Source organism: Massilia putida, from assembly GCF_001941825.1.
Lineage (GTDB): Bacteria > Pseudomonadota > Gammaproteobacteria > Burkholderiales > Burkholderiaceae_D > Telluria > Telluria putida.
The window spans coordinates 1264688-1495373 of sequence record NZ_CP019038.1; the positions used below are offsets into that span (position 1 = coordinate 1264688).

The following is a 230686-nucleotide window of genomic DNA, read 5'->3' on the forward strand; positions in this document are numbered from 1 at the left end:
GCCGTCCTGCACCATCTTGACGAGTTCCGCGTTGTGCAGCCGCGACGTATGCTTTTCGAAGAACACGGCGACGCCCTTCTCGCCCTGCGCCGCCCCGGCCTGCAGGAAGCGCGTGCCGAGGATCGTCTTGCCGATCCCGGTGGGGCCCGACACGAGCATCGTGTGCCCCTGCGGCAAGCCGCCGTGCAGCATCTCGTCCAGGCCCGGAACGCCGGTCTGGACGCGGCGGGGACCGTCGGCGATGGTCTCGTAGGCGTCCGTGACGGGCGTGAGCACGCGCGGATAGACGCGGATGCCGTCGCCCGTGATGCGCAGCGTGTGCGCGCCTGCCATGTGCGCCTGGCCGCGCATCTTGATGATGCGGATCTTGCGCACCACCGAATCCTCGTCCAGGTTGTGCGACAGTGCGATCATGCCGTCGGCGACCGTGATGATCGGATTGGCCTCGACGTCCGCCTGCGTGTACTCGCCGATCAGGAACGTGGTCGCCTGCCACGTCGCCATGCGCGAACCGAGTTCCTGCACGAAGTGCTGCAGGTCCCACAGGCCTTCGTTGCCGCTGCGCGCCGTCTGCACGACGGAGCGGAACGAGTCGACGAACACGAGGCTCGGTGCGAAATCCTCCACTTCGCGCATGATGCGTTCCAGCACGCCGCTGAAATCGCCCGCGCGCAGGTCGTCGGCCAGGTTCACGTAGCGGATGGCCGGACCCACCTTGTCCATGTCGAAGAACGAGAACTGCTGCTGGTAACGCAGCATCTTCAGCGGCGGTTCGCCCAGCACGGTGAAGAACAGCGCGCGCCGCTCGGAGTTCGCGAGCGCGAACATGATCTGGTGCGCGAGCGTCGTCTTGCCGCTGCCGGGCGCGCCGGCGATCAGCGTGAACGAAAATTCCGTCAGACCGCCATCGAGAAGAATATCGAGCCCTGGCACGCCGGTGCACAATTTCTCCAGGGATACTTTTCCGCTCATTGCTTGTGCTCCTCTTGATTCTTTTGCGGCATGCCGTCCGCCCCGGTTTCGGCCAGCAGCCGCGCCGTCAATGTGGGGCCGATGAGGGCACCCAGCTGGCGCACGAACGTGCCCATCAATTCCTCGTGTGCCGCCGCCGCCTCAAGCGGGTCGGCCGCCGCCAGATCGTGCTCGAGGGCGGACAGCAGAAGCGTGCTCGTCCGGCGCGCGGCGTCGATGCTGAGCCAGGGACGCGGCGGCGACAGCAAGCGTGCCGAACGGCTGAACAGCGCGACGAAACCGCCTTCGCCGATCAGCGGCACCAACTGCCGGCCCAGGCGCGACCAGGGCAGGATGAGCGCTTGGACATGGCCGGGATGCGCGATATCGGGCTTCCTGTCGGCGGCATGCGGCGGCGCTCTGTTTTCGTCTTTATCCATGCAGGAGTGGTGTCGGGGTTGTCTTGCCATCGCGACGCAGCCTCGGCAGGCACGTCCATCCCGTGATTATAACGTGAGATGCAAGGTTAAATTATTTAATAGAGCGTCAATACGCACAACGCGCCACGGCCGGTGCTACCATCGCGGGCTTGTACCACTCACGAGCCGTCCACGATGCCGTCTTCCCTGTTCCGTACCTGCGCGTGCGCCGTCCTGCTGGGCGCCGCGAGCGCCGGCGCCCTGGCTCAATCCGCGCCGCCCGTGCTTGAAGCGCCACTGCGCGCCCATCTGTCCTTCCTCGCCGACGACCTGCTGGAAGGCCGCGGCACGGGCCAGCGCGGCGGCGCACTCACCGTGCGCTACCTCGAAACCCAGGCCGCCGTGCTGGGCCTGACGCCCTTGGCCGGCGGCGGCTATCGACAGAAGGTGGAACTGGTCGGCCAGAAGACGCTGCCCGGCAGTACGCTGCGCTTCACGGCCGGCGGCAAGACGCTGCCCGCCACGTTCGGCAAGGACGTCGTGTTCGGGAATGCCAACGGTGCGGCCGACACGCACGTCGCGGCGCCGCTCGTGTTCGTCGGCTACGGCATCGACGCGCCCGACGAGCACTGGAACGATTTCGCGGGCGCCGACGTGAAAGGAAAAGTGATCGTCGCGATGGTGAACGATCCGCAGCCCACCAGCACGGAACCGGGCCGCTTCGGCGGCAAGTCGCTCACGTGGTACGGCCGCTGGGCGTATAAATTCGAGGAAGCCGTGCGCCAGGGCGCGGCGGGCATCCTGCTGATCCACACGACGCCGTCGGCGTCGTATCCGTGGAGCGTCCCCGTCAACAGCTTCTCGCACGAGCAGTTCCACCTGGCCGGCACCGGCAATGCGCTGCAAGGCTGGATCAGCGAAGACATGGCGCGTACCTTGTTCGCGGCGGCCGGCCGGGATCTCGACCAGCTGCGCGCCGCGGCCGAGGTGCGCGGCTTCAAGCCGGTGCCGCTCGACGCCACGATCGCCGCCGACGTGAAGAGTGCCGTACGCACCATCGTCGAGTACAACGTGGTGGGCATCGTGCCGGGCAGCGATCCGAAGCTGCGCGATCAGGCCGTCATCTATTCCGCGCACTGGGACCACCTCGGCATCGACCCGGACAACGGCAAACCGGACCACATCTGGAACGGCGCCATCGACAACGGTTCCGGCACGGCCGCCCTGCTCGCGATGGCCCAGGCGGCCGTCAGGCATCCGGCCAGGCGCACGCAGATCTTCCTGTGGCCCTGCGCGGAAGAACAAGGCCTGCTGGGCAGCCTGGCCTACGTCCGCAATCCGCTCTGGCCGCTGGCGAAGACGGCCGCCGACCTGAACCTCGACAGCATGAACTTCGTCGGCCGCACGCGCGACATGGGCGTGGCCGGCGCCGAGCGCAGCTCGCTGTACGCGACGTCGAAGCAGGTCGCCCAGGCGATGGGCCTGCGCCTGGCCGCCCCCGTGCCCGACCTCGGCGGCGCCTACTTCCGCGCCGACCACTTCAGCTTCGCCAAGGCCGGCGTCCCCGCGTTCAACGTCGGCTCGGCCGTGTTCTCCGGCGACGGCCAGTTCGAGTTCGAGCACGACCAGGCGGCCGAAAGCGCGAAGATGCGCGCCTTCACCAAGGACTACCACCAGGTCAGCGACCAGTACGATCCGTCCTGGGACTTGTCGGGCATGGTGCAGCAGGCGCAGTTCACGTTGAACCTCGGCTATGCGGTCGCGAACGCGCCCGCGATGCCGGCGTGGCGGCCCGGCGAGGCGTACGGCAACGTAAAACGATGAGCAAGACTGGCGTCGGTTGAGGCGGCCCGGTAATATCGTGTGATGAGGCAACACCATGCCTCGCCCCGACACCTCGACCACAGGACCACCATGAAGCAGACCGTGCTTGCCGCCGCCTTTTCCCTTGCCCTGTCGACCCTGATCGCGCCCGCCGGCGCCGTCGCCGCCGCCGCCGCCCCCGCCGCCTCGACGGCCGCGGGCAAGGCCGATGCGCGCGTCAAGGCCATCTACCAGGCCGAGTGGCAATGGCGCGTCAAGCAGCGGCTCGCGTGGGACGAGGACGAGCCGCGCGACGTCCACGATGCCCTGCCCAAGGTCGACGCCGCCACGCAGGCGGCGCGCCTGGCGATGTGGGAAGGCGTGCTGCGCCGGCTGTACGGCGTCCGCGCGGCCGACCTGTCGCCGGCGGAGCGCATCAACTACGCGGTGTACCGCGCGCAGATCGCCGCGTTCGTCGCGGCACAGCGCTTCCGCGAATACGAACAACCCGTCAACGCCGACAGCGCGTTCTGGTCCGACATCGCCTACATCGCGCGCCGTCCGCTCAAGAATGCGGAAGAGTACCGCGCCTACCTCGCCCAGCTGCGCGACCTGCCCCGCTACTTCGGCGAGGAACTGGACAATATGCGGGCCGGCCTCGCGCGCGGCTTCACGCCGCCGCAGGTCACGCTGGCCGGCCGCGACGCGCCCCTGCTGAACATCGCCAATGCGAAAAGCCCGCAAGACACGGTCTGGTACACCCCGTTCAAGGAGATGCCCGCGACGATCCCGGCGGACGAGCAGGCCCGCCTGCGCGCGCAAGGCGTCGCGCTGATCGAGAGCGCCGTGAAACCGACTTATGCGCGTGCCCTGCAATTCTTCCGCGACGAGTACATCCCGAAGGCGCGCACGACGCTCGCGGCCGAGAGCCTGCCGGACGGGAAAGCGTATTACCAGTCGAAGATCGTCGAGTACACGACGACGAACATGTCGGCGCAGCAGATCCACCAGATCGGCCTGGCCGAAATGGCGAAGATCCGCGCCGAGATGCAACGGACGATGGAACAGGCCGGCTTCAAGGGCGACCTGCCCGCGTTCCTCGCCTTCCTGCGCAGCGACCCGCAGTTCTATGCGAAGACGCCGGACGAACTCCTGATGCGGGCGGCGTGGATTTCCAAGAAGTTCGACGCCAAGGCCGACCAGTACTTCGGCTACCTGCCGCGCCGCCGCTTCGCCATCCTCCCGGTGCCGCCCGACCAGGCGCCGTATTACACGTCGGCGCGCGGCGGCCCGGGCGTCTACCTCGTCAACACGTACAACCTGCCGGCGCGCGCCCTGTACAGCCTCCCGGCGCTGACCCTGCACGAATCGGCGCCGGGCCACGCGTTCCAGATGCCGGTGGCGCTGGAACAGCAAGGCGTGCCGCCGTTCCGCCGCGCCTACATCTCCGCGTACGGCGAAGGCTGGGCCTTGTATTGCGAACGCCTGGGCAGCGAGATGGGCATCTACGAGACGCCGTACGAAACGTTCGGCATGCTGAGCTACCAGGCCTGGCGCGCCGCCCGCCTCGTCGTCGACACGGGCATCCATGCGATGGGCTGGACGCGCGAACAGGCGCAGGCGTATATGCACGACAACACGGCCCTGTCCGACCACGAGATCGAGACGGAAGTCGACCGCTACATCTCCTGGCCGGGACAGGCGCTGTCGTACTACCTGGGCGAGATGGCGATCGTGGAGGCGAGGAAGAAGGCCGAGGCGGCGCTGGGCCAGAAGTTCGACATCCGCGCCTTCCACGACACCGTGCTGCAGCTGGGATCCGTGCCGCTGCCGGTGCTGCAGGCGCGGATCGATACGTTCATCGCGGACGGCGGCAAGTCGCCGTATCCGAGTAAATGATGCGCATGGCGGGCACGGGTGCCCGCCCTACGCTGATCGAACCGCAGGGTGGGCGGCCCTCCGGCCGCCATTCAACGCGTGACCATCAATACAATTTGACCTTCAACTGCACGGAGATTCCGCCGTACAAGCGATCCTTGTACGACGGGATCACGCCGACATTGACGCCCGCGCGCTGGTACTCGTAGGTGAACGTGGGGATCACGGCCGGGAACCAGCCGCGGTCGCGCATCTTCGGATACCCGTCGAACGCCGCGATGGCCGCGCCGAGGCGCACGGGTCCCAGCGCATACGGCTGCCACAGCACGCCCGCGTAATTGGAATAGAACCGGTCGCTGTTGACGAAGCGTCCGCCTGCTACCGCCATCGTGCCCGAGAAACGGTACTCGAACCCGATGCCGCGGTTGCCCCCGTTGAGGTTCTTGTCGCGGTCGAAGTGGTACGTGGCGAAGCCGCTGTCGAGCCACAGCTCGCTCTTCGGGTCCGCGTCGAGTTTCGTGAACAGGTCGTCGGCATGCGCGCACGCGCCGGCCAGGGCCAGCGCGCAGGTCGCGAAAAGGTGATGCGGCTTCAATCGTCGGCCTTCGGGTCGAGGTCGGGGAACATCACTTCGGTGAAGCCGAAGCGGGAAAAGTCGCGGATGCGCATCGGGTACAGGATGCCGAGCAGGTGGTCGACCTCGTGCTGCACGACGCGCGCATGGAAGCCGTCGACGTCGCGGCTGATCGCGTGGCCGTACTGGTCGACGCCCTCGTAATGCAGGCGCGTGTAGCGCGGCACGCTGCCGCGCAGGCCCGGCACCGACAGGCAGCCTTCGAAGCCCTCTTCCATCTCTTCCGACAAGGGTTTCAGGATCGGGTTGATCAGTACCGTTTCGGGCACGGCGGGCGCGTCCGGGTAGCGCTGGTTCTTGCCGAAGCCGAAGATCACGAGCTGCAGATTGACCCCGATCTGCGGCGCCGCGAGGCCCGCGCCGTCGACGGCGTGCATCGTCTCGAACATGTCCGCAACCAGCGCGTGCAGCTCGGGCGTGTCGAACTCGCGCACGGGTTCGGCCACGCGCAGCAGACGCGGGTCGCCCATTTTGAGAATCTCGCGGATCGTCATTTCGGCAGGTCGGCGCAAAGGTGCGTGAGGAATTCGCGGTAGCCTTCGGCCGTTTCCGGGTGCTTCATGCCGATGGCGGCCGTGGCCTTCAGGTACCCCAGCTTGGAGCCGCAGTCGTAGCGCGTGCCCGCATAGCGGTACGCCAGGACGCGTTCGCGCGTCATCAGCGACGCGATGCCGTCGGTCAGCTGGATCTCGCCGCCCGCGCCCGTGCCCAGGTTTTCCAGGTGTTCGAAGATCGCGCCCGTCAGCACGTAGCGGCCCACCACGGCCAGCGTGGACGGCGCGTCCTCGGGCTTCGGTTTCTCGACGATGCCCGAGACGAGTTCCAGGTCCGGACGGTAGGGGCGCGCGCTGACGATGCCGTACTGGCGCGTGTTCGCGCGCGGCACGTCCTGCACGGCCAGCACGCTGCACTTCTCGTAGCCGTACAAATCCGTCATCTGTGCGAGCACGGGCTTGTGGCCGTCCGCGGTATCCATGAAGTCGTCGGCGAGCAGCACGGCGAACGGCTCGTTGCCGATCACGGGACGCGCGCACAGCACGGCATGGCCCAGACCGAGCGCGGCCGGCTGGCGGATGTAGATGCAGTTGACGTTCTTCGGAATGACCTGGCGCACGAGCTTCAGCAGCTCCTGCTTGCCGGCCGCTTCCAGTTCCGATTCCAGTTCGTAGGCCTTGTCGAAGTGGTCTTCGATGGCGCGCTTGTTGCGGCCCGTGATGAACACGAGTTCCGTGATGCCGGCGGCCACCGCCTCCTCGACCGCGTACTGGATCAGCGGCTTGTCGACGATGGGCAGCATTTCCTTGGGCTGCGCCTTGGTGGCCGGCAGGAAGCGGCTGCCGAGGCCTGCGACCGGGAAGACGGCTTTCTTAATTGCGGTCATTCTTGCTCCATCCATTCATTATTGAGTTGAATTCTGTGCGCCGCCCAGCAACGCGAGCAGAGCGGCTTCGTCGAGCACGGTCACGCCGAGCGCTTCGGCCTTTTCCAGCTTGCTGCCTGCGTCCGCGCCCGCGACGACGTACGACGTCTTCTTCGACACGGACCCGGACACCTTGCCACCCGCCTGTTCGATCAATGCCTGGGCCGCGTCGCGCGACATCGTGGGCAAGGTCCCTGTCAGCACGAACGTCTTGCCCGTCAGCGGGCCGGCCGCGTCGGCGGCGTCCTGCGGGAGCATCGCGAGCAGCTCGGCACGCAACGCCGCCAGGGCGGCCAGCATGTCGCGGTTGCCCGGCACGGCCATCCATTGTTCGAGCGCCGTGGCGACGGATTCGGGCAAGCCGAACACGCTGAAGATCCTCAGGTGCGCGAGGTCGTCCAGCGTGCGGCCGTCGGCCAGCAGCTGGCGCGCACGGGGCTCCGTCAGTTTCGGGATGCCCAGCGCGGCGAGCAGTGCCACGTCGTCGAGTTTTTCGCGCAGCTGCGCGCGCGGCGGATGCTCGCCCTGCGGCGCCACGCCGGCCGCCAGCAGCGCATCGAGCGCCTGCTGGTTCTTGGGTTCAGCGAAGAAGTCGGCGATGGCTTCCGCGACGGTGCCGCCGATGTCGGGCAGCACGCGCAGCAGCGCGGCCGGCGCGCGGCGCACGAGTGCGAGGCTGCCGAGCCAGTCGGCCAGGGTCTTCGCCGTCGACTCGCCCACGTGGCGGATGCCCAGTGCGAACAGCAGGCGTTCCAGCGGCGGGTTCCTGCTCGCGGCGATGGCGGCCAGCAGATTGTCGGCCCACTTGGTCGCGACCTTGCCATTCTTGACCGTCTCCGGCGTCGTGCCGTCGCGTTTGTCGGCGAGGCGCTTCATCTTGAGCAGATCGCCCTGCGTCAGGCGGTACAGGTCGGCCACGCCATGGATCAAATCCGCTTCGACGAGGCTGTCGATGTAGCGGTCGCCCAGGCCTTCGATGTCCATCATCCGGCGGCCCGCGAAGTGGCGGATCGCTTCCTTGCGCTGCGCGGCGCACGTCAACCCGCCGGAGCAGCGCGCGATGGCCTCGCCTTCTTCGCGCACGACGTGCGAGCCGCACACGGGGCACGTCTTCGGCAGTTCGTACACGGGCGGGACCGGCGTCGGGCGGCGTTCCAGCACGACGGACAGCACTTCGGGAATCACGTCGCCGGCGCGGCGCACGACGACCGTATCGCCCACGCGCACGTCCTTGCGGCGCACCTCGTCCTCGTTGTGCAGCGTGGCGTTGGTGACGGTGACGCCGCCGACGGACACGGGCACGAGGCGCGCCACCGGCGTGATCGCGCCCGTGCGGCCCACCTGCACGTCGATGGCGGAGACGGTGGTCAGCGCTTCCTCGGCCGGGAATTTATGCGCGAGCGCGAAGCGCGGGGCGCGCGAGACGAAGCCCAGTTCGCGCTGGTCCGCGAGGCGGTCGACCTTGTAGACGACGCCGTCGATATTTTCATATGTTTTTTTTCGGGAAACTACGGGCGCCGCGAGCGTTGACGCGCTATTGCGCACCCGATAGTGACCCGTTTCCAAAAGCACTGACCCCTGCATTACGGATAACTTCTTCCAAAGAAATACAACGAAAGGTACGCCAACCGGATCGAACCGCCGAAGGCGGCTCGTTTTGCGAAGCAAAATTCGACCGGAGACAAGCGCCGTATGGCGCGCGTCAGAGCGAACCAACGGCTGTGAACAGATCCACTAGAGCAACGCATTCTATCATCTACTACTTGATGTAAGAAATCATCGAGCAACATCTACAAGCATATTTATTGAGCCCCCGTCCCTATCTTCCCCTCTGATTTAGGTTTTATCATATCGAGCCATTGTTCTTCGGTCAGCACAGTTAATCCGAGTTCTCGCGCCTTTTTCTCTTTAGAACCTGCCCCGGGCCCCGCAATTACTAAATCCGTTTTTTTCGAGATTGAGCCTACTACGTTGGCGCCTAGCGCCTCGGCTTGAGCCTTCGCTTCGCTACGCCCCATGCTTTCTAAGGAACCAGTAAATACTACCGTTTTACCCGACACTGCAGACGATGCTGATGCAGGTGCTATATCTAAAACCGTCACTAATGGGTCTTTATCGCCGATCAGCTTGTTTAGAATTTCTTTATTATGTGGCTCTGCTATAAATCCGAGTATATCATCGACCATGCTGGCTCCTAGACCGTGAATCGAAACTAACTCTTCATAGGCCTCTGACTCAGCTGAAACTGAAGCGTCTTCTAGAGATTGCCTCCAACGCCCGACTGACTTATAGTGTTTTGCAAGGGCATGGGCGGTAGCCTGACCGACCTGATGAATTCCGAGGGAGTAAATAAAGCGATCAAGCGAGATCGACCTCGACCTTTTGATTGACTCAAAAAGTTTTGATGCTGAGATGTCACCCCATCCCGCCCAATCGCTGAGCGATGGGAAATCGCTGCCATTACGTTCTTCCAATGTGAAAATGTCGACAGGCGTCCTTACGACGCTTTTACGGTAGAACAACTCGACATTCTTTTCCCCGAACCCCTCGATATCGAATGCGTTCCTCGACGCAAAATGTCGTAGTCGCTCGATTGCTTGAGCAGAACACACTAGCCCTCCTGTACAGTAGCTATCGGCTTCGTCGGCTTCCCTTATAATGAGACTGTCGCAGACGGGGCAATGGCTGGGGAAACGATACGGCGAACTTTGTTCGGGCCGAAGTTCTCGGACAATAGAGACGATTTGCGGGATCACGTCGCCTGCCCGTTGGACGACAACCGTATCACCTATCCTAACATCTTTTCGCTCAATCTCGTCAGCATTATGCAGTGTTGCGCGTTGAACGATAACTCCACCAACGTTTATCGGTTTCAAGTGAGCGACGGGGGTTACTTTGCCGGAGCGACCTACCTGGCACTCGATATTCTCGACTACCGTTTTCGCTTTTTCTGGCGGAAACTTCCATGCCACTGCCCAGCGAGGCGACCTGCTAACGAATCCTAATCTGCTTTGTAAATCTAAGCGGTTCAACTTTAGGACTGTCCCGTCGATTGAAAACCCAAGCGACGATCGTGTCTGCTCCACCTCCTCATAGTAATCAAATAGATCCTTTAGTGATGCGTCTGTTATTGTGACTAATCTACTCGGTTCGTTTAGCAGAAACCCCCATTGCTTGAACTTGTTACGAGCTTCCCACTGGGTATTTGCGAATGCGTCCGAGACTTCGCCCCAAGTATATGCAAAAAAATGCAGTGGGCGCTCTCTTACGATGGTCGAGTCGAGTAGACGTACGCTCCCTGCCGCCGCGTTCCTAGGATTTGCGAAGACTTTTCCGCCAACGTTTTTCTGTTGCTCATTGAGTTGAAGGAAACCTTGGTCGGTCATGTATATCTCACCTCTGACCTCTAGTACTTCGGGCCAGTCGGTACCTGCTAGCACTTGGGGTATGTCGGCTATTGTCTTGACGTTTTCGGTGATGTCCTCGCCGACTTGGCCATTGCCGCGTGTGGCCGCTGAGATAAGGCGCCCTTGCTCGTACCTAAGTGAACATGACATCCCGTCAATCTTTAATTCGCAGACTACGTCAATTGGAACGTCTGGACTTCTCAGTTCGATAAGGAAGTTACGTAAGCTTTCGACCCATTCCTCGATGTCATTCGTGGTGAAGGCGTTGGCAAGGGATAACATAGCGACGCGGTGGGATACTTTTTTTGCTGTTGCGGCTGGTTCGACGCCGACCTTTTGGGATGGGCTGTCGCTCCGTACGAGCTCCGGGAACCTCGCTTCAATCGCATTGTTGCGATTCCTCAACGCGTCGTATTCAGCGTCTGTGAGCTCAGGATCGTCTGCTTCGTAGTATTTTTGGTCGTGATAAGCAAGCAGCTCTGCGAGCTCTCGTAATTCGCTTACAGCCTCTTCTTCAGTTAATGCGGCCACTGCGCGTTCGTAAAGAGAAGTACGGTCTCTTGCCATTTTTTATTCCTGTTAGCTTTGGTCAGTCTTGGTATTTAGGCGACGTATGCGCTCTCTGATGTTCTGGTTACGTTTTAAACATATAGGGATGCTGGCGATACGAGTCGATAGTCACGTACTAGTACGTGCATTCTTGTTTGTTTGGTTTATCCGGAAATGTCCAAATGTTCGTGGGCATCGAGTAGATCGGGTTCGGTGTCCTGCTGACGTGTCGTGGTGGCGGGAACGAACTGTCGCATATGATACCTTAGACGGTTAACTTCGCCGAATTAGCTAACATATGGCCTAATCCAGCGCACTCAGCATTTCCTACTTTGCGGGGCGTTATCAAACGTCTAACCAAACGCCTTACCTCGGGTATTCGACGTCAAGATGCTTACGCCGAGGCGGTCGGCAACATCGTAAGCCGCATCACCGCATTCGGTCACTTGCTTGACCGGTGCAATGTTGAATTGGTCCGCGTACCTGTTTCCACTCATAATTTCTCCTTAAGCCTAGAATTATGGCTCAGGATTGTCTATGAAACCGTAGTGGATTCAGGACTAGGTATCCAGTGACTCGCTCCACTCACTTCCCAAAACCCAGCTAAGCGCAGACAAACGACCACTTAGCAAACCCCATTCAAAGTCGTTCCAGCCGAGATTTTCCATGTCAAACTTATCTTCAATACGCTTAGCTGCCTTTTTCGCATCAGCTAGGATTTTTTCCTGACCAGGCCGTAGTGCCTCCTCACCTGTCTCAAGCCGGTAAAGCCAGTTCTGGTGACGATTCCACCAAACCTTCTCCCAGAGGTCATTGTATTCGTGAAGAATCGCAGAGTCGTTACGACGAAGAATCATTGGCCAAAAGTCGCCGTCTTCCTCGTCAGAAGGTATCCACTCAACCTTGTCGCCCTCCTCGGTGTAACCAATCCGATGCCCATTCGGACCTGTTTCTCCTGGCTTCACTGGATCAACCGTCTGAGCAGCGTCGCGTTGAATGCCCCGGACAGGGTGCTGGGCCGAAAATTCCTTGTTTAACTCACGCAGTTTTAAAACGAAGTCATGGTCAAATCGAGCGATTTCAATGCCAGCCTCTTGAAGTCGTAGCTCGCCAAGTCCACGAATGGTCTGGTTCGGATCGAGCGTACCGATTACTACCCGCTTCAGCTGACGTGCAATCACCCTATCCGTACATGAAATCTTCGGGTGGTTCCGATGAGTACATGGCTCAAGAGTGGAATACAACGTTGCACCTGTCAGATCCACATCAGCGAGCTTGCGCTCAAGCAACGTATATTCTGCATGCTCACCGCCGTTAAGCTCACCCCGGTAGGCAGTTGCTAACACTATCCCGTCCCGTACTACGACCGCGGCAACCTTTGGCGAAATCTTACCCTCTTCACTTACACACTTGCCGGCAAGTTCAACAGCAAGCTGCATCAAAGCTCGCTCTAGAGACTGACGTACAAAGGTTCCCTCTACCATTTGATTACCCTAGCCCAATCTTTTTCAACCACACAGACGCACCCTCTAGCTGCTGCCAAAACTGCATCAAAGACATTTAGTGGTGGGATTTTACCGTATTGGTGGCGCCGTCACTTTTGTAAGGGAGCACGTCAGGATCGGGACCCCCATTACGAGCGTGCCAAGTAAGCCAATTAGCTTGGGCCAGCTACCTACCGCCAAGCAGTCCGCAGGGGCCAGCGGCAATCCACCGAACTTAAGAGCAGAGGTCATCAGCATGGTTTCTGAGTCATCGATTTGTGCGGCTTTGGTCGCATGAGCCTGGGCCTGGATTTCACGATTCCTGGGCGATGCGAATAGGTCCGGCTGGCGATCAATTGTAGGGCCTGGAGCAGTCGTGCTCCGATGTTGGTGCCGAGCAGCAGCGCGGGCAGCAATGGTTTCAGGATCGAGTGCGCGGCGGCACGGTTGATGCGCCGTGTCGGCGCCAGCGACGCTGCGCGCAGGGCCGATTCCGAGGCCAGGGACTGCAGGTTGTCGCAGACGATTTTCGCCGCGAAATCGTGCATCGCGGCCTGCTGCGACAGGCCGGAGACGTGCTCGAGGTTGAGGCGATGCTTGAGGCGTTTGAAGGCTTCTTCGATACGCCAGCGTTGATGGTAGAGATCGCCGAATTCGGCGCGCGGGAATTCGTCCCGGTCGAGCAGATTGGTCATCAGCACGCGTACCTTGCCGATGCTGGAGACATGCCGGATCAGGCGCACCGTTTGCGCCGTTGCCGGACATTCGTAGTCGATGGCGTCGCGCCGGTCCGGCGCCGCCAGCGCGACGATCCGCTCGTCCTCGCTTGATCGCAGGAAGTCGCGCACGCATGCGAAGCCGGCGTTGCCGGCCTTCTCGACGCGCATGCAGAAACCGATGCCGTGGGCGTTGAGCGCGGACACCAGCCAGCGTGATGGATAGCCGCGATCCATCAGCAGGACGTCCTTGTCGGACAGGCGGTCGAGGTGCTGGAACAGCATCTGGCGCTCGCCTTCGTGGACGCTGTGCAGGGACGCGGCGAGCATCATCTCGGCGCCGGGCAGGTACAGTCCGAAGGCGATCTGGTCGGTGCTGGCGGCGCGCGACGTGGCTGGCGCGGCGCGCGAAACGCAAGGTCGAGGCGTCGGCGGCGACCAGTCGCCGGCCGTGCCAGCGCGGCACGAAGCCATCGGCGTCGGCGCGCTCGACGAGCCAGTCGTTGAGCGCCGGAATGGCCGTCGTGGACAGCTTCGCGCGGGCCTTGGCGAAGGCCTGTTCGGAGACGTGGTGCACGAGTTGAGCCTGTTCCTTGAGGTGGGCGAAGAATTCGTCGAGCTCGGTCTGGACACCCTTGCGCATGCCGCTGAGCATGACGGCGACCAGCGTCGGCAGCGGCAGCTTGCGTCTGCGAACGAAGGCGTCGCCAGCGTCGGCGTGGCAGGCCAGGTTGCGAAATTGTGGCGAGTGCAGGAACAGGGAAAACGCGGAGAATAAGGACGGTAACGACATGGCGGCCAATGAAGATCAAAACGATCTTCATTGGCCGCCGCCCTGCTCGAGAAACCCCTCGCAACCAGGGCGGCGGCCGCGCGAAGCGGCTGTCGTGTCAAGAACTAATTGAAGCCGGCGGCGGCGGAATGAGCCGGACGCTTAAGTTCGGTGGATTGGGGCCAGCGGCGCCGGCGCTCGTGCATGGCAAGAAGGCCAAAAAGCAGGAGCTTGGCTTGACGAGATGATGTCTTGCTCAGCTAAGGCGACTAGGATGTTATCGGGATTGCAACACTGATAGCAAAGGGACCGCATGGAAAACCGTTCGCGCAGGGCGTCAATGTCGGCCCGAATAGCGGCCGTAGTCTGAGCATTGTCGAGCATGGTGGCCTCCCGAGTGCTAACGTAATACTACGTAAAGCGTAGGGACCTGGGCGCCCTGCTCCTGAATTCTGACATTACTTCTATAATGTCAGCTATTCAAAGCTGAGGTCGCCTCTGGCTATCTGGCATCACTCGGCATCGTAATTTTCTCGATGACCGGCCTTAGACCTTTACCGAACGAAGGCAGCATCGCGCTGCACGAAAGGCTGGGATTCCGCAAGGCCGCCCATTTCTCGGAGGTCGGCATGAAGTTCAGGTGCTGGATCGACGTGGGCTACTGGGAGCTCAGGCTCAGCAAGTAAGAGCACGGGGCACGTTCTCCCCTACCCTACAGCTCTCCGATCACAAGCTTCAGTTGCTGCAGCCGCTCCTGATTGACACAGTAGCAGATCCGCTGCACATCCGACGAGCCCTCAATCAACCCTGCTTCCTTCAAGATTGAGACATGCTGGGAAATCGTCGACGGCGCCAGGGGCAATACATCCGTCAGCTTCCCGAAGTAGCATTCGCCATAATCGATCAGGTGGCGGAGCAGCTGAATACGTGCAGGATGCGCGAGTGCCTTGCACATGCGTGCCAGGTCATCGGCATCGATGTCGGTATCACGCACGCGAGGCGTAGTTGGGGGACAGCAGGACTTTGACATAGATTTGTTCGTTGTTTGACGAACGCAGAATAGACCTCAGGAGATACCTTTGTCAAAAGCTTCGACGTACTGCCCCGGTGGTTCAGTGGCCACCGCTCGAAGGTAGAAGGCAAGCGAAGCCACAGACATGGCTAGCAGCACGAACAGCAGTATCAAAGGACCGCTGTCGTAACGCAGGATTGCTGCCGCAGCGAGCGGCCCAGCCGCCTTCGAGAGGAGCGACGGACCTGCGATCGCGCCGGAGATTGCGCCGTAGTTCTCGCGGCCGAACAGCGCCTGAGGGACCGAACCACGCACGATGGTCAGGATGCCGTTGCTCAAGCCGTAAAGCACGCAGAAAGAGGCCGCCGCCCAGGCCTGCGAACCAAACAGCACGAGGACGAGCAGGGCTGCCGGGAGCATGGAAAACGTCAGCTTGCCGACCGTTTGCGGCGGCGTATTCCGCCCGAGCGTCATCTCTCCAATACGCCCCGCAACCTGCATTGGGCCGATCAACGTGGCCAGCATGACCGCCAGCGTCGCAGATGCGCCCAAGTGGCCGAGCAGTGGGATCAGGTGGACCGACATGGCCGAGAAAATGAATGCATTGGCCGAGAATGCCAGTGCCAGCATCCAGAACGCTTGGTGCCGCAAAGCTTCCGCCAGGGTGTGGCTCCGGGGCGCACCGACTGGATCCCTCAACTTGCTGCGGGCCGGATCGGTGCCTAGCCAGAGATGAAGCGGCACACAGATCAGAAGCTGTATGAGCCCGTACAAAAGGTAGGTGTCGCGCCAGCCGAGCATCGTATGCAGTTTGGCGCTTAATGGCCAGAACACCGTGCTGGCAAAACCGCCGAACAGCGTCAAGGTCGAAATCGCTTTTCTGGAGCCAATCTCGAGCTTGCGGTTGATCGTTGCGAAAGCGGCCTCGTACAGCGTGAGTGCCATCGCGACGCCGATGAGCGTCCAGGCGACATAGTAGGACGCGACACTGGTGCAGCGGCTGAGCCAAACCAGCCCAAGAGTACACAGCAACGAACCTGTCGCCATCACGTAGCGCCCGCCGTAGCGGTCCAGCAGGATGCCCGTTGGCGTAGAAGCCAATCCTGCAACGAGCAAGGCCCATGAAAAGGCGCCGAACACCAGTTCCGGCGCGAGCGCCAGATCACGCTCGATATCGGGGGCCACTATGGTGAAGGCATAGTAAAGCGATCCCCAGGACAGGATCTGGGTGACGGCGAGGATGCCAATGGTCTTCGATGGCTGTTGCACGCGAGGCTCCAGGTTCGCACCGCCGGCTCGCACCGGCGGCAGTTCATTCGATCAGGCGCAGCAGCTCGTCTTGGCCGCCGCACTGCAGCCGCAAGCGTCGGACGGAGACTGTGCTGGAACGCAGCAGCTCGCGGCCTGCGCCGCCGGGACTCCGCAACAGGAAACCACCGGCTCGGATGCAGCATCGTCGTAAGCCAGCCGCGTATTGCACACGCCCGTTTCCGGCAGGTCGAGCTGCACGTCGTCGGCCGCGGCCATATCGCCAACAAGAGCTGCGACCACGGACCGCACCTGCTCGTACCCTGTCGCCATCAAGAAATTAGGGGCGCGGCCATAGCTCATCGCACCGACGGCGTAGTAGCCGGGTTCCGGGTGGGCTAGCTCGTTGTGTCCGTGCGGACGAACGGTGCCGCAGCTGTGCTCGTTCGGATCGATCAGGGGCGCCAGCGCATCGGTGCTCTCGAGCCACGGGTCATGGCGCACGCGCAGTTCGCGGGTCAGCGCGAGGTCGGGTCGCGCCCCGGCCGTGCAGACAATGCGGTCGATCGCGTCGATCATCGGCGCGGCTCCGCCGACCGGCTCTCCGGTCACGCGAATACGGCCGTCGACTTCTTCCAGCTGTTCGATCCGGAAGTTCTGGCACAATTCTAGTCCACCGGAGTCACGCAGGGCCTTCAAGCGCAGCCCGAGCTGGCCGCGTGCCTGCAAGCCATCGGCTTCGCCGCCGCCGAACACCCGGGTCAGGTTGCTGCCGCGGGTTGCCCACACGATGCTGGTTTTCGGAGTTTCCTCGGCTAGTTGCGCGAGCGCGAGCAGGCTTCCAGCTGCGGAGTGCCCTGCCCCCACGACCAGCACTCGCCGGCCCGCGAAGCGTTCGCGCGCGCTTCCAAGGACGTCAGGCATGCCGTAGTCAATCCGCGCTGCCAGTGCCGCCTCACCTAACGCGGGGATGCCATCGGCACCCAGGGGATTCTGGTGCGACCAGGTGCCGGTAGCGTCGATCACGGCACTGGCCAGGTACTGCCGTGTCCCGTCCGCCGTTTCTGTGCGGATCAAGAAGGGTGCGGCCTCACGGCGCTTGGTCTTGACCTTGTCGAAGCCGACGCGTGTGACGGCAATGACGCGCTGCCCCAGCAGCAGCTTGGCCGCAATTGCAGGCGTCGCTGCGAGCGGAGCGAGGTAAGCGTCAAGTAGTTCGCCGGCGGTCGGCAGCCCGTCGTCCGGCGGCGCAGTCCAACCGTGCTGCTGCAGGAGGCGGCGGGCCGCCTTGTCGACGTTGTATTGCCAGGGCGAGAACAGGCGCACGTGGCGGTAGGTGGCCAGGTTGGCGCCTACCTCGGAGCCAGCTTCCAGAATGAGCGGCGTCAGGCCTCGCTCGATCAGGTGCGCAGCCGCCGCCAGGCCTACGGGACCGGCTCCGAGCACCGCCACCGGCAGTTGTTGTTCTTCCTTACTATTCATTCTTGCTCTCCTCGTCTAGTCAGGCAAAGTTCTGTTGGGCCGCAGCCAAACCTCGGCATTTCCTATTTCGTCGAATTACGAATGCATGGGCGCAGCGATAAATCCGGACGCGCTCCTCAACCGCTTATTCGTTAATCGACGAATATAGAATATCGTCGTTGTCATCAAACGGTCAAGATGTTTCGATATATTTGGAAGTGTCGTATCAACCAACCGAACAGGTCGAGACCGCCATGACTGACAACAGGGTTTTCAACGTACTATTTCTTTGCACCGGCAACTCCTCGCGCAGCATTATTGCCGAGGCCATTCTCAACGCCACCAGCGCTGGCCGGTTTCGCGCCTACAGCGCAGGAAGCCATCCTGGCAGCTCGGTGCATCCCTTTGCGATCGAACAGATTGAACGGCTCGGCTTCCCCGTCGAGGGCCTGCGCAGCAAAAGCTGGAATGAGTACGCAGTTGCCGATGCTCCGCACATGGACTTCGTGATCACGGTATGCGACAAGGCCGCTGGCGAGGCGTGTCCCCGCTGGCCAGGGCACCCGATCACGGCGCATTGGAGCTTCGAAGATCCAGCAGCATTCGTGGGGAGCGACCAGGAGCATCGCCAAGTCTTTGCCCGCACATGCCGCGAGATCAAGAATCGCCTCGACATCTTTTCGATGCTTCCATTTGCGACCCTGTCGCGCCTGGCGATCCAGAACGAACTGACCGCCATCGGTCGCTCGGACGTCCCGCTCTTGTGAAGGCTTGCCGCCCAGGCATCAATTCCACTATACTGGAATTATCAAATATTTGGATGAGATCATGGATACGAAACCCGCACTTGCCGCGCTTGCCGCCCTCGCCCAGGAATCAAGGCTGGCAACCTTCCGCTTGCTTGTGCAGGCCGGCCCTGCAGGACTTTCAGCAACGAAGATTGCCGAAGCACTCGGCACGCCTCCCTCATCGCTTTCCTTTCATCTGAAAGAACTTACCCACGCCAATCTGGTGATTCCGCGCCAGGAAGGCCGTTTCATCATTTACGCAGCGAACTTCGACACGATGAATCAGTTGCTGGGCTTCCTTACCGAGAACTGCTGTGGCGGCAATCCTTGTTCGCCAACGAATGGCTTGGGATGTGAGCCCATCGCTTCCAGCCAGACAAGCTAATTTCTACGCTTATTTCTTCTCAACCAAAGGTCTACCGTGAACGTACTTTTTCTTTGCACCGGCAATTCGTGCCGCTCGCTCATCAGTGAAGCCGTCTTCAATCATCTGGCGCCCGCCGGCTGGCACGCCATCAGCGCAGGCAGCCAACCGACCGGCAAGTTGAACGACAAGGCGCTCGCCCTGCTCGCCAGCAAAGGCATCTCCACGGAGGGCTATTACAGCAAGTCCTGGGATAAGCTTCCCGTCACTCCTGACCTCGTGGTAACGGTGTGCGCCAGCGCCGCCGGCGAAACCTGCCCGGCCTACCTCGGCCCCGTGCTTCGTACGCATTGGGGTGTCGAAGACCCGAGCCACGTCGTTGGCACCGAAAAGGAAATCGACGCCGCCTTCGAAAAGGCCTACGCGATCCTCCGCGCGCGTATCGAAGCCTTCCTCGCCCTGCCGCTCGAGGAGTTGAAATCCGACCGCGCGAAGTTCAAGACCGAACTCGACCGCATCGGCCATATCGGCGCCTGAACGCCACCTTCCGTTACGTCAGCCGGGCCATTGCCCGGCTTGTCCATGTGCCCGTCGCTCCCTGAAAGACTTCCGTGCTGATCGCATTTCTCATTTTCCTGATAACCCTCACCTTCGTCATCTGGCAGCCTCGCGGCCTCGGTATTGGCTGGAGCGCCGCCGCGGGCGCAGCCGTGGCCCTGCTCGCGGGCGTCATCCACGTCAGCGACATCCCGACCGTCTGGCATATCGTCTGGAATGCCACCGGTGCGTTCGTGGCCGTCATCATCATCAGCCTCCTGCTCGACAAGGCAGGCTTCTTCGAGTGGGCTGCGCTGCACGTGGCGCGTTGGGGCGGCGGCAGCGGCCGGCGCCTGTTTGTGCTTCTTGTCTTGCTGGGCGCGGCCGTGGCCGCGCTGTTCGCCAACGATGGCGCGGCGCTGATCCTGACGCCCATCGTCATCGCCATGCTGGTCGCCTTGCGGTTTTCGCCGAAAGCCACGCTGGCCTTCGTAATGGCGGCCGGTTTCATCGCCGACACTGCCAGCCTGCCGCTGGTCGTGTCGAACCTCGTGAATATCGTCTCGGCCGACTATTTCAATATCGGCTTTGCGCGCTATGCCGCAGTGATGGTGCCAGTCAACCTGGTGTCGGTAGCTGCGACGCTTGCCGCGCTTGTCTGGTTCTTCCGAAAGGACATCCCCGCCGACTACGACCTGGCGCAGCTGAAACGCCCGGAGGAGGCCATCCACGACCGCGCCACCTTCGTCACCGGCTGGTGGGTGCTGGGCATGCTGCTCGTCGGTTTCTTCTGGCTTGACGAAGCCGGCATCCCGATCAGCGCCGTGGCCGCGGTTGGCGCAGTGCTGCTGCTGGCTGTCGCTGCGCGCGGGCACCGGATCTCGACCCGCGAGGTGCTGCGCGGCGCCCCATGGCAGGTCGTCGTGTTCTCGCTAGGGATGTACTTGGTGGTCTACGGACTGCGCAATGCCGGGTTGACGGACTACCTGACCGCCCTGCTCAACCGCTGCGCCGAGCATGGCGTGTGGGGCGCAGCGCTCGGCACCGGCTTCATCACTGCCATCCTGTCGTCGATCATGAATAATATGCCGACCGTGCTAGTGGGCGCGCTGGCAATCGACGCCACCACTGCACAGGGCGTTGTGCGCGAAGCGATGGTGTATGCAAACGTGATTGGCGCTGACCTCGGGCCAAAGATCACGCCCATCGGCAGCCTCGCCACGCTGTTGTGGCTGCACGTGCTGTCGGCAAAGAATATCCAGATCTCCTGGGGCTACTACTTCCGGATCGGTATCCTGCTGACCCTGCCGATCCTTCTGGTGACCCTGAGCGCGCTCGCCCTGCGCCTGAGCTGAGAAAGGACCGAACATGGACAATGCACTGGACGTCACGATCTATCACAACCCCGATTGCGGCACCTCGCGCAACTTGCTGGCACTCATCCGCAATGCCGGCATCGAGCCAACCGTGATCGAATACCTGAAGAACCCGCCCGACCGCGCAACACTGGTGGACCTGATTCAGCGCGCAGGCCTGCAGGTTCGCGGCGCCGTACGCGAGAAAGGCACGCCATTCCTGGAGCTCGGCCTGGATAATCCAGGGACGACGGACGAGCAACTGATCGACGCGATGCTCGCGCATACGATTCTCATCAACAGGCCTTTTGTCGTCACGCCGGTTGGTGTCCGTCTGTGCCGTCCGTCGGAAGTCGTGCTGGACATCCTGCCTGTGCCTCAGCGTGCTGCGTTCTCGAAAGAGGACGGCGAAGCTGTCGTCGACGAACAAGGAAGCCGAATCAAATGAGCAAAATCCCGAATCTCCCCAATATCAAGCCGGAGCTGCTGGACCAGCCTACGCTCGAGAAGCTCGCCCCGGTTGGCGACCTGAGCCACCCTCCTCGCATCCTGATGCTATACGGCTCGCTGCGCGAACGCTCTTTCAGCCGCTTCCTGACCGAGGAGGCGGCGCGCATTCTGGAGCAATTCGGCGCAGAGGTGAAGATCTTCGATCCGATGGAACTACCGATGGTCGGCAGCGTACCCGAGACGCATCCGAAAGTGGTCGAGCTGCGCGAGCTGTGCCTGTGGTCTGAAGGCCAGGTCTGGTGCAGCCCCGAGCGCCATGGCGCGATCACCGCGGTGATGAAGAACCAGATCGACTGGATCCCGCTGGAGATGGGTGCGGTCCGGCCGAGCCAGGGCCGCACGCTGGCGGTGATGCAGGTCTGCGGCGGTTCGCAGTCCTTCAACGTAGTGAACACCCTGCGCCTGCTGGGGCGCTGGATGCGCATGTTCACGATCCCGAACCAGTCCTCGGTGCCGATGGCCTACAAGGAATTCGACGACGAAGGCCGCATGCGGCCGTCCGCATACTACGATCGCGTTGTCGACGTGATGGAGGAGCTCTTTAAAATCACGCTGCTGATGCGGGGCCGCACCGATTACCTGACGGACCGCTACAGCGAGCGGAACGAGCGTGCGCTCAACGCGATCAACCGCCAGATCGAAAAAATTTGAACGGCAGGGCTAGCTTGGCGCCGGCAGAGCTCTTACCGGCGGCGAAGCATCACCCTCTTGACCAGCCGGAGACGATAATCGCCATGCCGCACAAGGCGATCGCTGCGCCGGCCCAGTCCATAGTCGACAGCTTCACGCCGTCGACCACGCGTAGCCATACCAGTGCGGTCGCAACGTAGACGCCGCCATATGCCGCATATACGCGACCGCTGGCTGCCGGGTGCAAAGTAAGCAGCCATACGAAGAGCGCTAGGCTTGCTGCAGCCGGGGCCAGTAGCCAGATCGAGCCGTTCTTACGTAACCATAGATATGGCAGAAAACAGCCGACGATTTCTGCAATTGCTGTGGCAATGAATAACAGGCCGGTCTTCCAAATCATTGATATTTCCTTTCGTTTATCTGGACTCTTCAGCCTTGCATGCCCTGTACTAAGCAAGCTCGCAGTGTCCTTTCAGCAAATGTCGAGCCTCGGCAAAGACGCGTAAGCCTCGCCGCAGCACCGTGGTCGGCTTCCAACTGATTTCAGCAGAAATCAGTCATCGATCAGTGCCTGGATTATTGGGCAACTTGCACCGGGATGCTCACTGTCACAGCGGGATACCATCGTTGCGAGTGCTGTTTTCATTGCAAGTAGATCACTTAATTTAGCTTCTACCATAGCGAGCTTCTTTGCTGCCAGGTCGCGGGTACTGGCACAGGCCTGCGAGCCTTCCAGCTTGAGCAGGCTCGCGATTTCATCGAGCGTAAAGCCAAGGAGCTGTGCCCGTTTGATGAATCGAATCCGGCGTACATCCTCGCTGCCATAGGTGCGGTAGCCGCTGTACGGCCGCGCCGGCTCATCGATCAGTCCACTTCGCTGATAGAACCGGACCGTCTCCACATTCACACCGGCGGCGCCTGCCAATCGGCTGATCGTCATTTTCTCTGTCATGCACTTGACTCCGTATATGTGTACGGAGTTTATCCTGTTTTTTGAGTAAAACCTGTTTGGAGCGAGCATGGCAATTGGAACGAAGGGATCGTTGGCCGCAGGAGTGTTGGCGGCACTTGGCGCCTCGGCATGTTGCGCCGGTCCGCTCATCTTCCTGCTGCTCGGCATCGGCGGCGGCTGGGCATCTAGCCTGATAGCGTTCGAGCCCTATAGCCCCTACCTCACCGCGCTGACAGTAGTTTTTTTAGGAGCTGCCTTCTACAACTTGTACCTGCGTCGGCGCGCTTGCGCACCTGGCGACGCCTGCGCCGCTGACCGTGTCCTCAGGAACCAGCGCATCATGCTCTGGCTCGTTGCCTCCCCCATAGTACTACTGCTGACCTTTCCCCTGTACGCCCCACTGTTCTATTAAAAGGATTTCCCGATGCGTATTTCTACATTCGTCGTGTCCGTGTTGCTGAGCGGAGCGGCTTTCGCCGGCACCTCCGAAATGCTTACCCTTAACGTGCAAAACATGACCTGTGCCGGCTGCCCCATCACGGTCAAGAAAGCGCTTGAACAAGTTCCTGGCGTGAGCGAGGTGAAAATCGATTTCGAGCACAAGACGGCTACCGTGCACATGGATACGGACAAAGCCAACGTCTCTATGCTGACCAAAGCGACGGCTGACGCGGGATTCCCTTCGACTGTCAGGAAGTGATGCAATGAGCGAGGCAATTTTAGAGTCGACGCTGACCTGTCCGCACTGCGGGCACAGCAAACGAGAAACCATGCCGACTGATGCATGCCAGTTCTACTACGAGTGCGAAGACTGTGCCGTCGTTCTGCGGCCAAAGGCTGGTGACTGTTGCGTCTTTTGCTCATACGGCACGGTGAAGTGTCCGCCGATTCAACTGGAGCGCCCCTGCTGTGGCTAACGTACGGCTTTTTGAGCTTCGGTATTGCTGAATTGCAGTACTTTCCTGCAGTTCCGAGTTGGTGCGAGTACGAGCGGGGCTTGCACCAGAATCACCATCAGCCGCGGATTCATCCGGTCGGATAGGATTATGTCGGCGACAAGCGAGGATGCCGCGCTAGGAAAGCCGGCCACACCGGCACCAGGTGCATGATCCCGAAAGTGACAAGCACGTTCACCTTTCACGCTGTGCGGCGCCACAGGTATACGGCGAGCTACTAATCGAGCTCGCCGACGTCGCGCGAGATGGCCGCCTTAGGGCATGTCCAGCCCATCGGCGGCGCCTGTGAAGCTGCAAAGTCAGCAGCCATACGAAGACTGCCGGGCTTGCCGCGGCCGCGAAAAATAGCTAGATCGGGCCATTCTTGCGGAGCCGTAAATATGGCCGAAACAGCCAACGATTTCCACCATAGCTGCGGCAATGAACAACAGGCCGATATTCCAGATCATAAATTATCTTTCGTCTACCAGATTCATCACCTTACATACATGCTCGAACTACGTAGCTGCGTCTTTTGATAAGCATTGACTCAGGAGTTTCTACTGAATTCGTGGCGATCCACTCTCATAATTTTTAGGTTGCAACGCACGTTCTACAAGCTCGATCAGAATGTGGATGACCTTAATATGGAGCTCTTGTACACGGTCGGCGTATTGGCCCGCACTGGTGCATATGCAGATGTCGGCATGGTGTTCCAATTGCGACTGAGTGCGTCCAGTCAAACCAATCACCTTCATCCCCTTGGCTCTCGCCGCCTGGGCCGCAAGGACCACTGAAGGGCTGTTGCCGCTCGTACTGATGGCAAAAAGAATATCTCCCGCGCTACCGTTACCCTGGACGAAACGGGCGAAAACCTGCTCATAGCCGTAGTCGTTGGCAACGCAACTGATATAGCTCGGATCACTGATCGCGACTGCCGCCATTGCAGGACGGTCATCACGGAATCGCCCGGATAACTCTTCCGCCAAGTGCATGGCGTCACACATCGAGCCGCCATTTCCACACGAAATCACGCGGCGTCCATGCTCCAACGCTTCGATCAGAAGGCTGGCGCTGGCCTCGATATTGCCTAGTTGCGTAGTGTTATTGATGAGGCGGTCCAGCGCATCGCGTGCCTCGACGAGATTGCCCTTGATGTAGTCGATCATTCCTTCTCCTTCGGTGTTCGATAGACGTTTCGGGTACCGTCAAATCAGCATGTCGATGATAAACAGTAGGATGAAGCCCAGAAAAAACATTGCAGTCTGCACCGGTGTCTCGATTTCCTCGTGAGCCTCGACCAACAGTTCTTCAGTCACCAAATACAGCAATGCGGCCACGCCAAAAGCGAGCATGGCGTCTACATAGACCGGCGTGACGGAACTTAATAGAATTGCGCCGGCTGCAGCACCGATCAGTAGTGCCACAACGAGCATTGCGGTCGTTCGTATGATCATGGACCTGGCTCTTCCCGCGCTGCGAAGCGAGGTCGCACAGGAGACACCCAAGAAAAGCAGCTCGAGTACCAGCCCCACCGTCAGCAGCAACCCCTGTTTTTCTCCTGCCGCAAAGGATAAGCCAATCAGTGTGCCATCCAAACCGACGTCCACACCCATGGCCGTGACCAGGCCGCGCGTACTGCGCTCGCCTTCCGCCTTTTCCGCGCGGTCGCCAATCCATTTCAGCGTCAGCATCAATGCCACGCCGAGCGAGAAGCCAATCAAGGTTGGCCACGGCATCCGGCGATGCATCAGGTCGGGAAGCAGTTCGACCGCGAGAACACTGAACACCGTGCCGGCTGCAAAATGCTGCACACTACTGCGCAAGCCTGCGCTGGGCTCGCGTATGGCCGCGATGACGGAGCCGACCACGATGGCGACAGCCGGAAACGCTGCATACGTCAACACCTTCAGTAGCAGCCCAGTCATGACGAAACCTTAGGAGATTCCGACGACTTCGTGCCAGGAAAGGTGTCGGCATTTCGCTCGGCGTGTGCCGCGGGTTCCGGCCCATCGCTTGTTTTAGGCGTTCCCGGATAGGCCAGCAGGCGCAGCGCATTGATTACGACGAGCAAGGTCGACCCCTCGTGAAAGAGAACCGCGGTGCCGATGTTAAGGCCGAAAATCGTCGCGGGGATCAATACCGCGACTACGCCAAGGCTCACCCAAAGGTTCTGTTTGATCACCCTTCTTGTACGCCTCGATAGCCCGACAGCGAACGGCAACTGGCTGAGGTCATCGCCCATGAGTGCGACGTCGGCCGCCTCGAGCGCGACGTCCGAACCGGCGGCGCCCATGGCGATGCCGACTGTTGCGTTGGCCATTGCCGGGGCGTCGTTGACGCCATCGCCAACCATCGCGACCTTGCCGTGGCGCTCACGCAAGGCCTTGATGGTCTCGACCTTTTGCTCCGGCATCAGGTCGCCTTTGGCCTCGGTCAGGCCAACCGTGCGTGCGACGGCGTCGGCGACCTGCTGGTTGTCACCGGAGATCATCACCAGGCGTTCGATTCCCAGCTCACGTAGCTGGGCCATCACAGCGGTCGCGGCCGGGCGCGGCGTATCCATTACGCCAATCACACCGAGGAATCGGTCCCCTTTTAGCACAACCATCGTGGTCCGGCCTGACTTGACCAGGCTGTCGTTGGCGTCGACTAGCTCAGTTGGCAATTTCATGCCATCCATTTCGCTGAAAAACACCGGCTTGGCGATGTACGTCTTCTCGCCATCGACCACCGCCTCGACACCCCGGCCGGTGATACTGCGGACGTCGTCGGCTTGTACAACCTGGCCGCCAGCCTGCAGCCGTTGCTGTCCGCCTTCCACCAGTGCCGTGGCCAGTGGGTGGTCACTATGCGATTCGACGGCCACGACCACGGATAGCAACTCGGCTTCGCTCGCCCCACCAGCCGTCGTCACATCGGTGAGCTTGGGACGTCCCTCGGTGAGGGTCCCGGTCTTGTCGAAGGCGATCGAACTAAGACTGCCGAGATTTTCCAGGGGACCGCCACCCTTTACCAGGACACCGCTGCGCCCTGCTCTCGCGACGCCGGACAGGACGGCACTCGGCACCGAGATAGCAAGGGCACACGGACTGGCCGCCACCAGCACCGCCATCGCCCGATAAAAACTGTCCGAAAATGATTCGTCGACGACGAGGAATGCGAGCATCAGCAGCGCTACCAGCGTCAGGACGACGGGGACGAAAATGCGTTCGAACTTGTCGGTAAACTGCTGGGTGGGCGAGCGCTGGGCTTCGGCTTCGGCAACCATCTGGACGACCCGCGCCATGGTCGATTGCGACGCCAGTCGCGCCACCATCACTTCGATCGCGCCGGCCCCATTGATGGTACCGGCAAACACCCTGTTGCTTGCGTCCACGCGGTCGAACGCAGCGATCGCCGCCTGCCCATCCTTTACGGCGACTTTATCGACCGGAACGCTTTCACCGGTTACCGGCGCCTGATTCACGCTGGACGTACCCTTCACCACGACGCCATCCGCCGGCAGCCGTTCGTTTGGCTTTACCAGCACGACGTCACCGGGCTTGAGCGTTTCGACCGGAACCTCCTCAGTGCCTTCGCCACGCTTGACCAGAGCTTTCTCGGGTGCGAGTTCCGCCAAGGCTTCGATTGCGCGGCGCGCACGCCCCATGGCGAAGTGTTCCAGCGAGTGGCCGAGGCTGAACAGGAAGAGCAGTAGGCCACCTTCGGCCCATTTACCCAAGGCCGCCGCGCCGACTGCCGCTACCAGCATCAGCGTATCGATTTCAAAACGGCGCTCACGGATGTTCTCGATGGCTTCTTTCGCGGTAAAAAAGCCTCCGCAGAGGTAGGCCCCGACATACAGCGCCAGCGATACCCAATCCGGAGCGGATCCGCTCCGCTCGACCAGCCAGCCCGCCAGGACGAAGACGCCGGCAAGGACAGCAAAAATTAATTCGGTATGTTCGCCAAATATCCCGCCGTGTGAATGCGCATGTCCCGCGTGTCCATCCTGATCGCCATGAGCATGTCCCTTCCCTTCTTTTTCGTCATGCTCATGATCGTGGCCGGCATGGTCGCCATGCTCGTGTCGATGGCCACCATGCGTGGGCAGTTCGGTAGTGCTATTCGATTGAGTGATTTTTTCGGTAGGTGCAGCGTCGCTGGCCAGCGCCGCGCCGAGCGACCGTATCCGTTCTTCCAACGCCTTCTGCGTGATCGCAGAGCGCTCGTACTCGATACGAACAGCCCCAGACGGAGATACTTCCGCTTCCAACACACCTGATATCCGGCGCAACCGATCAGCGAATAGCCTGGCGCTCCGGGCATGCAGCGGCACTGGTGTGCGACCGATGTAATGCGCAAACTGTTCCGTCAAGCGCGCTCCGATCGCGCTCACCAGTTCGCGTAATCTCGACACGTTGATCACTGCGGGATCGTAATGCAGGCAGAGAACAGGTCGCGCATTCTCAAGCGTTTTCATATGGACGTGCTCGACACCCGGGCGCCCCTCAAGCAGACCGATCAGCCGATCAATGCATGGGTCGTTCGGATCGTCTATCTCTGGGAGTACCAAAGGCAGCTCCAGTCGTACTCGCTCGGCAGTTTTCATATCGTCACCTTTTGTCGATGCTAGAAGTATGGCGTCCAGCTGTTGCCCGGTCCGTGCAGAAGCGCACCCAATCGTACTCATGAATTTGGTCGATGCATTACCTCTTTCCAGGCGGCAGGGATGTCTCTAACTACCGCGCTTGAAGTTGGACGTTTACGTTAATGTGCATTCTTCATGACGATAATTTCGGGGGCAATGACGTCTAGCCTGGCTAAACGCGGGAAAGGCAATGAGACTACTGCGAAAACGCGCTCAAGCTGTATGGGCGCTTGGCAACATAACAGTTGCGATTGGACTGGCAGCGCTACCGGGCGCGGCAAGGTCGGCGCCTCCACCCTCTGCGCCACCGATTATTGCCCTCGCGTTCGATGATGCTAGCGGTGGGCTTTGGAAGGCAACGTCCAGATCTCTTGCTTTTAGCCCGGACGAGGGGCGCACATAGAAGCCTGTGGCTCTGCCAGCTACGGCGCAAGGTAATATCGTCTCACTCACGATTTCGGCGGGCCGCGCCAAAACGATCTATGCCGCAGTCGTGGGTTCGGGTGTGTTCCACAGCCACGATGGCGGACGCACTTGGCTGGCGCGCAATCAAGGGCTGTCCAACGGCGACGTTGCGACCTTGGCCGCGCACTCTACCCAAGCCCGAACCGTATATGCCTACGTTGTTGGGAAAGGCATTTTCACTAGCCGGGATGCCGGCGCAAGCTGGAACCTGGTTGATCACGGCCCCGGCGAATCGGTCGCACAACTTGCACACTCGAGAACGCCAGGCGGAACCGGGACCGGATGGATGTTTGCGGCGACACGCAAGGGAGTGCGTCGCGCGATGGATTGTTTTTGTGGATGGCACAAGGCCGGCAAAGTCGAACTGAACTTCCACCTTGTGGCCAGCGATACTGGCTGGCGGGAACGTGTGTACGCCGCCGCGCGCGAAGGATTTTTCATTAGCCAGGATGGCGGCGACCATTGGATCCGGATGCGGTCACCAGTTGCACCGATTACCGCGCTCGCCAGCACACCGTCCGGCCGGCTGTACGGGGCCATCAACGGTATATTGATCCGAAGCGAAGACCGCGGCGTCACCTGGGAATTTATTGCCAAGTGACCTGCGCAGGCCGCGTTTCCTTGTATTGAACCTACGTCTGTTACTTTCGCCTTTTCTTGCGTACTGGCCGCACTACTTTTCCGCGGCTGCCGCCGGTTCTGGAGCCGCGCTTGTTGCGGCGTTCAATCCAAAGAAAGAAAATCAGCAATGCCAGCACACCGCACAATGAAACTGCAATCGCAATAAGAATCGTCAGGCCATGAAAATCCGCGTGCGGATCCATACTGTGTTTCCTCTACAGGTTCAGCTGAGTTTCAGGAAGCTTGGTTGTGCGCCGCAAGCAAAGAGCCAGCGACGCACACTCTATATGCCCTTACACCGGTACCCGAACCGGCTCCGCCTTGATGTCCGCCACGTCATCACTTCGGTGCGTCAGCCGGTACAAGAGTGGCAGCACCAGAAGCGTCAGCGCGGTCGACGACAGAATGCCGCCGATAACGACTGTAGCCAGAGGACGCTGCACCTCGGCACCGGTACCGGTGGCCAGAGCCATCGGCACGAACCCCAGTGAAGCGACCAAGGCCGTCATCAATACAGGCCTGAGCCTGGTCAGGGCGCCATGGCGAATCGCCTCCTCAAGTGGCATGCCGCCCTCTCGCAGCGACCGGATGAAGGAGATCATCACCAGGCCGTTGAGCACTGCGACTCCGGACAGCGCGATAAATCCAACCGCTGCCGAGATAGACATCGGGATGCCACGTAGCGTCAAAGCAAGCACACCGCCGGTCAGCGCGAACGGAATGCCCGTAAATACCAGCAACCCATCCTTGACGTTATTAAACATAACGAAGAGAAGCGTGAAGACCAGGAACAGCGCCAGGGGCACCACAACCTGAAGGCGTTGCGTGGCCGACTGCAACTGCTCGAACGTACCGCCCCAGGTCGTCCAGTAGCCGGACGGGATCTTCACGCTCTTTTGAATCGCGGCCTCTGCCTCCGGCACAAAGCTGCCAATGTCGCGGCCCTGCACGTTCGCGCTGACCACCACCCGGCGCTTGCCGTTTTCGCGGCTGATCTGGTTCGGTCCCGGGGCAAACGACAGCGTGGCAACCTCGCCCAGCGGGATGAAGGAAGCTGTTCCGTCGGGTGAACTTGACGGACGCGAGATCGGCAGCCGCTTGAGCGCATCGAGGTCGGCGCGCAGCGTTTCCGGCAGGCGCACCGTAATGTCGAAGCGGCGGTCGCCCTCGAATACGGTTCCCGCTTCACGGCCACCGGTGGCAATGGTGAGCGTTTCCTGGACATCGTTGATGTTCAGGCCGTACCTGGCCGTCTTCTCGCGATCGATCTGGACCGTCAGCATCGGCAGGCCTCCGGTCTGCTCGACCTTGACTTCGGTTGCACCCGGCACGCGTCCGAGCACCTCGGCGATCCGCTGACCCGTGTCGGCGAGTACGTCCATGTCGTCGCCGAACACCTTGACAGCCACGTCGCTGCGCACGCCCGAGATCAGCTCATTGAAGCGGAGCTGGATCGGCTGCGAGAACTCATAGCCATTGCCTGGATACTTCTCGGCCTCTTCCTTGATTGCGGCAATCAGCTCGTTGCGGCTCTTCTTCGGCGCCGGCCACTTGTCTTCGGGCTTAAGCATGACGTAGCCGTCCGAAATATTCTGAGGCATCGGGTCCGATGCGATCTCCGCCGTACCTGTTCGCGCAAAGACCCGGTCGATCTCCGGGAACTTGGCTTTCAGCCCAGCCTCGAGGCGCTTCTGCATGTCCAGCGACTGCGTGAGGCTGGTCGCAGGGATGCGCAGCGACTGCAGTGCGATATCGCCTTCGTTCAGGCTAGGCACGAACTCGCTGCCCAGACGCACCGCCAGCAAACCCGACAGCACGACAAGCACGATTGCGCTCGTGACGACCAGGGCGCCGTTGCCCAGCACTCTCTCGAGCATTGGCGCATAGCCTTGGCGCGCCCAACCCATCAGCCGGTTCTCCTTCTCGGCAACGCGTTTGCCGATGAAGAGCGCGACCGCGGCAGGAACGAAGGTAATCGACAGGATCATCGCGCCGAGCAGCGCCGCCACGACGGCGAAAGCCATCGGGTGGAACATCTTGCCTTCCACGCCGGACAGGGCAAAGATCGGCAGGTAGACGACCATGATGATCAGCTGCCCGAACAACAACGGACGGCGCGATTCGCCAGCCGCCGCGAACACCTCATGGAAGCGCTCACTCAGTGTCAATTCGCGCCGATGGTGTTCCTGGGCGTGGGCCAGGCGGCGCACGCAGTTCTCGACGATGACCACGGCGCCATCGATGATGATGCCGAAGTCCAGTGCGCCAAGGCTCATCAGGTTCGCACTCACCTTGTACGTGACCATGCCGGTAAAGGTGAACAGCATCGCCAATGGGATGACCATCGCGGTAATCAGCGCCGCGCGGAAGTTACCGAGGAAAAGGAACAGGATGACGATAACCAGCACCGCACCTTCGAGCAGGTTTTTCTTCACCGTCGCGATCGCCTTGTCGACGAGTACGGTCCGGTCGTACACCGGCACCGCGTGAACGCCCGTCGGCAGTGTGCGGTTGACCTGGACCATCTTGTTCGCAACCGCCTGCGCGACAACCCGGCTGTTCTCGCCGATCAGCATGAACACCGTACCGAGCACGACTTCCCTACCGTTCTCGGTCGCGGCGCCAGTGCGCAGCTCGGCGCCCAGGCCTACCTCGGCGACGTCGCGCACGCGGATCGGCACACCGCGAACGTTGTTCAGTATCGTGTTGCGAATGTCGTCGAGAGTACGCACCTGGCCGGGCGCGCGAATCAGCAGCTGCTCTCCGCTTCGCTCGATATAGCCGGCGCCGACGTTGCCGTTGTTCTGCTCAATGGCCGCGACGACGTCCTTGAGCGTCAGGCCGTAGGAACTCAGCTTCGCAGGATCCGGCGTGATGTGATACTCCTTGGCGAAACCGCCGATGGAGTTGATCTCGGTGACGCCGGGCACCTGGCGCAACTGCGGCTTGATGATCCAGTCCTGGACTTCGCGCAGGTCGGTCGGCGTGTACGGCGTGCCGTCCGGCTTTTTCGCACCCGGTTCACTCTCGACCGTCCACAGATAGATTTCGCCCAGGCCGGTCGAGATCGGTCCCATCATCGGCGAAACACCCTGCGGAAGATTTTCCCTGGCCTCCTGGATGCGCTGGTTGACCAGCTGACGGGCAAAATAGATGTCGGTGCCATCCTTGAAGATTACGGTCACCTGGGACAGGCCGTAGCGCGAGAGCGAACGCGTCTGTTCCAGGCCCGGCAAGCCGGCCATGACGGTTTCGATCGGGAAAGTGACGCGCTGCTCGACCTCGAGCGGCGAATAACCGGACGCCGAGGTGTTGATCTGGACCTGGACGTTGGTGATATCAGGCACTGCGTCGATGGGCAGCTTCTGGTAACTGTAGACGCCGATTGCGGCCATGCCGAACACGCCCAGCATGACAAGCCATCGGTGCTCGATGGCGAAGCGAATAATGCGATCAAACATGGGGCAGCCTCCTGTCAGTCTTCATGCTCGGCGCTGCCCTTGCCCTGCTCAGCTTTCAATACGAAGCTGCCGGTCGTGGCATACTCAGCTCCCGGCTCCAGCCCGGAAACGATCTCGACGAACTTACCGTCGCTGGCGCCCAGGCTCACGTTTTTCTCCTGAAAGCCCTGGGGAACGCGCACGTAGACGATCGATTTGCCATTCTCCGTCTGAACGGCGTCCGCGGCGACTGCCACGGGAACCTCACGCGTGCCGCGTGCCATGTTGACGTTGACGAAGAGTCCCGGACGCCACGCCAGCTTGGGGTTAGGCAGAACCACGCGCGCATTCGCCGAGCGGGTTTCTTCGCCAAGCAGCGCACCAACGTAGCTCACCTTGCCGGTTGCCGAAGAGTCCGATGCGGTCGATTTCACGGTGGCGATTTCGCCAACGCGGATCGCTTCCAGATCCTTTGCCGTCACCACAATGTTGACCCACACCGTGGAGAGGTCGGACAGCAGGAAGACATTGGTATCCTCTTTGACCATTTCCCCTTGCGTGATGTGCTTCTCGACGACGACGCCGTCGAAGGGCGCACGCAGGACATACCGGTTCAGCTGGCCACCCGAATTACCGGCGCCCAGCGCGGTAAGTTTCGAGTTCGCCGTCTGGGCAGCGATTTCCGCTTCGCGAAGAGCCTGTTGAGCCTGCAGGTAATCCTGCTCGGCCGAGATCTTGTCCTCCCACAGCTTCTTTTCGCGCTCGTACGTCACCTTCGCCAGACCGAGGCGCTTTTGCGCCGCCAGCGCGGTGCTGCGCAGATCGGCAAGCTCCGGGCTCGAGATCACGGCCAGTACCTGGCCCTTCCTGACGGTCTGCCCGAGGTCGGCAGAGACAGACTCGGCCACACCTGCCACCCGAGGCACCACGTGTGCCGTCCGGTCTTCATTGAAACGTACTTCGCCAGGCAACTGGACGACGTTGCCGATGGTCGCAGGCGCCGCCTTGGCAGTGGCGACGCCTGCGGTACGAATCTGTTGCTCGGACAGCACGATCAGGCCGCTACTGGCTTCCGCGTGCTCTTCTTTCTTTTCTTCTTTCGAAGCGCCGGCCTGCTCGGTATGCGCTTCCTGCACGCCTTCAGTCTGTCCGTCTTTTTTCCAGAAAATGATGGCGGCGCCGAGCAGAATGCCGACGAGTACGACGCCCAGAATGGACTTCCGGGACTTTTTATCGATATTGAACTTCATGTTGAGATTCCTGTGGAATTACTTGCTCTGGTCCGGCCTGAGCTGGACATAGCGCCCGAGGTCGGCTACCGAGCGGTAGCGATCGGACAGCGCTCGCAAATATTGGGCGCGCGTCTGGAACAGGGTTCGCTGGGCATCGAGCACATCGAGGAAGCTGAATTTGCCGGCCTCGAAGCCTGTTACCGCGGCGTCATAGGTGGTTTGCGCGACTGGAAGGATGTCGGCCGTAATGCTGGCGATTTCCTGCTGCGCCAACTGGGCACGCTGATAGGCCTCGCCTAGCGCCTGGCTCACACGCAGGCGTTCGGCATCAAGATCGCTGCGCGCTTTGTCGGTGCGGCGCAAGGCGGCCAGCATGTTGCCCTGATTACGGTTGAATAGCGGCAGTGGAACCGATACGCCGAGGACGGCCTGGTTATGGCCGATCTGGTTATCGCGCTGGCTGCCAACGGTAACCGTGACATCCGGCACACGCTGGGCGCGTTCAAGCCGCACCTGGGCCTCTTCACGCTCGACCTGCTCCCGGGCCCGGCGCAGTTGCGGTCCTGCTTCAAGCTGCTGGCGTAGCGCGTCCAAGGGTGGCAATGCCTGGACGTCACCAGCCGGCCGCTCCAGCGACAGCTGCCCTGCTTCGGTGCGGCCCCAGAGTGCGCCAAGCCGCTGCTTGGCCAGGCTTAACTCGGATGACGCTTGCGCCAGTTCGAGCCGCACGCCCGCTTCTGCGACCCTTGATCGCGATTCTTCGATGGGTGAAATGCGGCCCGCGGTGACGCGCTTGGACGCAACGAGGGTGGCCTTTTCGGCGACCTGCACCGATGCCCGTGCGAGCTCCCGGCGTTCCTGGGCGATGAGCGCATCGAAATAGGCGGAGGTGACATCGGCACGTAACTGCGCTTGCGCAACCGCGACGTCCTGAAGAGCCACCTGCCGCTCCCGCTCCGCCACATCGACGCGCGCCGAGCGTTTGCCACCCAATTCGAGACGCTGGTTGATCTGAACGGTTTGTGTCCGGTTAGCACGATCCATGCCCTCGCGTAGAACGGAGAGTTCGGGATTGGCGATGAGACCGGCCTGCGACTTGGAAGCGTCCGCGATCGCGACACTTTGCGTAGCAGAACGCAGCGTCGGATTCGACGTCAAAGCCAGGCGTATTGCCTCGTCCAGGGTGGTGACTGTCGCCGTGGCCGATGGCGCCGGCGCATAGGGACGTGCGCTTACTGAAATTGTTTGCTGATCACTTTGCTGTGCAGCAGCTGCGAGCAACGGCATGGACAATGCCGCGGCCCCCAACAGGATGAAACTGGGTCGCATGGATAACTCCGAAAATGAAAACGAAGGTCATCCGGCGGCGGCATGGCAGGACCAGGGCTGCATCAAGCGCCCAAAGTCAGTCTGTCAAATCATGGAAAATATGGCTCCGCCGGATCTACGCGGCGGAATTCCATTGGGGCCGTTCAGGCGGAGAAGTGCAGATGGAGGACAGCGGGACGATATCCGTATCCGGAGGAGCGCTCGCCCATTGCAGATAGAGCGGCGCATCATGCCATGTATCGATCGCTACCGTAGCGTGGTGACACGATGCGCAGTGCGCGTGCACAGCGAACTTTTTCACCACGGATGGAGCATCCTTGGCAGCGACTGGGAACTCGTCACCATCCTCGATGTGCTGGTGGTGGCCGAAGTGCTGCGCTGCGCGGCCTGTCTCGTGCATGCAATACGCAGCCACCGTCGTCCAGCTGAACTGGAGGGCGATAACTGCGGCAATGATGTACACGAGGCGACGGACCATGGCCGGAATATAGCATGGACTGGCAATGGCCTGCCAGCCGGTCCGCGTGCCGCCGTCACGTGTCACCCTGTGCAACATGCTGATTAGGCCCCCTTGGACGAGCCTGCAGCCTGGCGAAACCGCAGCAGCCTGAGCCCGTTGAATACGACTAGCAGACTCGCGCCGACATCGGCAAAAACCGCCATCCACAGCGTAGCCAGCCCGAACAGCGCAAGCGCAAAAAAGACCGCTTTGATCCCAAGCGCAAGAACGATGTTCTGTACCAGGACGTGGCGCGTCTGCTTGCTCAGGCTGACAAAGGCCGGCAGCTTTTGAAGGTTGTCGTCCATCAGCGCGACATCGGCTGTCTCGATCGCGGTATCGCTTCCGGCCGCGCCCATTGCGAATCCGATCTTTGCCCGGGCAAGCGCCGGAGCGTCGTTGATGCCGTCGCCGATCATGCCGACCGCGCCATATTTCGCTTCCAGTGCCTCGACAGCTTCGAGCTTTTGCTCAGGCAGCAAATCAGCATGCACCTGGTCGATTCCCACCTGGCGCCCGATCTGCTGCGCGGTCGCAAGGTTATCGCCAGTGAGCATGACAGGCGTAACCCCGAGCGCCTTCAGCCGCTCGATCGCGGGGATGGCACTGCCGCGCAGGACGTCCGCGATCGCGATCACGCCGATCAGGCCGCTTTCGCTGGCCAGCAGCACGGCGGTGCGCCCGGCAGCTTCCTGTTCCGCCAGGTCCTCGCGCACGGCATCGACATCTACCCCATGCTCGGTCATCAGGCGTTGGTTGCCCAGGTAATACTGGACGCCGCCGATGACCCCGCGCACGCCGCGGCCGCCCACAGATTGGAACCCCTGCACACGATGCAACTGCGTACCTGGCCTGACCGCGGCCACGACGGCCCGCGCCAGCGGATGGTCGGAATTGGCATCGAGACTCGCAGCGATTTCCAAGAGTTCGTCGCGCGAATGGTTGGACACCGTGGCAACGGCGACCACCGCTGGTCGACCTTGTGTCAAGGTACCGGTCTTGTCGAGCGCGATCGCCTTGAGCTTGTAGCCGGCCTCAAGAAACTGTCCGCCCTTGATGAGGATGCCCTGCTTCGCTGCCGCCGTAAGCCCGCTCACCACGGTCACCGGCGTCGAGATCACCAGCGCACACGGACAGGCAATCACGAGCATCACCAGGGCCTTGTACAACCATTCATGTACCGGCTGATGCCACAGCAATGGCGGCAACATGGCGACCAGCAGCGCGGCCACGACGACTGCCGGCGTGTAGTACTTGGCGAAAGTATCGACGAAGCGCTGCGTCGGGGCTTGGTTCTGCTGCGTCTCCTCGATGACGCGAACGATTTTCGCGAGCGTACTGTTGCGGCGCTGCATCGTGACGCGGACTTCGAGCAAGCCGTGCTCGTTGATAGTGCCGGCGTAGACAGCGTCGCCGGGCTTTTTGGCCACTGGCATGCTTTCGCCAGTGATGGGGGCCTGGTTCACCGACGACTCGCCTTCGATGACTTCGCCGTCGACCGCGATCCGCTCGCCCGGCTTGACCAGCACGATGGCGCCCACATCGATGCGATCTGCCTCGGTGAGCCGCCACTGCCCATGCTCGTCGCGTACATTGGCCTCATCCGGTGCCAGGCGTAACAGGCCGTGAACCGTGCCCCGGGCACGATCTAGCGACATGGCCTCGATCAGCTCGGCAATCGCGAACAGGAAAATCACCATCGCCGCTTCCGGCCACTGGCCGATCAGGACGGCGCCGACGACTGCGAGGCACATCAAGAAATTGATGTTGAGGGTAAGCGTCTTGAGCGCTACCCACCCTTTGCGCAGCGTTGGAATGCCTGCCGTGAGGATGGATATCAGGGACAAAGCAATTACAGGCGGGGAGGATTCGGCCGTGCCTTGCCACGCGAGCACCTCCGCCGCGACGGCGCACAGGCCAGCCACTCCCAGTCCCGCCTTCTGCAAAGGACTGAGTGCCGCCTCCTCTGCGACGACCGGCGCCGGCGCGCTCTCATCTACGACAACCGCTTTCATGCCGATGCTGTGTAGAGCTTCGGTAACCGGTTGTACGGATCGCAGTTCGTGCATGACGTCCAGCGAGCGGCCCATCAGGTTAAAACGCAAGTCCAGGATCCCTTGCATGCCGTGCAGCTTTCGGCGGATCAGGCCTTCTTCCGACGGACAGTCCATGTTGGCGATACGGTAGGTGACGGTCTTTCCTTCAGAGGCCGGCACAGCGGACGGCATAGGAGCAGACGGCGAGCATCCGGATGCCTTGCCGGCGGCGTTACATGTCGTTTGGCTAGGTTCACTCATAGGCGTATCAATCAATAAAGCGATATTGCGATCGGATTGGGACATGGCTTCTGCCGCGTCTTCCCTTATGCCTGGCAGTTGACACCCTGTAGCAGCTACAGAGTCAAGGGAAAATTCGTGAAAAACGGTGGGGATGGGTCAATTTGAAAAGCTGATGAAATGCGCTGTTAACCCGGCTTCGACAAAAAGGTCTCTTGCATCAGCTTAGCAAGCCGGAATTTTGATGATATGGTGCTCTACTCCCCTAAGAAACGCTTGGGCTCAGCGGGATAGCTCATTCAACTGCTTCAGGATCTCGCAATCCTTGGCCTCGCGTGCGGAATCGCAGGAACTACGCAAGCTGGAAAGTTGTTGCCGCAAAGATTGCATATCTGCAATCTGGCGATCAACCTCCCGAAGATGTTCATCGACCAAGTCATTAACTCCGTCGCATGATTTTTCCGGATGATCTTGGAAGCCGAGCAGGATCTGCACCTCATCCAAGGACATGCCAAGTGCTCGACAGCGCCGGATGAACTGTAAGCGCTCCGCATGAATGGTATCGTACAGGCGATAGTTTGCCTCCGACCTGATCGGTGCCGGAAGCAGTCCTTTTTGCTCATAGAAGCGTATCGTTTCAGGCTGGCAGCCAGCTCGCCTCGCGAGTTCACCAATTCGCATACCCATTCAGACTCCCGCAAACCTTGTAGTAAGTATAGGCATACTAACTCATACCGCCATTGTGGGTGTCAGACGCAACGGAACGAAAAACTTGGTTAGGGACGGAGGGTGTCAGGTTGAGGTCATAGGTGTGGCTGCAAGGGCGTCAGGAAATTCTCCAATGGATTCTATGCTGACGCTGTTTGAGCGGCATGCCTGACGCCGGGCTGAAGCGTACTTCAACTGGACAATCCAAACCCGGCGATGGCTTAGCGTGCTGTTTTTTCCTTTTTCCGCGCCTTCGCTCTGCCCTTCGTGGGGGTATAAGCCGGAACCGCCGAAAATTCCGTGAGGTAGATTTACGTCGATTTCGAAGTAACGGGAAACCTCTTTCGAAGGTCGGCGCGCCGCTGGGAGCCGTCGAGCTGGTCCCTTTGTAGCCTGGCCGTACCGGCTCATGCGGGGTTCGATTACCCCAGCATGCCGTGAATCCGCCGCAGCCATCCGGACACCTCCCCAGCGGCGTCGATATGCGCGAGCCGCTCCGAGGTCATCCTTGAAGCCGCCTCGCGATTGAGGCGCTTCTTGGCAAGGCCCACCTTTTTGTCAAGCGCCTTCGCGTCGGCTAGGACCTGGGCCCATGGCTTCGTACTTTCGGACGCGAGGTGGACGGCCTCAGCCACTTTCAGGGGAACGTCGCAGGTGTCAGTGAAGGCGATGGCGATCCCGTCCAGTCCTTCCGTGATGGCGTCGGCGTGCAGGTAGTTCTCGAGCTCCCGCTTCGCGGTGATTGCAGCCCATGACCCATCCTTCCGGGCGTTCACCGCGTCACATTCGAGCTGATATTTCGGCGGTACATCGTCGTCGCGGTCGTAGAGATGGACCTCGGGGATGCCTAGCTTGCTCAGGTAGTGTTTGGCCACCCAGTGCTTGAGGGAGCCCCCCCGAGCGGCACGAGAGCCACCCGGTTGTCGGCAGTGAAGTCCACGGCGTCGGGCACGCTGGGCTTGAGCATGGCGCTGACGCGTTCCAGGAACTCGACGTCGTTCGATCCCTCGACGAAGACCAGGGCCTTCACGCGCTGGTCCGGCAGTACGCCCAGCTCGTTGGCGATGGCGGCCAGCTCACTGTCGTCGCACTCGGAAACGGATGCCGTCCCGTCCTCCTGCCTGCGTACGCAACGGAGGCTGTCGCTTGGAAGGAGGCCGGCTAGGCCGGGCGTGTGTGACGTTACCAGAACCTGCGTATTCTCCTCGATGGCGAGTTCCTTGAGCGCTCGGACGAGTAGTCGTTGGTTTTCGGGATGCTGTGAAGTCTCTGGCTCCTCGATGGCGTATATGACGCTCAGCGCCCCCTTCTCCCTCCGCCGCCGCTCCGCTTCGGCTCGGAAGAAGTTGAGCAGGATGAGGCGGCGCACGCCGCTTCCGCGCTTGTTGATCGGGATGCCGTTGTCACCGATGAGGCCGAACTTGAAGGCATTATTCAACTTCGGGTCTGCCTTGAAGAACGGCTTGAGCTCGCTCGCAAGTCGGCTGTCCATCTCGTTGAGCTTCGAGAGCGTTCGGCTTGCCACGTCCTCTGCCCTTGCGCGTACAGCGTTCTCGATCTTCTTGAGGTCGGCCTCCATTTCCTTCAGGGCTTGCGCAATGGCGAAGCCAAGCGGGTTTTGGACTTCTTCGTCCCCGTCCTGGCTCGCCCGGTCGGAACGGAAGAGGGCGTACATCGGCAACTGCGGCTTGATTTGCTCCCATACCTTCTTGGCCTCTTCCTTGTCGAGGGGGACGAGCTTGCGCTCCGGGGCCAACGGGCTGCAGGTATCGCGTATGGCCTGCCGCATACTCCCGTTGACCGAGAGGTTTACGGTCGTATCGCTAATGCCCAGCTTCTTGATGCGAGCCTTTAGGTCAGAATTCTTGAGCGAAAGAATGTCGGCCGCGTCCGCATGGGTCGGATGTAGCGCCGCCGCGAAGACGGCCTCTTTCGGCGTCTTCGCCGATGAGTCCCATACCTTGATGATCTCGAGCTCGCCAGCCTCGTTCAGCAAATGTTCGGCAGCGAGTGAGGTGTTGGCCGCCGAATCAAGGACCAGGGCAGCGGGAAGCTCCGTAAACGCGCAGCCGATGCGAATGTCCGCCGCATTTCCGTGCACGCAGGCGTCGCCCTGTTCGGGCTTCCCGTCGTTGAAGAATATCTCGAGGGCTTCCAGGATGGTCGATTTGCCGGCGTCGTTCTTCCCGATAAACGCGGTCAGGTCCTCGTCGATCTCGATCCTTGTTGGCTGGCAGTAGCCACGGAAGTTCTCAAGAATCACTGCTGCAAGTTTCATGGCACCCCCTTATTTATTTGATATTCCGTAGATTACCGGAATATTGACGAAGTGCAATTACTAAAATGATGCTGCGCCGAGAGACACCCATCGGGAAATCAGGGGAAACGGAAAACTCGGGGCCGGCTTACAACCCTTCATGACTTAACCCGGTTTTGCGCTCCGTTGCACCTGAAACCCCATTGTCTGCGTGAGTTCACCTTGGCCCGTTAGCCAAGGACCACCAGAGGACCTAGCCGGTCCTATTCGCGACGACAAGGCCAACGGCGACGTCGACGCGACAACAATCCGGGCAATCATTGTTCTTCGACAGAAAAGTTAAAGTATAATGATTCTCATTTAGCGTTACTTCCGTTTATACTTATTATGCGTTTGTCTACAAAGTTATTCCGTTGGCTTCTTACGGTGCTAATGGTCGTTGGATCTGGCCTATCGCTAGCAGAAAATGCTCCATCGACGAGCCAAGACCAAGCCAAGCAGATCTGGCAACTGCTCGACTACCTCGCGGTAGACTATGGTAAAGCTGTCCAGAATGGGCAAATCGCCAGCGCAGACGAATACCGAGAAATGCAGGAATTTGCCCGGGAAGCTTCGCGTCAACTGGAAGGCTTACCGCCGACATCGTCGACGAAAGCTTTGCGTGACGGGACTGGGGAGTTACGCACAGCCATTGCGAACAAGGCCCAGGCGAGTGTCGTCGCTGAGCAGGCGCGCCACCTTGCCGATGCTCTATTGCTTGCTTATCCGGTGCAGACGACACCGACGAACACCCCCGACATCAAACTTGGAGGGCGGCTCTACGCAAATCAATGCGCCGCTTGTCACGGCATTAGTGGTCGCGCCGATGGCCCGTTAGCGTCGCAACTGAACCCGCCTCCGATCGCATTCGCGGACCACACCCGTGCCCGCGAGCGCAGCGTCTTCGCTCTGCAGCAAATTATTACCCGCGGCGTTCCCGGTACATCAATGCCCAGTTTTGCAAAACTCACGGATGACGATCGCTGGGCACTTGCCTATTTCGTCTCGACGATGTCGTACACCAAGGCCGACCGTGACGCAGGCGCAAAGCTTTGGGCGGAACAGCCTGCATTGCATGCGGCCGTGCCAACACTTGGCGCCTTGGGCCAAAGTTCGGAAGCGGGACTGGCCAAGCACTTGGGCGATGACACGGCACGTTCCTTGTTGGCCTTTCTGCGCAATTCGCCAGAACTCATGACTGCTTCATCTGCTGATTCCTTAGCACTGGCTAAGGCACACTTGAAGCAAAGCGTTACAGCGCTTGGTGCCGGGAATCGCGCGGAGGCTTCACGGTTGGCATTGTCAGCGTACCTCGACGGCTTCGAACCTGTCGAACCTGCGCTTGCGGCGAAGAACGCAGAACTGTTTCACGAAGTCGAGAACTTGATGGGGCAGTTCCGCAATGCAGCCGCCGCCGGGCAACTGGAGCAAGCCCGTCAGATCGAGTCCAAATTGCAGAACCGACTGGATACCGCCAACGAAGCGCTCTCCGGGACCAATGATCCGATGTCGACGTTCCTCGGTGCCCTGACTATTTTGTTGCGAGAAGGCCTGGAAGCACTGCTGGTCGTAGTCGCGATGCTTGCGTTTCTCAAGAAAGCGAACCGGAAGGACGCCCTACCCTATGTGCACGCTGGCTGGATAACGGCGTTGGCCATGGGTGGATTCACCTGGGCAGTCGCAACCTATCTCGTCAATGTTAGCGGCGCCAGCCGTGAAATGACCGAAGGGTTTTCTGCAATTTTCGCTGCGGTCGTGCTGCTGGCAGTTGGTATCTGGATGCACCAGAAGAGTCTCGCGGGACGGTGGCAAGCCTATGTCCAGCAAAAGCTGTCAGCAGCATTGAACGGAAAATCGATGCTGATGCTATTTTTGCTTGCGTTTGTAACGGTCTATCGCGAGGTTTTCGAAACAGTTCTCTTCTATGCAGCTTTGTGGACGGAGGAAAACGGAGGCTACCTGCTGGCCGGCCTGGGGTTGGGCATTGCCATTTTGGCCGGCATCGCCGCAATCCTGCTGCGTAGTTCAGCCCGGCTCCCAATCAGTCAATTCTTTGCTGCTAGTTCGGCACTTGTCGGCATCCTTGCGGTTGTGTTGATCGGCAAAGGTGCCGCAGCACTGCAAAAGGTCGGCCTGATTCCGGATACGCCGGTATCGCTGCCACGCATCGAGGTACTGGGGGTCTACCCGTCACTGCAGCCTATCGCTGCGCAACTACTCATCCTGGTGGTCATCATTGCCAGCATCACCTACAACCTGAGGTCACAGCCACGCCGTGCTTAAGGGGGCGATCAATTCCGCTTGGATACCAAGTCAACGGTAAGCCCAAGTCTGCACAGTGCGTGGACTGTCTTGATATTCGCCTGACAATTTGCTTGATCTAGGAGCCGCAGGTTGGCCTTCCCCCACCACGACGGACACTTTCGATAGGTATGATGTCCCTATCGGAGGTATTACATGGCACGTGAAAGACGAGTATTTTCAGAAGAGTTCAAGCGCGAAGCAGTCAAGTTGGTAGGCCAGCCTGGTGCGAGCAAGGCGGCAATAGCCCGTGACCTTGGCATCGGCGCCAACTTGCTGGGACGGTGGTGCCGAGATGCTAACGTTGATGTAGAGGTCGCAGTCGGGCACGAGAAGGTATCGGCTCAAGAATACGAGCGTATGCGGCGCGAGCTGGCGAAGGTCAAGACGGAGCGCGACATATTAAAAAAGGCGCTCGGCTACTTCGCAGCCGACCTCAAGTGAAGTACGGCTTCATCGCCAAATATCGAACCATCTGGCCAACGCGAACGATGTGCCGACTATTCGGCGTATCAAGCAGTGGTTTTTACGATTGGCTTGGACGGCCGACGAGTGCTCATGAGCGCGAAAATGCCGAACTCCTCAAGGCAATCAAGGATAGCCACGAAGCCAGCGATGGCACGTATGGTTCGCCGCGCGTAGTGCGGGACCTCATCGATGCTGGTTTCTCCTGCAGTGAGAATCGTGTGGCGCGGCTGATGAAAGCTGCTTTCATCAAGGCCCGTCATAAGCGACGTCGAGCACCAGGACAGCTTGACTCCCCTGTCCACGCCATCGCGCCGAATCTGCTGGACCGGCAGTTTGAAGCCACAGGGCCGAATCAAAAATGGGCCGCGGATTTTACCTACGTGTGGACTGGCGAAGGCTGGTTATTCGTCGCTGTAGTCCTCGACCTGTACTCGCGGCGTGTAGTAGGTTGGTCGATGCAATCGACGATGACGGCGCAGCTCGTAATGGATGCACTGATGATGGCTATTTTCCGTCGCGGCCGTCCTCGTGCCGTGCTGCATCATTCAGACCAGGGAGCGCAATACACCAGCGAAAATTTTCAGCGGCTACTCGAATCCCACGGCATCGTTTGCAGCATGAGCCGTCGCGGTAACTGCTGGGACAACGCTGCAATGGAAAGCTTCTTCTCGACGCTAAAGACCGAGCGCCTTAGCAAAAAGCACTACCAGACCAGAGATGATTTACGGGCAGATGTGTTCGACTACATCGAAAGGTTCTACAATCCACGCCGGCGTCATTCCACTATCGGCTACATCAGCCCGATACAGTTTGAAAATCTAAAATGCGCCTAACGGAAGTGTCCGTGACGATGGGGGAAGGCCAGGTCGAATTCACTTAGGCTTGGACAGAATCTGCTGAATAACCGGAATCTTCCCGTCCTTACAGTCAGCCGGAGAAACTTCGACCTTATCGTGCAGTGCCAGTTTTAGGCCAGGAGGGACGATGGCACTCACATAACGGTAACTCCGATAATGCGAGATCTGGACCTCTACAAAGCCCCCGGTCGAAAGCTGGTCCGGAGGTAGTCCTTTAAGACATTTTGGTGTATCTGCATTCAGCCTCTGAACTGAATAGAGGTCTGTCACGTACCCGGATCTCCCGTCTGGCTTTATCAAAGGCGGAGACGCTGTACAACCGACGACTCCAAACACGAAGATTGGCGCTAGGGACAACAAGGCAAAATTTTGTTTCATGTTTTTCTCCGGTTACGCCTTTATCAATGAAGAAAGCGGTCCCACCTCAGGCATTTCGATGTTCAGCGCAGTTGCAAGATGCGGCGGGCGCCATTTAAAACGAACAGGCCGATGGCAATGCCGATGACCAGGTCTGGATAGGACGAACCAGTCCAATTCACCAGAGCGCCGGCAACGATCACCCCAAGGTTAGCCAGCACATCGTTCGCGGAAAAAAATATAGCTCGCCTTCATATGAGCGCCGCGGTCACGCTTCTTCGCGATGAGTACCAGGCAAGTTACGTTCGCCGCCAGAGCAACCAGACCGATACCCATCATCAGGACGGACTGCGGTTCGCTACCGTAAAAAAAGCGCCGGGCGACTTCGCTGATCGCGCCGATCGCCAGAGCTATCTGCAGCCAGCCAGCGATATGAGCCGAACGGGTCTTCAAATGGGCAGCCCGGCCAACGGCATACAAGGCCAAGCCATAGACGGCCGCGTCAGCGAACATATCGAGTGAGTCGGCGATGAGACCCGTCGACTGCGCGATCAACCCGACCAACAGCTCGACAACAAACATGACGCCATTAATCGCCAACAGCAGGCGCAATGTCCGGGCCTCGGCAGCATCTTCGTCAGTCGACTGCCGTGATTGGCCCCGACCTTCCGTGGCCTGGCTGGTACCGCGCAAGCAGGCTCCCAGCTTGAGTGGCACGAGGCGATTTAGAATCTGATCTGCCGAACCGGTATGCACAACCTTCAGCTCCCTGTTCTGCAAATCGAACGACATCGACTCTACCTGTCCATCATCGCCGAGTGCCATCCGGATCAGGTTCTCTTCCGAGGCGCAGTCCATCTTCGGGATAGAAAAAACGCTTTCCGATCGGGTTTCGTTCGCGGGCGGAGCATCGATACCTACCGATGGCCGGGAATCATGCAGCACAGCCCCCAGGTTCAAGGGCCGCAGGCGACTCAATATCGTGTCCGGCTCCCCTTGGTGGATCACGGTGAGCTTTCGCTTGCCCAGGTCGAACGCCAACGATCGGATTCCGACCACATTGCCGAGAGCCATACGGATCAGGTTCTCTTCGGACGGGCAATCCATCTTAGGAACAGAAAAGGTACTTTCCAGGTTAGGCGTTGTGTTGGTCGACATCGCTTACTCTTCTTTCAACAGGTTATCCTGGGCTCTGAAAATAGAGCCTTATGTGAATGTGCCGCTATCGGTCCGCTCCCGAGGCCATCATTCCTTTTGCGAAATAGCCGGGTTGGACGCTTCCGTCACCGCATGCGCAGCTGCAGGACGGGCAAACCGAGCACAAAGGGCTGGCAAGACGAACAGGGTCAGCAGGGTCGCGGAAACGAGGCCGCCGATCACCACCGTGGCGAGCGGTCGCTGGACCTCCGCGCCTGCCCCGGTGGCCAGTGCCATCGGCACGAACCCGAGGGACGCGACCAGCGCAGTCATCATGACCGGGCGCAGACGCCTTATCGCCCCCTCGCGTACCGCACGGTCCCACGGCATACGTGCCGCAAGGTCATCGATTGCGCTCACCATCACAAGGCCATTCAATACCGCCACGCCCGACAGCGCGATGAAGCCCACCGCAGCCGTGATCGAAAATGGCAGCCCTCGCAGCCACAGCGCGGCCACGCCGCCAACCAGGGCCAGCGGGATCCCTGTGAAGATAATTGCCGTCTTGCGCCAGGAACCGACCGCCGAGTACAGCAGGGCCACGATGAGTGCGAAACAGAGCGGAACGACGACCGCCAGGCGCGAGCGTGCACGTTCGAGGTTTTCGAACTGCCCTCCCCACTCCAGCCAGACCCCTGCCGGAAGACGCACTTTCGATGCGATCCGGGCCTGCGCCTCTTGCACGACGCCAGCGATGTCGCGGCCACGCACGTTGGCCTGGACGACCACGCGGCGCTTGCCGTTCTCGCGGCTGATCTGGTTCGGTCCCTTGGCCGTCACCAGCGATGCGACCGATCCGAGCGGGACGAACCCTCCCGCAGGCGTCGGAATCGGCAGCTGACTCAACGAGTTCAGGTCCTGCCTGGCCGCATCCGGGAGTCTTACGACGACCTCGAAGCGTCGGTCACCTTCATACACCACGCCAGCATCCTGTCCGGCGAGCGCCGCCGACAGCGTGCCATACACGTCCTGGGCGCTCAAGCCAACCCGTGCCATGGCGTCCCGGTCCAGCCTTGCATCCAGAAGCGGAAGGCCGGCGACCTGTTCGACGCGCACATCGGCTGCACCTTGCGTCGCCCTTAGCTGGGCGGCGATCTGCTCGGCGGTTTGCGTCATCGTCGCGAAGTCGTCACCGTACACCTTGATGGCGATGTCGCCGCGGACACCGGCCAGCAGTTCGTTAAAGCGCATCTGGATGGGCTGCGTCAGCTCATAAGTCTGGCCCGGCAGGCTTGCGACGGCGTGTTCGATCTTCTCGACCAGCTCTGCCTTCGGCATGCGCGGGTTCGGCCATTGCGACCGATCCTTCAAGATGATGAAGGTGTCGGTGCCGTTCGGAGGCATCGGGTCGGCGGCCAGTTCGGCGGTGCCGGTCCGGGAAAAGACCAGTTTGACCTCGGGCAGCTTCGCGACCGTCTTCTCGATGGCGAATTGCATCGACTGGCTCTGGTCCAAGGACGTGCCAGGAATACGCCAGGCTTGCAGCAGGACGTCTTTTTCGTCCAGCGTCGGAAGGAATTCCTGCCCGAGGGTCGTGAACAGCAGCAGGGCCAATCCAAACGCGCCAATGCCGACGCCCCCCGTCAGTTTCGGCCGGGCCAAAGCGCGGTCCAGCGAGGACGCATAGCGCGTGGTCGCGGCGGCCACAAACCGGTTTTCCCGCTCTTCGACCTTTTTGGACAGCCATAGCGCGATGACGGCCGGTACAAAGGTCAGAGACAGCACGAATGCAAACGCGAGCGCCAGGATGACGGTCACCGCCATGGGCATGAACATCCGGCCTTCGACACCCTGGAAGGTCAGCAAGGGGACGTACACCAGCATGATGATGGCCTGGCCGTAGACGCTGGGGCGGATCATTTCACGTGCAGCGACAGCGACCGTCTCCAGCCGCTCGGCTTTGTTCAGCACGCGGCCGGCCTGATGCTGCTGCTCGGACAAGCGCCGCAGGGCATTCTCGACAATAATGACTGCGCCGTCGACGATCAGCCCGAAGTCGAGCGCGCCGAGGCTCATCAGGTTCGCGGTCACACCGGCACGCAGCATGCCCATCGAAGTCAGCAGCATCGTCACCGGAATGACTGCCGCCGCGATCAGCGCCGCGCGGATATTGCCGAGCAATGCGAACAGCACCGCGATGACAAGCAGCGCACCTTCGGCCAGGTTGGTCGCGACGGTCGTGATTGTGGCGTCGACGAGCCGCGTTCGGTCGAGGACCGGCCTGACGACCACGTCGGCCGGCAAGGACCGGGCGATCTCCTTGAGACGTGCATCGACTGCAGCGGCGACCGTACGGCTGTTTTCCCCGATGCGCATCACGGCGGTTCCGATCACGACCTCCCGGCCAGCCTCCGAGGCAGAGCCAAAACGTACCGCATGACCGACACCGACCTGCGCGACCTGGGAAACCAGGATGGGCGTGCCGTTGCGTGTGGCGACGACGATCTTGCCCAGTTCTTCGAGCGTGGTTACCCGCGCGTCGGCGCGCACCGTCAACGCCTCGCCGTTACGTTCGACGACGCCAGCGCCCGAGCTGGTATTGTTGCGCTCCAGTGTCTCGGCCAGGGTGCCCAGGTTCAGGCCCGCGGCAGCGAGCCGCTGCGGATCGGGCATAACCACGTACTGCTTCACATAGCCGCCCAGCACATCGACACCAGCGAGGCCCTTGGTTGTCTTGAGCTGCGGTGCCACGATCCAGTCCTGGACCGTTCGCAGATACGTCGCCTTCTCGATGTCGCTGCGCAGCCGCGTTCCCTCTGGCGTCACGTAGCTGCCATCGGCCTGCAAACCGCTCTTGGCTCCCGCCTCATGCTTGTCCGCGAATTCAACGGTCCACATGTAGATGTCTCCAAGGCCAGTGGCCACCGGTCCAATTTGCGGCGATACGCCAGCAGGCAAGTCCCGCTCTGCAGATCGCAAGCGCTCTGCGACTTGCTGCCGGGCGAAGTAGATATCCGTCTTGTCCGCAAACACTGCCGTCACCTGGGCAAAGCCATGGCGCGTCAGCGAGCGGGTCGATTCCAGTCCCGGGATTCCCGCGAGTGCCGTCTCGATCGGGAAGGTCACCTGCCGTTCCACATCGGCAGGCGAAAGCGCCGGCGCAGACGTGTTGATCTGTACCTGGACATTGGTAATGTCGGGCACCGCGTCAATCGGCAGGCGCGTCAGGGCGACCGCGCCGACCAGTGCTGCCAGCAGGGTCGCAAACAGGACCAGCCAGCGGCGGGTGACGGAGAATGTAACGATGCGAGCGATCATTGCAGGCGCTCTCCCCAGGGGTTTGGTGACCTCGTATCAATCGTCATCGCCGGCACCTTCACCCTTGCCCAGCTCCGCCTTCAACACATAGCTGTTAGCCACGGCGACACGCTCCTCCCCGGCCAGCCCGGACAGGACCGTGACGTAGTTGCCGTTGGCAGGACCGAGCACGACATGCTTGACGGCGAAACCTTCGTTCGTGCGCACGAAGACCGAAGGCTTGTCCTCGATCGTCTGGACTGCATTCTGCGGTACGGCAAGCGCAGCTTTACCGCTCGCATGTTTCATTACCACCGACGCACGTACCGTCTCGCCGACACGCCAGACGCCCTGCGGGTTTGGTAATGTCGCCAGGGCTTGTACCTGCCGGGTCGTGGCATCGATCACCCGCGAGACAAAAGCAATGCGCCCGGTGCCATTACGCGTGGAAGTCACGACATCGACCGGCGCACCTACCTGGACACGACTTGCATCGTCGGGAGACAAGGCCAGCTCGACCGACACTTCGGACAGGTCGGCAACCCGGAAGAGTTCGGTATTCGGGCCAACCACATTGCCAAGCGCAGCCTGGCGAGCGATCACGTAACCTTTGATGGGCGAGCGCACGACCAGGCGGTTCAACGGTCCGCTGCCGCTGCCTCCCACAGCCGCCAGGCGCTGCTCAGCAAGGCGCAAGCGCGCCTGCCCATCGGCAGCCGCAGCCTTGGCGGCGATATAGTCCTGCTCCGCCGATACCTTCTCGCGGTACAGGCGCTCTTCACGCTGCAGGGTTGTTCGCGCCAGGTCGCGTTCCCGTCTTGCCGCTTCCAGGTCTGCCTTGAGCTGGGCCGCGTCTCCGCTTTCAATGACCGCGAGCACGTCGCCACGTTGCACCGGCTCCCCGAGATTCCGGTGCAGCGCCGTGATCCGTCCGCCGACCGACACCGCCACCACCTCGGCACGAGACGGGCTGGCTTCAATCGTCGCCGGCACCTCGATCGAATCGGCGAAGATCTGGCGTACCGGTGCGACCTCGATGTTAGATGCGGCGATCTGCGCATTGGACAGGCGCACGACGTCAGACTCGCGTTTCTCACCCGCCTCGCCTTTCTCGGCCTGTTCGCCTTTTTCTGCCGCCTCGTCCTTGCCGGCCGCTTCGGCTTTCTCCGGCTTTTTCTGCCCGCTCGGGCGTTCCGCTTGCGCACGCGGCTCGGCGCGCTCCCGAGGTGCCTCAGGCGTCTTTGAGCAAGCGGTCAGGCATAGCAGGCTGGCGTAAATCAGGGGACGGTAAAACGTGGGCATCAATCAGTCCTTAGAGATGGGGTCGAAGCGGCCGACCAGTCGGGCGAGGCGGGCACGAGCATCATGGAAGGCGGCCAATGCATCGATGGCGGCTTCTTGTGTTTGCGATAATGAGCGCTCAGCCTCGATCAGGTCGAGTTGCGAGAACTTGCCCTCGGCGTAACCGATGCGGGCAATACGCGCAGCTTCACGTGCAGCAGCCAGCTCGGGGCCATTGGCAGAGGCGGCGCTTGCCCTGGCATTGGCGACGTCAGCGCGGGCAGCATCCAGGCTCTCGGCGATTTCCAGCTCAACCGCTTGACGATCGGCTTCTGCCTTTGTCAGCTCGGCGCGGGCACGGGCTACCTCGGCATTGCCGCGGTTGAACAGCGGAAGCGGAACCGACAGCGCGAGCACCGCCGCGGTGTCGTTGGTCTCCTTCAGCCGACGTGCGCCGGCGCTGACCGTCAGGTCGGGAATGCGAGCACGGCGTGCGGCATCCACTCGCGCGTTGGCGGCGGCCACCTGGGCATCGGCTGCGGCCAGAGATAAGGACGCTCCCGACACTTCGCCCCCGGCCTGGGCGCTGGTGTCATCGAACCAAGGCGCCACGACCACCAGCGGCTCTGTCGCACCGATCAGCCGTGCCAGAACAGCTTGCGCCACCTTTGCCGCTCGCTGTGCGCGTTCCGCCTCAACGTCGGCTCTGATCCGCTGGGCGGACGCGCGCTGTTCGTCGATCGGGGAAACCTTGCCGGCGCCGACGCGCAGGCGAGCAACGCGTTCAGCCTGCGCGGCCAAGTCGCGCCGTTCCTCTGCGGCCTTGGCGCGGCGTTCGCCTGCCACCGCAGCGATGAATGCCTGGGTAATTCGTAAGGTCAGATCCACTCTGGCAGCGTTTACCCCAACCCGCGCCGTGGCTTCTTCAGCCTGCGCAACTCGAGTACGGGCCGCGCATTTGCCACCCAGCTCCAGGGGCATCGAGACGGAGAAGGTGGTTTCGCTCTCACCGAATCGAGCGTACCGGCCGGTGCCGAGTACGTTTTCGGCCTCGACCGATAAAGTCGGGTTTGGTAGCAACCGGGCAGCCTGTACCGCCGCCTCGGACGCACCGACGCTGGCTTCCGCGCTACGAAGGCCAGGCGCGGTTTCCAAAGCACGGGCAATCGCTTGGCTTAACGTAAGCGTGCCTGCGGATGTACTCAGTCCGGAAGAATTCTGAGCGTACAACGGCGTTACGGGCGCAAGCGACGCCGTGAAGAGCACTACGGCAGCGAGATAGGCACTGTGTGGAAAGCGGATGGCCATGCAAAACCTTTTGCATACGTGTATCTCCACTTTATAAACGCTGTAGTAGCTAGAAGGTCAAGTGATCCGCCCTAAATCTTCTAGACACCAGACAGCCGTTGAGGTCAGGATTTGTCTAGCGAACTGGAGAATTCCACCCATCAAATCGCTCCCTGAAATATTGAAACGCTCGTTTATCAACAAGACGCTTGACCCTCTCATCATGGAAAGGTTTAGAGTGAAAACTCACTTTATCAGGAGGTAAATTATGTACGAGCTTCAAGTCGAAGGGATGAGCTGCGGCGGTTGCGTTCGGAGCGTGACGAAATCCGTGCAAACGGTAGATGGCAACGCCAAGGTCGAAGTCGACCTTGCAAGTAAAACTGTACGTGTCGACAGCCAAGCGAGTCTCGACGAGGTGAGGTCGGCAATTGCAGATGCTGGTTATCCCGTCAGCGCAAGTGTAGCCATCTAACAGTCAGGCGAGGCGGGCCATTGAGCTCCGCCTCGCCTGAAGCAGCAGGGATAAGCAGTCACGCAGACATGTGCTTGCAAGCCAGATCATCGAGAATCGGGCAATCCGGTCGCTCGTCGCCATGGCAATTGTTGGCGACGTGCCGTAACTGGTCCCGGATCGACTGCAGCTTCCGGATGTCGTCCTCCAACTCGGCAATATATCCCTGCGCCAGCTGCTTCACGTCCGCACTATGCCTGCCGCGGTCCTGCCACAGGCTCAGCAACGTTTTAATTCGCTCTATCGAAAACCCGAGGTCCCGCGAGCGTTTGATGAACCGGAGCGTTTGCACGTCCTTGTCCGTGTATTGCCGATAACCGGAGCCGGTCCTACTCGCGGCGGAGATCAGGTCGATACTCTCGTAGTACCGAATCATCTTCGCGGTCACCCCCGACGCCTCCGCAGCCTGCCCGATATTCATTGCTTTGCTCCCTTTGCAAACGCCGGCTGCCACCGGCGTAGCAATAGCGCGTTCGACACGACAGAGACGCTGGAAAACGCCATCGCGGCGCCGGCAATCACCGGGTTGAGGTATCCCATCGCCGCCAGCGGGATCCCGATCAGGTTGTAGATGAAGGCCCAGCCGAGGTTCTGCTGAATCTTGCGATAGGTCTTCTTCGAGATGTCGATAGCGTCGGCCACGAGCGCGGGATCCCCGCGCATCAACGTGATACCGGCGCTGTGCATCGCCACGTCGGTTCCGGTCGACATTGCGATGCCGACGTCCGCCGAGGCGAGCGCGGGCGCGTCATTAATACCGTCCCCCACCATCGCCACCCTCTTCCCGCCCGCCTTCATCGAAGCGACGATATCCGCCTTGTCCGCCGGGAGCACCTCTGCGTGGAAATCATCGATCCCGACAGCCGCGGCGACCGATCGGGCGCTGCCGGCATTGTCACCCGTCAGCATGACCGCTGAGACACCCATGTCGCGCAGCCGCTGGACGGCTGTCGCGGCAGATGACTTTACGGTGTCGCCGAAGGCCAGCAAACCCATCAATTCGAATGCGGTTCCCTTTTCTACTGCGAGCCAGGAAACCGTGCGGCCCGAATCTTCATGGCGCTTCGCAACGTCCTCCATACCAGTAGTCTGCAGTCCGATTTCTTGTAGTAGTCGTCGGTTACCGAGAAACACGGTTGCCCCATCGACGTCCGCGAACACCCCGCGTCCTGGCAGCGCCTGTGCGCCCGACGCGGCAAGCGGCTGGATGTCCTGACGTTTGGCTTCGGCCTGGACCGCGCGTGCCAGCGGGTGGTCGCTGTACTGCTGGACCGCGCTCGCGAGCGCGAGCACTTCACGCTGGTGCCGCGCGCCAGTCTCAATCGCCACGATGGCTGGCTTTCCTTCCGTGAGCGTACCGGTCTTGTCGAACGCCACGACATCGAGCGCATGGGCGGTCTCGAGTGCTTCAGCGTCCTTGATGAGGATGCCGTAACGTGCCGCGACTCCCGTCCCAGCCATGATCGATGTCGGCGTGGCCAGGCCAAGCGCGCAAGGGCAGGCGATCACTTGGACGGCGACCGCGTTGAGCAAGGCCTGCTGCCAGTCACCGGTCAGCAGTCCCCAGGAGAGGAAAGTCGCCACAGAGATCAACAGCACGACGGGCACGAACACGGCGCTCACCCTGTCGACAAGGCGCTGTATGGGTGCTTTCACAGCCTGTGCGTCCTCGACCAGTTTGATGATATGCGACAGCATCGTGTCGCTGCCGACGGCACTTGCAAGCAGGACGAGCATTCCCTCTGCGTTGACTGCGCCACCGGTGACCACGTCACCGACGGTTTTGGTCACGGGGAGGCTTTCGCCCGTCAACAGTGATTCGTCGAGGTGGCTGCTGCCTTCGACGACGGTGCCGTCGACCGGCACGCGATCGCCCGGCCGCACGACCACTTGGTCGCCAACGCGCACCTGGGCGAGCGGCACGACAAGGTCGCGCCCATCCCTTCTGACGATCGCTTCCGTCGCGCGCAGCGATTCCAGGGCCCGGAGCGCGGCGACCGTCTGGTGTTTAGCGCGCGCTTCCAGCCATTTGCCGAGAAGAACCAAGGTGATGACGACCGCGGAGGATTCGAAATACAAGTGTTCCATGCCGCCGTGGTTGCGATGCGCGACGAGCAGGTAGACCGACAACGCAAAAGCGGCGCTGGTTCCCAAGGCGACCAGCAGGTCCATATTGCCTGACCGGGCGAGCAATGCCCTCCAGCCTGCCTTATAGAAGCGGGCACCGAGCCAGAACTGCACGGGCGTCGCCAGCAGCAGTTGGAGCCAACCCGGCAGGCTCCAGTCGTAGCCGAATGGCATGCCGAACATCGGCACGATCAAAGGGAGACTCAGCAGCGCAGACGCAGCGACGGGCCACCAACCAGGCAACCGGCTGTAGGGCTCTGGCTTGGTTACGGCGATATCATTGAGTAGTGCCGCCTCGTAGCCGGCTTTCGCCACTGCGGCAATGAGGCGATCGGTCGGAACGCCGACGGCCGTCACCTGTGCCCTTTCGGTAGCCAGGTTGACCGAAACCCCTGTTACGCCGGGCACCTTGTTCAGCGCCCGTTCGACCCGGCCCACGCACGAGGCACAGGTCATGTCGGAAATCGAGAGCGATACGGTATCGCTGGGCACCTCGTATCCTGCCTTCTCGACGGCGGCGTACAGCGCAGCGGCGCCGACCTCAGGGGCGGCGCGCACACTCGCCTTTTCGGTCGCTAGGTTGATGGAGGCACTGTCCACACCCGGGACGGACTTCAGCGCCTTCTCGACACGGCCCGCGCACGAGGCGCATGTCATGCCCTCGACCTTGAATGTCATGTCGATAAGGCTGGCCTTTTCTTCGATGCTTGTATTCATCAGGTTTCTCCAGTAGTGAATACAGGATAAACCTTCCAACGATGTCAATGTCAAGCACGATTTTTGACGTTCATGAGCAAGCAAATATTGAGGTGTAGCGTGAGACTGTCCACTTGGCACACCATGTTCAAATCGACAGCTTAATTCTTGCCAATCAGCTTATAAGAACCTCTACCGCGTATTCCTCAAATAGCCTTATCACCAAAAGTGTGGCAAAAAAGCGAACAACTTTTGTACCAATTGGATATTGACAATGTTTAAGATATTCTGGCCGAGCAGTATCTCGATGTATGTATTTTCAATTCGTCTAAATAATGAGAGGGAATTGTTATGCGGAAAAAGATATTCAAGCGCCTGGCACTCGCGGCTACCATCGGCCTAGCAGGTACCTCAATCGCTAATGTCGCATTGGCGAACCATGCGTGGGGCACCTACCACTGGGCGCGCACAACGCCCCAGTTCACGCTGAAGCTCGGCAACAATCTGACGACTACTGCCTGGTCGGCGCGCTTGACGCAAACAGCCAGTGACTGGAACGCGGGCAATACTCCAGTCCTCACAGCGATCGTCGCCGGTAGCACTAGTGCCCGGACTTGCAAAATGGTTGCGGGCACGACCCAAGTCTGCAATGCATCGTACGGTAATAACGGTTGGCTTGGCCTTGCATCGATTAACCTTAGCGGCGACCATATCACGCAAGGTACGGCCAAGATGAACGACACATACTTCAACACGGCTACCTACAACAACGTCAACGAACGCGAGCACGTGATGTGCCAGGAAGTGGCGCACACCTTCGGCTTGGGACACCAGTCTGAGGATGGTAGCTCGCAGAACTCATGTATGGACTATTTCTCCAACACGGGCTCGAATGCCGGCAGCACCGTGAGCACCAAGCCGAACGCTCACGATTTCTCCGTTCTGAACACGATCTACGCCCACCTCGATTCCACTACCACCGTGGCGGCGACACCGGGACCGGTCGTCGCCGCGGCAAAAGGTGGTGTCGACGTAGACATCAGCAACGACCCTGCCAGCTGGGGAGCGCTCATGAAGCAATCCGCCAACGGCCGCAGTTCTATCTATCAACGCTTCAATCAGGACGGGTCGGTTACTCTCACCCACGTGTTCTGGACTAACGAAGCGGCAGCAAACTGTCCAAGTTGCGACCATCGTCGCAATTTCCGGTAATGCGCGTCGATTCTCCGAAGGCCTGAAGCCAAGGTTAGGGTGAGGCTCGCCTTACCCTTTTTTCGTTCGAAAATACGGCGCACTTTTCCACGGCGGAAAGCTAGGACCGTTCGCTGCCGTGAGGTCCTACTTCACCTTCCGTGACGACCAATGGAAGTGTGTGACGACCCACCCATCACCTTTCTTCTCGAGAACGGCAGTCTCTGTTCCAAGCATGTGAATCGCAGCGCCGTTATATGTGCCTTGCGTTTCAGTCTCCTGAATAACGACCGCGAGATCGCCAGCGATATGCTCGTTGCCTTTCAAAACTTTTCTGCTCGCGCCCTTCGCGAAGGCAATATCGGCTGGAAGATGATGCCCCGCGTATTCGTCCTTGGACTGCTCGACATGGCCGCTCTCGAAAATAAGCACCGTCGGGCTGAGCAGCGATAGCGCTTTGGCCGTTTCACCATGCGCGACAGCTGCGTGATACGCGCTGACGACCTCGGTCGGACTGGCAGCGAAGACAGGAAGTGAGACCGCAGCGAAAAAGGCGAGGCAGAACAGCTGGCGCATTAAAGCTCCTTGAAGGGTAGATTGCAGTTGTGACATTACACCAGAGAAGAGGCCGCATCTCAAGCGCTGCGGCTGCCCGTCCCTGTGAATGTAGCGCCTTCACACCGCCAGCCTCCCGCAGACCATCAAGGCCGTACTATGCCAACGCGCGCAAAAAGCTGCGCCTTCAGCCACTGCCGCACGCGAGGCGTGTTCGATTCAAAAGGCAGATAGAACAGGTAAGCGCCCACTACAAGCATCAGATACATTCCGGCGTAGATGAGGTAGTGAAGCATGCTATGAGGCGACAGTTGGCCGATGCCGAACACCGACCGGAGGGCATATCCCATTACAAGGATCATCGGCACATGCAGCACGTACAGGGTGAAGGAGAAGTTTGCGAAGAACCGGCCGGTGCGGTCGATCCGGTCCAGCTTGGGTCCGGCCTGACGTTTGAACTGCATGCTGGACAGGAATAGCACCAAGATCAGGCTAAATAAAAGATAGTCCGGATATTCTTTCAGCGTAAAGTTAGTCGTACCTTGCAACCTGATGAAGACCGCGCTGCCGACAAGCAAGAGCAGCAGAGCCCACCGCCAGACCTGCCCTACTTCGATCCTGACCCGCGAAAACGCAGCACCTAGCAGCCATATCGAAAAGTAGAGCAAGATAGCGCCATGCACCAGCTGAACGATGGCGCCGATCGCCAGCACCGCCACGACGCGTGTCGCGATCGCCTTGGCCCGAAACACCAGGATCAGGAGAGGGAACAGCACGTAGTACCAGGTCTCATTGGCCAGACTCCACAGCGGGAAGTTGGCGCCGAACGGAGGCACGATGATCGTCTGCAAACCTACCATATTGCCGGCGAACGCGCCTGCCGAGTACGGCTCGGTGGCGGAAAACGACACCTGCTTTGTGTCGAGCTCGTCGACCACGGCACCTGCCAGCAGTACAACCACGAAAGTCGGCACAAGCACCACCCACAGCCGTGAGACCCGGTCGATGGCGTAATGCTGGAATGCGCGCTCCGAATTTAATTTGTTGAGAAAGCTTCCGCCGACGAGCCAACCACTGAGCACGAAAAAGACGATCACCGCCAGGTAGGCGAAACCACTGCTGAACGCCAGACCCAAGAACAGCAAGGGAGGCTTTTCGACTGCGGAAAAGCCTGGGTATTGCAGGGCACGTAGGTGCGCTGCGGCCACCTGAAGTGCAGCAAGGCCTCTCAGCAGCGAAATCATCATGGAATGCCAATGGTCCTCCTGCAGATTGGTTTTCTCGAGAATCGTAATCTTCGGCATGACAGCCCTCACTTTGTGAACGGATCCGGGTAACGATATAACCCGGCCGTTAAGGGCATCATGACCAGTCCCAAGCCGGATTGCAGCTACAGTACCGCTTGAGCTCGACCTGTCCGCCAAAGGCAGTGCCTTGATGCACGCTCTTGATTTGCGGTACCATATGAAGATCATGCGTTCACTCTTCCGCCTTCTCCTGTGGCTCTCGATCACGGTGCTGTCCCTTCAGGGCAGCGCCGGGATGGCCGCTGGGAAGCTTGAGCGGCCTGCGCATGAAACGATGGTCATGACCGGTCACCACCACCAAAGCGCCGGGCAGACCGACGCGGAGCATTGCAGTGAGTCCGGCTCAAAGGTGGCCTCGTCACACGCGAAGTGCGCTACTTGCGTAAGCTGCTGCGTTGGCGCCGCTGCGCCGCCAGCTCTGCTGCCGCCTCTCCATGTACCGCCACCCGCTTCTTCGATCCATGCTATTGCGGAAGCCGCGATGACCTCCATCGTCCCCTCGGCCCTCGAGAGACCGCCACGTTTCGATTTCGTCTGATTTTTCGGGCGCGCTAGCGGCGCGCATCCAGGGCTGTTGGTCCGGCCCTCAATTCAATACGAAACAATCCATGAAATTTTCACACCTGCTGCTCCTCGCGGCTGGCGTGCCGCTGCTCGCTTCCGCACAAGCGCAGCAGGCGATGCCGGCCGCAGCGGACGCGAATGCGCCTGTTGCACCCTTGCAGTACCAATCCGTCTTCGCCGGTAGCGTCGGGTCGAAGGAGGCTCCGCAGCCGCCCGAAAAAGGCTGGGTTCGCGCAAACCGCGCGCTCCTCGACGAGGAAGAGACATTCCCCATGTCAGGCGAGCAGTCCACAGCCCCCGTACCGCAGAAGAGCACTAAAACGGTACCAGCGCACGACAAGCACAAACACGAAGGAGTGCACCAATGAACCCAGCTGTACGACCAGGCCTGCGCAGATTGGCCGTTGTGGTTGGCGCCACACTGCTCGCAGGCTGCGCGAGTTTTTCCCAGGATGGCGGACTCGACGACGTCGCCCGGATGACGCAAGAACGCATCGCCCAGTCGGCGCCGCTAAAACGCAACCAAGACGCGAGTGCCGAAGTATCTGCTCTGCTCTCCAAGCCGCTCTCCGCCGATGCCGCAGTACGCATCGCCCTGCTCAACAACCAGGGCTTACAGGCATCTCTGGCCGAGCTCGCAATCAGCGAAGCGGACTTCGTCCAGGCCGGCCGCCTGCCCAACCCTGGTTTCAGTTTCGGCCGAGTGAGTGGCGGCGGCGAAACAGAAATCGAGCGTGGCCTGTTTTTCAACCTGGCTGCGCTCGCTACTTTGCCAGCCCGTAGCCGGATCGAGCGCCAACGCTTCGAACAAGCCAAGCTGCAGGCAGCAATGCAGGCCGTGTCATTGGCCACCGACACGCGTAAGGCGTATTACTCGGCAGTGGCGGCGGCCCAGGCATCGGCCTTCGCAGACAAGGTGCGAGGATCGGCCGAGGCGGCGGCCGAGCTTGCCGCGCGCATGCGGTCCACAGGCAACTGGAGCGCATTGGACGCTGCGCGTGAACGCGCCTTCTACCAGGACGCGCTGACGCAGCAGGCGCAGGCGCATCTGCAGGCGACGACCACACGCGAGGAGCTGATCCGCCTGCTGGGCCTGTGGGGGGCGTCCCTCGACTTCACCTTGCAAGATCGGCTACCCGACCTGCCTCCCCAGCCGCGCCAGCCAGCAAACGCCGAAGCCGATGCGCTGTCGCAGCGTCTCGATGTCCTTATCGCGCGCCAGGATGCACGGGCAACGGCCCAGGCGCTCGGGTTGACCCGTGCGACCGGTTTCATCAATGTTTTCGATGTCGGGTATGCCAACAAGAGTACGACCAGCGCGCCGCGCGAGAAAGGTTATGAGGTGTCACTGGAGCTGCCGCTGTTCGACTGGGGCGGCGCGCGCGTGGCGCGTGCGCAGGCATCTTACATGCAGGCTGTCCACCGTACCGGCGACATTGCTGTCAAAGCTCGATCCGAGGTGCGTCAGGCATATGCCAGCTACCGCACCACCTACGACATCGCCCGCCATTACCGCGACGAGGTCGTCCCCTTGCGAAAGCAGATCGCCGATGATGTACTGCTCCGGTACAACGGCATGCTTGCCAGTACTTTCGAGCTGCTCATCGAGTCACGCGAGCAGCTTGCTGCGGTCAACGCCTCGATCGCAGCGCAGCGCGATTTCTGGATCGCCGAAACTAATCTTCAGTCCGCCATGAATGCTGGCGGCAGTATTGAATCGAGGACAGCACAATGATTTCCCGTCGAGATTTTTTTAAGGGTGCCGGCGCCGTCGCGGTGAGCACCGCCGCAGTCAGCCGTGTGGGCGCAGCTTCGCTGCCCGAGGCGATGGTTATGGACAATGCGAAGACTCATGTGCCGCCATTGCCCGCGACCGGCCGCCCATTCAACCCGGTCGTGACCCTGAACGGATGGTCCCTGCCTTGGCGAATGAACAACGGCGTGAAGGAGTTCCACTTGGTGGCCGAACCGGTCGTGCGCGAGTTCGCTCCCGGCATGAAGGTCAACCTGTGGGGCTACAACGGCCAGTCTCCGGGCCCGACGATCGAAGTGGTCGAGGGTGATCGCGTACGCATTTTCGTGACAAATAAACTGCCGGAGCACACCAGCGTGCACTGGCATGGGCAACGCCTGCCGAATGGGATGGATGGTGTGACCGGGCTCACCCAGCTAGGTATCCCGCCAGGCAAGACCTTCGTCTACGAGTTCGTGGCGAAACGTCCAGGCACCTTCATGTACCACCCGCACGCCGATGAGATGACCCAGATGGCGATGGGCATGATGGGCTTTTGGGTGACCCACCCGAAAGACATCGCGCGCTTTGCCGTCGACCGCGACTTCGTGTTCCTGCTCAGCGCCTACGACGTCGAACCCGGCAGCTATACGCCAAAGGTCAACACCATGCTGGATTTTAATCTCTGGACGTTCAACAGCCGGGTATTTCCAGGCATTGACACCATGCCGGTTCGCCAGGGCGACCGCGTGCGTATCCGGGTGGGAAACCTGACGATGACGAACCATCCTATCCACCTCCACGGCCACGAGTTCGAAGTCACGGGTACCGACGGCGGCTGGACGGCGCCCGGATCACGCTGGCCAGAGGTCACGACCGATGTGGCGGTCGGCCAGATGCGGGCAATCGAGTTTATCGCTACCGATCCTGGCGACTGGGCTTTCCATTGCCACAAGTCGCACCATACGATGAATGCGATGGGCCACAACGTGCCGACGTTGATCGGCGTCGACCATCGCGGCATCGCCGAAAAGATCAACAAGATCGTGCCGGACTATATGGTTATGGGTGACAAGGGCGGCTCGATGGGCGGTATGGAAATGCCGATCCCGGAGAATACCTTACCGATGATGACGGGTGACGGTCCGTTCGGCGGCGTCGAGATGGGCGGCATGTTCACCGTGCTGAAGGTGCGCAAGGACCAGAAGCGTGGTGATTACACCGATCCCGGCTGGTACAAGCACCCGGCTGGAACGGTCGCCTACGAATGGACTGGTCAGCTGCCCGAGCCTGCGCGCAGCAGCAATGCCGGACGCAGTCTGATGCCAGCGACAAGCAAGCCTAACATTGAACTGCAGGTGCGCAAACCCTCTGGGAATATGGAGCACTAAGCAGCACGACGTTGTTTTCGCGTGTACTAGCGGCGTTCCAGTTCCATGGAACGCCTCGTGCTACGGCGCTATTTGGCCAATTGTTTTGCGGCCAAAAGTGATCTTTAGACGTGTTTTTGTTGCAGAGCGACGAATTTCCTTCACGTCCCTGAGCGTCTCAGGTTTTGTTCTGGACTCGACTTCGTCTTTGCCGAGCGAGAATCGGCGGTACACTTAGAGCGTGTAGACAAAATCAACTCTGATAAGCGAGTCTGTTGAGTAGCATGCGCGCCTCTGCCAGCCAAACCCAAGCGGCCGAGACAGCGAGTTTGCAATCGTGATGCATCACCGTACGACGCCAGCGTTCAGTCCACGCGTGGGTTCGTTCGACGACCCAGCACATGGACAGGACCATGAACCCGACTTTGATAACCGCAGTTGGCCCAGGTGCCATCTTGGGATCATGCAGCGTTCCGATCGCGCTGTTATCTAAGAACCTTCCATGATCCACAGCAAGCGGTTATAACGGCCGTCCAAAATAATGCGGTGTCGCTGATCCAGCCAAAGAGATGGGTCAAGGTCGTTCAGGACAACAGCTACTTTGGCCGCTTCTTCGCTATCGGCCGTACAGCTTTTACACGCTTAGTGGCGTTGCGAGACTTGCGCTTTCTCTCCCGTCGAAGCCACAAAAGAAAAATAAGCACCGTCGCCAAAACGCAAGCTGACACAGCTAGTCCAAGAAGAATCGTTAGATTGTCGAAATCCTCCGGCGAGTGCATACTGGTCTCCCTTCTACTTACTTCCACTGCACTTTACAGCGTCGATCGGACGTGATGTAGGGTCACGTCACCAAATGACCTGCGCTGGCACCTAGGCTGCCCCAGTCAAACGATTGTCAGGTCGGCAGCTGCAATTCGAAGGCGGTTTCACCGTCAGCCGACTTGACGCTTGTGCCCCCGCCGTGGGCACGCATGATCGAACGCGTGATCGCCAGTCCCAGTCCGGCCCCTTCCGCGTCCCGCTTACGGGAGGCATCGGCACGGTAAAAGCGTTCAAAGAGGTGTGGCAGATGCTCCGACGGAATGGTCTCGCCGGTATTGCGGACGATAATGCTTGCCACACCTGCTTTCGGCCCAGCCAGTTCAATGGTAACGCGCCCTCCTGCCGGAGTGTGGCGACAAGCATTCGACAACAGGTTGCCGATCGCTCTCCTGAGCATGAGGCGGTCACAGGTCGCGTGCACTGCTCCTTCCACCTCGAGTGCAATTGACTTTTCTTCTGCCAGCGCCCCGTAAAACTCGATGAGCGCCTCCGCCTCCGCACGCAGGTCGACGCGCTCTCGTTCGGGAACCAGCAGGTCGTTGTCAGCCTTTGCCAGGAACAGCATATCGGCAATTGTGCGTGACAGTCGTTCATACTCTTCAGCGTTAGAAGCGAGAACGTCTCGGTAATCGTCACCGCTTCTCGGCTGCGCGAGAACCACCTGGGTCTGGGTTAGGAGATTGCTGACCGGGGTGCGCAGTTCGTGTGCAAGGTCCGATGAGAACTCGGTCAAACGGCGGAAGGAATCTTGTAGCCGCTCCAACATCTGGTTCACTGCTTGTGCGACTTCCGCCAGCTCTACCGGAATAGCGGCGACCGGCACGCGACGGTCCAGGCGCTCCGCCGTAATCTTCGCCGCATCACGACTGATCCTGCGCAGCGGCGCCAGCCCGCTGCGCGCGGCAGCCCAGCCCAGGACGCCGCTGGCAAATGCCGCGATGCCGACTGTGATCCACAGAGCGTCTTGGAATGAAGCCATGAACGCCTGATGGTGGTGCAGGCTGGTAGCGACCTCCACGACGACGCTTGGCCCACCTGCCCCTCCGAGAGCAGCGTGACCTGATAACAGACGCAAAGAGCGTCCATCGCTCCCCGTCACCAGCCGCAGCGCATCCGGCGTGGCGCCGACCGTTCGTTGCCCAAGCAAGTCGGCCTCGTCGCTCCCATACAGGAGCTGGCCATCGGCACTGCTGAGACGGACAATCAGTTCATGCTCCCCGATCAACGCCGCGTCGAGCCGTTGCCGTAGTCCATTCACCTCGGCCGGAGAGCGTATCTCGGCCAGCGCGTGTCTTACAAGTTCAAGTTTCCCGTTGAGCTGTTCCTTGTCCAGCTCAACGAAGTGCTGCTCGACCAAATGGCCAACGACGACGCCGAGGACCAGTAGGACCGCGCCGGAAACGGTCGCGAATAGAAGCGTCAAGCGGAGAGTAAGCGACTTGCTTGCCAAGAGCGTCACGCGTTTGTCTCCAGCACATACCCCATGCCGCGCACAGTACGAATCAGCTTGAGCTCGAACCCATCGTCGACCTTTGCTCGCAGGCGTCGTATCGCGACCTCGATCACGTTGGTGTCGCTGTCGAAGTTCATGTCCCAAACTTGGGAAGCGATCAAGGAACGGGGCAATACTTCGCCCTGCCTGCGCAGCAGCAGCTCGAGGAGCGAAAACTCTTTCGAAGTGAGGTCGATCTTCTGCCCCGCACGCGTGGCGCGCCGGCGCAACAAATCCAGTTCGAGGTCGGCCGCGCGCAGCGCTTCCGCTTCCTTGCCTTTTGCACCGCGCCGAAGCAGCGTGCGGACGCGCGCCAGCAGTTCTGAAAAAGCGAAAGGCTTGACCAGGTAGTCATCGGCGCCCAGCTCGAGCCCCTTGACGCGATCCTCGACGTCGTCCTTTGCGGTTAGAAAGAGCACGGGCATCTCTCTGCCCGCCTGGCGAATGCCATGAATGATCTGCCACCCGTTCATCCTGGGCAGCATCACGTCGAGGATCGCCAGGTCATACGGCTGCGTGAGCGCCAGATGCAGGCCATCCGTTCCGTCTCGCGCAAGGTCAACGACAAAGCCCGCTTCGGTCAGGCCCTGCCGAAGGTAGTCTCCCATTTTCAGCTCGTCTTCGACGATCAAAAGCTTCATTTGAATACCGCATCAGTTAAGGGAATGGCAGTGCATTTTGCCTCCGGCGCGGCGGTCCCTCTGATCCTGACAAAAATGTAATCCGAGCGTCAGGATCAGGTTAGGGGCGCCCACCCCTTGGATTATGGCGCGTCCATTACGAAACTGTAAGGATCCGGTCACCTTGGCGTTGGGTAGGGGGCGATACGATGGCTGCATCTGTTGACGAACCTGGACTTAAACAAAAGGAGTTTGAAATGAAGAAGTTGATCGCCACCGCTGTTCTTGCCACCGTGTCGGCCACGGTTTTCGCATTTGGTCTCGACGGGGTTAAACAGTCAATTCCGCTGAAAGAAGGTTCCACCGTACACGTCTTTGAGAACGGTAAGATGGCGATGGAGGACAAGTTTGGCCGCGCAGTCTATATGGCGGATGGAGAAGTCATGGAAACCAACGATGGCCAGAAGATTACCATGCACGGCAATGAAGTGGCGCGCCTGTACCTGCTGCTGAATGACGACTACCACAATTAAGGGCGGGTTGCCGTCCACATCAGTAATCCGTTGATCGATTTTTTTAAGGAGCTGGAAATGACTCGCTATTTCAATTTGCTTGCTTCGGTTGCCGTTTCCTCGGCGCTCTTCATCGCCGGAGCCAGCGTCAACGCCCAAGCGCAAGAACATGCCGGCCACGACATGGCAAGCGCTACCCCGGATTCCGCCGATACGGCGTTGTCCGCTGGCGAGATCAAGAAAGTCGACAGGGACACCGGGAAACTAACGATCAAGCACGGGGCGCTGACTAACCTGAACATGCCTGGGATGACAATGGCGTTCAAGGTCCAGGACCCCTCGATGCTCGATCAGGTCAAGGCCGGTGACAACATCCACTTCCGTGTAGAAAATCTGAACGGAAGCCTGACCGTAACTGAATCGCCACGACTTCAGTAGACACTCCTGAGCCTATAATTGTAGGTTCAAGGAGAAGGTATGAGCGGCAAGCGGTATCCCGAAGAATTCAAGATCGAAGCAGTGAAGCAGGTAACGGAGCGCGGCCACCCGGCCACGGAGGTCGCCGCGCGGTTGGGCGTGAGCTCGCATAGCCTGTACCAGTGGGTGAAGCGCTACAGCGCGCCGCCGGCCGAGCGACAGAAGGCTGACGACCAGCAGGCGGAAATGAAGCGCCTGAAGGCCGAACTGAAACGCGTTACCGAGGAGCGCGATATCTTAAAAAAGGCTGCCGCGTACTTTGCCAAGATGTCCGGGTAAGGTACGCCTTCATTCGCGATGCTCGCAATGAGCATTCGATCCGAAGGCTTTGCAAAATGATGGCGGTGCACCCCAGCGGTTTTTATGCCTGGTGTGCCGGGCCCGAAAGTCAGCGAGCGCTGGAAGATCGGCGTCTGCTCGGGCATATCAAGCAGTCATGGCTGGAAAGCGGAGCGGTGTACGGCTACAGGAAAGTGTCGGACGACTTGCGGGACCTGGGCGAGCAATGCGGGATCAACCGCGTCCACCGAATCATGCGCGCCGCTGGCCTGCGCTCTCAGACAGGCTATGGCAAGCGTCGATTCAAACGTAGTGGTTCGCCGTCCGTGGTGGCGCCTAATCATCTGCAGCGGCAATTCGATGTGACCGAGCCAAACAAGGTCTGGGTCACGGATATCACGTACGTCCGTACCCATGAGGGTTGGTTGTACCTGGCTGTGGTCCTTGACTTGTTTTCGCGTCAGGTCATCGGATGGTCGATGGGTTCGAGAATGGATCGCGAGCTGGCTTTGAACGCATTGCTGATGGCTGTTTGGCGCCGCCAGCCGAAGCAAACCGTTATGGTGCATTCTGATCAGGGCAGCCAGTTCAGCAGCTACGACTGGCGCGATTTCTTGAAGGCGCACAACCTCGAACAGAGCATGAGCCGTCGCGGCAACTGCCACGACAATGCTGTTGCGGAGAGTTTTTTCCAGCTACTAAAGCGCGAGCGCATCCGCCGCCGAATCTACGCTACCCGCGACGAGGCCAGGCAAGACATCTTCGACTATATCGAGATGTTCTACAATCCGAAGCGCCGGCACAGTTTCAGCAATGACATGTCGCCGGCTGAGTATGAAAAGCAGTATTTCAAGCGGCTCTCGAGTGTCTAGGAAAGTCGTGGCGATTCAAGATCAAGCTGACCGACGCCAGCAATATTGAGGTGCCTTTGGCGGCCGCGAAGGTCGACGGGGCGGATGCCAGAACGATGATGGCCCCGGCACCGGCCCTGCGTGCCGGCGTGTACCACGTCCAATGGTCGACCATGACCCATGACGGTCACAAGGCAAAAGGCGAGTTCGCCTTTACCGTCAAATAACGCTTGCGCTTGACCTGAAATTCTCCGTAGACCTGTATTGTTGGGTCAGGCGAGGCAATTTGCCTCGCCTTTTTGACTCTTCGCCGCGTCTTACTGCAAGTCCGACCGCATAACGCTTGAACTGACCAAGCGCTCCCAACGAAGGGGATTCCACGGTTCGTCGGGCGGCACGAAAACGTTCATTGTGGCCAAAGTTCTGCCTAAGATATAACCGCGTTCCAGTTCCCGTGGCACCGCATGCTTCGCGAACAGCGGCTACTTGCTCGGGTGCTTTTGCAGCCAGGAGTCGAACTTCTGGATGTCCTTCTGTTGCGATGCGATGATTTTCTTCGCTTCCTTGACCATCTCTGGGTTTTTGCCGGATTCAGCTTCCACTTTTGCCATGTCGATGCCAGCCTGATGGTGAGCACGCATCATCATCGCGAAATCGCGGTCGATGTCGCCGGACATCTGCATGTCGTTCATCTTCTTTTGGTTTTCTTGCATAGTCATATGCATTTTCATGGAACTATCAGAAGCCGTCGACTTCATATCGTGTTGCATTCCCGCCATCGATTGAGCAGACGCTGCTGTCGCGCCAGCTAAAGCAGCCGAGGCTACCAGGATGCCGGTAACCAGTGAGCCGATGAGGGAGTTTGTGCGGGAAAAGGGTTTAGTTTTCATGTTGCCTCCGAAGATTGATAAGGAATGGTGCACTACAAACAGAACACGATAGTCCGCGAACTTACCGGCGTACCTAACACAAATCACAACGTGCAATGTCTACAGGATATGTTTACTTGGGCTTTTCGTCTGTGCGGTAGCAACCAGAACCCGAAATGGCACGGTGTCGAGTTTCCTGTGTCTCCACAACATCTCAAGACCATGCCGCGGCAAGCAGTACCGTTTGTCGTTACCGGTGCCTCGTTTTCTCAGAGGTAAAAATGGCGACAACGACGTTGCAGAGGAGGATATTTAACCAGTGGAACTTATCCCGCCTGAAGTTTTAATAATGCCACTCCCGCAGAAAAAGCATTAGTAGGCCGCCAGCGTCTTAGTGCGACATTGTGCGCATCCTCAAATGAAGCAATCGCTGAAGAATTTACAATTTCCTACGCAGCGACGAGTAGATTATTGCGGTTTTCGCGGGCAAAGCTGCGATCCCGACCATCGGGTTAGATGTGATTCGTAAATCACGCGCTCTTGTCAGACGCGGAGACCATGAGGACACTGGTTATGAAGGGCCGGTTCGCCACCTTTTTGCTTTTCTCACAGTGGACAAGTGCCATCATTGCGTTGACATATCACGTCAGGTTTCTGCTGTTTGTCCCGTATGATGCCGTGGAGGCCAAAAACGTTCTCTCAAAGGCCTTTTATTTCATTACTGGACTAGGTCATGAATCGTTCGCGGTTTTTTTTGTTGTCGATGGAATCGTGACCGGACTCATCATGCTCGATAACCGATCAGAGAAAATAATAAACCACGTAGTCGTTCCACACCGGTTAGCTGAAATCTATCGGATTGCCCTGCCCGGCATCATGCTCGGAGCGGTCTTGGACGTAATTGGCTTTCGTTTCTTTAATTGTTCCGCGGTGTACACGAGCTTTCCCCAATTAAGCAAACTATCGCTTACCTACTCTTCAATGCTTGGAAACCTGTTCCTGCTACAACCCTTTATTGTTCCAACCTTTGGAAGCAACAGCATGCTCTACCTGCTGTCCTACCTTTTTTGGTTCATTGTTTTGTTCGTCATTTTTTTATATACAGTACGGCTTCGCAGGCCGTACGCACAATACACGCGCGGATTGCTGTTCGTTGCGACGGTCGCGGTCATGTCCAACAAATTTCTAATCTGGTTTTCTATTTGGCTGCTTGGTATTGCAATTGTCGTGCTAAACGGGGTGCGTCGCTTAAAACCGTCTGTCCTTGGATCGATTGCTTTGTTTCTCGGTGCATTAATCACTTCAAGGCTTATCGTTTTCCATATGGATACGATTCTTCCACCCGGCGCTCACTGGGTCGTTGAATATTCGTACCTTCTTGTCGCTGTAAGTTTCGCTATAGTCGCCTGTGCATTGTATCCCGTGACAAAACAGGAAGAGAATCCAGACGTTTTTTCATCACCGATCATGGCTGGCGGTATCGGCCGGGTCAGAGAAGCAGTTTCATTCACCTTTTTTTTCCATTTTCCAGTAGCCATGCTGCTTGTTGGAGCCTGTACGTCGCTATTCCATATGCCGCTCATGCAGCAGCCGAATTTCCTGCTGTATCTTGAATTCACTGGGCTCATCATTATCTGCGTAGGCGTTATTACGCTAATCTCATGTGGAATATCTGTCGTCACAGCTGTACTCCCATTCAAACGTCGGCGAACGCTTGGGCCGAACTAACACGTGCTGCGTCAGTTCGCCATCGACATCATTTCGTCGTGGACCGGCTCACCTCGTGGAATCGTAATTGCCGATGACTTTTGACTCTGTTAATGTTTGAAAGTCAGCCCTCGCGAATGACATGCGATAACGCCGGGATCCGCGGCTATTTTTCCCCACCATGTTGATGCGCTGTCGACTCACCACCCGTCATTTCTTCGGTAACTGCTGAGTGTTGGGCAGGGGAGCTTTTGGCGTCGTGTTCCATCGATTCCATTTCCTCATCTGGCGGGGCTTTGGCCACGATTTCGCGGTAGGCTTTCGCATCCAGGTCGGGCAATTTGGTCACAAATGCGACTATGCTCCAGATCGTCGCGTCGTCATGACCGGTACCCCAAGCTGGCATTGCACTCATCTTGATCCCATGCTTGGTTACCCAAAAAGCGACGCGTGGATCGATACGAACCTTGGAAAGGTCTGGCGGACGAGGATACAGTCCGGGCCTGATCTCAGAACTGCTATTGCCAGGTGCGAGATGGCACTGCGTGCACATGGCCGCGTACTGACCAGCGCCTTTTAGAATCAGCTGCTGATCGGTAAGGTTGGGCACCTTTATCTCGGCCGCACGCCGCTCGATAGAACGTTCACGCAAAGTTTCGATGACTGCTGTGGTCAAGCTCCAGTGCGGGCGATCTGCACCGATGTTATACCAGCCAGCGTAGATATAGATTGCTGCGATTATGAGGCCGAGTACTGCAGCGCCAACCAACAATGCAATGGGTCGGGCTAAACTTTTCATAGTAATCATAAGTCGATCAGGTATGCTCAATTGCGTTACTTCTGCAATTTTCAGGTTGAGGATAATTACAAATATGGCGCCGGTTTCTAGTCAAACGGCGCCACATGCCTCGCTACTACAGGGCTGGCGGATCAGAAGTCCTGGTCCTTGCGCTTGTCCCCGGTGGCCGGCACGAAGCCGCAGTCCGAATATTTTTTACAGAGCATTTCACGCATGTCATTGATACCATTCTTCTGGGTCACGACGATGTCCTCGCAATAGCGCTGCAGCTCTCCGTGTGAGATGTCGCTCTTCACCTGGCAGGACAAGCTCGGCGACAGCGCGCTAAGGTGATGGTTGCTGAACGAGCGCAGGAAAGTCTGATTGAACTGGGCGCCGGCCGGAGTACTTTCGAGCATCGCAATCATGCGCTGACCGTCAGGTGTCAGCTGAGGCTCGTGCTGCATTCCGTACCACTCGCGCAGCATGCGCTGCGCTTTCATGATCTCTTCCCGCTGGGTACGATTCGCTTGGCGCGACATCGAGCGGATCTGATCGTCGCTAGCCTTGGCCATGGTTGCGGCGTAGCCCGGAGTGGGCGACGTGCCCTCGCCCGGATTGTTGACTGGCGCGTTACGTTGCGTATCCGTCCCGGCCGCCAGTTCGGTCATCCGCAGTGCCGAGTAATGGTGATCGATGATGAAAACGAGATAATTCTTTTCAAACGTGGCGGTCGCGCCGCGGCCCGGGCCGTTGGCGGATGCCGCGCCAGCGATCGCTGCCAGCGCCAAACCGGCGACGGCGCGCGTGGCGAAGGTACGGAAGCGCGAGGCCGGCGCTGCGGCTTGGGTGAAATCCAGATCGTTTCGGTTCATTTTTCTCTCCTGTTTGGTTGTCATGCCAGTTTACGCCACAGTCGTCGTCTGCCGCGATCGCCCGTTGCGTCGCCGTGCCAGTACCGCAATCCCAAGTCCCCCCACCAGCATCGACCAGGTTGCCGGCTCGGGCACCGCAAGTACGACGTTGTTGGCGGTTGCCCAGTACACAGTGCCGTCGTTTTCCATGTTCTGGAAAGACACCGAGCTGAGCGGGTGGTCGGACAGAAACGCGACGAACGAGTTCTGTGAAGCATTCGACAGCGTAAACGTCTCGCTGTCCGCACCCGACACGGCACTCAGCACGACGGTGCGGTCCGGCATGAAGGAGCCGAACGAGTCGGTACCGAAGAAGTTCCCGCCGAAGCCGAAGACGCCGGACGAGAACCCGTTGAAGGTGATGACGTCGCTGGACATCGTCCCGCTCAGCCAGATGTCACTACCAGCTCCCGACGGATAGAAGCCACCATCGCTGGGAGCCGCGCTTACTTGGTAGCCGTAGGCACCCGCCATGCGCTTCAAGGGGCCGGCCGTTTCCGTCATCGTCAGGTCGTCGAAGGTGTCGGTGGCGGAGCCCGACACAGCCTTGAGAAAGGCCGCCCGGTCCGTAAAGACCGTGATGTCTGCGTGTGCGGCGGTTGCCGCCATCGTGACGGCACAACCGGCAACCAGCTTACGTGTGAAGGCTAGTGTGGATTTCATGTTGCAGTTCCTTTCGTATTCGCCATACCCGCTTCCTGCGGGACCGGCGTTGTTATTGCGAACGCAAACTCAACGAGGTTCCTGCCGCGAATGTTCAGGCTGCGGTACCCGCCCCCATTTTCCGGCACTCTTCCGCACAGCGCCGGCATGCGGCGGCACAGTCCTGGCAATGCTGCATCTGGTGTTTGGCGCACTCGTCGCCGCATGCCTGGCAGACTTGGGCGCAGAGCTGGCAAAGTGCGCCGGCAAATTCACTGCCCCGTGCCATGAAGGCGGCAGCCAGACGGCAGATCTGGGCACAGTCCATATCGAGCGCTATGCAGCGTGCCATCATCTTGACGTCGTCTTCCTGCAGGCAGGCCGTGGAACACATATCGCAGGCGTCAGCGCAGGCATTGCAGGCTTCGATACACGATTGATACTGTTGTTGCATGATGTTCTCCTTGAATGGTTTGGAATTGCCCCTTGAAGACACCCTTTGGAAAGCGCAGGACGGATCATGGCCGCCCTGCTTTTTGATCAGAACCAGGCGCGTACGCCAGCGACGATCTGCGTGCTCTTGTTTCGCTCTCCTTGCGCCCGTGCGTAATCAGCGGTGCCGCCGAAATTGCGGGACCAGGTCACGCCAATGTACGGCGCGAACTGGCGCCGGATCTCGTAGCGCAGGCGCAGTCCAAGCTCCATATCGGACAGGCCGCTGCCCAGTCCCCTGGCCGGGTCCGCCTTGCTGTAGAGGTTGGCCTCGATCTCGGGCTCGAGAATCAGCCGTTGTGTGAACAACAGTTCGTATCGAACATCAAAGCGCCCGGCGAGTCTTCCACCGGACCAGTAGGCGGTGGCCGTCGTGTCGAACCAGTAAGGCGCCAGGCCACGGACACCGAAGGCCAGCCAGTTGCGTGAATCGCCGCCGCCGGTGTCATGGCGAACCCCAAGCTGGGTGCTCCAAAAGGTGGCGAAGGTACGGTCCCACAGGGCCTCCGTGCGCATGGACTGCAGCTGGCCGCCACGCCGCTCGCCTTCGGCTTTGAACCATGCCTTGTTATAGTCGTTCCCGTACCATGCTTCGGCATCGAGGTTCTGGCCCTGCTCGCCGTCGCCCTTGGCGTATTCGAACTTGTCGAGCAGGACCCGGCCGAAGGGCATCTCGTCGTGCATTTCGTTGCCGGGCAGGTTCCTGAAGGTCGTTCCTTCGGCATAGGCGTCCGGGTTACGTGCGTCCGGCGGTGGACTGCCTCCCTGCATCGGGCCCATCTTCATGCCCTGATCCGTGCCGCTCATCGAATGCGCCATGCCGGCCATACCCTGTTGAGGCGACGTCGTTGCGCTTTGGGTCGGCTGACCGCTCGCATGGTTCATCTGAGAGTGGTCCATCTGCGACATGTCCATTTGGGGCGGCCCTGCCTTGGGCTGGTTCGTTTGGGTCTGGCCCATCTTCGAATGGTCCATTTGCGCATGGTCCATCTGCGACATGTCCGTTTGAGGCTGCTCCGGCTTCGGCTGGGTCGTTTGAGGCTGGTCCATCTTCGAGTGGTCCATTTGCGAATGGTCCATCTGCGACATGTCCATTTGGGGCGGCCCTGCCTTGGGCTGGTTCGTTTGGGTCTGGCCCATCTTCGAGTGGTCCATTTGCGCATGGTCCATCTGCGACATGTCCATTTGGGCCTGCTCCGCCTTGGACTGCTCCGCTTTGGATTTCGCCTTCTTCGGCTTTTTCGTCTTAGCCTTGTTTGTCTTAGGCTTATCGATCTGGGACTGGTCCATTTGTGAATGTCCCATCTGCGAATGATCCATTCCCTCCATTGACCCGGACTGACTCGTGCTCGATGTTTGGCCAGTCCCAGCATTTTTCGATGGGTCGCTTGCCTGAGCAGACGCAATGCATCCCGTCGCGAGGCTCAGGATTAGCAGCGCGCCGATTGAATGTCTTTTTGTCATTCCGGTTTTCATGAGACGACTACCTCCCTGAACATGCCTGCTTCCATGTGGTACAGCAGATGGCAGTGATACGCCCAGTGACCAGGGGCGTCGGCCGTCACGCGATAGGTAACGCGCTGGGCTGGCTGCACGTTAATGGTGTGCTTGCGGACCAGGAACTCGCCGGTTGGAGATTCGAGCTCGCTCCACATGCCATGGAGATGGATCGGGTGGGTCATCATCGTATCGTTCACCAGCACGATGCGCAGCCGCTCGCCCTGCCGAAAGTGGATGGGCTTCGATTCCGAAAACTTCTGGCCGTCGAACGACCACATGAAACGGTCCATGTTGCCCGTCAGGTGCAGTTCGATGTCGCGCGTCGGCGCCCGGTCGTCGATCGGCCCCCCGATGGTGCGAAGGTCGGCATAGGTGAGCACCCGCCTGCCGTTATTCCGAAGGTTGACCCCTGGATCGTCCAGGTTGGTCCTCGGCATGTCGACGTGCATGTCGACGCCGGGCCCATATTCTGTACGCGCGTGCGTGACCTTGGGCGGCATGCCTTGCGCCATCGGCATAGTACCGGCATCCCCGTGACCAGCGTGCTGCATCGGCATTTGCATTTGTCCACCGTTCATCGAGCCATGGGACATTCCCTGCATGTTCTTCATGCCATCCATCGACTGCATGTCGTGTTGTGACTTTGATTCCTTTCCCTGACCAGATACGGCTGCGCTCTGGTCCATACCGGACATCTGTCCCATGCCCTGCGTATGGCTCATACCCTGCATGTCACCCTGTCCCTGCATTTGGCTCATGTCCATGCCGCCCATGCCCGGCATCGACATCGCGCCCATCATGTCCTGCATGGCCAGCCATTGCGGCGGATCCATTTCCGGCACCGGGGCCGACATGCCCGATCGCGGTGCCAGCGTCGCCCGCACGAAGCCGGAGCGCCCGATCGACTGGGCGAAAATGGTGTACGCCTGGTCCATGGATGGCTCGACCAATACATCGTAGGTCTCGGCGACAGATATCCGGAACTCGTCCACCGCCACCGGCTCGACGTCCTGTCCGTCCGCCGAAATGACCGTCATCTTCAGACCTGGAATCCGCACGTCGAAGATCGTCGTTGCCGCTCCGTTGATGAAGCGAAGCCTGACCTTCTCGCCTGGCCGGAACAGCGCGGTCCAGTTCTTGTCGGCAGGCGCCCCGTTGATCAGGTAAGCCATCGACACGCCCAGGTTGCGGCTTGCGGCGACATCGCTGAAGTCGGTTGGCAACATCCGCATCCGGTTCCACATCTTCCGCTTGTCGACAGCAGCTGCCAGGCCGTTCTGGCGAACGTCGCTGAGGAACTGGTCAACGGTCGGCTGATTGGTGTTGAAGAAGTCGCTCATCTTCTTGAGCTTACGGAAGACCTTGGCTGGGTCGCCATCGACCCAGTCCGACAGCATAACGACGTATTCTCGGTCGGCCTTGACCCGCTCACCATTTTTCGGCTCGATCACAATCGCCCCATACAGGCCGCTCTGCTCCTGGAAGCCGGAATGACTGTGGTACCAGTAAGTGCCGCTCTGCTTCACCGGGAAGCGATAGACAAAAGTCTGCCCAGGAGGAATGCCAGCGAAGTTGATGCCGGGCACCCCGTCCATTTCGTTCGGCACCAGAATACCGTGCCAATGGATCGAACTCGTGACCGGCAATCGGTTCGTCACGCGCAGCGTGACCGTGTCGCCCTCGCGCCAGTACAGGATAGGCGCTGGTACCTGGCCGTTGACGGCGGTAGCGACCTGGTCCGAACCTGTGAAATTGACCGGTGTGGGCCCGATTTCCAGGTCGAATTCGGTGCCGCGTAAAATCGGCTGTGGCGTCTGGCTAGCGGCCAGTAGCCTCGCAGGCGCTAGGCCGCCCAGTGCTGCGGCGGCCCCTGCACCCTGCAAGATCCGCCGTCGCCAGCGATTCACAGCGTTCTCCCCAACAACATATTGCTGCATGAAGTTTCCCCTTTAATGATGTGACGAATTCGTTGCTGCCCTGGTTCGCATGTCAGCTTCCATGCCAACCATAGGGCGTTCTTTTGATGCCTCACTGTCCATTGTTCCCGCGCTCATGGAAAAATCCCCGTAGACGGCGGCGATCAGGATGCCGATGGCCAGCACCAGCAAACTCAAAATGGACACGATGACTTTGCTGCTGGCAGGCACTGGGGGCTGGTGTTCCGACCCACGACCGCTTCCGTGCGTGGGTCCCATGCCAGTATTGCCCGGCGACGTACCCATGCGATGACCCATTGGCATCTGGTCCACGGACGCCTTGTGTTGCGCATGTCCGGCGTGCACCATATCCCGCTCGGCCCCTTCCGGCTCTGGCACAGGTGCGCCGCCGCGGCCGAGTACTCGCTCGGTGCCCATGCCATGTTTCAACCCTTTGCTGACCAGCCACCAGTTGATTGGATAGGCCGGGATCGCGCCGACCAGGGTCGCGAGCGACATGATTCCCCAGAAGCGAATGGAGGTTGGATGCATCGCGGCCATGTCGTGCGACATGAGGATGACCATGGTAGGAATCATGCCCGCCATCACACCATTCATCGACAGCCATTCCGGCAGCACAGTCGCACGCACGGCTCCCCAGTAACTTCCACCCAGCATGTCCTTCATGAACAGCGCCTGGAAAATAAATAGGCCGAAGAAAAAGCCGGCCAGATATTCAACCAGGGAGTCCAGCCACATCGGCGTATGCAGCAGACTCGTGAGGGCCGCCGCGATGATGACGCCGGTCGCGTCTCCTGCCATACAGTGGATGGTTGAACCCACGGTCTGCTTCCACTGCGGCGACACGAATTTTTCATGTGTACCCGGTTCCGGCTCGCGGCAGGAGAACCAATAAACGATAAAGGCGACAGGACCGGTATAAACAGCGACCAGCAGCCAGCCCCACTTCATGACTTTCATCGCTGGCGTGCGGGTGAACAGATCCCACGCGAGGTATGCCATGGTCAGGCCAGTCAGTACGAACCACACGACGAGTAGCTTGTCGACCCCGTCTGAAGATGGGGACTGCATCGTGGCCTCTGCCTGAGCGAACGCAGAAGGGGCAAACGCCGCAAGCATGAAGCCTGATACCGCCAGCGCCCGCCCGGCGGATACTAGGGAAGTGCCGGCATCCTGCAGGCGCCTCTGTCTGTCGGCGGTGTGCGTTGAAAAAACACGCTGGTGCATGAAATCTTCCTCAATGTTGCGACGAAATCCTAACTGTCCACGGATGGCGCGGACGGGGGAACCCGTCAGGCGATCGGTACGCCGCTTGGCTTAGGCGCGTTCGCGTTCCAGGCAGCGCTTTTCAATTCCCGGCGCATGCACGCGACCAAAAGCGAACCGAGTGACCGGCCAGCCCGCATGCACTGCGCTGACGTTAGATTAGATGGAGCGGCTAGCTGGCTTCGCCGACCGCCAACCGCAGCGGCGACGTACCTCAGCCGAGGCGAGGAAAGGCGTTTCGTTCAGCCAGCCTGAGGGTCACAGGCGAGGTGGTCGATCTAGGCGAGACGGAATCCAGCCCGTAATGGAAGGGGGAGGGAAATATAAGCGTACTCGAAGTGCTCCATTGCAGGAGCGGGCACCTCGAACGGCGGCGGCGCTGACGCTCCTACGCAGCAGGCACTGCAGGCCCGGCACGACGGGTGTTTCTGATGCGAGCCCTGATCGCAGGGCATATCCTGATGGGCAACAGCGTTGCTGGCATGCTGGGATGCCCTCGCCATCATCATTGCGGGCTCATCGCAATCGTCCATCACATCGGCGTTCTGACTTGTGATGGAGCTATGCGCCATCGTGCATGGCAATTTGACCGAAGCAGCGCTGCCTTGTAGGGGCAGCGATACGATCAGTATCCACAGCATGATGAGTCGGGCTAGAGGGCGCATGTTGACGAATCTAACATATACAAATAAGGCATGTGCACACGATACAGCTATTCAATACGCTTCGACCCCTTAATGCTTAGGTCACAACAACGCCGAGACTTATTTAAGTCTTAAAGAGGCTTGTCGGGTATGCTCACGGAAACCGTTGCGCATGCTAAAATCAGAGTGTGAAAGCCATTCTGAAAGTCCTGATCGTCTGGATCACGTTGCTAGCGGTGCCGCTCCATGGTTTCGCTTCCTCAACGATGTCCGCATGCGCGCCGCTGCCAGCTGCGGCGCTGCACGATCATGACCACGATGGGATGACCGACAATGGGGGCTCGGCCAATGTCGACGCACATAATGGTCACGCTGCACCGGACGCGCATTCCGACCATGCCCGCTCGGCTCATCATCACGCCGGCAAATGTGCTGCCTGCGCGACATGCGGCTCCTGCGTCGCCATGGCGCCGTCGTTTATTGCCGTGCTGCCTGTATCCGCAGCTCCCTTAATCACCGTGCCGTTCAACCAGCATCTCCTGCAGTCGGTCGATCTTGCGCTGCCAGAGCGACCTCCCCGCGCCTGACCTTCCACACCGCTGAACGCATCGTTCGTGCCTGGCGCGAACATGTCCGGCCATGCCTTGGCCGCTACCAGTTCCGCGCGTGCTGCTAAACGTACCTATAAATGAAATGGACCGCGACAGGCCGACGAGCTGCGTCGCGCGTCCAAAGCATCCAACAATCCTTGATTTTTCTGGAGCCCCAAATGACTCGTTTTTCCACTTTGTTCCGCACCGTCATCGTTTCCGCTGGTCTTTCGCTGGCAGCCGTCAATGCATTCGCACAGACCCACGACCACAGCCACCAGCACGACGCAATGCCTGCGACTTCGCAGGATGATGCCAATGCCCTGGCCGAGGGCGAGGTCAAGAAGGTCGACAAGGAGGCCGGTAAACTGACCGTTCAGCACGGCCCGCTGGTCAACCTCAACATGGCTGGGATGACCATGTCCTTCAAGGTGCAGGATCCGGCGATGCTCGACCAGGTGAAAGCCGGAGACAAGATCCGTCTGCGTGTCGAGCGCGTCAACGGCGCATTTACCGTGACCAAGCTGCAAGCGGCCAACTAAATTGCGGTCGATCCGCACCTTTACCAATCAAGCAAATCAGGAGTAAAAACATGTCCATCAAACGCGTTCTGGCCGTAGCCACCTTTGCCCTCGCAAGTGCCGTCACCTCGTCCGCCTTCGCGCACGCCAAGCTGCAGTCGTCCGACCCCCAAGCCGGCAGCACGCTCGACACTGCACCGAAACAGGTTCGCCTCAAATTCAATGAAGCGCTTGAGCCGGCCTTCAGCAAGATCAAGCTCACCGGTCCGACGAATAACGAAGTTCCCGTGACTGGTACCGCCGTCGACAAGGCAGACTCCACCGTCATAACTGCCCAGCTGCCTCCTCTGCAAGCAGGGGAATATCACGTGGAGTGGTCGACAATGACCCACGACGGGCACAAGGCGAAAGGTGCGTTCTCGTTCAAGGTCAAGTAATGGGCGTGGAACTGCAATCGGCCCAGCACCTTGTCACGGCCCTTCTGAACTTGGCAGTGGCTGTTCTTACAGGTGCAAGCATGGGTCGCCTGTGGCTCGGCCGCGAGCTTTCGGATTGGTCCGAGAGACGCCGAGGGCCTGCGCTCCGGATCGCGCGCGCAGGAGCCATGGCCGCGCTGGCCGCGAATCTCGTGGTCCTGTGGCTTGAGTCCGCCGCGATGGCCGAGGTTCCGTTCATTGAAGCTGGCGGCGCAGTCTTCTCGATGCTGACCTCAACGCATCTTGGATTCGCGTGGATGATCGGGATGGCCGGATTGATCGTGGCCACCTTCGCTGTCTTCCTGGACATGGACCGAAGTGCGGCCCCCCCAATACTGACCTTGATTTCGCTCGCCGTGTTCTGGTACACGCGTAGTATGGTCAGCCACGCGGCAAGCGACGGCGATTTCAGCGTACGCCTGGTGGCTGACTGGGTCCACCTGGGCCTGATCAGCCTGTGGGTGGGTGAGGTGATTCTGGCGGGTGTCGTCACACTAAAAACGTCTGTCAACATGAATGCCCTGGACCGGCGCGCCAGGGCAGCGTATGTCGAATCACTGTCCAGTTCCGCAACCATCGCACTGACTGGGATTTTTATCACTGGTGCCTACGCCGTGTGGCGTAGTCTGGGAAGCCTCGAAAACGTTTTCGGCAATCCATATGGGAACACCTTGATAGCGAAGCTGCTACTTGTAGGCGTCGCTGCTGCACTGGGTGGATACAACCGGTTTTTGGTGATGCCGCCATGGCTGACCTTGGAACGTTCTGGTAATGCTGCCCCTGCAGTCCTGCCAGAGCGTTTCAGGCGCATATTGTGGGTCGAAGCTTTGGTCTTGCTAGTTGTCGTGATGCTTGCCGCGATACTGGCTTCGACGTCGCCACCTGGTGCGGAAATGTGACCGACGTGCTCTGCTGAAGTGTTTAATGCCGGGCGGTTGCGTTATTGTGAACTGCTCGGCTATTTTAAAGAAAGTAAAATGGCGAGGTTGTATAAGTATGTTCACAATGATCGCCGTCGGAAATACCGTTGAGTCGGTACACAGCGTTAAGTGCCGGTTCCTTCATCTAGAAATAGGCAATGAAAGGAAACAAACATGGAAAATGTGAGACGCCCTTCGCTAACCGTAACCGAAGGCTCTAAACTCCAGCCATCAAAGTCGAGCGCGAGTACGTCAAATAGCCGGGCAGCATTTGAAAACGTACTTAATAACCTACCGCCAGCCGAGAATGCTCATGTGTCGACTAGTCAAGTCACGCCGGCCTCGCGTGTTGCCGGGCCAGCAGGGGGATTGTTCGACCTTTTTTCTGGTCAGGCAAAACCCCGTTTCCATGAGCGTGCATTGGGTTTAAGGGCATATCGTCAGGAGTTGCTTGCATCGAACATTGCGAACGCGGACACGCCAGGGTACAAGGCCGTAGACATCGATATTAACGGTGCTATCAAGAACGGGGCTAACGTGGACTCCGGCGTTGAACTCAAATATGAGGTGCAATCGCAAGGCAACATTGACGGTAATACGGTTGATATGGATATCGCAAGGCAGAAATTCGCAGAGAATGCGCTGCTGTACGAGTTTGAAGTGGATCGGGTCAAGGGATTCTACAAGAGTATGGACGATCTATTGAAGAACACACCCTATTGATGACATCACAAGTTTCTATGCCAGTTGAAGAAACCGTGCACTTTTCTTCAGAGGTCGTCTACTTATTTGGAGAAGACTTTAATTTGATGCATAGAAGTCTGCGAGTGAAAGCTGTAGTGAATTACTCCTCAACCTTTTGGAATCGAAAATGTTTAATAAGGCAACTAAAAAACTGGTTTTCGGTGCTTTCCTGATTTTTCCAATGCTCGCCAGCGCCGCAACCCAAGCCGTCGAGGTCTACAAGACAGCCACCTGCGGCTGCTGTGAAGAGTGGGTCAAGCATCTGCAAGCCAAGGGATTCAAGGTCAATGCGCACAATGTCGCCAACCCGTCCGACACGCGCGAGAAAATGGGTATTCCCGACCGGCTCGGTTCATGCCACACCGCGGTCGTCGGCGGCTATGCGCTCGAGGGACACGTACCTGCCGCCGAGATCAAGCGCCTCCTCACTGAGAAGCCCAAGGCGAAAGGTTTGGCTGTGCCTGCCATGCCGCCCGGCTCCCCGGGGATGGAGGGGCTGACGCACATGCCGTACGATGTGCTGCTGGTCCGCAATGACGGGAGTACAGTAGTCTACAAGCACTACAAGTAAGCAATCGAATCAATCTCGCCATTCTTCAAGCGTTCAGGTGAAGCCTTTCGCAACAGGGAGCGAGCGAAGTGCCAATTTTCTGCTTGCCTCAAGCACAGGACCGAGGCCGCAATCGTTCCTGACACTGGCGAGCACGGCAATCATGCGGTCGGCCGGACGGTGTCATGAGTGGTCAATGAGGATTCCGCTTGAAGGCTACTTCCCTGTGCCCCGTAGCCGAAGCGCGTTGGTGATGACAGATACGGAGCTCAGACTCATCGCCAGCGCCGCAATCATCGGTGACAGGAGCCGACCCGAGAACGGATAAAGTAGTCCCGCGGCCAGCGGGATTCCGAGTGCGTTGTAGACAAAGGCAAAGCCGAGGTTCTGCCGCATATTGCGCACCGTTTCCAGCGACAGCAGGCGCGCCCGCGCAATGCCGCGCAGGTCGCCCTTGACCAGGGTAACGTGTGCCGAGTTGATAGCGACATCGGTGCCGGTCCCCATCGCGATGCCGACATTGGCTTTGGCCAGCGCCGGGGAGTCATTGATACCGTCACCGGCCATCGCCACCGTCTTGCCTTGCGCCTGCAGGCGTTCGACCAATGCCAGCTTGTCCTGCGGCTTGACCTCGCCATAGACCTCCGCGATGCCGAGCTTTGCACCGACCGATTTCGCGGTGGTGAGACCGTCGCCGGTCGCCATCACGACCGTGATGCCGGCCTCCTTCAATGTAGCTAACGCTTCCGGGGTGGTCTGCTTGACCGGGTCGGATACCGCGACAAGGCCCAGGAGCTGGCGGTCGGCTGCCAGGTACATGACACTTGCGCCTTCGAGACGCAAGCTTTCCGCCTGTCTTGCAAGCGGCTTCCAGTCGACCTTTTCCATATCCATGAGTGCGGTGTTGCCAAGGGCAATATGCTTGCCATCGACGATGCCGCGCACACCGATACCGCTGGACGACTCGAAGGTCTCGGGCTTGGCCAGGGGCAGACCGCGGCTGCGCGCCTCGGCGACGATCGCGTGGGCCAGCGGGTGCTCGCTGCCCTGGTCGATACTGGCGGCAACTCGCAATACTTCCTGTTCGCTCCCACCCGCCGCCGCCGCGGCAGCCGAATGGAAGGCGGGCTTGCCTTCGGTGAGGGTACCTGTCTTGTCGACGATCAGGGTATCGATCTTGCGCATACCCTCGATGGCCGCTGCATCGCGGAACAGGATCCCCTGCGTGGCGCCACGGCCGGTGGCTGCCATGATGGACATCGGCGTGGCCAGCCCCAGCGCGCACGGACAGGCAATGATCAGTACGGACACGGCATTGACGAATCCGTACACCCAGCTCGGCTCCGGGCCAAGGAAGCCCCAGCCGAGCAGCGTCAGCAATGCGATAGCCACCACGATCGTCACGAAGTAACCGGCAACCACGTCAGCCAGGCGCTGCATCGGCGCACGCGATCGCTGTGCCTGCGCGACCATCTGGACGATCTGCGACAGCATGGTCTGCGCGCCAACCTTTTCCGACCGGACGATCAGGCTGCCGCTGGAATTGATGGTGGCGCCAATGACCTTGTCGCCCGGACGCTTGGTCACGGGAACCGGCTCGCCGGTCAGCATGGATTCGTCGACCGCGCTCTCTCCTTCCAGGACGACGCCGTCGACTGGCACCTTTTCACCGGGGCGCACACGCAGCGCATCGCCGACGTGCACATGGGTCAGCTGGATGTCTTCTTCCGTGCCATCGGCATTGATCCGACGCGCCGCCTTCGGCGCCAGGCCCAACAGCGATTTGATGGCAGCGGATGTCTGTGAGCGGGCACGCAGTTCCAGGATCTGGCCCAGTAGGGTCAGCGAAATGATGACGGCGGCCGCTTCGTAGTACACCCCGATGCGCCCGTGCATGAGAAAGGTTTGCGGAAAGAGGCTGGGCGTAACGGTCGCAACCACGCTGTAGCCGTAGGCTGCGGCGACGCCGAGTCCGATCAGCGTCCACATGTTCGGGCTACGATTCCTGATCGATTGCACGCCGCGTGTGAAGAAAGGCCACCCGGCCCACAATACGACCGGAGTGCTCAGCACGAGCTCGATCCAGCTCTGCCTTGGCAAGCCGCCTGCGAAAATCCGATGCCCTGCCATTGCCAGAACGGTGACGATGACCGTCAAAGGTAGGGTCCACCAGAAACGGTGTTTGAAATCGACCAGTTCCGGGTTTTCCTCTTCTTCCAGCGACGGCAGCATGGGCTCGAGCGTCATCCCGCAGATCGGGCAGTTGCCGGGCTGCGGCTGCCGGATTTCAGGGTGCATCGGGCAGGTGTAGATCGCCCCTTCCGGTGCAGCTGGTGCTGGTTCGGGTTTGCCGCTGTCGACGTACTGCTCGGGTGCCACCCGGAACTTGTCCATGCACTTTGTGCTGCAGAAGTGGTAGATCTCCCCTGCGTACCGGATTTCCTTGGTGGAGTCGGCGCCAACCTTCATTCCACAGACCGGATCGGTGAAGGGCTTGTCGCCGCCCCCGCCCTCTTGATGATGGCCGTGGCCGGTTCCATGGTCGTGATGACGTTCGTGTCCGTCGTGATCGTGATGCGACAGGTCGTGCATATCGGAACCTTTCCTGGACTCGTGAATGGCAGTTTACGTTCATTATCGTACGCCCGAAGTTCGCGATCGATCCGGAACCGTCCTGCCTGGACAAACGCACCGTCGGCGTGTGCCGGCCCTTCTCCGGCACACGCCCTGGTTTAGACTTGCGTTGCCTGTGTCGCCGGATACCCAGCAGACGTGATCGCGTGAGCGATCGCATCCGGTGCTTCCGCACTCTCCACCTTGACCAGACGGTCTTTCAACAGCACCTCAACTTTTGCCTGCGAATCCACTGTCTGGACGGCACGGGTAACCCGGGCGGCACAACCGCCGCAGGACATTTTTTCTACCTTGAGCGTGTACATCGCGTACCTCCTGTTTGATTGCTCTGACGGTACTCTAGCCCTTCCCACTATTGGAAGGTCAAGCCTTGTCTGTGGCGATGTGGGGTAAGCAATTCATGACCAGCCAGATGGCGATTGCCGACAGCTGAAGAGGCGGCTACACTTATCTTTCCATAAAGATATGTGCAGCGTATGAACTCTTTTTCAGCGGCAGTTGTCACCGGCAGCCTGTCCGATCTTATTTCCCAGTACAAGCAGGACGCCGAGTCAGTCTACAACACCTGGTTTATCGGCAGCGACGAGCGCATGAAGGCCTTCCGGTCGATCCGGCGCGGCGTGGGCCACACGGTCAAGGCGATCTCCGATGGCACTTTCGGGAACGATTTCCGGGGCTCGCCTCTTGAAGACGTGCTGTACGCAATCACCGAGCAGAAGCAGATGTTCGAAGGCGCAGCCCATCCGTTCTACTGGAAGCCCAAGCTGCGCATTCCCGACATCTATGAGAGCGAAGCGAACCAGCGCAAGTTCGGCAGCTTCCTGTCGGCCTGCCTGAACGCGACGCGAGAGGAACAGCTGCTTGCCGAGATGAGCCGGCTCGCCGAAGCGGGCATCAAGGGGCTCGGCCCCGCGGCGGCCACGATCCTCTACTTTCTCCACCCTACTCTGGTTCCGCCCTTCAACACGGCGATCATCAACGGGTTCAACGCGCTGTTTGGCACAAAGCTCAAGCTGGGCTGCTGGCACAGCTACCTGGCCATGCGGGAATCGATCGTCCAGGCCAATAATCAGCACCGTTCCTTGCTGTCGAAGGACCTGGGTGCATTTGCCGGGCTCCTGTTCGAGATAGGTTCCGGACGAATCACCACGACCGGCAACGCCGACGCTACCTTGGCCGCACTGCAGGAAAAAGCCGCCAAGGCCAACAAGCGCCGGCACAAACAGGTCCTCGCCGACCAGGCTGGCGCCACCGAACATACCCGAATACAGCATCTTCTGATCCGCCTCGGTCGCGCCCTGAAGTATCGCGTCCATGTCGCTCGCAACGACCGCCACCGTTCCTTTGCGGGCGAGGCATTCACCCTGGCGACCACCGACAAGCTGCCAGACATCGGCGCCCCAGACGACGTCATGAATACGATCGGTCTGATCGACGTGTTGTGGCTGAGTGAGGATGGCAAACACATCGTTTGCGCCTTCGAAATCGAAAAGAGTACATCGATCTACTCGGGCATCCTGAGGATGAAGGATCTGGCGCAGTCACTGCCACAGCAGGCGTGCCACTACTATATCGTTGCGCCCGACAGCCGCGAACAAGAGGTGCTTGCCCAGATCAGCCGGCCATCTTTCAAGCAGGAAGCCGGCGATGTGCCGGTGATGTACATTCCCTTCGGCCTGCTCGACCAGCACTGTGAAGCCCTCTGCATGTTTGGCAGCGATCTGCACGTGTTGCGGAAGATTGCCCGCGGCCGGGCTGTCGTTTGACCCAACATGGCGTTCCAGATTTGCACGGTCTGCCAGCGATAACCTCAAGAGGCGTTGCTTCCTATGCCTCTTGAGGTTATCAAATCTTGAAGTCGTCGTAGGCGATGTTCGTGTCGTCCACAGCAAGACTGCGCAGCATTGCGCGGGTTGCTTCCAGCATCGCCGGCGGGCCACAGACATAAAACTCGAGGGAAGAGATGTCGGGGTGCTTACGCAGGAGGCCATCCAGTACCGCCTCATGCACAAACCTTGGCACTCCAACCGGGCCGCCCTCCTCTGACAGCACGAGGTGCCAGTGGAAGTTGGGATGTAACGCCGCGAACCCGCGCATCTCGTCCACGTAGGGAGCGTCACGCAGGGTACGGGCGCCATACCAGAAATGCAGCGGCTCGCTCGCGTTGTTCGCAAGAAGCTCATGAATCATCGCACGCAGTGGCGCCATTCCGGCGCCACCACCGATAAACACTTTCTCCCTTCCACCGGGCTTCAATGCGAAGTCGCCAAACGGACCGCTGAACCGCACCGCATCGCCGACCTTTAGCGTATACATGTATCCCGATCCCCTGCCCGGCCGTGCCCCTGGCATGAAACGGACAAGAAAGGTCAGCTGCCCGTCCACCCGCTCCACCGGAACCGCGATCGAGTACGAGCGCCGTAAAGCCGCGCTGCTCGAAAGTTCGGTCAGCGGCCCTGCAGCATTCCAATCCGCACGATGGTCAGGCGGAACATCGACGTGGCTCGCCTCACGCACGTAGGCCGGCACATGCACCTGGACATAGGCTCCTGAACGACACTCGAACGGAGCGTCGGGACGTATCGTTATCTCGCGCAGGAATGGCGTAATGGGCTTCACGCCGGTCACCACACCTGCCCGCTCCGACGCTAACGTCAAGGTGTCTCCGACATCGATATCGAGGTTTCGTTTCACGGAAAGACCGCAGGCCAGCCTGAAGCCGGCGTCGAGCTTCTGGGAGGACAGCAGGGCCCTGTCGGCACTGGTCGGTTCCGGAGCCTTGCCAACACAGCGGACTTCACAAAGCCCACAGCTCTGGCCACCACCGCAGTTCGACGGAAGCTGGAGGCCGGAGCGGGCCAGCGCAAGAAAGACGGTGTCGCCCTGCGCCGCATCGATAGAACGCTGCTTCGCCCCCTGCTTGTCGACCAGGTTCACGATACCGCCGCCGCGCCAGCGGCGCGGGACGAACTCCGCGAGGCGGACGCTGGCGAGCAACAGCCAGACACCGGTCAGTGCCATCCATAACCCGCCGATCGCACTGGACACGAGCAAGGGATTGTTGAAGTTGGTCCGCTCGCTGTAGTCCATGATGTGGAGCATCCAGAACAGGTCGAACAGACGCCATGTGCTGTTCCTGTGTTCGAGCACCGCGCCCGACACGCTGGATACGTACACCGAGGTTTCGTCCGCATCGTCGAAGTCGACGCGCCAGACACCTTCCTTGTGCGCGCGTGTTTCGAGCGTGAAGCTCAGCAGGCGCGGCGTGCCGGCGTTGCCGGGTCCGGAATACGAAGCATGAGCGATCTGCGCGGCAACGCCGGCGTTGATCGCAACGGGCCCTCCGTCCATCGCATTCACCAGCCAGCTGCGCTTGTCGTTCTGCAACCGGTATACGGGCCGCCCGAGCAGCCATCCCGACGCGATCGCCATAACGTTATCCGAACTGGCGGCCAGAACGGCGTCCGCAGTCAGCACGCCACGCGGCCATTCGGGCGGTAGCGGCGGCTTGACACGGAATTCGCGGCCATTAACCTTGTTTGCGTCGAGCAGGCTCATGACGACACCGCTCGACATCCACAGGACGAACTGAATCGCCAGAATCAAGCCCACCCATTTATGGAGACGTCGCATCCAGGGACTCATGCTTGCCTCCGACGATTGAAACTATAGATGAGCAGCCAGGCTCCACTGAGGGCGAATACCAGACCGGATATCGCGGCCACGCGCAGCAGCATGTTGTTCACGTTCTCGCGCTCCTCGTAGTCCATGATATGGAACATCCAGAGGAAGTCGAACCACCTCCAGAGTTCGTGGCGCCTTGCAACCAGGTCGCCGGTATAAGGCGAGAAATACAATGTCGTCCGGCCCGGCTCGTCATAGTGAACAGCCCATAAAGGCACCGGCCGCGAACCAACCTCCCGCGGCGCCTTGGTTATCCATTCAACGCCACGGATACTGCCTTCACCCGCATAGGCTGCGTCGGCAAGAGCGACGATGTCCTGGCGATCGAGTGGGCTGATCTTTGCCCCGGTCGTCGCATCCACCAGTGTGGCCTGCGTCCCCTGCTTGATCTCATAGACCTCTTTTCCAAGCAGGCTCTTTATCCGGATGGCAGTGATGCCTGGATAACGCTCATGCAGGTGCGCCTGCGTGATGCGAGTGTTGGTAGGATTCAGTCGTTCGGTCGGGACATGGGCCAGATGGTCGCCATGGATGACCTCCAGCGGCACCACGACCATGTAGAGGCCGCTGATCATCCAGAGCAGCGCCTGCACGCCGATGACGAGCCCGATCCATTTGTGGGCGCGCCGCACCCAGAAAGCTAATTGCATAGTTGTCGTTAATGATGTGAATTACCCGATGCCGGACCGGTCGCTCGCGCGGAAAGACTGGTGGAAAGACCAGTCCGGCACCATCGGACTTAGAACTTGTAGCCTAGGCGAACATGCCAACGTCGACCGAGCAAGTCATAGGTCATCGTGTCGGTGTTGCCGTCCGTCCAGCTCTGGATGTAGGGCGCGCCTTTGTCGAACAAGTTATCGACGCCAAAGGAGACAGTCATCGCCTTGTTGAACGCATACTTCACGCTCGCATTGTGATACGCGATGCCCGGTGCACGCGAGCCGATGTCAGCCGGTGCGGCGTTGATGTCGTCCGCGGAACCGATGTACTGGACCGTCCAGGAACCCGACCATGGCCCGTTGGACGTCGTCAGCGAAGCGGTCGACCTCCACTTGGCGTAGCTACCCCGGCCGCCCGTTATCTTGCCCGCGTATTCGATCGTCTCCCCTCCCGGGAATGGCTGCACGTCGAACCGGTTGAGGCGCGAGACGTCCGCAACGAATGACGAGGCCCACCCGAACACGGTGAAGTCGACCAAAGCGCCAAAGTCCAGCCCACTCACCCGCTGTGTTGCGGCGTTTTCCGGTTGCGACGAAAGGAAGTTAATTTCTCCGGTGCGCGGATCGCGCGTGAAGCTCGAAGGACCGCAGAAGATGTGGCTCAGACCAGGCGAGTTGTAGCAAACCGCCAGCTTGGTCGAACCCGGAACCGTCTCGATCGCGTTATCGATCCGGATGTTGAAGTAGTCGAGGGTCAGCGTCAGCGATTTCGATGGCGTCCACACAGCGCCAACCGTAAAAGTGTCCGCCTCTTCCGGCTTCAAATTGGGGTTGCCGCCGCCGGTCGTCAGGATCGAGGGGCCAAACTGCTTGAAGCCGGCTGGCACGCCGGAGACCTTGCAGTTCTTGTAGACGTTCGAATTCGGATCGAGCGCGTTCCAGTTGTTGCACGGATCGGTCGTGGTCAGGTTACCCTCAGAAACGCCCCCAAACAGTTCGGGAACATTCGGGACGCGGAAGGCCGTCGACCTGTTCGCGCGCATCTTCAGTGCCGGGATCACCTGCCAGTCGAGTCCCAGCTTGTAAGTGGCCTGCGATCCGAACAGGCTGTAGTCGGAATACCGGGCGGCGGCGTTCGCAGTCAGCGATTGCATCATGGGCAGCTTTGCCAACAGAGGCATGGACAGCTCTGCGAATACCTCCCGCGCGCTGTACTGCCCTGCGATCGGATCCTGGGCATTCGTGTTCGCTGCCCCCGACACAATCAGACTGTCCGGGTCGCGCCATCCCTGCTCCCGTCGGTATTCGAAGCCAGAGGCGAAGCCCACTGGACCGGCCGGCAACGAGAACAGTTCACCGCTGATGCTTGCGTTAAAGCTTTTCTGGTCGTTGCCGCCGTTATCACGAGTGGTGAAGTGTATGTATTCCAGGACCGCCGGGCTAAGGTTTCCATAACCGAGATAATTCCCGCACGGTGCAGCGGTCGGACTCGTTCCGCACGTCGCGGCGTTGAGTGTCGCATCTACACGGTCGAGGTTGATAATGTTCGTCATGCCATCGACGCCGGTGTTGCGGCCCCAGTTCAGCGAAGCCGACCAATCCCATTTGTCCCCTAGCGCCCCCTTCAGTCCGGCGACGATGCGGAACGTGTTCGTCTCCTGGAAGAAGTAGCGCGGCCCCACCTCGGCAACCCTGCGACGCTCCAATGTCAGATCCTGCCCGGTCGGATTCGTCGGATGGTTGGCGGCAATCGTGATAGGCCGATAGACGCCGATCGCCCCCGGCGTGGCTAACTGCTCGGACTGACGATTGGTAAACATGAGTTCACTGAACAGGTCAACCTTGTCACTTAACCTCATGTTGCCAAAGGCGCTGACGCCGACGCGCTTTATTGGATTCACCGCGTTTAGGAAGGGATTACTGTTGTAGGCGTGTTTTGCTGCGCTGTAGGTTTCGTAACCACGTGGATTGCCGTTCGGGTCCTGGTTAAAGTTGATCCGTCGTCCATCTGCCAGACGCGCACGGCCGCCGATGGTAGAAGAGCTACCGGAACACACCAATTCGCCATCGTCTTCAAACAATGCGCAAGGTGCACGCGAGGCCAGATTGACCGCATCGCTCTCGGAATAGTTCAACGAAGCCATCAGGCTTCCGCGCTCGCTGCGTGTACCCCAGACGATATCTGCCGACTTCTCGGCGCCATCACCACGCTCGGTCTTTCCGTACCGGACGGAGGCCTCCACGCCGTCGATCGCCTTCTTCGTGATGATGTTGACGACGCCCGCAACCGCGTCCGCCCCGTAGATCGCTGAAGCGCCATCTTTCAACACCTCGATCCGCTCGATCATCGCAACCGGTATCATGTTCAGGTCGACCGAGCTGTTGGCGCCCGTGCCTCCGGAAACCACCCTGCGCCCATTCAACAGGACCAAGGTGCGATCGATCCCGAGACCGCGCAGATTGACTTGCGTCGTGCCGTAGCCATTACTGGTCCAGTACGCACTGGTCTGGTTCCCCGCCGTACCTGCGGACGATGGCAACCGCTGAAGAAGCGTCTCGATGGAGATTGCTCCGGAGCGTTGGATGGTGTCTGCATCGATCACGGTGACCGGCCCGACGCCTGAGACCTGTTCCTGTCGAAGGTTGATGCGACTGCCAGTGATCTGGACCCGCTGCATGTCTGCCGCTTGCGTGTTGTCGCCAGTGGCCGGCTGCTGTGCGTGAGCGCCGGGTTGCAGGGCCATTAATGCGAGCACCGCTGTCGTTGTTGGGATGTACTTGTGAACCATTTACCCTCCAGGTATGTTCTTGTAAGAGCCATGGGACCGAAACCCTTACAGGTTCAGTCCGCAGAGACGCCGACCACGGGACGGTGTGCCGCAGGACGGCGAATGCAAATGTGTACGTGCCTTTCGGCTGGTTCTGCTACCAGCTTCCGGCCATGGTGGCGCGCGAGCACAGGCATCGGCACTGGCCGCAGCCGTCAATCAAGACGCAATTGCGCTGGTAGCTCGTGGAGGACGTTCGATCCGGGCAGGGATATGCCCGATGAACGAGGAGGAAGGAATTTGCTGTACGCCCCATGCCGCTTCATTAAGGACAGTCAGGGCAACGCCAGGGGGTGGTCCAAACGCGCCAATATAGCAGTCTGCACATGTGCCGCAGGCCGATCGTGCCTGAGCATCGGTGCCTTCGCAGTCTGCGTCATCAGAACTGCTACCTTGCTCGGCCACGCCAGTATGCTCATGTTCATGCTCATCTTCATGGGCAGCGCGGCTCATCGTCCCATGCATCGACAAGCCCTCATGCACGGCGTCATCCACGATGAGTGGATGATGCGACATGCCGCACTCGAACTTCGCTACCCCCGCAATGCTTTGCATTGGCAGGGAGGCGATGAGCAGGTAAAGCAAGAAATGTCGTAGCCTATAGGACATATGAACAATGTAGCATGCTCATGCGTATTTTGGATAATTTGTGTATACAAATTCATCCGGATCGGGATTTCTCCAAACTTACTTGGGGATGACGACTGTGCGCTAAGTGGCGGCGTCGCAACAGCAGATAGACCGTTGGCACCACGAACATCGATAGCAGTGGCGCCGTAATCACCCCCCAACCATTGGTGCCGCGATCCGCTGCAGTATGCCGCCAAAGATTAGCTGCACAGCTAATCCTCCGTTTTTAGCTAAGTTAGACGCCTGCGTCATATTAGCTGCGCAGCTAATATAGTACGCATGAATAACGTCGATATTTCCTTGTTGCATGATTTTACCGGTGCGCTCCAGGGTGTTACCGGTTTCTTCGCGGAACATGAAGAGGTAGAAGTGCCATTTGGTGATCACCGTCGAAATGCGCGGCTAGACGCGTTGGTGGAAACAAAGACTCCGGACGGGCGCTCCTGCATATTGGCAGTCGAGATGAAACGCGTAGCCTATCCACGAGATGCCCGTATGGCGATCAACCACCTGATGGAGTATCGAGCCACGGTCCCTCCCGGCACTCACATTGAACTATGTTTGGTCGCCGATACGATCAGTCCAGGTTCGCGCGAGGAACTGCGGAACGCGGGAATCAACTACTATGATCAGAGCGGAACACTGTACTTTAGACATCACACATGGTTAGTCGATATCGAGCGCGCACCTATTCGCCCAGCCCGTAAAAAGGATATCGCGCTGTTTAGCGGGGCACGTGAACAGGTTGTCCATGCCTTGCTCTACCATTGGTATAAAAATCCTGATGACGGGTACATCTCTGGAGGGGAGCTCTCTCTTCTCTCGCATACATCGACCTTTACTGTGTCGAGCATGATGCAGGCCCTTGAGCAACATGACTTCGTCGAATCCAAGGGCAGCGGCCCGAGTCAGCGCCGCCGCCTGCGTGATCCTGCAGCGCTGCTCGACGCATGGGCTGAGGAGTGGATACGGCGGCGGGAAGTTAAAACCCGCTGGTATACGTATGCTCCCAGCGGGCGCATCACCGATCGGATCATTGAAGGATTCGTCAGACATGCACGGCAAGAATGGGCCCTCACCGGAGCCGCTGCTGCCAACGCCATCGTTCCGCGATTAACCAACGTTGATCGTGTGGAAGTCATCGTTCAGCCAGGCGAGGCAGAGCAGCTGGCTTCTGCAATGGATCTGTCTCAAGCGGATAAAGGCTCCAATGTAGTCCTGATCGAACGAACCGGCGCGTCGTTCCTGTTCCTGGACGAGCATCCTGAACGCCCACACTCCCGCTTTGCCAGCCGATTCATACAGTATCTGGATCTTCTCAACGGCTACGGTCGCAACAAAGAGCTCGCGGAAGAGTTCCGCAAACATGCGCTCAAGATAGGAAGCAGCAAATGAACACGAAACATAAGACCGCCGCGGAATACAACACCGATCATACCAAGGCGTGTGAGATCGCACTCATCGCACTGCTGCGAGCATTTGGCTCATTGAAGGATGATTTGCGGCTCGTGGGTGGATTGGTTCCGCGCTATTTGACACCGTCACGGCCGCCGGAAGTCCCGGAGCACGCCGGCACGACCGACGTCGACGTCGTTCTCAACATTACGGTACTCGCCGCGAAAGGAACTGATGCTGGCTATCGCCTATACGATTAGCCAAATCGCCACTTCACATAGACGCGTATTCAGAGCCTTTGGCGCTGACGCGGCGATATGGCTATCGGCAAGTCGACAGCGCCCGTCGAATGTCGAAAAAACGTGGCGATTCAAGCTTTAACAGATCCGGAGTGCGCGCTTTTACTGAGGCCGCCTTCAATATTTTTCGAGCTTTTCGGGAAATGAAGTGTAAAGCTGGTTATACCAGCTTCATCGCTTTCCATCGTCACATGGCCGCCATGAAGTGTCATAATGGCCCTCACGATCGAAAGCCCCAGTCCTGTACCTCCTGAATCCCGTGACCTTGCAGAATCGGTCCTGTAAAATCGGTCGAAAAGCCGTTCGCGGTGTTCGAATGAGATTCGCTCTCCTTTATTCATGACAGTTAGGTCAACTGTTTCGTTTTCGTCTTTTATTCGAATTTCCACGGAGCTGTTCGCTTCGCCGTAGCGTGCGGCATTGGAAAGCAGATTTGTAATTGCTCGTCCAACAAGTGTCCTGTCCGCTAATATCTTACCGTGACCTGATACATGAAAGGAAATGTCGCGTTCATGGGCCAAAAGTTCTACATATTCAGCGCTTTTAATAGCCTCATCTCCAAGCTCTACCGTCGTTGAATTAAGAACTTCCGTGGTATTGTCGGCACGAGCTAAAAAAAGCATGTCTGCGACTACTCGGCCGAGGCGTTCCAATTCGTCGACATTTCCCTCAAGCAACTCTATTAACTCGCCATGTGTGCGCGATTGCGACAACGCTACTTGAGTCCTTCCCAGAAGAATTGAAATTGGTGTTCGCATTTCGTGCGCGAGATCGCCGGAAAATTGAGAGAGCCGGCGAATGCCGTCGTCCAGGCGATCTAACATGGCGTTGAACGCGAGACATAATGTTAGCAATTCTTGCGGCATCTCGTCCGGTGAAATCCGTCCAGACATGTTTTTTGCCGTGACTCGCATCGCTGCAGCGCGGAAGCGACTCAATGGCCTCAATCCAATACTCACAATCGTCCAGGCTCCGAGCGAAACAATCACCAACGCAAATGGAGCAGCGGTAAGTGCTGTAAATAGAAGCTTTGACAGTAATTCTTCGTCGTTGCTCCGGTCCGAGGTTAGCAAGAGCACATATCCCTCGCCGCTGACGACCTCGCTTGACACAACGATCGAGAGCATTGGGGCATCTGACTGTGGCATACGCCAATCAAGGAACGCATCTGCTCCCCACGTGTCGGTATGAAGCCTGCGGACAGATTCCACCCCGATAGGACTGAACGCTACTAGCGCTGTACTGCTACCTGGTCTCGCTACAGCGACGTGCAGTCCCTCATGTCCTGATAACAAGTCCGAAAGTCGATAGGCTGCGCTACTGAGCGCGGCAAGGTTCGTTTCCTTGTCAAGCAGGTGCCGCGCCTCAACTACATTTCCTTTAAGTAAATCTCGCTTTTGCTGGGCCAAGTTCGCCGACATCGTGCTATACGAGAAACCAAGCACTGCAAGGCTTTGGAGCAAGCCAAGTGTCCCGACCAGTAATGCCAGCTTGAGCGCAAGACTACGTATTTTCATGTGCGCAGCTCAAAAACATAGCCGACACCTCGCACGGTGTGAATGAGTTTGACGTCGAAAGGGTCATCAACCTTGGCGCGTAAGCGCTTTATCGCGACATCTATAATGTTCGTATCGGAATCAAAGTTAATATCCCATACCAAGGACGCAATTTGCGTTCGGGAGAGCACTTCTCCGGCTCGCCGCATCAGCAGTACAAGCAACGCAAATTCCTTTGCCGTCAGGTCGATAGGGCTACCGCCGCGTATCGCCCGGTGTCTGACAGAATCGACCTGGAGGTTGCCTACGCACAGGACACTGTCCAATGGCGCGGCATTCCCGCGCTTTACTATCGCGCGTACTCGGGCCAAAAGTTCGGAAAAATCGAATGGCTTGACCAAATAGTCGTCTGCTCCTAAATCGAATCCCCTGATTTTATCGTCCATGCTTCCTCTGGCGGTTAGCATCAGCACTGGCGTTTGCTTTCCGCTTCGTAAGGCAGACAACACGGCAAAGCCATCAAAGCCGGGAAGCATGATATCAAGCAACACCAAGTCATAATCCGTTTCGAGGGCTTTGTGCAGTCCATCAGCGCCGCTAATAGCCGTATCGACAACGTAACCGTGCTCGGACAAACCTTGTCTCAGGTATTCGGCAGCACGCGGCTCATCTTCAATAACGAGAATTTTCATGGCGATGTGATAAAACTGAAACGAAAAAGATGCAATATACACGGGTTGGAAGGACCGGATGTAGGCTGGTCTCAACCGCTTAAGGACGGCTCACTCTAGGACAATGTTGCTTCCCTATTCCGTATGCTGGTGAGGCCACGATCCATCACTCAACCGCCCTGACCGTGCGGTGAGCAGGGGCACGAATGCGTTACCCTGACGCTCCGACGAGCAGTCATCCTTCCGACACCGAGTTTGCAGCGACGAGAAGTGTTTACGCGAGGTGTGCGTTTCTTGGCCACGGTTGGGGACACAACGTCTAGGACGATGGTTACGTTGATACCATACGTCGACCGCGGCTTGAGCTGCCACCGGTGGGATCGCAACGTGCGCCAGACACATGTGGTGAAGTACTTCGCTTGTTCGAGCGGGAATTCGGATTTGCTCTAAAATACGGCCGCCGTCGAAGCGCCGGCGGCGTAGCATGGAGCACAAGTCAGCCCCGGCTTTAGCGACACAAGCTTGCTGGAGAAGCACAAGTGGCACGGGAGGTTTCACAATTTGGACACCTCCCGCCTTCTGCTCTAGCCGACTATTTGAACTTCTCGTGTGTACCCGAGGTAGGGCTTTGCTCAACGGCCGGCGTCATGAAAAGCACACGACGGGCGAGCAAAGTAGCATCGGGCTGGCCGCCGAGTGATACCTCACCGCGGCGCAGCACGAAATTCCGCATACTTACTTAGCAGTTTAACTCCGTTGGCGTCTGTCATACACGCCATCCCTCGTGCCAAAAAATGCCGGACCGAGTACCTCTAAAAAGCTTGGGTCAGCTTTTAATCCTACGGCCCGGCGGTCGCATAAGAACCAGCTGTCGGTCTCCTCTTCAAAGGATAAGCGTGGACCTTATCGCCGTCCACCGTTATCTATTTGCAGCTGCATGTCGAGACGAGCCGTTTCGTTACCGCGCATGATCATTTTCTGGCCATCCTTGGTTTCCATGATCTGACCTGGTTTCATGCCTGTAGGGTGGCCGTACTTGTCCTCCATTGCCATCTTTCCGTCTGCATAGACGTGAAGAGTCTCTCCACTCTTGAGTGGAACCAGTTTTTCGTCCTGTGCTGACGCGAACGAGGCAGCCGAGGCAGCAAACAGCATAGAAGCAACTAACAGTTTTTTCATGACAAATACTCCTTATAACAAATGTTCTGAAAATCAAATCCTTCCCAACTACGCAAACATCTTAATATCTGAGCCGAAACATAAGAATGACAGGGGAGTTACATTTCTGTAATTTTCAGATAGCGCCGCAATTTAGCAGACAGTCAATACTGTTCCGTACCACCAGAGCGCAGTCTAGGGCAAGGGTCATCGCAGCGCTGCCTTAAGCGCCAGGAGCAAGAACGGGATGATGGTTGCTGTACCGTTAAAAAGCGGAGCTCAGCTGGCTAGCGTGGCGGCAAAGTTCCAATGGCTACATGACGCGCTGGATGATGCGTAAGTACAAGCACCTCGCTCGGCATAAAACCCGAGCAGGCCGCGCCCTCCGGCGACTTGCGCGTCAGTTTGAAAGTGCCTTCGTGCACTGGAAATCGGATATGTCCCATCGGCTGGATGATGGAAGCCGGATGAGCTGAGAGGTTCACATCCGGTTCTGAGAGGGGCCGTGGGTGAAATTCCCACGGTCTACTCACCCGTACGTCTCGACGTGGCAGGGCTTCGTCTACGTGACCTTCGTCATCGACGTTTTGCTCGGCGGATCGTTGGCTGGTGGGTGAGCAGCTCGATGCGGACCGATTTCGCCCTCGACGCCCTGGAGCAGGCGCTGTAAGCGCGCCAGCCGGAACGCAACGCAACGCGTTGGTACATCACAGCGACAGCGGGTCGCAATAGGTATCGATAAGGGTAACTGGTACGCTCGATTGCAGCGATTAGGTCGCGGATGCCGACACGCGCGGCGTCGTATTCGACGGTCGCCCGGGCGCTGGCTAAATTGAGCCCGGCGCGCTTCACGCCCAGAATGCCACCGAGCTGCTTTTCCACGCGCCGGGCGCAGGCTTGATCAGGGACAATGGATTCGTCATGGTTTTCTCGTCCATCAATGCTTGTGTTTTCTGTCGCAAGTCCGTGCCAGATGATTAAGAGCGTCGCGCATGGCGACCGCTTGCTCGATGCGACGGTCCAATTCTCCGATGCACGCCTGCACCAGCACGCGGGCCTCCGCTGTTCTTTGCGCCGGATTCGCCAGAGGCGAAAGCAGTTCCCGAATTTCCTCGATCGAAAAGCCGACGTTGCGCGCGCGCCTGAGAAAGCGCAGGATGCGCAAATCGCTCTCGCAATAGATCCGGTAGCCGGACTCCGACCGTTGGCCGCGCTGGACAAGCCCGATGCCTTCGTAGTAGCGAATCATTTTGGCCGACACACCCGAGTGTTTGGCCGCCTCACCAATATTCATCGCATGATCCTGAGAAGCCGTTGAACGTCTTTGCTGCATTCAATGAAGGAAACGGCGTTGGCAAATTAAACACGCGGATCCGTCATACCCTGATTGCTTCGAATAGCCGGCCCCACTCGCCACGACGCGGAAAGAACCGCGGAACCTGCCGCATATACTCCTGGTACGCCGCGCCGAAGCGCGCGATCATGTCTTGTTCCTCCTTGCGCGCGAGCCGGACATACACAAGCACAATTGCAGGAAAGAGCGCCAAGGTAATGACGGTCGGCCAATGCACGATCTGACCGAATACGGCCAGCATGATGCCGGTATATTGCGGATGGCGAACCACGCCATAGAGGCCATCTCTGGCAAAGCGTCCTTCCTGCCTTGCCCGGTACACGCTTCTCCAGCCGACGATCAGCAGCAACAATCCGAACAGGATAAAGACGCCGCCGAGAAGCATTTCAATCATGCCGCCGACCATGCCGTAGCCGAGCAGCGCGCTCCACAGATGTCCGGGCATGGCGTCAAGCGGAATGTCGATACCGAGGAAGCCGGTCAACAGATAGATGGTCAACGGAAAACCGTACATCTCCGCATAGAGTGCGATGATGAACGCCTGGAGCAGGCCGGTGCCGGCCCACTCGCGCCAGCCTCGTGGCGCAGCGAATCGATACAGTATCCAGGACACCGCCACGACGATCACGACGACCAATCCCCAGTGGCCATAGTGGCGGGCAAATCCGTTCATGTCTTCCATGACATCTCCTTCACCGCCTTTGCGGGCGGCACATGGTTGAAGCGTCGGACACTGTCTCCCGATCGCTCACTTCCCGTCGCGCTCCGGTTCCCTTTCTTCCGGCGTATTCTTGTCCTTCATCATGAAGTACATCCCCAGCGGGCATGCCAGTATTAGCAGATACGGCGCCGCAGCCGCGATCAATGCTCGCGATTCCGGAAACAGCAGATATCCGAGGATAAGTAACGCTCCTATCCCGAGCGCGACCTTGACTATGGTCTTTACGCTGCACATGATTGCTACTCCTTTTGTCTGACAGGCAGGGCGACATATGCCGATGACTCTTGCCACCCCTTCGCGGCGCTCGTTACTGCACGGCAGTCACGACGTAGTCCGATCCTTCCTGCTTTCGACCGCTCCTGTTGACCGCGAGCTTGTCGAACAGCGTCAAGTCCTTGACCGAGATGCCCACCGTCATGGCCGGCCACTTTTGATAGCAGTGTTAATGTCGATGTCTACAGTTTTGTACCCCGGCGTGTCAGAATTTTCAATATTCGAAGCAAGCAATTCCTGACGATATGCCCTCAGACCTAATGCGCGCTCATGGAACTTGGGTTTCGCCTGACCAGAAAAAGGTCCAATAATCTCCCTATTGGATTGACTCCTATAATGATTACAAAAATGTTAATTAGAACGCGACAATTGGCGTGAACGTCTTAACCCAGTCTCTCAAGCATTCCTGAAACCTGTACGACTCGTGCTATCCCGTCGTCGTAACTCATGTATTTTCATGAACAGCCTCGTTGGCTTCAGCTTTCCGGACATTCTCTAATTGTAGCTCCCGACGGCGCATCAACATGTACACCACTGGCACCATAAACATCGACAGCAATAGGGCGGATAGCAACTCACCGACCATTGGCGCCGCAATACGCTGCATGATTTCCGATCCTGTGATTTCATCACCCGCCTGCCAGAGCCGCAGGCTCTATATCGGCCGCGCTCTCGGTTCACACAGCGCGGCCGAACCTCACCGCTCAAGATAAATTAACTTTTTGGTAATTCGAGCCCAATAGTCAGCGTCTGGAAGAGGAGGTCTCGGCCTCACGATCACTTTCCATTTACCCGCCAGATCACAGTTCAGCTGAATAAATACGTTCTGTTCTTCGGGCACATGACTATCTGGAAAAATAGCCTCTACGGGACATTCGGGCACACACAGACTGCAATCGATACACGTATCGGGGTCGATCGCAAGGAAATTCGGCCCCTCTCTGAATGCATCCACAGGACAAACCTCAACACAATCAGTGTACTTGCATCTGATGCACGCTTCGGTAACTATGTAGGTCATACGAACCATCCAACATGCTTGCTCCGTGTTCTCTGAGCAATAAGAAACTGCTTTAGCGGCGCCACGCTACCCCGTTGCAATTTTTCTCGTTAATAACTGCTGCAGCGTTGCCGATGTTGATCGCCACCATCTCGACCAGTCTGCCAATTTAACTTCGCTCAGCAACCGAGAACTTGATCTGTGACCTTGGTCACTTTAAATCTTCTTTCAGCACGCTGTGTTGATCCCGATAGCTGCCTGAGCTCCCTCAGCTGCTGCAACGATCACCTGCAAAACATCACGCGATGCATCGCCAGCAACGTAAAGCCCCGGAACAGGCGTCATTTGCTGATCGTTGTCAATTTCACATCCTTTCGGGTCGAACATGTCACAACCAAGGCGCTTTGCCAGATCGGTCGACTGCTGTCGGCCGGTATTGAAAAAGAATGCTGAGCGGCGCAGTGTTGATCCCGACGAAAACACGATATCGAACGAGGCGGAATACGGTGTATTAGCGAGAATTTCTAAACGTAGAATCGGCTCTTCTCGCAGTTCGACACCGTTGGCGATAAGACGCTGACGGAATTGGTTGCTCAGCTCGGAATCGCCGTCGGTGCACAGTACAATGTCTCGACTCCAATGAGTCATCTCAAGTGCAAGACCGCCTCCCTTCTGATCTCCGCGGCCATACACTGCAAGAGGTTGGTCGCGCATCTCCCATCCATCACAATAAGGGCAATGAAACAGCCCTACCCCGTAAAGCTCGCGAAACCCTGGCTGCTGTGGCAGTTCGTCGACAACACCGCCTGCGAGTAGCAGTTTGCGTGCGAAGAAAACTCGGCCATCTCGACTAGTTACTGAAAAACCGATATCCGTACGTATTGCGTCAACTATCCGGTCATCGTCAACCTTAACCGAAGGATATTCTTTTAGCTCTTGCCGGGCTATTGCACGAAGTTCCGACGGGTGAATGCCATCCCGGCTCAAAAAACCATGCAAGGCATGAGATACAGCATTGCGTGGAACACCTTCATCAAACATCAACACTTTTCGCCGACATCTGCCGAGAACCAAGGCGGCGTTCATTCCAGCCGGCCCTCCGCCGACTATAATGACATCCCAAAGTGGAACATTTTCGTTATTGGCGTGCATTCATACCTTTCATCGCTTTGCGTACAATGTGAATTCGATCTATGATGCTAATTTCCGGAAGTGTTGATCTTTCTATAATGCGCAAGCCGTCCAGAAGGACGGCTGTGTTGCAATACGTCGAAACCGAGGCCGTAAATAATTACCGATTCCCAATTGCTTGATTGCTTGATTGCTACCACGCTTTAAAGAAACCTTCACGGTAGTTCCTTCGCATGATTTATCGAATATCTCGGTATTTCGATAACCAAGTCAGTAGTCCTGGCGGCCGCTTGGCATGAGAGCCGGGATGTCGGCTCAAGCCCCCATGCACGGTCGAGCATGTCCTCCTCTTTATCGGTTGCCACGGGAAGCGAACTTGCGCCCGCCCTTACGATCACATGGCATGTCGTACACGCGCCGACTTTACCACAGGCATGTTCAATCTCGATCCCATGCTCGAGGAGCGCATCACACAGCGACTTTCCAGATTGAACTTCGAAAGATGCACCTTCGGGAGCATAGTCTGGATTTGCATAAACTTCTATTTTCGGCATTGCAGGTCCTTCCCATCAGGTAGACATAGTGGTCGTCCTGACGCTTTTTACACGATGACTGCTTCGAAAATTATCACAGAAGAGGCTTAGCCGATGAAGAAAACTGCAGAAGGAACTGCATCAATGTGAAAGCAAGGATGCCCATGCAGGCTTACCGCTTAAATTCACCCAAGGCCGGCTCGCGCTTGTCAATAGACACCAGAGAGGCAGCTTTTTGCTGTTCTGCTTCGCGAGATTCGCATCCTTTACCTCCCATTAGCCTCATTCCCAAGAACATGGAAATAGGACACAGGAGAAAAACAAGTGTAGGCGCAGCCGTAAGAATCAACGACCGTATTTCTGGTACCGATATATACAGGAGACCTGTGATGGCTGACATCATTACACCGATCTTAAGCATGGTTTTTAAGCTACACATTACAAACACCTCCAAATTCACTGACTGTGTACTTCTTGACTAATCGACTTTCAAGAATGGAAGTGCGAAAAATCATGTATGTTCGCTTAAGGCCTATCGTAGACGCTAGAAAGTATAAGAAGAGTGACGAACGGATTACAAAAATGTAATCTTCATTCTGATTAGCGTTGCCTTTTTCGCATCGCGTTTGCGGTGCTCACGCGGCCGGCGGCGAATATGAGCGCCTGAGCTGCACAGTTTTAAATCCTTTCGAGCCATCATGTCTCCAATGGAATCGATTCGTGCGGCCCTTGGGAGCTCTCTGCTGTACGATTTTGCCAACTGATTATGTACACGCCCATGCTGTGAGCCCTATTCGCAGCAGGATGTCAGCGTGTTTCCTCGCACCACGTCGGACGGGAGAACGGAATGCGTGAACAGAGTGTATCGGCCTACGGCATGGCTGGCCTCATCGTGCTCATTGCTGCGGGCATGGGACTCCTGGCGTTCGCGATCTCGGGCAAGAGTCGAGAGCCGCAACGCGAACCCAGTCCGCCAGCTGCCTGGGCCCAATTCCACATCGGCTTTCCCGTGTATGCGCTGATCTTTCTCGCTTTCGATATGGAAATGATCTTCATGTACCCTTGGGCCGTCGTGTTCGCCGACCTCGGCATTTCCGCCTTCCTCGACATGCTGGTTTTTATCGCCTTGCTCTCGACCGGCATCCTGTATGCCTGGGCAATGGGTGGCCTTAAATGGGAATAGCCGGCAAAACCCTTCTGGTCACGTTGGCGCTGCTCGCAGGGGCCTGGGTGAGCGGACGCATTGAACGGGTGCTGATGCGCGGGGAGCCGGGGGCCATGCATCAGGCGGGAACCGCGGCCGTCCACCTGGGTCGACGGGACCGCTGGCTGTATCCGATCGGTCCCGCGGTCGCGCTGGCCGCGGTCTTGCTCGGCGCCGTCGTGATGCCGTTTGGACCGGCACTGGTCGGCGAGGACTTGCAGATTGGCGTGTTTTATTTCATCGTCGTGATCGACTTCGCCGTGCTCGGCATTGCCCTGTCCGGCTGGGGTGCCAACACAGGCCACGCGGTCGAGGCTTGCTATCGCGCGGTGGCCCAGCTCGTGGCTTACGTCGTGCCTCTCGGTATGGCCGTGGTCGGTACGATCATGATGGCAAAGTCCCTGTCCACGACACGCATCGTCGAGGCGCAGCAGGGAGTATGGTTCATCGTACTGCAGCCGCTCGGTTTCGCGCTATACCTCGTGACAGGGCTGATGCAGTGTTATCGGGCACCGTTCCTGGAACCGTTCGCGGATAGCGTGGTAGGTGGCGTGCTCGGCGTCAGCACCGGGCCAGAAGCCTTGATTTGGCGGCTTGCGCTGTCGGGCCTACTGCTGCTGGTAGCCGCCATGGGCGCGGTGCTGTTCCTCGGCGGATGGTCGGGCCCATGGCTTCCGGCCCCATTATGGATGGCGCTGAAGACGCTGGGACTAATGATCCTGATGCTCGCCGGCGGGCGAATGGTCCGGCCCTTGAGTGTGGCCAGAATGCTGGGGCTGTCATGGAAGGTGCTGATTCCCCTGGGCTTGGCAAATGTGCTGCTGGTCGGCGGTCTCATTTTGTTGAAGATCGGACCCACTGGATGAATGTGGAACAGACAGCAGTGCTGGTTGCCTTCGGCTTATGTGCCTTCCTCGCGCTCGCCGGTGCGCTCGGCATGGCGACCACGATGAGCATGTTCCGCAGCGGCATATTCCTGATGGCATCGTTCATTGGCGTGGGCGGCTTATTCATCCTGCTCGCCGCCGACTTGATGGGGCTGCTTCAAATCATGATGTACATCGGCGGCATGCTGGTCATGATCCTGTTCATGGTGCTGTTCATGCACGATCCCGGCGGGTCCATGATGGCGGGCATGCCGGACATGATGAGCCCGATCGAGCGCTTCTTCAGTCGGGGTCTCCAACCGGAGCCGGAGCCGGAGCCGGACGAGAAGGCCGATGACGATACTGGCAGCAGTCTGAAGGAGGACGCGGGTCACGACGCGATGAATCGTGACGAGATGGACCATGCAGACAAGGCGGCCGGCCACGGCTCGCACGGTGGCATGGACCACGCCCATATGGACCATGGCAGTACGTCATGCGGCGACATGGACAAGATGGGGGACATGGGCGGCATGGACATGGACATGTCGATGGTGACGCCGGTGCGCCCCGTCGCCGCTTGGGGTGCGGCGGCCATCGGAATCGGCCTGTTCGCGCTGTTGCTGCTGCGTCCCGACTGGCCGGTGGCAGGGCAACACCCCAATCCCGACTCGGCCCGTGCGGTCGGCATGATGCTGATGCACAAATACATGATCGCGTTCGAGGGCGCCGGCTTCCTGATCCTGCTCGGCATCTTTGGCGCCGTGTTTCTTGCGCGCACCAACCAGCATGCCGAGGCGCCCGGACGCGCACTGCCGGTCGCGCGCCGAGAAGATCCGCCGCCAGCAGAGTCTGGCCCCGCCCCCGGCCACGAGGAAGGAAAGTGGTCATGACAATACCGCTGACTGCCTACCTGCTGGTCAGCGCTGCGCTATTCGCGATCGGCGTATATACCGTGGTCGCACAACGCTCGGCCGTGATGATCCTGATGGGAATCGAGCTGCTGCTCAATGCCGCTGGCCTGAACGTCATCGCATTCTGGCGCTTCGTGCAGCCGGACGACTATTCCGGGCAGATTTTCCTCATCATGCTGGTGACCGTCGGCGCCGTCGAAATGGCTGTCGGCCTGGCGATCATGCTTCTGCTTTACCGCCAGCGCAAGGATGTCCAGGTCGACAGCTATACGGAGCTCAAGGGATGAGCGCGCTGCTCCTGGCGGTGCCGCTGTTGCCGCTGATAGCCAGCCTCGTCGTGTGGTCGCTGCCGCAGGGCGTTGCGCAACACTATCCGCGCTTGCCGCCCATACTCGTGATCGGCGCAACGGGGGCCGCGCTCGGTGCACTGCTGCTTTTGCACGGCACGCGGACCACAGTGCGCGCTGTCTGGTTTAAAAGTGGCGGGCGAGTGCTGCAGGCGGGCCTCGAGCTTGGCGGCCTGAGCTGGTCGATGGCGGTACTGGTGGCTGCGGTCGCGCTCGCGGTGCTGGTCTACGGCGCCGGCTACATGCGCGGTGAGCCCTTGCGCGCGCGCTTCTTTGCCGAACTCGGTCTGTTCGTCGGCGCCATGCTCGCACTGGTGCTGGCCAGTTCCTTCGTCCTGCTGTTTGCGGCATGGGAGCTGGTCGGGGTGGCATCGTGGCTGCTGATCGGCTTCCACCATCGGGAGCCGGGCTCGGCATCAGCAGCCGCCAAGGCCTTCCTGATGACACGCATCGGCGACGTCGGCTTCCTGCTCGGCTGGCTGCTGGTGCTTGACGCTACCGGCACCACGGATATCGCCCGCTTCCTCGAACTGGCCAGTGCCGGGGCCCTGCCGCCGGCGTTCGCCACCTTGCTAGCGCTGCTGTTCTTCAGTGCCGCTGTCGGCAAGAGTGCTCAGCTGCCGCTGTCGCTCTGGCTGCCGGACGCAATGGTCGCGCCAACCCCGGTATCGGCGCTACTGCACTCGGCCACGATGGTAGCGGCTGGCGTCTACCTGATGCTGCGCCTGTACCCGCTGCTGGCAGCGACGGCGGACGCGCGCGCGGTCATTTTCTGGCTCGGCCTCCTGAGCGCCGCCACTGGCGCCCTGCTGGCCACCGCACAGACTGACCTCAAGCGCCTTCTTGCCTGGTCGACCATCTCGCAGCTGGGCGAGATGCTGCTTGCTGTCGGACTCGGGGCGCCGTACGCTGCCGCGTTGCACCTGGTCGCACATGGCCTGTTCAAGTCGACGCTGTTCATGTGCGCTGGCAGCATCGACAAACATGCGGGCACGCGCGACCTGCGCGAGCTCGGCGGGATCTGGCGGGTATTGCCTGTCACTGCGGCCTGTTTTGCCGTCGGCGCGCTGGCACTGGCCGGCATCGAACCCTTGTTCACCGAAACCAGCCACGACGCCATCCTCGGCGCCGCCTGGCGTACGGGCCCGGCTCAAGGGCTTGCTGTGCTGGCGCTGCTGCTGCTGGCCGGCATGTACATCGGCCGCGCCGCGGCGCTGCTTCTGTGGGGACCGACCAGGGCGGGCGAAGGCAATACAGGCGCGGTCGGCCGCACCATGCGACTGGGCATGCTGGGGACGGCATTTGGCGCGGCCCTGATCACGCCGCTTCTCAAGGGTATGGGGCCGCTGTTGCCTTTTTCTCCCGTCGCGTCCTCCTCTCTCGCGGTTCACCTGGGCGCGCTGGGTGCCGGCGCCGGCGGCCTGCTGCTGGGCGCGGCCAGCGCCTGGCGGCGCGGCGCCGCGCCAGTACTCGGGACGGCGGTGTTGAGGCTGCAAAGCCCCCTCGTGGGCCTGGTGAGCGCGGCCTGCGCATTGGTCTGGAATATGGCAGCCGCCGCCGAGACCCTGGAACGCTGGCTGGACGGCGTGGTCCGCCATCTGGTGGCCGCCGCCTACACGATTTCAGGCAGCGGTCGCAGGGGCCTAGCCGGCATTGAGTCCGCACTCGACGCCAGCGCAGGCGGCCTGGCACGAACCGCCCGCTCCCTGGCCGACGGCACCGAACAAGCAGAAAGTTCGGCCTTCGCCGCCGCGGCCGATGCGCTTGCAGGTCTGTTGCAGGCCGGTGGCGGCCGGATGCGCGCCGTGCAGACCGGCAAACTGTACCTGTACACCTTGGGACTTTTCGCCTGGACCATGGTGGTGCTGGTGGCCGCAGCGCTGCTCTACCTCAAATAGCCTGTCATCAACAAAAACAAAGGGTCGTACCATGCTCAGTCTCACCATCTTTCTTCCCTTGTTCAGCGGCCTGGTGCTGCTGGTGCTGCCCGGCTTGCGTCCATCGCTGGTACGCCGCCTCGCGCTGGCAGGAGCGCTTGCGACCCTGGTGCTGGCGGTGCTGCTGTGGTCCGGCTTCGATCCCGCGACGAAGAGCCTGCAGTGGCGCGAGACGTTGCCCTGGATCCCGAGCATCGGCGCCAGCTACGATGTTGCACTGGACGGTATTTCCCTCGCGTTGCTGATGCTCACGGCAGTGCTCCTTGTTGCCGTGATGGTGTACGTCCTTCCTGAACACGGCGAACGGACACGCCTGCACGCCTTCCTGTTCCTGCTGCTGGGGACCGGCCTGATGGGGGTGTTCGCTTCACGCGACCTGCTGCTGTTCTACCTGTTCTTCGAGATCGGCCTGGTGCCGATGTATTTCATTATCGGCATCTGGGGCGGCGAACGCCGGTCCTACGCCGCCATGAAATTTTTCCTATATACCCGTGCGGGTAGCCTGGCGATGCTGCTTGGCTTTCTGGCGCTGTATTTATCGATGACGCCGCATACCTTTTCCCTGCCGGCGATCATCGCGGCCCGGCCCTTGGCCAGCTCACCGGGTGCGGCAGCGGCTGTCTTTTTCGCTCTGCTATTTGGCTTCGGGGTCAAGCTGCCGGCCTTCCCGCTACATAACTGGCTGCCCGACGCCCACGTCGAGGCGCCCACCGAGGGCAGCGTCGTGCTCGCGGGCCTTCAACTGAAGATGGGGGGATATGGCATGCTGGCAATTCTGTTGCCGACAATGCCGGGTACGGTGGCGCGCTTTGCCTGGCTCGTCATTCCGCTGGCGCTGGTCTCGCTTCTGTACGGCTCGCTCGCCGCGCTGGGCCAGCGCGACCTCAAGCGGCTGGTAGCCTACACCTCGGTCAACCACATGGCCTTCGTGCTGCTGGCATTGCCGGTCGCAGGGCTCGGCATAGTCGGCGGCAACCCCGACCTGGCGCACCTCGCCGTGAATGGGGCCGCGGTCCAGATGGTCAGTCACGGCCTGCTGACCGGGGCAATGTTCTTAATGATAGGCATGCTTCAGCATCGCGCCGGCACCCGCGACATCGACCGCTTCGGCGACCTTCTGGGTCGCTTGCCGGGCTACGCCGGGCTGTTTGCCGTACTGTCGTTCGGCTCGCTAGGCCTGCCGGGGCTGTCAGGATTCATCGCCGAGTTCCAGGTGATCGGCGCCACCCTGCTAATAAGTATGTGGATCGGCGCCATCGCCGTGCTGGGCCTGGTCATCACCACCGGCCTCTACCTGCACATGCTCGGCAGGCTGTTATTGGGCAAACCGCCGGAAGCAATGCCGGATCTGCCCCCAATGTCCATGCACGAGTCGTGGAGCGCCGGTACGCTGGCGGCCCTGTCGGTACTGATCGGCGTGCTGCCCGGCACGATCATGCCAATGATCGCGGCCGCGTCCTCCGCCTTGGCGGGCTCCTGATGCGCCTGCCGATGCCAAGCGCCGGCTGCATGGACCTGTGGGCCGTGGTCCCGGAAATGCTGCTGGCTGCGCTTACGCTGGCACTGGTGCCAGTGGCCGGCTTCGCGCGTGGTCGCTGGCGCGGTTTGCCGGCGCTCGTCGCGGGGGCCGGGCTGGTAGCCAGCATGGTGCTCACCGCGCGCACGTGGAACTACCCGGCCGCCGCGGCATTTTGCGGCACCTGGGCCGTGGACCGCTTTGCTGTACTCTACAAGCTCCTGATCGAAGCCGCAGCCTTGCTATCGCTGCTGATGCTGGCGTCCCATTTTCGCGGGCGGCGCGCGCAGGCACAGGTCGCGATGCCACTGCTGTTTGCGACGGTCGGCGGGCTAGGCCTGGTTTCCGGCCTGGACCTGGCGCTGATCGTGCTGTTTCTTGAAATACTCAGCATAGCCTCCTATCTGCTGGCGCTGCTGATGCGCACCGACCTCAAGGCGCAGGAAGCCACCCTCAAGTATTTTATCTACGCCAGCGCCGCGCTGGCGATCATGTCGTATGGCATGACCTTCCTGTATGGCTTGACCGGCAGCCTCGACCTGCCCGGTATCGCGCGCGGCCTCCATCGCGCGGATCCGGTGTGGCTTCTGGTGGCTGCGGGCATTGTGCTGGTCGGCTATGGGTTCGAGATCACCTTGGTGCCGTTCCAGTTCTGGGCACCCGACGTCTACCAGGGCGCCAGCGCGCCGGCCACCGGCTTTATCTCGGTGGTGCCGAAGATTGCCGCCTTCGCCGCGCTACTGCGTTTCCTGCTGGAGGCTTTGCCGGCCTATGCTCCACAGTGGTCGCCGCTGATCGGCGTGCTCGCAGTAGGTACCATGACGCTCGGCAATCTTGCGGCGCTGCGCCAGCAAAGCCTGAAACGGCTCCTGGCCTACTCCAGCATCGCCCAGGCAGGCTATGTGCTGATCGGCGTGGCGGTGGCAAACCGCAGCCCGGGAGGAGTGCCGGCGGCAAGCTTTTACCTGCTGACCTACCTGGCGATGAACCTGGGCGCATTCGCGGTCATCGGCGTGCTGGAGCGCCACACCGGAAGCGACGCGCGCGACGTCGTACGCGGACTGGCACGTCGCGCTCCCTGGCTGGCCGCCGTGCTGACGCTGGCCTTGCTGTCGCTTGCCGGTATCCCACCGCTCGCCGGTTTTGCCGGCAAGATACTGCTGCTGACGCAAGCCATCGACGGCGGCATGGCGTGGCTCGCCATCGCTGGCGCAATTAATATGGCGGTCGGGCTGTATTACTATGCGCTCGTCGTGGCCGACATGTTCATGGAGGCGACGTCGCAGGCCCCCCCGCAGTCAGCCCGCATCCCGGTCGGCGCCGGCTACGCGGCGGCCGCAGCGATCGCCACGGCCGGCACCCTCGCTCTCGGAATTTCGCCCGATAGCGTGTTATCGGCGGTGATGGCAGTGGGATGGCTGCGCTGAACGAAGCCATCGCGCGTCCAAGGCCTACGTAGCGCCTTCATTTAAGGTCTGCGTAATTGACAAAGATATGTGGCGGTTTTAAACTTCACTGTAATTATGAGAATTCCGCGCACATCCCGACTGTTAGCCGCAACAATATTGCTGTTTAGCATATTGTTCATGCAGCTTGCCGTCTCGGCATATGCGTGCCCGGCATTCAACCTGGGGCATGACGACCAGCTGACCTCGTCCATGCAGGCGAAGCCAGCTGACATGAGCTCATGTCACGACGTGGATATGGAACAGCCCAGTCTGTGCCATGCGTCCCACCAGACAGACAAGCAATCGCTCGACAAGCCTGCGACGCCCCCCCTGTCGCCTTTCGTGGCCGTCGGATACGGGCTTCCGATAAGCCTTATCACATTGACCTACCAGCGGCCTCTCGGCTCGCCTATTCCCGCCTTCCTCACCTATGCGACGGCACCGCCTATAGCCATTCGCAACTGCTGTTTCCGCATTTGATTTTCCAGTTTGCTTGATTCCTCATCGCTGCGCCTTTGCGCGAGCGGTGTTACTCAATGCATTCTGGAGGTTCAATGTTGTCCCCAAGTTTCATTGCGCCACGCTTGGCGCATCATTCGGCTGCCCGGTCTTTCCGCGCAATCTTGCTTGTTGTCGTGGTTGCCATTGGCAACCGTGCGTTTGCCGCCGAAACGCCATTGACGCTGGCTGGCGCTCAACAGCTCGCTGTCGAGCGATCGCGAATGGTAGCGGCAAAAGACTACGCAGCCCAATCGTCACGGGAGATGTCAGTCGCTGCCGGTCAGCTCCCCGATCCGGTTTTGAAGGTCGGTATCGATAACCTGCCGATCAATGGGCAAGATCGCTTCAGCCTGACGCGAGATTTCATGACAATGCGACGCATCGGCGTGATGCAAGAGCTGACGCGCTCTGACAAACGTCGCCTGCGTGCCGAACGCTTTGAACGCGAAGCGGAAAAATCCATTGCGGAGAAAGCGGCTACGGCCGCGACAGTCGAACGCGAAACCGCCCTCGCCTGGCTGGACCGTTACTACGCCGAAGCCATGTCGACCGCAATAGCCGAACAGATAGATCAGGCGAAGCTGGAAATCCAGGCGGCCGAGTCCGCGTATCGGGCCGGCCGCGGCAGCCAGGCTGACATCTTCAGTTCGCGCAGCGCACTCGCGGCTTTGGAAGACAAGGCCAGCGATATCGACCGCCGCATCGGGAACGCCAAGATCGCACTGGCGCGCTGGATCGGTGACGCAGCGCAGCAGCCGTTGGGCGCCAAGCCGGCGGTCGATACCATCCGCCTCGACGAAGCCACACTCGACACCCAGCTTAACCACCACCCGGAGCTTGCCGTGCTCGTAAGGCAGGAAGACATCGCAGTCGCAGAAGCCCAACTTGCAAAAGCCAACAAGAAAGCGGACTGGAGCGTTGAGGTCGCAGTGCAACAACGCGGCCCAGGGTATTCGGACATGGTGTCGGTTGGCCTGTCGGTGCCGCTGCAGTGGGACCAGAAAAACCGCCAGGACCGCGAACTGTCTTCCAAGCTGGCTCAAGTCGAACAGGCGAGGGCCGAGCGCGAAGATATGCTGCGTGCCCATGTCGCCGAAGTGCGTGCCATGTTAAACGAGTGGCATACGGACAGACAGCGACAAACCCGGTTTGAGAAAGAACTGACTCCTCTGGCCAACTCGAGAACAACCGCGATCGCTGCCGCCTACCGGGGCGGAAAAGCCACGCTGGCGGACGTCATCGCCGCCCGGCGCAGTGAAATCGACGTGCGCCTGCAGGCATTACAACTCGAGCAGGAAACCGACCGCCTGTGGGCGCAACTGAATTTTCTCTTTCCGCAAAACGGCGGCTACGGCCACTGAAAAGTCGGGCGAACAAGGATTTTAAATGAATGCAAAAAAAGCAACAATTGCCCTGCTGGTGGCTGCTGCACTGGGCGCCGGCGGGTATGGTGTGTACAAGCTCGGCATGCATCGAGGGATGGGGATGTCGACCGTTCCACAAACGGCGTCCTCCACCCACGGAACAGGTGTGAATCAATCCAGCGGACGCAAGGTACTTTACTGGCACGACCCGATGGTCCCGGGCCAGAAATTCGACAAGCCGGGCAAATCACCGTTCATGGACATGGAACTGGTGCCCGTGTATGCGGATGAGGCTGGCGACGAGGGCAAGATCAGCATCAGTCCTCGCGTCGAACAAAACCTGGGCGTGCGTACCGCCGAAGTCACGAAAGCCAGGTTTGCCGCCAACGTGGAAGCTGTCGGCAACGTCGCGTACAACGAGCGTGACGTTGCCGTGGTGCAAGCACGTAGCAACGGCTACGTCGAGCGGCTATTCGTGCGTGCACCGCTCGACCCGGTAAAAAAAGGCCAGCCGCTGGCTGCACTGTATGTGCCCGACTGGGTAGCGGCGCAGGAGGAATACCTCACCGCAAGGAAAATGAACGGTCCCGGGACGGACGGACTGGCGGAAGGGGCGCGACAGCGCATGCGCCTGGCGGGCATGACGGATGCGCAAATCCGTGGCGTCGAGTCCAGCGGCAAGGTGCAGCCCCGCTTGACCGTCAGCTCGCCTATCAATGGCGTGGTCGGAGAACTCACAGTCCGTGAAGGGATGACGATCGCATCGGGCGCGCCTATGTTCCGGATCAATGGGCTCAGCACGGTCTGGGTCAACGCCGAGCTACCTGAAGCCGCGTCGGCCGAGGTACGCCCAGGCACACGGGTGGAAGCCCGTGCACCTGCCCTGCCCGGCACGGTATTGAAGGGCAAGGTCAGCGCGATCCTGCCTGAAGTCGAGGCGGCAACGCGCACATTGAAAGCGCGTGTCGAACTGGCCAATCCCGGACAGCGACTGGTACCGGGCATGTTTGCGACCGTGAACTTTACGCCCGCGGCGAGCGCGGAGACCTTGACGGTGCCGACGGAAGCAGTGATCCAGACCGGTACGCGCAGTGTCGTGATGCTTGAACAAGGCCAGGGCAAATTCATGCCCGTCGATGTCCAGATCGGCCGCGAGAGCAATGGACAGACCGAAATCCTCAAAGGTCTCGACGTCGGGCAAAAAGTTGTTGTCTCAGGCCAGTTCCTGATCGATTCCGAAGCCAGCCTGCGAGGCACCACGAACCGGCTGAGCGGTCCGGCGCCGGCGGGCGGCGCCAAGCAAACCTCGGGGCCGACGACGCATCATGCCCATGGCAAGGTGGAGAATATCAACAAGGATGAAATCACGTTTTCGCACGATCCGATCCCGAGCATGCAGTGGCCGGCAATGACAATGGGCTTCAAGGTCCCGGCAGGAGGTGTGCCGAAAGATCTGGCGGTCGGCGACACGGTGAACTTCGAATTCCAGCAGACCAAGGACGGAGCGTTCCAGATCACCAGCATTTCCCCTGCCGGCCCGGCGATGCAGGGCATGAGTGGAATGGGAGACACCAGGAAATGATCGCCAAACTCATTCGCTGGTCGATCCTCAATCGCTTCCTGGTGCTGCTTGCGACAGTCGGCATCACGGCCTGGGGCATCTACGCGCTGCAGCGTACGCCTCTGGACGCATTGCCCGACTTGTCCGACGTGCAGGTCATCATCCGCACGTCCTATCCTGGCCAGGCGCCGCAAATCGTCGAGAACCAGGTCACCTATCCGCTGACGACGACGATGCTGTCGGTACCCGGCGCGAAAACGGTGCGCGGCTATTCATTCTTTGGCGATTCCTTCGTCTATATCCTGTTCGAGGACGGCACCGACCCTTACTGGGCACGCTCGCGCGTCTTGGAATATTTGAACCAGGTCCAGTCGCGCCTGCCACCACAGGCAAAGACCGCGCTCGGGCCGGACGCCAGTGGCGTTGGCTGGGTGTACGAGTATGCCCTGGTCGACCGCAGCGGCAGGATGGACCTGTCGCAGCTGCGCGCCTTCCAGGACTGGTTCCTCAAGTACGAACTCAAGACGGTGCCCAATGTGTCGGAAGTCGCGAGCCTTGGCGGCATGGTTCGTCAATACCAGATTGTCCTCGATCCTGACAAGCTGCGAGCCTACAACATCCCGCATAACGTGATCATCGATGCCGTACAAAAGGCAAACCAGGAGGCCGGCGGTTCGGTGCTCGAGTTGGGCGAAGCTGAATACATGGTCCGTGCAAGCGGTTATCTGCAATCGCTCGACGACTTCCGCAAGATTCCACTGATGACCTCCCAGGCTGGTGTTCCCGTGCTGCTGGGTGACGTCGCGCGAATCCAGCTGGGGCCGGAAATGCGGCGCGGCATCTCTGAGCTGAATGGCGAAGGCGAAGTGGCCGGTGGCGTCATCGTCATGCGCTCAGGGAAGAATGCACTGGAGACCATCGATGCGGTGAAAGCCAAGCTGACGTCGCTCAAGTCGAGCTTGCCCGCAGGGGTCGAGATCGTCCCGACCTATGACCGCTCGAATCTCATCCAACGGGCTGTCGACAACCTGCGGGATAAGCTGGTCGAGGAATTCATCGTTGTTGCGGTGGTGTGCGCAATCTTCCTGTTCCATCTGCGGTCCGCGCTGGTCGCGATTGTGACATTGCCGATCGGGATTCTGATCGCTTTCATCGTCATGCATTACCAGGGGGTGAATGCGAACATCATGTCGCTCGGCGGTATCGCGATCGCGGTGGGCGCCATGGTGGACGCCGCCGTCGTCATGATCGAGAACGCGCACAAGCATATCGAGGCGTGGAATCACACGCATCCCGGCGCAAGACTCGAGGGAGAAGCGCGCTGGCGGGTCATTGGGGACGCCGCCGCCGAAGTCGGTCCGGCACTGTTCTTTTCGCTGTTGATCATCGTGCTGTCGTTCATTCCGGTGTTCACGCTGGAAGCGCAGGAAGGACGGCTGTTCTCGCCGCTTGCCTTCACCAAGACCTATTCCATGGCAGCGGCCGCGGGGCTGGCCGTGACTTTGATCCCGGTGCTGATGGGTTACCTGATCCGCGGGCGGATTCCCGATGAACAGAAGAATCCACTGAATCGCTTCCTGATCGTCCTGTACCGGCCGTTACTCGATGGCGTGCTGCGCTTTCCCAAGTCGACCCTGGCCGCTGCCGCCGTGATTGCCCTCATCACCGTTTGGCCGATGACCCGGCTCGGCGGAGAATTCATGCCGCCTCTCGACGAAGGCGACCTTCTGTACATGCCCTCGGCGCTACCGGGGCTGTCGGCGGGCAAGGTGTCGCAGCTGCTTCAGCAGACGGACCGCCTGATCAAGACGGTCCCGGAAGTGCAAAGCGTCTTCGGCAAGGCTGGACGGGCCGAGACGGCGACCGATCCTGCTCCACTCGAGATGTTCGAAACCACGATCCAGTTCAAGCCAAGGGATCAATGGCGGCCGGGGATGACCACGGATAAGCTGGTGGAAGAACTGGACCGCGTGGTCAAGGTGCCTGGGCTTTCCAACATCTGGGTGCCACCTATCCGGAACCGCATCGACATGCTGGCCACCGGTATCAAGAGTCCGGTCGGCGTCAAGGTGGCCGGTACCAGCCTGCAGGAGATCGACCGCGTTGCCGGAGAGATTGAACGGATCGTCAAGACAGTGCCAGGCGTGTCTTCGGCACTCGCCGAACGTCTCAACGGTGGACGTTATGTCGACGTCAATATCAACCGTGACCAGGCGGCGCGCTACGGCTTGAATATCGCCGATGTGCAGAGCGTCGTATCGGCGGCAATTGGGGGCGACAACATCGGCGAGACCGTCGAGGGCCTGCAGCGATTCCCGATCAATGTCCGCTATCCGCGCGAGATCAGGGACTCAGTCGAAAACCTCCGTCAATTGCCGGTCCTGACGCCGCGCGGCGCACAGATTCGCTTGGGAGATGTAGCGGCGATCCGCATCAATGACGGCCCGCCCATGCTCAGGAGCGAAAATGCACGCCTGTCCGGCTGGGTGTACGTCGACATCCGGGGGCGCGACATGAGCTCGGTGGTGCGGGACATGCAGCAGGCTGTCGCCAGGCAGGTCAAGCTGCAGCCGGGCTACTCGATTTCCTGGTCCGGTCAGTTCGAATACCTGGAACGCGCCAGCGCGAAGCTCAAGCTTGTCGTACCGGCGACGCTCCTGGTGATCTTTGTCCTGCTCTACCTGACATTCAAGCGCTTTGACGAAGCCATCCTGATCATGGCCACCTTGCCGTTCGCACTGGCTGGCGGCATCTGGCTGCTCTGGATACTCGGACATCACCTGTCTGTCGCCAGCGCGGTCGGCTTCATTGCCCTTGCCGGCGTCGCGGCCGAGTTCGGGGTGATCATGCTGCTCTACCTGAAGCAGGCCTGGGAGGCTCGCGTCACTGTCGGAAAGTCATCCGAGGCCGATTTGTTGGACGCCATTCGGGAAGGGGCGGTACAGCGCGTCCGGCCAAAGGCCATGACCGTGGCGGTGATCATTGCAGGCCTTGTTCCCATCATGATCGCGTCCGGCACCGGCTCGGAAATCATGCAACGTATTGCTGCGCCCATGGTTGGCGGCATGTTGTCCGCGCCGTTGTTGTCCATGTTTGTGGTTCCGGTTGTCTACCTGTTGATGCGCCGTCGTCAGTTAAGAAAGGAGAATTTGCGGAAACCTGTACACCAAGAGGCCAACTATGAAACTACATGAGTTGCCACTGCACGGTGGCTCAAGGGTCCGGCTCTTTTGGCCGGGCCGGAGCGTAGACGGCTTATAACATGCCGCAGGAAGGTTTGGCCGAGTTCGCTTTTTTGCAGTCGTTAAAGGAGTCAATCATGAAAAAATTTCTTTTCACCTTACTCAGCGTAGCGTCATTCGCTACCGCTTTGCCGGCGTTCGCAGGTCCTGATTGGCAAATCATCGAGCATGGACGCAAGGTCAAGGCGGAGCGCATGCGACAGGAACAGGCTCAGCGCGCCCAGGAGGAGCAGCAGAGAAACGTGCAACATCCGGATAACCAAGCCGAAAAGGAACGGATGATGAAGGCGTGCATGGAAATGATGAACAAGTCACAGCAGCAGAGTGATCATTAATGAACCCGTAACGGCTAACTTAGCCACAACGACTTGGCGTCCCGTCGTGGACTCAAGACTTTACTTTTATTCACTTGAGGAGAACTCTCATGAAACGTTTTGCCCAACTGGCCTTTATTTCTGCAGTGACCATTTCGGGAACCGCCTTCGGTCAGACAGGCGATATGAAGGGTATGGAAATGAAAAAGGGTTGCATGGACATGAAGGAGATGAAAGGCATGGACATGAACAATATGAAAGGCATGAATATGGAGGGATGTAAGGATATGATGAAGGAGAACACTGCCGACAGCAAAGTCCAGGGTACCTCCAAGGAAGACACAGTACACAAGACGTCAGCCGTGGTGAAATCGGTAGACCCGACCAATGGCAAGGTGACACTCGCCCATGACCAGGTAAAGTCCCTGAATTGGCCGGCAATGACAATGACTTTCGGCGTCAAGGACAAGTCTTTGCTCGACAAGCTCGCAGTCGGAAAGAAAGTGGACGTTGAGTTCACGCAGCAAGGATCGAACTACGTCGTTTCAGCAGTTAAATAAGCGGAATACGGGTCTTCAGCTCGGGTTCTATTCGTCAGCACAGTGACAATCCGGGTAGCCGCGACGGTAGATCCGCCATCGCCGCTGTGCTGATTCTAATTGCTCGCGAGTTTTAGCTAATAACGCCCCGGAACGCGTAGCGTGTCGTTATTTACAGTTTCTGAAACGCTTCCTTCAATCTGTCGAGAAGTCACACGTTTTCTTCACCGGGCTGCGGTCGCGCACCCCGGTGTCGTGTCGTGGGCGAACTAACTGCCGAGGGAGGCCGGATCGAGCGTGAACTCGTTGATACCCCGAAAGCTCGCAGTCACGACGTCGATATCAAAACCCAACCTAACACGCAGGACAGTTTGCGACGTATTCCGCCGAGTGTCGGACTCGTTTGCCTGTCTTGGCTTGAGGTCAGAGGAAGGTTCTATTCGTCCGCTACCCCACGGCGATCAGCTGAACTGGGCGTCGAACTCCTTGGACGCGATCCTTGGTCCTCTTTGGTCCAGGCCTTGGGCGATAACCCGACAAATCACCGAAGGTCCTGCCCATACTCAACGCCCTGCATTGCTAAAGCCGCTCTTCGCATCAACGGTGCGGCCGAGAGGACATTATTCCCATAATGTCTGGAAAATACGGGCGCAGTGTAAGCGCATCGTTTGGCCTGTACTGCGCCAAGTCCTCAGCAATAAGAGTGGCTCAAGTGGTAAAGTTCGGTTAAAATCAACCATACAGAATTTACCAGTAACGCTATCTTATTGTTTCAAAAGGATTGTAGTGGAAAGCTTCCCGCGAAAAGAACTCGTTAATATTGTGCAGTCCGGCATGACCGGCTCGCGTAGCGCCTTCGCGCTCGCCGTCGGCCGGTTCGCGACCAAGCTGAAACAGACAGACCTAGCCCTGGCGCAGGAAATTGCACAGTTTCTCTCGTCCGAGAACGTCATGCGCGGCGCAGGCGACTTCGTGCCGGCACCTGTCGACGCGGACTCGCGCATGGAGCTGGTCGAGACCGTCTATCCGGTCGTCGTGCCGAAAAGACCGGTCTTCAACGGTACCGTGCAGGACGTGCTCGACGATGTACTCAAGGAATGGCGCAGCCTCGACGTGCTCATCCAGGAAGGACTCGCTCCGGCGCGCATGCTGCTGTTTTGTGGCCAGCCTGGCGTCGGCAAGACCCTGGCCGCGTACTGGCTCGCCCAGGAACTCAAACTTCCCCTGCTTACCCTTAATCTTGCAACCGTCATGAGCAGCTTCCTGGGCAAGACCGGGAACAATGTGCGCGCAGTGTTCGATCACGCCATGTCCAGGCCGTGTGTCCTGCTGCTCGATGAATTCGACGCCATTGCCAAGCGCCGCGACGACGACAGTGATGTGGGCGAATTGAAACGACTGGTCAACGTCTTGCTGCAGGCGCTGGACGACTGGCCGGCCAACGCCCTGCTGATCGCTGCCACTAACCATGGAGAATTGCTCGATCCCGCCGTCTGGCGCCGGTTCGACCACGTCATCCAGTTCGAGCCGCCCTCCGCTGAGCTTATCGAAACCTACCTTGCAGACCTGGCCATGGAAGAGAAGGTTCGTAAGAACTTGGCTGCGCTGCTACACGGGGAATCGTTCAGCGGTATCGGCCAGATCGTGAACGCTTCGCGCAAGACCGCGCTGCTGGAGAAAGCCGAGCTCGTGCCCACACTGGTCAAGAACGCCGTTAGGTTGCGAATAAGTAAAGGAGATATGGCCAAGCCCCATGAGGGCGAGATGTTGCTCATGTACCTGGCCGGTCACTCGCGCAGGGAAATTGCCACAAGCCTGGGCAAGACCCATCCAACAGTCAGCAGTGTCATCAAACGTTACCTCGGGGAGTAATCAGGAATGGCGGCAACGAACATCATCTTGGGCTATGGCGAAACACTGACGCATCCGTTCAAGCTCGATCGCGGTTCGGGTAACAAGAAATACCCGTATCACATCGCAGAGCAGCGAGAGTCGCTCGGCAAGCAGCTCGGAAGGCTCATGGAGGCGCAGCAGTCCCAACCGGCCATCGTCAAGCCGCGCGGCGAGTCCGTTGCCAAGTTCACCCTCCACCCTGCCTTCCTGGCCAAGACGCATCACCCGAACGGCCTACTAAAGGCGAGCGGCCTGCGCTGCGTCGGCAGCCGGTCGGCCTATGTCGTGCCGCGCAAGGTCGCCAGCACCCGCCAGAAGAGCGGTCAGTCGCTCTTCACGGCTGCGCTGTACGTGGCGGGCCCGGATGAAGCCTTCCGACGCCTGACCGACATGCTGTTTTCGACCAAGATCGCACAAACGCACCAGAAGGCGTTTTGCCGCTTTGAACTGATGCAGCCATTTGCAGCCTCCGACAAGAATTTCGTTGACGAGGCTACCCTAAACCAGCCAACACTTGAGGTTGTGCTCCATGCGTCGGCACAGGATGGCGACATCGTCAAGGCGTTTGCCCGCTACGCCGAATCGCTCGGCGGAGTGGCTGACATCGCGCGTGCGTTAAATGTCTCTGGCCTGACCTTTGTGCCGGTGCGCCTGCCGGCGGCGAAAGCGCATGGCTTGTCCGCCTTCCAGTTCGTCCGCGCCGTGCGGGTGATGCCATCGCTACGCATCGGCGGCAGGGAGATGCGCGCCTCGAGCATCGCTGCGCCTGCCTTGCCTGCCTTGCCGGCGATCGACACTTCGCTCAAGGTGGCAGTATTTGACGGCGGGATCGGTCACTCCGACCTGAGTTCCTGGGTTCAGGAGACGGTGATGCCGGGTGCAGAGTCGACATCCGCAGCCTACCTGCATCACGGGAATGGCGTGACCAGTTCAGTCCTGTTCGGGCCGCTCGATGAGGCGGCGGAGACCTTCCCGCGCCCTTACGCGAATGTGCACCACTACCGCTGCATCAGTCCTGCGTTGGCGACGCCCGACGGGATTCCCGACGCAGACCTGTACGACGTCCTTAAACATATCGATAGCGTCCTCAAAAGCGAGCAACCGGAGTTCGTCAACTTGAGCATCGGGCCGTACATGCCTATGAACGATGACGAAGTCCACCCCTGGACTGCCTTGATCGACAGTCACCTGGCCTCGGGGAAGACCCTCGCCGCTGTCGCGGTAGGCAATGACGGCGAAAAGGCATGGCCCGAATCGCGCGTCCAACCCCCTTCCGACATGGTCAACGCCCTGGCGGTGGGCGCGTGCGACGTCACCGAATTAGGCTGGGACCGCTCCCCGTACAGCTCGCACGGGCCAGGACGGAGCCCGGGCATGGTCAAGCCGGACGGTGTCGGCTTCGGAGGATCGGAAAAGCAGCCGTTTGTCGTCTACAACGCGCTCACGGGGCAATACGCCCACACGAGCGGCACGAGCTTCAGCTCGCCCGCGACCCTGCGCACTGCCATTGGCGTGAAGGTGTCCCTCAATTCGCCACTCAGCCTCGTCGCGGTACGGGCGTTGATGTCGCACCACGCGACGCGACCTAAAACCATGCTGATGAGCCATGTTGGGCACGGCCGCTTCCCTCAGAGTGTCGATGAGGTCCTGACCTGCGACGACAACGAAGTACGGGTGATCTACCAGGGCACCTTGCAGGCGGGGCAAAACCTCCGCGCCCTGATTCCCTTCCCGACCCTGCCCCTGAATGGCAGCGTGACGCTACGCGCCACGCTGTGCTTCGCGAGCCACACCGACCCCGAACATGCGGTGAACTACACCCGCGCCGGCTTGACGGTGATGCTGCGGCCGAAAAAATCGCAGAAAAAGACGACCACGTTCTTCTCCTCGTCGAAAATGTACACGAGCGAGCTCGAAGCGCGCATGGACGACCAGAAGTGGGAAACGACGCTCAAGCACGAGCAGCGCTTCAACGCCGACACCCTAGACGACCCCTTGTTCGATATCACTTACGGCGCCCGCGAAGACGGACAAAGCGTCGATAACGAAACACTGCCACCGCTCCCCTACGCCATGGTGGTGACGATTTCGGCCGAAGACACACCAGGCGTCTATAACAATATCAGGCAACGCTACCAGACGCTCCAGCCCGTCGAGGTACGTCAGGAGGTCCGGATCCAGAGCGGCACCGGTCGACCGTGACACGCAAAGGCCTTTGGCAGGGCAATGCATCCGCAACGCTGACAAAGGCCTAGCCGCGCAGCAGGCTTTCCTCGCCCTCGGCGAGCCGCCTGTGGCCAAGGTGTCAGTGCCGATTTCGGTGACGAACTCGTAGAGCGAGGCAATGCTCGGCGCCGTGCTAAATTCTACTGCGCAGTGCACACAGGCCATGCTCGATGGCGACAGACCGCGCCCTGACCATGCCTGATTTACCTATCTCCCTGGAGCACGAACGCGAGGTCGCTCCGATAGAAGCGCTGCACGTGCCTCATGAACTCGATGGCTCACGTGGAACGAACCGCGAGTGGAACGTGCCGCGACAAATCGCAGCCAACACAGACGTCGAGGCTGTGCGCGCATGGCTGGCGAACTTCGTCGGTACCAAGACGACATTCGACGCCTATCGAAAGGAGGCCGAGCGCCTGCTGGTGTGGTCGATATGGGAAGCCGGCAAGCCACTTTCCTCGCTGACCCACGAGGATTGGCTGGTCTACCAGCGCTTCCTGGCATCACCCGGGCCTCGCGAGAAGTGGGTGGCGGACAAGGGGCGCAAGCACCCCCGCAGCGACAACCGCTGGCGGCCCTTTGCTGGCCCACTCTCTACCGCAAGCCAACGACAGGCGGGCGTGATCCTCAATTCGACGTTCGCCTGGCTTGTCAACGCAGGCTACCTTGCTGGCAATCCGCTGTCGCTCTCGCGCCATCGCAAGCCTCGCTAGGCCCCGCGCATTGAGCGCTATCTTGACGAGGACCTGTGGCTACAGGTCAAGACCACAATCGATGCCCTGCCCCGCGAGACCCCGCGTGAACGCGAGCACTATTTCCGCCTGCGCTGGCTCATCACGCTGTGTTACGTCTGCGGCCTGCATATCTCAGAGGTTGCGAAAACAGCATGGGCAATTTCTTTTGCCGGCGCGACCAGGGCGGCACGGAACGCTGGTGGCTCGAGATCCTCGGAAAGGGGAGCAAGGTGCGGATCGTGCCGGCCACGAACGAACTCATGGTAGAGCTTGGCCGTTACCTGCGCGAATTGAGCTACCCGCCTATGCCGGTCCCGGGAGAGTCGACGCCCCTGTTGCTACACATTGGCGGCAACCCAAAGGCCCTCGTCGCTCCACATAGTCATGCCACATATGTCCCTTTTAGATTGCGCGCGGCTTTTATCACGTCATTGGTCCGGTCCAGTGCATCTTTCGGGGCCACAGACACGGCCTCGCTATCTGTTTCTTTCGTGATCCAGCCATTTGGAAAGTGGAACCACGTTGCGATTGACCAGGTATCCGCGCATTCGCCATACGCCTTCAGGATATTCCTGACGACCGGCAAAGGTTGAAACATCGGGTCGAATTGATAACGAGGATAATATTCTTCTCCATTATACAAGACACTGAAGATCCGCCCATGGCGCTTCCAAGCACTCGCTGGAAATGACTTTTTCCGTGGGGGCCTAATTTGTAGCTTGTTGATCTCTTCTGCTGTCAGCCATTCACCATCATCGAACACCTTTTTGACTGTAGCCATCTGATCAATCCGATCTTCAAGCATGATGCCGTCCTCCTTTTCAACACCATATTGATGGCTTTCACGGAAGTGAGTTCCAAGCTAAGCAAATGAGATGCTATCCGTCAGCCTGCCTGCGAACCATATTTTCGATAACCGCCTCAGGCATCGCCCTCACGAGCAAGCCACCAAATTTGCGAAAACTTTAAAGCCTACAAACTTGCTAGCAATCGCAATCAGCATAATTATTCACACTTAGGCTAATGTGCTCGCCACCAATACAACGACCCGAAGTATTAGGAAATTCCTTCGCTATCATTACATACTCCTTTCGCGCGCCGCCAGTATGCCGTAATTACTCATTGATTCTTCCTCATTCTCTTAATATCATGTATAGACACCAAATTCTACTCTAGTTAGATAGTCTAGTAAAATCTGGACGTTTGCAGATTTTGCCAAATCCACAGGGCGTCTGCCACCAAGGCCTATTGCTGGGGCAATAAACCAATTTAAAGCAGACCTTTTATCGCAACCAAGCGCACGAACGATGCTGGGCTCAATAGCATGCCATTCACTCAATAGCCCAAGCATTTTTAAACGCTTTTTTTGACCATTTGGCGCAGAGTAATGAAACGAGTAGCTGTAAAGTTGCGTTTTTCGCGACCTAACTCTCATAATTAAGATTTCTACAAAATAGTTAATTAATTATTTAAAAAATCGTTTTGCAGAGCTAAATCGAAAATTTCTACTTGAGACGACGTAACACTTCCTCATTGATCCATTGCGCTTCAGCCTTCGATATCAGGCCGCCTTCAAAAAATGCGTCGAGATAATGATCCAGTACTTTCTCTTCGCTCAGCCCTACGATTTTTCCTTCCTTGGCAGCGTGCGCCCTTCCCGTCAAGTCGGCCACATATTCTAAGCACATGGTCCAACGTTCATAGATTTCAGGTGGCGTACAGCCGGCCACATAAAATTTTCCTTTGTACTTTGACATTATTAGTTTTGGCTGCGTTCCAGGAATCGTGGCCGGGTAGTCAGGGCGAGGAAAACTCACCGGGACCTTCAAAAATTCATTCTCATCAATCTCGCGCATTTGATTAAACTTTTAATATTTTCGGAAATTCACTTTGGTGCTTTGAAAAGGTCCTGCTGCGTGGCAAATATCAGCAATGAACTGAAAATTTACGAACTTGTTTGAGCGGCCGCTTCAAATTCGGTTGAATACGCAAAATAAAACTTCTTACGAATAAAAAACGACACGGTATTAAAATTTTCGCCAACAACATAAAATCCCGGCGGCCCACAATAACCGGACTCTTCAACAATTTGGCAATCGCCGAATAATAACTAGGTATCAAGGACAACCATTATCGTTCCAATTCAGTAAACGCGCCCATCACATAACTGCATATCATATTTTGAAGTCTGGCTCAGCCCATACCAATGATACCTTCCGCAAATTATCTTTATCGACTTCGTCTAATGCGTTGTGTTCCATTGCCCCATCAGATAGCTCAAATACGTGAACAATATTGCCGTCCGGACTATTGCCAACGAACACTCGCTTAACCGATCTTATTTTATAATCGCGCTCGTCTACCCTCCGCGACTGCAATGATATCTTATAGAATTTTATATTTTCGGATTGAGCAAATAAAAAAACTTTTTCTATCGAATCAAATATGAAACGTTGCCAGCGGCTTTCCATAGAAACAGGCGCTACGTCAACATGAAAAATCTGGCCGTTAAATGGTATTTCAACAAACGAAAAAATATTAATACTTGGTTGATCAAATAACTCACGCAACACATCGATTTGCTCAGAACTATATGAGCTTTGATAGGCATAAAACACTTTTCCGTCCTCAAACGTCAAAAAATGAATGACTGGCTTGAGCAATCAAGCGGCAAAATAGATGGCTAGTAGACGTTAACATAATTCATCGTTACCTTAGCATAATTCATCGTTACCTTAGGAATACATTAGGGCCTGCTGTGCCGACGATTTCATCAATTCAAGCGCTGCAGCGTTACCGGTAAGCTCGACTGTCAAGGCCGAAAATAGTGCCAAATAAAAACTTCGCTTGGGCCAAAGCGCATCTATCGGCACATGAAGCTCTTCGCGATAATTTTCAAAAAAATACCACAAGCCAAAACTCAAATTCCGTCGAATCATATATACCTGACCTCGCAAGGTAAGTGCGAGAACGCTCGGCCGGTCATTCCGTATTGACGAACATTTTTTACAGTCCGCTTCAACTTGATGCAGGCTCTTAAGTAAGCACACAGGCCGACGTGAACCCCATCGCGACGGACACTAACGCGGGTTCAGACTAAGCGAGACCCTGGAACTTTAAGCCGAAAATCATTTTACATCAAGTGAATAGGCATTTTATGTCATTTTCTTCGAACCGCGCGCAGTTGAACATGACGGATTTTCAAGAGGAAACGCATGCCAAGAAAGCCAAAAGCGCCCCGCGGAGCGGCTCTTGGCGCTCAGGTGGGGCGCAACATTAGGACTGCGAGAACCCAGCGCGGAATGACACAAGGGCAGCTAGCCGAGGCTATTGATATCGAAACGGCAACATTATCTCGCATCGAAATTGGCGCCCAACTTCCCTCGCTCGACCGACTTCAGCATATCTCGGAGGTCCTGCAGGTGCACCTGCGATCATTGGTAGCAGAGGAGAACACCCCAAGCCTATTCATCGAATCAATAGCAGAGGCGCTCAGCGGCCTTCCGACACGGGAGCAAGTATTTTTACGCGATTTCGTGCTCAGCTATTCTCTTCACTGGAAGCGTGGTCAGACGAGCTAAGGATAACAAGACCATGCCTTTTACGATCGGAATTGGTGTAAACGCAATTTGACTAACAGGGTGTAGACGAAATCAATAAACATAGCTGTGGCATGCTATCGCGGTGTAGAAGGAGCATGCCATGGCGACGAAACGTTCACTCGACGACTCTACCCCGTCGGTCCACACTGGCGACAGGCCGCCAGCGTCGAACTCTGACCATATCGCAGCTTTGTACGATATCGTGACAGAGCATGCCCGGGCTGGTCTGCAAGAGATTGCTGAGGACTTACATCGCCGCTGTGGCGCACGCGTCTGTGCGGCGACGATTCGTCGCGCGTTACGTGCTCAAGGCATCGTACGACTCAAGCCGGTACGACGGGCGTACGCTGCAACCGCGGCCAAGGGGCCCAAGCGCTATGGCTACACGGCAGCCCATCGCCGCAAGGACGTGTCACCGTACAGTACCAATCTGACGGACGCGGAATGGGATCTGGTCGCCGATTTGTTCGAGCCTGCGCCGGGGCAACAAGGTACGCCTGTGCACTACAGTCGGAGAGAGAGCTCGTGAATGCATGTTCGTACGGACTACGTACAAGCTGCGCCTGGCGGCTCTTACCCGAGACGTTCCCGCTCTGGCAGGCAATCTACAAAGCATTCGCGCGCTGGGTTGGGGCGGGCGTGTTCGAGCAGATACAAGACCGGCTGCGCGAACAATGGCGTGCACCGGTACAACAAAACCGCATTGTCCTGACCAAACGATCATGACGGTAGCGTCACCCTTGCAGATGAAAGAGACTTGAGGGTGGAAGGTGACGGGTAGAGGTCGTGCTTAAACTTTGGCGGGCTCGCACCCCGTACCCAACGTGACCCGCCGAGCTGACTCGCACCCAGGATTGCACCTGCAAGGGCGTACGCTAAATTGGCCGTTGGCGAATTATCACCATCAGGCATCTTCAGTCTCGGCTCCCGCACCTTCCATTTTTGAGTCTAGCTCAAAGGGAGGGGCGATGGAACTGGTGACGATCCATAAAAGCGTGATTGGCCTGGATGTCCATCAGGCGCAGATCACGGCCTGTGCGCTGATTGAAATGCCCGATGGATCAACCCGGGTCGAACAGCGCCAGTTCGGTGGGTTCAAGCGTGATCGACGAGAATTGGCTGAATGGGCGTTGGCCCTCAAGCCAGACGAAGTGGTCATGGAAAGCACGGGCATCTATTGGAAGAGCCCTCATGCAGCGCTTGAAGCGGTCGGCATTCTTGCCAAGGTCGTCAATGCGCGGCATGTTAAAAACGTTCCAGGGCGCAAGACCGACATTGGCGACGCGCAGTGGCTGGCGATGCTGTCACGGGCCGGTTTGCTACGTGGATCATTCATTCCACCCGCTGTCCTGAGGGAGCTGAGGCTGATCGCCCGTCAGCGACAAAAACTGGTCAGCCAGCTCACGGGTGAAAAAAACCGACTCCACAAGATCCTGGCCGATGGCGGCGTGCGTCTGAGCGTTGTGGTCAGCGATCTTCACGGACAGTCCGCGCGGATCCTGGTCAAAGCCATCATCAGAGGATGTTCGCCTCAAGAAGTTCTGGATCAAGCGAGCAAACGCCTTCGCGCCAGTAGAGAAGTGCTCTACGATGCGGTACAGGGGGAATTGACCGATAGCCATCGGTTTGCGTTGGGCGAAATAATGCAGCACATCGAGGAGATCGAAGCGCGCCTTGCGCGCTTCGAGGCCCGTTTGCTCAATGGCCTCCAACCTGAACACAACGCGTTGGCGTTGCTGCAAACGGTACCCGGTATCGACCTTATGGGCGCGGCCATGCTGCTTGTCGAAATCGGCTCTGACATGACTTCATTTGGCAGCGCTGACCGATTGGCATCGTGGATCGGCATTTGTCCGGGCAATCACGAATCTGCGGGCAAGCGTAAATCCGGTCGAGCGCGCAAAGGCAATCCCTACGTGCGTCGGCTGCTTTGCGAGTTTGCACATGCCGCCTGCCGTTCAAACTGTGCCTTTAAACCGAAATTTGATGCCTTGATGCCGCGTCGAGGTTACAAGCGCAGCATCGTTGCAATCGGCCACAGCATCATCCGCACCATCTTTTTCATGCTCCAGCGCCGCGAACATTACCGCGACCGCCTGGTCGGTTACGAAGCCATGGCGGTCAAGCGTAATGCCCCCGATGGATCAAGGCACTGACTAAATTCGGCTACCTCGATTCAGCCAGCGCCTGATCTAACGGCGTCGTCCCCGAGTATGGCTACTCACAGGCCAGGGGTACGCACGTCTCGATGGTTCTCTCTTTCACGCTAAATTCGGCTACCTCGATTCAGCCAGCGCCTGATCTAACGGCGTCGTCCCCGAGTATGGCTACTCACAGGCCAGGGGTACGCACGTCTCGATGGTTCTCTCTTTCACGCTAAGTTTACAGAAAGCCGAGAGAGCTAAGTCTTGCCGTGATAGGTCGCGCGGGCGCTCGCCACGAGCTCGGAAAAATCGAGCTTCCTGACTCGCTGAATGACGCAAAAAGTCGTTTAGCACGCGTAGACCCATTTGGTCTTAAGCGTCTCTACGACAACTTACGCGAGAAGATCGAAGAAGGCAGGATTTCCGAGTTGCTGCCTATGAACCCGAAGGACGCCCCTTCAGGTTTCTATGAATCGCTGTTTGGCCGAATCGTAGAACAGGTGAATGGGGGATCAAGGAAGTTTGGGGCGCTAGCAGGAAGGCTGGCCGTGGACTGGATGAAGGCCATCCCCTACCTCGAGATGTTAGGTCGTTGGATTTCAAGGCAGCGCAAGAGCGAGCGTAAGAAAGCCGAGCAAGCTTTAAATGATGGCATGACTCCTGCGAAGCCCAAAACGCTAGACGCTCTCATACGAGACGCCTTCGACCTTATTGAAGAAATCGTACGTTTCCAATGTTTGCAGCTTGGGAAGGCCTGTCGAGACCTTCTGCTACAGGCACTACGACAAACAGGGAAACGCCGATCTAGTACTAAAGGTGTTCGACTCTGCCCTGGCGCTGGAACTCGGAATTTCATAAAAGGCCGCAACAGCCTATGTTGAACTCGACCTGTCGCGAATAGCTGCGTCCGCCCTCCAGCGTCTTTCGCCTGAGGAAGGCCCTCTCACAACGGAAGCCTCACGGCAACTCCTTCGCGATTTGAAGGTGGAAAGCCTTAACCTAAGCCCAATAATCGTCACCGAGTTGCTTAGACTGGGCCTGAGTAAAGAAGCGAATAATTCATCACCATCCCAGCAAGGCTAGCTAGCCAAATTAATCCTAGGAGCCTACTGCATGCTTTACCCTATGCGACTCGTTTCTTTGCCTAACTAGGGGGTTGTCGTTTTGATACTCTCATTAAATCAGTACAAAGCCTTAAAAAAAGGAAAAACTTCGCTCGTCAGATTCAGTGGCCTACAGATGAGCGATATTACACCAAGAAGTTGGAAACCGAATTAGTTGAAATTGTTTCAGACTTTCCGGCAAAAAAATCGAGCATTTTTATCTCTTCAACCGCTTCAGGCGGCAATCCTTCGTCAATCTGCTGACGATTCCCTGGCAATGCAAAAGGAACTACAATCTCCGCTCTCTTCCGAGTAATGGTTTTGATGTAATGACGTGTCGTCTCAATGGAAACATGCCCGAGCTGAAACTGCAAAAACGTTTGAAACTGGGCTGCCATTCTTTCATCTAACTCAATTCCTTTTAGTCGACAATAGTTCCATAAAAGATGCGTCGCGCCGGTATGGCGTAGGTAGTGAGGTTTAACTTTTAAGCCTGTCTGACGAAATGCCTCTTCCACCATGTATGGTTTTACTGGAACCCCGCTTTCCGTAAGCCAGAGTAACTGTCCCGCTTGTGGTAGCTCAAGCTGCCCCTGACGTAGACTAGCATTTTTGCGAACACTATAACTCTGGTCAAATAGTTTCTTGCGACTCTCGAAACATTTCGATATATAGTCACGGTAAATAGCCTCAACAGTTTCTGGCCAAATATAACACCAAGCGGGCTTGCGTCCTTTAGCGATATGGTGAAACTTAAGAAATTCCGTGTCAGTGGCCCTCATTTCCGGCCATAACATCCAATGCGGATTTAATTTTCCTCGCGATCGAGGCAATTGGCATGCATTACTTACCCGAAGGCAAGTTTGCATCATTGTTTGCGCTAGTACCGCATATACAATGTCAATTTTCGCTAGGCGACGATATAGTTCCCCGTAAGTCGCCATGCTAATTACACGACCGACGTAATCATCAACTATTGGAGTTCTTTTCTGTCCGTCATCTTGGGCATAATGATGAACGTACCTACTATGGACATCACCAACCTCATCACGATGCCCGGCCCGTGTGGCTGCTCGCTTTTCCGGGAAGATCGCCGCATGAGAGATTCCTTTCATGGTTAGAAACTCGAAAAACTCGCGTATCCGAAGGTATTTAGTGTTGTACGTTGAATTACCCCATCCGTGAACGTTCTGCTGCGCATCAAGTAGACGCGTTACCTGCTCATAAGTCACTGACGTAAAATGAAACCCATTTGCAAACAGCGCCTCTAAGAACTGCTTGATGTCATAAGCTATATTTCTTAGTGAACTTACGTCCACAGTCTTCATCCCGACCAAGATACGCGACGGCCAATAGAAGCGATATATCAAAAACTCGCACATCTCCCTTTGCAGAATTCCGTCAACAAAAGGAATAAGCAAGCCTGAGTCAAGATCTTTATACAGTTCTATTTCCATTTGCCCAACAGATGCTTTATTTATCAAACCAAAGCAGATTCCCGGACGAGTAATTGCCGCGCCCGAGCGACCGCCCTCTTCACCAACCTGCTTCCGCACGCAAACAGCGAAACGCGCTATAGCAGAAGTTCTTACATTGTGATTATGACGAGGCGTGTTTGTTTCGCACAACGATCATTTCGTCGATCCAGGTTTCCTTATAAGGATCCGGCAACGTCAACTTTTTATACATTAAATCTAAGTCCTCATAACTAAGCATCTTGCCAGAGGCGTGACGATTGGCGTTCCGTTCCTTTACGATCTCATTTGGTGTATCAAAAAATACGCAACATTTTGTTACATCCTTGGCGCGTTTAGCGTACTGTACTAGATTTTCACGTTCATATCGCGTCAGGTTTGTCGCATCAAATATTACTGAATGGCGATCAGTGTATAGTTGGGCGTTGGCAGCCCAGGTCGACTTGCCCGAACAAGGCAGTCCGACTAATACATAAAGTCGCTTTGGATGCGCTCGGCTTAGTGCCTCATCTAATTCGTCGTAACACTTCAGCCATGCATCATGGCGGGCGCCCTCGTCACTGAATCTGTAAATCGCATTGCCAAACAAATATTTGTCGGGACAGATTACGGTTCTTATCGCACGATCAATTCCAACGACTTGTCCTGAGCCTTGTCCTTTAGTCGACACCGGATCTGATAATTTGGCTTGCAAGAGCAAGATCGTTTTACGCGCTTCGTCAAGTTCTCGCAACCAATTTGACGATACATTTTTGGCGGTTTCCAACTCCATAATAATTGGTCGAACTGATGACTTTACGCGATCTAGTTCTTGTTCCAAATCCGCAATTTCGCTATTCTCATGAACAACAGCCTTGCAATTTTGAAATTCTTCTCGAAAAGCAATGATTTCCACACCGATTTTTCGATAGTCCTCTGCGACACCATTTTCGGCAAATGGCTTATTTCCAGTAAGATAAGATTTAGCGACGCATGCTTTCTCAGCTATTTTTGTGATACTACATTCATTTACTTTATTCATTCTCTTTGCGCGCTCCTTGCACTCTTTGAACGCCTGTCGGATATCTAAGAGTCGTTCCTGATGAGTTCTCGCGTCACGTTTCCTTTTCGAGCCAAAATCAGACTCCATTTCATTCACCCACCAATTCGCTTGGAAATATCTTTTCAATATCCGAGGCATATTGTTTGACAAAAGCTCGCGCTTGAATACGCAACTCCTCTGTAGCAAGAGGTTGTCCGACTCTCGATTCTAAAAATCCGATATACCAATAAAAGGAATCTCGGAGAGCGGTTGACCAAGGGCCAAGCATCGCATGCTCACAGCGTTTACCAACGCACTGCGCAGGGTTTGGTGCCGCTTGCATATAGCGCCACAATTCTTGATCTATCGCATATTGCTTGATGTTGTCTCGCTCAGTTCGTATTGCACATGGTGGAGGAGACGAGTCATGGGGATTCCTCGTACACAGAACACCGAACGGCGTCATCATTGCCAACATTGAACCGCTAACAATTCGCTCTCTAACGCGTTCTTCAAAAGACGTCAATAGCTCTGAATCCGACATTGATTCGGAATTCGCATTTTGAACAGATCGATGAGATTCATAACCCCTAATGAGTTCTTCTCCTCTTCCACCTGCGAGCCGGCCAGTTGACGCCGCTTTACTCATTCTCTTGGCCATTGCGCTTGCAGCTTCCTCAATTGCATCTTTTCTGGCTTTAAGGAAAATAGGATTGTGATGAAGGTAGGCAAGAGGCATCAAGTTGCTACCGTGACCAAACAAACGCCTCACCAAAAGTATCGACAGACTACTTGCGGAGTCTAGCCAACCGGCAACTGTAGCACGGTAACAATGAGCGGTGTATTCATCATCGTCACCATAAGGCGTGACAAAGGGAATGTCGAACCATTGCGCGAATTTCCGTAGCCATCGATTGACCGTGGATTTACAAACCCTTGCCTTATCTAGTTCTTGTATTCGCCTATAGTTTTTCCCGAAAGGAGCTATAACGTAAGGACTATCGTCATTCCATCGCAATTTTTCTAGAATCGAAATAGCATGGTTAGTTTGCTCTGGAACTGGCAGACGGAGGTGTATGGCGGTTTTATTCACATAGGCGTCGACATAGTAGAGCATGTCGGCTCTACCAGAAGGCCTACAACAGCCTGTTCGGACGAAGGTGAGATCAAGGTTTCTTAGTCCAGTAGTTAAGAAAATAATATTAACGCACGCAGCCCTCAACAAATTGACCATCGAGAGAAAGATCTTGAACGGCAGCGGCCCTTCTTTGGAGAAACCCGCGTGATTGCGCGGCGATGAGCACGCAAGTTTTTTTATCGATGTGGCAAACTTGATTCCAGCTTCAGATCGAAGATATGGAGTATAGCTTTCCGAACTCATGGTCACCGCTTCCCGATGAGCCGCTAATATCAACTCGGAATATTCCTCGATTATCCACATTGACCGTTCAATGACGGGCTGGGTGGTTTGTGGAGGCATAGCCAAATATGGCCTCACTTCAAAAGCTGGCTCTTTTAAATTTGCATAACGCTTGTTAATCCATTTCTCAAATGAAGTATCTTTCCATGGATATTCAAATGTAGGCAGAAGAAAATATAAACCGTCCACCGCATGCCGGGGCAAGTCCTTCAGAAGATTCAGGCATGTCGGCAACCTTCTGACTTCTGCACGTAAAACGATCTTCTGATCGATTAAGGGAACAAGCTCATCGGTTCCGATTTCATTGAGTCCAATTAAATATTCTCCGGCACATCCTTGAAGGATGGATTTTTCCTCTAAAGTCTGCTTTAAAAAGCCTAACAACATATTGAGATAACCCGCTACCGTAGATAGGCTAACCCGTTTCAACTCAATATAATTGAGTATAGCAATTTTTAAAAGTAGAACAAACGCAGGACGTTTGTTGGCTGGATCAACCGACATCCAGCGGATACCGGATTGAGGTATTGTCTCATCTCGCCACTCTAGATCCTTAAAAATGTTCGTCGAGCCTGGAATTTTTTTTTCCGAGTACCTATCGGCTAACTGTCGGATACAAATCCACTGTGCGTTTGCCAGATCCGCTAGCTCTTCAAAATTTTTAGACCGCGCTTCAAAAACGATATTTTCCATAGCATCAATGGTGATCCGAACTAAACGTTTATTAAACTTTAGTTTGTATGATTGGAGGCAAGGACACCGCTCCCGATCTCGCGTCCTCCCACGCACGCTGAACTAAAGCCTCACCGTCCCTTGAATTTTTCTTTTTGTACTTATTTAATGCATCGTTAGCAATCAACCAACGATCTTCATATACGGCGTTCCAAGTAACACCCATTATCAGTCGTTGCTCTTCATATTGAAGAATTCTCAAGCAGATGTATGGCAGGTGTTTTTGACAAATGATACTACGCCTACAACCGAGACATAGGTCGTAATAGGTGCATTCTTTTGCGATCGCCATGCCATGGGTAGGGTTAGCTGGATCTTTGCACTCGCACAAGTATAGGGATTTTCGCGCTTCAGGTTTATCCTCCAAAGATACTTCGCCAGCGAATTCCAACGCTTGATTAATATTTTTGGAAGTGATTGTAGCTATAGCAATATCGAGAACAGCTGTGGCGTTTTGCGAACGCATTATATAATTAGATAGAGTAACGTCTAGCGTATTGTGGTCTAGGTCTGATTGAAGCCGGTCCGCAAGCTCCTGAGAATTCACGACACCAGATAGGTGCTCCAACATTTTTGTTGTCGCAAATACCTTTCTGAATCTTTTTGTTTCCAAGCTCTGTAAGAGCTCCCCGTTTTCTAGAGTTACGGGATAACGTTGATTCAAATCCCGACCCCATTGACTTACGACAGTTTCTGCCATTTCAAAGAACGGGCCGTCAAAATTTGTTTTCGCATGCCTTTCATACTCCTCCAACATCTGATATAAAGGACTATCGATCACTATAGCAACGGCAATTGGCTTGTCTTTTGTGAGCGAACCGGTTTTTCTTTTCCATCCGATAATCTCGACTTCTTTAGGCGCACCCTCTTTTCTAACGAACAAGGTGTCGCCTTGGGACAATATGCTTTTCCCATCAATACGCGACGACCAACTTAGCACAACCTCTTTATTGAGCCCAGTATAAATCATTACTATATTAACCAGGCAGAATGCAAGTTGCGATAGAGCCCCCGTTTTATCGTCTTTCACTGAACGTTTAGCATAAAGTCCGAAAACATTATGTCTTGGCGCAGTAGAGTGTAGAAGATGGGTCTTCCTTTCCCAGACTACATATGCCTCATATTTTTTTGCCAAATCAGGACAGTACTTCGCATAACCAAGAATCAGTTTAGTAAATTGCTTCTTTGAATGAAAATTAAGCTTAAACCATAGAAGTTTATGATTTAATATTTTTCCGTAGCCAATCTCGGTCGATAGCCAAAGATGCAAGAAATTATAAATATCGGCCCTTCCGTTACTTGCTCGCCTGGGTTTACGTCCATGGAATATCCAATCTTCGCCAAGAGACTCCAATGTCAACTCTTCATAATGCTTCAAGTAAGCTATCTGGCGCTTGAACCGATAGAGAAATTGCGCTAGCAATTGATACATAATTGCATCGGAATATGCCCCGTCTATATCATCACCGGAATGATTATGCGGCTCAGGAGCATTATTCCGACGTGGATTTGGCCAAGCTATCTTTTGCAAGTTTCCGTCAAAACTCGTCGCATGATATGATGAAAATATAGATCTGGGATCACCGAATGCTCTCTTATAACCTTTGACGTTTCCCGTCTCAAGGAAGCTTCTGTAATCCAGCCAGTCCTGATATTCGATACTGTAAATGTTGAAACCATCTAATTTTTCTAAACGAGAGGTGGAGATGAACTCGATCCAAATCTTCACGCTGGTAACGATATTCGTCAGCGTGCTATATGATTTGTATTTTCCCGTTAGGAAATGAATCATTAGCCGTGCTAATTGGTGGCCGAATCCGGGCGTGATCTTTTGAGAAGCGAAATCGGGGAGTGCAAGTGACGATAAGCCGCGATTACCGCTGTTCCCGCCGATGACATATTTGATGCCATTTGCTTTGGCCGCTATGACCTCTGCAGATGAAGGCGTTTGAAGGTAGAACCGGGTAAGTTTTTGTTCAGAACGACTGCCGCCGTCTGATATATCGATAAACCGCTTGAGCGGCGGTAAACCGTCATCTTGCAACTGGGCGCGATTGGCGTCAGGCAATAACTGAATGTGTACGGGAGGTTTCGACCGACGGCCCATGGTTGTCTTAACACAAAGTTATGTGTCTTGACACTCTACGCCGGAATGCGTGCGTTGTAAACCGATTCTCAGAAGTTAGTAAATTCGATCTCGTACGGCAGCGACTTGCGGCGCGCGCCGATGTCGCGGAAGTAGGCCAGCATGCCCTCGCAGCCCGTCACCACCGCGCGCTCTTTCGACACGGGCAGGCCCAGTCGATCGAGCCAGTCCAGCGCTTTCGAGTGCGATTCCGGCATCGGCGCGCCTTCCAGCAGGCCGATGCCGTAGGCGAAGAAACGCAGCCGGCGCTGCGCCGTGATGCGCGCATCGAGCTGGCGCAGGCTGCCCGCGGCGGCGTTGCGCGGATTCGCGAATTCCTTCTGGCCCGCGTCGCGCTGGCGCTGGTTCAGGCGGTCGAAATCGTCCTTGAACATCAGCACTTCGCCGCGCACTTCCAGCACGTCCGGCAACGCATTTTCGTCGCCTCCGCCATGGAGGCGCAGCGGGATCACGCGCACCGTGCGGATGTTCGCCGTGACGTCCTCGCCCGTGTAGCCGTCGCCGCGCGTGGCGGCCTGCACGAACACGCCGTTTTCGTAGCGCAGGCTGATGGCCAGGCCATCGAATTTCAGTTCCGCCGCATACGCGACGTGCGCATGGCCCAGGCCCTCGCGCACGCGGCGGTCGAAATTGTCGATGTCTTCATCGGAAAAGCCGTTGTTCAGCGAGAGCATCGGCACGGCATGCGTGACCTGCTTGAATTCGGGAATCGGCGCCGCGCCCACGCGCGACGTCGGCGAATCCATCGATACCGCCTGCGGATGTTTTTCTTCCAGCGCCTGCAGTTCGCGGAACAGGCGGTCGTACTCGGCGTCGGGGATCGTCGGCGCGTCCAGCACGTGGTAGTTGTAGATGTGGTGGTTCAGTTCCTTGACCAGCCACGCCATCCGTTCCAGGTCGTCGGGGGAATCGCTCATCGTCACCTCAGCTGAACAGGCGCAGCGCGCGCGTGGAGCCGGCCGCGATGTCGGCCGCGTCCATCTCCTGGTAGAACTCGCGCACCTGGCCCGCGATCTCTTCCAAGGTGGCATCCGTCAGCGGCTGGTCGAAGTCGTCGACGATGGCGGCATCGAGGCGCTGCTCGAGATCCTTCGCGCAGGCGACCATCTTGCCGAAGCCGTCGCGTGCCGGGGCCACGCACGGCACGTCCAGCAGCAAGGTCAGGCGCGACGTGGTGTCGGCGCCCAGCGTGACATTGGTCGACAGCGTGAACAGCGTGCCGCCGCCTTCTTCCTTGTCGGTCATGACGAATTTGCCGTCCGGGCGCACGTCGAAGCCGGCGTTTTCCAGCGCGCCGATCAGCGTGGCCATCGCCCACGGCGCGCCTTTCGACGCCAGGTTCACGCCCAGCTGGGCATCGTGGCCGGCGACGAAGCGGTGCAAGGTCTTCGCTTCGCTCATCACTTCGATCATGTCCGGCACTTCCGGCTCGGCGCCGATCTCGTCGGCGACGGCGCGCAGGCGCGTGACCATCTCCGAGTATTCCAGTTCGTTCAGCGCCGTCGTGCGCGTGGCCAGCTGGACGCCGGCCTGCAGCTTCGTGTACACGCCGCCGTGCACGATCGGCTCCCAGTCGCCATTGACGGCCAGGCCGACGAAGTGCACGGGCTTGTTGCCGACGCGGCGCAGTTTCAACAGCGCGGGCAGGATGCGGTCGCCGCGCAGCGGCCCTTCCGAATTCAGCGGGATGAGGCAATCGATCAGCGGGTCGACGAGGTTTTCGGCAAGTTGCGCGGGCGGCGTGTCCGGTTTCACGGCGGGCAGCCCGGCGACCGGGTCCAGCGACGCAGCCGCGGCCGGGACGGGCGCGGCCGCAGGCACGGCGCCGGGTTCGGCACGCCGCAGCGGCTCGGCGTGGACTGCCGGTTCGGTCAGCACGTCGTGGCCCGGTTCGGGCGCGCCGTCCAGCACGGGCTCATGGCGCATGCGCTCGGGCGCTGCGCCGCCTTTCATCAGCACATCGTCATGGTCATGCGAAAACGCGCGCTCGACGCTCTTGCGGGCCTTGTACTCCTGCCACTTGTTGTAACTAATGACGCCGACGACGAAAACGCCGCCGGCCGCGATCAGGCTCATTTGAAAGTCTGTCATGCTGCTTGTGCCTCAGTAGCGAAATTCGCGGCGGACTCCATGTCCACCGCCACGATGCGCGACACGCCCTGCTCCTGCATCGTCACACCGATCAGTTGGTTGGCCATCTCCATCGCGATCTTGTTGTGCGAGATGAAGAGGAATTGGGTATGGTCCGACATGCGCTTCACCATGCGGCAGAAGCGCTCGGTATTGGCATCGTCCAGCGGCGCGTCGACCTCGTCGAGGAGGCAGAACGGCGCCGGGTTCAGGCGGAACATCGAGAACACGAGCGCGGTCGCCGTCAGCGCCTTCTCGCCGCCGGACAGCAGGTGGATCGTCGCGTTCTTCTTGCCGGGCGGCTGGGCCATCACCTGCACGCCGGCGTCGAGGATTTCCTCGCCCGTCATCACGAGCTTCGCCGTGCCGCCGCCGAACAGGATCGGGAACAGTTCCGAGAAGTTGGCGTTGACGCGGTCGAACGTATCCTGCAGCAGGTCGCGCGATTCGCGGTCGATGCGGGAGATCGCGCCTTCCAGCGTGGCGATCGCCTCCTGCAGGTCGTTGTTCTGCGCGTCGAGGAAGCGCTTTCGCTCCGTCGCCTGCGCCAGTTCCTCGACCGCGGCCAGGTTGACGGCGCCCAGCGCCGCGATGGCATTCGTCAGGCGCGTCACCTCGCCCTGCAGGTAAGCCGGCTTCATCTCGGGGTCGAGCTTTTCGGACAATGCCGCCTCGTCGGCGCCCGTGGCGGCCAGCGCTTCCGCGAACTGTTCCTGGTTCAGGCGCGCGGCCTGCTCCTTCAGTTGCATCTCGGTGATGCGCTCGCGCTGCGGCTGCAGGCCGCGCTCCGCCTGCATGCGGGCTTCCTCGGCCGCGCGCAGCTGCTGCGTGAGCTGGTCCAGTTCGTGGCGCGCGTCCGCGAGCGCCTTTTCCTGCTCCGTGCGGCGCGCCAGCAATTCCTGCAAGCCCTCGGCGGCCGCGCCGGATTCGAGCGCTTCCAGTTCCAGCTTGCCGGCCGCGATGCTCTCCAGGACCTGCGCCGCCTGCTGGTGCGCGGTGGCGATCGTGCGGCGCAATTCCTCGATGCGCGTGCGCTGGGTCTTTTCCGCGAACACGGCTTCCTGGGCCGCGCGCTCCAGGTCGCGCAGGCGCTGGCGCGCCTCGGCCAGCACGCGTTCCTGTTCCTGGAACTCGACCTGCCCATCCTCGTACGCGCCCTGAAGCTCGGCCAGTTCCATGTCCAGCTCTTCGAACTGCGCTTCCGCTTCCGCCTTGGCCTGCCGTTGCTCCGCTTCCTGCGCGGCGATCTCGTCGAGGTCCGCCGCGATCTGGCCGCTGCGCTGGTTGAAGCGCGCCTCGACCTCGGCCTGCTTGACGACCTCGATCTGCAACGCATGCACTTCGCGCTGCAAGGTCGCGACCTTTTGCCGGCCATCCTGCAGGCGGCGCTGCAGCTCGCTCACCGCCGCGTCGGCGCGGGTGGCGCGGGTGCGGGCCTCGTCCAGCAGCAGCGCCTGCGCACGCAGTTGTTTGCCGATGTTGTCGATCTCGTGCTGGCGCGCGAGCACGCCGTCCTGCTCGGCGTCCGCCGCGTAGAAGCGCACGCTCGCGCTCGTGACCATATGGCCTTGCGGCGTGACGAAGCAGCCGCCCTGCGGCAGCTTGCCGCGCAGCGCGAGCGCCGTGCCCGGATCGTCGGCCGCGTAGACCCCGAACAGCCAGTCGTCCAGCAGGCCGCGCAGGCCCGGGTCGTTCAGTTTCAACAGGCTCGCGAACGGCTTCAGCCCGTGATGATCCTGCGCACCGGCGCTGCCGGGTGCGGGCGAATACAACGCGAGGCGGGCCGGCGGCGCGTCGCCGAAGAAGCCGCGCGCCCAGTCGAGGTTCGACACTTCCAGCGCGCCCGTGCGCTCGCGCAGCACGGATTCCAGCGCCGTCTCCCAGCCCGTCTCGATATCGAGCTTCTGCCACAGGCGCGGCAGCTTATCCAGCTCGTGCTTCTGCAGCCACGGCTGGACCTTGCCCTGCGTCTGCACGCGTTCCTGCAGCTGGCGCAGCGCGGAGAGCCGCGCTTCCAGCTTCGCGTTGGATGCGGACTCCTGCTGGACCTGTGCATGCGCGTCGCGCCGCTCCTGCTCGACGGTTTCCTGGCGGCTCGCCGCCTCTTCCAGCATCAGGTTCTGCTCTTCCAGCGCCAGTTGCTTTTCCTCGAGCTGCAGGCGCAGGTTGTCCAGGTGGCCGGCGTCCGGCAGGTTCAGGCCGCCGCGCTCCTGCTGCAGGCGCTCGCGCCGCGTGGCGAGGTTCGCGAGAATGTTCGAGGCATTGCGCTGGTGCGCGGACGACAGCTCGATGCGCTGCTGGATCTGCATGATGCGGGCGCGCGACTCGGTCGACTTGTTCTGCGCCTCGCGCCATGCGGCTTCCAGGTCGGGCAGGCGCTCGTTCTGGGCCTCCGCCGCGATCTGGGCGCCTTCCACGCGCGCGGCCAGTTCCTCCAGACGGAACTCCGCTTCCTCGATCTGCTCCTGGGTTTCGTTCGCCTGGTTCAGCCATTGCTCCCGCTGGGCGGTGAGCGTCCCGATCTGGTTCTGCAGGCGCGTGCGCGACTCGACGACGAACTTGATCTGCGCTTCCAGGCTGCCGATCTCGGAATTGGTCTGGTACAGCGCGCCCTGCGCCACGTGCAGGCGGTCGCCTGTCTCGTAGTGCGCCTGGCGCATGCGCTCCAGTTCCAGCTCGAGGTTGCGCATCTTCGCGTTCTGCTCTTCCAGCCCCGTCTGCGCCTGCTCCATCTCGAGGAACCAGCGCGTCTGCTCGGCCTTCGCCTCGTTGCGGCGCAGGAGCCACAGAAGTTTCTGCTTTTCTTCCTGGTCGGCCTGCAGCTGGTGGAAGCGGTTGGCGACGGCGGCCTGCGCTTCCAGTTTTTCCAGATTGGCGTTCAGTTCGCGCAGGATGTCTTCGACGCGCAGCAGGTTTTCGCGCGTGTCCGACAGGCGGTTTTCCGTCTCGCGCCGGCGCTCCTTGTATTTGGACACGCCCGCCGCTTCCTCGAGGAACACGCGCAGCTCTTCCGGGCGCGATTCGATGATGCGCGAGATCATGCCCTGGCCGATGATGGCATAGGCGCGTGGGCCCAGGCCCGTGCCGAGGAAGATGTCCTGGATGTCGCGCCGGCGCACCGGCTGGCCGTTGATGAAATACGTCGACGTGCCGTCGCGGGTCAAGGTCCGCTTGACGGCGATCTCGGCATACTGGCTCCATTGCCCGGCCGCCTTGCCGGCGCTGTTGTCGAACACGAGTTCGACCGACGCGCGTCCGGCCGGCTTGCGGTTCGTGGAGCCGTTGAAGATGACGTCCTGCATCGACTCCCCGCGCAGCTCGGACGCTTTCGATTCGCCCAGCACCCAGCGTACGGCATCGATGATGTTCGATTTGCCGCATCCGTTCGGGCCGACCACGCCGACCAGCTGTCCCGGCACCTGGAAATTGGTGGGATCGACGAAAGACTTAAATCCCGACAATTTGATGGAGGATAGACGCACGTTCGCTTACGGTTTGGGGAGAAGTCGATAAAGGCTGCATCATACCATCTGCGCCTTGCTTTTCGGCCAAGTTTTGGCTCGCGCGCGCGCCGGTGCGGGGGAAGCTCGAAAAACCGTCGCGGACGCAATGTCGTTTGAGAAGCGCAGCTGCAGGCGCGTACAGCGGGCATCGCAAACGACCGTGCAACGCGCAACCGGTTTGCCGACGTGCCCTCAGGTGCAGAGGACGGCAAAGCGCACCCTGGCGGGCGCGCACGGCGGCACGTACGGCCCTTGGGCGGGCTGCCAGTCGTTGCGCAGGTACACCCGGTCGCGCCCGGACAGCGCCAGCGCGGCGGCCGTCAGCCACTGGTGGGAATACGCGGGATCGGCGCGCGGCAGGAAAATCGTCGCGGCGAGCAGCCCCAGCAGCAGGGGCTGGGGCGAACAGTCCCGCGCGGCACGCGCGCGCGCGAGGAACAGCGCGGCCGCGCCCAGGCCCAGCAAGCAGCCGGACAAGGCTTCGCTGGCGGAATGGGCGCCGACCTGGACCCGCGCCAGCGCCACCGCCACCGCCAGCAGGCCGCCGGCCGCGACCGCGATCAAACGCGCCCGCCGCGGCTGATGCTCGACGAGCAGGAATAACGCGACCGGGAACACGGCGGCGGCGCGCGCCGCGTGACCCGAAAAGCCGGTGAACGACAGCGAGCGGATGCCGATGCCCCAGCCGATGAACGCGATCTGGCTTCCCGCCGCCACGAGCATGGCGCCGCCGAACACGAGGCACCAGACGAGCGCCAGCCGCCAGCAGCGGCTGCCTATGAGCCAGGCCGTCACGCCAAGGGCGAGCAGCGCCGTGACGTTGAGTCCGCCCAGCGCCGAAAGATGGGACCACCAGAGCATATTGGATCGGAGGATGGATTTACGACGGCTCGACTATAACCCGGCCTGCTGACTGATACCAACACGTAGGGTGGCCGGCCGCACACGCTGCGCCTGAATGGTCATGACGATGGCGCCGTCCACGCGCCGATCGTTGTCGCACGAACGTCTGCGCAGGCACCGTTTGAACGCTTGGACGGCAAAGCCGTCCACCCTACGACATCGCGGTCACGATTGACGAGTCGTTGACGGCCCCCTGCGCCATCGCTTCCGACAACACCTGCCCCACGACGCCGTCGATGGCCAGCACCCGCGCGCTGCCCTCGTCGAGGGCGGCCGCCAGCTTGTCGGCCGGCAGCGAGAACGCCTCGCGCCGTCCGGCGCCCGAGAAGATGAACAGCGTGCGCAGCGGACTCACCCACGCCAGCTTGACCTTGCGCTCGCCGTCGCCCGTACGGAATGCCAGCCACATGCCGCGCTCCAGGCCGTCGACGGCCGACACCGCCGCCGCCCGCGCCGCGGCCTGTTCGGCTGCGGCATTTTCCAGCTCGACCCGGCGCAGCGCGTCCTGCTGGGCCGCGAGGGTGGCCAGTTCCAGCTGGCGTTCGGGCGACAGCTCGATGGGCGCACGCACGATCGCCGCATGGTATTCGGCCAGGCGGGCGAAGAATTGCAGGCGCTCCGCGTCCTGCCATTTGATGGCGTCGAGCCATTTATTCAGCGTCGCGAGCAGGCGCGGCAGCCGGGCGATCAAGGCCTTGCGCTGTTCCTGCGTGGCCTTGGGCTTGACGCTCCAGATCAGATCGTCCATGGCGCGGGTGGCGTTGCCGACGGCGCCCGGGCGCGCATCCTCGATCGTGTGGGCGAACGTCAGCACCGTCGTCCAGCGCTGTTCGAGGAAGCCGCTGACGACGTCGACGACGCCCCCGGCCTGCACGCGCAGCGCGACGGCGTCGCGCGCCTGGCGTGCCGCCACCTGGTGCCGTTCCTGCTTGATGGCCGTGGCGACCGGAGCGGCCAGCGCCGCTTCCTGTGCGGACTCGTCGGCCGCGATGCCGGCCTCCAGTTCGGCGACGGCGCTGGCGAACGCATCCGGCTTGGCCTCGCCCGCGCGCGCGACGCTGCGCTGCATGGCCTGGAACAGCGGGTCGTTCGCGTTCTGGCGCTGGTCCCAGCCGACGCGCGACATCAGGTCGACGAGCCGGCGTGCCGGGTGCGCTTCCTCGAAGAAGAAATTCTTGTCGAGCAGCGCCGCCTTGAGCACAGGCACTTGCAGCAACTGCAGCAGCGCGCGCGTACGCGGCGGAATGCTGTCGTCCAGCAGCACGGTCTCGAAGACGCGCGACAGCAGGTCCAGCGTGCGCTCGTCGCCGCGCGGCAAGCTGCCCTGGGGCAGGCTCTGCTTGAAACGCGGCAGATAGAACACATCGGGCGCCTGCGCGCCGGATGCGGCCGCCTGCGGTTCCTGCGCCAGGACCGGCTCGATGCGTGCCAGCAAATCCAGCAGCGGCGCCGCGCCGTGGTTCTGCGCCAGCGCCCCGCGCAGGGCGGCGGACCAACCGGACTGGGGGATGTCGGAAGCGGCCGGCGCGAAGCCTGCCGCGGGCTGTGCAGGGATGCCGGACGGCGCGGCGAATCCGGACGCCGGCCGGGCGCCGGACGCCGCCCGACCCGCCTGCCCTGCCTGCCCCGCCGCAAACGCGCCGGCGCCGCTGGGCCGCCAGCCGCCGGCGCTGGACGGCAGGTCGGGCAGATCCGGAATCAGCGGCACGCCATCCTCGCCGCCATCGTCGCCGAACAGCTTGCGCAATCGATCGGCGAGGGCTGCGCGCTGGCCGGCGCGGGCCGCTTTCGCGGCGGCCGCGTCGTCCGTCTTCTGGATGCGGTAGGCATCGACGGAACCCGGCTGGCCGCCCTTGCGCAGGGCGGCGATGAGGGACTCGAGCAGCGGCCCGAAATCGAACACGACGTCGGGGCGCAGCAGGGTCAGGATGAGGCCGTGGGCATCGGTCTCCGGCTCGAACTCGCGCCATGCTTCTTCGATGGCGCCGAGGAAGACTTCGGGACGGAAAGGATTGCCGTCGGCACGCAGCACGCCGCGTCCGAGCAGCATGCCGAGGCGCACGGCCAGGGTCGCGAGGGCGTCGGAATGGGCGATGTCGAACGGCCGGGCCAGCGCCCCCAATGCGAGCCGGCTGTCCATTTCGTCCAACGGGACGAGACTCAGCGCGGCGGCCGACGGGCGCTTGGATGCGGCCTGTGGCAACAGGCGGTCGAGTTCGCGGCGCAAGGCCAGCTCGATCGCGCCCGACGCCAGGTGGAAAAAGGCGTAGGCGTTGTCCTTGAGCAGGCGGGCCGACTTGACGCGGCGGTACACGTCCTGCGGATCGCCCTGCTGCTGGCCGACGTCGCCCAGCGCCGCGGCCATCCGGGCCGTCATCGCGGTCAGCTGCTCCTTGACGTGGTCGGCCGCGATACCGGCGAGCGCATCCAGCGTCGCCTGTTGCGGCGACGCGGCCTTGCGGGCGGCCGGCGTCTGGTCTTGGCTGGATGACATGGTGGCGATAAAAGCGGAGGCATCCATATTGTGGCACATTATTTCCAAGTGGCAACAGAAATCGATATGCCCAGCGGGTCGCGCAGCGCCGAGATAAAAATGCTTATGCTATTGAAGAGCCAGTCTTGCGACATAAAACGCTATGCTGCACCGCAAGATAACGGTTGCCAGCGAATAAGAATATGCGAATTCCGTGCATACGGAGAAGATTATTGCTTTCGAAATGCGCCTTGTCCTACAACAGTACAAGGGGTGATCCGATACCCGATCAATTGCCGCGCTCGCATCATTGCATTACCGAAATCGCTACCGAATGTCAATGTTCGGCGGCACATCGGTAAGCACGACATCTCCACTATCAGAAAGGAATGATCATGGCTGCGAACAAAAATTCTTCGCGCTCGGGCAACCAGGGCGGCTCCCACGAACAACACGTCAAGGCTGGCCAGCAAAGCCACAAAAACGACGGCAACAAGCAGTCGGGTTCCGGCTCGGGCTCGCGCTCGGGCGGCTCGGGCGGCACCCGCGGCGGCACCCCGGAGCAGCACGCCGAGGCTGGCCGTCAAAGCCACAAGAACGACAACAAGCGCTGATCGCGGCGCACGCCGGACCGATCCGATTTCCGGGTTCGGTCATACACGGTAACGACACAGGAAGTACGGAAAGAGCCTGAAGCGGGACAACCGCTACAGGCTCTGTCTGTGTTTGTGGAACGCACGAACGCCGCCCGTGCGGACGGGCGGCGCGAGACGGCGAATCAGATGTTGCGCAGGTACGAGCCCTTGGGCGGCGCGAAGTCGACGATGTCGTCGATCATCCCTGCCACCTTGGCGTCGCGCGCGTTCAGGTGCAGGTCGCCGTACTGGTGGATCCCCCACTGCTCCGGCGTCAGCTCGATGTGCTTGCGCAGGATCGATTCCGTGCGCGCATCGTCGGCGCGCAAGCCTTCGACGATGATGTTGAGCGCATCCGGACGCGAACCCGGCGACGCCGTCGCATGCGATTTGTGGATCATGAAGCGCGCCGTCTCGCTCGCATAGCGCTGCTTGCCCGCCAGGAACAGGATCACCGCGATCGATGCGACGGCGCCGCCGTTGTACATGACGCAGTTGACGGGCGCATTGGCCAGGAAGTTATACAGGCACAGGCCGTCGCTGACATAGCCGCCGTTCGATTGCAGGAGGATGTGCGCGGTCTCGATGCCGTCCTCGTTCATGCTGGCCACCGCTTCGAAGACGCGATGCACCATGTCGCTGTTCACGTCGCCGGACAGGGTAAAGTACCCTTCCTTCTGTTTTGCTTGATCTTCGCTCATAGTGGTCTCTTCTGTCGCAAGGGTCGTAGAGCAAGTGTAACAAAACACGTCCGCAGGGCCATGTGGCCGCGCTGCAATAGTGCGCACCCTCGCCGGTCGCCCTCGCCCGCCGCCCTCTCCAGATTGACTTCCCGGCACCACTCGCATAGACTTCGCAGTCTTGATCGGGAGAGCGCAGCACAGGCTGCCGCCGAAGGGGCATCACCCAAAAACTCTCAGGCAACCGGACCGGTCGGGGGCTGCTGCGCGATAAGCGCGGCGGACCAACTCTGGAGAGCGGCCTTCACGGCCCACCGAAGGGGCAGGCGATGCGACACGACGCGCCGCTATCTCTCAGGTACCGAGGACAGAGGGGTGTGAGAGCATGCGGATCGCCGCGTGCGCGACCCCATTTTCTGCCGAGGATCCACCCATGACGCTCAAAGCGACCCCGCTCAATTCCGTACACCGCGCCCTCGGCGCCAAGATGGTCGACTTCGGCGGCTGGGACATGCCCGTCAACTACGGCTCCCAGATCGAAGAACACCATGCCGTGCGTGGCGATGCCGGCATGTTCGACGTGTCGCACATGTGCGTGGTCGACGTGCGCGGCGCCAACGTGCGCGCCTTCCTGCGCGGCCTGCTGGCCAATAACGTCGACAAGCTGCAGGCGCCGGGCAAGGCCTTGTACTCGTGCATGCTCAATCCCCAGGGCGGCGTCATCGACGACCTGATCGTCTATTACTTCGCCGAAGACTGGTTCCGCCTCGTCGTGAACGCGGGCACGGCCGAGAAGGACATCGCCTGGATCCGCCAGCAGAACGACGCCACGGGCAGCGGCCTGACCATCACCCCGCGCCGCGCCGACCTGAGCGATGATGGCATCGCCCTCGTCGCCGTGCAGGGTCCGAACGCCCGCGCGAAAGTCTGGCAGGTCGTGCCGCAGACGCAGGCGCCGTCGGAGGGCCTGAAGCCCTTCAACGCCGTCGTCGTGGAAGGCACGCCGTTCGGCGAACTGATGGTCGCGCGCACCGGCTACACGGGCGAAGACGGCTTCGAGATCGGCGTGCCGGCCAGCCAGGTCGAGGCCTTGTGGAACGCCCTCGCCGCCGCCGGCGTCAAACCGGCCGGCCTGGGCGCGCGCGACACGCTGCGCCTGGAAGCGGGCATGAATCTGTACGGCCAGGACATGGACGACAACGTGTCCCCGCTGGACGCGGGCCTCGCCTGGACCGTCGACCTCGTGTCGGAACGCGACTTCATCGGCAAGTCCGCCCTGCAGCAAGCCGGCCAGAAGCAGAACTTCGTCGGCCTGATCCTGCGCGAAAAAGGCGGCATCCTACGCGCCCACCAGAAGGTCGTGGCCGCATCGGGCAATGCCGGCGAGATCACGAGCGGTACGTTCAGCCCGTCGATGCAGCAGGCGATCGCGCTGGCGCGCGTGCCGCTGGACGTGGCGATCGGCGATACCGTCCACGTGGAAATCCGCGACAAGAAACTGGCCGCGTCCGTCGTCAAACTGCCGTTCGTGCGTAACGGCAAGATCCTCGCTTCCTGAACAAACACTTATACTTACCGCACCATCCATCACTACGGAGTTACGCACATGAACATCCCAGCCGACCTGAAGTACACCGAGTCCCACGAGTGGGTCCGCCAGGAGGCCGACGGCACCCTGACCGTGGGCATCACCGAATATGCGCAGGACGCCCTGGGCGACATCGTGTTCGTCGAACTGCCGCAGGTCGGCAAGACCTTCACGGCCGGCGATGACGCCGCCGTCGTGGAATCCGTCAAGGCCGCCAGCGACATCTACGCGCCGGTGTCCGGCACCGTGACCGCCGTGAACCAGGCGACCGCGGACGCGCCGGACTCGATCAACGCGGATGCGTATGCCGCCTGGCTGTTCAAGCTGAAGCCTTCGGATCCGTCCGCCGTCAACAACCTGCTCGACGCGGCTGCCTACGGCAAGACCACCGAAGGTTGATGCTCACCCGTGCGCCTCATCTACGTCGTTCCCGCGCAAGCGGGAACCCATACTGAGCCACCTTCGGCCACTCAGCATGGATTCCCGCTTGCGCGGGAATGACGGCCTGAAGTAGCCCTTCTCGCCGAATCTTTTTCTCGTCCTTATCATGACCCGCACCAGCCTGACCCAACTCGAAGCACGCGATGGCTTCATCCCGCGCCACATCGGCCCGTCCGCATCCGAACAGGCGGCCATGCTGTCCGCGCTCGGCTACGCCACGCGCGCCGAGCTGATCGACGCCGTCGTTCCCGCCAACATCCGCCGCAAGGACAAGCTGGACCTGGGCCAGTTCTTCGAGCCGCTGCCCGAGCAGGCCGCGCTCGCGAAGCTCAAAGGCATCGCGTCGCAGAACAAGGTCATGAAGTCGCTGATCGGCCAGGGCTACTACGGCACGCACACGCCGCCCGTCATCCTGCGCAACATCTTCGAAAACCCGGCCTGGTACACGGCGTACACGCCGTACCAGCCGGAGATCTCGCAGGGCCGCCTGGAAGCCATCCTGAACTTCCAGCAGGTGATCACCGACCTGACCGGCATGGGCATCGCCAACGCGTCGATGCTGGACGAAGGCACGGCCGCCGCCGAAGCGATGACGCTGATCCAGCGCGTGGGCAAATCGTCCTCCAAAGTGTTCTACGTCGCCGACGACGTGCTGCCGCAGACCCTGGAAGTCGTGCAGACGCGCGCCGTGCCGATCGGCGTCGAGGTGCGCACCATCGCAGCCGCCGACATCGGGAACCTGTCCGAAACCTGCTTTGGCGTGCTGCTGCAATACCCGGGCGTGAACGGCGACGTGCGCGATTACCGCGCGGCCGTCGAGAAGCTGCATGCCGCGGGCGCGATGGTCGTCGTCGCGGCCGACCTGCTGTCGCTGGCCGTGCTCACGCCGCCGGGCGAATGGGGTGCGGACGTCGTCGTCGGCAACAGCCAGCGCTTCGGCGTGCCGCTCGGCTTCGGCGGCCCGCACGCGGGCTACCTGGCCACGCGCGACGAATACAAGCGCAGCATGGCGGGCCGCCTGGCCGGCGTCACCATCGACGCCCAGGGCAACCCGGCCTTCCGCCTCGCGCTGCAGACGCGCGAACAGCATATCCGCCGCGAAAAGGCGACGTCGAACATCTGCACCGCGCAGGTGCTGCTGGCCGTGATGGCCTCGATGTACGCCGTCTACCACGGCCCGCAAGGCCTGGCTGGAATCGCCCGCCGCGTGCACCGCTACACCGGCATCCTGGCCACCGCGCTGAAGGGCCTGGGCTTCCAGTTGGCGAACGAGACCTACTTCGACACGCTGACCGTCATCGCCGACAATGCCGACGAGATCCACCGCGTGGCCAACGACAACGGCATCAACCTGCGCCGCATCGATGCGCGCCACGTGGGCATCTCGCTGGACGAGACGATCACCCGCGACGACATCGCGCTGCTGGTAAAAATCTTCGGCGGCGCCGACGTGGACTTCGACGCGCTGGACAACGACGCGGCGGATGCGTATCCGTCCGCGCTGGCCCGCACGAGCGCCTACCTGACGCACCCGACGTTCAACCGCTACCACGCCGAGCACGAGATGCTGCGCTACCTGCGCGCGCTGGCCGACAAGGACCTGGCCCTCGACCGCACGATGATCCCGCTCGGCTCCTGCACGATGAAGCTGAACGCGACGTCCGAGATGATCCCGGTGACGTGGCCGGAGTTCTCGAACATCCACCCGTTCGCGCCCGACGACCAGACGGTCGGCTACCGCGAGATGATCGCCCAGCTGGAAGCAATGCTGTGCGCCGTGACGGGTTATGCGGGCGTGTCGCTGCAGCCGAACGCCGGTTCGCAGGGCGAGTACGCGGGTCTGCTGATCATCCAGAAATACCACCAGTCGCGCGGCGAAGGCCATCGCAACATCTGCCTGATCCCGTCGTCGGCGCACGGCACCAATCCGGCGTCCGCGAACATGGTGGGCATGAAGGTCGTCGTGACGGCGTGCGACGCCAACGGCAACGTGGACCTCGCGGACCTCAAGAAAAAGGCCGAAGAGCACAGCGCCAATCTGGCCTGCGTGATGGTCACTTACCCGTCCACGCACGGCGTGTTCGAGGAAGGCATCAAGGAACTGTGCGAGATCGTGCATGCGCACGGCGGCCAGGTGTATGTCGACGGCGCCAACATGAACGCGCTGGTCGGCGTGGCAGGCCCAGGCCTGTTCGGCGGCGACGTCAGCCACCTGAACCTGCACAAGACGTTCTGCATTCCGCACGGCGGCGGCGGTCCTGGCGTCGGCCCGGTGGCCGTGGCCGAGCACCTCGTGCCGTTCCTGCCGAACCAGGCGTCGACGGGCTACCAGCGTGACGAGCAAGGCATCGGCGCCGTCAGCTCGGCGCCGTACGGCTCGGCGTCGATCCTGCCGATCTCGTGGATGTACATCGCGATGATGGGCGCGGAGGGTCTCACCGCGGCGACGGAAACGGCGATCCTGAACGCCAACTACATCGCGCGCCGCCTGGCCCCGCACTATCCGGTGCTGTACACGGGCCACGACGGCCTCGTCGCGCACGAGTGCATCATCGACCTGCGCCCGCTGCAGGATGCCACCGGCATCAGCAACGAAGACGTGGCGAAACGCCTGATGGACTTCGGCTTCCACGCCCCGACGATGAGCTTCCCGGTGCCGGGCACCTTGATGATCGAGCCGACCGAGTCGGAATCGAAGGCGGAACTGGACCGCTTCATCGAAGCGATGATCTGCATCCACGCCGAGATCGTGAAGGTGGAGCGCGGCGAGTACGACCGCATGGACAATCCGCTGAAGGGCGCGCCGCACACGGCGGAAGTCGTCACTGCGGACGACTGGCAGCACACCTATTCGCGCGAAGTGGCCGCCTTCCCGGTGCCGTCGCTGCGCAAGAAGAAGTACTGGCCGCCGGTCGGCCGCGCGGACAATGCGTATGGCGATCGTAACCTCTTCTGCGGCTGCGCGCCGATCGAAGACTACGAGTAAGATCGAACACGACGGGTAAAGTAGGGCGGACAGCTCCGCTGTCCACGCGTCCAGCCAGCGCATGGTGAACGCGTGGACGGCACAGCCGCCCGCCCTGCGAGTCATCAGCGGTTCTTGCCCCGGCTGGACGCCAGCCGGAGGTAAGGCCTCCCGGCCCTGCCCGGACGCAGCGCATGCGTTCCCGGCGGGGCCGCGTCGTTTGTGCGGTGCACCGCTTCGTCGAGACGGAACGCGGCCACCGCGCGCGCGAGGCCAAGGGCTTGCTGCTGCAGCGAGCGCGCGGCCAGCGCCGCCTCTTCCACCATGCGCGAACCCTGCTGCGTGAGCTCGTCCATGCGCACGATCGCCTGCGCGGCGCCGGCCAGGTCGCGCGCCCGTTCGCCGCTTGCGCTGTCGATGCCGTCGACGATGCGCGCCATCTCCTCCACCGCGCCCGCCAAGCCGGCCATCGCGGCGCCCGCGTCGACGACGCAGGCACCGCCGTCGTCGATGGCCGCCACCGTCTCGCGCGCGAGCGTGCGCGCCTCGCGCGCGGCGTGGGAGGCACGCCGTGCGAGCAGGCGCGCGTCCCGCGCACCGCCGTCCGGATCTTGCGCGACGCCGCCGGCGCGCGCCAGCGTGCCCTCGAGCGCGGCACCGATGCGCTCCATGCGCACAGCGGCGCGGCGCACCTGCGCCATCGTCGCCGCGACGCGGTGCACCGTCCCGCTGCCCGCTTCCGCCGCGCTGCCTGCGCGCGCGGCCAGCGCGTCGGCCGCGCGCGCGCCGGCGGCGCCCTCGCCGAGGGTCGCCGCCAGCGCCTGCATCGATGCCGTCGTGCGTTCCAGCGCCTCGCGCACGTGCGTGCGCGGCGGCATGTCGGCGCGGCCCAGCGTGATTTCGCGCGACGCCGCGCCGATCGAGCGGGCCGAGTCCAGCACGTTGCGCAACTGGCCGTTCAAGCCGCGGATGCCGGTGTTGAGCAACCGCGCCGCCTGGGCGATCTCGTCGTCGCCGCCGATCCGCGCCTGGATCGTCAGGTCGCCGCTCGCCAGGCCGCTGGCGGCCGCGCTGATCGCGCCGATGTCGGCCAGCAGCGCGCGCCGCACCGCCATCGTGATCGCCAGCGATGCCGCGATCGAGGACACGATCACCACCGGCATCAGGATCGCGATCAGGTGGACGTCGTCGGCCGCATTCCTCGAGGCCTGCTCGGACAGCGCCTGCTCACGCCGCGCCAGTGCCGTCAGGCGCTGCGCAACGACGGCGAACGCGCGCTCGGCCTTGACCATGGCGTTGGCGCTGATCGACTGGTCGATGCGGGCGATCTCGATCACGTCGCGCACGGCCGGCACGTATTGCGCCCACGCGGCGCGCGCCTGGTCGATGTCGCGCTGCTCGTCGGGACTGTCGGCCGTCTGGCGCGCCAGTTGGGCGAGGCCGCGGTCGACGGCGGCATGCCGGGCGTGCAGGTCGAGCGCGAGCGGGTCGACGCGGACACGGGGAAAGCTGCCGCTGATCCAGGTCAGCACCTGATAGGCCTGGGCGTGCGCGCTGCGGGCCGACGCCGAGAGGTCGGCGGCGGCGCGCATATTCGCCGCGCGGCGCTGGACGATGCTGTCGAGCGAGGCGTTCTGGCGTACCATCGCGTAATAGCTGCCCGCAGACAGGAGCACGAGCAGCACCAGCACGACAGCGGGCGCCAGCAGCAGTTTGGGGCCGATGCGCAGGCGGGCCAGCATGCTAGGACGTGCTCCGGTGAAGCGGATCGAGGGGGAAAGCTGCTGTCATGGTCTCCTCCTGGCTGAGCTATATTTCCGGCGTGCATTAAGTGAATGTACGCCCACCGAGAGGTTGTCCCTTGTGATGGGTCAACCCCGCAACCGTGACAGGAGATTGGATGAGACGTAAGAACGTGGGCGCGTTGCTGTCGGCCCTGGTGTTTCCCGGCGTGGGCCAGTACTACCTGGGACGGCGCAGGCGCGCCCTGCTGTTCCTGGTGCCGGCCGTCGTGGCGGCGATCCTGTATTTCAATTTCGCGCTCGACGAGGCGAATGCCGTGGCGGACCAGCTGTTGAGCGGCAAGATGGCGGCCGATCCGGCGGCGATCGAGGCGCAGCTCGCGGGCGCGCCGACGCCAGTCAGCGTCATGTTGGCCGAAATCGTGTTCGTAGTGTGTTACGTGGGGAGTATCGTCGAAGCGCTGGTCGTCAAGCCGCGGGGGTGAACGGGTGCGTCCGGCAGGCACGTTTCATTGAGCCCCGGGCGCAAATGCCCACCCCACGATTCGATTGACGCCGTAGGGTGGGCTCCCCGAGCCCACCATGCATGCCGATACCTTAATCCAGCTTCGCGGCGTGCTCGCGCGTCGCGTGGAACTGCAGCTTCGGCCAGCGCTCCTGCGTCAGGCGCAGGTTGACGCCCGACGTGGCGAGATAGGCCATATTGCCGGCCGCATCGTAGGCGACGTTGTGCGCCAGCTGCGTCTCGAAGTCGGACAACGCCTTCTTGTCGTCGCTCGACACCCAGCGCGCGCTGCTGATGCTCGCGCCCTCGAACACGGCGTCGACGCCGTATTCGTTGAGCAGGCGGCTCGCCACCACCTCGAACTGCAGCACGCCGACGGCGCCGAGAATCAGGTCGCTGCCCATCACCGGCTTGAACACCTGCACGGCGCCCTCTTCGCCCAGCTGCTGCAAGCCTTTGTGCAGCTGCTTGGTCTTGAGCGGATTGCGGATGCGCACCGTGCGGAACAGTTCCGGCGCGAAGTACGGGATGCCGGTGAACGTCAGCATCTCGCCTTCCGAAAAGCTGTCGCCGATCTGCATGTTGCCGTGGTTCGGCATGCCGATGATGTCGCCCGCGTAGGCCTCTTCCACCTGTTCGCGGCTCGACGCCATGAACGTCACGACGGACGACAGCTTCACTTCGCGGCCCAGGCGCAGGTGCTTGACCTTCATGCCCTTCTCGAAACGTCCCGAGCACACGCGCAGGAACGCGATGCGGTCGCGGTGGGCCGGGTCCATGTTCGCCTGGATCTTGAAGACGAAGCCAGAGAACGGCTGCTCGTCCGGACGCACGGCGCGCACGGTCGCGTCGCGCTCGCGCGGGGCCGGGGCCCAGTCGATCAGCGCCGACAGGATCTCGCGCACGCCGAAGTTGTTGATGGCGGAGCCGAAGAAGACGGGGGTCTGCACGCCCGACAGGAAGCGTTCGAGGTCGAACGGATGCGAGGCGCCGTGCACCAGCTCCACTTCCATCTTGAGCTGTTCCATCTCGAGCGGGAACATCTCCGCGAGGCGCGGATTGTCGATGCCCTTGATGATCTCGTAGGCGCCGTCGGCCTTCTCTTCGCCGGCCTTGAACAGCATGACTTCGTCGTTCAGCAGGTGATACACGCCGCGGAAGTTCTTGCCCATGCCGATCGGCCAGGTCACGGGCGCGCACTCGATCTTCAGCACCGATTCCACCTCGTCGAGCAGCTCGAGCGGGTCGCGGGTTTCGCGGTCGAGCTTATTCATGAAGGTGACGATCGGCGTGTCGCGCATGCGGCAGACGTCGAGCAGCTTGATGGTCTGTTCTTCCACGCCCTTGGCGGCGTCGATCACCATCAGCGCGGAGTCGACGGCCGTCAGCACGCGGTACGTGTCTTCCGAAAAGTCCTGGTGGCCCGGGGTGTCGAGGAGGTTGATGACGTAGTCGCGGAACTCGAACTGCATCACCGACGACGCCACCGAAATGCCGCGCTGCTTCTCGATGTCCATCCAGTCCGACGTCGCATGGCGGCCGCTCTTGCGGCCCTTGACGGTACCGGCCAGCTGGATCGCGCCCGAGAACAGCAACAGCTTCTCGGTCAACGTCGTCTTACCGGCGTCGGGGTGGGAAATGATGCCGAAGGTGCGGCGGCGCGCGACTTCGCGCGCGATCGTGGCGGCCGGCTTGCTCGTGGCGACAGCTGGCTCTTGGTCGGTGGTGATTGCGTCGGTTTCGTTGGACATGGTCTCGCCCTGGGGCGCTTGCAAAACTCTCGATTTTACCGGGTCCAGCGTACCTTGTGTGAACCAATTCCTGTCGCACCGGAGTGCCGCATGTAGGAGCATTCGGGCGCGGAACGTCGGTTACCGGACAGGTGGCGGCCTCATCGGGCGTGTGGATGTGGCCAAATAGGCCGATACGGCTGAGCGTTCAAACGTTTTAGTGCCGTCAAACCATTATCGGAATGATAAAAAATCCGCTCAACCGAAAGTTTCTCTCTAGTAGGACTGGACTGACAAAACATCATGCACGGAGCCTACATGGGGGCGACAGCTAGTCTTATGTTCGGCAAGAGACTATGGCATTAATGTACACACATCGCGATGAGGAAACCCATCCAAGCAATCGCCCCAGTGATGTATGTCAGAGATAACGAGGACAATATGAATAACGCCCAACTCGGTAGCGCCGCCCAGAAAAAAGCGCAATCGGTGAATCAGATCCCCTCGACCAGCGAAGAAATCAAACTGGCCGCCCGACCGGTTGTCAGCTACAGCGGCACCCAACAAAACGAGTTGCTCGCGGCCCTTCCGCGCCAAGACCTGGAAACCCTGTTTGAGCACCTGGAACTGGTTCCTCTGCCCTTCGGCAAGGAGCTGTTCGAATACGGCAGCAAGCTGGAATACGTGTATTTCCCCACCACCGCCATCGTCTCCCTGCTGTACGTGATGGAAGACGGTGCCACGACGGAAATCGCCGTGGTCGGCCATGAAGGCGCCGTCGGCGTGTCGCTGTTCATGGGCGAACGCGCCACCTGCAGCGCCGTCGTCCAGAGCGCCGGCTACGGCTACCGCCTCAAGACGCAATATCTGCGCGACGCCTTCAACAAGGGCGGCGCCCTGCCCCAGCTCTTGATGCGCTACACGAACGCGCTGTTCGCGCAGATGGCCCAGAACGCCGTCGGCGGCCGCCACAGCTCGATCGAACAGAAACTGTGCCGCTGGCTGCTCGACCGCCTGGACCGTTCGCCGAGCAATGAACTGAAAGTCACCCAGGAACTCATCTCCATCATGCTGGGCGTGCGCCGCGAAAGCATCACGGCCGCTGCCGGCAAGCTGCAGGACGAAGGCCTGATCCAGTACCGCCGCGGCAATATCACCGTGCTGAACCGCCAGGGCCTGGAAGACTATGCGGGCGAGTGCTACAAGGTCGCTAAAAGCGAGTATGACCGTCTGCTGTCGGATGTATCGCGCGCATGAGTGTCGCGGCATCCCGGCCCGCGGTCGCCAGTGGCGACTGGGCTTGGGCAGCTCGTAATTGATTCTGTAATTGATGTGCGGCCAATTCGGCCTGCTCCGTCCCTGCATCGCCCGACGGAGCGCCAGCCGCCGGATCGTCCGATGGCGCCACGGCCAGCGCCGAAATATCCAGGGCACCGCCTGACGCGGTCCCGCCGGCATCAAGACCCGGCACCGTCACTGGGACGACGGCGTGGACAGTGGTGCCGATCCCGTTCACGCCGCGATCCACCCGCAACGTTCCTCCCAGCAGCAGCGCGCGTTCGCGCATCCCCAGTAAACCATGCGATTTCGGACGGCGCATCGCGTCCGGCGGGATGCCGACGCCGTCGTCGCTGACTTCCAGCGTGAACGCCTCGCCTTCGCGTGCAAGGTGCACGACGACGTGGCGGGCCTGGGCATATTTGGCGACGTTGTTCAACGATTCCTGCGCGATGCGGAACAGCGCGATCGCCTGCGTCGGGCCGGCGCCGTCGACGTCGCCCTCGATCAGCGCTTCGCAATCGACGCCCGTCGTGCGGCCGAAATCGTCGCAATAGCTTTGCAGCGCGGCGGCCAAGCCAAGGTTGTCGAGCAGGCTGGGACGCAGCCCCTCGACGATGCGGCGCTTCAGCTCCACCGTTTCGATCAGCGTGGCACGGGCGCGGGCCAGCGTCGCCGCCTGCTCGGGATGCGTCGCCTTCAGCTGGTCGCCGACGGTCGCCAGGTGCATGCCGATGGCCGTCAGGTTGGCGCCCATCTCGTCGTGCAATTCGCGCGCCAGTTTCGCCTTTTCTTCTTCCGACACGCGGATCAGGTGACGCGACAGCACGGACAGCTGTTCGGTGCGCTCCGTCACCAGCGATTCCAGGTGGTCGTTGGTCTGCTGCAGGGCACGCTCGGCATTCAGGCGCGCGCGGAAGCCGCGGCGGATCAGGTTATAGAACAGCACGAGCACGACGAGCGCCGCCAGATTGATGCCGAGGCCGCGCAGCGCGGCCAGCCGGTAGCGGTCGTAGAAGACGGCACTGCGGGCCGCCAGCAATTCGTTCTGTTCGCCCGTCATGATCACCACCTGCAGGCGGATCTCGTCCATGTGGGTCTTGTCTTCCTGGCTCTGCGCGATGGCGACGATGTCGTTCAGGCCGCCGTGGCGATACACGTCCAGGCCCTGGTTCATCAGGTTGACGCGGCGGGTGACGAGCGTTTGCAGCTGGGCCAGGTTCTTCAACTGGGAAGGACTGTCGGCCAGCAGCGTCCTGAGGCTGTTGAACTGTCCATCCAGTTCACGCTCGGCCGTGCGCAGCGGGCCGAGATAGGTGTCGGAGCCGGAAAGGAAATAGCCGCGCAGACCGCTCTCCGCATCGGTGACGAGCAGGTTCAGGTATTGCAGTTTCGCCGTCACACGATCGGCCTGCGCTTGGCGCGCGTTGGCAGTCTTCAGCCCGTCCAGGTTGCGGACCAGGCTTACGCCGTTGAGGACCAGGATCAGGACGCACACGACACACAGCAGGGTCTGGTACAACGGAAGGCTGCGAACCGGCCTGAACTTGGGGTCGGTGGTGAAAAACATCCTCTGTCGTTCCTTTCGCGCAGCTTGGCCTGTCCGAGTCATTATAGACTGGGAAAAGTTGCCACGGAGGTCGATTAGGCGCGCGGACGAGGAAATGTGGCGGGATGACGACGTGAAATTAACAATTCTGCATAGCAAATGACATAAATGCTATTACAGTTGCAGGCTCATCAGCCAGCCGCGCGCATGGCGCGACAACCTGGTGAGCCTGCCCTGCTCAGTCGAGCAGGTTGTTTTTCATGGCGTAATACGTCAGGTCGCTGTTCGACTGCAGCCCCATCTTTTCCATGATGCGAGTACGGTAAGTCGAGACCGTCTTGATCGACAGCGACAGCGCATTGCCGATGTCGGACACGGTCGCCCCCTTCGCCAGGCGCAGGAACACCTGGAATTCGCGGTCCGACAATTCCGTGTGCAGCGCGGTGTTCGGATCGCGATCGAAACTCTGGGCCAGCAGTTCACCGACCTGCGAACTCACGTAGCGGCGGCCCTGGTACACGGTACGCACGGCCGTCTTGAGTTCGTCGGCATCGCATTCCTTGTTCAGGTAGCCGTTGGCCCCCATCTTGAACAGGTTCAGCGCATACTGCTGGGCTGGATAGCCGGACAGGATCAGGACCGGCAGGTTCGGCTGGCCCTGGCGAATGGTGCGCAGGATATCGATGCCGCTCTGATCCGGCATGGCGATATCCAGCAGCAGCACGTCGCAGATCTCGCGGCGTGCGATATCGAGGGCTTCGCGTCCAGTCGCGCCTTCGGCAACGACTTCGAACTCGCCCGACGACGAAAAAATCTGTTTGAAACCTGCTCGAACTATCTGGTGATCGTCACAAATGGCAACGCGTATCATTGTCTTCCCTTAAGTTTTCCCGATACAGGAAAGAGCCGAGGCTGGCCCCTCACGCCTCCGGTCAGGTCATGCGTTTGAGTCAGCAAACTGCAAGTGACATTTTAGCACCTCCAGGGTGCAGAACAACAGGAGCGCACGCCTGAGCTGGCTGCGTCGACGGCTACGCGTACGGCGAGCCCGTCAGGCCGCAGGTGAACCGTGCTGGAGCAGGGCAAGGATCGCGTGCAGCTCGGCACGCAATTGCTCCGGCTCGATGGTCGGCACGGCCGGCGGTGGAGGTTCCGGCAATGCGTCAGCGTCGTGCTGGCTCCGCCCGTCCAGGCGATTGCGCGCACCGCTGATGGTGAAGCCCTGCTCATACAGCAGTTCGCGGATACGCCGGATCAGCAGCACCTCGTGGTGCTGGTAATAACGGCGGTTTCCACGACGTTTGACCGGTTTGAGCTGGGTAAATTCCTGCTCCCAGTAGCGGAGCACATGCGGCTTGACCCCGCACAATTCGCTGACTTCGCCAATCGTGAAATAGCGCTTGGCCGGAATCGGCGGCAGCACGGTCGGTTCCATCTTGTTCGGTCGGTCGTTCATCGTTCACAAGCCGTTACGGCTTTATCAGGCTGCCCGCGCCAGGGAAGGTCGACCCGGGCTGCCCGGACTGCCCGGATTCGCCTCTTCGACCATGCCCTTGAGTTTCTGGCTGGCGTGGAACGTCACGACGCGGCGCGCCGTGATGGGGATTTCTTCCCCGGTTTTCGGGTTACGGCCGGGGCGCTGGGGCTTGTCGCGCAACTGGAAGTTGCCGAAGCCGGACAGCTTGACCGCCTCGCCGCGCTCGAGCGCATTGCGGATTTCATCGAAGAACGTCTCGACCATGTCCTTGGCCTCGCGCTTGTTCAGCCCGACCTGCTCGAACAGCAGCTCGGCCAGCTCCGCCTTGGTCAGAGTCGGCAACTCCTTTTCCGCTTCCTTCCGTACCCGGGCCACCTGCATCGCACGATGCAGGTCAGCGGCCAGCGCTTCCTGGAGCACGGCGGAATCAACGTCGTTGTTGTTAATTTAAGCCACCTTCAAGTTCTGGATTTGGTGGGGCTCGATCAACCGAAGCGGTGTCTCGATGCCCCGATAGGCCTCTGGCCTTTTTTATCAACCACGCAGTTTTGCGCCGTGTTTTTGTTGTGCCGCGGATGCGAGCGCGGCCATGATGGCCTCGACCGCATCGTCCTGCAGCGTCGATTGAGTATCTTGCAAGCCAAAGCGGAAAGCAAGACTTTTTTCATCTTGTTCCAAACCCTTGCCGCGGTATTCATCAAATAAAACAACGGCTTGCACGAGTTTGCCCAAGGCGTTCGACGCCAGTTCCGCGTGGAAAGCGTCGAGCAGCGCCTGGGCCGGGACGTCCTGTTTGACGACCAGCGCCAGGTCGCGCGTGGCGCCCGGGAACTTGGAGATTTCCACGTAGCGCGGGACGTCGCGCGCGCGCAGCGCGTCGGCATCCACCTCGAACAGCACGGGGGCCTGCGGCAGGTCGTATTTCTGCAGCCAGCGCGGGTGCAGTTCGCCGATGATGCCCACGACCTTGCCGTCGACCTCGACCGACGCGCAACGGCCCGGGTGCAGAGCCGGATGCTCCGCCCTGCTGAAACGCACGGCGCGCGGCGCGAACAGCGCTTCCAGGTCGGCCTTGACGTCGAAGAAGTCGACGGCGCGGGTCGGCTGCCCCCACTGCTCGTCCGCGGCCGGGCCATAGGCGATGGCGGCGACGCGCTTGGGCTGGTCGAAGCCGGCGACGGCCAGCGGACCGTCCTGGGCTGCCGGGTTGCGCAGGAACACGCCGCCCACTTCGAACACGCGCACGCGGCCCGCCTTGCGGTTCAGGTTGTAGCGCACATTGGCGACGAGGCTGCCGATCAACGTGGAACGCATCACGCTCAGCTGGCTGGCGATCGGGTTCTGCAGGCGGATCGGGTCGGTATTGTTCGCGAAATCGGCTTCCCACTGCTGCTCGACGAAGCTCATGTTCACCACTTCCTGGTAACCCAGGTCGGCCAGCTGGTGGCGGATGGCGAACAGCGAACGGGTGTTTTCCGGTTCGATCAGCATCGCCGACGGCGCGACGGGCGGCAGCGCCGGGATGTTCTCGAAGCCGTACACGCGCGCCACTTCCTCGATCAGGTCTTCCTCGATCTCGATGTCGAAGCGGTACGACGGCGCCGTCACGTGGAACAGGCCCTGCTCCGCTTCGTACGGCAGGTGCAGGCGCGTGAAGATGTCGGCCACCATCTCGTCCGTGACGGGCACGCCGATGACTTTCGCCGCGCGCGCCGTGCGCAGGGTGACCGGCTTGCGCTGCGGCAGGTTCGGGGCCTGGTCGTCGATCGGACCGACTTTCGTGTCGCCCGTGCCGCAGATCTCGACGATCAGCGACGTCAGGCGCTCGATATGCTCTACGGTCGTCGCGTAATCGACGCCGCGCTCGAAGCGGTGCGCAGCATCCGTCGAGAAGTTGTAGCGGCGCGCGCGGCCCTGGATGGCGTTCGGCCACCAGAACGCGGCTTCCAGGTAGATGTTCGTCGTGTCCAGGGTCACGGCGGTGGAATCGCCGCCCATGATGCCGGCCAGAGACTCGATCTCTTTCTCGTCGGAGATGACGCCGACCCACTCGTCGACCTCGACCGTGTTGCCGTTCAACAGTTTCAGCGATTCGCCCTTGCGGCCCCAGCGCACGTCCATGCCACCGTGGATCTTGTCCAGGTCAAACACGTGCGACGGACGGCCGACTTCCAGCATCACGTAGTTCGAGATGTCGACGAGGGCCGACACGGAACGCTGGCCGCTGCGCTCGAGGCGGCGCTTCATCCATTCCGGCGTCGCCGCTTTCGCGTTCAGGCCGCGGATGACGCGACCGGTGAAGCGGCCGCACAGGTCGGTCGCGGAAATTGTTACGGGGAGCACTTCATCCGTGTTCACCGTCACCGGGCGGAACTGCGGCAGCGACATCGGCACGCCGGTCAGCGCGGAGACTTCGCGCGCCACGCCCAGCACGGACAGGCAGTCCGCCTTGTTCGGCGTGAGCTTGATCGTGAATTTCAGGTCGTTCAGGCCGAGGTAGTCGCGGATGTTCTGGCCGATGGGCGCGTCTTCCGGCAGCTCCATCAAACCACTGCTCTCTTCCGAGATTTTCAGTTCTTTCGCCGAGCACATCATGCCCTGCGATTCGACGCCGCGCAGCTTGCCGACCTTGATCTCGAACGGCTTGCCGTCCGGACCCGGCGGCAACACGGCGCCCGCCTTCGCGCAGATCGCCTTCATGCCGGCGCGCACGTTCGGGGCGCCGCAGACGATGTTCAGCAAGGTGCCGGTGCCGACGTCGACCTGGCACACATTCAGGCGGTCCGCGTTCGGGTGCTTGGCCACTTCCTTGACCTCCGCCACGACGACGTTGGAGAACGGCGGCGCGACCGGTTCGACCTCTTCCACTTCCAGGCCGGACATCGTGAGCAGGTGCGCGAGTTCGTCCGAGCTCATCTTCGGATCGACCATGGAACGGAGCCAGTTTTCAGAGAATTGCATATTCTTTGCCCTACTGATTTTGGTAGTTAGCTTTTAAATGGTTTCAGAAACCGTAGCGAGCGGCGGCAGTTTCGGTCGAGAAGCGCAGCTGTACGCGAGTACAGCGCGCATCGCAGACCGACACTGCAACGCGCAGCAGGTTTATGAATCCATTTAATTAAATTGCTTCAGGAAACGCAGATCGCCCTCGTAGAACAGGCGCAGATCGTTGATCCCGTAACGCAGCATGGTCAGGCGCTCCAGGCCCGAACCGAACGCGAAACCGATGAATTTTTCCGGATCCAGTCCGAAATTGCGGACGACCGTCGGGTGCACCTGGCCGGCGCCCGACACTTCCAGCCAGCGGCCCTTCAGCGGACCGGAACCGAACGCGATGTCGATCTCGGCCGACGGTTCGGTGAACGGGAAGTACGACGGACGGAAGCGGACCTGCAGGTCGTCCGTCTCGAAGAAGGCCTTCACGAAGTTCAGGTACACGCCCTTCAGGTCGGCAAAGCTGATGTCTTCGCCGATCCACAGGCCTTCGACCTGGTGGAACATCGGCGAGTGCGTCGCGTCGCTGTCGACGCGGTACGTGCGGCCCGGCGCGATCACCTTGATCGGCGGCGTATGGGTGCGGGCATAACGCACCTGCATCGGGCTCGTGTGGGTGCGCAGCAGCAGCGGCTTGCCGGTACTGTCGTTGCCTTCGATGTAGAACGTGTCCTGCATCGAGCGTGCCGGGTGGTTTTCCGGGCTGTTCAGCGCGGTGAAATTGGTCCAGTCTGTTTCGATTTCGGGGCCGTCGGCCACGTCGAAACCGATCGAGCGGAAGATCTGTTCGACCCGTTCCCAGGTCCGCATGACAGGGTGGATGCCGCCCATCGAGCGGCCGCGGCCCGGCAGCGTGACGTCGATCGCTTCCGCGTTCAAGCGCGCGAGCAATTGCGCGTTGGCGAGATCTTCGCGGCGGGCCGTCAACGCCTGTTCGATTTTTTCTTTGGCGGCGTTGATCAGGGCGCCCTGCGCCTTGCGCTGCTCGGGGTCGAGCTTGCCGAGGCCCTTCATCAGTTCGGTCACCTGGCCGGTCTTGCCGAGGTATTTCGCTTTTGCGTTTTCCAGCGCTGCTACGTCTTGTGCGCCCCCAAAGTCAGACTGGGCCGAAGTAACGAGTTCTTGAAGCGCGAGTTCTTCCAGCGAGTTCATGCTTGTTGTTTTCCTGTTGATGGCGGGGAACGCCAGAAACAAAAACAGGGCATCGGTCCTTCAACCTTTGCCCCGTCCTTTGCGCATCGGCCACCCTGCGGCGGCGCGATGCTGGTCTTGCGGTCGCTGTCCGAATTAAGCAGCCAGCTTTGCCTTGACGGTGTTCACGATAGCGGCAAAAGCCGGCTTGTCGTTGACAGCCATGTCGGCCAGGACTTTACGGTCCAGTTCAATCGCGGCTTTCTTCAGGCCGTTCATGAATGCGCTGTAGGTCATGCCGTGCGAACGCGAAGCCGCGTTGATACGGGTGATCCACAGTGCGCGGAAAACGCGCTTCTTGTTGCGGCGGTCGCGGTATGCGTACTGGCCGGCACGCATGACTGCTTGCTTGGCAATACGGAATACTTTGCTGCGGCGGCCACGATAGCCTTTGGCAAGCTCAAGAACCTTCTTGTGACGGGCACGTGCAGTAACCCCACGTTTTACTCGAGGCATATTCGCTCCTTAGTGTGAGATTAAACAGCAGACGGCATCATGCGGTAGACGCTTTGGACGTCGGACGCATTGATGTTACGGGTGCCACGCAGCTGGCGCTTGTTCTTGGTGGTTTTCTTGGTCAGGATGTGACGCTTGAACGCCATACCCGATTTGACGGTACCACCCGGGCGCACGCGAAAACGCTTTTTCGCGGAGCTTTTGGTTTTCATTTTCGGCATAGTCTTCTGCCCTCTTACAGGCAGCCTCATATGTAACAGGATTGCAGGTGGCAGCAACGCTGCTCTTGGATGCCTGCTTTCACTTGTCTCTGCAGCGGAAGCGGGCCCACTACAGTCTTGCATTCCCGTTCTTGCGAACATGGGAACCGCAGATTCTAGCACATGTTTTGCGCGCAGGGTGGGTGGCTTGTCATTGAGCCCTGGACACAATGACTCCACGCGTTCAAACAACGCATGCGGACCGATCACAAGCTGGTTGAACGGCAGGCACGGCGTCCCCGCCCCACCCGTGATGCGGCGGTCGACACATAAATGGAATAGGCCAGGCCCGGGCAGCGGGCGAACCCGGGGCCCGGGCCTGGCCCGGCTTTGACGGTCACTGCGAGATCGAACCCGCGTGCAGCAGACGAAGAATTATTTCTTCTTCTTGGGCGCAACCACCATGATCATCTGGCGGCCTTCCAGCTTTGGGAACTGCTCGACCTGGCCATACGGCTCGAGGTCGCCGCGCAGACGCTCCAGCATGCGCGCGCCGATGTCCTGGTGGGCCATCTCGCGGCCGCGGAAGCGCAGCGTGATCTTGGTCTTGTCGCCCTCTTCCAGGAACTTGATCAGGTTACGCAGCTTGATGCTGTAGTCACCCTCGTCCGTACCCGGACGGAATTTGATTTCCTTGACCTGGATGATCTTCTGCTTCAGCTTGGCTTCGTGCGCCTTCTTCTGCTCCGAATACTTGAACTTGCCATAGTCCATCAGGCGGCAGACAGGGGGAACCGCGTTCGGCGCGATTTCCACCAGATCCACGTTCGCTTCTTCGGCCAGACGAAACGCCTCGGCCAGGCTCACAATGCCCAGCGGCTCGTTGTCCACCCCGTTCAGACGCATTTCGGGATAGTTGATTTCGCCATTGATGCGATGTGACGACTTGTCAGTAGCTATGTTGTTTCCTTTGAAAGTAAGAATGGATAGTGCCGTCTCAAGGCGCTTGCTTGATTACTTCGCCTTGGATGCTACCTCGCCTTGGAGGCGTTCCAGCAGCGCATCGACCGACATGACGCCGAGATCGACATTGCCGCGGGCGCGAACGGCCACAGTGTTGGCATCCCGCTCTTTATCGCCGACAACTAGGATGTACGGCAGTTTTTGGACGGAATGCTCCCGAATTTTATAGGTAATCTTCTCGTTCCGCAAATCAGCGTGAACACGCAAACCGGCCGCCTTCAGCTTTGCTTCGACTTGCTTGACGTAATCGGCCTGCGCATCCGAGATGTTCAAGATCGCGACCTGGACCGGCGCCAGCCACAGCGGCAGCGCACCCGCATAGTTCTCGATCAGGATGCCGATGAAGCGTTCCATCGAGCCGACGATCGCGCGGTGCAGCATCACGGGCACCTTGCGGCTGTTGTCTTCCGCGACATATTCGGCGCCCAGGCGGCCCGGCATCGAGAAGTCGACCTGCATCGTGCCGACCTGCCACGGACGGCCGAGGCTGTCCTTCAGGTGATATTCGATCTTGGGACCGTAGAACGCGCCCTCGCCCGGCAGCTCGGTCCAGGTCACGCCGCAGCCGCGCAGCGCGGAACGCAGCGCTTCTTCGGCCTGGTCCCACACCTCGTCGGAACCGATGCGATTTTCCGGACGCAGCGCGATCTTGACGTCGATGTTCTCGAAACCGAAGTCCTCGTACACCTTCATCGCCTGGGCGTGGAAGGCCACCACTTCCGGCGCGATCTGCTCTTCGGTGCAGAACACGTGGCCGTCGTCCTGGGTGAAACCGCGCACGCGCATCAGGCCGTGCAGCGCGCCCGACGATTCGTTGCGGTGGCACTGGCCGAACTCGCCGTAGCGCAGCGGCAGGTCGCGGTACGAACGCAGACCGGCGTTGTAGATCTGCACGTGGCCCGGGCAGTTCATCGGCTTCAGCGCATAGGTGCGGTTTTCCGACTCGGTCGTGAACATGTTTTCACGATAATTGTCCCAGTGACCGGTCTTCTGCCACAGGCTGACGTCGATGATCTGCGGCGCCTTGACCTCGTTGTAGCCGGTGACCTGGTAGGTCTTGCGCATGTATTGCTCGATCTGCTGCCAGATGGTCCAGCCTTTCGGGTGCCAGAAGATCAGGCCCGGCGCCTCGTCCTGGAAGTGGAAGAAGTCCAGCTGCTTGCCCAGCTTGCGGTGGTCGCGCTTCTCGGCCTCTTCCAGCATGTGCAAATATTGCTCCTGGTCTTCCTTCTTCGCCCAGGCGGTGCCGTAGACACGCTGCAGCATCTCGTTCTTCGAATCGCCGCGCCAGTACGCGCCGGCCAGCTTCATCAGCTTGAAGACTTTCAGCTTGCCGGTCGACGGCACGTGCGGACCGCGGCACAGGTCGGTGAACTTGCCTTCGGTGTACAGCGACACGTCCTCGTTCGCCGGGATCGACGCGATGATCTCGGCCTTGTAGTCTTCGCCGATCGATTTGAAGTACGCGACCGCTTCGTCGCGCGGCAACACCTTGCGGGTGACCGGCTCATCCTTCTTGGCGAGCTCGGCCATCTTCTTCTCGATGGCTTGCAGATCGTCCGGCGTGAACGGGCGCTTGTAGGAAAAGTCGTAGTAGAAACCGTTGTCGATCACGGGGCCGATCGTCACTTGCGCTTCCGGGAACAATTCCTTGACGGCATAGGCCAGCAGGTGGGCGGTCGAGTGACGGATGACGTCCAGGCCTTCCGGGTCCTTGTCCGTGACGATGGCCAGGTCGGCATCGCTCTCGATCAGGAACGAGGTGTCGACGACCTTGCCGTTGACCTTGCCGGCCAGCGCGGCCTTGGCCAGGCTCGGGGCGATGCTGGACGCCACCTGGGCGACCGTCACCGGACCTTCGAATTGACGGCTCGAGCCGTCCGGGAGGCGAACATTCAACATTGTGAGCTCCATCGGCGCCATGCGCCCGTTGCGATTGATGAGTCTGAAAATGAATTCTTTGGACGAAAAAAAACGCGCACCAGGCGCGTTTTTTTCAGTGTCGTCGAGCTATTGCGAAAGACAAAAGCACACCGTACCGCGTCTAGCGATTCCCCCACAACCAGGTTGTAGTTCGCGGTGTCATAACCGATTATGCCTTTCTCGCTCTTACTGACGACAAGAGCGGAAAACCGAAGTTCCCCGCGCTTGTCTTTGGTGTTCTGGTGGGCGGTGCAGAATTCGAATCTGCGACCCCTTGGATGTCGACCAAGTATTCTAACCAGCTGAACTAACCGCCCGTATGCCGCCATTATAAGGCGATCGGACACAAATCCGCAAGGACGCCCGGTATACTGCCGCCTGTTTCCTCATTCCCTATCTTTCATGTCCGACCAAGCCGACTCTTCCGCCCACCTCCACGCCCACCTCGACGGCGATGCCCGCCACGCCCACACGATCGAAGGCCGCAGCCAGAAGGCGATGGCCATCGCGCTCGGGCTGACCCTCCTGTATGCGCTCGTCGAGGTCATCAGCGGCTTCCTGTCGAATTCGCTCGCGCTGATCTCGGACGCCGGTCACATGGTCACCGATGCCGCCGCCCTCGGCCTCGCTTTGCTGGCCCAGCTGATCGCGCGCCGACCGCCGTCCGCGCGCCATTCGTTCGGCTTCGTGCGCGCGGAGGCGCTGGCCGCGTTCGTCAACAGCCTCGCCATGCTGCTGCTCGTGGGCTGGATCATGTTCGAGGCCGCCCAGCGCCTCCTGCACCCCGAGTACGTGGCCGGCGGCACGGTCTTCATCGTCGCCGGCATCGGCGCGTGCATCAATATTACCGTCGCCTGGGTGCTGTCGCGCGACGAGCAGAGCATCAACACCCGTGCCGCGCTCGTCAACGTGCTGGGCGATCTGCTCGGCTCGATCGCCGCCATCGCGGCCGGCGCCGTCATCCACTTCACGGGCTGGGTGCGCATCGACCCGATCCTGTCGATCTTCGTGTCGCTGCTGATCCTCAAGTCGACGGTGGGCATCCTGCGCGAGTCCTATCACTTCCTGATGGAAGGCGTGCCGCGCCACATCGATTACCTGCAGATCGGCGCCGACCTCGCGGCCATCGCGGGCGTACGCTCCGTGCACGACCTGCACGTGTGGGACATGTCGCCGGGCGAGCCCGCGCTGATCGGCCACCTCGAGATCGACGACCTGACCGCCTGGCCCGACGTGCTGCGCACCGTGAAGGAGATGCTGCTCGACAAGCACGGCATCGACCACGTCACGCTCCAGCCCGAAACCGTGCACTGATCTGACGCCGTGTAAGCCGGCTCCGACCCGGCCTCGGGGCACACGCCGATAGCCCAGCCGGGGCTACCCTGCGGATAATCGGCGCATGCCTACCCCATCCGACCTTGCCACGGCCCACGTTTACGACACCCTGATCGTCGGCGGCGGCCCGGGCGGTCTCACCGCCGCCATCTACCTGCGCCGGTTCACGCGCAACGTCGCCCTCGTCGACAAGGGCAACAGCCGCCTGCGCCTGATCCCCGTCTCGCACAACTACCCCGGGTTTCCGGAAGGCGTCCCGGGCCACATCCTGCTGGGCAACCTCGCAACGCAGCTGCAGCGCTACGGCGGCTGCGTGATGCCGGGCGAAGTCAACGACCTGCGCATCGAGGACGGCCTGTTCGTCGCGGATTACGTGCCCGAGGGCGAAGACGGCATCGTCACCATCCGCGCCCACACGGTGGTGCTGGCGACGGGCGTCGCCGACGCCGGCCTGCCCATCGAGAACTGGCGCGAAGCCGTGGCCTTCGGGTCCGTGCGCCTGTGCCCCGTGTGCGACGGCTTCGACGTGATCGACAAGCGCATCGCCGTCGCCACCGCCGACGTGAATCCCGTCGGCCACGCGCTGTTCATGCGCACGTTCAGCGCGGACGTGACCCTGTTCGAACGGGGCTCGCCGTCGATGCTGAGCATCGAGGACCGCCGCCGGCTGATTGCGGCCGGCGTGCGCATCGTCGATTCGCCGCTGGTGTCCGTCACGCTCGACGCGTCGATGAAGCCCGTGCTGCACACCGAGGATGGCCAGGAGCATGACGCCGATGTGTTCTATCCGATGCTGGGCGAGAATGCTCGATCGGGACTCGCCGCGAAGCTGGGCGCGCGCACGGCGCAGTGCGACGAGATCGTCGTGGACGACCACCAGCAGACGACGGTGCCGGGCCTCTATGCGATCGGCGACGTGGTCGTGGGCCTGAACCAGATCGCCGTGGCGACGGGCCAGGCCGCGCGCGCGGCCGTGCGCATCCACAACCAGCTGCCGCCCGCGCTGCGTCCCGCGCGGCAGCATCTGGAAGCGGCGCCGGGCACCGGCGCGTAGGCCCGATATAATGGGGCGCATGAAAACGCTCCCGCTCCTCCTGCTGTTCGCCGCCGGCGCCGCCTGCGCCGTCGACGACGCCATCGTGCTGCGCTGCCGCGCCCTCTCCGACCCGGCCGCCCGCCTTGCCTGCTACGAGGCGATGCCGGTGGCGCATGCCGCCCCGGCGCAATCGGCCGAGCAGCGCTTCGGCATCCAGCGGCTCGAAAAGAAGGTCGACGACGAACCGCAGGCGATCCGCGGCACCGTGCGCGGCCACCTGGACGGCTGGCGCTACGGCACGCAGATCCTGCTCGCCAACGGCCAGGTCTGGCGCGTCGTGGACGACGTCGAGGCCGTGCTGCCGGACCTGGCCGATCCGCCCGTGCGCATCGAACGCGGGGCGCTCGGCGCCTATTTCCTTCAGCTGGAAGCCAACAACAGCGCCGCGCGTGTAGTCCGCGTCAAATAAGTTCGCGTCAAATAATCAGCCTTGCGAGGCCAGTTCGATGCGGCGGCGGATGCGTTCCACGGCCGCCGCATCGCCGGCCGCGCGGGCACGCTGTTCCTGCACACCCAGCCACGCCAGCAGTGGACGGCGCCAGCCCTGGCTGGACGCCGTGTCGACGGCCGCCCCGATGTCGGGCGGCGTGATGCGGCCCGCCTTCAGCAGCGCCCCGGCCGCGACGAGGCGCGCCAGCGGATCGGCGACGCCGGCCAGCGAGCCGCTCGTGACGACGGCGCGGTGCTGCTCCGGCAGCAGCGCGGCGTCGAGCCCCTGCCAGCGGCCGTCCAGGTAGGCGGCGTACGCGCGCTGGGCCGCCGTGGCATCGCTGGCGAGCGCCGCGAAGCCTGGACAATCGTAGTCGAGCGCCGCGGCCTTCACGCCGCAGCGTACCAGCTCGGCCTGGGCGACGACGTCGAACCGTCCCGTGCTGGCGCTCGCCCGGCGGGCACGCGCGAACTCGGCGTCGGCGGCCGCCGAATCGCCGCGCAGGAAATCGATCATGAAGCCGTCGAGCGAACTGCGCGCGTCGCCTTCCCACGCCGGCGGCTGCGGCTTGCTGGCGCAGCCGGGCAATACGACGAGCGCGGCGACGGCAACGGCGGCGGCGGCGAGATATGGCTTGGTCATCATGGCAGCTTGATCTCCGTATCGTGCTTGAACGGCCATTTGCGGTTGATCTCGTCGACGAGGCGGTTCACCTTGCGCAGGCTCGCATCGACCTCGCCGCGCAGGTGGCCCAGGTCGTCGGTGGCGGCGTGCGCGTTCTTGGCGACGGCCTGCGCCTCCGCCAGCACGGCATCGGCCTTCTGCAGGGTGCCGCGCGCGTCGGCCAGCAGGCCGTTCAATTCGCGGATCGCGCCCTGCGCGTCGTCCATCACGCCGTTCTTGCCGAACACGCGCCGGTCCGTCTTGGCCAGCAGGGTGTCCACGCGGTGCAGCGTCTGCAGCAGCTTTTCCGCCTCGGCGTCGCCGCCCAGCGCCGTGCCCAGCAGGCCATAGCGGCCGGACAGGCGGCCCGACAGCGCCTCGACGTTGGCCAGCGTGTTGCCGATGTGGGAATCGGCGCGGGTCATGGTCTCCAGGTTTTCCAGCAGCGTGCGCGCCGTCGCGAGCAGGCGCGGGATCTCGGCCGCCGCGTCGCCGCGCAGGACCGGACGCTGGGCGTGGTCGGGCAGCGGCGGATCCGTCAGCACGCCGCTGTACGCGCGCAGCCGGGTCTCGCCGACGACGCTGCGCTCGAGCGTGAACACGCTGGTCGTGCGCAGCCATTTCGCATCGTTTTTCGCGATGTCGACGATGACGTTCACCTTGCCGTCGCGGCCCAGCTCCACCTGGCGCACGCGCCCGATGGGGAAGCCGGCGAAACTCATGTCCATGCCCGGGATCACGCCCTCGGAATCGTCGGCCACCAGCACCAGCTGCTGCGTCTTCTCGAACACGCCGCGCGCGTACATCACGTACAGGAAGAAGGCGACGATCAGCGCGCCGATCAGGACGAGCAGGAACAGCGCCTTCGCTTCCACGTGTTTCGGCTCGTCCGGGGAAATGTCTTTGTCGTTCATCGTTTAAATGTATTTGACGGCCAGCGAACTGGCCTCGATCAGCAGCAGCACGAACAGCAGCCGCAGCGCGCCCGGCTGCACGTTCGTGCGCAGGCGGCGCGGGCGGCGCAGCAGTTCCAGGATGGCGGCGCTCGGGATCACGGCCACCGCGAGCCCGAACAGCACCGTCTTGAACACGAAGCCGAGCGTCACCGTCGGGTCGAACACGCGGCCCACCGTGCGCGTGTAGTCCGGCAGGCCCCACGGCGACAGGCCGTACACGTTCAGGTAGGCCAGCACGAGCACGATGGTGCTGGAGACCATCGCGAGGCTCAGCACGGAAAACGCGTTGGCGATCACCTGCGGCACGAGGTCACGGCGCAGGCGGCGCAAGGTCTCGGCCGTCGCCTCACCGGCCGGCACGCCGCTGCGCGCGAGCCCCATGGCGCTGGCGTCGAACGCCATGCCGGCCCGCAGCGCGGCGAACATCGCGGCCGACAGCGGCAGCAGTTCGAGCACGAGCACCCGCACGACCATCTCCAGCGCATAGCGCGACAGGCCGTAGCTCTGGGCGGTGACGAGCACGATGCGGATGATGACGAGGCTGACGAGCGCCGTCAGCACCGTGAACCACGGCAGCACCTGCCACGTGCTCGCATAGATGTAGCGCGACGTGGCGAGGCGGTTGGCGCGGTGATAGGTGGACGGCGACAGCGCCATCACGAGGGCGACGGCGCCCAGGTGCAGCATGGCCCACCAGCTGGCGGCGTAACGCGCGGCCATGACGCCCCACAGGCGCGGTTTGACGTACAGGAGGGAGGTGATTGGCATATTGACATGATACCGTGTTTGCGACTTGCGGACGCACCACCCACCGCCAACCTGGTGCGGATGTCGCGCGTGGGCGGCGCACACGATGCGGTCGATCTGGCCGCGACGGTGCAGCCGTCCACCCTACGCGCAAGCCCGGCGCACGTCAGGTGCGCCGTGCCTGCTGTACGCCCTTCACCTCGGCGATCGCCGCGAGCGCCTTCTGCAACTGGCCGGTCGAGCTGATCTCCGCCGTGAACACCATCTTAGCCGTGCCCTTGCTGCTCTGGGTATTCACGCCGATCACGTTGATCTTCGAGATGGCCAGCACTTCGGAAATGTCGCGCAACAGGCCTTGGCGGTCGCTCGCGAGGATGAAGATATCGACCGGGAACACCGTCTCCAGGCCCGTCGTGCCCCATTCCGTCTCGAGCACGCGTTCCGGGCTCCGGGCCGCCATCTCGGCGAAATTCTTGCAGCTGGCGCGGTGGATCGACACGCCCTTGCCGCGCGTGACGAAGCCCACGATCGGGTCCGGCGGCGCCGGCTTGCAGCAGCGCGCGAGCTGCGTCATCAGGCCTTCCGTGCCGACGACCAGCACGCCCGACTTGGCGCCCTGCTCCACGCTCGACGCGCGGCTCTTGTTGACGACGGCTTCGTCCGCGGCCGGGGCCGCCGGCGCGCCCGTGTCGTGCAGCGCCGCTTCCACGTGGCGCAGGCTGAATTTTTCCTTGCCGACGGCGATGAACAGGTCGTCGACCTTCGTGAACCCCAGCTTGTGCGCCAGCGTATCCAGGTTGACGGCCGTCTTGCCTTCGCGCTGCAGCGATTTCTCGACGAGCGCGCGGCCGTGCCCCAGGGTCTCGGCCAGTTCCAGCGCGTGGAACCAGGCGCGGATCTTCGAGCGCGTACGGCTCGAGACCGTGTAGCCGGGACTGAGCCAGTCGCGCGACGGCCCCTGGCTGCCGGCCGGGCCCTTCGCCGTGATGACCTCGCACGTCTGGCCGTTCTTCAGCGGCGTGTTCAGCGGGACCATCACGCCGTCGACCTTGGCGCCGCGGCAGCGGTGTCCCACTTCGCTGTGCAGGTGATAGGCGAAGTCGATGGGCGTCGCGCCGACCGGCAGCTCGAGCACGCGCGCCTGCGGCGTCAGCACGAAGATGCGGTCGTCCAGCGTGGTCGATTTCAGCTTCTCGACCCATTCGCGCTGCAGCTCTTCCTGGCCCGTGACGGCGCTCGCGACCTCGGTCTTCCACGCCAGCAGCTGGCGCAGCCACGCGATCTTTTCGTCGTATTCCTGGCTCTTAAAATTCGAGCCGCCTTCTTCCTTGTAGCGCCAGTGCGCGGCCACGCCGTATTCGGCGAAGTTGTGCATCTCGTGGGTGCGGATCTGCACTTCCAGCGGCCGCCCGTCCTCGGCCGTCACGACCGTGTGCAGCGACTGGTAGCCGTTCGCTTTCGGACGCGAGATGTAGTCGTCGAATTCCTTCGGGATCGGCGTCCAGATGTTGTGGACGACGCCCAGCACCGTGTAGCACGTCTTGATGTCGTCGACGATCACGCGGAACGCGCGCACGTCGTACAGCTCGGAGAAATCGAGCTCCTTGCCGCGCATCTTCTTCCAGATGCTGTAGATGTGCTTCGGCCGGCCGAAGACCTCGGCCTTGATGCCGGCGGCCGCGAGCTCCTTCTGCAGGCGCTCGATCGACGACGCCACGAAGCTTTCGCGCAGCATGCGCTTCTCTTCGAGCATCTTGGCGATGCGTTTATACGTGTCCGGCTCCATCATCCGAAACGACAGGTCTTCCAGCTCCCATTTCAGCTGGAAGATGCCGAGGCGGTTGGCGAGCGGCGCGTACAGGTCCAGCACTTCGCGGCCGTAGTTGCGCGTGACGTCGTCGAAGCGCTTGTGCTCCGCGAAGAAGCGCAGCGTGATCACGCACGACGCGAGACGGATCAGCACGACGCGCATGTCGCTGGCCATCGCCAGCAGCATCTTGCGCAAGGTCTCGACCTGCGCCATCGCTTCCTGGGCCGCATTCTTGCCGCGCCCGACGGGGGCCTGGGCCGCCGTCAGGTCGCGCAGGCGGATCAGCTGGTGCACGCCGCGCACCATGTCCGCCACTTCCTTGCCGAAGCGCTCCTCGAGCGCCTCGGCCACGCCCGGCTCCACGATCGCCAGCTCGAACAGCAGGCCGGCGATGCGGGTCTCGGCATCGCTGCCGAGCAGCGCCAGCGTGCCGGCCACGCCCAGCGAGAACTCGAACGCGCTTTGGCCGGTGGCCGCAGCGCGGTCGGCATACGACGCGGCCGCGAAGTCGAGCGCGCCTCTTACGCGCGCACAGTCCTCAGGACCGAGCCCATGGACCAGCTGGGTGGTGGCGTCGCCGAGCGCGACAATCGATACCATCGCGCGTGCTTACGCCTGGGCGGCCACGACGACGACTTCGACCAGGCAGGCCGGATCGGCCAGCTTGGCTTCGACGGTGGCGCGCGGCGGCGTCTGGCCCGGCACGACCCACGCTTCCCACACCGTGTTCATCGCCGGGAAGTTGGCCATGTCGGTGATGTAGATCTGGGTGGAGAGGATACGGCTCTTGTCGCTGCCCGCCTCCGCCAGCAGGCGGTCGATGTGGCCCAGCACTTCGCGCGTCTGGCCGAGGATGTCCTGCTTCGTGTCGCTGGCGATCTGGCCGGCCAGGTACACCGTACCGTTGTGGATGGCGACTTCGGACAGTCGTTTGCCTACGTGCAGTCGTTTGATTTCCATGCTTTTCTCTAAGTCCTAAAACAAGGCCTTGCGGCCGTTTCGCCCGGCCGTGGAGCCGAACACCTCCGGCCTTGCATCAGCCGGTCAAAAATTCCCGCGCGATCGCGATCTGTGCCGGCTGCAGGAACGTGGGCGCATGGCCCACGCCCGCGATCTCCACCAGCCGCGGCTTCGGTCCGCGCCGCGTCATCTCTTCCGCCGTCGCGCGCGACAGCAGGTCGGACAATTCTCCGCGCACGAGCAGCGTAGGACAGCGGATCGCATCGTACGCCGCCCACAGCTGCGCCTCGTCCCGCGCCACCTTCTCCGGCGTCAGCGCCTTGAAGGGCGCGGCCAGGCCGAGGTCGTAGTGGCGCACCCACTGGCCGTCCGGCTGCTGCACGAGCACGTCGCGCGCCAGCTTGTCCCATTCTTCCTCGCTGTGCGGACCGAACGGCGTGGAGGTTGTCCGCACGAACGCGGCGCCTTCCTCGAACGTCTTGAAGCGGAGGGCCTGGCCGATGTAGTCGCCGATGCGCGCCATCGCGGCCGGGTCCAGCACGGGCCCGATGTCGTTCAGCACCATCCGGCGGATCGGGTTACCCGGCAGCGACGCGAGGCCGATGCCGACCAGGCCGCCCATCGACGTGCCGAACCAGTGGACGCCTTCGTCCTCGCTGCCCGCGGTCACGCGCGCGATCAGGGTCACCATGTCGGCCACGTATTGCGGAATGACGTACAGCGCCGGGTCGCGCAGCCGGTCGGAACGGCCGCGCCCCGCGACGTCCGGGCACACCACGCGGTAGCGGTCGCTCATGGCTTGCGCCAGCGCGTCGAAATCGTCCGCCACGCGCGTCACGCCGTGCACGCAGACGAGCACATTCGTGTTGGCGGGATCGCCCCACTCCTTGTACGCCATGCGGTGCAGGCCGGCGGGCGAACTGCACAGCACGGATTTCAGCCTCGGTTCGCTCATGTTCAAAGTTCCGACGATTACCATGCATCCGCCGCGACCATCAAGGGTCCGGGCGGGCGCCAACATTTTACCCGTTGGTGCGATTACAATTCTACCAAGTCTGGCCCGGGTCCACCCGGCACCCCTTAGAAACTGTCCACGAGAAAGAGGAACGAATGAAATCCACCATGTTAAGCGGCAAGACTGCACTCGTCACGGGCTCGACCTCGGGCATCGGTCTCGGCATCGCGCGCGCGCTGGCCGAGCAAGGCGCCAACATCGTCTTCAACGGCTTCGGCGACGCGCAGCAGATCGAAAAGCTGTACACCGACATCGGCCAGGAATTCGGCGTGCAGACCGCTTACCACAACGCCGACATGTCGAAGCCCGACCAGATCGCCGCGATGATGGCGTTCGCGGGCGAGAAATTCGGCGGCGTCGACATCCTCGTCAACAACGCCGGCATCCAGTACGTCGCGAACGTCGAGGACTTCCCCGTCGAGAAATGGGATGCGATCATCGCCATCAACCTCAGCTCGGCCTTCCACACGACCCGCCTCGCCCTCCCCTACATGAAACAAAAGAACTGGGGCCGCATCATCAACCTCGCGTCGGCCCACGGCCTCGTCGCGTCGGCGCAGAAATCGGCGTACGTCGCGGCCAAGCACGGCCTCGTCGGCCTGACGAAATCGACGGCGCTCGAGACCGCACCGACCGGCGTCACCTGCAACGCGATCTGTCCGGGCTGGGTGCTGACCCCGCTCGTGCAAAAGCAGGTCGACGACCGCGCCGCGCGCGAAGGCATCAGCAACGAACAGGCCAAGAAAAACCTGCTGCTGGAAAAGCAGCCGTCGGGCGAGTTCGTCACGCCGGAGGAGCTGGGCGCGCTGGCCGTGTTCTTCTGCAGCCCGGCCGCGAACCAGGTGCGCGGCGTCGCGTGGAATATGGATGGCGGCTGGGTCGCGCAGTAAATGGACGAACCCCTCGAAGGCTCGGGCTTCGACATCGCCGGCCTGCACGACGCCTGCGTGGAACTCGCCCATGTCGTGCTGGCATCCGGGCAGCCGGCCGTGTCGCGCGACATCCTCGAAACGCTGGCCGACCGCTTCGAACGCGAAGCGGCCGACTTCGCGCTGCTCGTCGCCAACGCCGGCCGCGACACGGCGCTGCTGGCCCGCGCCGTCCACTACCTCGTCGACGCCCATGCGCTGCCGCTGATGGGCACCGACATGGAATGGTTCCGCCAGGCCCTCGCCTGCCTCGTCGAACTGGCCGTGCCCGGCATCGCGCTGTCGCCGAAGGGCGCGGCGTTCCTGCACGACGTCGAGACCGGCATCGCGCAGGCCATGCAAGATTTGGAATAAAGGAAGAACGATGCGAACCTGGGCACTCGCTGTTGCCGCTTTCACTTTGCTCAACGGCATAGCCAGCGCCGCCGACCAGCGCCCCGTGCTGCTCACGCCGGACAAAGTCTGGACCGGCGACGGCGTCCCGCACGCAGGCTGGAGCGTGCTCGTGGCGCAGGGCCGCGTCCAGGGCGTGGGACCGGCGTCGACGCTGCCCGTCCCCGCCGACGTCGACCGCATTCCGCTACCCGGCAAGACCCTGATCCCGGGCCTGATCGACCTGCATTCGCACGTCCTGCTGCACCCCTACAACGAGACGACGTGGGACGACCAGGTCCTCAGGGAAGCCCCGGCCTACCGCATCGCGCTGGCCGTGCGCCACGCGGCCGACACGCTGCAAGCCGGCTTCACCACGTTGCGCGACCTCGGCACTGAGGGAGCGGGCTATGCCGACGTCGGCATCAAGCGCGCCATCGACGAAGGTCAAGTGCCGGGCCCGCGGCTGCTCGTCGCCACGCGCGCGATCGTCGCGACGTCCAGCTATGGCCCGGCCGAGCGGTCTTACCGTCCGGACATGGACATTCCGTACGGCGCCCAGCAGGCGACGGGCGTCGACGAGGCGACGAAGGCCGTGCGCGAACAGGCTGCCCACGGCGCCGACTGGATCAAGTTTTACGCGGACTACCGCACGGGCCCCGACGGCGGCACGCGCCCCACATTCACGCTCGACGAGATGAAGGCGATCGTCGCCGCGGCCCACTTGAGCGGCCGGAAAGTGGCCGCGCACGCGAGCAGCGACGACGCGATCCGCCTGGCCGTGCTGGCCGGCGTCGACACGATCGAACACGGCTACGGCGCCAGCGAGGCGACGTTCAGGCTGATGCTCGACCACAAGACCGCCTACGTGCCCACGTTGACGGCGCCGGAAGCCATCGGCGAATACTTCCAGCACCACGTGCGCGGCGGCACGCCGACGCCGGCCATGCAGCAGGCCGAGCGCGCGTTCCGCCTCGCGCGCAAGCTGGGCGTGACCATCGGCAACGGCAGCGACGTCGGCGTGTTCGCCCATGGCACGAACGAGCGCGAGCTGGAGTGGATGGTGCGCCTGGGCATGACCCCGACCGAAGCCCTGCGGGCCGCCACGGTCGTCGCCGCAACCATCCTCGACCGCAAGGACCTGGGCGCCATCCGCACCGGCATGCTGGCGGACGTCGTGGCCGTCGACGGAGACCCGACGGGCGATATCGCGGCACTGCGCAAGGTGGGCTTCGTCATGAAGGGCGGGACGGTCTACCGCAACCAGTAAACATCGGTCATTCACCAGGCCCCGATCTGGATATCTGTGGCGGCGTTGCGGTTTTCCACAATAGCCGACACAGATATTTTGCGTGATGATGACCGTGTTACTAATAGCGCATGACACCTTGCCATGAAAAAACCATTCTATAAAGTCCTTTATGTCCAGGTATTGTTTGCGATTATCGTGGGCGTCCTGTTAGGCATCTACGATCCGGGTATCGCAACCGCGATGAAGCCGCTGGGAGACGGCTTCGTCAAACTGATCAAGATGATCATTGCCCCGGTGATCTTCTGTACCGTCGTCGCCGGTATCGCCGGCATGCAAGACATGAAAAAGGTCGGCCGCGTCGGCGGCAAGGCCCTGATCTACTTCGAAGTCGTCTCGACCTTCGCACTGGCCATCGGCCTGATCGTCGCCAACGTGATCAAGCCGGGCGCCGGCTTCAATGTCAACGCGGCCACGCTGGACACCCACGCGATCGCCCAGTACACCGACAAGACCAAGTCGCTGAACACGGTCGACTTCCTGATGAACATCATCCCGAACACGTTCGTGGATGCGTTCGCCAAAGGGGAAATCCTGCAGGTGCTGCTGATCGCCATCCTGTTCGGCTTCGCGCTGTCGATGCTGGGTGAACGCGGCCGTCCGCTGACCCGCTTCATCGACGACATGTCGCACGCCATCTTCGGCGTCGTGAACATCATCATGAAAGCCGCCCCGATCGGTGCCTTCGGCGCCATGGCCTTCACCATCGGCAAATACGGCGTCAAGTCGCTGATCCCGCTGGCCTCGCTCGTCGGTTCGTTCTACCTGACCTGCTTCCTGTTCGTCGTGATCGTCCTCGGCGTCATCGCCCGCCTGACCGGCTTCTCGATCTTCCGCTACCTCGCCTATATCAAGGAAGAGCTGCTGATCGTGCTGGGCACGAGCTCGTCGGAAAGCGCCCTGCCGGCCCTGATGCGCAAGCTGGAAAAGATGGGCTGCCCGAAATCCGTCGTGGGCCTCGTCGTCCCGACCGGCTACTCGTTCAACCTGGACGGCACCAACATCTACATGACGATGGCCGCCCTGTTCGTCGCCCAGGCCACGAACACCGACCTGACGCTGTCGCAGGAACTCACGATCCTGTTCGTGGCGATGCTGACGTCGAAAGGCGCATCGGGCATCACCGGCGCCGGCTTCATCACGCTGGCCGCGACCCTGGCCGTCGTGCCGACGATCCCGGTGGCCGGCATGACCCTGATCCTGGGCATCGACAAGTTCATGAGCGAATGCCGCGCCCTCACCAACATCATCGGCAACGGCGTCGCCTCGATCGTCGTGTCGAAATGGGAAGGCGAGCTGGACCAGGAGCGCCTGACCGCCGAACTCAAGAATCCGAGCCCGGACGACGTTGCTTCCGACCTGCACCCGGTCCGCGAAGCTGCCTGATCCGTCTCAGACACAAAAACGAACGATTCCTCGTTCAGACGCCGGGTTCGCCCGGCGTTTTTTTTTGCGCTGGCGGTTCATGGCGGCACGCCGCCGGGCGGTGCGACGTCGGGCGTCGCCATGCGCGCCTGGTCCTGGTCGATGCGCTGCTGCAGCAGCCACAGCCGCGCATACACGCCCTTGCGGCGCAACAGTTCCGCATGCGTGCCCCGCTCCACGATGCGGCCCCGCTCCATGACGATGATCGCGTGCGCATGGACGATGGTCGACAGCCGGTGCGCGATGACGAGCGTCGTGCGCCGTTCGGACAACCGGTCGAGTTCGCGCACGATCGCGTGCTCGGACACGGAATCGAGCGCCGACGTGGCCTCGTCGAACACGAGGATCACCGGCTGCTTGAGGATGGCGCGCGCGATGCCGATGCGCTGGCGCTCGCCGCCGGAGAACTTCACGCCGCGTTCGCCGACGGGACTGTCGTAGCCGTCCGGCAGCGCGGCGATCGTCTCGTGCAGCTGCGCGGCCCGCGCCGCCGCCACGATCTCGTCGCGGCCGGCGCCCGCGCGCGCGTAACCGATATTGCTGGCGATGGTGTCGTTGAACAGGGCGGCATCCTGCGGGACGACGCCGATCGCCCGGCGCACGCTGGCCGGACTGCAGTGGCGGATGTCCTGGCCGTCGATGAGGATGCGCCCGCGGTCGGGGTCGTAAAAGCGCAACAGCAGGCGCGCCAGCGTCGACTTGCCGGACCCGCTGCGCCCGACGACGGCCAAGGTCGTGCCGGGCGGGATGCGCAGGCTGACGTCGTCCAGCGCCGGGCGGCCCGGCTCGTAGTCGAAACCGACGTGCTCGAACACGACTTCGCCGGCGCTTGGCACGAGCGCCGGCAGGCCGGGCACCTCCGGCATCTCCGGCCGCTCGCCCAGCAGCGCGAACAGGCGCTCCGCGTTGACCCAGGCATCGCGCGATTCGCGGTAGACGAAGCCGAGGGCGTTCAGCGGCAGGCAGACCTGCAGCGCATACGCATTGATCAGCACGAGGTCGCCCACGCGCATCCGCCCCGCCAGCACGTCCTGCCCGGCCAGCAGCATGATGGCGGCGACGCCGACGGCGATCACCCCGCTCTGCCCCACGTGCAGCAGGAACAGGGCGCGCTGGTTCTTGATGCCGGCGTCCCGCCAGTGGCCCATCGTCGACGAGAATTTGGCCGCCTCGTGCGCCTCGTTGGCGAAATACTTGACGGTGTCGTAGTTCAGCAGGCTGTCCGCCATCTGCCCCTTCGCGCGCGAATCGAGCTTGTTGACGCGCCGCTGGTACATGACGCGGCGCGCCGTGAACACGAGCGTGAAACCCGTGTACAGGAGGAAGGTGACGGCGATGACGGCGGCATAGCCTCCGGGATAGCGGCGCAGCATGATGACGAGCACGAGGCCGATCTCGACGAGCGTCGGCACGATCGTGAACAACCCCACGCCCAGCAGGTAGGCGATGCCGCTGGTGCCGCGGTCGATGTCCGGCAGCAGGCTGCCGACCTGGCGCCGCGCGTGGAAGCGGGGCCCCAGCGCGTGCAGGTGCGCGAACGTCTTGCAGGCGTACGTCGACACCGCGCCCAGCGTGACGCGCGCGAACAGCAGGTCGCGCCATTCATTGAACAGGGTGCTGGCGAAACGCAGCAGCGCATACCCGACCAGCAGATACGCGGGCAGCTGCAGCGGCAGCCGCGGCTGCGAAAAGTCGTCGATGATGCGCTTGAGCAGCAGCGGCACGGCGACTGTCGCCACCTTCGCCGCCAGCAGCAGGACGACGGACGCCGCCACCCGTGTGCGGTGGGCGCGCATCACATCCCACAGCTCGGCCATGAAGCGGCGTCGGGCGGCGCGGTCGTCGGGGGCGTCCGGGTCGGAAGTCATGGAAGCTTGGACCGCCGCGCGGCCGCCGGACTCCCTGTCGACTCCTGTGCTGCCTCAAGCATTCATGCCGGAGGTGTCAGCGTATTCGCCTGGGTGCATTTTCCAGGCGGAAGATCACGTCGACGGGCTGGCGCATCTTGAGCGCGGGGACCGCCAGCAGCTGTTCGCGATCGACGTCCTGGGCACGCGCCTTGTCCGTGCTGCGCGGACGGCGGAAGTCGTCGCGCTCGAGGCCCATCGCCGTGCCCAGGTTTTTCAACGCATCCGGCGTCGCGGCCATCACGCCGCCGACGCGGCGCCCGAACCCGGCCGCCGGCCAGCGGCGCCCAGTTGGCGAGGTTGCGCACATTGATGTGAACGTCGCAACGCAGCTCGTACAGCGGCGCACCATCCGCGGCCCGGTTGTCCTTGCGGATGCCCTGCCGCACTTCGCGTACGACGGCGTCCTCCGGCTCCATGCCCAGCTGACGCACCAGTGCGCGCACCTCGCCCACGCGCGTGTCGAGGACGGCACGGGCCGCGGCCGGCCTCAGACGGCCGACACGTCCAGTTCAGCCGACGTGGCGGCCACGACGTCATCCTTCGTGACGCCCGGTGCCAGCTCCACCAGCTTGAGGCCGGTGTCAGTGACGTCGATGACGCACAGGTCGGTGATGATGCGGTCGACGACGCCGACACCCGTCAGCGGCAGGTCGCATTTCTTGAGGATCTTGTGGCTGACCGTGCCGTCCTTGGCGGTCGCCACGTGTTCCATCACGACGACGACGCGCTTGACGCCGGCCACGAGGTCCATCGCGCCGCCCATGCCCTTGACCATTTTGCCCGGGATCATCCAGTTGGCGAGGTCGCCCTTTTCCGATACCTGCATCGCGCCGAGGATCGCCAGGTTGATCTTGCCGCCGCGGATCATGCCGAAGGAGTCGGCCGAGCTGAAGTAGGCAGCGCCCGGCAGGGCTGTCACGGTCTGCTTGCCGGCGTTGATCAGGTCGGCGTCGACCTCGTCATCCGTCGGGAACGGGCCGATGCCCAGCAAGCCGTTTTCCGACTGCAGGAACACTTCGATGTCCTTCGGGACGTAGTTGGCCACCAGGGTGGGCAGGCCGATGCCCAGGTTCACGTAAAAACCGTCCTGCAGTTCCTTGGCCGCGCGCGCGGCCATTTCATCACGAGTCCATGCCATGTCTGTCTCCCTGGTCTTATGCTTGACGCACGGTGCGCTGTTCGATGCGCTTTTCCGGCGTCGGGTTGTGAACGATGCGGTGCACGAAGATACTCGGGGTATGCACCTGGTCCGGATCGATCTCGCCGATCTCGACCAGCTGCTCGACTTCCACGATGCAGACCTTGCCTGCGGTGGCCACGTTCGGGTTGAAGTTGCGTGCCGTCTTGCGGAACACGAGGTTGCCGGCGCGGTCGGCCTTCCAGGCCTTCACGAGCGACACGTCGGGCGCGAGCGAACGTTCCATCACGTACATCTCGCCATCGAATTCGCGCGTTTCCTTGCCTTCCGCGACGATGGTGCCGTAACCGGTCTTGGTGAAGAAGGCCGGGATACCGGCGCCGCCCGCGCGCAGCTTTTCGGCCAGCGTGCCCTGCGGCGTGAATTCCAATTCCAGTTCGCCGGCCAGGTACTGGCGCGCGAATTCCTTGTTCTCGCCCACGTACGAGGCGATCATCTTCTTGATCTGGCGCGTCTTGAGCAGCTGGCCGAGACCGAAGTCGTCGACGCCGGCGTTGTTCGAGATGGCCGTCAGGTTCTTGACGCCGGAATCGCGCAGCGCGAGGATCAGCGCCTCCGGAATACCGCACAGGCCGAAACCACCCACGGCGATGGTCTGGCCGTCCTCGACGACCCCTTCGAGCGCGGAGCGCGCATCAGGATACACTTTGTTCATACCCGTCCCTTTAGTTATTAACCTTCAAGCGTCGTTAAGCTTCTCTACAGCAGAGTAGAATTCGAGAATAGAATACGCCCCTCCAAAGCACAATACCGTAGAAATACCGGCAAGCGTTTCCTGCGGGGACACTCGACTACCATCAAATGAACGCATCATACGCCATCGATTACGAGATGATTTTCCAGCACGCGCCGGTCGGCATGTGCATCTCGGTGAACCGCGTGATCCAGTCCTGCAACCATGCCCTGGCGGCGATGTTCGGCTACCAGAGGACCCAGCTGGACGGCAAGTCGTTCGCGGTACTGTACCCGACCATGGACGAATTCCTGCGCACGGGCGACCGCATCATCCCGATCATGAATGCGAAGGGCCGCTACTCGGACGAGCGCATCATGCGGCGCGGGAACGGGGAATTGTTCTGGTGCCACGTGACGGGCCGCGCGCTCGACCCGGCCGAGCCGTTGGGCGCCGGCGTGTGGACCTTCGAGGACGTCAGCGAAAAGCGCCCGGTAACGGCCGAGCTGACCCCGCGCGAGCGCGAGATCGCGGCGCTACTCGTCGAAGGCAAGACGAGCAAGGTGATCGCGCGCGAGACCGATCTGTCGCCGCGCACGGTGGAGATGCACCGTGCCAAGCTGATGCGCAAGTTCTCGGCGTCGACGTCGTCGGAACTCGTGCATAAGCTCGTCGGCATGTCGCGCTGATCAGCCGGGGGGCAGCATCTCCCGCAACTGTGCCGGCAACGGCACCGATTTCTCGGCCGCGAAATCGACCCACACGACCTTGCCTCCGCCTTCCGCGTACACGACGTCGGCATTGCCGTCCGCGTCGACCATGCGGATCTCGTGCGTCACTTCGAAGCTGGACCGGCCCGCCGGACCGGCGAACGTGCGGATCTCGATCTCGCCCGGGTACTTCAGCTGCTTGATGAAGGTGCAGTAGGCGGTGACGATCACCGGGCCTTCGCCCTGGACGTCGAGGCCGCCGGCCGCCTGTTCGAGAAAGGCGATGCGCCCGCTCTCCATGTATCGGAAATACACCGTGTTGTTCACGTGTCCGAATGCATCCATGTCGCCCCAGCGGATGGCCTGGCGCATGGCGTGAACCTGCTTCTTGTCGCTCATTGTTGCGTCTACGTGGTTGCCAAAAGCCGGCATGATAGGGCGTCAAGCGCCCGAGCGGCAGTCCCCGTCGTAGAGGATGGACTCGACGATGCGGCAGAAGGTCGCCGGATCTTCCAGCATCATCATGTGGCCCGTCTTCGGCTGGACGCACACCCGGCGCGCCTGCGCCAGCACCCAGTCGGGCACGTCCCAGCCGGCGGCGGACTGTTCCCCGCCGACGAGAAAAAGCGGACTGCCGCGGGACGTGGCGCGCGCCAGCACGCGGCCGACACAACCCAGGTAGTCCGGGGCGCCCGTCGTGTCGAGCACGGATTGCGCCATCTTTTGCACCGTCGTGTACGGTTGGTTGGCGAGGATGTCGCGCGCCCAGGCGACGCGCTCGTCGCTCGCCTCGATGCCGCATTTTTCCAGCCAGGCGGCCGGTGCCGCTTCCATCGCGCCATATTCGGCGGCCCAGTCGGCCTCCGGCAGCGCGGCGATACGGCCCGCCCAGAACGCGTCCTTCAGCGTGAAGTTACCCTCCACGCTGATCAGGCCCCGTACGAGGTCGGGCGCCATGTCCGCCAGCAGCATCGCGACGGCGCCGCCCACGCTGTGGCCCAGCACCCAGGCGGGACCGCAGGCCTCGTCGCGCAGGAAGCGCGCGAGCATGGCGGCCTGTCCGGGCAGCGTGATGCCCGTGTCTTCGCTGCGGCGCTGGCCGTAGCCGACCAGGTCCGGCGTGAAGACCTCGACGCCGGGCAGGTAACGCTGCGGTTCGAAATAGCTCAGCGAGCCCAGCAGGCCGTGGATCAAAAGCAGCCGCGGCCTTGCCTGCGATGTCATTGCGCCGTCATGCCGTCGTCGGCCGTGATGATGGCGCCGTTGATGAAATGGGCTTCCTCGGCGGCGAGCAGCAACAGCAGTCCGTCGAGGTCTTCCGGCTTGCCCGCGCGGCGCCGCGGCAGCATCTCGATCAGTTTCCGGCCCTGCTCCGTGTCGAAATAATCCTCGTTCATCTCGGTCGCGATATAGCCCGGGCAGATGGCGTTCACATTGATGCCGTAGCGCCCCCACTCGACGGCCATCGCCTTCGTCATCTGCACGACGCCGGCCTTGCTCATGCAGTACACGCCGATCTGCGGCAGCACGCGCAGGCCCGCGACGGATGCGATGTTGACGATGCGGTGCTGCTTCTTCGGGTCGCCCTTGGCGCGCTGGATCATGCGCTTCGCGGTCTGCTGGGCCATGAAGAACGCGCCGCGCAGGTTCGTGTCCATCACGTAGCCGTAGTCTTCCTCGCTGACGTCGAGCAGGCGCTGCGTGGTCGACACGCCGGAGTTGTTGACGAGGATGTCGATCGGCCCCGCTTCCGTCTCGGCGTGGGCGATGGCGGATTTGATGCTCGCGAGGTCCGTCACGTCCAGCGCGACGACGTGGGCCGCGCCGCCGTCCGCCTCGATCTCGGCACGCAATTCCTTCAGGCGGTCGATGCGGCGCGACGCGAGCACGACCTGGGCGCCGGCACCGGCCAGGGCTTTGGCAAAACGCGCTCCCAGCCCGCTGGATGCGCCCGTGACCATGGCAATCTTTCCTTCGAAATTGACTTCAATCCCCACGTTACGCCCCCTATCCCCGAACTAAATTCTGTTGCGAAGTCATAATGATTACACACTTCACCTATTTCGCACCGATTAGATTGCCGCGTCTAATAGTTGCCCTACAATGGCGCTCGAAGTTGCCAACGAGCGCAAAAAAGTGCACACTCGTGCTTAAATTTTTTTAACTACTATAAGACATGACTCAGCCCAACTCCCTCCTCGAAGAATACGGCCCCCGCGAAGCAATGGAATACGACGTGGTCATCGTCGGCGGCGGCCCGGCCGGCCTGGCAGCAAGCATCCGCCTGAAACAGCTGGCGGCCGAGAAAGGCCAGGACGTGTCGGTCTGCGTGCTGGAAAAAGGCGGCGAGCTGGGCGCGCACATCCTGTCGGGCGCCGTCATGGACCCGCGCGCGCTGGACGAGCTGTTCCCGAACTGGAAGGAACTGGGCGCCCCTTTGAACACGGCCGTGACGGAAGACCGCGTACTGTTCCTCACCGAGACCAAGGCTTACGCGACGCCGTCGTTCATGGTGCCGAAGGCCCTGACGAACCACGGCAACTACGTGATCTCGCTGGCGAACGTCGTGCGCTGGCTGGGTCAGCAGGCGGAAGCGCTGGGCGTCGAAATCTTTCCGGGCTTCCCCGCCGCCGAGATCCTGTACAACGACGATGGCTCCGTGAAGGGCGTCGCCACCGGCAATATGGGCGTCAACCGCCACGGCCAGCCGACGGACGCGTTCCAGCTGGGCATGGAACTGCACGCCAAATACACGCTGTTCGCGGAAGGCTCGCGCGGCCACCTCGGCAAGCAGCTGATGGCGAAATACGACCTGAACAAGGGCAAGGATCCGCAGACCTACGGCATCGGCATCAAGGAGTTGTGGGAAATCGATCCGGCCAAGCACAAGCCGGGCCTCGTGATCCACACGGCCGGCTGGCCGCTGGACAACGACACGTACGGCGGTTCGTTCCTGTACCACCTGGAAAACAACCAGGTCGCCGTCGGCTTCGTCGTCGGCCTGTCGTACCAGAACCCGTACCTGTCGCCGTACGAGGAATTCCAGCGCTATAAGACGCACCCGGCGATCCGTCACTTCTTCGAGGGCGGCAAGCGCATCTCGTACGGCGCGCGCGCGATCACGGCGGGCGGCCTGCAGTCGCTGCCGAAGACCGTGTTCCCGGGCGGCGCCTTGATCGGCTGCGATGCCGGCTTCCTCAACACGAGCCGCATCAAGGGTAGCCACGCCGCCATCAAGACGGGCATGCTCGCTGCCGACGCCGCCTTTGCCGCGGTGAAAGCGGGCCGCCAGCACGACGAGCTGCTGAGCTATCCGGTCGCGTTCGAACAGTCGTGGCTGCATGAGGAACTGCACGTCGCGCGCAACTTCAAGCCGTGGATGAGCAAGGGCCTGGTGCTGGGCACGATCATGGTCGGCATCGACCAGATCGTGTTCAAGGGTAAGGCCCCGTGGACCCTGCACCACAAACACGCGGACCACGAATGCCTGCGTCCGGCGTCCGACTTCAAGCCGATCGTCTATCCGAAACCGGACGGCAAGCTGACCTTCGACCGCCTGTCGTCCGTGTTCATCTCGAACACGAACCACGCGGAAGACCAGCCCGTGCACCTGACCTTGAAGAACCCGAACGTGCCGGTCGAAATCAACCTGGCCAAGTTCGCGGGTCCGGAACAGCGTTACTGCCCGGCCGGCGTGTACGAATTCGTGAAGACGGATGAAGGCCGCGATCGCCTGCAGATCAACGCGCAGAACTGCGTGCACTGCAAGACGTGCGACATCAAGGACCCGACGCAGAACATCGTCTGGGTCACGCCGGAAGGTGGCGGCGGGCCGAACTACCCGAATATGTGATGCCCGACACGGCGGAGCGATCCGCCGTTTTTTATTTGTGCGCGCGGTTGAAACGCCGCTCCGCCCGGCGCTGCAGGTCCTCGAAGAACAGGCTCAGCAGCCAGTACACGCCGGCCGCCGCCACGTACTGCGGCAACGGCCGGAACGTCACGGAGATCAGCTCCTTCGTCACCAGCATCAGTTCGCTCACGGTGATGACGGACACGAGCGCCGTGTCCTTGATCAGGCTGATCAACGTATTGCTCATCGCGGGCACGGCCACGCGCAGCGCCTGCGGCAGGATCACGAGGCCCAGCGTCTGCGGATACGTGAGACCAAGGCTGAAGCCGGCATTCCACTGCCCGCGCCCGACGCCGAGGATGGCGCCGCGCAGGCTTTCCGACAAATACGCGCCCGCGTTCAGCGACAGCGCCAGGATGCCCGCCGCGACGGGCGTGAATTCGATGCCGATGCCGGGCAGGCCGTAATAGATGACGAACAATTGCACCAGCAACGGGGTGCCGCGGAAGGCACTCACGTACAGCGCGGCCGGCCAGCGCAGCGGCACCCAGGGCGACACGCGCAAGACGGCGGTCGGGAAGCCCAGCACGAGTCCGCCCGCCATCGAGGCGACCGCAAACGAAAGCGTGTAGCCGGCGCCTTTCGCCATCACGGGCGCGGCCTCGCGCAGCAGGTCGACGAGTTCGGTCAGCGCGGCCATGGCGCCGTCACGGCGCGCGCGTGGCGTCGCTGCCGAACCATTTCAGCGACACCTGCTTGAGGCTGCCGTCGGCGCGCGCGGCGTCCAACGCCTGGTCGACGGCCGCGTGGAATTTCGGATTGCCCTTGCGGAAGGCGATGCCCATGCGCTCGACGTCGCCCACGCGCGCGCCGGCGCGGATCGGCAGTTGGGAATTCTTCAGCAGGTAGGCCACCATCAGGCTGTCGTTGAGGGCCGCGTCGATGCGGCCGAATGCGAGATCCTGCAGGTTTTCCGGCGCGGCCGGATAACTCTTGACCTCGATGCCGGGCACGGCGCGGACCTGCTGCTCGAACACGCTGCCCTGCCCCACGCCGACCGTCCGCCCCTTGAGGTCGGCAAGGCTTTTATAGGTGGCTTCCTCGTTGCGGCGCACGATCAATTGCGGCGCGGAGTACGTGTAAGGCTGGGAGAAATCGAATGCCTGCTGGCGCCGCGGCGTGATGCCCACCTGGCTGACGATGACGTCGTATTTGCCGGCGCCCAGGCCCGCGAGAATGGCGGCCCATTCCGTTGTCACGAATTCCGGCTTGACGCCCAGCCGGGCGCAGACGAGTTTCGCGACGTCGACGTCGTAACCCGCCAACTGCCCCGTCTTCGCATCCTTGAAATTGAAGGGCGGGTAAGTGCCTTCGAGCGCGATGCGCAGGGTGCCGCGCGTCTTGACGGTGTCGAGCAGATCGGCCGCGCGGGCCGCCGGCGCCACGGCCAGGGCCAGCGCAGCAAAGGACAGCAGCGCGCGCCGCGTGGTGTTCGGAAATCGCATGTGCATCGGCTCAGCTCTTCGTCGGGACAACGCTGATTTAACACCGAATCGCGACTATGCGCAAAGGAAATATTGTCGTAAATATATGCTAAAAATGTCGCCGGCCGTGTTTGCCGAAGTTGTGGCCCGTGACGATCAGCGAACTCTCGACGAGCGTCGACAGGCCCAGCAGCAGTTGGATGAGCTTGTCGTCCGGCAGCACCCAGATCGAGCCGGCGGGCTGCTCGGCGCCCGTCGCGGCCATGATCAGGGGCGCGACCCAGCCCGCGTCGGGCTCGACGTCGAGGATGACGGCATCCGCCGCCGTCTGCATGTAGATGTCGCCGCCGGGCGCGAGGCGGAAGCGCACGCCGACGCCCGTCTCCTGCGGCTTGACGAGCTCCTGCATCGTGCGGTTGTGCTCGTCGATCCACAGCTCGACGTCCTGCGGGGTTTCCAGTGGCGTCCACGGGACGGGGCGGAAACGGGGGCGGTCGTTCGTATTCTGGTCGGGCGTCATGATGAGATCGATCAAGCTTGAGGACGGCGCGTATGCTACGGCATTTCCCGCCCTGCGGCCAGAGCGTCTTACGGGATGAGCGTCACGAGCCGGGCACGGACGGCGTCGCCGTCGATGATGAGCTCGCCGGCCGCGATCGGCAGGCTGAAGCGGCGCCGGCCGGCGCTGCCCGGGTTCACGTACAGCACGCCGTCGCGTTCGACGCACGCGGGACGGTGCGAGTGGCCGGACACGACGATCCGCACGCCAGCCGCGCGCGGATCGATGTCCAGCAGTTTGAGGTCGTGGATCGCGTACAGCGCCACGGATCCGAAGTCGACGCGGACCGTCTCGGGGATCGCCCGCGCCCACGGCGCCGTGTCGTTGTTGCCGCGTACCACCGTCAGCGGCGCGACGGCCGCCAGGCGCTCGAGGATCTCCGGGCCGCCGATGTCGCCGCCATGGACGATATGGTCGGCCCCGGCCAGGAAGGCGAGCGCCTCGGGGCGCAGCAGGCCGTGCGTGTCGGAAATCAGGCCGACGCGCATGGCCTTTGGCACCTCGAACAACCGTCGCGAGCGGCCGCAATGCTGTTCGAGAAGCGCAGCTGTGCCAGAGTACGGCCCGTCCACCGTAGCGGAGCATCGCGGCCTGCGCGGCCCGGTCCGCCGTGCGACGCGCGGCAGGTTTGGTGACGTGCCATCAGTGCTTATGGCGGCTGAGCTTGGTCGCGGTATAGATCGAATACAGGGCCGCGAGACCGACGATGACATAGACGACGCGGCTGGCCGGGCTGCCCGGACCGAACAGCGTGGCGACGACGTCGATGTCGAACAGGCCGACCATCGCCCAGTTCAGGCCGCCGATGATCATGAGGACCATTGCGGCGTAATCGAGACCGGTCATCGCCGTGGTGCCTTCCCGCACGGCGGCACGCCGTTCGGGAAGGTGCCGACGTTCCATTGTGGGTGCGTTCATGGTTGCCATCATGCCCTCCTTCGGGAAAAGTTGGTGCGATTACGATAGCAAAAACGCGGGGACGCGTGCGCCGCCTATCCGTCCAGGAATCCGGCGGCGCCGGTAGGTTCTCAGCCCTTCCAGGTACGGTTGAGGCCCGTGTCCGTGTGGATCCAGCCGCCTTTCGGGCCGGAGCGGTAATAGAAACCGACGCCGCCCTTGCGGAAACTCTTGACGAGTCCGCCCAGCACCTCCTCGGTGAGGCCGGCGATGCGGACATCGGCCGCCTTGCCGGACATGTGCAGCGACTGGCGCGCGGCCGGCACGCCCTGCTCGATCAGCCGGTTGTTGGACGCCGGCGTGCGGTAGCCGGACAGGATCTCCAACGGACGGTCGAGGCCGTAGCGCGCCACGAACGCCTGGGACGCCCACAGCGTCTCGATCAGCTTCGGGTCGATGGGAATCGACGCCTTGCCGTTCACGTCGCGCAGCAAATGGCACAGTTCCTGGTAGGCCGAATCGATCACCTCGCCGTCCTTCCAGTACATGACGCTGGCGCGTTCGCCGCTTTGCGGACGGATCACGGACAGGGTGCGCGGCTTGACCCAGAAGTCGATGTCGACGACCTGCGCGTCGAACAGGTCGGGCGGCGGTTCCAGGTCGGTGCCGGGAGGGTCGGTCTGGTCGCGGCCGGCGGCGGCGCGGGCCGCCCGGGCATCGACCAACGGGACGGCGACGAGTCCCAGCGCGGTCAGGCGCAAGCCTTGGTGAAGAAAATCTCTGCGGGAAGCCATAACGAACTCATCATTGCAACCCGAGTACTATAGCGCAACCGCCCGGCAGAAAAAAGATGCGTTCACGTTGTGTAATGTTAAACAACGATCACGGCATGACGCGGCTCATTGGCTGCAATTGCAAAAACGCTTGCGTGCCGGCACTGTTTCGGCATCGAGGTGTTTCCACAGAAAATCACATTCGAGGCCGTAGCAAGCCTTGTCCTTGCCGGCGTTGACATAGCCGTGGCGCTCGAAGAAGCCGCTGGCGGAACCCGGGCTCTGCATGTGCACCTTGCTGATATTCCACGCGCGCGCCTGCGCCTCCAGCGCGCACAACAAGGCCCGGCCGACGCCATGGCGCAACAAGTCGGGGCGGACATAGCACAGGGGCACCTTGCCAGCCTGGTTCAACAGGGCCAGGCCGACCAGTTCGCGCATGCCGTCCACGTCGCGCTCCGCCACCACGGCATAATTCGTGGGCGACGACAGCCAGCCGAGCACGTTCTGCGTGGTCTTGTTGCCGAGCCAGGCCTGCAGGATCTCCGGACGGCCGCCGTGGTCAAGCATGCAGCCCTCCTCGATCGAGCGGCGCAGCAGCGCGCAGGCCGCGGGCGCGTCACTCGGTATTGCCTGGCGAATTTCGATACCCATTGTTTTTCAGCGTCAACCTGGAACAAACGATGATTCTGCGGACCGGTCATCAGCCCGAACAGCGAAAGGCCGGACTATAACCCAAACGCGGTTTGCCTGCTTTGGGGCGGCCCGAAGCGTATGCATGCCTCATACGGCGTCTAAGCATATGATAAAAATGTACTTTTGTTTTGCTATTTTTTAACGGATGATCCAAAACCCCTAGAAGAGTCTCCACAAGGAAAAATAATATGGCGATCCCATCCATTTCCTCGCTGCGCCGTGCACTGCTGGCGCTGGCACTCGGCGGCGCCGTCCTGCCGTTCACCGCGCAAGCCGCCGACGTCGAGCTGCTGAACGTGTCGTACGACGTGGCACGCGAGCTGTACAAGGACATCAACCCGGCCTTCGTCGCCGAGTGGAAAAAGACCACCGGCGAAAACATCACGATCAAGCAATCGCACGGCGGTTCCAGCAAGCAGGCGCGCGCCGTCGCGGACGGGCTCGAAGCGTCCGTCGTCACGATGAACCAGGCCAATGACATCGACATGCTGGCCGACCGCGGCCTCGTCGCCAAGGACTGGGCGAAGAAATTCCCGGACAATGCCGCGCCCTACTACTCGACCATGGTGTTCCTGGTCCGCAAAGGCAATCCGAAGGGCATCCACGACTGGGCCGACCTGGCCAAGCCGGGCGTGAAAGTGGTCATCCCGAACCCGAAGACCGCCGGCAACGGCCGCTACACCTACCTGGCGGCGTGGGGCTCGGTGATCAAAAAAGGCGGCAACGAAGCGCAGGCGCGCGAACTCGTCGGCAAGATCTTCAAGAACGTGCCCGTGCTGGACGCCGGCGGCCGTGCCGCCACCACGACGTTCACGCAGCGCCAGATCGGCGACGCGCTCGTCACGTTCGAGAACGAGGTGAACCTCGTGCGCGCCGAGTTCGGCAACGACTTCGAAGTCGTGTACCCGTCGATCTCCGTGCTGGCCGAGTCGCCCGTGGCCGTCGTCGACAAGGTCGTCGACCGCAAAGGCATCCGCAAGCAGGCTACCGCGTACCTTAACTTCCTGTATTCGGACCAAGGCCAGGCCATCGGCGCCAAGCACTATCTGCGTGTGCGCAACGAAAAAGTCATGAAGCAATTTGCCGCCAACTACAAGCCGATCCAGCTGTTCACCGTCGATGACGTGTTCGGCGGCTGGCGTGCTGCGCAGAAACGCCATTTCGATGACGGTGGCGAGTTCGACAAAATCTACACGTCAAAATAAGACAGTCTAGAAAATTCTGTTCAAAAAGAAGGCCCTGCGGCAACGCGGGGCTTTTTTTTCTTGTAGAATCTTGCTGGTGGACTCGATATTTCAGAGGCTGACATAGACATATGACAATCTTTGATGCTATCGTTCAACTTTGTTGTTGCCGTATAGCTAGACGCTATCTGCCGACCCGACGTTTTGATGTTCCGCCGCCGTCCGGCGCCCGACCATTAACCGTACCCAGACACCATTCATGATCAAAAAATTCCTCGCTGCCGTAGTGATGACGATCTCCAGTGCAGCGGCCCTCGCCGTGCCGTTCGGATCGCAATCCGTCCTGGTGGTCGAAGACGACACGGGCAAAGTGCTGTTCGAAAAGAACGCCAGCACCGTCGCGCCGATCGCTTCGTTGACCAAGCTCATGACCGCCATGGTCGTGCTCGATGCCCACCAGGACATGAACGAGCCGATCGAGATCGAGAAGGAAGACGTGGACATGCTGAAGCACAGCACGTCGCGCGTGCCCGTCGGCGCGACGATCCCGCGCCGCGACGTGCTGCAGCTGGCGCTGATGTCGTCGGACAACCGCGCCGCCGCCGCGCTGGCGCGCACGTATCCGGGCGGCATCGAGGCATTCCGCGCCGCCGTCAAGCGCAAGATCGCCGCGCTGGGCATGTCCCAGACCGTCATCGAGGAACCGACCGGCCTGAGCCCGAACAACCGCTCGACGGCCGCCGACCTCGTCAAGATGGCGACGGCTGCGTCGAATTATCCGGAAATCACCCGCATCACGACGTCGTCCAAGGACCTGATCAACATCAAGGGCCGTGAAGTCGAGTACCACAACACCAACCGCCTCGTCGGCGCGAAGGGCTGGGACATCGGCCTGTCGAAGACGGGCTACACGCAGGAAGCGGGCCGCTGCCTGATCATGCGCGTGAAAGCGGCCGGCAAGAACGCGACGATGGTGCTGCTGAACGCGGGCGCGTCGTCCGTGCGCGTCCTGGACGCCCTGAACATCCGCCGCCACGTGCTGGGCGACGCCGGCCCCGTGTCGACGCGCGCCGAATCCCCGCGCGTCCACGCCTCGGCAGGCGGTCCGCGCATCCGCGCGTCCGTCGGCGGCGGCACGCGCCGTGGGCACAAGCATGTGATCGTGACGCGTCATCGCCGGCATCGCTGAGCGAAGCGTATCAGCGGCTCGGGCAAGGCCGGGACGGGCGACCGTTCCGGCCTTGTCGTTTGTGGTCTCCGGGTATCATGTCGCTTTTCCAGAAAGCAAAGAACGTGATGAACCGTACCCGAGCCCTCGCCGCCGGCGCCGTCGGCGCCCTCCTCGTCGTCGCCGTCACCAGCTTCGCCAGCCCGTGGTGGACGCTGCACCGCCTGCGGGACGCCGCCGCCCGCCATGACGCCGACGCCGTGTCCGCGCAAGTCGACTTTCCCGCCCTGCGCGACAGCGTGAAAGGCCAGCTGCTGGCGTCGATCAGCCGGGACGTCGATCACGCCGACGGCAACAATCCGTTTGCCGAGATCGGCAGGAAATTCGCGATGGCCGTCGCGAATCCGCTCATCGACGCCGTCGTGTCGCCGGCCGGTGTCGCGGCCATGGTCGAGCACGGCAACGTATCGATCGCGAAGCCCGCTCCCGAATCGGAAGGGCCGGGCGCGGAACCGGCACGGGAGAAGCCGCACGCTGCGCTGCACTACCTCGGCTGGGATCGCTTTGCCGTCACGGCGCAGGATGGCGGCAGTTTTATTTTCCGGCGCGACGGCCTGTGGAGCTGGAAGCTGGCCGGCATCGCCATGCCCGACCGCCGTTAAGACCGTCTAGCGTGACTTCAGCTGGCGCACATGACCTTCCAGTTCGGCGAAGGTCGGGCGCTCCGTGGCCGAGATGACCTTGCGGCCGAATTCCACGGCGATCGTCGGCGCATAGCCGTTCATCGAGGCCAGCAACGTGACTTTCACGCATTGCAGCGCTTTCACGACTTCCTGGTGACGGCGGTGCAGGAGGTTCGCGAGTGGCGCGACCAGGCCGTACGACAACAAAATGCCGAGGAAGGTGCCGACGAGCGCGGCCGCGATCAGGGCGCCCAGTTCGGCCGGCGGGCGGCCGATGGCGCCCATCGTGTGCACGACGCCCATCACGGCCGCGACGATGCCGAACGCGGGCATGCCGTCGGCCAGCTTGTGGATGGCCTGCACGGGAATGTCGGAGTCGTCCTGGTAGGTGTCGATCTCGTTGTCCATCAGGTTTTCCAGCTGGTAGCTGTTCATCGTTCCCGACACCATCAGGCGCAGGTAGTCCGTGATGAATTCCAGCAAGTGGTCGTCCTGCAGGATGACGCGGTATTTCGTGAAGATGGCGCTTTCGTACGGCGCGTCGATCTCGTTTTCCAGCGCCATCAGCCCCTCGCGGCGAACCTTCGTCAACAGGTCGAACATGAGCCCCATCAATGCCATATACAGTTCCCGCGTGTAGCGCGAGCCGTGGAACAGCGTCGGCAGACTCTGCCACGTAAGGCGGATGGCCTTGCGGTCGTTGGCGATGACGAAGGCGCCCAGCGCGCCGCCGAAGATCATCAGGAGTTCGTAAGGCTGGAACAACGCGGCCAGATGCCCGTCCTGCAGGACGAAGCCGCCGAACACGGCCAGCAGCACGATCACGACACCCACGACAATCAACATGATACCGCTCCGATAACATTTTCCAGACCGTAACTTTAACATTGTTGCCACAGGGAAAGCAAAGATGACCGCCAATTATTCGTGATTCCTTCGTCGCGACGAGGATCAGCGGGTTCGACATATAATCGGTTCACTGTCGCGTCACCACAGCCCGTCACCGCGTTCGCTCGAGCGCGCTCTACCGTCTTTTTCGGATACCCGTGTATGTCAGAATCGTCGCCCTCCCTCCCAGCTCGAAAACGTTCCCACCGCATATCGACCGGCGTCCCTGGCCTGGACGACATCCTGGGCGGGGGCTTGACGGCCGAACGGGTGTATCTGGTCGAGGGGACGCCGGGCACCGGCAAGACGACGCTCGGCATGCAATTCCTGCTCGACGGTGCCGCCAGGGGCGAAGCCGGACTCTACATCACGCTGTCCGAAACGGCGGACGAACTGCGGGCAGTGGCCGACAGCCACGGCTGGTCGCTCGACGCGCTGGCGATTTTCGAGCTCGCCAGCGACGACGCGCTCGATCCGGATGCGCAGCAGTCCGTCCTGCATCCCGCCGAGATCGAGCTCGGCGAAACGGCGCGCGGTGTCATGGAGCAGGTTAACAAGATCAGGCCGGCGCGGGTCGTGTTCGACAGCCTGTCCGAAATGCGCCTGCTGGCCCAGAACCCGCTGCGTTACCGTCGCCAGATCCTGGCGCTCAAACAATTTTTTGCGTCGCGGGCGTGTACTGTTCTCATGCTTGACGACAAGACCAGCCAGTCCGACCAGCACCTGCACAGCATCGCCCATGGTGTCATTTGCCTGGAGCAATTGGCTAAGGAATTCGGGAAGGAGCGGCGCCGCGTCAACATCATGAAGATGCGCGGGATCGCGTTCCGGGGCGGCTACCACGACTACGTGCTGGACACCGGCGGCATCCGGATCTTCCCGCGGCTCGTCGCGGCCGAGCACGGCGTGGAGTTCAATCCGGTCATCCGCTCCACGGGTTCGCCCGGGCTCGACGCGCTGCTGGGAGGCGGCCTCGTGTCCGGCACGAATACCCTGTTCGTCGGCCCCTCCGGCGTCGGCAAGACGACGGTGGTCGTGCGCTGCATGCTGACGGCGTTGGACCGCGGCGAGAAGGCTTCGTATTATCTGTTCGACGAAGGCCTGGGAACGTTCTTCGCCCGCGCCGCGTCGCTGGGCCTCGATTTGCGCCGGCACATGGTCTCGGGCCTGTTGACCGTGCGCCATGTCGACCCGGCCGAGCTGGCCCCCGGCCAGTTCGCGCAAATGCTGCGCGATGCCGTGGAAACCGACGGTGCGACGTTCATCGCCATCGACAGCCTCAACGCCTACCTGCAGGCGATGCCCGGCGAGCAATTCCTCATCCTCCAGATGCACGAGCTGCTTGCCTACCTCAACCTGAATGGCGTCACGACGGCGCTGATCCTCGGCGAACACGGCCTCATCGGCGAGGTCATCCGCGACGTCGATCTCAGCTATCTGAGCGACTCGACGATGCTGCTGCGCTATTTTGAATCGGGCGGCAAACTGCGCCGTGCCATTACCGTGTCCAAGAGCCGGATGACGAGCCATGCGTTGACCATCCACGAACTGTCGCTCGGCGCCGGCGGCATCGACATCGGCGAGGCACTGGAAGGCTTCGAGGGCGTGCTGACGGGGCTGCCGACCTACCGCGGGACGACCCCGATGATGGCCGCATCCGATGCCAACAGCTGACCGCCGCGAACAGCGCATCCTCATCGTCGCGCCACAGGGACGCGACGCGGAAGTCATCGCGGGCGTGGTCGCGCGCGACGGCGTCGATTGCGACGTCGTCGCCAACGTCGACGCGCTCGTCGATGCCGTCGGGCACGGCGCCGCGGCGGCCATCATCTCGGAAGAGGCACTGTCGCCGCTCGCGCTGACGCGCGTCTCGGAGTGGCTGGCCAAACAGGAGTCCTGGTCGGATTTCCCGTTCGTCGTGTTGCTGGCCAAACGGTTCGGCTCGGCGCCCGCGCAACTCAAAACGACCTTGTCCACACTCGGGAACGTGATCCTGCTCGAACGCCCGCTGAGCGCCGACACGCTGGCGACGGCGGCGGGCTCGGCGCTGAGGGCGCGCCGGCGCCAGTACCAGGCGCGGGAAGTGCTGGCGCAGCGCAAGGCTGTCGCCGACGAGCTCGCGTCGCTGAATGCCCACCTGGAGGCGCGCGTCGACGAGCGCACCTGGGCATTGGCGCGCGCCAACGACCGGCTCACGGCGGAGATCATGGAACGCGAGCGTGCCCAGCAAGCCATGGCGCAAGCGCAAAAGCTCGAGTTTCTCGGCCGTTTTACGGGCGGCGTGGCGCACGACTTCAACAACCTGCTGAACGTCATCCAGGGCAATATGGAGCTCATCGGCATGTTTTCGCGCGAAGACTCGACCCTGGCACGCGCCAGGACGGCGCAGGCCGCCTGCAAGCGCGGCGCCAAGCTCACGGGCCAGCTGCTGTCGTTCGCGCGCAACCAGGTATTGGACTTGCGTCCGCTCGCGGTCAGGGCGCTGTTCGAGAACGTCGCGGAACTCGCGAAACCGATCCTGGGCGCGGGCGTCGAACTCACGCTGGCGGTCGCCGACGATGTCGACGCGGTTCTCGCCGATACGAGCCAGATGGAAATGGCTTTGCTCAATCTGGTCATCAATGCGCGCGACGCGCTCGCCGGACACGGGCGGATCGACTTGCGCGCGGTGAATGCGCAACCGCTCGCCGGTACGCTTCCCGCGGGGCCGTATGTGTGCGTCACGGTGGCCGACAATGGCCCCGGCATGTCGCCGGAAATCGCCGCCAAGGTCTTCGAACCGTTTTTCACGACGAAGGGCGTCGGCAAAGGTACCGGCCTGGGCCTGAGCCAGGTCTACGGCATGGCCCAGCAATCGGGCGGCGGTGCGTTCATCCACAGCGCGCCGGGCCAGGGTGCGACGGTGGAAGTCTGGATGCGCGCCGCCCGCGACGATACCGCGGACGAATTCCCGCTCGACATCGACCGCCAGGGACTCGCCGGCCTCAAGGTGCTCGTCGTGGAAGACGACGGCGACGTGCGCGCGGGTATCGTGGATGCGCTGCTGGCTCTCGGGTGCAATGTCTCGCAAGCGGACGGCGGCACGCAGGGCCTGGCCGAGCTGGCCACCGGCGAGCCGGGCCTGCTGTTGACGGATTACCTGATGCCGGACATGACAGGCGTCGAACTCGCCGTGCGCGCCCGCGCGCTGTTCCCGCGCCTGCCCGTGCTGGTGGCGACGGGCTATGCCGACATGGGGGCCATCGAACACGCGATCGGCTCGCACGCCGTGCTGCGCAAACCGTTCCAGCTCGCGGAACTGAGCGCGGCCGTCACCCGCGTGGTCAATCCAAGCTGAGCTGCCCCTGCGGATCCGGTTCGGGCGGATAGGTGATGCGCAAGCCGTCGACGTGAGCGAACGGCGTCAGCTTGTGCGGGCGGCGCTGGCGCGCATCGATGATGTCGTCGACCGGCACGCCGCGCACGAGCAGCGCGTCGGCCACGAGCGAGCGGTGGCAGCGCCACGGCACCGCTTCCGCGCACATCAGCGCGCAGGATTTCTCTTTGCCCAGTTCGATGACGGCATCGACGTTGGCCGCGAATTCCTCGGTCTGCATGTAGTCGGCGTAGCCGCGGAACGACTCGTTGCGCCAGCCGGCGTTCGGCGAATCCTTGTGCGGGCGGCGCAGGCCGCCGAGGCCGCGCATGTAGCGGTATTCGATGCCGGCCTCGGCCAGCGAGGCCGCGAGCTGGTCCTGGCCGAATTGCGGGTTGTGGCGCGATTTCGGCACCGTCCGGATGTCGAGCAGGCAGGCGATCCCGTTCTGGCGCAACAGGCCGATGAAATCCTCGATCGTACGGTTCGAATGGCCGATGGTGCAGACGGGTTCCATGCGCGGCTTTCGCGGTGACGGTGGCGGTACATCCATTTTGTCACGGACGCATAGCGCACAGCGCGCCGTCCGGCGCTGTACCGCGAACGACGCCAGCGTAAGCCAGCCACATCAGCAAAATGTTCGATCCGCCATGAGGCCTGCCGCGGTTTGCTTTTCTCACTCGACCAGCATCACTCGACACCCTCTTCCGATAACCGACGACATATTGTTTTGTAGTTTATAAAAACCTTTTTTCCACAAGTAACAGACGGGCATAAGGCGTGTCGCATATACAAAAATATATGTGCGGCGATTGAGCCCACAGCGCAGGAAGAGCATTATCTAAAACCGGTGGATTAAACGCCCCCCATGACGGCATTCGCCCCCAAAATCCTTATCGCCATTTCCTATCGAAATTTTTTCAACACACTCGATCGGATACGCAAAGGCTTGAAAAGTTAATTAGCAGGCTCTCAATCCACGCGGAAATATCTTAATCAAGCCGAATAAATCACGCAGGAGACATAATATTTGAAATAGGAAAGAACCTAGCAGTAGTTAGAGGTAGATCAATATTGCTCAGGAAGTTAAATTTTCGACACAATACACGTGTGCGAAATGCCGGCTGTCTGTAAACCGAACTGCTGAATGCGATTTGTCTTGCCGTCGACAATGCCAGCGAAATATCAAGACGTGGCTCGATTCGTGAATGCCGGGCAAAGCGAGGAGAGATCAGGATGCGAAATAGATTTTGCGAATTCCGTGCGCTCCTCGCTCAAAGCGGTCTCGATTCGTCGCCAATGCATTTCTTAAAATACGCAGGCGTGGTGTCGTCGGTATGCCTGTGTTCCTGTACCGTGTTACTGACGCCACCCGAACGACCGACAGACAAGGACATCACCGACGGCTTAAGCTACGCGAACGCTTACGCCTATCTCGCCCGGGCTCGCGATCAAATGCAGAAGGATGTCACCGCGCTCGAGAAACTGGACGCCACGAACAAAGGCATGGTCGCGGGCGGCGTCGGCGGCGCCGGCATGGCAGCGCTATTCAAAGGCAGCAACGACCTCGTACTGTCGCTCCTCACCGTCGGCGGAGCGGGCTACGTGACCAATCAGAATGTCCAGCCATCAGTCAGGATAGGAATCTATCGCGCCGGGCTCAAGAATCTGGATTGCATCGACGACGCGGCATTGGGCTTGAATCTGCGCAATGAGGGCCTCAAGGCGGCACGACACCGCTTGATGCTGAAGATCGGCAGACTCGCCGATGCAATACGCGCCGGCCGACGCGCCACGGTTCAAGGAGGGGCATTAACGGAGGTTATCGATAAGGCGGAAACAGCATATAAGACGGCAGAGCTTCTCGTCGTACAGATTGATGGGGCCGTCAGTATCGATGACAAAAACATCGGCCGCACCGTTTATTCGGCAGTCAACCAGACTGTAATGAGCGTGAGCCAGCAGTTGGATTCGTCCTCGCCAAACATCGATGCGATCGCGCAATCCAGTTCGATCAGTGCGTTCGTGAGTTCGCACCAGGCTGCCAAATCGGACACCAAGGCGACCGCGTCCACGGCACAGGAAGCGCTCTCGAAGGCCCAGCGAACCACCCAATTGGGCGTTGCACCATGGTTCGACGAACTGAAAGTCAGCCTGGAACAGCTGACTACCGAAGTAGCGACAGTCCAGAAGCTGCTTTCCAGTGACGTGATATCAACGGCTGCCATTGGAACTTGCAAGACGATCACGCCCGGTACCGAACCGATGCGAATCGTTTTGCGCGACGATGTTCCACCGACCGGCGTGCCGCTGCTGGCGGGAGAATCATACAATTTTGAAGTCATCGGGGATGGTGCGGGCACGCCGAGAATCGGGTGGTCGGGCCCTGAACCGACGATTGCTCAGCTCGTTGCGACGCTCTCGGATGGCAAGTTACAGGTAATGGCGCCGCCGAACGCCAAGCCCGGCCATTTCAAGTTATATCTCTACGACTCATCGTCCAAAGAATCAACACATCGTGCATCGAACCAGGTCGACATCATTATCGGCTCCCCATCCGACAAAAAACCAGTCGCGGTCGGGCCAAAAAAAGATTTAACGAAGAATTCCGCCGGAAAAAAAGGCAACAGCGCTGCTCCATCGCCACCGTCTGACGTCGGTACCGGCCTCGTGTCAAACGCCGGAGCCGAAAAACTGACGGAACTCGGCTTGCCGCCCGATGTCACCCCAAATGATCCACGCTATATCGACCGGGTCAAGAAACTGGAGAACTGCGCCGGGAGAGTGCCGACGGGAAGAATGAGCGATTCACTCCATGCATATATCGCAACGCACGGCCCGATCAATGCCAGTGGGGATTGTTCTCCCACGACGGCAAGCCCGTCGGGCGCGGGCGGGACGCCGCCAAAACCTCCGCCGGTCACGGCAGCGGCAACGCCTGCACATAGCGCGATTACAAAGCCAACCAAGTAATGACACGTCGTCATAAGGAACCATCATGAATGCTCAAAACGCCCCGTTGCGCGGCGGCCCGAAAGCCTACGTCGGCGTCCGGACCGCTATGCCCAAGCCGCAGAAGTCGCATTCCGCCCATCCGTTGATGGGAGCCATACCGCTACTGGTCGTTGGCCTTGCGCTCGGCGTCATCGACGCGCTGTTGCCCAATTGGGGATTGCCCGGCGCAGCCGCTAAAGACCCCATGACGCGGGTGGTCGTGTTCGCGGTGGCCCTGCTGGCCCTTTACGTCCTGCTCATGGCGATCAGCGTCGGCGTGTCGGGCAAGGTGAGCGGCGTATTCTGGAGCAGCCGCAATACCTATAGTCTTTCCCGCCTACAGGTCGTGCTCTGGACCTGGCTGATCCTGTCGGCGTTGATGGCGGTGGTGGTTTGCCGGGCTTGGAGTGCGCTCGACGCCGGCTCTTCCGACGGACTGGCGACGGCCCTGGATATCTACATCCCACCTGAGTTGTTGACGATCATGGGCATCAGTATCGCCAGCGGGGCGGCCGCGCCGGCGATATTGTCGCTCAAGTCGATGGCCAACGCGCCCTCCCAATCCGCGCTGGACGCGGCGGCGGCCCGCGTGGGCGCCGACGTGCACGCGGTCGGCAAGGTGTTCGTCCGTTCGGACTGGTGCCCTCCCCTCTTCAAGGATTTATTCGAGAGCGACGATGCCGCCGCGGCCGGGACGATCGACATCAGCAAAGTCCAACAGTTCGCGGTCACCCTCGTTCTCTGGAGTGTGTACTTGGCGATGCTGATCCACCTGTTTTACACGGGCGTGTCCGGCAAGGCGCCAGCCGGGGTCGCCGCGAACACGACCATTCTGCCGCAACTGTCCGACACATTCGTCTACCTGCTCGCCATCAGTCATGCCGGCTATCTCGCCTACAAGGCCGTGCCGGTGCCTCCGGCGGCGAACGGTGCGCATCTGGACGCCGCCTCCAATGCGAGATCCGCGCAGCCGGGTGATGGCATACCGCAAAGCCCGCTCAAGCCGAGCACCGTGCTGCCGCGGCCGCTGCCGCCGAGCACAATCTAGATCCCGGTTCTTCCGAACCCGGCATTGGAGGCATGCCATGACTAAATTTCAATGTGGTGACAGGGTGCAGTACGGGACGTATGGCAGCGGGAAATCGACTTGCTTGCTCCGATTTCGGGAATATCCTGATCGCCTCCTATTGTTGACTGCAGGCCATGTAGTGCTCCCTACTTTTGCACGACAGGGTGACGAAATCCATGCGATCGACGCTTCCGGCTCGCCTCAGGCCATCGGCCGCCTGCTGACCTGGACGACGATCGACGGCGATCCGACGACCGACGCCGCCCTGATATGGGTTTGTCCGGACATGGTCGATGCAAGGTTGCGTCTCGGGCAAACTTTAGAGGATCTGAAACCGCCTGTCGCTCCGACGATCGGCCAGCCGATCCAGATCGGCGGCCGTCACATCCTCGACGATGACAGCGACCCGCAGATCGCCGCAGCGGATCAGGATGTCGAGGGCATGATCGTGGTCGGCCCGGACTGGGCGGCATCCACGGCGGTCACGTATAGAAGCCAGATCGTCTCCGACCGCGTGTTCACGCAAGGCGGCGACAGCGGCAGCCTGGTCGTCGATCGGAATATGCAGGTGATCGGCATGGTCGTCGGCGCAGACGAGAACCGGGAAACAGGCTTCACCGTGATCACCCCGTTCAGTGCGTTGCTGGCACCGTCCGCATGGAATGGGCTGCAACCGGAACTGATTACGAGTTTCGACCCGGCAGACTTCGTATGTCCACTACATTCGGCATCGTTCTCGCCCAATCACACCGTGAACCTGCGTCAAGGTGCGGCACCTGAGACAGAAGACATTCCTGTCACGACACTCGACGATGGTGTCGACACGACGATCTCGACCGCGTTGCGATTACACGAAATCGGCGACGCGTCGCCATACCGGATCAGCTTCGCGGGAAAAGGCAAGAGCGGCGGCTCGTTCGGCTTCATGCAGGGCGATCTCGCGGCCAATCAACCGGTCGTCGCTTCCACGTTCCTCCAAGTGCTGGAAGCCGCAGGCGTTCCCCCCGCAACGGCCCAATCGCTGAAGAGCCGGCTATCGGTTCATACCATCGCCAGTCCTCTCTCGCCGCAGGAGAGCGCGCTCGTCAACAATGCCTTGAATTCGCAGGCCGGGCGCGCGCTAGTGGACAAGATGGACCAGGCGATCCTGGGCAATGTCCTCGATGACGTGCGCACGTGCATGGCGACCGCCGCCGCAGGCGGGCGCTGCATATCGCTCAAGGCCCTGCTGTACATCGCCATGTGGATCAATATGTCGGGGCCGCCGACCACACTGCTGAAATGGCTGGAGGGCGTGGAGGTGATGTTCGACAACCAGGTGACCATACCGCCACCCGGCAATATTGTGGATGGAATTGCCCTGGAGTATTACCTGCAAAGGACGCACTACTTTTCGGCGAATCCTGCCAATTTCAAACGCCTGCGCCAGTGTGCGGCCGATGCGCTGGCATGTCGACGCGCCTGAGCTTGTATCGGCCTGACGAGCCGGTCGCCGGCGGAACGGTTGTCGTGCCGGGCCAGGCGGGACGCGCTGGCGCACGAGCGTCGTCTAGACCGGGTCCTTGACGATCCGGTCCACGTAGCACCAGCCCCACGTCTCGCCCGGCTCCTTGGAGCGGATCGCCGGATGGCTCGTCGCATGGAAATGCTTCGTCGCGTGCTTGTTCTTCGAGTCGTCGCAACAGCCCACGTGGCCGCACGTCAGGCAGACGCGCAGGTGCACCCAGGTGTCGCCCATCTTGAGGCATTCCTCGCAGCCGCCGGTATTGCCCTCGCGCGTTACGATCTCATGAAAGTGCCTGCAATCGCTGCCCATGTGACCTCCTCGGTTATCGCTCCACCATCCCCCGCAGCCCGCTGGCGCGGTGCGTGCGCCGCAGGATCGCTTCGCCCAGCACGGCCGGCGCCGGCGTCGTCAGGGTGAATTGCCGGCTCGCGCGCGTGATGCCCGTGTAGACCAGCTCGCGCGCCAGCACGGCGCCCCCTTCTTTCGGCAGGGCCAGCACGGTGTGCGCGAATTCCGAGCCCTGCGATTTATGCACCGTCATCGCATACGCCGTCTCGACGTGGCGCAGCCGCGTGGCCAGCACGCTGCGCACGTTGTCGCCTTCGAGGAACCACACGCGCAGCGAGCCGGGACGCGCCGGGTCGGTCAGCGCGAGGCCGATGTCGCCGTTGAACGTCTTCGTCGGGTAGTCGTTGCGCGTGACCATGACGGGCCGCCCCACATACCAGTCGCCGCGCACGATCAGCCCCGCGTGCGCGAGGCGCTGTTCGATGGCGTCGTTCAAGCCTTCGACGCCCCACTCGCCTTCGCGCACCGCGCACAGCACGCGGAACGCTTCGAAGCGCTGCAGCACGGCGCGCACCCAGTCTTCGTGGCTGCCTTGGCCATCCTGGCCGCTGCCGGCGCGCAGCAGTTCCAGGTACGGCCGGTAGCCGTCGATCGCCAGTTGAATGACATGGTGCTGGTGGGCGTGGTCGATCCAGCGCAGCACGCCGGCGGCGTCCGGCGCGCGCAGCGCGGCGGCGGCGCCGTCGACGTCGCCCGCGTTGACGGCCAGCGCGAGCTTGCCGATCGGGCCGCCGAACCGGCGGCTGTGGCGCAGCATCACGGTCTGCTGGGCGAGCGGGCCGCCGTCGCCGGCGAATTCCTCCGGAATCGCTTCGCCGCTGGTCGCCCGCACATAGGCCAGCGTGCCGGTGTCGTAGCGGCCGGCCTGCGCGTCGTGGCACAGGTCGCCCAGCACGGCGCCCGCTTCCACGGACGCCAGCTGGTCCTTGTCGCCCAGCAGGATCAAGGTCGCGCCCGCGGGCAGCGCGTCCAGCAGCGACGCCATCATTTCCAGGTGCACCATCGACGCCTCGTCGACAATCAGCACGTCGACGTCGAGCGGATTGCCGCGGTGGTGGGCGAAGCTGCGCGTGTCCGGCCGCGCGCCCAGGAGGCTGTGCAGGGTACGCGCGGCGCTCATCCTGCTTGTGAGTTCGCGCAGCGGCAGCGCGCCGCCCACGCGGTCGGCCAGCTCGCCCAGCGCCTTGTCGATCGATTGCTTCAGGCGCGCCGCCGCCTTGCCCGTCGGCGCGGCAAGCGCGATGCGCTGGCGCGCGGCATCCGGCGCCGTCGCGAACAACAGCGCCAGCAGGCGCGCCACCGTATACGTCTTGCCGGTGCCCGGACCGCCCGTGATGATGGCGAACGCGCCGCGCAGCGCCACCGCGCAGGCGATGCGCTGCCAGTCCGGCGATTCGCCCGCGCGCTGGGCGCCGAACAGGGCTTCCAGCCAGGTGCGGGCCTGGTCGATGTCGACGTCGCGGCGCTCCTGCGCGCGCGTGCGCACGCACGTGGCCACGAGCGTCTCGTCGCGCCAGTAGCGGCGCAGGTACAGGCGGCTGTCGTCCAGCACGAGCGGCTGGTCGTAATCGAAGTCGCCCACGCGCCATACCTGTTCGCATGCGGCCAGTTGCGCAATCCAGCCCTTCACGCCGCGCGGCAGCGGTTTCGCGGCGCGCGACAGTGCCTTCCAGTCCTCGTCCGCCCAGCCGAGCAGCCCGGCCGGGTCGCCCACGAGGTCGTCCAGCATGAGGCAACTGTGGCCGCGGCCTTCCAGTTCGGACAGCACGAGGCTTGCCAGCAGCAGCGGCGTCGAACGGGCGCACGCCGCCGTGCCCAGGGTCGACACGAAGCGGGCGAACACGCCGGACAGGCGGCGCAGTTCGCCCGCCTCGGTCAGGCGTTCGACCTCGGCCCAGAATGCCGTCGCATCCAGCGTCGCATCAAGCTTCATGCTCGTCCTTTCCCAGCAGGCGATCGAGGCCGTCCAGCAGCTCCAGGTCCGGCTCGAGCAGATAGCAGCCGTGCGTGGCCGGGTTGCCGATCCCGCGCAGGAACAGGAAGACGGCGCCGCCCAGATGCTCGTGCGGCGAATAGTCGCTGCCTAAACGTGCGCGCAGCAGGCGGTGCACGGCCAGCATGTAGATCGCGCCCTGGATGTCGTAACGGTGCTCGGCCATGCCGGCCGCCATCGCGGCCTGCGTGTACGCGGTATCGCCCGGCCCGAGCGCGTTCGATTTGTAGTCGAGCACCCAGTAACGGCCGTGGCATTCGAACACGAGGTCCGTGAAACCCTTCAACATGCCATGCAGCTGGCGTTCCGGCAGGATCGGCCGCGGGGTATTCCCGAGCATGCGGCGGCGGCACAGGCGGTCCAGCGCGGCCACGTCCAGCTGGCGGCTGGGGAACCAGAATTCCATCTCGGCCAGGGGCGCGTCGATATCGGCCAGCGCACAGCCGACGGGCGGCAGCGGCGTCACGGCGATCATGCGCAGCCACGCGAGCGCGTCGTCCAGGCGGTTGCCCCAGCCGGCGCGCTGGATGCGCTGCGCGAGGCGGCCGCGGAAACCTTCATCGTCGACCTGGCCGAAGCCCTCCTGCGCCATCCATTCGAGTTGCTCGTGCAGGAAGTTGCCGGGGCCGGCGCCGCGCGGAAAGCGGTGCCAGGGCGCGTCCTCGCTGTGCGCCACAAGCACGACGCCCGGGTCTTCTTCCTCCAGCAGGTTCTCTTCCTGCGGGCGCGTGGGCGGCGGCGCCGCCACGGTGTTTTTCGTCAGCGACGTGAACGAGCCCACGGCCCAGTTGCGCTCGAAGCGCGCTTCGAACCGCGGCGGCTCCACCAGGTCCGGCCGCGCGTCGGTCCGGCGCAGCATCGTGCAGCCGTCCGGGCTGGCCAGCGCGTGCACCTCGATGCCGTCGACGCCGCCGCGGAGCAGCTCCCACCGCTCGCGCACGGCGGTAGCAAGCACCGGCGTGCCGCCCGTCAGCAGATAACCCAGCGCCGATTCGTGCAGCTGGTTCTCGCCCTTCTTGCGCGCCGCCACGGCCGCGACGCCGAGCCACAGGAAATGGCGGGCCCGCGTCAGCGCCACATACAACAGGCGCAGGTCTTCTTCCAGGCGCGCGCGGTCGACGGCGGCCAATGCCGCGTCGGACAGCGCGAGGTCGATGCGGCGCTCGCCATCGTCTTCCACGTATTCGAAGAACGCGCGGTTGCGGCGGTCCGTCTTGCGCGCGGTGACGGCGAACGGCAGGTACACGAGCGGATACTCGAGACCCTTCGATTTGTGGACGGTGACGACCTTGACCAGTTCCGCGTCGGACTCCAGCCGCAGCACGCGTTCGTCGCCGCCCTCGCCCATGCCTTCGACCTGCTCGGCGAACCAGCGGATCAGGGCCTGCTCGCCATCCAGCTCGCGGCTCGCTTCCTGCAGCAGCTCGGCCAGGTGCAGCAGATTGGTCAGCCGGCGCTCGCCGCCCGCCGCCCCGAGCAGCTTCGCGGGCAGGCCGAGTTCGTGGATGAAGCGGCGCAGCATCGCCAGCACGCCCTGGCGCTGCCAGGACTGGTGCAGGGACTTCAGCTGCTCGACACGCGCCTCCCACGCCAGTTCGTCGCTCGCCAGCTGCGCCAGTTCCGCCAGCGGCAGCGCGCAGGTCGCGGTGGCGAACGCGGCGCGCGCGAGCGTGACGTCGAGCGGGTTCGCCACGGCCTGCAGCCAGCGCAGCACGTCGCGCGCTTCGATGCTTTCGACGACCGAGTCCTGGTCGGACAGGTAGACGCTGGCGGCCTTTCTTTGCATGAGCGCGCGCCTAACGGCCGCCGCTTCGCGCCGGTCGCGCACGAGGATCGCGATATCGGCCGGCATCAGGCGCGTGAAGCGGCCCGCATCGTCCTCGAAGCCGGCGCGCGGATCGTTCAGCAGGCGGACGATGTGTTCGGCGCAGTGCTGGGCGAAGAATTCGCGGTAGTCGTCCATGCGCATGTCGTCAATCTCCGCCATGCCGACGGCCAGCGCCTGGAACGGACCGTCCACGCCGACGAGCCGCTGCTTGCGCCCCGCCGCATCGACGGCCTCGAACGGCAGCGGATTCTCGTCGCCCTTGCGGAACCGGAACGCGCCGGCCGCGTAGTTGCCCTCCGCGTGGCGGAACAGCTGGTTCACCGCCTCGACGAGCTGGCGCGTCGAGCGGTAGTTCGTCCCCAGCTGGTAGTGGCGGCCGCTCGTGGCCCGCCGCGCCGACAGATAGCTGTGGATGTCCGCGCCGCGGAAGCCGTAGATCGACTGTTTCGGATCGCCGATGAGGAACAGGCCGCGCGCCGGGTCGTTGTCGGCCACGCGATAGAGCAGATCGAAGATGCGGTACTGGTCGGGCGACGTGTCCTGGAATTCGTCGACCATCGCCACCGGATATTGGTCGAGGATGCGCCTGCGCAGCGCCTCGCCGTTCGGCCCCTCCAGCGCATCCTTCAAGCGGGCCAGCATGTCGGCGAAACCGAACTGGCGGTTGCGGCGTTTCAGTTCCGCCATGCGGTGCGCGATGGCGCAGGCGGCGTGGCGCAGCAGCGCATGGGACACGGGCGCGATGGCGTCGAGCCCGGCTTTCAACGCTTCGGTGTGCTCGAAGCATTCGGGCACGGGCGCATCGTAGTCCTTGCTGAACGCGTCGACGATGCCGGCCGGCGTCAAGCGCTGCCACAGCGCGTCGGTGAGTTGCGGATAGTGCGCTTGCGGGTCGCCGGCCCAGCGGCGCAGCGCGTCGAACGCTTTCGCCAGCGAGTCGGGACGCATCTTGTTGCCGTTGAACGCTTTCGGATTCGCGCCGCGCTGCGCCGCGATCCACGATTCCATCGCAGCGGCGCGCGCATGCCAGCCATCCTTCAGCCTCGCGAGCTCGTGGCGTTGCGCGCGTTCCGCTTCCTCGATGACGTCGCCCAGCGGGCGCTCCCTGCCGTCGTCCAGGCGGCCGGCCCGCCGCACCAGCTCGAACACCGACCGCTTCAGGGCCTCGACATCGCTCCAGCAGGACAGGAGGCTCGTCAACGCCGCGCCGGACAGCGGGTACACGTGCTGGCGCCAGTAATCGTGCGCGGCGTCCTCGAACAGCGCGCGCTCGTCGCTGACGAGTTCTTCGTCGAACAGGCTGCCGCTGTCGAACGCGTGCTCGCGCAGCATGCGCTGGCACCACGCGTCGATCGTGAAGATGGCCGCTTCGTCCATCGTCTCCGCCGCCAGCACGAGGCGGTGCGCTGCCACGAGGCGCGACGCCTCGTCGTCGTACGCGTCGGCCAGCGCTTCCAGGTAAGGATCGTCCGCGTCGGCTTCGCCGCGGAAGCATGCGGCCGCCTGCACGAGCCGTTCGCGCACGCGGTTCGACAGCTCGCGCGTGGCGGCGCGCGTGAACGTCATCACGAGGATCTCGGGCGGCATCAGCGGACGCAGGAAACCGTCCGCGCCGCCGTGGCCCAGCACGAGGCGCAGGTAGAGCGCGGCGATGGTCCACGTCTTGCCCGTGCCGGCGCTGGCCTCGATCAGGCGCGAACCGTGCAGCGGGAAGCTCAGGGCGTCGAGCAGCTGGCTCATGGCGCGTCTCCGTCGAAGCGCGTCACCGTCACACTGTCCTTCAGCCAGGCGACGAGGGGACCGTACAACGCCTCCGCCACGAGCGGCCAGCCGCCGGCAGCGCGCAACAGCGAGAACTCCGGCCACAGGCGCGCGAGGCACGGGTCCGTCACTTCGCCGTCGATCTCGAAGCCGCCGTCATACGTCTCGCGCGCATCGCCGCCGGCGAAATGCGCGAGCGCCGTCTTGCACGCGACGGGCAGCGGCCGGTCGAGATTCGAGCGCCACAGCGCCACCAGCGTCTCCAGCTGGGCGAGCGCTGCGCTGCGGTCCAGCGGCGCCATCGCCAGGCTCGCGTCGCGCGCGACCAGCACGCCGCCCACCCGTTCGCCCATCGCGGCGGCGGCCAGCTGGCGCAGCCACGGGCCGATCAATTTGTCGCCGCGCGGCTCGCCCTTGCGGTCCAGGACTTTCGACGACATCTGCAGCAGCCACACCGTGTCCTCGTCGTTGCTGCGCAGGCGGTCGATCCAGTCCTCGATGCGCAGTCCGCCGACGTCCACGCTGACGACGAGCTTGGTCGCCGGGCGCGGATAACGGCTGCCCGCGGCCAGCCACGCGCGGCGCACGGGGACGAGGTCGTCGACGAGCTGCTGCTGCCACTGGCGGCCGACGAGACCGATCGGCAGCACGCCTTCGCGCGCCAGGCGCGCCGCGCGCGTCTCCAGCACCTGGCGCACTTCGCCGGGGGCCTCCGGCGTGCCGCTGTCATCCAACAACGTATCTTCCAGAAAGTAGCGGTCGAGGGCATCGAGCGAGAACGGTTCCTCGTCCTCGCCGACGACGTCCAGGTCCGTGAACGTCACGCCGAGACGGCGGCGGAAGAAGAAGCGCGCCGGCTGGCGCAGGAAGCTCGCCAGTTCGCCCAGAGTGAGGCGGTAATCCTCGTCCAGCTCGAACGGGGGCAAAGGATCGGCATCAAGCGCGCCGCCGGCGAGCGCCGCATCCGTGCCGTGCGCCGAGCGCCACTCGCCCGCATACGTGAGCAGGCCGCCCCGCTCGAAATAGCGGCGCGAGAACGGCTGCAGCGCGTGCACCGTCGTGCGTTCGGCCAGGTCCAGGTCCCAGCCGGCGGCCAGGTAATCGCGCAGCTGCGACACGAGCACGGACGCCGGCTGCTCCGTGTTGTCGCGCACGTTGCGGCCCACCCAGCTGACGTACAGCTTTTCGCGCGCGGCCAGCACGGCTTCCAGCATCAGGTAGCGGTCGTCGTCGCGGCGCGAACGGTCGCCCGGGCGGCCGAGACCCGGCAGCGCGAGCAGGTCGAAGTCGGATTGGTGGCCGCGGCGCGGGAAGTCGCCGTCGTTCATGCCGAGCAGGCAGACGACGCGGAAAGGCACGGCGCGCATCGGCATCAGGGTGCAGAACGTGACGCCGCCGGACACGAACTGGTGGGAGAGCGCCGGCTGGTCCAGCTGGCCGAGCCACGCTTCCCGCATCACCGCGAGCGACACCGGTTCGTCGAACAGCGCGTTCTCGCAGATCTCCAGCCAGCACTGCAGCGCTTCTTCCAGCTGGTGCAGCATCAGGCGGTCTTCCTCGTTCGTCGCGCGGAAGAAGCGGGCCAGCAACGCGCGCGCGCACTGCCCCCATTCCATCGGACGCAAGGTACGGTCGAGATCCTCGCGCCAGGCCAGCAGCGCTTCCACCAGCTCGGCCAGCGAGCCGGCCAGCGCCGCATCGAGCCCGCCCACTTCCGGATACGGTTCGATGTCGCGGAAGCTCGCGCCGTGGCCGGTCGCGTAGCCGAGCAGCATGCGGCGCACGCCGAACAGCCAGGAATTCTGCTCGCCGGCGGACCCGAGGCCCAACCCCGCGCGGTGGCGCTGGTCCAGGCCCCAGCGCACGCTGGCGCCTTCGATCCAGTGGCCGAGGATCGGCAGGTCCGCATCAATCAGTCCGAAACGGCTTGCCAGCGCCGGCACGTCCAGCAGGTCGCGCACCTCGCTCTGGCGGCAGCGCTGCTGCGGCAGGCGCAGCAGCCATTCCAGCGCGACGAGCAGCGGGTTCCTGCTCCGGTCCTTGACGTCGCCGATCTCGAACGGGATGTAGCGCGGGTCGCTGCGCTTGTGCTGGTCGAACACGGCGTGCACGGCCGCGGAGAAGGTCTCGATGTCGGGCACCATCACGACGACGTCGCGCGGCCGCAAGGGATCGTCGCGCTCCTGCGCGAACCACGACAGCAGCTGGTCGTGCAAGACCTCGACCTCGCGCTGGGCGCTGTGGGCGATGTGGAACTCGATCGAGCGGTCGTCGGGCGGCGGCGGCGTGTGCGGATGTTCCGACAGCGGCAGCAGGTCGCGCACGGCGGCCTGCACCTGGCCGAGCAGACTGTCGCCTTCCTCGTCGGAGAACAGGTCGATGCGCAGGTTGCCGAATTGCGCGCCCTCGCCGTTGTCGAATTCGTCCAGCATGCGCACGAAGTCGCGGCCCTGGCGTCCCCAGCTCGCGAGCAGCGGGTGGCTGTGCGCGTGCAGCTGCTCGACGGGGATCTCGGACAGGTCGCTGCCGTTGCGGTGCTGCTGGCGTTTATAGGCGGCGCGCAGCAGCTCGCGGCCTTCGATGATGTCGCCCCAATAGAACCGGCATGGATTCGGCACGGCCAGCAGCACCTGCGTGTGGCTCGACAGGCCGGCCATCGCCTGGATCGTCTGGTACGGCAGGGTCGACATGCCGAACAGGATCACGCGGCGCGGCAGCCGGAGCACGGGTGGGCGGTCTTCCAGCACGGCCGCCATGAACTGCTGGTGGATCGTCGCGCGGCCGGACCAGCGCCGCTCGGGCGGCAGGCTCGCGTGGATCTCGCGCCAGAGCTGCGCCTGCCAGCACTGGTCGGGCGCGAGCGGCACGGGGTCGCCGCCGGGACGGCGCAGTTGATCGATGCCGTCGGCCCAATCCGTGAGCCAGTCGGCGCGGTAGACCTGGTACTGGTCGTACAGGTCGGCGAGGCGTTCGGCCAGCTGCAGGCGGCGTTCGGCGTCGCCGTCGTTCAGGAAGTGGCGCAGCGGTTCGAATTTTTCCTTCTCCAGCACCTCGGGCAGCAGGCGCATGAGGCGCCACGTGAGGGCGTCCTTGTCGAACGGCGAGCGGCGCGGCACCCGTTCCGGGCCCAGCATGCCGCGGTAGGCTTCCCACTGGAAGCGCGCCGGCAGCGCCACGCGCGTGGCCGCGCACACGCCCAGTTCTTCCGCCAGCGCGATCTTGAGCCACTCGGCCACGCCGTTGGACTGGACGAGCATGATCTCTTCCTCCAGCGGACCGAGCGGATTGTCGCGCAGCCAGTCGAAGACGGCGGCGCGCAGCAATTCCATCTGGTTGCCGTGCAGGATGAGAAGGCCGGGGCGGATCGGGGATGGCATGGCGAGACGTGACGGGAAGACTCGCGCAGCATACTACTTCCGGCCGTCCGGCGGTAGAGCTGTCGAGTGTTCAGGCCTGATGATCCTGCTGGCGCGCGCCCAGTTCGGCGTGGATGTGGCGTTCCAGCCGCGACTGCAAGCCACGCAGCCGCGCCGCCAGCGTGCGCGCCCGGGCCAGCGCGCCCGGTTCGACCTGGCGCTCCAGCTCGGCGCACAGGTCGCCGAACCCCAGCGCCCCGACCGTGCGCGCCGACGATTTCAGCCGGTGCGCGACGGCGGCCGCGCGCGCCGGTTCCTGCGCGGCCAGCGCGCGCTCGATCTCGTGCATGCCGTCGCGCGCCGCGTCCAGGAACAGGAACGCGTATTTGCGCATCCGCTCGGCCTGGCCGCCGAACGCGTCGGACAGCACGCCCACGTCGAGCAGCATGCTGTCGCGCCGCGCGCCGTCGCCCGTGCCCGAAGGCCGCCGCACGTGGCGGCCGAGTACCCGCGCGATCGTCGCGATCAGCGTCTCGGGCGCCGCGGGCTTCGTCAGGAATTCATCCATGCCTGCCGCGAGACAGCGGGCCTGGTCGTCGAGTCCCGCGTTCGCCGTCAGCGCGATCACCTTCAGGTCCGCGTAGCGCGGGTCTTGCCGGATGCGGCGCGTGGCGTCGATGCCGTCCATCACGGGCATCTGCACATCCATCAAGACACAGTCGACGGGGCGTTCGGCCAGCCGCTCGAGCGCCATGGCGCCGTGATCGGCGACGATGACATGAGCGCCGGCATCCTCGAGCAGCTCGCGCGCCACCTGTTGGTTGAACGCGTTGTCCTCGACGAGCAGCATCGTCACGCCGGCCAGCGCGCCGGACGCCGCCTGCTGCGCCGCGCCCGCGGGCTGCGCGGCCGGCACCGGCTGCAGGCGCGCCGTGAACCAGAACGTGCTGCCCTGCCCCGGCGTGCTCGTCACGCCGACCGTCCCACCCATCAGCTCCGCCAGCTGCTTGCTGATGACGAGGCCCAGGCCCGTGCCGCCGTGGCGCCGCGTCGTCGACGGGTCGGCCTGGTGGAACGGCGTGAACAGCTGCGCCAGGTCGTTTTGCGCGATGCCGATGCCGTGGTCCTCGACGTCGAAGCGCACGAGCAGATCGGCGCCGACCGTGCGCAGGGCGCGGGCGCGCACGTGGATCGTACCCTGCTCGGAAAACTTGATGGCGTTGCCGACGAAATTCAGCAAAACCTGTTCGAGGCGCAGCGGATCGCCGCGCAGGGGCCGCTGCAGCTCGGGCGCCACGTCGAAGTCCAGCGTCAGGCCGCGCGCGGCCGCCTGCACGGCGAGCTGGCCGGCGAGGTTGTGCGTCAGCGCGTCCAGCGTGAAGTCGAGCAGTTCCAGCTCGACCTTGCCGGCCTCGATACGGGAAAAGTCGAGGATGTGGTTGATGATGCCCAGCAGGTGCTGCGCCGCGTGGTGGATCTTGTCCAGGTAGTCGCGCTGGCGGGGTTCTTCCGCGTGCTTGCGGGCGAGATAAGCCATGCCGATGATGCTGTTCATCGGCGTGCGGATCTCGTGGCTCATGTTCGACAGGAAGTCGCTCTTGGCGCGGCTGGCCGCGTCGGCCCGGGCCTGCAGCGCGTGCAGTTCCGTGACGTCGGTCGACACGCACAGCACGGCGTCCACCTCGCCGTCGGCGTGCACGGGCACCGTCACGCTCCACAACTGGCGCACGGCCCCGTCGGCGCCGGCGAAGGCGTTCCGCACGGCGCGCTTTTCGCCCAGTTCGAGCACGGGGCGGTCCAGCGCCCACAGCGCGTCGGCCTGCGCGGGGGGCATCACGTCGCGGTCGCGCCGGCCCATGATGTCCTTGGCCGGCAAACCGCAGGCAGCCGCCATCTTCGCATTGACGTAGCGGTAGCGGCGGTCGCGGTCTTTCAGGTAGACGTAGGCGTCGACGTTGTCGAGCACGAGGTCGAGCAACCGACGCTGCTCCACGGCCGCCCGGCGCGACCGTGCCAGATTGAAGAACAGCGCAACCACCAGCAGGGTCGCGGCGAAGCCGCCCGCCCCCGCCAGCCACGGGAATACGCGGCCGAATCCGCCGACCAGGTCGGCGCGGCGGGCGACGAAGCGGGCCTTCCACAGATTGTCGTCGAAGCGCACGGGCAGCACGGTTTCCAGCAGGTCGTCCGCGCGGCCGAGCGCCGGCGGCGCGCCGTCGTACAGCAGGTTGTCCGCTCCGCTCACGCGCAGCGGTCCGGTCGCGCGGCTGTCCGCCGCCGCGTACAGCTGCAGCGCCACGGGTTCCGTTTCGCGGCCCTGCAGCGCGCCCCGCACCAAGGCCGGAATGGAAAAGCCGATACCGACCGAGCCCGCATAGGCCGCGCGCCGGCCCTCGACGTCGAGCGGGATGGCGCTCCCCGCCGGCGTGCGGTAGACGGGCATGCGCAGGCCGAGGCCCAGGTGGCGCACGGGATGCTCCACGACGACGGGCTTGCCGGATGCCGCCATGCGTCCGCTGTCGCGCGCGCGGGCCAATGTCTGCACGGCGGCGGGCGCGCCGGCCGCCAGGTCCACACCGGATTTTTCGGGCAGCTGCGGCTCCAGATACGTCAGCACGGTGTAGGTCGGACGGCGTCCGGCGGGCCGGATCGAGAAATCGGGATAGCCGGCCGGATCGAGACTGCGGTCCGCGCGCACGGCGGCGACGAACGCGTCGCGCGCGCCGTCCTCGACGTACTGCGCGAAATTGATCGACTCGAGCGCCGGATAGTGTTCGGCCACGCCGAGCGTCTCGACGTAGCGGTGGAACTGCAGCCGCGAGGCCAGTCCGCCGTTCGAGTGGAACAGGCCGGCCAGTCCGCGCACGACGTCCGCGTACGAGTGCACGGCGCCATCCAGCTGCTGGCGGCCGCTCCTTGCCAGGTGATCGAAGCGCGCCTGCGCGTCGACCGCGACCGTATGCGCCGCGCCCAGGTACAGACCGGCGCCGGCCGCCAGGGCCAGTGCGACGCTGCCGGTCCACAGCGCGGCCGTCCTTTCCGTGTTGCGCGATGCGATGTCAGCCATGTGGACAGGTCCAGGATGTGACAATGAGTATTGTCGTACGGCAATTTTTAGATGTTTGCTAGTATGTTCGAATCCGGACGAAATGGCGAGCTCAACAATAAGGAACGCATATGCGCGAAACAAATAATGACAATCGCGCCCCCTGGCTGTGGCTGGAAGATGTCGATTCCGACCGCGCCCTGGACTGGGTGCGCGAACGCAACCGCGAAAGCGAGCGCGAACTGACCGCCCTGCCCGGCTACGCGCCGCTGCGCGCGCGGCTCAAGACGATCCTCGATTCGCGCGACCGCATCCCGTACATCGGCCACCACGACGGCAGCTTCTATAATTTCTGGCGCGACGCCGACCATGAACGCGGCATCTGGCGCCGCACCCTGCTCACCGAATACCGCAAACCGCTGCCCGCCTGGGAAACCGTGCTGGACCTGGACGCCCTCGCGCGGGACGAATCGGAAAACTGGGTCTGGGCCGGCGTGACCTTCCTGGAACCGCACGGCACGCGCTGCCTCGTCTCGCTGTCGCGCGGCGGCGGCGATGCCCACGTCGTGCGCGAATTCGACGTGGCGACGCGCGCCTTCGTGCCAGAGGGCTTCACGCTGCCGGAAGCGAAGACGAGCGCCGGCTGGATCGACGCCGACACACTATTCGTCGCCACCGACTTCGGGCCCGACTCGATGACGGCGTCGGGCTACCCGCGCATCGTCAAGGCCTGGCGGCGCGGCACGCCGCTGGAAGACGCCACGCTCGTCTATGCGGCGCAACCGGACGACCTGTCGGCCTCCGCCTGGCAAGATCCGACACCCGGCTTCGAGCGCCAGTTCGTCCTGCGCCAGATCGATTTCTACAGCAGCGAATTGTTCCTGCGCGATCCGGCCGGCGGCACGCTCACGCCCATCGACAAGCCGGAGGATGCCAACGCGTTCGCGCTGCGCGACCAGCTGATCGTCGAACTGCGCTCGGACTGGACGACCGGCGGCAAGACGTGGCCGCAGGGCGCCCTGCTGGCGATCGGTTTCGACCGCTTCATGGAAGGCAGCCGCGACTTCGACGTCCTGTTCGAACCGTCGCCGACGACGTCGCTGGACGGCATCGCGGCCACGCGCGGCTCGCTGTTCCTCACCATCCTCGACAACGTCAAGAACCGCATTGTCGAGTGGCGACGCGCGGAAGGCGGCTGGCGGCGGCGCGACGTGGCCGCCCCGGCGATGGGTGCGCTGCACGTGTCCGCCGTCGACGAATACGCGTCGGACCAGGTCTTCCTCACCGTCACCGACTTCCTTACGCCGAGCAGCCTGTACCTGATGGAAGCCGGCGGCGACGAACGCGAGGTCCTGAAATCCATGCCGGCGTTCTTCGACGCGGCACCGTACGCCGTCAGCCAGTTCTCGGCGCGCTCGCCGGACGGGACAAGCGTCCCGTATTTCGTCGTGATGCGCAAGGACGCGCCGCTGGACGGCACGCATCCCACGCTGTTGTACGGCTACGGCGGCTTCGAAGTGTCGCTGACGCCCTTCTACAGCGGCGTGACGGGCGAAGCGTGGCTGGCGCAGGGCGGCGTGTACGTGCTGGCGAACATCCGCGGCGGCGGCGAATTCGGCCCGCGCTGGCACCAGGCCGCGCTCAAGGAAAACCGCCAGAAGGCGTTCGACGATTTCCTGGCCGTCGCCGAGGACGTCATCCGCCGGGGCATCACGCGGCCGCGCCACCTGGGCATCATGGGCGGCAGCAACGGCGGCCTGCTCGTCGGCGCGGCGCTCACGCAAAGGCCGGACCTGTTCGGGGCCGTCGCCTGCCAGGTGCCCCTGCTGGACATGCGCCGCTACCACGAACTGCTGGCCGGCGCTTCCTGGATCGGGGAATACGGCGATCCGGACGAGCCGGACGAGTGGGCGTATATCGCCAAATATTCCCCCTACCAGAACGTCGCGGCCGACAAACGCTATCCGCGCGTACTGTTCACGACGTCCACGCGCGACGACCGCGTCCACCCTGGTCACGCGCGCAAGATGGCGGCGCTGATGCGGGAACAGGGTCACGATGTCTTGTATTGGGAAAATACCGAAGGCGGTCATGCCGGCGCCGCCAACAACGAACAGACGGCGACGATGTGGGCGCTGACATATACATTCCTGTTGAGCCAGCTCAAGTAACCCAGCACGGTTGATACGGCCCGTGGCCTTTTTCGATGGTAACCGGCGGTTATTCGCGCTTATTTACCGAGAGACGTGGCAGGGAACTAGCAGGGTTGCTAGGACGCTAAATGAATGTTGCATGGAATACTTGTTTCTCACACATCTTTCCATGGAGGAGCGGCGATGGCTAATGATTTCGTTACCGAAGCAAGCCTGCGGGAACCATTGGCAGGTACCCTGATGAAACCGCCCGTCTCCCTGGCGCCCTCAATCAGCGATCTGAAGAAATATCGGATCAGCAAACGCGAGAGCCAGGAGAAATTCTGGGGTCGTTTTGGCGTCACTCAATCCAGCGGCAGCCGCTTCGAAACGGGTCTGGCCATTCCGGCCCCGGTCGCACTGCTGTTGAAGCTGTATGTCAACGGCAAGCTCAACGATGGTGATCTTCTGGGGTAATCAGCCCTAAGGAAATTGCTCTCACAACCGCCTGTTGCCGGGTGTTGACGTTGAACTTCTGGCGGATATTCCCCATATGGAAGTTCACCGTCGCCTCGGAGCAGCCGGTGATTTTTGAAATCTCCCACGACGATTTGCCCACCATGACCCAGTTGAGCACTTCCAGCTCGCGCGGGGTCAGGCGCGGCGCCGCCTCTTGCGTCGGCGGCGGGCAGAACCGCACGCCCGACGCGAACGCATAATCACGCACCAGCGCCAGATCCGGCAGCATGCTCGACACGTCGCGCAGGAACGCGCCGTCGGCCGCCGTGTCGGCGGCAAAACTCAGCAGCCCGAATTCCCCGTTCGGACCGTGGATGGGAAACGTGACGCCGGCGCGGATGCCGTGGCTGCACGCTTCCTCGTACAACGCGCGCTGGGCCGGGCTGCGGAAGATGTCCGGATGCCAGATCAGCGGCAAGGTGGTTGCGAGGCAATGGCTGACGACGGGGTCGACATAGGCGAACCGCTCGGCGTCGTAACGTTCGCGCCACTTCGTCGGATAGTTGCTTTGGATAAATGCGTTCTCCAGGCGCGCATGGCGCGAGCCCGACATTCCGAACAAGACCTTGTCGAATCCATATTGCCGCCCCAGGGCAAACAGCGCTTCGCCCCAACTGGACGCGGTGTCGGTATGTAACAACTCGTCCAAATCAACGGTCTTCATGGCTGCCTCGCGCTGTTGACGTAGTGGATGTAATGACATCCGATATGCTAGTTGAGTTGTAACCAAAAAGCACGAAAAATTAGTCTTTTATTCATTATGGCAGAGCTATAGCTTTTGCTCAGTTGTCGTTCTGATACACGGGTCAACCCGGCCTGCCATCCAATCGTGCGCCAGTCTCGACAATTTTCGATTATCCTCGCGCGAATTGTCCATTTAAAATTTCAAAAATGCAAGTTTATAGAGAATCTGTAACACTTTAGCCGAGCGGCGCCCGTCAATGCTTGACTTGACCCGACACCAGAGTATCTTTGCTTTTCTAGACATTTAACAATACGCGTTGTCCTAAAACATGCGCGCGATGCCCTTCCGTACCTTCCTAATCGAGGAATTTTAGTCAATGAATAATATGACCGACATGGCTGAACAGCTCGATGTCAAGCTGCTGCTTTCCACGCTGATGGCACTGAAAAAGGGTGACTTCTCCGTGCGCATGCCGTCCGACTGGACCGGCGTGTCCGGCAAGATCGCCGACACCCTGAACGACATCATCGAGACCAAGGAAAAAATGGTCGAGGCGGTCACCGAAGTGTCGCGCGTCGTCGGCCGCGAGGGCCATCTGACGCAGCGCGCGTCCGTGCCGGGCGTCGTGGGCGGCTGGTCCACCATCATCAGCTCGGTCAATACGCTGATCGACGACCTGGTGCGCCCGACGACGGAAATGGCGCGCGTCATCGGCGCCGTGGCGAAAGGCGACCTGTCGCAGACGATGGCGCTGGAAGTGGACGGCCACCCGCTCAAGGGCCAGTACCTGCGCGCGGCGACCACCGCGAACACGATGGTGGAACAGCTGTCGTCGTTCTCGTCCGAGGTGACGCGCGTGGCGCGGGAAGTCGGTACGGAAGGTAAGCTCGGCGGCCAGGCCTACGTGCCGGGCGTCGCGGGTACGTGGAAGGACCTGACGGACTCCGTGAACTCGATGGCGGGTAACCTCACGTCGCAGGTGCGTAACATCGCGGAGGTGACGACCGCCGTGGCGAACGGCGACTTGTCGAAGAAGATCACCGTGGACGTGCGCGGCGAGATCCTGCAGCTGAAGGACACCATCAACGTGATGGTGGACCAGCTGCGTTCCTTCGCGTCCGAGGTGACGCGCGTGGCGAGGGAGGTCGGTACGGAAGGTAAGCTCGGCGGCCAGGCGTATGTGCCGGGCGTCGCGGGCACGTGGAAGGACTTGACCGACAACGTGAACTTCATGGCGTCCAACCTCACGGGCCAGGTGCGTAACATCGCGGCCGTGACGACCGCGGTCGCGAACGGCGACTTGTCGAAGAAGATCACGGTGGACGTGAAGGGCGAGATTCTCGAACTGAAGAACACCATCAACGTGATGGTGGACCAGCTGTCCTCGTTCGCATCGGAGGTGACCCGCGTCGCACGGGAGGTCGGTACGGAAGGTAAACTCGGCGGCCAGGCGGTCGTGAAAGGCGTCGCGGGCACATGGAAGGACTTGACCGACTCCGTGAACTCGATGGCGGGTAACCTCACGGGCCAGGTGCGTAACATCGCGGACGTGACGACCGCCGTGGCGAACGGCGACTTGTCGAAGAAGATCACGGTGGACGTGAAGGGCGAGATTCTCGAACTGAAGAACACCATCAACGTGATGGTGGACCAGCTGAACTCCTTCGCGTCCGAGGTGACCCGCGTGGCGCGCGAGGTCGGTACGGAAGGTAAGCTGGGCGGCCAGGCGAACGTGCCGGGCGTCGCGGGTACGTGGAAGGACTTGACCGACGGCGTGAACTCGATGGCGGGTAACCTCACGGCGCAGGTCCGTAACATCGCGGAAGTGACGACCGCCGTGGCGAACGGCGACCTGTCGAAGAAGATCACGGTGGACGTGAAGGGCGAGATTCTCGAACTGAAGAACACCATCAACGTGATGGTGGACCAGCTGTCCTCGTTCGCATCGGAGGTCACCCGCGTGGCGCGTGAGGTCGGCACGGAAGGTAAGCTCGGCGGCCAGGCGTATGTGCCGGGCGTCGGCGGTACCTGGAAAGACCTGACCGACAACGTGAACTTCATGGCGTCGAACCTGACGGGCCAGGTGCGTAACATCGCGGCGGTGACCACCGCCGTGGCGCGCGGCGACCTGTCGAAGAAGATCACGGTGGACGTGAAGGGCGAGATCCTGGAGCTGAAAGACACCATCAACGTGATGGTCGACCAGCTGTCGTCGTTCGCATCGGAAGTGACCCGCGTGGCGCGCGAGGTGGGTACGGAAGGTAAGCTCGGCGGCCAGGCGAACGTGTCCGGCGTCGCGGGTACGTGGAAGGACTTGACGGAGAACGTCAACCAGCTGGCGGCAAACCTGACCAACCAGATGCGCGCGATCGGTGAGGTCGCGACGGCGGTGACGCGCGGCGACTTGTCCCGTTCCATCCAGGTGGAAGCGCGCGGCGAGGTGTCGTACCTGAAGGACAACATCAACGAGATGATCCGCAACCTGAAGGAGACGACCCAGAAGAACGCGCAGCAGGACTGGCTGAAGACCAACCTGGCGCGCTTCACCCGCCTGCTGCAGGGCCAGCGCGACCTGCAGGCCGTGACGAAGCTGATCCTGTCCGAACTGGCACCGCTCGTCTCGGCGCACCACGGCGTGTTCTACATGATGGATTCGCAGGAAGCCGATGCGCGCCTGCGCATGATCGCCTCGTACGGCTACCGCTCCAGCCGCAAGCTGCCGACGTCGTTCCTGCCGGGCGAAGGCCTCGTCGGCCAGTGCGCGCTGGAGAAGACCCGCATCTGGCTGACGGACGTCCCGCGCGACTACATCGTCGTGTCGTCCGGCCTCGGCTCCGCTCCGCCGAACAACATCGTGGTGCTGCCGATCCTGTTCGAACAGCAGGTCAAGGCCGTCATCGAGATCGCGTCGCTGGACCGCTTCACGGAAACCCACCTGTCGTTCCTCGACCAGCTGATGGAATCCATCGGCGTCGTGCTGAACACCATCGAGGCGAACAGCCGGACGGAATCGCTGCTGACCCAGTCGCAGTCGCTGGCGCAGGAACTGCAGCAGACGAACCAGGAGCTGGCGGAAAAGGCGCGCCTGCTGTCCGAGCAGAACATCGAGGTGGAGCGCAAGAACCGCGAGGTGGAACAGGCGAAGCTGGCGCTGGAAGAAAAAGCGACCCAGCTGGCGCTGTCCTCCAAGTACAAGTCCGAGTTCCTGGCCAATATGTCGCACGAGTTGCGCACGCCGTTGAACTCCCTCTTGATCCTCGCGCAGCAGCTGTCCGACAACCCGGAAGGCAACCTGTCGTCCAAGCAGGTGGAATTCGCGAAGACCATCCACGGCTCCGGCTCCGACCTCTTGACCCTCATTAACGACATTCTCGACCTGTCGAAGATCGAGTCCGGCACCGTCACGCTGGACGTGTCGGAATACCGCTTCTCGAACCTGCGCAACTACGTGGACCGCACGTTCCGCCACATGGCCGAAGCGAAGCACCTTGGCTTCACGGTGGAGCTGGCGGACAACCTGCCGACCGCCGTCATGACCGACACGACGCGCCTGCAGCAGGTGCTGAAAAACCTGCTGTCGAACGCGTTCAAGTTCACCAGCCACGGCAACGTGTCGCTGATGATCAGCCTCGTGACGAGCGGCTGGACGGCCGACCACCCGCACCTGCTGCACGCCGACGCCGTGCTGGCGTTCTCGGTGCGCGACACCGGCGTCGGCATCCCGGCCGACAAGCTGCAGCTGATCTTCGAGGCATTCCAGCAGGCCGACGGTTCCACCGCCCGCAAATACGGCGGCACGGGCCTGGGCCTGTCGATCTCGCGCGAACTGGCGCGCCTGCTGGGCGGCGAGATCAGGGTAGAGTCAACGGTCAACGTCGGCTCCACGTTCACCTTGTACCTGCCGTACAACCGCGCGGGCTTCATCAATTACGAGCAGACCCGCCAGCCGCAACCGGCGCGCCTGGCCCCGCCGCCGCAGCCGCAATCCGCGCTCCCCGCGCCGACGATGCTGCTGGAGACGGAGCTCGCGGCCGAAGACGGCCGCGCCGTCACGAGCCTGGCCGTGTCGGACCCGTCCGGCAGCCTCGTCGAATACGCGGCCATGCTGGACGACCGCGGCCTGATCGTGCCGGGCGACCCGTCCGTGCTGATCGTCGAGGACGACGAGCGCTTCGCCAAGACGCTGCTCGACTTTGCCCGCGAAAAGAACTTCAAGGGCATCGTCACGCACCGCGGCGATTCCGCGCTGTCGCTGGCGCGCGACTACCTGCCGTCGGCGATCCTGCTCGACATCGACCTGCCCGACATCGACGGCTTCACGGTGCTCGACCGCCTGAAACGCGACCCGAGCACGCGCCACATCCCGGTGCACGTGATGTCGTCGCTGCGCGAGCGCGAACGCGCGCTGCGCCAGGGTGCCATTTCGTACATCAACAAGCCCGTCAGCCGCGAGATGCTGCAGGAGGAATTCAAGCGCATCCAGAAATTCCTCATGGGCGGCAAGCGTTCGTTGCTCGTCGTCGAGGACGACATGGCGCAGCGCGAATCGATCGTGGGCCTGATCGGCGATTCCGACGTGCGCATCGTGACGGCGGAAGACGGCAAGGCCGCGCTGGAAGCGCTCGCGCAGCAGCACTTCGACTGCATGGTGCTGGACCTCACGCTGCCCGACATCTCCGGCTTCGACCTGCTCGACCAGATCGGCAAGCAACCGCAACTGCGCGACCTGCCGATCGTGATCTACACGGCGCAGGAACTGTCGCGCAAGGAGGTCACGAAGCTCAAGCGCTACGCCAAGACCATCGTCGTCAAGGACGCGCGCTCGCCGGAACGCCTGCTCGACGAGACGGCGCTGTTCCTGCACCGCTCGCAGGCCAGCCTGCCCGAGACGCAGCGCCGCATGCTGGAAGAGATCCACGCGGCGGACGGCGGCCTCGCGGGACGCAAGGTCTTGATCGTCGACGACGACCTGCGCAACATCTTCGCGCTGTCGTCGCTGCTGGAGCGCCAGCAGATGCAGGTGCTCTTCGCCGAGAACGGCCGCGACGGCATCGAGGTGCTGGAGAAGGATCCGACCATCGAGATCGTCCTCATGGACATCATGATGCCGGAGATGGACGGCTACGACACGATGCGCGCCATCCGCCGCATCCCGAAGTTCAAGTCGCTGCCGATCATCACCCTGACCGCGAAGGCGATGAAGGGTGACCGCGACAAGTGCATCGCCGCGGGCGCGTCCGACTACATCACCAAGCCGGTCGACGTGGCCCAGCTGCTGTCCATGATGCGGGTTTGGCTGCACTGATGACGGCTGCGACGAGTAACTGGACCGGCCTGGCGGCCGGGCTGGCGATCGAGGAGCTGGAAACGGAGCTGCTGCTGGAAGCGCTGTTTCAGCGCTTCGGCCACGATTTCCGCGCCTACGATCGCCCCGCCCTGCGGCACCGGCTCGCGGAGGCCATGCGCACGCACGGCGCGTCCACGTTGTCCGGCCTGCAGGAAAAGGTGTTGCATGACCCGGCCGTGGCGTCCGCGCTGCTGCGCATGCTGGCGCCAAAGCCCGCCGCGCTGTTCGACAATCCGGCCCACACGCAGCGCCTGCGCACCGTGCTGGCGCCGTCGCTGCGCGCCTGGCCCCTGCCCCGCGTCTGGATCGCGGAATGCGCGGGCGTGGGCGAGGCATGGACGCTCGCCATCGTGCTGGCGGAAGAAGGCGTGTTGGGCAAACTGGACATTCATGCGACGCTCGCCAACGAGGAACTGGTGGCCGACATGCAGGACGCCTGGCTGCCCGTCGCCGACCTGGACACCGCGCAGACGCGTTACGCGGCCAGCGGCGGCCACGCGGCGCTGTCGACGTACTTCGAAGTGCGCGACGGCCGCGCGCGCCTGCAGCCGCAGCTGCGCCGGCGCATCACGTGGTCGCAGTACAGCCTCGTGACGGATGCGTCGTTCAACGAATTCCAGGCGATCCTGTGCAGTGGCGCGCTGTCCGACTTCGGTCCCGTGCTGCGCCAGCGCGTGCTGCGGCTGTTCCACGACAGCCTGGCGCGCTTCGGCGTGCTGTGTCTCGACCGGCCGCTGGCCGTGTCGGATGCGCATGCGGGGACGTACCAGGCGATCGAGGGGGATCGGCCTTGGTACAAGCGCGTGGGATAGCCCGTCATCGTCATCCCCGCGCACGCGGGAACAGTGCTCCCGGCACTATTCCCTCATGCCGAGGGGCCGAAGTCGCGGCGATACCGCATCCCGAAGCTCGGTATGGGTTCCCGCTTTCGCGGGAACGTCGGGCTAGATGGCCTGCGCGCTCGGGCGCTGCGCGATCCGGTCGCGCCACCCCTGCAGATTCGTGAGCCCTTCATCCGTCGGCCGGAACTTCATCAACCCGCGCGCGAATTCGAGCGCGCAGAACGCCGTGATGTCGGCGATCGTGAACCGGTCGCCGGCCACGTAATCGCGGTCCGCCAGCACGCCGTCGAGCCAGCGCGCCGTCTCGCGCACCTTCACGCCCTGCGCCGCGCCGAAGTCGCCGAACTGCGGCTGTTCCAGCGCGGCCAGGCCCGGATGCGTGTGGCGGATGCAGTTGGCGATGCGCAGGAACAGCTGCAGCTCGCAGCGCCGGTCCATCATCTCGATGAACGCGCGTTCCTCGAACCCCTCGCCCATCAGGTTCGGGTCGGGGTGCGTCCCCTCCAGGTAGGTGCAGATGGCGCGCGTCTCGGCCAGCGTGCGGCCGTCGTCCAGCGCCAGCACGGGCACCTGGGCCATCGGATTCAGCGCCATGAACGCCTCGTCGCGGTGCTCGCCCTTGCCCAGGTCGACCTGCACCGTCTGGATGGCAATGCCTTTTTCGGCCATGAACATCAGGACGCGGCGCGGGTTCGGGGCGCGGCTGCTCGTGTACAGTTTCATGCGTATCTCCTCGGCTCGTTATCGGCGCCGATCATACCCGATCCTCGCCACTTGTTCATTTGACAGTGCGCGCCGATTGACCGTAGATTGCCGGATTGGCCGCGCGCGCCCATCGCGAGCGTCGCGCGGGCCCTCCGACCATACTCGATAGGAATTCCATGCAACGCAGCCTGATCTCCGCCGCCATTATCCTCGCGCTGGCGGCTCTGCCTGCCGGCGCCGCGCCCATCCGCGCGCACGCCGGCGCGGCGGCCAGCGTCGACACCACGACCCAATTGCCGCGCGGTGTCATCCCCACCCATTACCAGGTGTCGCTGACGCCGGATGCCGCCGCCGCATCGTTCCGTGCACGCGCCGTCGTCTCGATCATCGTCGCCAAGGCCACGAATACGATCACGTTGAACGCGGCCGACCTGACATTCTCGAAAGTCACGCTGACCCCGGCCGCCGGCGGTGCCGAACGGGACGCGGCGGTCGCCGTCGATGCCGACGCGCAGACCGCGACGTTCACGTTCGGGGCGCCCGTGGCGCCCGGCATCTATCACCTGGCGCTGGACTACACGGGCGTGATCGGCACGCAGGCCGTCGGCCTGTTCTCGCTGGACTATCCGGGCGCGGACGGCAAGCCGCAGCGCGCGCTGTACACGCAGTTCGAGAACTCGGACGCGCGCCGCATGATGCCGTCGTGGGACGAGCCGGCCTATAAAGCCAGCTTCGCGCTGGACGTCGTCGTGCCGGCAGGCCAGATGGCCGTCAGCAATATGCCGGCGACGAAAACGGAAACGCTGCCGGACGGCCGCAAGCACGTGAGTTTCGCGACGACGCCGAAGATGTCAACGTACCTGCTGTTCTTCGCCCTCGACGACTTCGAACGGGCCACGGCAAAAGTCGAAGGCACCGAGGTCGGCGTCGTCACCCGCCGCGGCGCGCTGCCGCAGGCGAAGTTCGCGCTCGACGCATCGCAGGCCATCCTGCGCGAGTACAACGATTACTTCGGCGTGCGCTACCCGCTGCCCAAGCTGGACAACGTGGCGGGCGCCGGCCGCAGCCAGTTCTTCAGCGCGATGGAAAACTGGGGCGCGATCTTCACATTCGAATACGCGCTGCTGCTCGACCCCACGATCGCGACCCAGCACGACCGCGAGGAAATCTTCGCCACGGCCGCGCACGAGATGGCGCACCAGTGGTTCGGCGACCTCGTGACGATGCGCTGGTGGGACGACCTGTGGCTGAACGAAGGCTTCGCGTCGTGGATGGAAAGCCGCACGACGGCGCGCCTGCATCCGGAGTGGAACACCCAGCTGGGCGCCGTCGACGTGCGCGAAACCGCCATGCGCCGCGATTCCGTCGCCGGCACGCACCCCGTCGTGCAGCATGTGGCGACCGTGG

At 61.4% G+C, this 230686-nt stretch carries 197 protein-coding genes, 1 tRNA gene, 7 pseudogenes and 2 riboswitches (2 of these 207 cut by a window edge); of the genes and pseudogenes, 86 read left to right on the top strand and 119 right to left on the bottom strand.

Going from position 1 to position 230686, the window contains the following annotated elements:
• Positions 1 to 972: the 5' portion of an ATPase domain-containing protein gene (locus BVG12_RS07890; RefSeq protein WP_075791950.1), read on the bottom strand. It extends 483 nt beyond the left edge of the window; 972 of the gene's 1455 nt are visible here — the first part of the coding sequence; the start codon lies at positions 970 to 972; its stop codon lies off the left edge, out of view.
• Positions 969 to 1391: a hypothetical protein gene (locus BVG12_RS07895; RefSeq protein ID WP_083684761.1), complete on the bottom strand. Its 423-nt coding sequence runs from the start codon at positions 1389 to 1391 to the stop codon at positions 969 to 971. Before BVG12_RS07895 ends, BVG12_RS07890 begins: the two co-directional genes overlap by 4 nt.
• A gap of 174 nt (positions 1392 to 1565) precedes the next feature.
• On the opposite strand from BVG12_RS07895, the gene BVG12_RS07900 reads away from it, so the two are divergent.
• Both BVG12_RS07900 and BVG12_RS07905 read left to right on the top strand, forming a co-directional pair.
• Positions 1566 to 3194 carry a M28 family peptidase gene (locus BVG12_RS07900; RefSeq protein WP_075791951.1) on the top strand — a complete coding sequence of 543 codons (1629 nt, stop codon included), beginning with the start codon at positions 1566 to 1568 and terminating at the stop codon, positions 3192 to 3194.
• A gap of 90 nt (positions 3195 to 3284) precedes the next feature.
• Complete coding sequence (locus BVG12_RS07905) at positions 3285 to 5072, top strand: DUF885 domain-containing protein (RefSeq protein WP_075791952.1); 1788 nt, start codon at positions 3285 to 3287, stop codon at positions 5070 to 5072.
• Between the two features lie 85 nt (positions 5073 to 5157).
• Here BVG12_RS07905 and BVG12_RS07910 read toward each other — a convergent pair whose 3' ends face one another.
• The 7 genes and pseudogenes from BVG12_RS07910 to BVG12_RS07940 all read right to left on the bottom strand — a co-directional run bounded on the left by BVG12_RS07910 (position 5158) and on the right by BVG12_RS07940 (position 13735).
• On the bottom strand, positions 5158 to 5646 hold the full coding sequence (locus tag BVG12_RS07910) for a hypothetical protein (RefSeq protein ID WP_229503835.1): 489 nt from the start codon (positions 5644 to 5646) through the stop codon (positions 5158 to 5160).
• Positions 5643 to 6179 carry a peptide deformylase gene (gene def / locus BVG12_RS07915; protein WP_075791953.1) on the bottom strand — a complete coding sequence of 179 codons (537 nt, stop codon included), beginning with the start codon at positions 6177 to 6179 and terminating at the stop codon, positions 5643 to 5645. The genes BVG12_RS07910 and def overlap by 4 nt, the downstream gene beginning before the upstream one ends.
• On the bottom strand, positions 6176 to 7066 hold the full coding sequence (galU, locus tag BVG12_RS07920; protein WP_075791954.1) for a UTP--glucose-1-phosphate uridylyltransferase GalU: 891 nt from the start codon (positions 7064 to 7066) through the stop codon (positions 6176 to 6178). The genes def and galU overlap by 4 nt, the downstream gene beginning before the upstream one ends.
• Before the next feature lie 18 nt (positions 7067 to 7084).
• A pseudogene (ligA, locus tag BVG12_RS07925) lies at positions 7085 to 8650 on the bottom strand (NAD-dependent DNA ligase LigA); the annotation flags it as partial.
• Between the two features lie 257 nt (positions 8651 to 8907).
• The gene (gene ligA, locus BVG12_RS07930) at positions 8908 to 11079 is read right to left on the bottom strand and encodes an NAD-dependent DNA ligase LigA (RefSeq protein ID WP_075791955.1); all 2172 of its coding nucleotides are present in this window, start codon (positions 11077 to 11079) and stop codon (positions 8908 to 8910) included.
• Between the two features lie 542 nt (positions 11080 to 11621).
• Positions 11622 to 12545 carry a deaminase gene (locus BVG12_RS07935; protein ID WP_082439639.1) on the bottom strand — a complete coding sequence of 308 codons (924 nt, stop codon included), beginning with the start codon at positions 12543 to 12545 and terminating at the stop codon, positions 11622 to 11624.
• Between the two features lie 251 nt (positions 12546 to 12796).
• On the bottom strand, positions 12797 to 13735 hold the full coding sequence (locus tag BVG12_RS07940; RefSeq protein ID WP_229503836.1) for a transposase: 939 nt from the start codon (positions 13733 to 13735) through the stop codon (positions 12797 to 12799).
• Here BVG12_RS07940 and BVG12_RS35000 point away from each other — a divergent pair.
• From BVG12_RS35000 to BVG12_RS07950, 3 genes are all read left to right on the top strand, one after another.
• Positions 13713 to 14039: a hypothetical protein gene (locus BVG12_RS35000; protein WP_229503837.1), complete on the top strand. Its 327-nt coding sequence runs from the start codon at positions 13713 to 13715 to the stop codon at positions 14037 to 14039. The two genes, BVG12_RS07940 and BVG12_RS35000, sit on opposite strands and share 23 nt — an antisense overlap.
• Positions 14040 to 14062: 23 nt before the next feature.
• The gene (locus BVG12_RS07945) at positions 14063 to 14281 is read left to right on the top strand and encodes a hypothetical protein (RefSeq protein ID WP_075791957.1); all 219 of its coding nucleotides are present in this window, start codon (positions 14063 to 14065) and stop codon (positions 14279 to 14281) included.
• 288 nt (positions 14282 to 14569) lie between these two features.
• Entirely contained in the window at positions 14570 to 14719 is a 150-nt protein-coding gene (locus tag BVG12_RS07950; RefSeq protein WP_370662829.1) for a GNAT family N-acetyltransferase, read from the top strand.
• A 26-nt stretch (positions 14720 to 14745) separates the two neighbouring features.
• On the opposite strand, the gene BVG12_RS07955 is transcribed toward BVG12_RS07950, so the two are convergent.
• From BVG12_RS07955 to BVG12_RS07965, 3 genes are all read right to left on the bottom strand, one after another.
• On the bottom strand, positions 14746 to 15027 hold the full coding sequence (locus BVG12_RS07955; protein WP_229411141.1) for an ArsR/SmtB family transcription factor: 282 nt from the start codon (positions 15025 to 15027) through the stop codon (positions 14746 to 14748).
• A 72-nt stretch (positions 15028 to 15099) separates the two neighbouring features.
• Positions 15100 to 16314 (bottom strand): MFS transporter, encoded by a 1215-nt coding sequence (locus BVG12_RS07960; RefSeq protein WP_052233876.1) that lies wholly within the window; start codon positions 16312 to 16314, stop codon positions 15100 to 15102.
• A 51-nt stretch (positions 16315 to 16365) separates the two neighbouring features.
• The gene (locus BVG12_RS07965) at positions 16366 to 17775 is read right to left on the bottom strand and encodes an FAD-dependent oxidoreductase (protein ID WP_052233743.1); all 1410 of its coding nucleotides are present in this window, start codon (positions 17773 to 17775) and stop codon (positions 16366 to 16368) included.
• A gap of 233 nt (positions 17776 to 18008) precedes the next feature.
• Here BVG12_RS07965 and BVG12_RS07970 point away from each other — a divergent pair, with 233 nt between their 5' ends.
• The 6 genes from BVG12_RS07970 to arsH all read left to right on the top strand — a co-directional run bounded on the left by BVG12_RS07970 (position 18009) and on the right by arsH (position 21959).
• On the top strand, positions 18009 to 18521 hold the full coding sequence (locus tag BVG12_RS07970) for an arsenate reductase ArsC (RefSeq protein WP_052233875.1): 513 nt from the start codon (positions 18009 to 18011) through the stop codon (positions 18519 to 18521).
• A 61-nt stretch (positions 18522 to 18582) separates the two neighbouring features.
• A complete protein-coding gene (locus BVG12_RS07975; RefSeq protein ID WP_075796259.1) occupies positions 18583 to 18927 on the top strand; it encodes an ArsR/SmtB family transcription factor in 345 nt (114 codons plus the stop codon).
• A 36-nt stretch (positions 18928 to 18963) separates the two neighbouring features.
• A complete protein-coding gene (locus tag BVG12_RS07980; protein WP_075791958.1) occupies positions 18964 to 19443 on the top strand; it encodes an arsenate reductase ArsC in 480 nt (159 codons plus the stop codon).
• 74 nt (positions 19444 to 19517) lie between these two features.
• Positions 19518 to 20798 carry an arsenic transporter gene (locus BVG12_RS07985; protein ID WP_052233741.1) on the top strand — a complete coding sequence of 427 codons (1281 nt, stop codon included), beginning with the start codon at positions 19518 to 19520 and terminating at the stop codon, positions 20796 to 20798.
• A 13-nt stretch (positions 20799 to 20811) separates the two neighbouring features.
• Complete coding sequence (gene arsC, locus BVG12_RS07990; RefSeq protein WP_179966256.1) at positions 20812 to 21246, top strand: arsenate reductase (glutaredoxin); 435 nt, start codon at positions 20812 to 20814, stop codon at positions 21244 to 21246.
• Entirely contained in the window at positions 21243 to 21959 is a 717-nt protein-coding gene (gene arsH / locus BVG12_RS07995; RefSeq protein WP_052233740.1) for an arsenical resistance protein ArsH, read from the top strand. The genes arsC and arsH overlap by 4 nt, the downstream gene beginning before the upstream one ends.
• A gap of 49 nt (positions 21960 to 22008) precedes the next feature.
• Here the strand turns inward: arsH and BVG12_RS08000 are convergent, their stop codons facing one another.
• Together BVG12_RS08000 and merR are read right to left on the bottom strand one after the other, a co-directional pair.
• Entirely contained in the window at positions 22009 to 22338 is a 330-nt protein-coding gene (locus BVG12_RS08000) for a YnfA family protein (RefSeq protein WP_370662830.1), read from the bottom strand.
• Positions 22339 to 22491: 153 nt separating this feature from the next.
• Positions 22492 to 22890 (bottom strand): mercury resistance transcriptional regulator MerR, encoded by a 399-nt coding sequence (gene merR, locus BVG12_RS08005; protein ID WP_052233739.1) that lies wholly within the window; start codon positions 22888 to 22890, stop codon positions 22492 to 22494.
• Between the two features lie 67 nt (positions 22891 to 22957).
• On the opposite strand from merR, the gene BVG12_RS08010 reads away from it, so the two are divergent.
• Genes BVG12_RS08010 through BVG12_RS35005 form a run of 3 tightly spaced genes read left to right on the top strand, consistent with a single transcriptional unit; the run spans position 22958 to position 23807 of the window.
• On the top strand, positions 22958 to 23302 hold the full coding sequence (locus BVG12_RS08010) for a mercuric transporter MerT family protein (RefSeq protein WP_052233738.1): 345 nt from the start codon (positions 22958 to 22960) through the stop codon (positions 23300 to 23302).
• Between the two features lie 12 nt (positions 23303 to 23314).
• Positions 23315 to 23590, top strand: coding sequence for a mercury resistance system periplasmic binding protein MerP (gene merP, locus BVG12_RS08015; RefSeq protein ID WP_052233737.1), 276 nt, complete (start codon positions 23315 to 23317; stop codon positions 23588 to 23590).
• A 4-nt stretch (positions 23591 to 23594) separates the two neighbouring features.
• The gene (locus BVG12_RS35005; protein WP_075791959.1) at positions 23595 to 23807 is read left to right on the top strand and encodes a GDCCVxC domain-containing (seleno)protein; all 213 of its coding nucleotides are present in this window, start codon (positions 23595 to 23597) and stop codon (positions 23805 to 23807) included.
• A 578-nt stretch (positions 23808 to 24385) separates the two neighbouring features.
• Here the strand turns inward: BVG12_RS35005 and BVG12_RS08025 are convergent.
• From BVG12_RS08025 to BVG12_RS08035, 3 genes are read right to left on the bottom strand one after another with little or no spacing between them, the layout of a single operon-like run.
• Positions 24386 to 24994, bottom strand: coding sequence for an SIS domain-containing protein (locus tag BVG12_RS08025; protein WP_052233736.1), 609 nt, complete (start codon positions 24992 to 24994; stop codon positions 24386 to 24388).
• Between the two features lie 39 nt (positions 24995 to 25033).
• The gene (locus tag BVG12_RS08030; RefSeq protein ID WP_052233735.1) at positions 25034 to 25753 is read right to left on the bottom strand and encodes a ZIP family metal transporter; all 720 of its coding nucleotides are present in this window, start codon (positions 25751 to 25753) and stop codon (positions 25034 to 25036) included.
• Complete coding sequence (locus BVG12_RS08035; RefSeq protein ID WP_082439867.1) at positions 25750 to 28419, bottom strand: heavy metal translocating P-type ATPase; 2670 nt, start codon at positions 28417 to 28419, stop codon at positions 25750 to 25752. The genes BVG12_RS08030 and BVG12_RS08035 overlap by 4 nt, the downstream gene beginning before the upstream one ends.
• Before the next feature lie 448 nt (positions 28420 to 28867).
• Here BVG12_RS08035 and BVG12_RS33900 point away from each other — a divergent pair, with 448 nt between their 5' ends.
• Positions 28868 to 29524 (top strand): WD40/YVTN/BNR-like repeat-containing protein, encoded by a 657-nt coding sequence (locus tag BVG12_RS33900; protein WP_156895578.1) that lies wholly within the window; start codon positions 28868 to 28870, stop codon positions 29522 to 29524.
• A 40-nt stretch (positions 29525 to 29564) separates the two neighbouring features.
• On the opposite strand, the gene BVG12_RS33905 is transcribed toward BVG12_RS33900, so the two are convergent.
• The 4 genes from BVG12_RS33905 to BVG12_RS08055 form a co-directional block, all read right to left on the bottom strand.
• Positions 29565 to 29747, bottom strand: a complete 183-nt coding sequence (locus BVG12_RS33905) for a hypothetical protein (protein WP_156328171.1) — start codon at positions 29745 to 29747, stop codon at positions 29565 to 29567.
• A gap of 90 nt (positions 29748 to 29837) precedes the next feature.
• The gene (locus BVG12_RS08045; RefSeq protein ID WP_052233734.1) at positions 29838 to 33005 is read right to left on the bottom strand and encodes a CusA/CzcA family heavy metal efflux RND transporter; all 3168 of its coding nucleotides are present in this window, start codon (positions 33003 to 33005) and stop codon (positions 29838 to 29840) included.
• 14 nt (positions 33006 to 33019) lie between these two features.
• A complete protein-coding gene (locus BVG12_RS08050) occupies positions 33020 to 34234 on the bottom strand; it encodes an efflux RND transporter periplasmic adaptor subunit (RefSeq protein WP_052233733.1) in 1215 nt (404 codons plus the stop codon).
• Positions 34235 to 34252: 18 nt separating this feature from the next.
• On the bottom strand, positions 34253 to 35545 hold the full coding sequence (locus tag BVG12_RS08055) for a TolC family protein (RefSeq protein ID WP_052233732.1): 1293 nt from the start codon (positions 35543 to 35545) through the stop codon (positions 34253 to 34255).
• Here BVG12_RS08055 and BVG12_RS33910 point away from each other — a divergent pair.
• Positions 35544 to 36110: a hypothetical protein gene (locus BVG12_RS33910; RefSeq protein ID WP_156328170.1), complete on the top strand. Its 567-nt coding sequence runs from the start codon at positions 35544 to 35546 to the stop codon at positions 36108 to 36110. The two genes, BVG12_RS08055 and BVG12_RS33910, sit on opposite strands and share 2 nt — an antisense overlap.
• Here the strand turns inward: BVG12_RS33910 and BVG12_RS08065 are convergent.
• The 4 genes from BVG12_RS08065 to BVG12_RS08075 all read right to left on the bottom strand — a co-directional run bounded on the left by BVG12_RS08065 (position 36107) and on the right by BVG12_RS08075 (position 41306).
• Positions 36107 to 38386: a heavy metal translocating P-type ATPase gene (locus BVG12_RS08065; protein WP_229503838.1), complete on the bottom strand. Its 2280-nt coding sequence runs from the start codon at positions 38384 to 38386 to the stop codon at positions 36107 to 36109. The two genes, BVG12_RS33910 and BVG12_RS08065, sit on opposite strands and share 4 nt — an antisense overlap.
• A 216-nt stretch (positions 38387 to 38602) precedes the next feature.
• Positions 38603 to 39007, bottom strand: a complete 405-nt coding sequence (gene cadR, locus BVG12_RS08070; RefSeq protein ID WP_075791962.1) for a Cd(II)/Pb(II)-responsive transcriptional regulator — start codon at positions 39005 to 39007, stop codon at positions 38603 to 38605.
• A gap of 443 nt (positions 39008 to 39450) precedes the next feature.
• Entirely contained in the window at positions 39451 to 39903 is a 453-nt protein-coding gene (locus BVG12_RS34515; protein WP_083684766.1) for a hypothetical protein, read from the bottom strand.
• Positions 39885 to 41306, bottom strand: a complete 1422-nt coding sequence (locus BVG12_RS08075; RefSeq protein ID WP_060566930.1) for an ATP-binding protein — start codon at positions 41304 to 41306, stop codon at positions 39885 to 39887. The genes BVG12_RS34515 and BVG12_RS08075 overlap by 19 nt, the downstream gene beginning before the upstream one ends.
• A 411-nt stretch (positions 41307 to 41717) precedes the next feature.
• On the opposite strand from BVG12_RS08075, the gene BVG12_RS08080 reads away from it, so the two are divergent.
• Both BVG12_RS08080 and BVG12_RS08090 read left to right on the top strand, forming a co-directional pair.
• Complete coding sequence (locus tag BVG12_RS08080; protein WP_109370551.1) at positions 41718 to 43607, top strand: cytochrome c/FTR1 family iron permease; 1890 nt, start codon at positions 41718 to 41720, stop codon at positions 43605 to 43607.
• A gap of 174 nt (positions 43608 to 43781) precedes the next feature.
• Positions 43782 to 44926 (top strand): IS3 family transposase gene (locus tag BVG12_RS08090; protein ID WP_156895579.1). Its coding sequence is split into 2 segments (ribosomal slippage): positions 43782 to 44040 and positions 44040 to 44926, totalling 1146 coding nucleotides; the frame shifts between segments, so codons are not numbered across the junction.
• Positions 44927 to 45390: 464 nt separating this feature from the next.
• On the opposite strand, the pseudogene BVG12_RS08095 reads toward BVG12_RS08090, so the two are convergent.
• The 4 genes and pseudogenes from BVG12_RS08095 to BVG12_RS08110 form a co-directional block, all read right to left on the bottom strand.
• Positions 45391 to 46414: pseudogene (locus BVG12_RS08095) on the bottom strand (cation efflux transmembrane domain-containing protein).
• 138 nt (positions 46415 to 46552) lie between these two features.
• Complete coding sequence (locus BVG12_RS08100; RefSeq protein ID WP_052233725.1) at positions 46553 to 49762, bottom strand: efflux RND transporter permease subunit; 3210 nt, start codon at positions 49760 to 49762, stop codon at positions 46553 to 46555.
• A gap of 36 nt (positions 49763 to 49798) precedes the next feature.
• Positions 49799 to 51043: an efflux RND transporter periplasmic adaptor subunit gene (locus BVG12_RS08105; protein ID WP_052233724.1), complete on the bottom strand. Its 1245-nt coding sequence runs from the start codon at positions 51041 to 51043 to the stop codon at positions 49799 to 49801.
• Between the two features lie 3 nt (positions 51044 to 51046).
• The gene (locus tag BVG12_RS08110) at positions 51047 to 52330 is read right to left on the bottom strand and encodes a TolC family protein (protein ID WP_075791965.1); all 1284 of its coding nucleotides are present in this window, start codon (positions 52328 to 52330) and stop codon (positions 51047 to 51049) included.
• A 247-nt stretch (positions 52331 to 52577) separates the two neighbouring features.
• On the opposite strand from BVG12_RS08110, the gene BVG12_RS08115 reads away from it, so the two are divergent.
• The gene (locus BVG12_RS08115; RefSeq protein WP_075791966.1) at positions 52578 to 52784 is read left to right on the top strand and encodes a heavy-metal-associated domain-containing protein; all 207 of its coding nucleotides are present in this window, start codon (positions 52578 to 52580) and stop codon (positions 52782 to 52784) included.
• Positions 52785 to 52842: 58 nt separating this feature from the next.
• Here BVG12_RS08115 and cueR read toward each other — a convergent pair whose 3' ends face one another.
• Both cueR and BVG12_RS08125 read right to left on the bottom strand, forming a co-directional pair.
• Positions 52843 to 53244: a Cu(I)-responsive transcriptional regulator gene (gene cueR, locus BVG12_RS08120; RefSeq protein WP_052233722.1), complete on the bottom strand. Its 402-nt coding sequence runs from the start codon at positions 53242 to 53244 to the stop codon at positions 52843 to 52845.
• A complete protein-coding gene (locus BVG12_RS08125; RefSeq protein ID WP_075791967.1) occupies positions 53241 to 55667 on the bottom strand; it encodes a heavy metal translocating P-type ATPase in 2427 nt (808 codons plus the stop codon). Before BVG12_RS08125 ends, cueR begins: the two co-directional genes overlap by 4 nt.
• Positions 55668 to 55997: 330 nt before the next feature.
• Between BVG12_RS08125 and BVG12_RS08130 the strand changes: the two genes are divergently transcribed.
• Positions 55998 to 56858 carry a hypothetical protein gene (locus BVG12_RS08130; RefSeq protein WP_075791968.1) on the top strand — a complete coding sequence of 287 codons (861 nt, stop codon included), beginning with the start codon at positions 55998 to 56000 and terminating at the stop codon, positions 56856 to 56858.
• Between the two features lie 126 nt (positions 56859 to 56984).
• Here the strand turns inward: BVG12_RS08130 and BVG12_RS08135 are convergent, their stop codons facing one another.
• The gene (locus BVG12_RS08135) at positions 56985 to 57413 is read right to left on the bottom strand and encodes a YybH family protein (RefSeq protein ID WP_052233720.1); all 429 of its coding nucleotides are present in this window, start codon (positions 57411 to 57413) and stop codon (positions 56985 to 56987) included.
• A 125-nt stretch (positions 57414 to 57538) separates the two neighbouring features.
• Entirely contained in the window at positions 57539 to 58696 is a 1158-nt protein-coding gene (locus BVG12_RS08140; protein ID WP_075791969.1) for an acyltransferase family protein, read from the bottom strand.
• 611 nt (positions 58697 to 59307) lie between these two features.
• Here BVG12_RS08140 and BVG12_RS08150 point away from each other — a divergent pair.
• From BVG12_RS08150 to BVG12_RS08160, 3 genes are read left to right on the top strand one after another with little or no spacing between them, the layout of a single operon-like run.
• Complete coding sequence (locus BVG12_RS08150; RefSeq protein ID WP_075791971.1) at positions 59308 to 59631, top strand: hypothetical protein; 324 nt, start codon at positions 59308 to 59310, stop codon at positions 59629 to 59631.
• On the top strand, positions 59628 to 60998 hold the full coding sequence (locus tag BVG12_RS08155) for a TolC family protein (protein ID WP_075791972.1): 1371 nt from the start codon (positions 59628 to 59630) through the stop codon (positions 60996 to 60998). The genes BVG12_RS08150 and BVG12_RS08155 overlap by 4 nt, the downstream gene beginning before the upstream one ends.
• Positions 60995 to 62386: a copper oxidase gene (locus BVG12_RS08160; RefSeq protein ID WP_075791973.1), complete on the top strand. Its 1392-nt coding sequence runs from the start codon at positions 60995 to 60997 to the stop codon at positions 62384 to 62386. Before BVG12_RS08155 ends, BVG12_RS08160 begins: the two co-directional genes overlap by 4 nt.
• Positions 62387 to 62618: 232 nt before the next feature.
• Here the strand turns inward: BVG12_RS08160 and BVG12_RS35015 are convergent.
• The 3 genes and pseudogenes from BVG12_RS35015 to BVG12_RS08170 all read right to left on the bottom strand — a co-directional run.
• A pseudogene (locus BVG12_RS35015) lies at positions 62619 to 62795 on the bottom strand (IS5/IS1182 family transposase); the annotation flags it as partial.
• A 465-nt stretch (positions 62796 to 63260) separates the two neighbouring features.
• Positions 63261 to 64646, bottom strand: coding sequence for a heavy metal sensor histidine kinase (locus BVG12_RS08165; RefSeq protein WP_075791974.1), 1386 nt, complete (start codon positions 64644 to 64646; stop codon positions 63261 to 63263).
• Positions 64643 to 65320 (bottom strand): heavy metal response regulator transcription factor, encoded by a 678-nt coding sequence (locus BVG12_RS08170; protein ID WP_075791975.1) that lies wholly within the window; start codon positions 65318 to 65320, stop codon positions 64643 to 64645. The genes BVG12_RS08165 and BVG12_RS08170 overlap by 4 nt, the downstream gene beginning before the upstream one ends.
• Before the next feature lie 236 nt (positions 65321 to 65556).
• Between BVG12_RS08170 and BVG12_RS08175 the strand changes: the two genes are divergently transcribed.
• From BVG12_RS08175 to BVG12_RS35790, 4 genes are all read left to right on the top strand, one after another.
• Positions 65557 to 65832, top strand: a complete 276-nt coding sequence (locus BVG12_RS08175) for a CopK family periplasmic copper-binding protein (protein ID WP_075791976.1) — start codon at positions 65557 to 65559, stop codon at positions 65830 to 65832.
• Between the two features lie 57 nt (positions 65833 to 65889).
• A complete protein-coding gene (locus BVG12_RS08180; RefSeq protein WP_075791977.1) occupies positions 65890 to 66249 on the top strand; it encodes a copper-binding protein in 360 nt (119 codons plus the stop codon).
• Positions 66250 to 66288: 39 nt separating this feature from the next.
• Positions 66289 to 67439, top strand: a protein-coding gene (locus BVG12_RS08190) for an IS3 family transposase (protein ID WP_370662831.1) whose coding sequence is annotated in 2 segments (ribosomal slippage) — positions 66289 to 66532 and positions 66532 to 67439 — 1152 coding nt in all. Because the reading frame shifts where the segments join, the coding sequence is not laid out codon by codon here.
• Between the two features lie 26 nt (positions 67440 to 67465).
• The gene (locus BVG12_RS35790; RefSeq protein WP_267877487.1) at positions 67466 to 67645 is read left to right on the top strand and encodes a copper resistance protein CopC; all 180 of its coding nucleotides are present in this window, start codon (positions 67466 to 67468) and stop codon (positions 67643 to 67645) included.
• Between the two features lie 255 nt (positions 67646 to 67900).
• Here BVG12_RS35790 and BVG12_RS08200 read toward each other — a convergent pair whose 3' ends face one another.
• Positions 67901 to 68308 carry a DUF305 domain-containing protein gene (locus tag BVG12_RS08200; protein WP_229503839.1) on the bottom strand — a complete coding sequence of 136 codons (408 nt, stop codon included), beginning with the start codon at positions 68306 to 68308 and terminating at the stop codon, positions 67901 to 67903.
• A gap of 537 nt (positions 68309 to 68845) precedes the next feature.
• Between BVG12_RS08200 and BVG12_RS08205 the strand changes: the two genes are divergently transcribed.
• Positions 68846 to 70015 (top strand): hypothetical protein, encoded by a 1170-nt coding sequence (locus BVG12_RS08205; RefSeq protein WP_156895581.1) that lies wholly within the window; start codon positions 68846 to 68848, stop codon positions 70013 to 70015.
• A gap of 145 nt (positions 70016 to 70160) precedes the next feature.
• Here BVG12_RS08205 and BVG12_RS08210 read toward each other — a convergent pair whose 3' ends face one another.
• The 7 genes from BVG12_RS08210 to BVG12_RS08240 form a co-directional block, all read right to left on the bottom strand.
• Positions 70161 to 70802 carry a c-type cytochrome gene (locus BVG12_RS08210; protein ID WP_075791982.1) on the bottom strand — a complete coding sequence of 214 codons (642 nt, stop codon included), beginning with the start codon at positions 70800 to 70802 and terminating at the stop codon, positions 70161 to 70163.
• A 122-nt stretch (positions 70803 to 70924) separates the two neighbouring features.
• Entirely contained in the window at positions 70925 to 71647 is a 723-nt protein-coding gene (locus tag BVG12_RS08215) for a DUF305 domain-containing protein (protein ID WP_075791983.1), read from the bottom strand.
• 30 nt (positions 71648 to 71677) lie between these two features.
• On the bottom strand, positions 71678 to 72349 hold the full coding sequence (locus BVG12_RS08220; protein ID WP_075791984.1) for a PEP-CTERM sorting domain-containing protein: 672 nt from the start codon (positions 72347 to 72349) through the stop codon (positions 71678 to 71680).
• Positions 72350 to 72443: 94 nt separating this feature from the next.
• On the bottom strand, positions 72444 to 72782 hold the full coding sequence (locus tag BVG12_RS08225; RefSeq protein WP_075791985.1) for a four-helix bundle copper-binding protein: 339 nt from the start codon (positions 72780 to 72782) through the stop codon (positions 72444 to 72446).
• 86 nt (positions 72783 to 72868) lie between these two features.
• On the bottom strand, positions 72869 to 74110 hold the full coding sequence (locus BVG12_RS35020) for a copper resistance protein B (protein WP_229412952.1): 1242 nt from the start codon (positions 74108 to 74110) through the stop codon (positions 72869 to 72871).
• Positions 74111 to 74292: 182 nt separating this feature from the next.
• Positions 74293 to 76257 (bottom strand): copper resistance system multicopper oxidase, encoded by a 1965-nt coding sequence (locus tag BVG12_RS08235; RefSeq protein ID WP_047826662.1) that lies wholly within the window; start codon positions 76255 to 76257, stop codon positions 74293 to 74295.
• Positions 76258 to 76269: 12 nt separating this feature from the next.
• Positions 76270 to 77484 (bottom strand): DUF4396 domain-containing protein, encoded by a 1215-nt coding sequence (locus BVG12_RS08240; RefSeq protein ID WP_075791986.1) that lies wholly within the window; start codon positions 77482 to 77484, stop codon positions 76270 to 76272.
• Positions 77485 to 78355: 871 nt separating this feature from the next.
• On the opposite strand from BVG12_RS08240, the gene BVG12_RS33915 reads away from it, so the two are divergent.
• From BVG12_RS33915 to BVG12_RS08265, 6 genes are all read left to right on the top strand, one after another.
• Entirely contained in the window at positions 78356 to 78754 is a 399-nt protein-coding gene (locus tag BVG12_RS33915) for a DUF2946 family protein (protein ID WP_109370425.1), read from the top strand.
• A gap of 182 nt (positions 78755 to 78936) precedes the next feature.
• Positions 78937 to 79299 carry a copper-binding protein gene (locus tag BVG12_RS08245; protein WP_179966257.1) on the top strand — a complete coding sequence of 121 codons (363 nt, stop codon included), beginning with the start codon at positions 78937 to 78939 and terminating at the stop codon, positions 79297 to 79299.
• Positions 79300 to 79349: 50 nt separating this feature from the next.
• The gene (gene copC, locus BVG12_RS08250; RefSeq protein ID WP_047826660.1) at positions 79350 to 79715 is read left to right on the top strand and encodes a copper homeostasis periplasmic binding protein CopC; all 366 of its coding nucleotides are present in this window, start codon (positions 79350 to 79352) and stop codon (positions 79713 to 79715) included.
• Entirely contained in the window at positions 79715 to 80653 is a 939-nt protein-coding gene (locus BVG12_RS08255) for a CopD family protein (protein WP_047826659.1), read from the top strand. Before copC ends, BVG12_RS08255 begins: the two co-directional genes overlap by 1 nt.
• Before the next feature lie 195 nt (positions 80654 to 80848).
• The gene (locus BVG12_RS35620) at positions 80849 to 81397 is read left to right on the top strand and encodes a flagellar basal body rod protein FlgB (RefSeq protein ID WP_082439644.1); all 549 of its coding nucleotides are present in this window, start codon (positions 80849 to 80851) and stop codon (positions 81395 to 81397) included.
• Between the two features lie 148 nt (positions 81398 to 81545).
• Positions 81546 to 81989 carry a DUF411 domain-containing protein gene (locus BVG12_RS08265; protein ID WP_047826657.1) on the top strand — a complete coding sequence of 148 codons (444 nt, stop codon included), beginning with the start codon at positions 81546 to 81548 and terminating at the stop codon, positions 81987 to 81989.
• Between the two features lie 195 nt (positions 81990 to 82184).
• On the opposite strand, the gene BVG12_RS08270 is transcribed toward BVG12_RS08265, so the two are convergent.
• Together BVG12_RS08270 and BVG12_RS08275 are read right to left on the bottom strand one after the other, a co-directional pair.
• Positions 82185 to 84560 carry a heavy metal translocating P-type ATPase gene (locus BVG12_RS08270; protein ID WP_075791988.1) on the bottom strand — a complete coding sequence of 792 codons (2376 nt, stop codon included), beginning with the start codon at positions 84558 to 84560 and terminating at the stop codon, positions 82185 to 82187.
• 140 nt (positions 84561 to 84700) lie between these two features.
• Positions 84701 to 84907 (bottom strand): heavy-metal-associated domain-containing protein, encoded by a 207-nt coding sequence (locus tag BVG12_RS08275; protein WP_047826656.1) that lies wholly within the window; start codon positions 84905 to 84907, stop codon positions 84701 to 84703.
• 171 nt (positions 84908 to 85078) lie between these two features.
• On the opposite strand from BVG12_RS08275, the gene BVG12_RS08280 reads away from it, so the two are divergent.
• On the top strand, positions 85079 to 86368 hold the full coding sequence (locus BVG12_RS08280; protein WP_047826655.1) for a type II restriction enzyme NmeDI-related protein: 1290 nt from the start codon (positions 85079 to 85081) through the stop codon (positions 86366 to 86368).
• Positions 86369 to 86447: 79 nt separating this feature from the next.
• On the opposite strand, the gene BVG12_RS08285 is transcribed toward BVG12_RS08280, so the two are convergent.
• From BVG12_RS08285 to BVG12_RS33920, 4 genes are all read right to left on the bottom strand, one after another.
• Positions 86448 to 88247: a 2Fe-2S iron-sulfur cluster-binding protein gene (locus BVG12_RS08285; protein ID WP_083684780.1), complete on the bottom strand. Its 1800-nt coding sequence runs from the start codon at positions 88245 to 88247 to the stop codon at positions 86448 to 86450.
• Positions 88244 to 88936, bottom strand: coding sequence for a PepSY domain-containing protein (locus tag BVG12_RS08290; RefSeq protein ID WP_075791990.1), 693 nt, complete (start codon positions 88934 to 88936; stop codon positions 88244 to 88246). The genes BVG12_RS08285 and BVG12_RS08290 overlap by 4 nt, the downstream gene beginning before the upstream one ends.
• 89 nt (positions 88937 to 89025) lie before the next feature.
• A complete protein-coding gene (locus BVG12_RS08295; protein WP_075791991.1) occupies positions 89026 to 91734 on the bottom strand; it encodes a TonB-dependent receptor in 2709 nt (902 codons plus the stop codon).
• A 198-nt stretch (positions 91735 to 91932) separates the two neighbouring features.
• Positions 91933 to 92358, bottom strand: a complete 426-nt coding sequence (locus BVG12_RS33920; protein WP_156895582.1) for a hypothetical protein — start codon at positions 92356 to 92358, stop codon at positions 91933 to 91935.
• 324 nt (positions 92359 to 92682) lie between these two features.
• Here BVG12_RS33920 and BVG12_RS08310 point away from each other — a divergent pair, with 324 nt between their 5' ends.
• Positions 92683 to 93798 carry a type IV toxin-antitoxin system AbiEi family antitoxin gene (locus tag BVG12_RS08310; RefSeq protein WP_082439647.1) on the top strand — a complete coding sequence of 372 codons (1116 nt, stop codon included), beginning with the start codon at positions 92683 to 92685 and terminating at the stop codon, positions 93796 to 93798.
• Positions 93795 to 94058, top strand: coding sequence for a hypothetical protein (locus BVG12_RS08315; RefSeq protein WP_047826650.1), 264 nt, complete (start codon positions 93795 to 93797; stop codon positions 94056 to 94058). The genes BVG12_RS08310 and BVG12_RS08315 overlap by 4 nt, the downstream gene beginning before the upstream one ends.
• A 110-nt stretch (positions 94059 to 94168) precedes the next feature.
• On the opposite strand, the gene BVG12_RS08320 is transcribed toward BVG12_RS08315, so the two are convergent.
• The 3 genes from BVG12_RS08320 to BVG12_RS08330 form a co-directional block, all read right to left on the bottom strand.
• The gene (locus BVG12_RS08320) at positions 94169 to 95614 is read right to left on the bottom strand and encodes a heavy metal sensor histidine kinase (protein ID WP_075791995.1); all 1446 of its coding nucleotides are present in this window, start codon (positions 95612 to 95614) and stop codon (positions 94169 to 94171) included.
• Complete coding sequence (locus tag BVG12_RS08325) at positions 95611 to 96285, bottom strand: heavy metal response regulator transcription factor (RefSeq protein WP_047826649.1); 675 nt, start codon at positions 96283 to 96285, stop codon at positions 95611 to 95613. Before BVG12_RS08325 ends, BVG12_RS08320 begins: the two co-directional genes overlap by 4 nt.
• Before the next feature lie 882 nt (positions 96286 to 97167).
• The gene (locus BVG12_RS08330; protein ID WP_060566935.1) at positions 97168 to 97443 is read right to left on the bottom strand and encodes a CopK family periplasmic copper-binding protein; all 276 of its coding nucleotides are present in this window, start codon (positions 97441 to 97443) and stop codon (positions 97168 to 97170) included.
• A 503-nt stretch (positions 97444 to 97946) separates the two neighbouring features.
• Here BVG12_RS08330 and BVG12_RS33925 point away from each other — a divergent pair.
• Positions 97947 to 98151 (top strand): annotated as a pseudogene (locus tag BVG12_RS33925) (DDE-type integrase/transposase/recombinase); the annotation flags it as partial.
• 27 nt (positions 98152 to 98178) lie between these two features.
• Here BVG12_RS33925 and BVG12_RS35500 read toward each other — a convergent pair.
• The 10 genes and pseudogenes from BVG12_RS35500 to BVG12_RS35795 form a co-directional block, all read right to left on the bottom strand.
• A pseudogene (locus BVG12_RS35500) lies at positions 98179 to 98400 on the bottom strand (heavy-metal-associated domain-containing protein); the annotation flags it as partial.
• Positions 98360 to 98716: a MerR family transcriptional regulator gene (locus BVG12_RS08345; protein ID WP_075791996.1), complete on the bottom strand. Its 357-nt coding sequence runs from the start codon at positions 98714 to 98716 to the stop codon at positions 98360 to 98362. The gene BVG12_RS08345 and the pseudogene BVG12_RS35500, both read right to left, overlap by 41 nt.
• A gap of 82 nt (positions 98717 to 98798) precedes the next feature.
• On the bottom strand, positions 98799 to 99458 hold the full coding sequence (locus BVG12_RS08350) for a methyltransferase family protein (protein ID WP_082439648.1): 660 nt from the start codon (positions 99456 to 99458) through the stop codon (positions 98799 to 98801).
• Between the two features lie 66 nt (positions 99459 to 99524).
• Complete coding sequence (locus BVG12_RS08355; protein WP_052234476.1) at positions 99525 to 99731, bottom strand: DUF2933 domain-containing protein; 207 nt, start codon at positions 99729 to 99731, stop codon at positions 99525 to 99527.
• Between the two features lie 180 nt (positions 99732 to 99911).
• Positions 99912 to 100082: a flagellar basal body rod protein FlgB gene (locus BVG12_RS35505; protein ID WP_084777151.1), complete on the bottom strand. Its 171-nt coding sequence runs from the start codon at positions 100080 to 100082 to the stop codon at positions 99912 to 99914.
• 133 nt (positions 100083 to 100215) lie between these two features.
• Entirely contained in the window at positions 100216 to 100377 is a 162-nt protein-coding gene (locus tag BVG12_RS33935) for a hypothetical protein (RefSeq protein WP_156328277.1), read from the bottom strand.
• A gap of 90 nt (positions 100378 to 100467) precedes the next feature.
• Complete coding sequence (fdxA, locus tag BVG12_RS08365; protein WP_075791997.1) at positions 100468 to 100791, bottom strand: ferredoxin FdxA; 324 nt, start codon at positions 100789 to 100791, stop codon at positions 100468 to 100470.
• 207 nt (positions 100792 to 100998) lie between these two features.
• Positions 100999 to 101922: an NAD(P)/FAD-dependent oxidoreductase gene (locus BVG12_RS08370; protein ID WP_075791998.1), complete on the bottom strand. Its 924-nt coding sequence runs from the start codon at positions 101920 to 101922 to the stop codon at positions 100999 to 101001.
• A gap of 194 nt (positions 101923 to 102116) precedes the next feature.
• Positions 102117 to 102455: an ISC system 2Fe-2S type ferredoxin gene (gene fdx / locus BVG12_RS08375; RefSeq protein ID WP_075791999.1), complete on the bottom strand. Its 339-nt coding sequence runs from the start codon at positions 102453 to 102455 to the stop codon at positions 102117 to 102119.
• Between the two features lie 151 nt (positions 102456 to 102606).
• Positions 102607 to 102873 carry a DUF2933 domain-containing protein gene (locus BVG12_RS35795; RefSeq protein WP_083684782.1) on the bottom strand — a complete coding sequence of 89 codons (267 nt, stop codon included), beginning with the start codon at positions 102871 to 102873 and terminating at the stop codon, positions 102607 to 102609.
• 408 nt (positions 102874 to 103281) lie between these two features.
• On the opposite strand from BVG12_RS35795, the gene BVG12_RS08385 reads away from it, so the two are divergent.
• From BVG12_RS08385 to BVG12_RS35800, 16 genes are all read left to right on the top strand, one after another.
• Positions 103282 to 103617, top strand: coding sequence for an NADH-quinone oxidoreductase subunit A (locus tag BVG12_RS08385; RefSeq protein WP_075792001.1), 336 nt, complete (start codon positions 103282 to 103284; stop codon positions 103615 to 103617).
• The gene (locus BVG12_RS08390) at positions 103608 to 104504 is read left to right on the top strand and encodes a complex I subunit 1 family protein (protein WP_047826644.1); all 897 of its coding nucleotides are present in this window, start codon (positions 103608 to 103610) and stop codon (positions 104502 to 104504) included. The genes BVG12_RS08385 and BVG12_RS08390 overlap by 10 nt, the downstream gene beginning before the upstream one ends.
• Entirely contained in the window at positions 104501 to 105397 is an 897-nt protein-coding gene (locus tag BVG12_RS08395; protein ID WP_075792002.1) for an NADH-quinone oxidoreductase subunit J family protein, read from the top strand. The genes BVG12_RS08390 and BVG12_RS08395 overlap by 4 nt, the downstream gene beginning before the upstream one ends.
• Positions 105394 to 105705 carry an NADH-quinone oxidoreductase subunit NuoK gene (gene nuoK / locus BVG12_RS08400; RefSeq protein ID WP_075792003.1) on the top strand — a complete coding sequence of 104 codons (312 nt, stop codon included), beginning with the start codon at positions 105394 to 105396 and terminating at the stop codon, positions 105703 to 105705. Before BVG12_RS08395 ends, nuoK begins: the two co-directional genes overlap by 4 nt.
• Complete coding sequence (locus BVG12_RS08405; protein ID WP_047826641.1) at positions 105702 to 107663, top strand: NADH-quinone oxidoreductase subunit 5 family protein; 1962 nt, start codon at positions 105702 to 105704, stop codon at positions 107661 to 107663. The genes nuoK and BVG12_RS08405 overlap by 4 nt, the downstream gene beginning before the upstream one ends.
• Positions 107664 to 107694: 31 nt before the next feature.
• The gene (locus BVG12_RS08410) at positions 107695 to 109182 is read left to right on the top strand and encodes a complex I subunit 4 family protein (RefSeq protein ID WP_047826640.1); all 1488 of its coding nucleotides are present in this window, start codon (positions 107695 to 107697) and stop codon (positions 109180 to 109182) included.
• A complete protein-coding gene (locus tag BVG12_RS08415) occupies positions 109182 to 110645 on the top strand; it encodes an NADH-quinone oxidoreductase subunit N (RefSeq protein ID WP_197416513.1) in 1464 nt (487 codons plus the stop codon). Before BVG12_RS08410 ends, BVG12_RS08415 begins: the two co-directional genes overlap by 1 nt.
• A 159-nt stretch (positions 110646 to 110804) precedes the next feature.
• Positions 110805 to 111146, top strand: a complete 342-nt coding sequence (locus BVG12_RS08420; RefSeq protein WP_156328276.1) for a hypothetical protein — start codon at positions 110805 to 110807, stop codon at positions 111144 to 111146.
• Positions 111147 to 111220: 74 nt separating this feature from the next.
• Complete coding sequence (locus BVG12_RS08425) at positions 111221 to 112528, top strand: TolC family protein (protein WP_083684784.1); 1308 nt, start codon at positions 111221 to 111223, stop codon at positions 112526 to 112528.
• 25 nt (positions 112529 to 112553) lie between these two features.
• On the top strand, positions 112554 to 114113 hold the full coding sequence (locus tag BVG12_RS08430; RefSeq protein ID WP_047826638.1) for an efflux RND transporter periplasmic adaptor subunit: 1560 nt from the start codon (positions 112554 to 112556) through the stop codon (positions 114111 to 114113).
• Positions 114110 to 117286, top strand: coding sequence for an efflux RND transporter permease subunit (locus tag BVG12_RS08435; protein WP_047826637.1), 3177 nt, complete (start codon positions 114110 to 114112; stop codon positions 117284 to 117286). The genes BVG12_RS08430 and BVG12_RS08435 overlap by 4 nt, the downstream gene beginning before the upstream one ends.
• 125 nt (positions 117287 to 117411) lie before the next feature.
• A complete protein-coding gene (locus BVG12_RS08440) occupies positions 117412 to 117669 on the top strand; it encodes a hypothetical protein (RefSeq protein ID WP_156328275.1) in 258 nt (85 codons plus the stop codon).
• 89 nt (positions 117670 to 117758) lie between these two features.
• Positions 117759 to 118208: a copper-binding protein gene (locus BVG12_RS08445; RefSeq protein ID WP_047826635.1), complete on the top strand. Its 450-nt coding sequence runs from the start codon at positions 117759 to 117761 to the stop codon at positions 118206 to 118208.
• Positions 118209 to 118973: 765 nt separating this feature from the next.
• Entirely contained in the window at positions 118974 to 120059 is a 1086-nt protein-coding gene (locus BVG12_RS08450) for an AAA family ATPase (RefSeq protein WP_082439653.1), read from the top strand.
• A gap of 6 nt (positions 120060 to 120065) precedes the next feature.
• Positions 120066 to 122282, top strand: coding sequence for a S8 family peptidase (locus tag BVG12_RS08455; protein WP_075792004.1), 2217 nt, complete (start codon positions 120066 to 120068; stop codon positions 122280 to 122282).
• A 194-nt stretch (positions 122283 to 122476) separates the two neighbouring features.
• Entirely contained in the window at positions 122477 to 123019 is a 543-nt protein-coding gene (locus tag BVG12_RS35800; protein WP_052234474.1) for a site-specific integrase, read from the top strand.
• 403 nt (positions 123020 to 123422) lie between these two features.
• Here the strand turns inward: BVG12_RS35800 and BVG12_RS34520 are convergent, their stop codons facing one another.
• From BVG12_RS34520 to BVG12_RS33945, 4 genes are all read right to left on the bottom strand, one after another.
• A complete protein-coding gene (locus BVG12_RS34520; protein ID WP_162600504.1) occupies positions 123423 to 123845 on the bottom strand; it encodes a hypothetical protein in 423 nt (140 codons plus the stop codon).
• Positions 123846 to 124187: 342 nt separating this feature from the next.
• Positions 124188 to 124475 carry an antitoxin Xre/MbcA/ParS toxin-binding domain-containing protein gene (locus BVG12_RS35805; protein WP_082439654.1) on the bottom strand — a complete coding sequence of 96 codons (288 nt, stop codon included), beginning with the start codon at positions 124473 to 124475 and terminating at the stop codon, positions 124188 to 124190.
• Positions 124476 to 124545: 70 nt separating this feature from the next.
• Positions 124546 to 124896: a hypothetical protein gene (locus BVG12_RS33940; protein ID WP_156895583.1), complete on the bottom strand. Its 351-nt coding sequence runs from the start codon at positions 124894 to 124896 to the stop codon at positions 124546 to 124548.
• A 318-nt stretch (positions 124897 to 125214) separates the two neighbouring features.
• Complete coding sequence (locus tag BVG12_RS33945; RefSeq protein ID WP_156895584.1) at positions 125215 to 125658, bottom strand: hypothetical protein; 444 nt, start codon at positions 125656 to 125658, stop codon at positions 125215 to 125217.
• Between the two features lie 597 nt (positions 125659 to 126255).
• On the opposite strand from BVG12_RS33945, the gene BVG12_RS35810 reads away from it, so the two are divergent.
• The 4 genes and pseudogenes from BVG12_RS35810 to BVG12_RS08490 all read left to right on the top strand — a co-directional run bounded on the left by BVG12_RS35810 (position 126256) and on the right by BVG12_RS08490 (position 128833).
• The gene (locus BVG12_RS35810; RefSeq protein WP_075792006.1) at positions 126256 to 126621 is read left to right on the top strand and encodes a helix-turn-helix domain-containing protein; all 366 of its coding nucleotides are present in this window, start codon (positions 126256 to 126258) and stop codon (positions 126619 to 126621) included.
• A gap of 121 nt (positions 126622 to 126742) precedes the next feature.
• Entirely contained in the window at positions 126743 to 127171 is a 429-nt protein-coding gene (locus BVG12_RS08480) for a COG3415 family protein (protein WP_075792007.1), read from the top strand.
• On the top strand, positions 127087 to 127368 hold the full coding sequence (locus BVG12_RS35815) for a transposase (RefSeq protein WP_082439655.1): 282 nt from the start codon (positions 127087 to 127089) through the stop codon (positions 127366 to 127368). The genes BVG12_RS08480 and BVG12_RS35815 overlap by 85 nt, the downstream gene beginning before the upstream one ends.
• A 242-nt stretch (positions 127369 to 127610) precedes the next feature.
• Positions 127611 to 128833: pseudogene (locus tag BVG12_RS08490) on the top strand (IS110 family RNA-guided transposase).
• A gap of 1202 nt (positions 128834 to 130035) precedes the next feature.
• Here BVG12_RS08490 and BVG12_RS08495 read toward each other — a convergent pair.
• The 9 genes and pseudogenes from BVG12_RS08495 to BVG12_RS08525 all read right to left on the bottom strand — a co-directional run bounded on the left by BVG12_RS08495 (position 130036) and on the right by BVG12_RS08525 (position 145713).
• Positions 130036 to 131517, bottom strand: a complete 1482-nt coding sequence (locus tag BVG12_RS08495; RefSeq protein ID WP_156895585.1) for a site-specific integrase — start codon at positions 131515 to 131517, stop codon at positions 130036 to 130038.
• A complete protein-coding gene (locus BVG12_RS33465; protein WP_162600522.1) occupies positions 131489 to 132385 on the bottom strand; it encodes an AAA family ATPase in 897 nt (298 codons plus the stop codon). Before BVG12_RS33465 ends, BVG12_RS08495 begins: the two co-directional genes overlap by 29 nt.
• A 109-nt stretch (positions 132386 to 132494) precedes the next feature.
• Positions 132495 to 134498: a hypothetical protein gene (locus BVG12_RS33950; RefSeq protein ID WP_156895587.1), complete on the bottom strand. Its 2004-nt coding sequence runs from the start codon at positions 134496 to 134498 to the stop codon at positions 132495 to 132497.
• A gap of 31 nt (positions 134499 to 134529) precedes the next feature.
• Positions 134530 to 136644 (bottom strand): hypothetical protein, encoded by a 2115-nt coding sequence (locus tag BVG12_RS33955; RefSeq protein ID WP_156895588.1) that lies wholly within the window; start codon positions 136642 to 136644, stop codon positions 134530 to 134532.
• An 83-nt stretch (positions 136645 to 136727) separates the two neighbouring features.
• Positions 136728 to 137570: pseudogene (locus BVG12_RS08505) on the bottom strand (DNA ligase LigA-related protein); the annotation flags it as partial.
• Between the two features lie 37 nt (positions 137571 to 137607).
• Positions 137608 to 138774 (bottom strand): cell division protein ZipA C-terminal FtsZ-binding domain-containing protein, encoded by a 1167-nt coding sequence (locus BVG12_RS08510; RefSeq protein ID WP_075792011.1) that lies wholly within the window; start codon positions 138772 to 138774, stop codon positions 137608 to 137610.
• Positions 138771 to 142295, bottom strand: a complete 3525-nt coding sequence (gene smc / locus BVG12_RS08515) for a chromosome segregation protein SMC (RefSeq protein ID WP_075792012.1) — start codon at positions 142293 to 142295, stop codon at positions 138771 to 138773. The genes BVG12_RS08510 and smc overlap by 4 nt, the downstream gene beginning before the upstream one ends.
• A gap of 213 nt (positions 142296 to 142508) precedes the next feature.
• On the bottom strand, positions 142509 to 143177 hold the full coding sequence (locus tag BVG12_RS08520; protein ID WP_075792013.1) for a phosphatase PAP2 family protein: 669 nt from the start codon (positions 143175 to 143177) through the stop codon (positions 142509 to 142511).
• Positions 143178 to 143370: 193 nt separating this feature from the next.
• On the bottom strand, positions 143371 to 145713 hold the full coding sequence (locus tag BVG12_RS08525) for a DUF1631 family protein (RefSeq protein WP_075796262.1): 2343 nt from the start codon (positions 145711 to 145713) through the stop codon (positions 143371 to 143373).
• Positions 145714 to 146087: 374 nt separating this feature from the next.
• On the opposite strand from BVG12_RS08525, the gene BVG12_RS08530 reads away from it, so the two are divergent.
• The gene (locus BVG12_RS08530) at positions 146088 to 146306 is read left to right on the top strand and encodes a hypothetical protein (protein WP_075792014.1); all 219 of its coding nucleotides are present in this window, start codon (positions 146088 to 146090) and stop codon (positions 146304 to 146306) included.
• Between the two features lie 164 nt (positions 146307 to 146470).
• Here BVG12_RS08530 and BVG12_RS08535 read toward each other — a convergent pair whose 3' ends face one another.
• Positions 146471 to 147028 (bottom strand): ATP-dependent Clp protease proteolytic subunit, encoded by a 558-nt coding sequence (locus BVG12_RS08535; RefSeq protein WP_075792015.1) that lies wholly within the window; start codon positions 147026 to 147028, stop codon positions 146471 to 146473.
• A 155-nt stretch (positions 147029 to 147183) separates the two neighbouring features.
• Positions 147184 to 147269: riboswitch (glycine riboswitch) on the top strand.
• 18 nt (positions 147270 to 147287) lie between these two features.
• Positions 147288 to 147388, top strand: a riboswitch (glycine riboswitch).
• A gap of 52 nt (positions 147389 to 147440) precedes the next feature.
• Between BVG12_RS08535 and gcvT the strand changes: the two genes are divergently transcribed.
• The 3 genes from gcvT (at position 147441) to gcvP (ending at position 152022) form a co-directional block, all read left to right on the top strand.
• Positions 147441 to 148565, top strand: coding sequence for a glycine cleavage system aminomethyltransferase GcvT (gene gcvT, locus BVG12_RS08540; protein WP_075792016.1), 1125 nt, complete (start codon positions 147441 to 147443; stop codon positions 148563 to 148565).
• Between the two features lie 48 nt (positions 148566 to 148613).
• Complete coding sequence (gene gcvH, locus BVG12_RS08545; protein ID WP_075792017.1) at positions 148614 to 148994, top strand: glycine cleavage system protein GcvH; 381 nt, start codon at positions 148614 to 148616, stop codon at positions 148992 to 148994.
• Between the two features lie 148 nt (positions 148995 to 149142).
• Positions 149143 to 152022 carry an aminomethyl-transferring glycine dehydrogenase gene (gene gcvP, locus BVG12_RS08550; RefSeq protein WP_075792018.1) on the top strand — a complete coding sequence of 960 codons (2880 nt, stop codon included), beginning with the start codon at positions 149143 to 149145 and terminating at the stop codon, positions 152020 to 152022.
• A 104-nt stretch (positions 152023 to 152126) separates the two neighbouring features.
• Here the strand turns inward: gcvP and BVG12_RS08555 are convergent, their stop codons facing one another.
• Positions 152127 to 153743 carry an MCP four helix bundle domain-containing protein gene (locus tag BVG12_RS08555; RefSeq protein ID WP_075792019.1) on the bottom strand — a complete coding sequence of 539 codons (1617 nt, stop codon included), beginning with the start codon at positions 153741 to 153743 and terminating at the stop codon, positions 152127 to 152129.
• A gap of 158 nt (positions 153744 to 153901) precedes the next feature.
• Here BVG12_RS08555 and BVG12_RS08560 point away from each other — a divergent pair, with 158 nt between their 5' ends.
• Positions 153902 to 154228 (top strand): hypothetical protein, encoded by a 327-nt coding sequence (locus tag BVG12_RS08560; protein ID WP_083684787.1) that lies wholly within the window; start codon positions 153902 to 153904, stop codon positions 154226 to 154228.
• 112 nt (positions 154229 to 154340) lie between these two features.
• Here BVG12_RS08560 and BVG12_RS08565 read toward each other — a convergent pair whose 3' ends face one another.
• A complete protein-coding gene (locus BVG12_RS08565) occupies positions 154341 to 155999 on the bottom strand; it encodes a peptide chain release factor 3 (RefSeq protein ID WP_075792020.1) in 1659 nt (552 codons plus the stop codon).
• A gap of 420 nt (positions 156000 to 156419) precedes the next feature.
• Between BVG12_RS08565 and BVG12_RS08570 the strand changes: the two genes are divergently transcribed.
• On the top strand, positions 156420 to 157235 hold the full coding sequence (locus tag BVG12_RS08570) for a Crp/Fnr family transcriptional regulator (RefSeq protein WP_075792021.1): 816 nt from the start codon (positions 156420 to 156422) through the stop codon (positions 157233 to 157235).
• On the opposite strand, the gene BVG12_RS08575 is transcribed toward BVG12_RS08570, so the two are convergent.
• The 11 genes from BVG12_RS08575 to BVG12_RS08625 form a co-directional block, all read right to left on the bottom strand.
• Positions 157189 to 158826, bottom strand: a complete 1638-nt coding sequence (locus BVG12_RS08575; RefSeq protein ID WP_075792022.1) for a CHASE3 domain-containing protein — start codon at positions 158824 to 158826, stop codon at positions 157189 to 157191. The genes BVG12_RS08570 and BVG12_RS08575 overlap by 47 nt on opposite strands.
• Positions 158827 to 159043: 217 nt before the next feature.
• Entirely contained in the window at positions 159044 to 159676 is a 633-nt protein-coding gene (locus tag BVG12_RS08580; RefSeq protein ID WP_036228513.1) for a response regulator, read from the bottom strand.
• Positions 159677 to 159856: 180 nt separating this feature from the next.
• Positions 159857 to 160261 carry a MerR family transcriptional regulator gene (locus BVG12_RS08585; RefSeq protein ID WP_075792023.1) on the bottom strand — a complete coding sequence of 135 codons (405 nt, stop codon included), beginning with the start codon at positions 160259 to 160261 and terminating at the stop codon, positions 159857 to 159859.
• A 24-nt stretch (positions 160262 to 160285) separates the two neighbouring features.
• Entirely contained in the window at positions 160286 to 160663 is a 378-nt protein-coding gene (locus BVG12_RS08590; protein WP_075792024.1) for an integration host factor subunit alpha, read from the bottom strand.
• Between the two features lie 153 nt (positions 160664 to 160816).
• Positions 160817 to 163243, bottom strand: coding sequence for a phenylalanine--tRNA ligase subunit beta (gene pheT / locus BVG12_RS08595; RefSeq protein ID WP_075792025.1), 2427 nt, complete (start codon positions 163241 to 163243; stop codon positions 160817 to 160819).
• Positions 163244 to 163396: 153 nt separating this feature from the next.
• Entirely contained in the window at positions 163397 to 164428 is a 1032-nt protein-coding gene (pheS, locus tag BVG12_RS08600) for a phenylalanine--tRNA ligase subunit alpha (protein ID WP_075792026.1), read from the bottom strand.
• Positions 164429 to 164563: 135 nt separating this feature from the next.
• On the bottom strand, positions 164564 to 164923 hold the full coding sequence (gene rplT, locus BVG12_RS08605; RefSeq protein ID WP_036228505.1) for a 50S ribosomal protein L20: 360 nt from the start codon (positions 164921 to 164923) through the stop codon (positions 164564 to 164566).
• 20 nt (positions 164924 to 164943) lie between these two features.
• Positions 164944 to 165144, bottom strand: coding sequence for a 50S ribosomal protein L35 (gene rpmI, locus BVG12_RS08610; protein WP_036228503.1), 201 nt, complete (start codon positions 165142 to 165144; stop codon positions 164944 to 164946).
• A 414-nt stretch (positions 165145 to 165558) separates the two neighbouring features.
• On the bottom strand, positions 165559 to 166107 hold the full coding sequence (gene infC / locus BVG12_RS08615; protein ID WP_218921072.1) for a translation initiation factor IF-3: 549 nt from the start codon (positions 166105 to 166107) through the stop codon (positions 165559 to 165561).
• A 30-nt stretch (positions 166108 to 166137) separates the two neighbouring features.
• A complete protein-coding gene (gene thrS / locus BVG12_RS08620; RefSeq protein ID WP_075792028.1) occupies positions 166138 to 168048 on the bottom strand; it encodes a threonine--tRNA ligase in 1911 nt (636 codons plus the stop codon).
• 261 nt (positions 168049 to 168309) lie between these two features.
• Positions 168310 to 168386 (bottom strand) — tRNA-Val (locus tag BVG12_RS08625).
• Between the two features lie 85 nt (positions 168387 to 168471).
• On the opposite strand from BVG12_RS08625, the gene BVG12_RS08630 reads away from it, so the two are divergent.
• From BVG12_RS08630 to BVG12_RS08640, 3 genes are all read left to right on the top strand, one after another.
• Entirely contained in the window at positions 168472 to 169383 is a 912-nt protein-coding gene (locus BVG12_RS08630; RefSeq protein WP_075792029.1) for a cation diffusion facilitator family transporter, read from the top strand.
• A gap of 85 nt (positions 169384 to 169468) precedes the next feature.
• On the top strand, positions 169469 to 170458 hold the full coding sequence (locus tag BVG12_RS08635) for an NAD(P)/FAD-dependent oxidoreductase (protein WP_075792030.1): 990 nt from the start codon (positions 169469 to 169471) through the stop codon (positions 170456 to 170458).
• 19 nt (positions 170459 to 170477) lie between these two features.
• Positions 170478 to 170909, top strand: coding sequence for a hypothetical protein (locus tag BVG12_RS08640; RefSeq protein WP_075796264.1), 432 nt, complete (start codon positions 170478 to 170480; stop codon positions 170907 to 170909).
• Between the two features lie 15 nt (positions 170910 to 170924).
• Here BVG12_RS08640 and BVG12_RS08645 read toward each other — a convergent pair whose 3' ends face one another.
• The 6 genes from BVG12_RS08645 to BVG12_RS08670 form a co-directional block, all read right to left on the bottom strand.
• Positions 170925 to 171575 carry a hypothetical protein gene (locus BVG12_RS08645; protein WP_075792031.1) on the bottom strand — a complete coding sequence of 217 codons (651 nt, stop codon included), beginning with the start codon at positions 171573 to 171575 and terminating at the stop codon, positions 170925 to 170927.
• Positions 171572 to 172507: an MlaD family protein gene (locus BVG12_RS08650; RefSeq protein ID WP_075792032.1), complete on the bottom strand. Its 936-nt coding sequence runs from the start codon at positions 172505 to 172507 to the stop codon at positions 171572 to 171574. Before BVG12_RS08650 ends, BVG12_RS08645 begins: the two co-directional genes overlap by 4 nt.
• 3 nt (positions 172508 to 172510) lie before the next feature.
• Entirely contained in the window at positions 172511 to 173317 is an 807-nt protein-coding gene (locus tag BVG12_RS08655) for an ABC transporter permease (protein ID WP_075792033.1), read from the bottom strand.
• Between the two features lie 145 nt (positions 173318 to 173462).
• Positions 173463 to 175706 (bottom strand): RelA/SpoT family protein, encoded by a 2244-nt coding sequence (locus BVG12_RS08660; protein ID WP_075792034.1) that lies wholly within the window; start codon positions 175704 to 175706, stop codon positions 173463 to 173465.
• Positions 175707 to 175715: 9 nt separating this feature from the next.
• Positions 175716 to 176066 (bottom strand): RidA family protein, encoded by a 351-nt coding sequence (locus BVG12_RS08665; RefSeq protein WP_075792035.1) that lies wholly within the window; start codon positions 176064 to 176066, stop codon positions 175716 to 175718.
• Positions 176067 to 176142: 76 nt separating this feature from the next.
• On the bottom strand, positions 176143 to 177021 hold the full coding sequence (locus BVG12_RS08670; protein ID WP_075792036.1) for an alpha/beta fold hydrolase: 879 nt from the start codon (positions 177019 to 177021) through the stop codon (positions 176143 to 176145).
• Between the two features lie 155 nt (positions 177022 to 177176).
• On the opposite strand from BVG12_RS08670, the gene BVG12_RS08675 reads away from it, so the two are divergent.
• The 4 genes from BVG12_RS08675 (at position 177177) to BVG12_RS08690 (ending at position 181077) form a co-directional block, all read left to right on the top strand.
• A complete protein-coding gene (locus BVG12_RS08675) occupies positions 177177 to 177971 on the top strand; it encodes a 3-hydroxybutyrate dehydrogenase (protein WP_075792037.1) in 795 nt (264 codons plus the stop codon).
• Positions 177972 to 178364: a hypothetical protein gene (locus BVG12_RS08680; RefSeq protein ID WP_075792038.1), complete on the top strand. Its 393-nt coding sequence runs from the start codon at positions 177972 to 177974 to the stop codon at positions 178362 to 178364.
• A 10-nt stretch (positions 178365 to 178374) separates the two neighbouring features.
• Positions 178375 to 179652, top strand: a complete 1278-nt coding sequence (locus tag BVG12_RS08685; protein WP_075792039.1) for a metal-dependent hydrolase family protein — start codon at positions 178375 to 178377, stop codon at positions 179650 to 179652.
• Between the two features lie 123 nt (positions 179653 to 179775).
• On the top strand, positions 179776 to 181077 hold the full coding sequence (locus BVG12_RS08690; RefSeq protein ID WP_075792040.1) for a dicarboxylate/amino acid:cation symporter: 1302 nt from the start codon (positions 179776 to 179778) through the stop codon (positions 181075 to 181077).
• 77 nt (positions 181078 to 181154) lie between these two features.
• Here BVG12_RS08690 and BVG12_RS08695 read toward each other — a convergent pair whose 3' ends face one another.
• The 4 genes from BVG12_RS08695 to BVG12_RS08710 all read right to left on the bottom strand — a co-directional run bounded on the left by BVG12_RS08695 (position 181155) and on the right by BVG12_RS08710 (position 184879).
• Entirely contained in the window at positions 181155 to 182984 is a 1830-nt protein-coding gene (locus tag BVG12_RS08695; protein WP_075792041.1) for an ABCB family ABC transporter ATP-binding protein/permease, read from the bottom strand.
• Between the two features lie 76 nt (positions 182985 to 183060).
• Complete coding sequence (locus BVG12_RS08700) at positions 183061 to 183333, bottom strand: hypothetical protein (RefSeq protein WP_156895590.1); 273 nt, start codon at positions 183331 to 183333, stop codon at positions 183061 to 183063.
• 180 nt (positions 183334 to 183513) lie between these two features.
• Positions 183514 to 184164, bottom strand: coding sequence for a 3-oxoacid CoA-transferase subunit B (locus BVG12_RS08705; RefSeq protein WP_075792043.1), 651 nt, complete (start codon positions 184162 to 184164; stop codon positions 183514 to 183516).
• Between the two features lie 16 nt (positions 184165 to 184180).
• On the bottom strand, positions 184181 to 184879 hold the full coding sequence (locus tag BVG12_RS08710; protein ID WP_075792044.1) for a CoA transferase subunit A: 699 nt from the start codon (positions 184877 to 184879) through the stop codon (positions 184181 to 184183).
• Positions 184880 to 185025: 146 nt separating this feature from the next.
• On the opposite strand from BVG12_RS08710, the gene BVG12_RS08715 reads away from it, so the two are divergent.
• Positions 185026 to 185586, top strand: coding sequence for a PAS and helix-turn-helix domain-containing protein (locus BVG12_RS08715; RefSeq protein WP_075792045.1), 561 nt, complete (start codon positions 185026 to 185028; stop codon positions 185584 to 185586).
• On the opposite strand, the gene BVG12_RS08720 is transcribed toward BVG12_RS08715, so the two are convergent.
• Genes BVG12_RS08720 through BVG12_RS08730 form a run of 3 tightly spaced genes read right to left on the bottom strand, consistent with a single transcriptional unit; the run spans position 185587 to position 187604 of the window.
• Positions 185587 to 186006 carry an acyl-CoA thioesterase gene (locus BVG12_RS08720; RefSeq protein WP_075792046.1) on the bottom strand — a complete coding sequence of 140 codons (420 nt, stop codon included), beginning with the start codon at positions 186004 to 186006 and terminating at the stop codon, positions 185587 to 185589. It abuts the gene before it with no gap.
• Between the two features lie 42 nt (positions 186007 to 186048).
• On the bottom strand, positions 186049 to 186831 hold the full coding sequence (locus BVG12_RS08725; protein ID WP_075792047.1) for an alpha/beta fold hydrolase: 783 nt from the start codon (positions 186829 to 186831) through the stop codon (positions 186049 to 186051).
• Positions 186828 to 187604, bottom strand: coding sequence for an SDR family oxidoreductase (locus BVG12_RS08730; protein WP_075792048.1), 777 nt, complete (start codon positions 187602 to 187604; stop codon positions 186828 to 186830). The genes BVG12_RS08725 and BVG12_RS08730 overlap by 4 nt, the downstream gene beginning before the upstream one ends.
• A gap of 179 nt (positions 187605 to 187783) precedes the next feature.
• Between BVG12_RS08730 and BVG12_RS08735 the strand changes: the two genes are divergently transcribed.
• Positions 187784 to 189460, top strand: a complete 1677-nt coding sequence (locus tag BVG12_RS08735; protein WP_179966258.1) for an electron transfer flavoprotein-ubiquinone oxidoreductase — start codon at positions 187784 to 187786, stop codon at positions 189458 to 189460.
• A gap of 31 nt (positions 189461 to 189491) precedes the next feature.
• Here BVG12_RS08735 and BVG12_RS08740 read toward each other — a convergent pair whose 3' ends face one another.
• From BVG12_RS08740 to BVG12_RS08770, 7 genes are all read right to left on the bottom strand, one after another.
• Complete coding sequence (locus tag BVG12_RS08740) at positions 189492 to 190160, bottom strand: amino acid ABC transporter permease (protein WP_075792050.1); 669 nt, start codon at positions 190158 to 190160, stop codon at positions 189492 to 189494.
• Positions 190161 to 190167: 7 nt separating this feature from the next.
• Entirely contained in the window at positions 190168 to 190965 is a 798-nt protein-coding gene (locus BVG12_RS08745) for a cystine ABC transporter substrate-binding protein (protein ID WP_156895591.1), read from the bottom strand.
• Between the two features lie 88 nt (positions 190966 to 191053).
• Positions 191054 to 191464 carry a hypothetical protein gene (locus BVG12_RS08750; RefSeq protein WP_075792052.1) on the bottom strand — a complete coding sequence of 137 codons (411 nt, stop codon included), beginning with the start codon at positions 191462 to 191464 and terminating at the stop codon, positions 191054 to 191056.
• A 68-nt stretch (positions 191465 to 191532) separates the two neighbouring features.
• Positions 191533 to 191991: a metallophosphoesterase family protein gene (locus BVG12_RS08755; protein WP_075796265.1), complete on the bottom strand. Its 459-nt coding sequence runs from the start codon at positions 191989 to 191991 to the stop codon at positions 191533 to 191535.
• A gap of 154 nt (positions 191992 to 192145) precedes the next feature.
• Positions 192146 to 192421 (bottom strand): DUF378 domain-containing protein, encoded by a 276-nt coding sequence (locus BVG12_RS08760; protein ID WP_229503840.1) that lies wholly within the window; start codon positions 192419 to 192421, stop codon positions 192146 to 192148.
• A 110-nt stretch (positions 192422 to 192531) separates the two neighbouring features.
• Entirely contained in the window at positions 192532 to 193194 is a 663-nt protein-coding gene (locus tag BVG12_RS08765; RefSeq protein ID WP_075792053.1) for a YcbK family protein, read from the bottom strand.
• 105 nt (positions 193195 to 193299) lie between these two features.
• Complete coding sequence (locus tag BVG12_RS08770; RefSeq protein ID WP_075792054.1) at positions 193300 to 193827, bottom strand: GNAT family N-acetyltransferase; 528 nt, start codon at positions 193825 to 193827, stop codon at positions 193300 to 193302.
• 230 nt (positions 193828 to 194057) lie between these two features.
• On the opposite strand from BVG12_RS08770, the gene BVG12_RS08775 reads away from it, so the two are divergent.
• The 3 genes from BVG12_RS08775 to BVG12_RS08785 all read left to right on the top strand — a co-directional run bounded on the left by BVG12_RS08775 (position 194058) and on the right by BVG12_RS08785 (position 196883).
• Positions 194058 to 195074 carry a sulfate ABC transporter substrate-binding protein gene (locus BVG12_RS08775; protein WP_075792055.1) on the top strand — a complete coding sequence of 339 codons (1017 nt, stop codon included), beginning with the start codon at positions 194058 to 194060 and terminating at the stop codon, positions 195072 to 195074.
• 238 nt (positions 195075 to 195312) lie between these two features.
• A complete protein-coding gene (locus BVG12_RS08780) occupies positions 195313 to 196242 on the top strand; it encodes a serine hydrolase (RefSeq protein ID WP_075792056.1) in 930 nt (309 codons plus the stop codon).
• A gap of 107 nt (positions 196243 to 196349) precedes the next feature.
• Entirely contained in the window at positions 196350 to 196883 is a 534-nt protein-coding gene (locus BVG12_RS08785) for a DUF2939 domain-containing protein (RefSeq protein WP_075792057.1), read from the top strand.
• A gap of 6 nt (positions 196884 to 196889) precedes the next feature.
• Here the strand turns inward: BVG12_RS08785 and motA are convergent, their stop codons facing one another.
• Positions 196890 to 197750, bottom strand: a complete 861-nt coding sequence (gene motA, locus BVG12_RS08790) for a flagellar motor stator protein MotA (protein WP_075792058.1) — start codon at positions 197748 to 197750, stop codon at positions 196890 to 196892.
• 204 nt (positions 197751 to 197954) lie between these two features.
• Here motA and BVG12_RS08795 point away from each other — a divergent pair, with 204 nt between their 5' ends.
• Positions 197955 to 199466, top strand: a complete 1512-nt coding sequence (locus tag BVG12_RS08795; RefSeq protein ID WP_075792059.1) for an ATPase domain-containing protein — start codon at positions 197955 to 197957, stop codon at positions 199464 to 199466.
• On the top strand, positions 199453 to 201129 hold the full coding sequence (locus BVG12_RS08800) for an ATP-binding protein (protein WP_075792060.1): 1677 nt from the start codon (positions 199453 to 199455) through the stop codon (positions 201127 to 201129). Before BVG12_RS08795 ends, BVG12_RS08800 begins: the two co-directional genes overlap by 14 nt.
• On the opposite strand, the gene BVG12_RS08805 is transcribed toward BVG12_RS08800, so the two are convergent.
• Positions 201116 to 201664, bottom strand: coding sequence for a DUF488 domain-containing protein (locus BVG12_RS08805; protein WP_156895592.1), 549 nt, complete (start codon positions 201662 to 201664; stop codon positions 201116 to 201118). The genes BVG12_RS08800 and BVG12_RS08805 overlap by 14 nt on opposite strands.
• 719 nt (positions 201665 to 202383) lie before the next feature.
• On the opposite strand from BVG12_RS08805, the gene BVG12_RS08810 reads away from it, so the two are divergent.
• Genes BVG12_RS08810 through BVG12_RS08820 form a run of 3 tightly spaced genes read left to right on the top strand, consistent with a single transcriptional unit; the run spans position 202384 to position 206675 of the window.
• Positions 202384 to 204120 (top strand): hypothetical protein, encoded by a 1737-nt coding sequence (locus BVG12_RS08810; RefSeq protein ID WP_156895593.1) that lies wholly within the window; start codon positions 202384 to 202386, stop codon positions 204118 to 204120.
• Positions 204121 to 204145: 25 nt separating this feature from the next.
• Entirely contained in the window at positions 204146 to 205189 is a 1044-nt protein-coding gene (locus tag BVG12_RS08815) for a hypothetical protein (RefSeq protein ID WP_075792063.1), read from the top strand.
• Positions 205190 to 205226: 37 nt separating this feature from the next.
• Positions 205227 to 206675: a S1 family serine peptidase gene (locus BVG12_RS08820; RefSeq protein ID WP_075792064.1), complete on the top strand. Its 1449-nt coding sequence runs from the start codon at positions 205227 to 205229 to the stop codon at positions 206673 to 206675.
• Between the two features lie 84 nt (positions 206676 to 206759).
• On the opposite strand, the gene BVG12_RS08825 is transcribed toward BVG12_RS08820, so the two are convergent.
• The 5 genes from BVG12_RS08825 to BVG12_RS08845 all read right to left on the bottom strand — a co-directional run bounded on the left by BVG12_RS08825 (position 206760) and on the right by BVG12_RS08845 (position 219070).
• Positions 206760 to 207026, bottom strand: coding sequence for a UBP-type zinc finger domain-containing protein (locus BVG12_RS08825; protein WP_075792065.1), 267 nt, complete (start codon positions 207024 to 207026; stop codon positions 206760 to 206762).
• 13 nt (positions 207027 to 207039) lie between these two features.
• Positions 207040 to 208998 carry an exodeoxyribonuclease V subunit alpha gene (gene recD / locus BVG12_RS08830; protein WP_075792066.1) on the bottom strand — a complete coding sequence of 653 codons (1959 nt, stop codon included), beginning with the start codon at positions 208996 to 208998 and terminating at the stop codon, positions 207040 to 207042.
• On the bottom strand, positions 208988 to 212626 hold the full coding sequence (recB, locus tag BVG12_RS08835) for an exodeoxyribonuclease V subunit beta (RefSeq protein WP_075792067.1): 3639 nt from the start codon (positions 212624 to 212626) through the stop codon (positions 208988 to 208990). The genes recD and recB overlap by 11 nt, the downstream gene beginning before the upstream one ends.
• Positions 212623 to 216024: an exodeoxyribonuclease V subunit gamma gene (gene recC / locus BVG12_RS08840; RefSeq protein WP_075792068.1), complete on the bottom strand. Its 3402-nt coding sequence runs from the start codon at positions 216022 to 216024 to the stop codon at positions 212623 to 212625. The genes recB and recC overlap by 4 nt, the downstream gene beginning before the upstream one ends.
• Before the next feature lie 70 nt (positions 216025 to 216094).
• Entirely contained in the window at positions 216095 to 219070 is a 2976-nt protein-coding gene (locus tag BVG12_RS08845; protein ID WP_075792069.1) for a CHASE domain-containing hybrid sensor histidine kinase/response regulator family protein, read from the bottom strand.
• 110 nt (positions 219071 to 219180) lie between these two features.
• Here BVG12_RS08845 and BVG12_RS08850 point away from each other — a divergent pair, with 110 nt between their 5' ends.
• Both BVG12_RS08850 and BVG12_RS08855 read left to right on the top strand, forming a co-directional pair.
• Positions 219181 to 221220, top strand: coding sequence for a prolyl oligopeptidase family serine peptidase (locus BVG12_RS08850; RefSeq protein WP_156895594.1), 2040 nt, complete (start codon positions 219181 to 219183; stop codon positions 221218 to 221220).
• 222 nt (positions 221221 to 221442) lie between these two features.
• The gene (locus BVG12_RS08855) at positions 221443 to 221658 is read left to right on the top strand and encodes a helix-turn-helix domain-containing protein (RefSeq protein ID WP_179966281.1); all 216 of its coding nucleotides are present in this window, start codon (positions 221443 to 221445) and stop codon (positions 221656 to 221658) included.
• On the opposite strand, the gene BVG12_RS08860 is transcribed toward BVG12_RS08855, so the two are convergent.
• The gene (locus BVG12_RS08860) at positions 221633 to 222364 is read right to left on the bottom strand and encodes a helix-turn-helix transcriptional regulator (RefSeq protein ID WP_075792071.1); all 732 of its coding nucleotides are present in this window, start codon (positions 222362 to 222364) and stop codon (positions 221633 to 221635) included. The two genes, BVG12_RS08855 and BVG12_RS08860, sit on opposite strands and share 26 nt — an antisense overlap.
• Before the next feature lie 397 nt (positions 222365 to 222761).
• Here BVG12_RS08860 and BVG12_RS08865 point away from each other — a divergent pair, with 397 nt between their 5' ends.
• Together BVG12_RS08865 and BVG12_RS08870 are read left to right on the top strand one after the other, a co-directional pair.
• Positions 222762 to 227690: a response regulator gene (locus BVG12_RS08865; RefSeq protein ID WP_075792072.1), complete on the top strand. Its 4929-nt coding sequence runs from the start codon at positions 222762 to 222764 to the stop codon at positions 227688 to 227690.
• A complete protein-coding gene (locus BVG12_RS08870; RefSeq protein WP_075792073.1) occupies positions 227690 to 228544 on the top strand; it encodes a CheR family methyltransferase in 855 nt (284 codons plus the stop codon). The genes BVG12_RS08865 and BVG12_RS08870 overlap by 1 nt, the downstream gene beginning before the upstream one ends.
• Before the next feature lie 132 nt (positions 228545 to 228676).
• Here the strand turns inward: BVG12_RS08870 and BVG12_RS08875 are convergent, their stop codons facing one another.
• Positions 228677 to 229297 (bottom strand): glutathione S-transferase family protein, encoded by a 621-nt coding sequence (locus BVG12_RS08875; RefSeq protein ID WP_075792074.1) that lies wholly within the window; start codon positions 229295 to 229297, stop codon positions 228677 to 228679.
• A 158-nt stretch (positions 229298 to 229455) separates the two neighbouring features.
• Here BVG12_RS08875 and BVG12_RS08880 point away from each other — a divergent pair, with 158 nt between their 5' ends.
• Positions 229456 to 230686 carry the 5' portion of a M1 family metallopeptidase gene (locus BVG12_RS08880; RefSeq protein ID WP_075792075.1) on the top strand. The gene runs 1448 nt beyond the window's last position, so the window shows 1231 of its 2679 coding nt (coding positions 1–1231); its start codon is at positions 229456 to 229458; its stop codon lies beyond the right edge, outside the window.

Excerpts from the sequence above, each read along its gene's own strand:
- BVG12_RS08155 (WP_075791972.1), top strand. The coding sequence starts at position 59,628 with ATGAACCCAGCTGTACGACCAGGCCTGCGCAGATTGGCCGTTGTGGTT.
- BVG12_RS08875 (WP_075792074.1), bottom strand. The coding sequence starts at position 229,297 with ATGAAACTGTACACGAGCAGCCGCGCCCCGAACCCGCGCCGCGTCCTG.
- BVG12_RS08855 (WP_179966281.1), top strand. The coding sequence starts at position 221,443 with ATGAAACCGCCCGTCTCCCTGGCGCCCTCAATCAGCGATCTGAAGAAA.
- BVG12_RS08265 (WP_047826657.1), top strand. The coding sequence starts at position 81,546 with ATGTTTAATAAGGCAACTAAAAAACTGGTTTTCGGTGCTTTCCTGATT.
- BVG12_RS08105 (WP_052233724.1), bottom strand. The coding sequence starts at position 51,043 with ATGCCCACGTTTTACCGTCCCCTGATTTACGCCAGCCTGCTATGCCTG.
- BVG12_RS08690 (WP_075792040.1), top strand. The coding sequence starts at position 179,776 with ATGAAAAAACCATTCTATAAAGTCCTTTATGTCCAGGTATTGTTTGCG.
- BVG12_RS08420 (WP_156328276.1), top strand. The coding sequence starts at position 110,805 with ATGCAGCTTGCCGTCTCGGCATATGCGTGCCCGGCATTCAACCTGGGG.
- BVG12_RS08295 (WP_075791991.1), bottom strand. The coding sequence starts at position 91,734 with ATGGTTCACAAGTACATCCCAACAACGACAGCGGTGCTCGCATTAATG.
- rplT (WP_036228505.1), bottom strand. The coding sequence starts at position 164,923 with ATGCCTCGAGTAAAACGTGGGGTTACTGCACGTGCCCGTCACAAGAAG.
- BVG12_RS08560 (WP_083684787.1), top strand. The coding sequence starts at position 153,902 with ATGAGACGTAAGAACGTGGGCGCGTTGCTGTCGGCCCTGGTGTTTCCC.
- BVG12_RS08325 (WP_047826649.1), bottom strand. The coding sequence starts at position 96,285 with ATGAAAATTCTCGTTATTGAAGATGAGCCGCGTGCTGCCGAATACCTG.
- BVG12_RS08025 (WP_052233736.1), bottom strand. The coding sequence starts at position 24,994 with ATGATCGACTACATCAAGGGCAATCTCGTCGAGGCACGCGATGCGCTG.
- BVG12_RS08640 (WP_075796264.1), top strand. The coding sequence starts at position 170,478 with ATGAAAACGCTCCCGCTCCTCCTGCTGTTCGCCGCCGGCGCCGCCTGC.
- pheT (WP_075792025.1), bottom strand. The coding sequence starts at position 163,243 with ATGCAATTCTCTGAAAACTGGCTCCGTTCCATGGTCGATCCGAAGATG.
- galU (WP_075791954.1), bottom strand. The coding sequence starts at position 7,066 with ATGACCGCAATTAAGAAAGCCGTCTTCCCGGTCGCAGGCCTCGGCAGC.
- BVG12_RS35810 (WP_075792006.1), top strand. The coding sequence starts at position 126,256 with ATGCCAAGAAAGCCAAAAGCGCCCCGCGGAGCGGCTCTTGGCGCTCAG.
- BVG12_RS08845 (WP_075792069.1), bottom strand. The coding sequence starts at position 219,070 with ATGGCTGACATCGCATCGCGCAACACGGAAAGGACGGCCGCGCTGTGG.
- gcvP (WP_075792018.1), top strand. The coding sequence starts at position 149,143 with ATGACCCGCACCAGCCTGACCCAACTCGAAGCACGCGATGGCTTCATC.
- BVG12_RS08695 (WP_075792041.1), bottom strand. The coding sequence starts at position 182,984 with ATGACTTCCGACCCGGACGCCCCCGACGACCGCGCCGCCCGACGCCGC.
- BVG12_RS08455 (WP_075792004.1), top strand. The coding sequence starts at position 120,066 with ATGGCGGCAACGAACATCATCTTGGGCTATGGCGAAACACTGACGCAT.
- thrS (WP_075792028.1), bottom strand. The coding sequence starts at position 168,048 with ATGTTGAATGTTCGCCTCCCGGACGGCTCGAGCCGTCAATTCGAAGGT.
- copC (WP_047826660.1), top strand. The coding sequence starts at position 79,350 with ATGTCCATCAAACGCGTTCTGGCCGTAGCCACCTTTGCCCTCGCAAGT.
- fdxA (WP_075791997.1), bottom strand. The coding sequence starts at position 100,791 with ATGACCTACATAGTTACCGAAGCGTGCATCAGATGCAAGTACACTGAT.
- BVG12_RS08765 (WP_075792053.1), bottom strand. The coding sequence starts at position 193,194 with ATGGCTTCCCGCAGAGATTTTCTTCACCAAGGCTTGCGCCTGACCGCG.
- BVG12_RS08035 (WP_082439867.1), bottom strand. The coding sequence starts at position 28,419 with ATGAAAACTGCCGAGCGAGTACGACTGGAGCTGCCTTTGGTACTCCCA.
- BVG12_RS08645 (WP_075792031.1), bottom strand. The coding sequence starts at position 171,575 with ATGATGACCAAGCCATATCTCGCCGCCGCCGCCGTTGCCGTCGCCGCG.
- BVG12_RS35805 (WP_082439654.1), bottom strand. The coding sequence starts at position 124,475 with ATGAGAGTTAGGTCGCGAAAAACGCAACTTTACAGCTACTCGTTTCAT.
- BVG12_RS08800 (WP_075792060.1), top strand. The coding sequence starts at position 199,453 with ATGCCAACAGCTGACCGCCGCGAACAGCGCATCCTCATCGTCGCGCCA.
- BVG12_RS08810 (WP_156895593.1), top strand. The coding sequence starts at position 202,384 with ATGCGAAATAGATTTTGCGAATTCCGTGCGCTCCTCGCTCAAAGCGGT.
- BVG12_RS08660 (WP_075792034.1), bottom strand. The coding sequence starts at position 175,706 with ATGGTATCGATTGTCGCGCTCGGCGACGCCACCACCCAGCTGGTCCAT.
- BVG12_RS08240 (WP_075791986.1), bottom strand. The coding sequence starts at position 77,484 with ATGCACCAGCGTGTTTTTTCAACGCACACCGCCGACAGACAGAGGCGC.
- BVG12_RS08700 (WP_156895590.1), bottom strand. The coding sequence starts at position 183,333 with ATGTGCGCAACCTCGCCAACTGGGCGCCGCTGGCCGGCGGCCGGGTTC.
- BVG12_RS08280 (WP_047826655.1), top strand. The coding sequence starts at position 85,079 with ATGAACTCTTTTTCAGCGGCAGTTGTCACCGGCAGCCTGTCCGATCTT.
- pheS (WP_075792026.1), bottom strand. The coding sequence starts at position 164,428 with ATGAACTCGCTGGAAGAACTCGCGCTTCAAGAACTCGTTACTTCGGCC.
- BVG12_RS35620 (WP_082439644.1), top strand. The coding sequence starts at position 80,849 with ATGGAAAATGTGAGACGCCCTTCGCTAACCGTAACCGAAGGCTCTAAA.
- cadR (WP_075791962.1), bottom strand. The coding sequence starts at position 39,007 with ATGGGTATGCGAATTGGTGAACTCGCGAGGCGAGCTGGCTGCCAGCCT.
- BVG12_RS07905 (WP_075791952.1), top strand. The coding sequence starts at position 3,285 with ATGAAGCAGACCGTGCTTGCCGCCGCCTTTTCCCTTGCCCTGTCGACC.
- BVG12_RS08395 (WP_075792002.1), top strand. The coding sequence starts at position 104,501 with ATGAATGTGGAACAGACAGCAGTGCTGGTTGCCTTCGGCTTATGTGCC.
- BVG12_RS08180 (WP_075791977.1), top strand. The coding sequence starts at position 65,890 with ATGACTCGCTATTTCAATTTGCTTGCTTCGGTTGCCGTTTCCTCGGCG.
- BVG12_RS08720 (WP_075792046.1), bottom strand. The coding sequence starts at position 186,006 with ATGAGCGACAAGAAGCAGGTTCACGCCATGCGCCAGGCCATCCGCTGG.
- BVG12_RS08110 (WP_075791965.1), bottom strand. The coding sequence starts at position 52,330 with ATGGCCATCCGCTTTCCACACAGTGCCTATCTCGCTGCCGTAGTGCTC.
- BVG12_RS08220 (WP_075791984.1), bottom strand. The coding sequence starts at position 72,349 with ATGAAATCCACACTAGCCTTCACACGTAAGCTGGTTGCCGGTTGTGCC.
- BVG12_RS33940 (WP_156895583.1), bottom strand. The coding sequence starts at position 124,896 with ATGCGCGAGATTGATGAGAATGAATTTTTGAAGGTCCCGGTGAGTTTT.
- BVG12_RS33910 (WP_156328170.1), top strand. The coding sequence starts at position 35,544 with ATGGATAACTCCGAAAATGAAAACGAAGGTCATCCGGCGGCGGCATGG.
- BVG12_RS08865 (WP_075792072.1), top strand. The coding sequence starts at position 222,762 with ATGAATAATATGACCGACATGGCTGAACAGCTCGATGTCAAGCTGCTG.
- BVG12_RS08670 (WP_075792036.1), bottom strand. The coding sequence starts at position 177,021 with ATGAGCGAACCGAGGCTGAAATCCGTGCTGTGCAGTTCGCCCGCCGGC.
- BVG12_RS33905 (WP_156328171.1), bottom strand. The coding sequence starts at position 29,747 with ATGGATCCGCACGCGGATTTTCATGGCCTGACGATTCTTATTGCGATT.
- BVG12_RS08175 (WP_075791976.1), top strand. The coding sequence starts at position 65,557 with ATGAAGAAGTTGATCGCCACCGCTGTTCTTGCCACCGTGTCGGCCACG.
- BVG12_RS08415 (WP_197416513.1), top strand. The coding sequence starts at position 109,182 with ATGCGCCTGCCGATGCCAAGCGCCGGCTGCATGGACCTGTGGGCCGTG.
- BVG12_RS08245 (WP_179966257.1), top strand. The coding sequence starts at position 78,937 with ATGACTCGTTTTTCCACTTTGTTCCGCACCGTCATCGTTTCCGCTGGT.
- def (WP_075791953.1), bottom strand. The coding sequence starts at position 6,179 with ATGACGATCCGCGAGATTCTCAAAATGGGCGACCCGCGTCTGCTGCGC.
- BVG12_RS08510 (WP_075792011.1), bottom strand. The coding sequence starts at position 138,774 with ATGACAGACTTTCAAATGAGCCTGATCGCGGCCGGCGGCGTTTTCGTC.
- BVG12_RS08350 (WP_082439648.1), bottom strand. The coding sequence starts at position 99,458 with ATGGAAGACATGAACGGATTTGCCCGCCACTATGGCCACTGGGGATTG.
- BVG12_RS08725 (WP_075792047.1), bottom strand. The coding sequence starts at position 186,831 with ATGACATCGCAGGCAAGGCCGCGGCTGCTTTTGATCCACGGCCTGCTG.
- BVG12_RS33955 (WP_156895588.1), bottom strand. The coding sequence starts at position 136,644 with ATGGGCCGTCGGTCGAAACCTCCCGTACACATTCAGTTATTGCCTGAC.
- BVG12_RS08760 (WP_229503840.1), bottom strand. The coding sequence starts at position 192,421 with ATGAACGCACCCACAATGGAACGTCGGCACCTTCCCGAACGGCGTGCC.
- BVG12_RS35005 (WP_075791959.1), top strand. The coding sequence starts at position 23,595 with ATGAGCGAGGCAATTTTAGAGTCGACGCTGACCTGTCCGCACTGCGGG.
- BVG12_RS07900 (WP_075791951.1), top strand. The coding sequence starts at position 1,566 with ATGCCGTCTTCCCTGTTCCGTACCTGCGCGTGCGCCGTCCTGCTGGGC.
- BVG12_RS07935 (WP_082439639.1), bottom strand. The coding sequence starts at position 12,545 with ATGGTAGAGGGAACCTTTGTACGTCAGTCTCTAGAGCGAGCTTTGATG.
- BVG12_RS08285 (WP_083684780.1), bottom strand. The coding sequence starts at position 88,247 with ATGAGTCCCTGGATGCGACGTCTCCATAAATGGGTGGGCTTGATTCTG.
- BVG12_RS08630 (WP_075792029.1), top strand. The coding sequence starts at position 168,472 with ATGTCCGACCAAGCCGACTCTTCCGCCCACCTCCACGCCCACCTCGAC.
- BVG12_RS08010 (WP_052233738.1), top strand. The coding sequence starts at position 22,958 with ATGGCAATTGGAACGAAGGGATCGTTGGCCGCAGGAGTGTTGGCGGCA.
- BVG12_RS08565 (WP_075792020.1), bottom strand. The coding sequence starts at position 155,999 with ATGTCCAACGAAACCGACGCAATCACCACCGACCAAGAGCCAGCTGTC.
- BVG12_RS08780 (WP_075792056.1), top strand. The coding sequence starts at position 195,313 with ATGATCAAAAAATTCCTCGCTGCCGTAGTGATGACGATCTCCAGTGCA.
- fdx (WP_075791999.1), bottom strand. The coding sequence starts at position 102,455 with ATGCCGAAAATAGAAGTTTATGCAAATCCAGACTATGCTCCCGAAGGT.
- BVG12_RS08860 (WP_075792071.1), bottom strand. The coding sequence starts at position 222,364 with ATGAAGACCGTTGATTTGGACGAGTTGTTACATACCGACACCGCGTCC.
- BVG12_RS08530 (WP_075792014.1), top strand. The coding sequence starts at position 146,088 with ATGGCTGCGAACAAAAATTCTTCGCGCTCGGGCAACCAGGGCGGCTCC.
- BVG12_RS08715 (WP_075792045.1), top strand. The coding sequence starts at position 185,026 with ATGAACGCATCATACGCCATCGATTACGAGATGATTTTCCAGCACGCG.
- motA (WP_075792058.1), bottom strand. The coding sequence starts at position 197,750 with ATGTTGATTGTCGTGGGTGTCGTGATCGTGCTGCTGGCCGTGTTCGGC.
- BVG12_RS07945 (WP_075791957.1), top strand. The coding sequence starts at position 14,063 with ATGAAGATCAAAACGATCTTCATTGGCCGCCGCCCTGCTCGAGAAACC.
- BVG12_RS35815 (WP_082439655.1), top strand. The coding sequence starts at position 127,087 with ATGGGATCTGGTCGCCGATTTGTTCGAGCCTGCGCCGGGGCAACAAGG.
- BVG12_RS08045 (WP_052233734.1), bottom strand. The coding sequence starts at position 33,005 with ATGTTTGATCGCATTATTCGCTTCGCCATCGAGCACCGATGGCTTGTC.
- merP (WP_052233737.1), top strand. The coding sequence starts at position 23,315 with ATGCGTATTTCTACATTCGTCGTGTCCGTGTTGCTGAGCGGAGCGGCT.
- recD (WP_075792066.1), bottom strand. The coding sequence starts at position 208,998 with ATGAAGCTTGATGCGACGCTGGATGCGACGGCATTCTGGGCCGAGGTC.
- BVG12_RS08050 (WP_052233733.1), bottom strand. The coding sequence starts at position 34,234 with ATGAAGTTCAATATCGATAAAAAGTCCCGGAAGTCCATTCTGGGCGTC.
- BVG12_RS08130 (WP_075791968.1), top strand. The coding sequence starts at position 55,998 with ATGCGGAAAAAGATATTCAAGCGCCTGGCACTCGCGGCTACCATCGGC.
- BVG12_RS08075 (WP_060566930.1), bottom strand. The coding sequence starts at position 41,306 with ATGAAACTTGCAGCAGTGATTCTTGAGAACTTCCGTGGCTACTGCCAG.
- BVG12_RS08525 (WP_075796262.1), bottom strand. The coding sequence starts at position 145,713 with ATGTCATCCAGCCAAGACCAGACGCCGGCCGCCCGCAAGGCCGCGTCG.
- BVG12_RS08210 (WP_075791982.1), bottom strand. The coding sequence starts at position 70,802 with ATGATTACTATGAAAAGTTTAGCCCGACCCATTGCATTGTTGGTTGGC.
- recB (WP_075792067.1), bottom strand. The coding sequence starts at position 212,626 with ATGAGCCAGCTGCTCGACGCCCTGAGCTTCCCGCTGCACGGTTCGCGC.
- BVG12_RS08160 (WP_075791973.1), top strand. The coding sequence starts at position 60,995 with ATGATTTCCCGTCGAGATTTTTTTAAGGGTGCCGGCGCCGTCGCGGTG.
- BVG12_RS08445 (WP_047826635.1), top strand. The coding sequence starts at position 117,759 with ATGAAACGTTTTGCCCAACTGGCCTTTATTTCTGCAGTGACCATTTCG.
- BVG12_RS08480 (WP_075792007.1), top strand. The coding sequence starts at position 126,743 with ATGGCGACGAAACGTTCACTCGACGACTCTACCCCGTCGGTCCACACT.
- BVG12_RS08785 (WP_075792057.1), top strand. The coding sequence starts at position 196,350 with ATGAACCGTACCCGAGCCCTCGCCGCCGGCGCCGTCGGCGCCCTCCTC.
- gcvT (WP_075792016.1), top strand. The coding sequence starts at position 147,441 with ATGACGCTCAAAGCGACCCCGCTCAATTCCGTACACCGCGCCCTCGGC.
- BVG12_RS08410 (WP_047826640.1), top strand. The coding sequence starts at position 107,695 with ATGCTCAGTCTCACCATCTTTCTTCCCTTGTTCAGCGGCCTGGTGCTG.
- BVG12_RS08655 (WP_075792033.1), bottom strand. The coding sequence starts at position 173,317 with ATGCCAATCACCTCCCTCCTGTACGTCAAACCGCGCCTGTGGGGCGTC.
- BVG12_RS08570 (WP_075792021.1), top strand. The coding sequence starts at position 156,420 with ATGAATAACGCCCAACTCGGTAGCGCCGCCCAGAAAAAAGCGCAATCG.
- BVG12_RS08555 (WP_075792019.1), bottom strand. The coding sequence starts at position 153,743 with ATGCTGGCCCGCCTGCGCATCGGCCCCAAACTGCTGCTGGCGCCCGCT.
- BVG12_RS08115 (WP_075791966.1), top strand. The coding sequence starts at position 52,578 with ATGTACGAGCTTCAAGTCGAAGGGATGAGCTGCGGCGGTTGCGTTCGG.
- BVG12_RS08135 (WP_052233720.1), bottom strand. The coding sequence starts at position 57,413 with ATGCGCCAGCTGTTCTGCCTCGCCTTTTTCGCTGCGGTCTCACTTCCT.
- recC (WP_075792068.1), bottom strand. The coding sequence starts at position 216,024 with ATGCCATCCCCGATCCGCCCCGGCCTTCTCATCCTGCACGGCAACCAG.
- BVG12_RS07965 (WP_052233743.1), bottom strand. The coding sequence starts at position 17,775 with ATGAATAGTAAGGAAGAACAACAACTGCCGGTGGCGGTGCTCGGAGCC.
- BVG12_RS08405 (WP_047826641.1), top strand. The coding sequence starts at position 105,702 with ATGAGCGCGCTGCTCCTGGCGGTGCCGCTGTTGCCGCTGATAGCCAGC.
- nuoK (WP_075792003.1), top strand. The coding sequence starts at position 105,394 with ATGACAATACCGCTGACTGCCTACCTGCTGGTCAGCGCTGCGCTATTC.
- arsC (WP_179966256.1), top strand. The coding sequence starts at position 20,812 with ATGGACAATGCACTGGACGTCACGATCTATCACAACCCCGATTGCGGC.
- BVG12_RS08270 (WP_075791988.1), bottom strand. The coding sequence starts at position 84,560 with ATGCACGACCTGTCGCATCACGATCACGACGGACACGAACGTCATCAC.
- BVG12_RS08665 (WP_075792035.1), bottom strand. The coding sequence starts at position 176,066 with ATGGAAATCAAACGACTGCACGTAGGCAAACGACTGTCCGAAGTCGCC.
- BVG12_RS07975 (WP_075796259.1), top strand. The coding sequence starts at position 18,583 with ATGGATACGAAACCCGCACTTGCCGCGCTTGCCGCCCTCGCCCAGGAA.
- BVG12_RS33465 (WP_162600522.1), bottom strand. The coding sequence starts at position 132,385 with ATGAATAAAGTAAATGAATGTAGTATCACAAAAATAGCTGAGAAAGCA.
- BVG12_RS08315 (WP_047826650.1), top strand. The coding sequence starts at position 93,795 with ATGAACACGAAACATAAGACCGCCGCGGAATACAACACCGATCATACC.
- BVG12_RS08150 (WP_075791971.1), top strand. The coding sequence starts at position 59,308 with ATGAAATTTTCACACCTGCTGCTCCTCGCGGCTGGCGTGCCGCTGCTC.
- BVG12_RS08635 (WP_075792030.1), top strand. The coding sequence starts at position 169,469 with ATGCCTACCCCATCCGACCTTGCCACGGCCCACGTTTACGACACCCTG.
- BVG12_RS08205 (WP_156895581.1), top strand. The coding sequence starts at position 68,846 with ATGAGGACACTGGTTATGAAGGGCCGGTTCGCCACCTTTTTGCTTTTC.
- BVG12_RS08225 (WP_075791985.1), bottom strand. The coding sequence starts at position 72,782 with ATGCAACAACAGTATCAATCGTGTATCGAAGCCTGCAATGCCTGCGCT.
- BVG12_RS08170 (WP_075791975.1), bottom strand. The coding sequence starts at position 65,320 with ATGAAGCTTTTGATCGTCGAAGACGAGCTGAAAATGGGAGACTACCTT.
- BVG12_RS08590 (WP_075792024.1), bottom strand. The coding sequence starts at position 160,663 with ATGCAGGTGGCCCGGGTACGGAAGGAAGCGGAAAAGGAGTTGCCGACT.
- BVG12_RS08030 (WP_052233735.1), bottom strand. The coding sequence starts at position 25,753 with ATGACTGGGCTGCTACTGAAGGTGTTGACGTATGCAGCGTTTCCGGCT.
- rpmI (WP_036228503.1), bottom strand. The coding sequence starts at position 165,144 with ATGCCGAAAATGAAAACCAAAAGCTCCGCGAAAAAGCGTTTTCGCGTG.
- BVG12_RS08345 (WP_075791996.1), bottom strand. The coding sequence starts at position 98,716 with ATGAATATTGGTGAGGCGGCCAAACACTCGGGTGTGTCGGCCAAAATG.
- BVG12_RS08705 (WP_075792043.1), bottom strand. The coding sequence starts at position 184,164 with ATGGCATGGACTCGTGATGAAATGGCCGCGCGCGCGGCCAAGGAACTG.
- BVG12_RS08870 (WP_075792073.1), top strand. The coding sequence starts at position 227,690 with ATGACGGCTGCGACGAGTAACTGGACCGGCCTGGCGGCCGGGCTGGCG.
- BVG12_RS08215 (WP_075791983.1), bottom strand. The coding sequence starts at position 71,647 with ATGAACCGAAACGATCTGGATTTCACCCAAGCCGCAGCGCCGGCCTCG.
- BVG12_RS08575 (WP_075792022.1), bottom strand. The coding sequence starts at position 158,826 with ATGTTTTTCACCACCGACCCCAAGTTCAGGCCGGTTCGCAGCCTTCCG.
- BVG12_RS08820 (WP_075792064.1), top strand. The coding sequence starts at position 205,227 with ATGACTAAATTTCAATGTGGTGACAGGGTGCAGTACGGGACGTATGGC.
- BVG12_RS08235 (WP_047826662.1), bottom strand. The coding sequence starts at position 76,257 with ATGCAGCAATATGTTGTTGGGGAGAACGCTGTGAATCGCTGGCGACGG.
- BVG12_RS08310 (WP_082439647.1), top strand. The coding sequence starts at position 92,683 with ATGAATAACGTCGATATTTCCTTGTTGCATGATTTTACCGGTGCGCTC.
- BVG12_RS08805 (WP_156895592.1), bottom strand. The coding sequence starts at position 201,664 with ATGGAACCCGTCTGCACCATCGGCCATTCGAACCGTACGATCGAGGAT.
- BVG12_RS08275 (WP_047826656.1), bottom strand. The coding sequence starts at position 84,907 with ATGTACACGCTCAAGGTAGAAAAAATGTCCTGCGGCGGTTGTGCCGCC.
- BVG12_RS08685 (WP_075792039.1), top strand. The coding sequence starts at position 178,375 with ATGCGAACCTGGGCACTCGCTGTTGCCGCTTTCACTTTGCTCAACGGC.
- BVG12_RS08065 (WP_229503838.1), bottom strand. The coding sequence starts at position 38,386 with ATGTCCCAATCCGATCGCAATATCGCTTTATTGATTGATACGCCTATG.
- BVG12_RS08520 (WP_075792013.1), bottom strand. The coding sequence starts at position 143,177 with ATGCTCTGGTGGTCCCATCTTTCGGCGCTGGGCGGACTCAACGTCACG.
- BVG12_RS07940 (WP_229503836.1), bottom strand. The coding sequence starts at position 13,735 with ATGGCTTCGTGCCGCGCTGGCACGGCCGGCGACTGGTCGCCGCCGACG.
- BVG12_RS08385 (WP_075792001.1), top strand. The coding sequence starts at position 103,282 with ATGCGTGAACAGAGTGTATCGGCCTACGGCATGGCTGGCCTCATCGTG.
- BVG12_RS08290 (WP_075791990.1), bottom strand. The coding sequence starts at position 88,936 with ATGCAATTAGCTTTCTGGGTGCGGCGCGCCCACAAATGGATCGGGCTC.
- BVG12_RS08425 (WP_083684784.1), top strand. The coding sequence starts at position 111,221 with ATGTTGTCCCCAAGTTTCATTGCGCCACGCTTGGCGCATCATTCGGCT.
- BVG12_RS33935 (WP_156328277.1), bottom strand. The coding sequence starts at position 100,377 with ATGCAGCGTATTGCGGCGCCAATGGTCGGTGAGTTGCTATCCGCCCTA.
- BVG12_RS08815 (WP_075792063.1), top strand. The coding sequence starts at position 204,146 with ATGAATGCTCAAAACGCCCCGTTGCGCGGCGGCCCGAAAGCCTACGTC.
- BVG12_RS07950 (WP_370662829.1), top strand. The coding sequence starts at position 14,570 with ATGACCGGCCTTAGACCTTTACCGAACGAAGGCAGCATCGCGCTGCAC.
- BVG12_RS08355 (WP_052234476.1), bottom strand. The coding sequence starts at position 99,731 with ATGTGCAGCGTAAAGACCATAGTCAAGGTCGCGCTCGGGATAGGAGCG.
- BVG12_RS08770 (WP_075792054.1), bottom strand. The coding sequence starts at position 193,827 with ATGGGTATCGAAATTCGCCAGGCAATACCGAGTGACGCGCCCGCGGCC.
- BVG12_RS08200 (WP_229503839.1), bottom strand. The coding sequence starts at position 68,308 with ATGAAAACTAAACCCTTTTCCCGCACAAACTCCCTCATCGGCTCACTG.
- BVG12_RS08680 (WP_075792038.1), top strand. The coding sequence starts at position 177,972 with ATGGACGAACCCCTCGAAGGCTCGGGCTTCGACATCGCCGGCCTGCAC.
- BVG12_RS08125 (WP_075791967.1), bottom strand. The coding sequence starts at position 55,667 with ATGAATACAAGCATCGAAGAAAAGGCCAGCCTTATCGACATGACATTC.
- BVG12_RS08255 (WP_047826659.1), top strand. The coding sequence starts at position 79,715 with ATGGGCGTGGAACTGCAATCGGCCCAGCACCTTGTCACGGCCCTTCTG.
- gcvH (WP_075792017.1), top strand. The coding sequence starts at position 148,614 with ATGAACATCCCAGCCGACCTGAAGTACACCGAGTCCCACGAGTGGGTC.
- BVG12_RS08370 (WP_075791998.1), bottom strand. The coding sequence starts at position 101,922 with ATGCACGCCAATAACGAAAATGTTCCACTTTGGGATGTCATTATAGTC.
- BVG12_RS08795 (WP_075792059.1), top strand. The coding sequence starts at position 197,955 with ATGTCAGAATCGTCGCCCTCCCTCCCAGCTCGAAAACGTTCCCACCGC.
- BVG12_RS33950 (WP_156895587.1), bottom strand. The coding sequence starts at position 134,498 with ATGGAAAATATCGTTTTTGAAGCGCGGTCTAAAAATTTTGAAGAGCTA.
- BVG12_RS08755 (WP_075796265.1), bottom strand. The coding sequence starts at position 191,991 with ATGCGCGTCGGCCTGATTTCCGACACGCACGGCCTGCTGCGCCCCGAG.
- BVG12_RS08330 (WP_060566935.1), bottom strand. The coding sequence starts at position 97,443 with ATGAAAAAACTGTTAGTTGCTTCTATGCTGTTTGCTGCCTCGGCTGCC.
- BVG12_RS35800 (WP_052234474.1), top strand. The coding sequence starts at position 122,477 with ATGGCGACAGACCGCGCCCTGACCATGCCTGATTTACCTATCTCCCTG.
- ligA (WP_075791955.1), bottom strand. The coding sequence starts at position 11,079 with ATGGCAAGAGACCGTACTTCTCTTTACGAACGCGCAGTGGCCGCATTA.
- BVG12_RS08675 (WP_075792037.1), top strand. The coding sequence starts at position 177,177 with ATGAAATCCACCATGTTAAGCGGCAAGACTGCACTCGTCACGGGCTCG.
- BVG12_RS07970 (WP_052233875.1), top strand. The coding sequence starts at position 18,009 with ATGACTGACAACAGGGTTTTCAACGTACTATTTCTTTGCACCGGCAAC.
- BVG12_RS08740 (WP_075792050.1), bottom strand. The coding sequence starts at position 190,160 with ATGGCCGCGCTGACCGAACTCGTCGACCTGCTGCGCGAGGCCGCGCCC.
- BVG12_RS35020 (WP_229412952.1), bottom strand. The coding sequence starts at position 74,110 with ATGGACCAGTCCCAGATCGATAAGCCTAAGACAAACAAGGCTAAGACG.
- BVG12_RS08140 (WP_075791969.1), bottom strand. The coding sequence starts at position 58,696 with ATGCCGAAGATTACGATTCTCGAGAAAACCAATCTGCAGGAGGACCAT.
- BVG12_RS08710 (WP_075792044.1), bottom strand. The coding sequence starts at position 184,879 with ATGAACAAAGTGTATCCTGATGCGCGCTCCGCGCTCGAAGGGGTCGTC.
- BVG12_RS08080 (WP_109370551.1), top strand. The coding sequence starts at position 41,718 with ATGGTCGTTGGATCTGGCCTATCGCTAGCAGAAAATGCTCCATCGACG.
- BVG12_RS08745 (WP_156895591.1), bottom strand. The coding sequence starts at position 190,965 with ATGCGATTTCCGAACACCACGCGGCGCGCGCTGCTGTCCTTTGCTGCG.
- BVG12_RS08580 (WP_036228513.1), bottom strand. The coding sequence starts at position 159,676 with ATGATACGCGTTGCCATTTGTGACGATCACCAGATAGTTCGAGCAGGT.
- arsH (WP_052233740.1), top strand. The coding sequence starts at position 21,243 with ATGAGCAAAATCCCGAATCTCCCCAATATCAAGCCGGAGCTGCTGGAC.
- BVG12_RS08000 (WP_370662830.1), bottom strand. The coding sequence starts at position 22,338 with ATGATTTGGAAGACCGGCCTGTTATTCATTGCCACAGCAATTGCAGAA.
- BVG12_RS35795 (WP_083684782.1), bottom strand. The coding sequence starts at position 102,873 with ATGTGTAGCTTAAAAACCATGCTTAAGATCGGTGTAATGATGTCAGCC.
- BVG12_RS08320 (WP_075791995.1), bottom strand. The coding sequence starts at position 95,614 with ATGAAAATACGTAGTCTTGCGCTCAAGCTGGCATTACTGGTCGGGACA.
- BVG12_RS08825 (WP_075792065.1), bottom strand. The coding sequence starts at position 207,026 with ATGGGCAGCGATTGCAGGCACTTTCATGAGATCGTAACGCGCGAGGGC.
- BVG12_RS08750 (WP_075792052.1), bottom strand. The coding sequence starts at position 191,464 with ATGACGCCCGACCAGAATACGAACGACCGCCCCCGTTTCCGCCCCGTC.
- BVG12_RS08100 (WP_052233725.1), bottom strand. The coding sequence starts at position 49,762 with ATGATCGCTCGCATCGTTACATTCTCCGTCACCCGCCGCTGGCTGGTC.
- BVG12_RS08585 (WP_075792023.1), bottom strand. The coding sequence starts at position 160,261 with ATGAACGACCGACCGAACAAGATGGAACCGACCGTGCTGCCGCCGATT.
- BVG12_RS08775 (WP_075792055.1), top strand. The coding sequence starts at position 194,058 with ATGGCGATCCCATCCATTTCCTCGCTGCGCCGTGCACTGCTGGCGCTG.
- BVG12_RS08390 (WP_047826644.1), top strand. The coding sequence starts at position 103,608 with ATGGGAATAGCCGGCAAAACCCTTCTGGTCACGTTGGCGCTGCTCGCA.
- BVG12_RS08850 (WP_156895594.1), top strand. The coding sequence starts at position 219,181 with ATGCGCGAAACAAATAATGACAATCGCGCCCCCTGGCTGTGGCTGGAA.
- BVG12_RS34520 (WP_162600504.1), bottom strand. The coding sequence starts at position 123,845 with ATGCTTGAAGATCGGATTGATCAGATGGCTACAGTCAAAAAGGTGTTC.
- cueR (WP_052233722.1), bottom strand. The coding sequence starts at position 53,244 with ATGAATATCGGGCAGGCTGCGGAGGCGTCGGGGGTGACCGCGAAGATG.
- BVG12_RS08430 (WP_047826638.1), top strand. The coding sequence starts at position 112,554 with ATGAATGCAAAAAAAGCAACAATTGCCCTGCTGGTGGCTGCTGCACTG.
- BVG12_RS08435 (WP_047826637.1), top strand. The coding sequence starts at position 114,110 with ATGATCGCCAAACTCATTCGCTGGTCGATCCTCAATCGCTTCCTGGTG.
- BVG12_RS08535 (WP_075792015.1), bottom strand. The coding sequence starts at position 147,028 with ATGAGCGAAGATCAAGCAAAACAGAAGGAAGGGTACTTTACCCTGTCC.
- BVG12_RS08735 (WP_179966258.1), top strand. The coding sequence starts at position 187,784 with ATGACTCAGCCCAACTCCCTCCTCGAAGAATACGGCCCCCGCGAAGCA.
- BVG12_RS07895 (WP_083684761.1), bottom strand. The coding sequence starts at position 1,391 with ATGGATAAAGACGAAAACAGAGCGCCGCCGCATGCCGCCGACAGGAAG.
- BVG12_RS08650 (WP_075792032.1), bottom strand. The coding sequence starts at position 172,507 with ATGAACGACAAAGACATTTCCCCGGACGAGCCGAAACACGTGGAAGCG.
- BVG12_RS08440 (WP_156328275.1), top strand. The coding sequence starts at position 117,412 with ATGAAAAAATTTCTTTTCACCTTACTCAGCGTAGCGTCATTCGCTACC.
- merR (WP_052233739.1), bottom strand. The coding sequence starts at position 22,890 with ATGACAGAGAAAATGACGATCAGCCGATTGGCAGGCGCCGCCGGTGTG.
- BVG12_RS08055 (WP_052233732.1), bottom strand. The coding sequence starts at position 35,545 with ATGCGACCCAGTTTCATCCTGTTGGGGGCCGCGGCATTGTCCATGCCG.